The organism is Streptomyces sp. Wb2n-11, assembly GCF_001049855.1.
GTDB lineage: Bacteria > Actinomycetota > Actinomycetes > Streptomycetales > Streptomycetaceae > Streptomyces > Streptomyces altiplanensis.
Map to the genome: position 1 here is coordinate 4,412,844 of NZ_CVPB01000001.1, position 230,686 is coordinate 4,643,529.

The window sequence follows — 230,686 nt, forward strand, 5'->3', positions numbered from 1 at the left end:
GTGGCCGGTCGCCTTCACGTTGTAGAAGGCGTGCTCGACCTTGCCCTCCTCGTCCACGACGACCGTCGAGCGGATCACGCCGGTCACCGTCTTGCCGTACAGCTTCTTCTCGCCGAAGGCGCCGTACGCCGTGAGGACCTCCTTGGACGGGTCGCCGACCAGCGTGACCTTGAGGTCTTCCTTCTCGCGGAACTTCGCGAGCTTCTCCGGCTTGTCGGGGGAGACGCCGATGACGTCGTATCCGGCCTGGGCCAGCAGCTCCAGGTTGTCGGTGAAGTCGCAGGCCTGCTTGGTGCAGCCGGGGGTCAGGGCGGCCGGGTAGAAGTAGACGATGACCTTGCGGCCCTTGTGGGCGGCGAGGGAGACCTCGGTGCCGTCGGCGTCGGGCAGGGTGAAGTCGGGGGCGGTGTCGCCGGGCTGGAGTCGCTCGCTCATCGGGTCTGGTCTCCTCGTGCGGGATGTGGAATGTCGGATGTCGGGATGTCTGGGTAGGGGTGACGCGGTGACACGGTGACGCGAGGTGCGACACAGGTACGGCCCCGAGCGTAATGGGGGTGCCGTGGGGTGCGGGACGGCCCCAGCTGACAGACTGTCGACGAAGAACCAACCGGATTCGGCCCACGACCACGGAGGCAGCGCAGTGTCGGATGCCAGGACCCCTGCGCAGATCGAGGCGGACATCAAGAGCCGGCGGGACCAGCTGGCCGTAACGCTCGACGAGATCGGGGTGCGGCTGCACCCGAAGACGATCGTCGGTGACGCGAAGGCCAGGGTCGCCTCGACCGTGGACCAGACCGCGGGCCGGGCGTTCGTCGCGGTGAACCGGACGGTGTCCGATGTGAAGGCGCAGTTCGTGTCGGAGGACGGGTCGCCGCGTCTTGAGCGGCTTGTTCCGGTGGCGCTGGTGGCCGTGGGGCTGGTGGGGCTGATCACCCTGTCGACGCGCCGCAGGCGCGGCTGACCCTCCGGCTTACGACGGACGAGCGGACAGGTAGGTTCGGGGCGTGAGCGAGAACACCACGCACGACAAGCTGCCCATCCGGATGCTGCACGACCGGGTGCTGGTCAGGTCGGACACCCCTGAGGGCGAGCGCCGCTCGGGCGGCGGCATTCTGATTCCGGCGACCGCGGCGGTCGGCAAGCGGCTGGCCTGGGCCGAGGTGGTAGCGGTCGGTCAGAACGTACGGACCGTGGAGCCGGGGGACCGGGTGCTGTACGACCCGGAGGACCGGGCCGAGGTCGAGGTGCGCGGCACCCCGTACGTACTGATGCGGGAGCGCGATCTGCACGCGGTGGCTTCCGAGCGGGTGTCGGAGGACTCGACCGGTCTGTACCTGTAGGTCCGGGGTCTGGGCGAGCGGGTGGGCAAGTGAGTAGGTGAGCAGGGGCCGGTGACCGGAGTCACCGGTCCTTTCCGCTGGGTTTTGCTACGGTGGAAGCACCCCCGACGAGACGCGCCGTACCGGGTTGTAAGGCAAAGACGACGCACCCCGTTGATTCCGCGTTTCGTTTTCGGAGGTGCCGTCATGGCCTGGGTCCTGCTGGTTGTCGCCGGTCTGCTCGAAGTGGGCTGGTCGATCGGGATGAAGTACACCGACGGTTTCACGAGGCTCTGGCCCAGTGTGTTCACGGGTGCGGGGATCGTCGCGAGCATGGTGCTGCTGTCGCACGCCGCCAAGACGCTGCCGATCGGTACGGCGTACGGCGTGTGGGTCGGTATCGGTGCGGCCGGTGCGGCGGTGCTCGGCATGGTGGTGCTGGGTGAGCCGGCGACCGCCGCCCGGATCTTCTTCGTCTGTCTGCTGTTGGTGGCGGTGGTGGGGCTGAAGGCGACCTCGGGCCACTAGCGGGCCGGGAGCGCGTCAGGCGCGTCAGGTGCGGCCGCGGCCGCCGTTCGGGAGGTCCTCGGAGGGGGTGCCGGTGGCGCCGCCTCCCGGGTCGGTGGCGCCGTCGGTGCCGGTTGTCCCGCCGTCGGTGGTGCCTGCGGTGCCTGTGGTGCTGTCCGCGCCGCGGGTGCCGCCCGTGCCGCCCGTAGCGGATGTGCTGCCGGTGCCGGTCGTGGCGTCGCCGGTGGTGCCCCTGGTGGCCGGGGTGCTGCCCGGGCCGGTGGTGGTGCCGGTGTCCGTGGCGCCGCCCTGGTCCTGGCCGTCGGCCGGGCTCCGTGCCGGGTCCTCCGGGTTCTCGCTCGCCGAGGGTTCCTGCGGCTCCCCGGTGTCCGGCTGCCCGGACGAGGGGGCGGCCGATTCGTCCGAGCCGGGCGCCATCTCCAGTTCGAAGTCCCGTACCGGCTCGCCTTCGAGCGCGGCGGCCGTGAACTGGCCCCAGATCTGCGCGGGCGCGCCGCCGCCGTTGATGCGCGGCTGGCCGAGGGCTCCGTACAGCGACTTCTGCGTGCCGGTGTCCGGGTCCTGGCCCATGACGGCGACGACCGTCGCCAGGTCGGGTGTGTAGCCCGCGAACCAGGCGGCCTTGTCCTCTTCGGCGGTGCCGGTCTTGCCGGCGGCGGGGCGGCCCGCGGACTGGGCGGCCGTGCCCGTGCCGCCGTCGACGACGCTCCTGAGGATGGCGGTCGTGGTGTCGGCGGCCTCGCGGGAGATGCCTCGTCCGCCGCTCGTGTCCGCGCCCGCGTCCCGCTTCGGCAGGCTGACGTTCTGGCCGTTCTTGGTGATCTTCTCGACGATCGTGTACGTGCCGTGCTCGCCGTGGTTGGCGAGGGTCGCGTACGCCTCCGTCATGTCGAGGACGCTGGCGGTGGCGACGCCGAGGGCGATGGAGGGGTACGGGTCGAGGCTCGGGGTGTGCCCGGGGAGGCCGAGGGCCACGGCGGTCTTCCTGACCTCGGCGGGGCCGACGTCCTGTGCCATCTGCGCGTACACCGCGTTGATGGACTTGTCCGTGGCGGTACGCACGGTCACCGGACCGTACGAGCGCTGGTCCTCGTTCTCCGGGGCGTACCCCGTGGGCCCGGCGGGGCCTTCCACCATTCGCTCGTTGGTGCCGTCGTAGACGGTGTCCGGGGTGATCGGGCGGCCGTCCTGGGTGGTGGAGCTGTTCTCGACGGCCGAGGCGAAGACGAACGGCTTGAAGGTCGACCCGACTTGGTAGTCGCGGCGCGTCGCGTTGTTGACGTACTGCTTGGTGTAGTCGATCCCGCCGTACATCGCGACGACCTTGCCGGTCCCGGGGTCGATGGAGGCGCCGCCGACGCGTACGTTGCGGTCGGCCTTGCGGTCCTTGCTCGTCTGCGACATCACCTGGTCGTCGACGGCTTCGGCGAAGGCGTCCTGCTTGGATTTCTCCAGGGTCGTGGTGATGCGGTGGCCGCCGGTGGCCAGGGTGTCCTCGTCGATGATCTTGTTGCCGGTGAGGTGGTCCTTGACGGCCTGGACGATGTAGCCGCGCTGCCCGGAGAGGCCGGACGCGGGCTTGGCCTCCTGCGGAGCGGGGAACTCGGCCGCGGCGCGGTCGGCGGGGCTCAGCCAGTTCTCCTTCACCATGCCGTCGAGTACGTAGTTCCAGCGGTCCAGGGCGCTGGCCTTGTTCTCGGGGTGGGCGGCGGTGTCGTACGCGTTGGGGGCGTTGAGGAGCGAGGCGAGGTAGGCGCCCTCGAGGGTGGTGATCTCGTCGATGTTCTTGCCGTAGTACGCCTGGGCGGCGGCCTGGACGCCGTACGCGTTGCGCCCGAAGTAGCTGGTGTTCAGGTATCCCTCGAAGATCTCGCTCTTGGTCTCCTCGCTGTCGAGCTTGATCGCGATGAAGAACTCCTTCACCTTGCGGGTGACGGTCTGTTCCTGGCCGAGGTAGTAGTTCTTGACGTACTGCTGGGTGATGGTGGAGCCGGACTGCTTGCCCTTGCCGGTGAGGGTGTTCCAGCCGGCGCGCAGCATGGCCTGGGGGTCGACGGCCCGCTCGGAGTAGAAGTCCCGGTCCTCGGCGGCGAGTACGGCGTGCTGGACGGTCTCGGGGATGTGGGCGATCCTGACGTTCTCGCGGTTGATCTCGCCGTCGCGGGCGAGCTGGGAGCCGTCGGCGTAGAGGTAGACGTTGCTCTGGGCGGTGGCGGCGCTGTTGGCGGCCGGGATGCCGACGAGCGCGTAGCCCGCGGCGAACCCGCCGCACAGGAGCAGGCCCAGCAGCAGGAACGTACCGAGGAGCATGCGCCAGGTCGGGATCAGGCGGCGCAGGCCGGTGCGCCGGGGCCGGGGTTTCTTCCCCTTGGCCACCTTCTGCCCCTTCGCCTCCGCCTTCCCGTTCCCGCCCTCCGGGTTCCGGTGGGAAGGGTCCCGGGGCGCCCGCCCCTGGGGCTGCTGTGGCTCGTCGGTCATGTCTGTGGAGACTCCCTGGGCGGGGCCAGAGGTTCATTCTCCGGCATAACGGTGTGATATCGGGCGATTCGCCCGGTACGCCCATACTGCACGCACCGGGGACCAGTGCCCCGGTCCCCGGGCGGAAAACGCCTGCGGTGGATGACCCTGTTGGGCTAGGGTCGGGCGTTTTGGTGCCGGAAGCGAATCGAGGGGGTCGGTGTGCGTGTATACGCGGTGGTCGCGGCCGGCGGGTTCCGCCGTCACGCGACGTACCGGGTGGCCACGGCGGCCGGGGTGTTCACCAACACCGTCTTCGGCTTCATCGTGGCGTACACCTTCACGGCCCTGTGGGGCGAGCGTCCGCACCTGGGCGGGTACGACCTGTCACAGGCCCTCACCTATGTGTGGCTGGGGCAGGCGCTGCTGGTGACCGCCGCCATGATGGGCGGCGGTTTCGAGGACGAGCTGATCGAGCGGATCCGTACCGGCGACATCGCGATCGACCTCTACCGCCCCGCCGACCTCCAGCTCTTCTGGCTGGCGGGCGACCTGGGGCGGGCCGCCTTCCACCTCCTGGGGCGCGGTGTCGTCCCGATGGCGCTCGGCGCGCTCGCCTTCGATCTGGCGCTGCCCGCCGATCCGCTGGTGTGGGCCGCGTTCCTGGTCGCCGTCGCGCTCGGCGTCGTCGTCAGTTTCGCGATCCGGTTCCTGGTGGCGCTGTCCGCGTTCTGGCTGCTCGACGGGGCGGGCATGGCGCAGATCACCTGGCTCGCCGGTCTCTTCTTCTCCGGGATGGTGCTGCCGCTCACCCTCTTCCCCGGCGCCCTGGGCACGCTCGCGCGGGCGCTGCCCTGGTCGTCGCTGCTCCAGATCCCGGCCGACGTCCTCCTCGGCAAGCACACGGGGTGGGGCCTGGTGCGGGCGTACGCCTTCCAGGTCGGCTGGGCGGCGGCGCTGCTGACGGCCGGGCGGCTGCTCCAGTCGGTGGCCACGCGCAGGGTGGTGGTCCAGGGTGGCTGAGGTGACCGGGGCGAGCGAAACCGCCGGGACGGCCGGAACCGCTGGGACGGCCGGGGTGGCCGGCCCGGCCGGGCCCCTCGGGCAGCTGCGGTCCGGCGTCAGGGCGTACGGGCTGATCGCGGCGATGTGGATCCGCTCGACGATGGCGTACCGCGCGTCCTTCGTGATGACGGCGTTCGGCAACTTCGCGGCGACCGGCCTCGACTTCGTCGGCATCCTGCTGATGTTCTCCCACGTGGACGCGCTGGGCGGCTACACGCTGCCGGAGGTGGCCTTCCTCTACGGGACGGCGGGCACGGCCTTCGGCCTCTCGGACCTGGTGATGGGCTCGATGGACCGGCTGGGACGCCGGGTGCGCGACGGCACGCTGGACACCCTGCTCGTACGCCCCGTCCCGGTCCTCGCGCAGATAGCGGCCGACCGTTTCGCGCTGCGCAGGCTGGGGCGGATCACGCAGGGCCTGCTGGTGCTCGGGTACGCGCTGGTGGTGCTGGACCTCGCGTGGACACCGCTGAAGGTGCTCATGCTGCCGGTGATGGTCCTCAGCGGGGCGGCGGTCTTCTCGGCGGTGTTCGTGGCCGGGGCGGCGTTCCAGTTCTGGGCGCAGGACGCGTCCGAGGTGCAGAACTCCTTCACGTACGGCGGCACCACGCTGCTCCAGTACCCGCCGACGGTCTTCGCGAAGGACCTGGTGCGCGGGGTGACGTTCGTGCTGCCGCTGGCCTTCGTCAACTGGCTTCCGGCGCTGTATGTGCTGGGCCGTCCCTACCCGCTCGACCTGCCGTCCTGGCTCGCCTTCCTGCCGCCGCTGGTGGCGGTGGTGTGCTGTGCGCTGGCCGGGGCGGCGTGGCGGGTGGGCCTTCGTTCGTACCGCAGCACGGGGAGCTGACACGTCATGGAGACGGATTTCACCGGCCACGAGGGCTTCATCGAGCTGGACGGCGTCGAGAAGGTCTTCGACGTACGCCGCAGGAAGGGCCGGCTGCGGCGCGAGAAGACGCAGGTGCGGGCGGTCGACGGGATCAGTTTCTCGGTGCCGCGCGGCGAGATGGTCGGCTACATCGGGCCGAACGGCGCGGGCAAGTCCACCACCATCAAGATGCTGACCGGCATCCTGACGCCGAGCGGCGGCCGCGTGCGGGTGGCGGGCATCGACCCGGCGCGGGAGCGGACGCGGCTGGCGCAGCGGATCGGGGTGGTGTTCGGGCAGCGCACGACGCTGTGGTGGGACCTGCCGCTGCGGGACTCGTACCGTCTGATGCACCGCATGTACCGGATCCCGGACGAGCGTTTCAAGGTGAACATGGCGCGCTGCGTCGACCTCCTCGACCTGGGCGGGCTGCTGGACGTGCCGGTGCGGCAGCTGTCGCTGGGGCAGCGGATGCGGGGCGACATCGCGGCGGCGCTGCTGCACGATCCCGAAGTGCTGTACCTCGACGAGCCGACGATCGGCCTGGACGTCGTCTCGAAGGCCAAGGTCCGTGACTTCCTGCGGGACCTGAACGCGGAGCGCGGCACGACGGTCCTGCTGACGACGCACGACCTGACCGACATCGAACAGCTGTGCAAGCGCGTGATGGTCATCGACCACGGGCGCCTGGTGTACGATGGCACGCCGGGCGGGCTGCACGAGGTGGGCGAGAGCGAGCGGACCCTGGTCGTGGACCTGGAGCGCGAGCTCCCGCCGGTCGAGGTGGCGGGCGCGCGGGTGGTGAGGGTGGAGGGGCCGAGGCAGTGGCTGGCGTTCCCGGCGTCGGTCTCGGCGGCGCCGCTGGTGGCGGCGGTGGCCCAGAGGTATCCGCTGGTGGACCTGTCGGTGCGGGAGCCGGACATCGAGGCGGTGATCGCGAAGATGTACGCGGACCGATCGGCGCTCTGAACAGTGGGATGCGGCACCGCAGTTGACTAGTCTGGACGTATGACCAGTGGACTTCCGGAAATGCGCGCATCCGACGCCGAGCGCGAACGGGTCGCCGAGGTGCTGCGCGACGCGGTCGCCGAGGGGCGGCTGGACATGGAGGAGTTCGACCAGCGCCTCGACGCCGTGTACAAGGCGCGTACGCACGGTGAGCTGGAGCCGCTGGTGCGTGACCTGCCGGCGCCGGGCACGGGCGGCCCGGTCGCGCCGGACGCGGCCTTTGCCCCCTCCTCCGGTGCGCGGGTCTCCTGGCGGGACCGGATCGGCGGGCCGGCCACGTCGAGGGGCGCCTTCGCCTTCTGGGGCGGCTTCGGGCGCAAGGGCACGTGGACGGTCGGCCGGAGGTTCACGGCGTTCGCGATGATGGGCGGCGGCGAGATCGACCTGCGCGAGGCGCGCTTCGAGGAGCGCGACACCGTGATCCGCTGCTTCGCGATCATGGGCGGTCTGGCGGTCACGGTGCCGCCCGGCCTGGACGTGAACGTCAAGGGCTTCGGCTTCATGGGCGGTTTCGGCGACCTGGCGGAGAAGTCGTCGCAGCCGCCCGAGCCGGTGGCACCGGACTCGCCGCGCGTGACGGTCACCGGGTTCGCGCTGATGGGCGGGGTGGGCGTGGAACGCAAGATCACGCGCGCCGAGAAGCAGCGCCTCAAGGAGGCGCGCAAGCAGGAGAAGCTGGCGAGGAAGGCCGAGACCGACCGCAAGGAGCTCGACTGACCCCGCGTGACGACGTCGCGTCGTACGCGCACGAGGTGTGAGGACGCGTACGGGGCCGACGCGACGGCGTCACGGGCGGGCGGGCGGCGGCTTCACACTCCGGCCGGCGCCGTGCTCCTGTTCAGGCTCGCGAGGTCGAACGCCATGCCCATGCGCCGGTACCCCGCGTCGCTCGGGTGCAGGTGATCGCCCGAGTCGTACGCCGGAAGAAGCCGGTCCGGGGCGTACGGGTCGCGCAGGGCCCGGTCGAAGTCCACGACCGCGTCGAAGATGCCGCCCGTACGGATCGTCTCGTTCACCTGGTCCCGCACCGCTTCGAGCCGCGGAGTGTGCGCCCGCGTCCCCTCGAAGGGCATCACCGTCGCCCCGATCACGCGCAGCCCGCGCACCCGCGCCTGGCGCGCGAGCTGCTCCAGGCCCGCCGTGATGCGCGCCGCGTCCAGCTCGTGCGGCGGCCGGAGGATGTCGTTGATGCCGAGGACGACGACGACCGCCTTCGCGCCGGAGCGCGACAGCACGTCACGGTCGAAGCGGGCGAGGCCGCTCGGGCCGACCCCGTCGCTGAGCAGCCGGTTTCCGCTGATTCCCTCGTTGAGTACGCCGTAGCGCCCGTCGAGGCGGTCGGCGAGCACGTCCGTCCAGCGGCGGTTCGCGCCGACCGTGGAGGTGACGCCGTCGGTGATCGAGTCGCCGATGACGACGACCGAGCCCTCGGCCTTGCCGCTGAGGACGTCGACGGCGGTGAGGTAGCGCCAGTACGGCGTCTGCCCGGTGTAGGCGTCGCCGAGCGGGTCCTCCGTACGGTCGCCCTCCGCGACGTACGACGTCTGGCGGGCCCGGGGGTGGTGCGTGACCGGGCCGCTGGGCGTGGGGGAGTAGGTGGTGACGAGCAGGTCCGCGTCGTGCGGGACCTTCAGCAGGGCGGAGTCGCTGACGACCTGCCCACCGGCCGGGATCACGACCGAGGGGGAGCCGCCGAAGAGCAGCCTGCGCATGGTGCCGTTCGCGGCGGTCGGGGCGCCGGGGGTGGCGGCGACGGCGATCGAGGCGTGCGTGATGCGCAGCGGCTGGGTGCCGAAGAGGTTGGAGAGGGTGATGCGGGCGCTGGTGCCACCGATGCTGGTGTGCACGACGTTACGCAGGGAACGCCCCGGGAACCCTTGTTCCGTGCCGGGCTCGGCCAGGGCGGGCGCGGTGGACCAGGTGCCGACCCAGGAGGCGGAGGTGGCGGGTGCCGCGGAACGGAGCGGCGTACGGGGCTGGGCCCGGGGGTCGTCGGCGGGACCGCCGAGCATCGCTGTGGCGAATATGGCCCCGGAAACCAGGACCACCACCGCGGCGAGCGCGGCGAGCGCGGCATAACCGTTGCGCTTGGTCATGCTCGGTGTATCTCCTCGGGCGCAGGGAGCCCGAGGCTCCGTTCGAACTCATTCAATGATGCGCCATTGCACCGCCCTGGTAGACGTCGGGAACTCGCAGTGCGTTCCACGAGTAGGTCAGGTAGGGAAAATACGTACGAGATGGTGCGTGCGAGGCGAACGGGTGGAGCGGATGGATCGTAACGAAAAGGGAACTGACGACATGTCCGGCAAGGAGAAATCTGCCCACTCGACATCCCCGCCGTCCACGCCCCTGCCCGCGTCTTCCTCCTCGCCCCCGTCCGTCCCCCTCCCGCCCTTCGCGTACAGCGCGGCCGACGAGGAGAAGCGCCAGGGCGTACGCCGCATGAAGGCGACGGCCACCGGGCTGCTGCTCCTGGTCGCGCTGGTCTACGTACTCGCCACCTGGGCGGAGCGGTCGGGCGTCGGCGGCTGGCCGGCGTACGTCGCGGCGGCGGCCGAGGCGGGCATGGTGGGCGCGCTCGCCGACTGGTTCGCCGTGACCGCCCTCTTCAAGCGCCCGATGGGCCTGCCCATCCCGCACACCGCGATCATCCCGACGAAGAAGGACCAGCTGGGCACCACGCTCGGGTCCTTCGTCGGCGAGAACTTCCTCTCCGAGGGCGTCGTACGCGCCCGCCTGCGCGCCATCGGCATCGGCAGCCGCGTCGGTGCCTGGCTGGCGGAGCCGGCCCACGCCGACCGCGTGACGGAGGAGCTCTCCACGGCCCTGCGCGGCGCGCTGACCGTCCTGCGCGACTCCGACGTCCAGGCGGTCGTCGGCGAGGCGATCACGCGGCGCGCGGACGCCGCGGAGATCGCCCCGGGGATCGGGAAGGCCCTGGAGAACGTCGTCGCGGACGGCGCGCACGACCGCGCGGTCGACCTGGTCTGCGCGCGCGCCCACGACTGGCTGGTGCTGCACGTGGACTCGGTGATGGACGCGGTGCAGGGCGGGGCACCGGGCTGGACGCCGCGCTTCGTGGACAGGAAGGTCGGCGAACGCGTCTACAAGGAGCTGCTGCGCTTCATCTCCGAGATGCGCGACATGCCGGACCACCCGGCGCGCGGCGCGATCGACCGCTTCCTGACGGACTTCGCGTCCGACCTCCAGTCGGACACGGACACGCGGGCGAAGGTGGAGCGGCTGAAGTCGGAGATCCTGGGACGGGGGGAGGTCCAGGACGTGATCGCCTCGGCCTGGGCGTCCGTACGGGCCATGATCATCTCTGCGGCGGAGGACGAGCAGAGCGAACTGCGCCTGCGGGTGCGGGCCTCGCTGCTCTCGCTGGGCGCGCGGCTGGCGACGGACAGGCGGCTGCAGGAGAAGCTGGAGGGGTGGGTGGAGGGCGCGGCGGTGTACGTGGTGACCACGTACCGCGGCGAGATCACTTCGCTGATCAGTGACACGGTCGCGGGCTGGGACGCGGAGCAGACGTCGAAGAAGATCGAGGCGCACATCGGGCGGGACCTGCAGTTCATCAGGATCAACGGCACGGTGGTGGGGGCGCTGGCGGGGCTGCTGATCCACACGGTGTCGCACGCGGTGGGCGGTTAGGCCGGCGGGCACCGGGCACCGGGGCCCGGGGGCACGCACGCACCGGGCGCGTGACCGCCTGTCGTCGGTCACGCGCCCGGCTCACCGGGGGAGTTGCCCGGTAGTACGTGCGGCGGCCGCCGCGTGTTCAGCGGCGTTCCTACCGTCCGCCCTGCTTTTCCCCTGCCCGCTGCCCCCTGCCCCCTGCCCGCTGCCCCCTGCCCGCTGTTCGCTGCCCGGGCAGGCACCCACGGGAGCGGCCCCGCGCCCGCGGACAAGCCGCGGGGGCGGGGCCGTTCTGGTGGTGCGGCAGCGCGGAGCTGTCAGCTGTGGGAGGAGACGCAGTAGGTGTCGTACTCGCCGTGGTGCTTGTAGTCCCCGTCGTGGCCGTTGTCGTTGCCGTTGCCGTGGCCGTTGTGGTGGCCGTTGTACTTGCTCTTGCTGTGCTCCTTGAAGCCCATGAAGCGGGCGTGGGTGACTCCGTTCTCGCCGCCGATGTTGCAGTACTCGGCGTAGCCACCCTCCTTGCCCTTGGCGTGGTGGCCGCCCTTGTCGCCGTGGTGGCGACCCTTGTCGTCGTTCTCGTCGTAGTGGTGGCGGCCGTTGTGCTCGTCGGAGTAGTGGCGTCCCTCGGGGCCGTTCTCGCCGTCGCAGGCGAGCGCCGTGCCGGCGCTGCCCAGCAGGACAGAGGCGGCGAAGGCGGAGGCGGCGAGCGCGGTGCGGATACGCATGGAGGTCCCTTTCGTGATGTACGTACGGACTGTCAGGATCTCCCCATCTCGCACCGAAGAAGGCGTCTTGCACATCTAATCCACCCGAATAGCCCGATACATGCCCCAAGAGGACGAACCGCAAGCATCGGTGGTGGCACGCGACCTCAGGAACACCGGTCCTGACGAACCGTCCGGAACCCCGCCGCTGTGTCACGCCCCTGCCGCAGGAACCGGGCGGAGGCGCGGAACCGGCCCCATCCCCACCCCCCTTTCTGTCCCCGCAGCCCCACCCCTCCCCCGCCCCGGCGGTTTACGACCGAGGGCCGGGCGCGAGACCTTCGGTACCTTGTTTCCCATGCGGATACGAACCGTGGTGAGCCCGGCGGCCGACGCGGGACACGGCGTACGGAACGACCCGCGGGCCGACCTGCGGGACGGCGTACGCGGCGACGTACACCTGACCTGCCGCGACCACGAGGGCCCGGGCCGCGGCCGCCCGCCGGTACTCCTCCTCCACGGCCTGGCCGGCCACGCGGCCGAATGGGACGCCCTGGCGGAACTCCTCGCCCCGACGCACCACGTGATCGCGTACGACGCCCGGGGCCACGGCACGAGCACCCGCCGCCCGCCCTCGCTCTCCAGGGCGTCGTACGTACGCGACGCGCTCGCGGTGATCGACGGCCTGTCCCTGGGCCCGGTGTCCCTGGTCGGCCAGTCCATGGGCGGCCACACGGCGATGCTGACGGCGGCGGCGCACCCCGACAGGGTCGCGTCCCTGACCCTGATCGAGGCAGGCCCGAAGGGCCCGGACCCCGGCCTCCCCGCGACCATCGCCGGCTGGCTGGCCTCCTGGCCGGTCCCTTTCGCGTCCCGGTCCGCCGCGGCCGAGTTCTTCGGCGGCGGTGCGGCGGGCAGGGCGTGGGCGGCGGGCCTGGAGGAACGCCCCGACGGCTGGCACCCGCGCGTGGACCGTGACGTCATGGTGGCCACGGTGGCGGAGAACGCGGAACGCGACTTCTGGGCGGAGTGGGACGGGATCCGCTGTCCCACGCTGGTCGTCCGGGGCGCGCAGGGCTGGATGCCGCAGACGGAGGCCGAGGAGATGCGGGCCCGCCGCCCGCTGTCCACCCGCACCGAGGTCGTCCCGGACGCGGCCCACGACGTACACCTGGACAACCCCCGGGCCCTCCGCGCGGCCCTGGTCCCGTTCCTGACCCACGCCGCCACCCGGACGCCCGGCCCGGACCGCGCCTAGCCCCTCTCCTTACTCACACTTGCTCACACGCGGTGCCGTCCCCGAAGGGCCCGGTGCGGGTTCCTTCGCAGGGCCGGGCCATCAGGCGCTCGGCTCGACGCTAGCCCGCGTCGAACTCCCCGCGTCGCACGGCACGGACGAACCCCGCCCACGCGCCATGCCGTACGGCGATACGCGCCCCCTCGGGCACCTTCGAATCGCGCACCGCGGTGTACTTGGCGAGGGGGGCCACCTCGACACACTCGGTTCCGCTTCCCCCGCTGTACGAGGACTTGATCCAACGGATGCCTTCGTGATCCATCAAAGCTCCTCGGAAGCACGGCTCAGGAGTGCGGCGGAGGCGGTGATGTCCAGCGCCTGAGCCTGTAGGTATTGGAACGCCAACTTATAGCGTTCCAGTTCCTCGGGCTTCTCCATGAAGAGCCCACCGCCGATGATGTCCACGTACACCACGTCGAGTTCAGGTTCTTGACCGCCGAGAATCACGAAGCTGCCGACCGCCGCAGCGTGCGCACCGCTGGCGAAGGGCAGGATCTGGACGGTGATGTGAGGCCGCTTGGTCAACTCCAGGATGTGCCCAAGCTGTTCACGCATGACTTCACGTCCACCGACCATGCGGCGCATGACCGCCTCGTCGACCACGGCCCAGATGTGCGGCGGATCCGCCCGGTCCAGAAGTTCCTGACGCTTCATGCGGATGTCGACCATGTGCGCGATCTCTTGCTCGGTGCAGCGCATCTCGGAAGCTCGATGCACGGCCTCGGCGTATGCGCGGGTCTGGAGCAGGCCCGGCACGTACATGCACGAGTAGTGATCTTCGCGGATGACCTCGTCCTCAAGGGTCAGCATGAGGTTCATCGACTCGGGGATCGGATCGGCGAGGGAGCGCCACCAGCCACGAGTCTTGGCTTCCTTGGCCAGCTTGACGAGAGCCTGACGCTCCTGCTCCGACGTCCCGTACTCACGGCAAAGGGCGTCCACCGCCGGCCACTTGACCGATCCGCCTTTGGTTTCGTATCGGCTCAGGGTGGCTTTTGAGATGCCGACAAGTGCTCCGGCCTCCTCGAGTGAGAGTCCCTTGCGCTCACGCAGTCGGCGCAAGTCCGCGCCGAGTTGGCGCCTGCGGGTGGTCGGTCCAACTGGCACGGTCATGGCCCTTCGTGTCGATCTCCCTGAGCGTGCACGTCCTGGAGCGGTGCAGGCAAGACAGCGCACGCCCGGGGCGCACGCAGGCTCAGCGTGCTCCTTCAACTCGTAAATGAGAGTTCCATATTGAGAGTTTCACTGTCACTCTGAGTGCATAGGTCGCCGCACAGGGCGATGGTCACATTCGTGGAAGTGGGGGCTGTCGGCATGGATGAATGTCAGTGCGAGGTTCCGAGGAAGGCATGGGACCTGCCCTTCCTCGCGGAAGCTGAAGAGGTCGCCGGTCTGCGACGCTTGATGGCGCTGCGCCTCAAGCTCTGGGGGCTTCCCGAACTGACGGACGTCGCCCAGCTATGCGTGACCGAGCTGGTCTCCAACGTCCTCACACATGTCGGCCCGGGTGCACCGACGACGCTTGCCGTCTCCATGGCCGGAACGCGCCTCCGTATCGAAGTCCGCGACCCGGACGCGCGCGCACTGCCCACGTTGCTCGCTGCCGCGGACGGCGACGAGTCGGGCAGGGGCATGGCCATCATCGACGCGATCACGGACCGCTGGGGCGTCATCCTGCAAACCGGCTCCAAGGTGACGTGGTGTGAACTGCCTACCGGCTTGGCTGCACCGACGGGTCACACGGGCGGCTGCCGTGTGACGATGGCGCTCCACCGTCGGGCGACGCATCCCACCACAGGCCCGACGAGTCCGCTCGGGCTGGCTGTGGCGGAAGAGGCGACGATCGGCCTGATCGTCGACCTCCTCCACTGGCTACGCGCCCATGGCCGTGACCCGGACGAGGTCCTCGACCGTGCTCAGACGTACTTCGAGGTGAAGTGGGAAGAATCCGAACAGTGATGCCGTCACGGGTTCAGGGCCGTATTGAAGAAACCTATGGACGGATCCTCGGGCGTTCCGATCAGCAATGCCCGGTCCAACAGGCCGTTGTTCTGTTCACAACTCGTCTCGGGCAGCAGGACGCACGCGTGGCAGGCGGCAAGGTTGATGCTACCCGCGCCACTCGCCTCGGACTCGATGCAGAGCGGGTCCGCCGAGCACCACTCCGCGCGGTGCAACGCGGAACGCAGAGCGTTGGCCAGACGCACAGGGTCCCCCTGGGCAACGACCCCGCCCAGGCTGCCCGCAGAGTCGCTTGTCGCCGTGTATATGAGCACGCCGGCCATGGTGTCGTCGGCGTACAGGCGCTCCCGCAGGGCTGCGGCCGGATATCCGCCGTCAAGACTCCACTCGTTTATGAGCACATGCGCCAGGGTGTGCAACAGCACCATGCGCGGAGTGGCCGGCGATTCAGGAACTGCCTTGGGATCGGTGGCACGTTCACGAAGTTGGCGCAGGTGGTTGCTGTGCATACGCTCCGTCCTGGCGGCGACCGCAGCACTGCGGGCCCAAGTGTCGATCCGTGCCTCATCGAGCCTGAGGAAGACGCCCTCCCCCTGGACCTCCATCGCGGGGAGCCAGTCGAGGTGGGTGAGCGACAGCTGAGCTTCATGGACGTCCGCGTTGGTGTCCTGTGTGTCCACTCGGGAGAATGCTTTGAGCGCACGGACTTCGCGCAGTCGCTTGACCAGCATGGGACGTGTCAGGCCATACGGGAGCAGATCACTGGCTTCGGACGTCGGTGGCTCGCAGATGAACTGCTCTTCGCGGTTCTGGTCGCGTTCGAGGTTGCCGATGCTGAGGCGTTCGTACTCCTGCTTGCGCAGTGCGAGATAGGCGCTGTCCTTGACCTGCTCCTCGTCGACCCCGACATCCTCCTGGTTCTCGGCTTCCAACAGGGCCACGACCGTGTCGATGGAGATCTCGGGGCCTTTGTCCCGGACGGCCCGAATCTTCAAGTAGAGCTCGATTTCGGGCCGGCTGAGACCGCGGAGAATTTCCCATTCCTCTGTAAGTCGGGCTGCCGTACCGTCGCTGTAAGGCGGAATGGAAAGAGCCGACTTGACGATTGGTTGCCACGCCACGGACGAACCGCGCTGGAGGGTTCGTGGCGCTTCGGAGCAGGACTGCACAGGTGCGTCCTTCAACCAAGGGCGCTTGCCGTCGCAGTGCACCTTGAGATTCGGCAGGGCGCTTCTCCGGAAGGCGCCTTCCATGGAGACCTCGGGAATGCCGCAGGAGCAGGAGACCAGGATGGAGCGCAGGGAGGCTGTTTTTCCACTGGTACGCAGTCGCATCTCGCCGCCACAGCGCCCGGACTCGCCGTCCTGCCGGTTGTTGCGATGTGCCCACTTCCAGTACGGGAAGTCGTCGATGTGCCCCTGGGCACATGCCATCACGAAGCGGGAAGGGACAAGCTCCTCCTGGCAGTCACCGCATTCATTCTTTCCCGGCGGGGAGTTGAAGCCGCGGACGTGCTGCAAGACGTTGCAGCCAGGGCACGAGTGCCACAGAGGGAAACGTCGGACCCGGACGCCGTCCTTGCTCGTGTCGTCGGAAGCTGGGGGAAGCCGGAAATTCTTCACTCCGAGGACATGCGCCAACCGGTGCTCGTAGATGGTCGGGGCATCGCTGATGTTCCACGAGTCGGTTCCAGACACTATGAAGGACTCGTTGTCCACGGCGATCAATGAGCCGACACCGTAGGTCGTAATCATTTGTGACCGACGCACAGCACCGCGTCGCGGGAAGCTGCGCTCGGGAGTTCCGCCGCTGCGGCGACGCCGGAAGGGAGGAGGGGTCATCGGGATGCCTCCATGAAGAGAGCGGACTCGGCGTCGACATCGCGCAGGCTCCAAAGGGTGGCCCAGGCATCGGTGTTCGACTCGTCGTCGAAGGGACTGAGCAGGGCCGGGGTCTTGGTGCCCCGCTTGGGCTCGTAGAAGAGACCGCCGTGTGCCTCGGCCTCGGCAGACCACCAGTCGACGAATTCGTCGAAGGCGTCAGAGGTCGCCTCGTGCTCTTCCTTGTCGATTTCGGCGACCCGTCTGAGCAGTACGGGCTTGATGATCTGGTGGAGTTCGTCGCGGAACTCGTCGATCCGCCCGGCCCCTTGGTTCGGGCGTGCGGCGGGAATCAAAATGCGGGCAAGGGCTACGACGACGGCGTGCAGACCACGGTCCCGTGCGCGGGCGGAGAAAGGGGTGACGCTTGTCGACTCGACCTCTCGGTAGAGGGCCGAGTGGAAATGAAGGAAATTCTCGTAGTGCGAACGGTCCCTTGAGCGGGAAGAGTTGAGCATGACCGCGACTAGTCCCGGGTGGCTTCGCCCGACTCGGCTGGTTGCCTGGATGTACTCGGCAGTGGTCTGAGGCTGACCCATGACGGCCATGAGCCCCAGTCGGTCCACGTCCACCCCCACAGAGATCATGTTCGTGGCGAGCAAGACATCCACTGTCTCTTCGTGGGGCAGTTTCCGCTCGATCTGCTTGAGACGGGTCGGAATCTCGCTGGAGTTGGCCCGGCTGGTCAGCTCGGTCTGGTGCAGGATTTCCCGCTTCGGGATGCCGTCCCGTTCGGCCAGATACTCCAAGTACGCCTCGACGTCGTCATGGACCTGGAGTTCGGCTGCGGCGAGCAGCCGCAGACTGTTGAAGTATCCGACGAGAGTCCAGTAGGCGTCGCGCACCTCTTGCGACGTGTCGGAGCGCATTGCTTGATGAAGCAAAGTCGCATACGTACGGATGAGCAACGTCGACTGGCTCGTGCTCGGCGTGAGCAGGCCGATGTACTGGCGACTCGCCTTCTTCTCACGGGGGGTTTCCACGGCGAACCACGAGTCACGGGAGTCGAGGCCCGCAGGCGGGAACTGGGAGACCTCCCGGTCGAACAGAGCCTTTCCTTGTTCCGAAGCCCGTCGGATCGTCGCGGTCGAGGCGATCACCTTGGGCTGGTCGGCCAAGACGTCCACCGCCGTCTCGTACAGGCCGGTGAGAGTGCCGAGCGGGCCGGAGATGAGGTGGAGCTCGTCCTGAACGATCAGTTCGGGCGGTGGGGTGCCGTCCGAGCGGTCCCGGTTGAAGAGAGCGGCGGTCTGCTCGCGCCACGGCATGGAGGCGAATTTGTCGACCGTGGCGATCACCAAGGTGGGCCGGGCATCATAGACGGACTCGTCGACCAGATGGACGGGCAGCCCACTATGGAAGTCGCAGGACGTGTCGGGGCAGCGGACGTGCATGCGTCGGGCTTCCTCGTCCACCTCGTACTGATGGGCGTCGAGACGGGTGCCACACCATGGACACGCGTGCAGCTGGACCGGGTTCTTCTCCTGGAGAGACTTCTCCTTGCGCAACTCGTAGAGGCTTTCGCGGGCGACCTTCAGCGTGTTCGGAGTTGCGGATTGGCCGACCCACATGCCGATGGAGATGGGTTCGGTGCCCAGCTTCTGCTGGTCGGCGAGGCGCATCCGTTCCATGGCACAGATCAAGATGGCGGCGCGCTCGAACTGCTGCAGCGTGAGCAGTCGAAGGGTGTAACGCATGAGGACGGTGACGCCGGCGCCCTGTGCTTTGTGACGTATGCGGCGCAGGAAGGTGGTGAACGCAATCAGCCCGAGGTACGCCTCGGTCTTGCCGCCGCCTGTCGGGAACCAGAGCAGGTCGGCGACATTGCGGTCCTTGTGGTTGGGGTCGACGATCCCTTCGAGGCAGAGCAGCATGAAGGAGACCTGGAACGGCCTCCAGCGGCCGCCGCCCAGGTCCAAGGGCATCGTGCGCCCACCCTTCATCCATGAGCTCCGTGCGCGCTGATGAGCCATGGCCTCATTGGCGAGCTGGAACGCCTGCATGGCTTCCGGCTGGGTCTGCAGCACACGGATACCTCGACGCATGCGCTTCAGCGCTGTGTCGCACAGCTTGATCTGTTCCAGGGCGGGGGCCTCGAATGCGGTACCGGTGAGCGCCGCAGCCTCGGTCCGCTTGCGGCCTATCCATTCCTCGTATCCGGTGACCAGCTCATTGAGCGCTACGAGCACCTCCGCCGGTGCCCGGGTGGCCAGGCCGTGCATGGTGAGGGCCGAGTCGTCGATCTCCGGATTGGAGTCGGTCAACAGCACCTCGTGAGTGGGGACGAATTCGGTCCTGACCTCGGAGACAGCGGCACGCACAGTGTTCGGTGCACCGATCGGGGGCGGAAACCAGTCCCAGTCCGCTGCACAGCCGTGTCCCACCGCGAAGGTCGGAGCATGCCGGTGAAGGAGCCTGCCGGCTGCCTGCTCGGCGTCGACAGCGCCCAGAGTGGCGGGCCGCTCCACGAATGCGCGCGCGCCGGCAGGTGTTGTCACGGTAAGGCGAGGCTGGTACAGGCAGAAGGCGTCCTGCAACTCGCGTTCGCTGATCCGCTTGTCGTTGATGAGCGTGATGGTGACGGTGACAGTCCCACGCGGCCCGGAAGGGCGACGAACGAGAGCTCGGAGTTCCACGCCGTCGGCAAGAGTCTCCGACGGCTGCATCCCCGGCCGAGTCACGTCGATCATGACCGACGGGAGCGTCAACGGGCGACGACGCCAGTGTTCGGACTGTTCGGAGGTACTCCGGATTTCGGCACGTTTGGCTGCTATGGGACGCCCGGTGACATCCACGGGGTCGTAGACGGCGGCTTCTGCGGCGACGACGACACTCGATGAGACAGCAGGGTCGACGGCGAACGTGAGCCCCATGGACGACGGCCGGCGATCATTGGCGAGAGAGACTCCCAGATCGGGCGCAGTGTCGTCGACGTCCCTCTGTTTCAGTACGGGGGCATCGTCCAAGCCGTCGTTCTCCGCGTTCTCTGCGGCGAGTTCCTCCTCCACCGATGTGCTTGCTGCTCGGGGGAACAGCACGCCGATCGGATAGGTCGTGATCGGTGGATCCTGCTTCAGGATCTCGTCCACGGAACCAGGGCCGAGCAGGTCTCGTCGAAGCTGTGTGACGAGCCCCTCGCGCACCGCGTAGTGAGCGGCATGCCTGTTGTCGCCGTTCCTCATGAGTTGCGGTCCTCCTGCGAATTCTTGTCCCACTTGTATCGACCCAGTCCGGACATACGAGGAATGACCCATACTCCGTGGTCGCCAAGTCCTGCGCGAGTACCGGAAGCCTTGCTTCCCGCGACACTCTCCAGTGTGTCCACCCGGAAGCCCACGATTTCTGACGGCCAGTTGATGTCCCAGTTCTTGCTGATTTTCAAGGTCGTGTGGAGGGCCTGACGGAAGCTCTCCGACACCACACCTACGGGCCGGTCGTCGTGGAAGACGGTGTAGGGGGGACTCTGGTCGACGGCCATCGGCATCCCATGCTGGAGACGAAGGGTCAGCTCGTCTCCGGAGTGGACGGACGAGATCAAATAATCCTGGACGGACGACGCCTCCTGCTCGAACCCGTCCGTTCCCGGTGGATGCTCGCGGGAAATGTCCCGACCGGCCGCCTCGATGCCGTAACGGATGTACGACTCCCAACCTCCCACGTACCACCGGTTGATGGCACGGTCCCGGCGAATCTGTGCTGTCCGGGGAGCGGGGATGCGGAACAGGTCGTCCCGGGGGCGAGTCATTGCGACGTACAAAGCCCGAGCCTCGGCTGCCGGATCCACATGGGTGTGCTGCTTGCGCAACTCGACCATGGTCGGTGGCTCGACGACAATCACCCGGTCGAATTCGAGTCCCTTGGCACGGTGCACCGTCGACACGACCAGTGGCGCCGGCTCTACGTCAGCCAAGTCGTCCGGGAACCGTCCCTCCGCTACGAGGCGTCGTACAGCCGCCACGTCGAGCAGTCCGCGCGTCGCACGTGCGGCGCCGCGCAAGGATCGCCATAGGAGTGCCGGATCAGTCGATGGGGGCAGTCTGGTGTCGGAGAGGATCTCTCGGAACCGGTTCTCGCTCAGAGCAGATGAACCCGTACGACGCAACACCTCCGCGACCCAGGAAGGAATGGGGCGATCCTGCAGGGATTGCTGCATGCGGTGGTGCACACCCTTTTGGAACAGCGACTCGGACAGGGCCAATGCCTGGCGGTTGTCCCGACAGAGGATCGCGCAGCTTCCGGTAAAGTCCCGGAGTGAGTCGATCGTGAACGGCTCGTCGAGGTTGCCGAAGGCGGGGCAGCCGAGGAGGCGTTCCCTCAACTCTCGATGCACTGCCTCACCCGCGGTGCCCGACTCGGCCGTGTCGGAGGACAACCGCTGGAGTGTGGGTCCCAGAGACAGCGCGGTGCGAGCCTCTTCCGTATTGGCTCGAAAGTTGGCCGGCAGGTGCAGCTCGATCAGGTCGTCGGCGTAGGAGTTGCGCAACCAGTCGAAAAAGTAGTTGGTTTCCGCCGCCCTGGTGTCGGGGTCGGAAACTTGGAAACCGAAGATTGCCTGGGCCCCGTCACCGACGACAGTGAATCCGCAACCGTCCTGGAAGTGGTCCAACAGTGTTTCCACCATGTCCCGCCGATCTCCGACCAAGTCCTGAACCTCGTCGATCACCACGTGGGCGGGGGCGCCGATTTCGCTGTCCTCGACAGCCCCTCTGATGATGGCCCCGGTTGCTTCGCGGATGCGGTCTTCGAAGGAATAGCGACTCCACTCCTCGTCCGGATAGGCGCTGTTCAGGAGCGCGTACGCCCACGAGTCGAAAGTCTGGACGCGGACCCGTCGAGCCTCCTTGGCGTGCAGGGTGATCCGCTGCCGCAACTCTCGCACCGCTGCTCGGGAGAAGCTGAGGACGAGGATCTCGCGCGCTTCCAGGACCTCTTCGTCGTCTCTCATGAGCGCGTCGAGTCTGCGGACCAACGTGTGAGTCTTACCGGCTCCGGCACCGGCGGTCACCAGGACCCGGGCGTCCCAGGGCTGTTCCACGACAGCCTGCTGCTCCGGGGTGAGAGCGGGACTGTCGGTGTACGTGCTGGTCACTTGGTGCCCCACAGGTGTTCGAACTGGGTGAAGGCCAAAGCCTTTCCGTAGTTGGTGATGTTGTCCCGGACATTGAGAATCAGGCAGCTGTCCTTGCCGCCGTTGCGCGGTCCACGCAGGCCGCGACCGATCATCTGCTGGTAGACGTTGGGGCTGTAAGTGGGCCGAGCCACCACGACGGCCCGAGTGGCCGGCGCATCGAATCCTTGCGTGAGGACGCCATAGTTCGTGAGTACTCGGGTCTGTCCTCGGCGGAAGGAATCGATACGGCGCCGGCGTTCGCTGGTAGACGTCGCCGAGTCGACGGCGGCAGCCGTAATATCACGGTCGTTGAGCTTCGCGGACAGGAATTTCGCATGGCTGACCGAGGTGGCGAAAACCAGCACAGGCCAGTCTGTGGGCATTTCGGTGATCTCGTCGATGATGCGACGATTGCGGTCATGGTCGTCCGCCAGACGTTGCTCGGCAGCTTTCGACAGAACACTGAGTTGATCGGCGCGCTGTTTCTCGTCGCTGGTCAGCTCGATGGTGCCACCGGTCAGCTCTTTGTGTGTGACATGTGCCAGCATCCCCAGATCCTGCAACTCGGCGTAGGCGTCCTCCGAGGCGAAGATGCCTTCGTCGAGGCGTCGACCGCCGAAGCGTTGGACCAGTCGGTGAGTCTCCTCGGCGTTGGTGTTTCGAAATGGTGTGGCCGTCAGCCCGAGCAGGTGTCGGTCGGTGCGTGAATGTGTGAGCCCGAGTTCACTGAGGATCTCCGTGTACTGCGGGGCGATGGCCATGTGTGCTTCGTCCACGATGACGAGAGCGGCGGAGCGGAGCCATACGTAGGCGTCGGTCCCCAGGCAGATCCGCAACTTGGCATCCGTGGCGACGACCAGGTGCGGTCGGTCGCTCACCGGTCCCGCCTCGTTCGTGGACCAGAGACGGCTGATGGCGAGAGGACTCTCGGCTCCCACCTTCGCCCATACGAACTTCCAGCTCTGAACTGCCTGCTCGCAGAGCTCTTCGGACTGTGCGATCCACAGGATCGGCCCGTTGAGCTTTCCGTTCTGCTTGACCCATCGGATGACCGCTTCGGCCGCCACTCGTGTCTTGCCCGCTCCTGTGGGCAGGGAGAGCATTCCGCGCTGGGGAGCGAGTCGGTCCAGCATCGCGAAGACGTTCGTCGCCAGACGTTCCTGGTAGTCGTGAAGACGGGGGAACTCGGACGGCCCGTCCACGTCGATCCGCGGCTCCAGCGACGGGGCGCGGACACCCGCGAAAGAATCGGGGAATCCCAGGTCGGCCACGAACTTGACCGCGGGAGTCGCCCCGGTGAACGACGACGGCGCGTGGCTGGGATACGCGGCGGTCAGATCCCGCACGTGAACCTGCAGAACTCCGTCGCCGTGAGCGTTGAACGCCATCTGCGCGATCCGCTGAGCCGACGGTTCCGTACCCCCGAGGTCCGCCCGCTCACTCTCCAGCAAACCGGCCGGGAGTCCGCCACGCAGAGCATCGGCTCCTATCAGACGTTCCAGCTTTTCCACGACGGTCTGCGACTCGCGGACCTGTCGGAGAGCCTCTTGCAGTCGTTGGTCCTGTTCCTGACGACGATGAGCGTCCAGTACCGCACGGCAGCCCGATTCGCCCAGGCCCCAACGGAGTTCCTTGTCCGCTGCCAACAGGGCGTCCAGCGGTGTCTTCGGCTCCAGGACGAGCACCGTTGTGCCCTGCAGAGCACTGGTCAGCGGGGTCACCCTGGTCCCATTCGGAGTGCGCAAGACCTCTTCCAGCTCCGAACAGGGCAACAGACTGTAGTTGTTGATTACGTTGCCGAGCCGCTGGCGCAAGGTGGGGAATTCGTCCCGGAGGGGTGTCGGTTCGCCAGGGGCGACGTGTCGCGTCTCCTTGCTGATCACATCGGCGTAGCGCAACATGCCCCACGTCTTGACCATCAGTTCCGCGTCTTCCGGGCTGCCGGCCAGGAGGGCAGGCAATTGCTCGGCGCGAAGTGCCTGATATTCCTCGGAGGAGGCGGCGACCGCGATCTCGCCGTCCTCCCGCGTGTCCCAGGTGGCCCCGACACGGCATCGGGTCAGAGAATCCTCGGGGAAGGGCACTTCCAGACGGGTCAACATCACGTAGGTCCGGCCGACGAAAGTGTCGTCCTCGCTCTTCAGAAGCTGGGCCAGGAGCCGATCCCATTGGCGCTCGGGGACCTCGTCCACCGTGACGGGCAGGTGGAGTTTGCGGGCCTTTTCCGGGCTGATGTCCGCCACCGGGAGGACGTCGCTGTATCCGCGGAGCTGTGGGCCCACCGCCTCACCGAGTCGTACGACGCCCTTGGTAGTGAGGACCCGCCCGTGACGGTGCAGCATCCATCGAATCGGCGACGCCACTGCGGCTCGCGTGGCCGCCTGGGCCCCGAACTGACGGGTCCAGGTATCGATCACACTGTCGTCGGACAGTGCCTTGACGAATGCGGCCCTTCCCTCGTCCGTGAGCTTGGGGAGGAGGTGAAGAGGACCGCCGACCGCCGCCCCGTCGAGTTTGAGGCGATGCTGTTGAGGCCTGGTTGCGTTGCTCGGCAGGGTCTTGCAGTACCCCTCGTAGACCGCGACCCGGTACTCGTCGAACCAGGGCTCGCTGTCCGGACGATGACCACCACTGGGCCGATCGCGCAACCCGAACTCCCGGAACACCACGGTGTCGTCGGAGTGGAATTTCATGTCCACGGCGATGCTCGGGTCCCGCGAACCGTCGCCGGGTACCACCGGGCCCGGGAGCATGCAGTCCTTCATCCGGTGAAATCGACCGTCCACGGTGCGAACGAACAGTGTCTCCATGGGCGTCCCGACACGGGAGCGAACCTCAGTCGTGACATGGCTGCCACCGGCACTGTGGAAGAGTTCCCAGAAGCGGGTCCAGTCCTGCGGGGAATAGTTGTCGAACCCCTGGTCGAGGACCCCGACGAAGCGGCCGCGGGCATCAGCCTCCCGGATTCCGAGCTCACTCAGCGAGCTCGCCAGAGACATGTCGTCGGAGAGCCTCGCATTGACGTACACCAAGTCGTCCTTGAGGCCGTCCTGCACCGTGCGGCGGAAAACCTTGCCGGCGACGGGGGCGACCATTCCGTGCGACTCGGTGAGGACGATCTTCGCCGTGCGGGCCTCGGCCGCGAAGGGGGAAGCCGTCTTGATCATTTCTGCCAGAATGCGGATCGCCACGGCCGAACCGTCCGCACTGCCGTCGGAGACCAGCGCCTCCAGCCACTCACGGATCGACGCGCGCTCCCGCTTGGCTGCCTTGAGGATGTGTTCCACCTTGCCGGAACGGATTTCCGCCGCCTCGACCGAAGGGTGGACCCAATCGGAGGGGCGGCCCGGGTACGTGTTCCACATCCGGAGCCACTCGACCTTGATCTTCCCCTGCTTGCCCTTGTCTGGGTGCAGCTTGAGCTCATGAGGAACCCTGAGTGTGCCGTCCTGATCAGGGAGCGAGGGACGCTGGGCGGCCATCTGCCAGATCTGCTCGGTCAGGTACTGGTCCGCCCAGTTCAGGGTTTCCGACTCCCGAGGACGACCGGGCAGGAGGGGGAGATAGGCGCCCGGGTCCTGTGCCGGGGCGAGGTGCGGCAGGGAGTCCACGACGAGCCGGGCCGCGACTTGAATGATCTCTTGGTTGAAAGGACTGGCGTCGAGTAGGTTCTGACGGTCTTCATTGGTCTTCCACGCGCCGTTGAGCGCACCGCTCAGCGTCATGGGGTACTTGGTCGGGAAGAACGACCAGAACTCTCCCCGCCCGCGCTGCGCGTTGAGCACCTCGTCGCCCTTGTACGTCGGCACGGCCCAGGCGATGTCGATCGTTCCGCGGTCATGCATCTCGCCGGCGCTGGCTCGTGCGAGTTCAGTGGGACGATGGGGCTTGGTGAAGACGGTCCATTCGCTCCGTGCGGGGCGCTGTCCGGTCCGCTCCTCGTGAATGGTGTGACTGAAGCCTTCGTGCTCAACTGTGATCTCACGACGCACCGGTGGCATCGGACGGCGATCCTCCAGGATCACTGTGCCTACGTGGTGGGAGAAGAGCTGGAAGCGCGCGGGGAACTCTCGCCGTTCACTGTCCTTCTCCTGGTGCATGTCCCGAGCCAGCCGCTCCGCCGCACCGTCGACCAGCGGGAGTCGTACCACGGTTGTGGCCCAGCCGAGGAGCCCGTCGAGCACGGGGTCGGCCGCTCTCTCCCCGGCGGCGTCGAGGGGGCGTGCCATGCGTAGTACGGGTGTCTCGTGATTGCTGTCAGTAGCAACTCCACTGGCCTTGCTGATTTCCGAATGTGCCCATTCTCGGTCGAATCCAAAACTCCCTGACCGGCTGAAGAACTGAGGGGCGTCAGTAACGGCAAGAATGGATTTTACGCCTACGCCGAATCGCCCGATCTGGCCACCCCTCTTCTTTGATACGCTCATTCGGAGAATGGTCTCCGCACCTTCCGGGGTGACCTCTGTTCCCTCGTTCGCACAGTAGAGGTGCGAATTCGTCAGAACAACGTGAACTTTTCCGCCGGGCTCGTTCGCGATCTCGTCGGCGGCGTTCTGGACCAACTCGAAAAGCTGTCGGTCTCCATAACCACCCTGAGTGATCCGGCGCTCGCCGTTCGCGTGCTCCTGGACAAGTCCGGGATCTACACGGTAGGTCTCCAGGACACGTGCCGACTGCTCGATGATCTTCTTGATCACGGGTGAAATGTTTGCGGCGTCCGCCGGATCGGAGTGGCTCACGGGTTTTCCGTTTCTGTGGCTGCTGACGAGACGCTGGAGAAACCGGAGTGCCGGCCACGACTTTTGAGCGTGGCCGGCAACTCACGTAAAAGATGGCCTGGAAATCCGACAGCGCGTCGGGCTACGACCGCTCGACCACGATGTGCACCGTGATGATCACGGTGACGCCAGAACGGCGGCGGCGGTTCCGTGGGCGCCCGGGAGGGGCTACCGGCGTGGGGCGGTTGCGTCGGCCGCGGCTCCGTGCCGTTCGAATGCCCTTGCGTGCAGCCCGGGTGGCTGCACGGCCACGGTCGGCCGCCGCGACGAGTTGCCGGTAGCGCCTGACGGATTCGAACGTGGTGCCGCTCTGTTCGAGGAAATCGGACTGCAGGTCCGGGTCCTCGCAGGATTCGTACTGAGCCACGAACCGGCGCATCTTTTTCAGCTCGGAATCATCAGCCATCACTGGCCCCACTTTCTGTCGAAATCATTCGCCCGGATAAATGCATGGGGCTCTGTTTCTGGAAGTTCATGCACCCGTACCGGGGCATACCTACTAAGTGACAGGTGGGGCTGTCGAGAATTCGACCATAGGGGGAAAGGCGCCGTACCGCAAGGGGTGGCAGCGAAGCGATTTTCCGGCCGTAGGTGACTCCGTTTCGCGGAATTCCGCGTCAGATAATAAGTGCTGGACCAACCCGTGGATGAGGGTGGGCCACGTAACCCTGCGCAGTAGATGTGGCCCTAAGCGCGGGGTAGAGCTGACGCAACGTTAGGCACGTGAATGCCTGTTTGGCAAGTGTGCCTTCGGTGCGGGAGGAAAGAGGGGGCAAAAGGAGATCGGTCGAGCCGCTTGCGGCGTTCACCGCTTGAAGTGGAATTCGACCGTCCGCTTGTTCCTGTTCGGCTGATCGAATGGCAGGGTCGAATAATTCTCAAAGCCCATCGAATACGGACATGTGTGTCATGTCTTGTCGATCTCTCGACGGGGGGAGCTTCAATGTGCACACAGTGTCGCGTCAACCAGTGGTTTACAGAGGCGTGCGCGTCAAATGAACTGCTAGGTTGGATCAACTTGGTGTTGTCAATACCAGCTGAGGAGTGGTCACGGGTGGACGGTGGAGAAGACTTCGGGCCTTGGCTCGCCCGTCAGTTGCGACGGCTGGGCATCAGCCAGGCCGAGCTTGCTGAGCGAGTCGGGCTGACGCGGGCTGCTGTCTCGGCATGGATCACGGGGCGAGCTGTCCCTCGCGAGGAGACGATGCGCGCCATCGCGGCTGCGATCGGGACCGATCCCGGGACGATCCACACCCGCACGACGGATGCTGTCTCCACTCGGCCGATCTCCTGGTACCACCGGCCCGCATATACCGACGGCGGGCGGGACTTCGGGAATGCTGCCGCGTTTGCCTTCGAGGCCGACGTGGAGGTCTTGGCGCGCGAAGCCACCCAGAACAGCTTGGACGAGCGGCTCGACCGAACGAAGCCCGTCCGAGTTCGCTACATCTTGCACGAGTTGACGGGTGAGGTCTTGGCGAGCTTCCGTGAAGCCATTGGCTGGGACGACCTCTACCCTCACTACGAAACTGCCGCCGCTCAGCAGCAGAAGGTCGGAAGGGTCATCGCCGAAGGACTGAAGGAGATGAATGAGCGTGATCGACTCATTCTCCTGAGGGTCGATGACTACAATGCCTCGGGACTCACCGGAGACGATTACGAGGACGGTCGGTTCGCCGCGGTCGTTCGTCGCCAGCTCGACAGTCGGAAATCCGACGACAGTGCGGGTGGCTCGTACGGGCTGGGGAAGGCCACTCTGTGGGCCGCCAGTCGCCTTGGGATGGTGTTGATCAATTCGACTCTGTCCGTGTCGCACGAAGGGCGCACCGAACGGCGGCTCATCGGCCGGCTTGATCTTCCCTGGCGAGTGGTCGACGGTGTGCCCTTCGCGGGGCCCGCGTGGCTCGGTGAACCGGACACGGCGCCCGGCAGTGAGAACGTTGCGCGTTCCTGGTGGGCGGACGAGGAAACGGTCGCACGGCTGCACCTCACGCGTGAGAGTTCCGAACCCGGCACCTCGTTCTTGATTGTCGGTGCCCACGACGTCGCGAGCATGTTCAACGATGTGGCCGGTGAGGACGACGGCAGGGACGAGCAGACCGTGCAGTCGATGCACGAGAGGTTGGTGACGGCGCTCGCCAACAATTTCTGGGCCGCGATGACTTCCGGAAAGGAGGTGGCTCCGCTTCTGGAGGCATCGGTTCGAACTCTGAGGAACGGCCAAGTGGTGGTCAAGGAAGAGCGCGTTGACCCACAGCTCGCGCAGCCGTCGCGGACGAGGGCGCTCAAAGCGTACTTCGACGGCACCACGGTCGAGCGCCTCACCGATGCCGGACAGGTCGCCATGGCACGCGTGCCTCTGAAGGTGCCGGAGCTCGGTGGCAGAAAGGGAACGGTCGAGCACCAGGCTGTCCTACTGGTCACAGCGGCCGAGGACGGCGACGGCAAGCCCAACCAGCTGGTGAGCATGCGCGGCAGCCGTATGACAGTGAAGTCGGCCAGGGTGCCCGATCTCTCTCTCGGTACGAACCCTTTCCAGGCGGTGCTTCTGGCTGGCCATGCGGCGGGAGCGGCCGTGGAAAACGCCGATCGGGCCGAGGCCTTCCTGCGCGCGTCCGAGCCCCCCGAACACAATAAATGGGGACAGACCGAAGAGCTGTGGGCAAGCTACTCGCCCACGGCGTACCGGCGTATCTCCGCCTTCACGAAGGCCGCCAACGCAGCCGTACGGGAACTCGTGGGGCGACGCAAGGATCAGAACCAGGACGGCCCCAAGGCGCTCCGAGACCTGTTGCGGCTCGACGTTGGCCCCGTCGGAAGCACCAGGAGCAGCAGTTTCCCGGCGATCCGGGACCTTGACGCCGAAGTCGATTCATTCGGGGCCTGGCATGTCAAGGCCGAGGTCAAGTTGCCCGCGCGGCAGGACCCCTGGGTGATGAGCCCTGCAGCCAGGTTCGACGTCCGCTCCGGCAGCAGGCCTTCCGTCGGATGGTCGGAGATCGTCGCGCTCGAGAACTGCCAAGTCATTGATGGTGTACTGCACTTCAAAGCAGGCGCACGGACGGCAACGTTCGCCGGAACGACGGATGTGTCCACCCACCCGGTCCGCGCCGACCTGGCCGGTCTGATCGTTGAACTGCAGAGGGCAAGGGGCGCTGCCGAATGAGGGTTTTTCCGTACAGAACGCTGGCGGGCGAAGTCACGTTCCGTGTGACCGCGGTGAGGCAGGACCGGACGGATCTGGAGACCTCGGTCTTCTCGAATCAGGAGCGTGTGGTCGCTCTCCATCAGGTCGAGCGGGATGACTGGGAGTCCTCCCGGCTGAGCATCACAGCCACGTTGCCCGCGAAGGAGCTGTCCGTCGGGCCCTGGAGCGACGTGTCGGTCATCGCCGTACTGACAGAGAAGGCCACCAACTCCCGTACAACCACCCTCCTCGAACAGGAGTCGAGTGGAAGCCCGACGTGGGCCGGACAGCTTCGGTTCTGGAAATCCGCGTACCGCCGTCAGGCAGAACTCTCCGTGATGGTTGTCGCGACCGTCGAGGGAGTGCGGGGACGCGTCATCGGTCGGTCCGAGGACAATTGGCTGGTGGACTTCACGGCCCGAACCCCGGTCCGACGAAATGAACTTCAGGTCGACGAGGTCGACTTCCGTGACGGGCCGCACGAGTGGCTCCGACCCTTCAAGGATTCTCCGTGGCTGATCGAGACGTCGGGTGACCTGCCCACCGTTTACCTGAATACGAGTTTCGAAGGTATTGCGGAACTCCTCAACTCCAATGGGAGTCCGATGGAGAAGGCCGTCCGGGACATGCTTGCGGCGCAGATCGCGACCGATGTCTGGACTGCGGTGTTCCACTCGGCCGTCAGCGACCTCGAAGTGGATGCTGAAGGAAACCCGCAGTGGCCGGGCGGCTGGCGAGACGCGGTACTGCGGGGGATGCTTTCCGACGTACTGCCCGACCAGTCCGGAGCCGACGCGTTGCGTGAGATCCATGCTCGGCGCAGCGAGTCCTCGGGGTGGAACGAATTGCAGTCGCGCATCAACTACGCCGCCACACGCCGGGCCAAGGTCGCCAGGCATCTCGGCACGGCAGTCAGAGTCCTCGAAACGTCTCAGAAAGGAAGTAAGGCGTGACCGACAAGCCCGAGCACATGCCGGACCGCCTGGCGCTGCTCTCCGATGCCAATGCCGCGAAAAACTTGAGCACGGGTGTGCTGGCCGGTAAGGAGAACCCTCCTTGCATCGCCTTGAACAAAAGCGCTGAGCTGCTCGACGGCACGAGCACCCGGCTGGACGTCGAGCCGCTGAGGGACCTGATCGACGACGTCATGCACTTTTATCACGACGATGTGCGCACGAAGGCGGATGCCTGGCTGGCTCCACGCATGCACGCCGCTCTCCGACTGACCCGCAGAGAAGCGGCCGACGCGAGACTGTGGAACTTCATCGCCCTGTGTGTCGCTCCGGACTATGTCGTGTGGCGTCACCTGCCGGCCAGGGGCAAGGACGGTCTTCCTCCGATGGTCGCCGCCGAACGCTTCCGCGGTGCTCACTACACGCAGGCGTTCTCACGCCTGTGGTGGGCCGCCGAACTGTTCCGTGACGGGGCCGACTACCGCCCGGTGCAGGTGGCGTGCGGAAACCAGGACGTCCTCAATACAGTCCTGAGACTCGACATCATCGACCACCGGCCCACGGCCCAGGCGCTGATACGGCTCGTGGAGAAGGAGATGGCGAGCAAGGGCCGCGAGGTGAACGCCCTGGCTGCCGTCGCCAATACCGCCGCAAGCACGTTGATGTACGACGTGTTCGCGCCGGATGACGAGTGGGACGGCAGCCTTCTCGAAGATTGGATCCACGAGGCCGATTCGGCTCCGCCGGTGCCCCGCAAATTTCTTCCGGACGGCCCTGCTGACGGCCCGGTACCGGAAAAGGCAGTGGACACTCTCGTTCGCTACTTCGAGGAACTGTTCGCGGATGCCAAGATTCGAGGAAAGGTCACTGAGGCGAGTTGACCAGCTCCGGCTGCGCTCGGGCAGGTCCTGGTACTTCCAGTTCCACCCGAGCGGGGGCCGGTACGTGGCCCGGGCGACCTTCGTGCCCGGGTCGCGTCCCGGGAATCACGGACGCTTCCAAAGCGGCGATGGCGTTGTTGAGCCTCTCCTCGCCGAGGTCGAGGGCTGCGGCGAGGACATGGAGAGCAAGGCGTGGCGGGATGGCGTTGCCGATCTGCTGTGCGATGCCGCGACCGGACCACTTGTGGTCGGCCGGGAAGGTCTGCAGCTGTCCTGCCTCGGCATCGGTGAACCGGGATTCCGTGCCGTCGGCCGCTACGACCCGGTTGCGGGAGATCTTCCCGGTGACAGTGGCGGACGGTTCGTCCGAGGTACGTCGTCCGCGGGCCTTGGGGTCGCCGCCCGTTCCGTAGTTGGAGATCACCTCGAACGACTGCGGCCACTTGAGCACGTCGTTCATTGTCACCCAGGGCTGCAATCCCCCGCTCGCTTTCGGGCGTTCCATGCCTTTTCTGTACGGGTGGTGCGTCGGCGTGGGCAGGCTCGCCCGCACCTTGTTGGCCCGGTCCCTGCCTTCATAGCGAGCGATGAGAATGGCGCGACGGCGAGTCTGCGGCACCCCGTATTCCTCCGTGCGCAGTATGCCGTGAACGACCGAGTAGTGCTCATCCTTGAGAGCTTCACCCACCACTTCCCACACGGGCAGTACGGCCGGTACCTGCTCCAGCACGATCGCCTCGTAAGGGCGGCCTCTGTCGATCGCGGCGAGTGCCCACCGCAAGGGTTCCAGCACCAAACCTGTTCGTTCGTCGTCCAGGTTCTTGATGTGTTCACTGATGTCCTCACGGGCAGCCATGCGCTTGACCAGGGTGAGGATTTCTTCCAAGGCGCGGCGTCCGGCGCCGGCGCCGGCGACGGTGTACGTCTGGCACGGCGGCCCGCCCGCGAGGACGTTGGCGGACGGGAAGTCCTCGGGGCCGAAGTCACGCACATCACCTTGCGTGGTCAGCAGCCCTGCTGCTGTGCGGGTCTCACATGCGTCCGCATCCCACTCGATGCCGGTCACCAGTTCCACCAGGTCCAGCTGTCGCACGGCGACGTCCAGTCCGCCCGGCCCGGCGAAGAGATCAACGATCTTGAATGGTGCGGCAGGGGACTCGTGCGAGGCGGGGGCGGTCATGGGATTGAAGTGTAGCCGGCGGTTTTAGGCACAACGGCCACAGGAGGCGAGATGATCACCTCTATGGCAAAAGCACTGGTGGAGGCTGTGTGGGTCCTCCATGAGTGAGAACCCACACAGTTCTCAGGCGTCCAGGGCGGCGGCGATGGCTCGCCCGAGGGCCTCGCCGACCGGAGGCGGGGATGCATGGCCGATCTGGCGGTATTGCTTTGTCTTCCCGCCCGCGAATGTCCAATCGTCGGGAAAAGACTGCAGGATGGCCGTCTGTGGCACGGTGAGCTTCTTCAGAGAGGACCCGGAGGTGTCCGATTCCTGGATGCCATTCGGTCCGGGCACCTCGTCACTCAGGGCCCCGCCGTTGATTCCCATACGGGCCCAGGCCCTCTTGGTGCCTGTCGGCCCGAGGTCCGCGCCCCCACGATTGTCCGAGCCGCCCACAAGGGTCGGCGCGACGTGGTCTGCCTGCGCCGCCCATGCGTCGGCCCCCGTCCAACCGCGCTGCGACATGGAGACATGCAGGGCCTCGCCTGCCGTGATGTGGTGGGAAACGGTCGGTGTCGGCTGACTGAAGGCATCGAAGAACCGATCCTTCATGGCGACGAGCACGCCTTGTTTCCGGTCCTGGGGAACGCCGAAATCGGCGGCGTTGAGGACGAACCAATGGAATCGATAACCGAGGTGCTCGAGTTCCTTTCGGATGAAGTCCCGTACCTCTGCGAATTCCGGGCCGTCCACGAGCCCGGGAACGTTCTCGATGAGCAGGGCTCGTGGACGTACGGCATGGGCCAGGAGAACAGTGGCTTCGAGGAGCCGCAGCTCGTTGCCTGTTTCCACTCTGTTCGCGGTTGCTGAGGACGTCACCCGGGGCAGCCCTGCGGAGAGCAGATCCACGTCGTAGCTTTCCTGGTGTTCCACCGGATCGAAGACCTCGAGATCCATTTCGAGGACGTTCCACGTCGGTCTGTTGTAGCGCAAGGTCTCGCAGGCGACGAATTTTTTGTCCAGCAGCAGTACCGGGTCGAACCCGGCGCGCTCCAGACCCAGTGCCAGACCCCCCGCGCCCGAGCACACGTCGACCGACCTCAATCTCCCCATGGGAGCCCCCTGCCGCATCAAGATCAATAAATGGTGACGACGACGATAGGTGGGACGGTCACGCGTGTCGATGAAGAGTGGAATATCTGGACGATCCTGTTACGTCGTTCTTTTCCCGGACCGATGCTGAAGAACGGTTTCCATGACATCGGCTGCCACCTCTCGCGTTCCCTCGTGTTCCCAGTAGCGCAGGACCGTCCACCCCTGGGCTTCGAGGTGCTTCGTCGTTTCGCGGTCTCGGGCCATGTTCTTGTCGAGCTTGGTTCGCCACCATTCGGCGTTGGACTTCGGGTGCGTCGCGTGCTGCGGGCAGCCGTGCCAGAAGCAGCCGTCCAGGAAGACCGCGATCTTGGCCGGCCCGAAGGCGATGTCGATCGTTCGGCGGGGCATCCCGGGGACGGGGGCGTTCACGCGGTAGCGCAGGCCGGCGGCGTGGAGGAGTTTGCGTACGGCGATCTCGGCGGCTGTGTCGCGGGAGCCCTGGCGGCTCATGCGGGCCGAAACGGCGGCGGAGGAAGGGATGGGATCGGGCACCCGCGCATTGTGCCGGCGGACCTGTGGCGAGTGGGTTTCCCGGCTCTCGCGACGGGGGCCGCGGCCCCCGTCGCCTTGGTGCGGATGCCTCGTATGCCCAGGAGGCGCAGGCCCCTCGGGCCGTGCAGCGTGGAGCGGGTCGTGGTGATGCCGTACGCGAGCCATCGGTAAGAGGGAGGGTCAGGGGAGGTCGGGGGTGCCGTGGCAGTCGCGGTAGGGGGTGTCCGAGCCGCACCAGCACGGGGCGTTGCGGGCCGGGGGCCAGGAGGTTGCCCGGCCGCGGGCCGCCAGGGTCGTGGCGTACTGGGGGAGGAGGGACGCGTCTTCGGGGGACGCTGATTCCGACGCGGCGAACGCCTCGTAGGAGGGGACCGTTCCGCGCACGATGCCCAGGTTCTGGGTGCCCGTCGAGGACAGGTCGCGCAGGGACGCCTCGACCGCGGACAGGTGGACGGCGTGGGTGGGGTAGTCCGCCGTCAGGGCCGGGTACGCCGACAGGAGTTCGCGCAGCTCCTCCTCGGGCCAGTGGAGCATCGCCACCGGGAACGGGCGGGACAGCGCGGTGCGGTACGTGCCCAGTTCGGCGCGCAGGCGGGCGATCTCGGCCCGGAGCTCCGCCGGGTTGTCCGAGCCCAGCGACCACAGCCGGTTCGGGTCGTGCAGCTCGTCCAGGGCGATGGGGCCGGTGTTGACGGTGTCCGCCCGCGCGTCCCACTCGTCGTGCGGCAGGCCCAGCATGCGGCGTACGCGGTGGCGGCCGGTGAGGAGCGGCCCGGCCGCGTACGGGATCTCCTCCGACGGGTCGACGAGGAGGGTCACCGCGGCGGTGAAGGCGTCGTGGGAGGCGTGGAGTTCGTCGTGGGATTCGAGGGCCTCCGCGATGATCACCCACGGCGCCGCCTCGCGCGGGGTCGCGGCGCGGATGCCGTCGATGATCGCGCGGGCCTCCGCCTCGTGGCCGTACTCCCACAGGTTGGCCGCCTTGAGGGCCTTCACGAGGGGCGGGTTGTCCGGGTCCTTCGCCAGGAGCTGGTCGTACAGCGTGGCCGCGCGGGCACGGTCGCCGGAGAGCTCCAGGTGGGCCGCGGCCTGGAGGTACAGCGGTTCCTGGTCCTCGGGGTACTGCGTCGCGGTGCGCAGCAGGCGCTCGGCTTCGGCGGTGTGATCGGCGTGATCGGCAGGCGTGTCGGGGCGCATGGTCCATACCGTACTGCTGTACGGCGGGTCGGTGAGAGAACCCGGAGGGGTGGAGACCGGACGCGGTCCGGGGCAGGACCACCGGCGCCGTGTCCGGCCCGGAGGCCCGCTGGTGCTCACCCGACCGGAACGGTGAACGCGGGGATCGTGGCGCCCGCGGGGAACCTGGTGGCCGCGTTGTGCGTCAGTCAGTACGGGCCGTGTGGGGTGAGGCGTCCGGCAGGGCCCGTTGTCGGTGCCGGGCATTGGCATCGTCGACGAGTCAGTGGGAGGAGGGGGAACGTGATCAGTTGTTCGGCGCGGTTGGCGCGCACGGTCGGCCTTGTCCTCTTCCTCCTCATCGAAGTCCTCCTCGTCGGGAACGGCAGCTTCTCCGCCGCCGTCGCGGTCGCCGCCACCGCCGCGGCCGGTTCCGCGCTCATCGCCTGCGCTCTCGTCGCGGCGCGCTCCGTTCCCGCGGTGCCACGCACCCGGGTGCGTACGGCGATACGGGACCGGGAGCAGCGCACCGCGTTCCTGCCCCAGCGTGATCCCGACGCGCGCGGGCGGACCAGGCCCCGGGCGCCGGGTCGTCGTCCTTCGACGACCACCGCGTAGGGACGCGAGCCGCCCCACCTCTTCTCCGCCCCTCACCTCGCGTGCTCCGCGTGGGTCGTCGATGCCGATCTGTCTCTCTTCCGGCACGACGAGACCCTTCGGAGGGCTCACCATGTCCGTCTTCATGTCCGCTTTCGCCAGCCTGGTCGCACGCCTCGCGGATCTGCTCGAACCGTTCTTCCACGCCGCCGCCGCAGCCGCCGCGATCATCCTGTTCACCGCCTGCGTACGACTCGCCGTCCACCCCCTGTCACGGGCGGCGGCCCGCGGCCAGAAGGCCCGCACCAGGCTCGCGCCGCAGATCGCCGAGTTGCGCAAGAAGCACGGCAGGAATCCGGAGCGCCTCCAGAGGGCGATCCTGGAACTGCACACCAGGGAGAAGGTCTCGCCGCTGTCGGGCTGCCTGCCCAGCCTCCTCCAGCTGCCGGCGTTCTTCCTGATGTACCACCTCTTCTCGAACCGGGAGATCGGCGGCGAGCCGAACGAACTCCTCGGCCACGCCCTCTTCGCCAGCCCGCTCGGCGACCGCTGGACCGACGCGCTGGCGGACGGCGGGGTCTTCGGGGCGCAGGGGCTGCTGTACGTCGCGCTGTTCGCGGTCGTCGCGGCGGTGGCGACGTTCAATTACCGGAGTGCCAAGCGGCAGATGGCGGCCACACCGGGCATGGGTGTGCCGGGGTCGCAGGACGGGCCGCAGCTGCCGGGCGCCGGGGCGATGAGCGCGATGACCAAGGTGATGCCGCTGATGTCCTTCGCGATGCTCTTCACCGTGGCCGTGGTGCCGCTGGCCGCCGCGCTGTACCTCGTCACCAGCATGACCTGGAGCGCGGTCGAGCGGGCCTGGCTCTACCGGGATGTTCCCGCTGGTGGAAGCGCGGTCGCTACTGCCGCGTAACAGTCCAGTACGTGAACGGGGTCTTGCAGAGCGGACTCCGACCTTGGAGGATCGGCCAATCCTCCGATGGCCGCATCCATCGGCCGGGGCCGGGCGCGACACTCGACCAAGGAGACTGACCATGAAGCTGCTGCGTGTGGGAACGGCGGGAGCCGAACGTCCGGCGCTGCTCGACCAGGACGGGACGCTCCGGGATCTGTCGGGTCTCGTCCCGGACATCGACGGTGACCTGCTCGCCGACGAGACGGCGCTGGGGCGGATCCGCGCGGCCGCGGCCGGCGGTGAGCTGCCGGTGATCGACGGCGCGGCCGGGACGCGGGTCGGCCCGCCGCTCGCCCGTATCGGCAAGATCGTGTGCATCGGGTTGAACTACCACGATCACGCGGCCGAGACGGGTGCGGCGATACCCGCCGAGCCGATCATCTTCTTCAAGGCCCCGGACACGGTCGTCGGCCCCGACGACACCGTTCTCGTACCGCGCGGCAGCACGAAGACCGACTGGGAGGTCGAGCTGGCCGTCGTCATCGGCCGCACCGCCCGCTACCTGGACTCGGCCGAGGCCGGACTCGCGCACGTCGCGGGGTACGCGGTCGCGCACGACGTCTCCGAGCGCGAGTTCCAGATCGAGCGCGGCGGGACCTGGGACAAGGGGAAGAACTGCGAGACGTTCAACCCGCTGGGCCCGTGGCTGGTGACGGCGGACGAGGTGCCGGACCCGCAGGCGCTGGACCTGAAGCTGTGGGTGAACGGCGAGCTGAAGCAGGACGGCACGACGGCCGAGCAGATCTTCCCGGTGGGCGAAGTGGTGCGGTACGTGAGCCAGTTCATGACGCTGTACCCGGGTGACGTGATCAACACGGGTACGCCGGCGGGCGTGGCGATGGGACAGCCCGAGCCGAAGCCGTACCTGCGGTCGGGGGACGTGGTGGAGCTCGAGGTGTCGGGGCTGGGACGCCAGCGACAGGAGCTCAAAGAGGCGTAACCGCCTCCCGGCGAAGGGGCGGTGAGGGAACGGCGAAGGGCCGTCGAGGCGGTGGCCGCAGCACGCCGGGGACGTTGCGCCGCGGGGAGGCCGGAGTGAGAGTTCCCGGCACCCCGGCACCCCGGCACCCCGGGCGCCTTGTGGCCGGGGTGCCGGGGTGCCGGACGGGCTCGGTCCTGGGGGTGCTGCGTCCGGCGATCGGGGCGCGGGGCCGGGGCTCAGCCCTTGAAGCGGGTCAGGGCCTCCACCACCATCGCGTGGTCCTCCGCCTGCGGGAGGCCGGAGACCGTGACCGTGCCGATCACGCCCGCGCCCTCCACCGTGACCGGAAACGCGCCGCCATGTGCGGCGTACACGTCCGGGTCCAGGCGCGAGGAGTCTTCGAAGGTCGTGCCCTTCGCGCGAAAGCGCGTGCCGACCAGGTACGAGCTCTCCGCGTACCGCTCCACGACGCGTCGCTTGCGGTCGATCCACGCGTCGTTGTCCGCGCTCGACCCCGGCAGCGCGCAGTGGAAGAGCTGCTGTGCGCCGCGCCGGATGTCGATCGCCACCGGGGCGTCGCGCTCGCGGGCCAGCTCGACCAGGAGGCCGCCGAGTGCCCAGGCGTCCTCGTGGGTGAAGCGGGGGAGGACCAGGCGGCGTTCCTGGGCGGTCAGTTCGGCGATCAGCTCGGTGGCCCGTTCGGCGGCCGTGGGACCTGTGGGGCCTGCGGGGCTTGCAGGGGTGTTCGTCGTGCTCATGCGGGGATCTCCACGGTCACGCCCTCGCGGGCCGAGCGGCGCGCCGCCTCCAGTACGTCGAGTGCCGCGGCTGCCTGCGCCGCGGTGACCGGGGGAGCGGTCCGCGCGCGCACGGCGGTGGCGACGGCCGCGTAGTACGCCGGATAGTCGCCCGGCCGCGTCGGGACCGGGCTGCCGCCGCCCGTCGCCGGGGACTCGCCGGCGCCGATGCGGCCCCAGGCCGCCTCCGGCTCCTCGCCCCAGTTGCCGTCCGCCGCCGGCCGCCTGCCCTCGCGCAGCGCGGTCTCCTGCGGGTCCAGGCCGTACTTCACATAGCCCGCGCGCGAGCCGAGCACGCGAAAGCGCGGGCCGAGCTGGGCGGTGGTGGCGCTCACGTAGAGGTGCGAGCGGACGCCGTTCGCGTGCGTGATCGCGATGAACGTGTCGTCGTCGGCCTCCGCACCGGGGCGGCGTACGTCGGACTCGGCGTACACCCGGACCGCCGGGCCGAAGAGCACCAGCGCCTGGTCGACGACGTGGCTGCCCAGGTCGTACAGCAGCCCGCCGATCTCCGCCGGGTCGCCCGACTCGCGCCAGCCGCCCTTGAGCTGCGGGCGCCACCGCTCGAAGCGGGACTCGAAGCGCTGTACGTCGCCGAGCTCGCCGGAGGCGATCAGCTGCTGGAGGGTGAGGAAGTCGTTGTCCCAGCGGCGGTTCTGGAAGACGGAGAGCAGCAGGCCGCGTTCCTCGGCGAGGGCGGCCAGCTCGCGCGCCTCGGCGGCGGTGCCGGCGACCGGCTTGTCCACGACGACCGGCAGCCCCGCCTTGAGGGCGGCGGTCGCGAGCGGGACGTGGGTCTTGTTGGGGGACGCGACCACGATCAGGTCGAGCTCGTCCGCGCGCGTCCACAGTTCGTCGGACGAGGCCGCGACGCGGACGTCGGGGAACTCGGCGCGGGCCTGTTCCTGCCGCTCCGGGTTGGAGGTGACGACCGTGTCGAGGACGAGGTCGGCGGTGGCGGCGATGAGCGGGGCGTGGAAGACGGAACCCGCGAGGCCGTAGCCCACGAGTCCGACGCGCAGGGGCGCGTGGGTGTCGGTACCGGTGCCAGTCATGGCATCCACTTAAACAACGCTGTTGCCAAAGTGCAAGCGCGGTGGACAATGGGCTCGTGAACAGGAGCAATACGGGCGCGAACCTGCCGGCGCTGCGCAGCCACAACGCGGCGCTGATCCTCGATCTGCTGCGCACGGCGGGCGAGGCGGGCATCAGCCGCCTGGAGCTCGCCGAGCGCACCGGGCTCACGCCCCAGGCCGTCAGCAAGATCACCGCGCGGCTGCGGGCGGAGGGGCTCGCGGCGGAGGCAGGCCGGCGCGCGTCGACGGGCGGCAAGCCGCGGACGGTACTGCGGCTGGTACCGGACGCGGGGTATGCGGTCGGGCTGCACCTCGACCGCGACGAGCTGACGGCGGTCCTGGTGGACCTGGCGGGTGCGACGGTCTCGGCGCGGAGAGCGCCGCTGGACTTCGGGGCGGGGGCGCAGGCGGTGATCGAGGCGGCGTCCCGTGAGATCGCCGCCCTGGCCCTTCCCCCGCCCCGGGCGCTCCCTCTCGCCCCCGAGGGCTGCTCGGGGTCGGGGTCGCCGTGCCGGGGCCGCTCGATCACGGTCGGGGGGTGCTGCACCGCGTCACCGGGTTTCCGCAGTGGGACGGCTTCGCCCTGCGGGACGTGCTGGGCGAGCGGCTCGGGCTGCCCGTCGTGGTGGACAAGGACACCAACGCCGCCGCTCTCGGACTCGCCCTCCGGGCCCGGCCCGCCGGCGGGTCCTTCGCGTACCTCCACCTCGGTACGGGGCTCGGCGCCGGGCTGGTGCTCGGCGGGGCGCTCTACCGCGGGGCGCGCACCGGAGCGGGCGAGTTCGGGCACCAGACGCTCCAGCTGGACGGCATCCGCTGCTCCTGCGGTGGTCGCGGCTGCATCGAAGCGCTCTGCCTCGCCGCCGTCGCCCGCGGCGACCTCGCGGAGGCCGCACGGGTCCTGGGGACCGGGGCGGCCAACCTCGTCGGGCTGCTCGACATCGACCGGGTGCTGCTCGGGGGGCGGGTCGTCGCCGCGCGGGAGGACGTGTTCGTACGGGGCGTGGGGGCGGTGCTCGCCGGACTCGCCCGGCGCGAGGGCAGTGGCCCCGCCGTGCCGGTCGCCGCGGCGGTGGGCGACGGGAACGCCGTCGCCGACGGGGCCGCGCAGCTCGTTCTCGCCCCGGTCTTCGGTCACGCGAACGTCGCGTTCCCGGGCACCGGGAGCGCGGGGGAGTAACAGGGAGGGAGCGCGGCGAGCGGCCGGCGGCTGGCCCGTCGGAGGGATTTCATTCAGTCGTACAAGCGCACCGGGGTGTGGCGTCCGCGGCCCGCCCCGCACGCATGGCAGGGTCACGCACCATGACCGGGCGATCCCGACCTGCGAAGGCTTGGCTCCTCATCATCCTCATGCGACTGCGCGGTGCTCCCGCCCTCGGAGCCGCAGTAGCCGCGGCAGCCGCTGTGGCTTCTCCCGCGGCCGTCACCGCCCATGCCGACGACGACGCGGCGGACGACACCGCGCCCCTGGGCGCCGTCGCGGACCAGCAGCCCTCCTGCGGTGACCCCGTCTCCCCCGACTTCCCCCTCACCACCCGCCTGCGCGGCGGCCCCGGCACCTACCGGGCGGGCGGCGCGGCGGGCGAATGGCTCCTGGAGCTCACCAACACCACCGGGCGGAGCTGCCGCAACATCCACCCGGTCGTCGTCCTCACCGACAGGGACCGGAAGCTCGACGCCGGGCAAGTGGAGCTGGAGTTCGACGACGGCGCGGGGCGGTGGATCGACGTCCCCTTCGACACCACCGACGAGGACGAGCACATCGGCGTCTTCGACGGCGGCTTCCCGGGCTTCACCGTCGCCGCCGACCGTACCGTCACCGTGAAGGTGCGGCTCGCCTTCGACTCCGGCACGGCTCCCACCGAAGCCGTCGTCAGCGCCGCGGTCGTCCAGCGGCAGCCCGACGACGGCGAGTGGGTCGGCGAGTCGAACGACTACCGCTTCGCCATTGTCGAGGCGAAGTCGAAGGCGGATACGGATGCCGACGCCGACACGGACACGGGCACGGGCACGGACACGGACACGGGCACGGACTCGGATCCGGAAACCGGCACCTCCGTCGCCCCGGAGCCGGACGCCCCCACCGGCGCCCCCGACGGCGATCGCCTCGGCGACCACCCGAGGGGCGGTCTCCGCGAACCTCCCGCCCTCGCCAGGACCGGCCAGGACCACCTGCCCGCGCTCGGGGCCGCCGCCGGCGCCTGCGTCCTCGGCGGCGCGGTTCTCGTGGTGGTGGCCCGGCGGCTCCGCGCGCCCCGGCGCTGAACCGGCCGTCCCCGCCACCGCCGCGCCGCGTTCACGACCGTCTGCGAACATCCATCCGTGGACTACCCGAAGGACTACCCGAACGCGCACGACCACGACCCCGGCGCACCGGTCCGCTCCGGCGTCCCCGAGCACGGCCGCGTGCCCAAGTACTACGCCGTGAAGGCCCGCATCGCCGCCCTGATCGGCGAGTTGGGCGAAGGCGGGCTGCTGCCCACCGAGCGGGACCTCGCCGTACGGTACGAGGTCTCGCGCGAGACCGTGCGCCAGGCCCTGCGCGAACTGCTCCTGGAAGGGCGCCTCCGCCGCCAGGGCCGCGGCACCGTCGTCGCGGGCCCCAAGCTCGAACAGCCCCTCGCCCTCGCCAGCTACACCGAGGGCGTACGCCGCCAGAACCGCAGGCCCGGACGCCACCTCATCGGTCTCGACCGCTTCCCCTGCCCCGCTGCCCTGGCCGCCGACGTGGGAGTGGAGAGCGGCGCCCCGGTCTGGCACCTGGAGCGGGTGCTGCTCGCGGACGACGAGCGGGTGGGCCTGGAGAGTACGTACGTCGCCGTCTCCCGCGTCCCGCGCCTGGACGCCGACTTCGAGCCGGACTCGTCCTTCTACTCCTACCTCCACGACCGTGTCGGCGTGGCCCTCGGCGACGCCGACGAGCGGATCGAGACGGTACTCGCGACCCCCCGCGAGGCCCTCCTCGTCGGCACTCCGCCGGCGCTCCCCATGCTGCTGATCCACCGCCTCTCGCGGGACGCCGGGGGGCGGCCGCTGGAGCGGGTGCGGACGCTCTTCCGGGGCGACCGCTTCAGCTTCACGGTGCGGCTCGGCGACCGGGGCTGAGCCCCCTCTCCCCCTCCGCGCCGCTGCTCAGACCACCCAGTGCGGCCGCCGGGCGGCGGACGAGGGCGGGAGGCCGCCGGCCAGGGTGGCGGCCATGCGGTGCACGGCCTCGCGCAGGGTGTCCGGGGGCGTCGTGTAGGGGATGCGGAGCCGCTGTTCGAAAATGCCCGGGTCGGTGGCGAAGTGGGCACCGCTCTCGATCCGCACCCCGTTGCCCAGCGCCCGTTCGGACAGCGCCGAGGCGACGGGCTCGCCCAGGTCGACCCACAGCGACAGGCCGCCGGGCGGCAGTCGCCAGGTCCACTGCGGGATGTGCTCGGCCAGGGCCGCGGCCAGGGCGGCGCGCTGCCGGCGCAGCTGTTCCAGACGGGACGGCAGCAGGTCCCCGGCCCGGGCCAGCAGGGCGAGGGCCAGGAGCTGGTCCAGGACCGAGCCGCCCATGTCGGTGGCGACCCGCTGGCCGGCGAGTTCGGTGACGAGCCGCGCGGGGGCGCGCAGCCAGCCGATGCGCAGGCCGCCCCAGTGGGTCTTGCTCATCGAGCCGATGGTGATGACCTGGCCGGTCGTGCCGGGCGCGGCGTGGGAGGCGAAGGGCGCCGGGGCGGGGACGTCGAGGGCGAGTTCGGCCAGGGTCTCGTCGACGACCAGCCAGGTGCCGGCGCGCCTCGCGGCGCGCAGGACACGGGCGCGCTCCTCCCCGGGCATGAGGCAGCCGGTCGGATTGTGGAAGTCGGGGATCAGGTAAGCGAGTCGGGGCACCGCCTGGCGCAGGGCCGATTCGATGATCTCGACGTCCCAGCCGGTGTCGGTCACGGGGACCGACACGGTGCGCAGCCGGGCGCGGCGCATCGCCTCCAGCGCGTTCGGGTAGGACGGGTTCTCGACCACGACCCGGTCGCCGGGGCCGCACAGCAGCCCCAGGACGAGCGTGAGCGCGTGCTGGGCGCCGGAGGTCACCAGGATCTGTTCGGGCACGGTGGGCAGGCCCCGCCGGGTGAAGCGTTCGGCGACGGCGGCGCGCAGCTCCGGCAGGCCGTAGGGGTGGTAGCCGGGAGTGTGCGCGTGCTCGGCCAGCCGGGGGGCGACCTGGGCGAGGGCGTCGACGAGCGTCTGCTCCGGCAGTCCGGGAGCGGCTTTGGCCAGGTCGATCGCGGTGTCCTGGGGCGCGAGGAGCCGTGTGATGCTGCTGGGGGTCCGGCCCTCGGGCAGGGCCGTCCAGGTGCCGGAGCCCTGGCGGCTGTGCGCGTAACCGCTCTCGCGCAGCAGGTCGTACACGGCGGTGACGGTGGTCCTGCTGGTGCTGAGGGCGGTGGCCAGTTCCCGTTCGGCGGGGAGCCTGACGTGCAGTGCGATGCGTCCGTCCAGGATCAGCGCGCTGATCGCCTGGGCGAGGTGGCGGTAGGCGGGCCTGGCCCCCGCGGGGTCGGGCAGCATCGCGGCGAGCTGCCGGCTTCCCAGGGTCCGGGTCGTACGCCCCGCCCTGTCCGCGAGCGGGAACGCATGCGTGTCAGCCACACCATTCTCCCAGGATTGGCCGTGTCGTCCGGGCCAATGACTGTACAGAGTCGCCTCAATGGCCTTGAAGGCCGCGAGCGCACTGTGGAGGCGATCAGGCATGCGGCAGGACATCACGGACCGCTCCGGGCGCGGGCTCCGGCGCGGTCGCGAGGGGCGCACCGCGACTTCGCCCCCGCTCACCTACGTCCCCCTCGGTGAGAGCCCGCTGAGACGCCTGCCCCAGCTGCTCACCGGCCTCGCCCTGTACGGGTTCAGCCTCGCGCTCACGGTCCGGTCCGCACTGGGCGCCAACCCCTGGAGCGTCCTGAACGAGGGTCTGGAGCACCGCACTTCCCTGAGCTTCGGCACGGTCACCGCCCTCGTGGGCGTTCTCGTACTGCTGCTGTGGATCCCCCTCAAGCAGAGGCCGAGGTTCGGCACCGTCGCCAACATCGTCGTCCTGGCGTACGCGTCCGACCTCGGTCTCCTGTTCGTCCCCGAGGACCTCGGGCTTCCCGCCCGGGCGGGTCTGCTCGCCGGCGGTGTCCTCCTCAACGGGTTCTCCGTCGCCGTCTACGTCGGCGCGCGTTTGGGGCCCGGCCCCCGGGACGGGCTGATGACCGGCCTGTCCGCCGCGACCGGGCGTTCGATCCGGCTGGTCCGCACCCTGATCGAGATCGCCGTGCTCGCCGCGGGCTGGCTGCTCGGCGGGACCGTGGGCGCCGGCACCGTGCTGTACGCGCTCGCGGTCGGCCCGACCGCCCAGTTCTTCATGCCCTGGTTCGCCTGCCGGGCGACGGCCGACCGCGCGGACGCGCCGCCCCGTACCCGGCGGGCGGCTGTACCGGCGCAACACGAGTAACGGAAAGGTAACGGGTCTGGGCCAAGCTTGGGGGCCTGTCCACCGCGCCGTCGCTCCGCGGATTCACGGGGTCCACCCGCCCCGAGGAGCGTGGCCGCCGTGAGAGTCATCGTCGTAGGAGCCGGCGTGGTGGGAACCATGCACGCCTGGCACGCAGTGGAACGCGGCCACGAGGTCGTCCAGATCGAGCGCGAGACGGAAGCCCGCGGCGCGAGCCTTCGCAACTTCGGCCAGATATGGGTCAGCGGGCGCGCGGGCGGCGAGGAGCTGGAGACGGCCCTGCGCGCCCGCGAGCTGTGGGAGGGCGTCGGGACCCGCATCCCCGAGCTGGGCTTCCGGGCCATCGGCTCGCTGACGCCCGTACGCAACGACCTGGAGCTGGCCGTCGCCGAGGCCGCGCTGGCCCGCCCCGACGCGCCCGCCCGCGGCTACAAGCTGCTGACGGTGGGCGAGGCGCGCACCGTGAACCCCGCCCTGCGCGGCGGGTTCGAAGCCGCCCTGTGGTGCGAGCGCGACGCGGCCGTCGAACCGCGCGCGGCCCAACTCGCCCTGAGGAAAGCACTGCTGGCGTCCGGCCGGTACACCTTCCTCGGCGGCCGCGAGGTCCGTGACGTCGTGGGGGAGAACGCCGTCCGGGACGACCACGGTGACGTGCACACCGGTGACGCCGTCGTCCTCTGTACGGGCGCCTGGCTCGGCGGGCTCGTCAAGGAGCTCGTCCCCGACCTGCCCGTACGGCGCGTCCGCCTCCAGATGATGCAGACCGAGCCGCTCGGCGAGACCCTCACCACCTCCGTCGCCGACGCCGACAGCTTCCGCTACTACCCGGCGTACGCGAGCGAGGCACTCGACGTCCTCAACGCCGCCCAGGCCCAGGACCCCGTCGCCGCCGCGCACAAGATGCAGCTGCTCATGGTCCAGCGGCAGGACGGCGGACTGACCATCGGCGACACCCACGAGTACGAACACCCCTTCGCCTTCGACGTCGTCGAGGAGCCGTACGCACACGTCGCCCGGGTCGCCGAATCCTTCCTCGGCCACCCGCTGCCCAGGATCCGGCACCGCTGGGCGGGCGTTTACGCGCAGTGCACCGACACGAGCCGCGTCGTACACCGCCAGCAGGTGCGAGGCGGCGTCTGGCTGGTGACCGGTCCCGGCGGGCGCGGCATGACGTGCTCCCCGGCCATCGCCGAAACCACCGCGAACGAACTGGGCTGGTGAACGAAGCGTGACCGAAACGCACCCCGCCACGATCAAGCTGGTCGTCCTCGACATGGCCGGCACCACCGTCGCCGACGGCGGACTCGTCGAGCAGGCATTCTCCGCCGCCGCCCAGCGCCTCGGCGTCGAGCCGGACTCGGCCGACCACGCCGTGAAACTCGACTACGTCCGCGCCACCATGGGCGAGTCCAAGATCTCCGTCTTCCGGCACCTCTTCGGCGACGAGGACAGGGCCCAGCAGGCCAACACCGCCTTCGAGGAGGCGTACGGCGGCCTCGTCGACGCCGGACGCCTCGCACCCGTGCCCGGCGCCCGCGAGACCATCGAGAAGCTGCGCGCCGAGGGCCGACGGGTGGTCCTGACCACCGGGTTCGCCCGCGTCACGCAGGACGCGGTCCTCGCCGCCCTCGGCTGGCAGGACCTCGTCGAGCTGACGCTCTGCCCGGCCGACGCCGGGGGTCGCGGCCGCCCGTACCCCGACATGGTGCTCGCCGCGCTGCTGCGCACCGGGGCGGCCGACGGGGTGCGGGAGATCGCGGTCGCCGGCGACACCTCGTACGACATGCTCAGCGGCGTCCGCTCCGGCGCGAGCGTCGTCCACCGTGAAGCTGGCCTTCACCACCTTGTACCGCCAGGAGGGCGGTCAGAGCGCCCGGATCCTCGCCTCCTGGAACGGCGCGAGCCCGGTCCCGGTCACCTCGTACACGGCGGACGCGATCTCGCAGCCCCAGTCGCTGACCCTGAACGTCCCGTCCGGGGCCACCAGCGTCAGCTTCCGCTTCCACTGCACCGGCGGCAACAACTGGTACTGGACGATCGACGGGGTCAAGATCACGGCTGTCTGATTAGGCTGGGGGGCGCCCGGACGGTGTGGTCCGGGCGCCCCCCAGCGTTTATTGCGTACGGCAGGAGTCCGGCACATGGCAGAGCGCAAGCCGATCGAATCATGGCTCACCGACATGGACGGCGTTCTCATCCACGAGGGCACGCCCATCCCCGGCGCCGATGCCTTCATCAAGCGGCTGCGCGAATCGGGCAGGCCGTTCCTGGTGCTCACGAACAACTCGATCTACACCGCCCGCGACCTGCACGCGCGCCTCTTCCGCATGGGCCTGGACGTGCCCGTGGAGAACATCTGGACCTCGGCGCTCGCCACCGCCCGCTTCCTCGACGACCAGCGGCCCGGCGGCACGGCGTACGTCATCGGCGAGGCGGGACTGACCACCGCGCTGCACGACATCGGTTACGTCCTGACCGACCACGACCCGGATTACGTCGTCCTGGGGGAGACCCGTACGTACAGTTTCGAGGCACTCACCAAGGCGATCCGGCTGATCAACGCCGGTGCGCGCTTCATCTGCACCAACCCCGACGAGACCGGCCCGAGCCGCGAGGGTCCGCTGCCCGCCACCGGAGCCGTCGCCGCGCTGATCACCAAGGCGACCGGCAAGGACCCGTACTTCGCGGGCAAGCCCAACCCGCTGATGATGCGGACCGGACTCAACGCGATCGGCGCGCACTCCGAGACCAGCGCGATGATCGGCGACCGGATGGACACGGACGTCCTGGCGGGGCTGGAAGCGGGCATGGAGACGTTTCTCGTACTGACCGGTCTGACGGGACCGGCGGACATCGACCGCTACCCGTTCCGGCCGTCGACGGTCGTCGATTCGATCGCGGACCTCGTCGACCGCGTCTGACCCGGCCGCCCGTCCGGCCCGTCGCCGCGCTCCAGGGGCCCGTACGGCGCACTGACGCGCCCCTGGAGATGCGGAAACGGCCCGTACCGGTGAATCTTCGTAATACCAGGAGGTTCACTATGCGCTCATTGCAGATCGCTCTGTGTGCCGGCGTGGCGGCCGCTGTGGTCGTCACGCCGGCGGCGACAGCCCACGCCGGCGACGGGGCCGAGGGCCGGATCGCCGTCACGCCGTCCACCATCGCGCCGGGCGGGGAGGTGGATCTGCAGGTCGACGTGTGCAAGGGCGGGCAGGCCACCGGCACGTCCGACGCCTTCTCGACGGCCGTCCACTTCAGCCCGGCCGCGGACCGCGGTGCCCTCTTCGCCGAGGCCCGCATCCGGTCGGACGCCCAGCCCAAGGACTACGAGATCCGGGTCAAGTGCAGGGACGGCGGCCGGGCCACCGGGACCGTCACCGTCGTCCCTCAGGACAAGCCCGGCCAGCGTCCCGACCGCCGTCCGGACCAGGGTTCCGGCCAGCGCCCCGATCACCGCCCGGACCAGGGCTCCGAGCAGGGTCCCGATCAGTACGCGGACCAGGGTTCCGAGCAGGGTCCCGATCACCGTCCGGACCAGGGTTCCGAGCAGCGTCCCGATCACCGTCCGGACCAGGGTTCCGGCCAGCGCCCTGATCACCGTCCGGACCAGCGCCCGGATCACCGCCCGGACCAGGATTCCGATCATCACTCGGGCCAGCGCCCCGACCACCGCCCGGACCATCACCCGACTCCCCACGCCCCCGTGCACGCGGGCGGCGGCGGTACGGCGCAGCTCGCCGCGGCCGAGGAGGACGGGCCAGGGACGCCGCACACCGTGATCGGCCTCGTGCTGGCGGGTGTGGCGGCCGTGGCCGTGGCGTACCGGAGTGCGCGCCGCCGTCGTACGGACACGGACTGACATGTCCGGTGAGGACAGGCCGTCCGGCGGCGGAAGGCTGCTGACCGGTATCGCCTGGGCGGTGCTGCTGCTCGGACTGTCGCTGTGGGGCCGCCAGGCGGCCGACGGCCCCGGCGGCAGCTCGGCACCGACCACCGGAGACGTGGCCGCGGTCGGCCGCCCGCTGGGGGCGGTGCTGCCTCCGCAGCATCCCCCCGTCGGGGGCGTGGCGCCGCAGCGCGTCGAGGTGCCGTCCACAGGCGTCGCGGCGCCCGTCGTGCCGCGCGGGCTCGACACGACGGGCGCCGTCGATCCGCCGCCGTACGACCAGCCGTCGAAGGTCGGCTGGTACGGGGACGGGACCAGGCCGGGCGAGGCGGGGGCCGCCCTGCTCGTCGGCCACGTCGACACCGAGAGCGAACCGGCCGTCTTCTACCACCTGAGCGCGACCCGCCCCGGCGCGGAGGTCCGGGTGACGGGAGCCGGCGGCGAGAGCCTGGAGTTCACCGTCGACGACGTCCAGGTCTTCACCCGCGAACGCTTCGACCCGCAGAAGGTGTACGGCCCCCGCCAGAGCGGCCGGGCGGAACTGCGCCTGATCACCTGCGGGGGCACGTACGACAAGAAGGCCCGCACCTACACGGCGAACGTCGTGGTGTCGGCCTACCTGACGGGTGCCTCCAGACCGTCCGGCGTCTGAGGAACGGGTCCCGGGGCCAAGCCCCGCACGCGCCCGCCCCGCCCCTGTCTCCCATGTTCCGTCACGGACCCGTGTGCCAGGATGGTTTCGACCGGATGTGTCCGGGAGGGGCCGGGGGGCTCTCATCTATGTCGGTGCGGTCAAGGGGGAGTGGATGTACGGCAGTTACAGCGGCCGTAGGCGCAGGGGTGTCCGGGCGGCCGGGGTGGGGGCCGTGGGGGCCGCGCTGCTGCTGACGGGCTGTTCCTCGTCCGACGGCGGCGGGGGCGGCGAGACGAAGCAGCCGTCGGTGAAGCAGCGGCCGAAGGGCAGCGACCCGTACTGGGTCAATCCGGAAGGGACGGCCGCCCGGCAGGTCGCGGAGTACGCCGAGAAGGGCGACGACGAGAAGGCCGGGCTGATCGGGAGGATCGCCGAGCAGCCGGCCGCCGAGTGGATCCTCCCGGAGAACGCCGAGGCGCAGGCCAAGGGCTTCACCGAGGCGGCCGAGAAGGCCGACCGTGACGCGCTGCTCGTCCTCTACAACATCCCGCACCGCGACTGCGGACAGTTCTCGAAGGGCGGCGCGGCCGACGGCGACGCCTACCGCGCGTGGGTCGACGGGATCGCCAAGGGCATCGGCGAGCGCCCGGCCACCGTGATCCTGGAGCCGGACGCGCTGCTGCACATGGTCGACGGCTGTACGCCCGAGGAGTTCCACGAGGAGCGGTACGACCTCCTCAAGGGCGCCGTCACGCGGCTCAGGCAGCAGCCGAAGGCCAAGGTGTACCTGGACGCGGGCAACGCGGGCTGGAAGTCGCCCGACGCGCTGTTCGAGCCGCTCCAGCGGGCGGGCATCGCGGAGGCCGACGGCTTCGCGGTGAACGTCTCCAACTTCCAGACCACCGAGGTGAGCAAGGACTTCGGCAAGAGGCTCTCGGCGAAGGTCGGCAACAAGCCCTTCGTGATCGACACCAGCCGCAACGGCAACGGTCCGTACACCGGGGGCGACCCCGCGGAGAACTGGTGCAACCCGCCGGGCCGCGCGCTCGGTGAGAAGCCGACCACCAAGACCGGCGACGACCTGGTCGACGCCTACCTGTGGATCAAGCGTCCCGGCGAGTCGGACGGCGACTGCAAGGGCGGTCCGAAGGCGGGCGAGTGGTACGAGGAGTACGCGCTCGAACTGGCCCGCAACGCGAAGGAGTAGCCACGGCTCACGTGCGGGGAGGCCCGCCCCGGCGGGGGTCGCCCTCCCCGCGCCGTTGTCACCCGCGCGCGTTCACGCCCGCGCCCGCTACGGGACCTCGATCCAGACGCCCTCCGAGGGAGTGCCCTGGTCGTCCGTCACGAACAGCATGTAGTAGCCGGACGGGACCGGCGCCCGGTTCTCCGGCACGGTGACGGAGATGCCGTCCGCCGTCTTCTCCATCCTCAGCGCGACCGTGCGCTGGTCGACATCGGTGACATGGGTGACGGCGCTGGGCCGCATCAGCTTCGCGTTCCTGACGGACGCGGCGTGCACCGACCTGAAGGCCGCCGTGGCGCCCCGCCCGATCGTCTTCGGGCCGCCGGCGAGCTTTCAGGGCGGACATCGGGTAGAAGATGATCATCATCGTGTAGTTGAAGAGCTTGCCCGCGGGCAGTGTGCCGAAGCCCCGCCAGTACTGCTTGAGGATCGTCTCGTAGGTCCCGCGCGACCAGCGCAGCTGCTGCGTGAAGAAGTCGGTCCAGGCGGTCGGGCCCTCGCCGACGGCCGGCACGTCGGGCGTGTAGACGGACCGCCACTTCCTGCCGGTGGCCGAGTTCGTGGTGCGGTGGATCTCGAAGCCGGTGGCCATGTCCTCGGTGATCGAGTCGTACAGGCCGCCGACCTGCTTCAGCGCCCTGACGCGCACGGCGTTTGAGGTGCCGACGAACATCGGGGCGCCGTAGCGGTTGCCCGCGCGCTGGATCAGGGCGTGGAACAGGAACTGCTGCGACTCCGCGGCCTTGGTGGCGAAGGTGTCGCAGTTGCCGTACACCTGCGGGCCGATGACGAAGGCGATGTCCGGGTCGCGGAAGTGACCGAGCATCCGCTCCAGATAGTTGGGGAGCGGGACGTGGTCGGTGTCGACGGAGGCGAAGAAGTCGTAGGCGTCGCCGTGCGCGTCGAGCCAGGCGTTGTAGTTGCCGTGCTTGGTCTTGGCGCGGTGCGGGCCCTCGGCCCGGTTCCACTTCGCGACGCCCTTGCGGGAGAAGTGGTGCACGCCGAGGCGATCGCACACCTCCTTGACCGCCGGGTCGTCACCCTCGTCCAGCAGCCAGACGTGCAGGAGGCCGCGGTGGCGGATCCTGACCGCGGCCTCCAGCGTCTTCGTCACCATCTCCAGCGGCTCCTTGCCGGGCACGAAGGAGGTGAGGAAGACGACCCGGGTGCCGGTCCCGGGCACCACGGGGACGGGGTCGCGGGCGACCAGCGTCGCGTGCGCGTTCGACAGGACGTTCATCGTGCGGAAGAGCTCGATCATCCGATCGAGACCAACATGACGAGGTCGAGGACCAGCAGCGTGTCGTTCTCGAGGTCCGGGTCGCGCTCGGTCCAGTGCGCCGACCGCATCAGCCAGACGAACAGGCCCAGCGACAGCAGCGGCGCGGCGCACAGCAGCAGGGCGGCCCGCACGCGGTGCGTCTCCTGCGAGAGCAGCGAGCGGTACCGCACGGTGTACGGCCCGGCCGGGTCGGGCTGGGGCAGTGGCCCGGCGAGCCGGCTGTAGTGCTCGTAGTCGTATCGCGGCAGCGGTTTCCCGGTCCGTACGCGGGACCCGCCGGGCCGCAGCTGCGGGGGTAACCGAAGCTGCGCCGTCCGGGAAGGGTCGTTGTTGTGCCGGGCGCCGGGCGCCGGGCGCCGGTCGGCGTCGACGTCATGAGTCATCCCCCCCGCACGCATACTGGCTGCGTGTTTCGTCGGTCTCTTCACCCGGAGCCGGTCCCCCCGGCCGTCGCGCCGGACGTGCGAACGGTCTGCTGTCGTCCCTCCGGACAGGGGACGACGGCTTCCCGGTTTCCTGATGAGCGCCCCGTGATGTGTTCGGAAACGGGCCCCCGCCCGTGTGCTCCGTCAGCTCCCCCCGGATGGCCGACTCCGCCCCAACCCGCCGGACGACCCGCCCCCTCGGGGTCGTCGGCTCCAACCGGAGTCCACGACCCCCTGCCTTGATCGCAAGGGTGCAAACGAGGTGTTTACCGGTCATACGCGGGCTTTGAGGGCCGCTCGGGACACGGGCTCGACAAGGGGGAGATGTCCGGAAACCATCGAAGCCCCCTCACGGTGAGTGAGGGGGCTTCGATGTTGCGTGCGCCGCCAGGGACTCGAACCCCGGACCCGCTGATTAAGAGTCAGCTGCTCTAACCAACTGAGCTAGCGGCGCCTGCCGACCCGGAGAACTTTACCCGACCGGTGCGGGTGCTCGGAACCGGCCACGTCGAGTGATGTCCGATTAGTAATAATTTGCACCGTCAATATGTATGATGTCCAGGTATTTGAAGTTCTGTCATCTGTGTACACGCCTCACAGGAACCCACGGGAGGGGAACCGCATGACGATGCCGGTGTTCGAGGAGTACGAACCCGCGGCCGACTGCGGCTGCCCGGGCTGTGCCCGGCGGCGCCGGGCCGCCGCCCTCGGTCTGGCGGTCGCGGCCGGCGGCCACCCGGCCGCCCACGGAGCCCGCCGCGCGCTGGTTCTCGCCACCGCCGCGGGCGTGGTGCTCGGCGGGGGGACCGGTGCGGCGGACGTCGCGGCCTCCGGGCACGCGCCCGCCAGGACGGGCGCCGACAGCGACCCCGAGTCCCCGCAGGGCGGGAGCGGCCCGTTGCACGGCGAGCGTCCGGGCGGGGCGCCCGGGCGGCCCGGACGTCCCGCGCAGGCCGTGAGCGCGTCCCCGGTCCAGGCCGTCGCGCCCGCCCCGCGCCGCATCACCAGGGCCGAGATCCTCGAACGCGCCCGGCGCTGGGTGGACGCCAAGGTCCCGTACAGCATGGAGAAGTACTGGTCGGACGGGTACCGGCAGGACTGCTCGGGCTACGTCTCGATGGCCTGGAACCTCGGCGGCAACGAATGGACGGGGAGCCTCGCCGCGTACGGCACGCGGATCACGCGGGAGCAGCTCGAGCCCGGCGACATCCTGCTCTTCCACAATCCGGCCGATCCCACCAAGGGCTCGCACGTCACGATCTTCGGCAGCTGGACCGACGACTCCCGCACCCGCTACATGGCCTACGAGCTGGCCCGCCCGCACGCCCGCCACAAGGCCACCCCGTACGCCTACTGGAACAACTCGTCGCGCTACATCCCCTACCGCTACAAGGGCGTCACCGGCGGCGACAGTGGTGACGCCCCCTCCGGGACCGCCTATCCCGGTGGGGAATTCTTCGGGCGCGGCGCGGACAACGCGTACGTCACCCAGCTGGGGCGGATGCTCGTCGGCCGGGGCGGCGAGCGGTTCTACAGCAAGGGCCCCGGGCCCCGCTGGAGCGAGGCCGACCGGCGCGCCACCCAGGCGTTCCAGCGGGCCCAGGGCTGGCGCGGGACGGAGGCCGACGGGCTGCCGGGCCCGCACACCTGGCGGCTGCTGGTCCAGAACGCGGGCAAGGACATCCCGGGTGCGGGCAGCGGCGACAGGACGGGCGCCACGGCGTTCCCCGGACGGGGGTACTTCAGGCCCGGCCAGTCGAACGAGCACGTCGAGAAGCTCGGCCGGCAGCTGGTGGGCAAGGGCTACGGCAAGCACTACGCGTGGGGGCCGGGGCCGCGCTGGAGCGAGGCGGACCGGCGCAACGTCGAGGCGTTCCAGCGGGCCCAGGGCTGGCGCGGCGCGGCGGCCGACGGCTACCCCGGCCCGCAGACCTGGCGGCGGCTCTTCGCATGACGGAGGCAACGATGAGCACCACGGTTTCAGAGACATCAGGGACACCGGAGGCGTTCGAGCCGTCCGGGGCAGCCGGGATGTCCGGAGCGGCCGAGGCGTCCGGGAGGTCCGGGGCGGCCGAGGCGTCCGGGAGGTCCGGGCCGGACGGCTTCGCACCGGCCCCTCCCGGGCGGCCGGACGCACCGGCCGCCCGGCGGGCCCCGGTCGTCAGGAACGAGTCCACCGCCGAGATCCCGGTGCACCTGCTGTTCCGCGACGACACCGGACCGGCCGCGCTGACGCTGCCGCCCGGCGCCACGGTGATCAGGCGCAGAAAGGGCGCCGCGGACCGGCCGCGCGCCGAACGCCGGGCCGCGGTCCCGCGCCCGCCCGCGACCGCCTCGCCCGCCTCCGCGTCCGTCTTCGTTCCCGCCTCCGCACCGGTGCCCGGACAGGTGCGGTCCCTCCGGCCCGCCGCGCCCGCCGATCCCGGTCTGTCGGAGCGGCCCGGTCCCTCGCTGTCCGGCTGGAGCGCGGTCGTCGTGGGGACGGGCGCGCTCGCGGCGGGCGCGGCGGCGGTGTGGTGGAGGGGGGTGGTGCCCGTGCGGGCCGCCGAGCTGCTCGGGCTGCCCCTTCGCCCGTACCACGGCATCGGGCTCGGGACCTGGGCGGCGCTGGCCGTGCTGGTGCTGGTCGTGCTGTTCGCGTTCGGTGGTCTGGGGCGCGGGCGGACAGGATACGCGTGGGTGCTCTCGCTGTTCGGCGACTACCGGGGGACGGTGCGGCGCAGCGGCCTGGTGTGGGTGAGCCCGCTGCTGCTGCGCCGCCGCATCGACGTACGGCTGCGGCACTGGCGCAGCGAGCCGATGGACGCCGTGGACGCGAACGGGGTGGCGCTGCGGGTCGTGGTGCTCGTGGTGTGGCAGATCAGGGACACGGCGCGGGCGATGCTCGCCGTCGAGGACCACACGCGGTACCTGCGCGAGCAGGTCGAGGCGGCGATGGCGCGGGTGCTGTCCCAGCTGCCGGCCGACGCCTTCCACGACACCGCGCCGACGCTGCGCGACGCGGAGGCGGTCGGTGACGCGCTGACCCGGATGCTGGCGGCGGAGGCGGCGCCGGTGGGCATCGACGTCTTCTCGGCGCAGCCGACGCGGATCGAGTACGCGCCCGAGATCGCGGCGGTGATGCGGCGCAGGCAGGTCGCCGCGCTCGACGCGCGGCAGCGGGACGGCGTGCTGTCGTCGGTGGTGGACGCGGTGGACGACACGGTGACGCGGCTGACCGCGCGCGGTCTCGTGGAGCTGGACGACTACGAGCACAAGGCGCTCGTGAAGGATCTGACGGTGGCCTTCTGCACGGGACGCGGGGAGGGTCTGTGAACGCGTTCGTTATTGGTCTGGACATGTTCATGACCCGTCAATACATTGGGACTTGGTCTAGACCGCACAACATGCGCGCGCGGCACAGCTCACAGAACTGCCCCCACGTTCAGGAGCCAGCATGCGAAACAAGATAGGTGCGGCCGTTGTCGGCCTCGCGGTAGCCGGTGTGTCCTTCCTCGCCACCGGCAGCGCGAGCAGTCACGGCTACACCGACGCACCCATCAGCCGACAGAAACTCTGTGCCAACGGCGCGGTGACCGGCTGCGGAAACATCCAGTGGGAACCGCAGAGCGTCGAAGGACCGAAGGGATTCCCCGCCTCCGGTCCGGCCGACGGAAAGATCTGCTCCGGCGGCAACAGCCAGTTCGCCCAGCTCGACGACCCCCGTGGAGGAGCCTGGCCCGCCACTAAGCTGACTGCCGGTCAGGGATACGGCTTCCGCTGGCAGTTCACCGCCCGGCACGCGACCAGTGACTTCAGGTACTACATCACCAAGAACGGCTGGGACTCCAGCAAGCCCCTGACCCGGGCGGCCCTCGAATCGCAGCCGTTCATGACGGTCCCGTACGGCGGTCAACAGCCGCCCGCCACCCTGACCCACCAGGGCACGGTCCCGACCCAGAAGACCGGGCGGCACATCATCCTGGCCGTCTGGAACGTCGCGGACACGACCAACGCCTTCTACGCCTGCTCCGACGTCCAGTTCTGACCGTCGGTTCCGAAAGCCGGCTCCGAGGGCCGGTTCTGACGGCCGGTCGTGAGGGGCGGGGCCCGCCCCGCCCCTCACGCACCCGGGCCCGGACGGCGGCCGCCCGGACGCCTCCGCATACCGTTGCCGCCATGACGTGCGCCCGCACCCTCCGGCAAGCCCTGACCAGGGCCGACTGCCTCCGCACCGGCTGGCCCTGGCGTGCGGTCGCGTACCCGGTGAGCGGCGCGCTCACCGGGTACGCGACCTGCTCGCGCTGCTGCTTCTCGTAATGTTCTCGTTCGGCCTTCTGCTCCGGACGGAGGTACGGGACGAGGGCGCGGGCGGCGCGGACGCCTCCGCCGGCACCGGGCTGACCGGCCTGGCCGACCGGATCGCCGTGTTCGACGGCACGCTCACGGTCGGCAGTCCGCCGGGCGGGCCGACCGTGCTGCGGGTGCGGATCCCGTGCGAACCGGCCGTCGGCCGCAGGGAGCCCTGACCTCTCCACGCCCTGGTCTCTCCACGTCCAGGCCCCGCACGTTCCGCTCTCCGGCCGGCGCGCCTTCGGTCGCGCCCCGCGCCGCGACGGCTGCCGCCGAGGCGGCGGGACACGAAAAGACCCCCGCTTCAGCGAGGGTCTTTTCCGTCTGTGCGCCGCCAGGGACTCGAACCCCGGACCCGCTGATTAAGAGTCAGCTGCTCTAACCAACTGAGCTAGCGGCGCTTGACTCGTAAATAGTACCTGGTCCGCAGGGGTGCCGCGAACCACCCGGGGCCACCCCGGCCCGGGGTGGCCCCGGTCACAGCGCCAGCGACAGCACCACCGGCGCGGCCCTGCGGTTCAGGGTGTCCGCCGCCGAGCGCAGGCGGTGGGCGTGCTCCAGCGGCAGGGACAGGGCCAGGCAGCCCACCGAGGAGCCGGCCGTGAGCGGCACGGCCGCGCAGACCGTGCCCACCGCGTACTCCTGGAGGTCCAGGACCGGCACCGTGGGCGGCTGGCTGTCCAGCTGTGAGAAGAGGACCCGCTCACTGGTGATCGTCCTGGAGGTGAGCCGGGCGGTCTTGTGGCGGGAGACGTGGTCCCGGCGCCCGTTCTGGTCGAGCTGGGTCAGCAGGCACTTGCCGATCGCGCTCGCGTGGGCCGCGGACCTGAAGTCGAACCACTCGTTCACCTTGGGTGTGCGCGGCCCCTCGGCGACCTGCATGATCTTGATCTCGCCGTCGATGTAGCGGCTTATGTAGATCGCCGCGCCCACCGAGTCGCGCAGCTGGTCGAGGTGGTGCCGCAGCTTGGTCTGGAGCGCCTCGCGCCGGGTGGACCCGGATCCGAGGAGCACGAGCGAGTCGCCGACGGCATAGGCGCCGTCCGCCACCTGTTCGACGTACCCCTCGCGGCGCAGCATCAGCAGCAGGGAGGCCAGGTGGGCGGTCGGAAGCCCGGTCTCGCGGGCGATCTGTACATCGGTCACACCGCTTCCGTGCCTGGAGATCGTCTCCAGTACACGCAGGGCGTACTGCACCGAGTGGAACGGTGCGGTCGGCTCCGGCTTCAGCGCCACGGTTTCCCCCCACCAGGTTGTGACCGCTTGCATCCGTTCCACGATAGCCGTCAAGAACCGTTCGCGGAGCAGGGGTTGACAAGACGGATGGCGCGCACCAGGCCCGTAAGCTGGGGCGTGCCACCATGGCATATGCCGGGGTCAAGGTTTTCGAACGGACCGCGAGGTCAGAGCACCGCGCCGAGGAACTCGCGCGTACGTTCGTGCTCCGGATCGCTGAAGATCTTCTCCGGGGGACCGGACTCGATCACCCGGCCCGCGTCGAACATCAGGACGTCGTCGGAGATGTCCCGCGCGAAGTTCATCTCGTGCGTGACGCAGAGCATGGTGATGTCGGTCGTACGGGCGATGTCGCGCAGTACGTCGAGCACGCCCGCCACCAGCTCCGGGTCGAGCGCCGACGTCACCTCGTCCAGCAGCAGCACCTGCGGGCGCATGGCGAGGGCTCGCGCGATGGCGACCCGCTGCTGCTGGCCGCCGGAGAGCTGGGCCGGCTTGGCGTCCTGCTTGTCACCGAGCCCGACCAGGTCGAGCAGGCCCTTGGCGCGCTCGGCGGCCTCGTCCTTCGACATGCCCAGGACCCGGACGGGGGCCTCGGTGACATTGCGCAGGACGTTCATGTTGGGGAAGAGGTTGAACTGCTGGAACACCATGCCGATGTTCTTGCGCACCTCCCGGACCTCCTTCTCGCCCGCCGGGAAGAGCTGCCCGCCGTTCACCCGGATCACGCCCTCGTCGGGCTTCACCAGGGTCATCAGCAGCCGCAGGATCGTGGTCTTGCCGGAGCCGGAGGGACCGATCAGGGTCACGTGCTTCCCGGACTGCACCGAGAAGCAGAGGCTGTCCAGGACGGTGTTGTCGCCGAACCGCTTGGTGACGTCGTCGAAGCGGATCAGTTCGTTGGGGATCGGGTCAGCGGACAAGACGGCGCTCCAGGGCTCGCATGAGAAGAGAAGCCGGGTAGGCGATGAGGATGAAGGCGACGCCGACGACGGTCAGCGGCTCGGCGTACTGGAAGGTCTGCGCGCCGGCCAGCCGCCACTGCTGGAGCATCTCCATGACGCCGATGGCGGCGAGCAGCGGGGTGTCCTTCAGCATGGAGATCACGTAGTTGCCGAGCGCGGGCACGATCCGGCGGATCGCCTGCGGCAGGATCACCGCGAACCAGGTGCGGGAGACCGGCAGGCTCAGTGCCGTGGCCGCCTCCCACTGCCCGGCCGGTACGGCGTCGATGCCGGCCCGGTAGACCTGTGCGGTGTACGTCGAGTAGTGCAGCCCGATCGCGAGCGTGCCGGTGACCAGCGCCGAGGCCTGCACGCCCCACTCCGGCAGGACGAAGAAGAAAAAGAAGAGCTGCACCAGCAGCGGGGTGTTGCGGATGAACTCGGTGACGGTGTTCACCGGCCAGCGGACCCAGCGCGGCCCTCGGTAGCCGATCGCCCAGACCAGGCCGAGCGTGAACGAGATCAGCGAACCGAACGCCAGGACCTGGAGCGTGACGAGCACGCCGTCCCGGAACGCCGGCATGAAGTCCGCGACCGCGGACCAGTCCCAGGTGTTCATCGCGCACCTCCGGCGGGGGCGGTGATGCCGATGCCGGCCTTGGCCCTGCGCTCCAGCACGCGCATGCCCCGGGTGAGGGCGAAGGCGAGCACGAAGTAGATCACCAGGGTCACCGAGTAGATCTCGGCGCTCTCCTGGGTGGCCAGACGCACCAGATAGGCGGAGAACGACGTGTCGGCCACACCGAGCAGCGACACCAGCGCCGTGCCCTTGAGCAGCTCGATCAGCAGGTTGTTGAAGGGCGGGATCATCTCGGGCACCGCCTGCGGCAGCATGATCAACCGCATCCGCTGCCAGGGGGTGAAGCTGAGCGCGATCCCCGCCTCGCGCTGGGCCGGGGTCACCGAGTTCAGCGCGCCGCGCACGACCTCGGCGCCGTACGCCCCGTACGAGAGCCCCAGCGCCAGGACGGCCGACCACATCGGGACGAGCGCCCAGCCGAAGAGGATCGGCATCACGAAGAACAGCCAGAACATCAGCACCAGCGCGGACGTGCCGCGGAAGACCTCGGTGTAGAAGCCCGCCAGGAAGCGGACGAAGCGCGAGTGGTGGGTGCGGGCCATGCCGATGCAGAACGCCACGACGGCGGCCAGGGCGGCGCTGTACACCGTGAGCTGGAGGGTGATCCAGATGCCAGGAATAACCCAGTTGGTCCACAGTCCGGCTGTCATGCGCACAGCTCCTCTGCGGTCATCGTGGTCATCTCCGACTCGGTGAAGCCGAACGGCCGCAGGATCCGGAAGAGCTCGCCGCTCTTCTTCATCCTGTGGATCTCCTCGTTGAAGGCGTCGCGGAGCCCGGTGTCGGTCGGCCGGAAGGCGAAGCCGCCGCCGTCGATCTTCTTCTTGCCGTCCACGACGGGCGCGAAGGGCTTCGTCGCCTCGGCCTTCGTGCTCTTCCTCACCACGTTCCGGCTGGTGAGGGCGGTGCCCGCGAAGACGTCGACGCGGCCGGACTCGACGGCGTTCAGGCCCGCGACCGGGTCCTGGAGGATGACGATCTCCTTGCGCGGGATGCCCGCGGCGACCGCGTAGTCGATCTCGGCGTAACCGGTGCCGGTGGCGAGCCTCGCCCTGGCCGCCACCACGTCCTCGTAGGAGCGGAGGTTCTTGGGGTTGCCCTTGCGGACGATGAAGGAGTCGAGCATCTGGTACTCGGGGTCGGCGAAGACGACCTGTGCGCAGCGGTCCCTGTTGATGTACATCCCGGCGGAGACCACGTCGAACTGCTGCGAGTTGAGGCCGGGTATCAGTGAGGAGAAGTCGGTCGGCGAGGGCTGCACGCCGGGCACGCCGAGCCGCTTGAAGACCACCTTCGCCAGCTCCACCGCCTCGCCGGTGAACGCGCCCTGCTCGTCGATGTATCCGTACGGGGCCTCGCCCGCGATCCCGAGCCGGACGGTGCCCTGGGACCTGAGCCGGGCGAGCGTGTCGCCGGACGGAACCTTGCCGCACCCCGCCGCGCCGAGCGCTCCTGCGGCGCCCAGAGCGGCCGTGCCGAGCAGGAGCGAACGCCTGCGTATCAAGGGTCTTGCCGTATTGCCTGAGTCTTTCCCCGGTGGTGAAGCCATGGGCGCGCGGCTACCCCACTCCAGACAAGGTATGCCGGTCAATTCCGGCCGTCGGCGCCCCTGGCGGGGCGGGGCGCCCTTGACCCGCCGGGGACATGACCGACTGATTCGTGGAGGTATCGCTCGACAGGCGCGGTGTGCGCTGCACCGCGAAACTCCTGGACGACCGGGCGCCGGTCACCTGCGAGGCGGTGTGGCAGGCGCTTCCGCCGAACGGGGACGTCTGGTGCGGGCCCTGACCGCGGTGGCGCCCGAAGTCGTCGCGTACGCCCGTACGTCGGGGAGCTTCGCCGGCGGATTCACCGGCGAACGCGCCGTGTGCGCGGCGATGACCCGGGCCGGGGAGCTGCCCTCGGTCACCACGTCCGGCGCGCTGCCCGACGCGCTCGGTGAGCTGGGGGCGCGGCGGGTCGCCCTGGTCACCCCGTACACCGAATCGGTGACGAGTGCCCTGGGGGGATGTCTCGCCGAAGCCGGGACAGCGGTCACGGGACGCGCTTTCCTCGGACTGACCCGGCACATCCGGAAAGTCCTCTGCCGGGATGTGGTGGACACGGCCGGACAAGTGGTGGTGGGGGCGGCCGACTGCCTCTTCACCAGCTGCGCCAACCTGCCGACGTACGACGTGATCCCGCAGCTGGAGGCCGAGCTGCGGATGCCGGTGCTCTCCGCCAACCAGGTCACGATGTGGTCCGCGCTGCGGCGGATCGGGGCGCGCGCCGTAGGCCCGTACCAGCAGCTGCTCACCGACGGGGCGGCACAGGTGCCCGAGCCCGCGCCGGCGCCGGCGCCCGAGCAGCCCCGGCAACAGCGACAGGAGGGATGGTCGTGACAGCGGTCGGTTTTCTCCACCCCGGACACTCCGCGGAGGACGACTACCCGCGGATGGAGACGCTCGCTCGACAGCGATGTGCGGCTGGCCGTCGTGCACACCGACACCGGTGAGGACGCGCACCGCGTCGACGCCCTCCTGGAGACGGGTTCGCCCGCGCGCCTCGCGGCCGGGGTGGAGGAGCTGCGGCCCGCGGGCGCGGAGGCGGTGGTGTGGGCGTGCACGAGCGGCGACTTCGTCTTCGGCCCGGACGGCGCGCGGGACCAGGTCGGCCTGCTGGCGCAGGCGGCCGGCCTGCCCGCCTCCGGCACGTCGTTCGCCTTCACCCACGCGGTACGGGACCCGGGCGCCGCCCGGGTCGCGGTCGCGGCGACGTACCCGGACGACGTGACGGCGCACTTCACCGGCTTCCTCGAAGCGGCGGGCACCGAGGTCGTCGCGGCGCACGGCAGCGGCGTCGTCACCGCTGCCGGGGCCGGCACGTGGGGCCGGGACGAGGTGCTGGGACGAGGTGCTGGCGCTGGCCCGCGCGGGCGACCGTCCGGACGCGGAGGCGGTGCTGCTGCCGGACACGGCGCTGCACACGGCGGGGTACCTGACGGAGCTGGAGGAGACGCTGGGCAAACCGGTCCTCACCGCGAACCAGGTCACGGTGCGGGAGGGGCTGCGGCTGGCGGGGCGGCGGGTGCGGGCGAAGGGGCTCGGGGCGCTCTTCGCCCGTGAGGACCGGAACGCACCTCTTTGATCCGCTTTGATCCGCACGGTCCGGTGGGGTGACCGCCGTGGCGCGCGCCGGCCGCCTCCCGCTCCGCTACTGCCGCCCGCGGCACAGTGGAGGCATGGACACAGACGGCAAGGGCCTTCTCGCCCGGGCGCGCGTGGCGACCAGGCTTCCCGCTCAGGACCTGGACCGGGCGCGGCGTTTCTACGCCGAGCGGCTCGGCCTGCGGCCCGTCGACGAACGGCCCGGCGGACTGCTGTACCGGTGCGAAGCCGCGGAGTTCGTGCTGTTCCGGTCGACGGGGGCCTCGCCCGGCACCTTCACGCAGATGGCCTTCGAGGTCGACGACGTCGAGGCCGTCGTCTCGGAGCTCAAGCGGCGCGGCGTGGTGTTCGAGGAGGTCGACGTGGACGGGTTCCGGACCAGGGACGGGATCGCCGAGATCGACGGGAACTACCCGAGCAAGGGCGCCCGGGGCGAGCGCGGCGCCTGGTTCCGTGACAGCGAGGGGAACGTGCTCGGCATCGGCGAACCGGTCGTCTGAGCGACCGGACCCCCGCCCGGGGAATAAGCGGAGCCCCCCTCCTGTTGTTGCCTCCGTCGTACGTACCGCACTCAGGAGGACACACCGGTGGACGCGATTCGAGGCACGGCGAGCGCAGGCGCGCCGGTACCCCTTTCCGTACTCGACCTGGCGACGGTGGGCAGCGGAACCACCGCCACCGAGGCCCTGCGCACCAGCGTCGCCATCGCGCGCCAGGCCGAGAAGCGCGGCTTCCACCGCTACTGGGTCGCCGAGCACCACTCCATGCCCGGCGTCGCCAGCTCCTCCCCGGCCGTGATCCTCGCCCACATCGCCGCCCACACCGACCGCATCCGCCTCGGCTCCGGCGGCGTCATGCTGCCCAACCACGCACCGCTGGTCATCGCCGAACAGTTCGGCACGCTCGAAGCCTTCGCCCCCGGTCGCGTCGACCTGGGACTGGGCCGCGCCCCCGGCACCGACGGCGCCACCGCGGCCGCGCTGCGCCGCACCGACCGCCTGAACGAAGGCGCCGACGACTTCCCGCAGCAGCTCGCCGAGCTGACCCGGTTCCTCGACGACGACTTCCCCGACGGCCACCCGTACGCCCGCATCCACGCGATCCCGGGTCCGGTCCAGGGACCGTCGGCCCGCCCGCCGATCTGGCTGCTCGGCTCCTCCGGCTTCAGCGCCCGCCTCGCGGCCACGCTCGGCCTGCCCTTCGCCTTCGCCCACCACTTCTCGGCGCAGAACACCATCCCGGCGCTCGACCTCTACCGCGAGTCGTTCCGCCCCTCGGCCGTCCTCGACGCCCCGTACGCCCTGATCGGCGTGTCGGCCCTCGCGGCGGACGACGAGAAGGAGGCCCGCCGCCAGGTCCTCACCGGCGCCCTGTCGATGATCCGCCTGCGCACCGGCCGCCCGGGGCTGATCCCGACGCCGGAGGAGGCCGCGGCGTACCCCTTCAGCTCCATGGAGCGCGAGTTCGTCGACAGCTGGCTCGGCAACGTCGTCCACGGCACCCCGGACGAGGTCCGCACCGGCCTCGACGACCTGGCCAAGCGCACCGGCGCCGACGAGCTGATGATCACGGCAAACGCCCACGGCGGCGACGCCCGCCTGCGCTCGTACGAACTCATCGCGGACGCGTACGGCCTGCCCCGCGCGTGACCTCCCCGGCGGTCGCCGTCAGACCCGCTGCGGGCTGACGGCGATCATCGCGGCGATCCGCTCGGGGCGCACCGCCCGCGAGTACAGCCACCCCTGTCCCGTGTCGCAGCCGATCCTGCGCAGCCGCGCGGCCTGCCCGGTCGTCTCCACGCACTCGGCCGTGACGGTGAGCCCCAGCCGGTGCGCGAGCTGCACCATGGCCTCGACGATCGTCTCGTCGGCCGGGTTCGCGTGCGCCTCGTCCTGGAAGCCGCGGACGAAGGACCCGTCCAGCTTGAGCACCGAGACCGGGAGCCGGCTCAGATACGCGAGGTTCGAGTAGCCGGTCCCGAAGTCGTCGATCGCGATGTGCACTCCCATGTCGCTCAGCGCCTGCAACGCCTGGAGCGGCCGTCCCGCCGAGCCCATCACCGCGGACTCGGTCAGCTCCAGCTGCAGCAGGTCCGGCGCGAGGCCCGTCTCGGCGAGGATCCCGGCGACATCGGCCACCAGGTCGGAGTCCCACACCTGGCGGACGGCGACGTTGACGCTGACGAAGATCGGCGGGGTGCCCGGGTGCTCGATCTGCCACTGCCTGGCCTGCCGGCAAGCCGTCCGCAGCACCCAGCGGCCGAGCTGGACGATCGAGCCGTCCTCCTCCGCGATGGGGATGAACCGATTCGGTGCCAGTGTGCCGAACTGCGGATGCTCCCAGCGGACCAGCGCCTCCACCCCCCGTACGCCGCCGCCCTCCAGGTCCACCAGCGGCTGGTACTCCAGCGTGAACTCCCCGCGCTCGACGGCCGGACGCAGCGTGCTGGACAGGGCCTGGCGGGTCATCCGGTGGGCGTTGCGCTCGGGGTCGAAGAGCGTCCAGCGGGCCTTGCCGTCCGCCTTCGCCCAGTACAGCGTCGTGTCCGCGGCCTGCATCAGAGCGGTCGCCGTGGTCCCGGCCGCGGCCCGCTCCACGACCCCGATGGACGCGGACACCGCCAGCCGCTGCCCGGCCAGGTCGAAGGGGAGCTGAAGGGCGGTCAGCGCGGCCTGGGCCAGGTCGGCGAGCTGCTCCGTGCCGGTGGAGTCCTCGACGAGCAGCGCGAACTCGTCACCGCCGAGCCGCGCGACCAGATGGCCGCCGGTCCGGGCGTAGCCGTACTGCTCGGCGCACCGGGTCAGCCGCGAGGCCACGGCGGTCAGCAGCCGGTCGCCGATGCGGTGGCCGAGGGTGTCGTTGACGGCCTTGAACCCGTCGAGGTCGAGGTAGCAGATGCCGATCCGGCCCGTGCTCCCGTTGTCGTACGCCGCGTTCTCCAGCGCGGACGTGAGCCGCTCGAAGAACAGCGTGCGGTTGGGGAGCCGGGTCACCGGGTCGTGCATCTGGAGGTGGCGCAGCCTGGCCTGGAGCTCACGCCGGTCGCTGACGTCCGCGACCGAGAGCAACGCCGTGCCGCTGCCCGGTACGGGCGTCATGGTGATCTCGGCCCACAGGGACCGCCCGTCGGGGTGCTTCAGCCGGCGGGTGCAGCGGAAGCGGGCGCGCCGGCCGGCGAGGACCTCGCGGTAGGCGTGCAGGTGGCGGGCGTCGGCGGTGAGGTCCAGGAGGTCCGCCGCGCCCCGCTCGCGCAGCCGGCCGGCGTCCGTGCCGAGGAGCCCGGCGAGGGAGGGGTTGGCGGTGACGACGAGTCCCTCGCGGTCCACGACGGCCATGGCGAGGTGCGCGGCGTGGAAGGCCGCCCGGTAGTCCCGCAGCTCGGACGCGGAACGACCAGATTCATTACACTGTGTGACTGTCGGTCGAATGGTGTGGGGGGCCGAACCGGGTCCTTCGAAGGTTCCGCTCACCGCTCGCTCCCGCAGGGCATTGATCGCTTCCAGGTGTCGTCGGGGTCGGCGGCGGGGTGGAGAACCACCGCCCGGGGCGGATTCCATGCAGGAAAGTGTGCCGATCATAGAGGCTGCCGGGACGGCCGGGCCAGCTACGCCACCGTGACGCGGCGCACCTGACGTCCGCGGACGATCGTTTCTGCACGTGCGCGCCTTGTGGTGTTCCTCCGCGACCGTTTGTGACTTTCCGTGATGTCTCCCGGGGTGTCGGGCTACGGATGGGGCGTTGGAGACCCTGTCACCCGTGTGGGGTAGTGGAACAGGGCATACCTCATAAAAACGCAACAATGTGGGTGGGGCGTCCCGTACTTACGCACCCGGAGGTCGACGTGGTCCGTCAGCAGGCACCCGGGGGAGCCGACCGGTCCCGCCGGTGCCGGCGCGAACGCCTGCGCCGTACAGCCGCGGTGTTCACCTCCCTCACGGCGCTCGTCGCCACCTCCCTCGTCGCGGGCCCCGCCGTGGCGGCGCGGGGCGAGGGGCCCTGCGTGCTGGCGCGCACCACGGCGCACCATTCGCTGGGTCTCGACAGCTGGAACCCGGCCTACCCGCGCCCCCTGCGCACCCTCGACGCGGTCATGATCTTCCTGGCCTTCCCCGACTCGGCGCCCACGCTCACCCCGGACGAGATCGCCGCCGACTACTTCCCGGCCACCAGTGACTTCTTCCGGCAGGCCTCGTACGGGAAGTTCACCCTGCGGCCGCACCCGCAGAGCGAGTGGGTCGAGATGCCGCGGGACTCCACGGCGTACGGCATAGAGCGCGACTGGGACGCCGGGCACCGCACGGCCTACCTGGGCGACGCGGTGGCCGCGGCCGACGACCGGGTCGACTTCGCGCGGTACGACATCGTCTATCTCGTCGCCGACCCGAACGCGCCCGGCGTGGACTCCGACGCGACGAAGGTCGTCAACTTCGACCGACCGCTGCGGGCCGACGGCCGGGACATCAAGCGCATCGTCACCGTCTTCGAGCAGCACCCGCCCGACCGCAATGTGCTGGCCCACGAGACCGGCCACGTCTTCGACCTGCCCGATCTCTACCACCGGCCGGTGGACGGCAAGGGCGACTGGGACACGTACGTGGGGGACTGGGACGTCATGGGCAGCCAGTTCGGGCTCGCGCCGGAACTCTTCGGCTGGCACAAGTGGAAGCTGGGCTGGCTGGATCCGCAGCAGGTGGCCTGCGTGCCGGGGAGCGGCGAGACCCGCCTCACCCTGGAGCCGCTGGCGGCCGACCCGGCCCGGAGCGGGGAGGGCGGCACGCGGCTCGCGGTCGTACGCACCGGGGAGGACAGCGCTCTGGCCATCGAGGCGCGGAGCGGGTCCGGCAACGACCGGGCGCTGTGCACGGAGGGCGTACTGATCTACCGGGTGCGCAACGGACCCGCCTCGGGCGGCGGGCCGATCGAGGTGGTGGACGCCCACCCGGACAGCGAAGCGTGCTGGGACCGGTCGGTGTACCCGCCACTGGCGGACGCGCCGGTGCAGGAGGGGGAGACGTTCACGGTGCCGGGGGAGCGGACGAGAGTGGAGGTGGCGGACCGCGGACGGTCGGGGACGTGGACGGTGCAGATCACACCGGACGCCTGACCGCCCGGCGGTCAGGCGCGGGCAACGGAAAGGCCCCTCGCTTCCGCGAAGGGCCTTTCCCGTCTGTGCGCCGCCAGGGACTCGAACCCCGGACCCGCTGATTAAGAGTCAGCTGCTCTAACCAACTGAGCTAGCGGCGCCTGCTGACGTCGTAGACCTTAGCACCCTGATCGGCGGGAGGAAAAATCGATATCCGGGACTCCGCGTCCCGGTCGGGGCGGGCCGCCCGTACGCACGCCCAGAGCACCGCCTCGGCGCCCGGCAGCCACGGACGGCGGACGTCGGGGGCGACCAGCCAGCGTGGCCCCGCGCCGGCGGGAGCGGTGACCGGGGCGCTGAGCGGGGGGACGGTCACCGCGTCGCCCGGGCCGTGGCACAGGACCGACGGTACGGCGCCCTTCCCGCTCTCCTCGGCGGTACTCCCCGTTCGGCCCCACTCCTCCCAGGTGAGCAGCGACGGGAGCCGCTGGGCGGTACCGGGGGAGGTGAAGAGCAGCATGCGGCCGCGGTGGACGGCGACCGGACCCGAACCCGGCCCGTCCGCCCATAACCGGTCCAGCATCCGGCGGCCGAGGACCGCCGGGACGCTCACGACGTCGAACACGGAGCCGCAGGGCAGGACGCCGGGATCGGTGGGGCGGGCTTCCCACAGCGAGAGGGTGCTGCGCGGGTACGCGGCGGCGGAGGCGAGCCAGGCGGCGCCGGCGGAGGTGACGTGGGCGGGGGTGCTGGAGTGCGCGTACGGGGAGACGTCGTTTCGCTTGCAGGCGGTCATGCCACCTACGTCTACCGACAGGAACTGCTCCGCCCCGAGGGTTCGGGGAAACCGGGACAGGGAAGGGCGGCGGGCGGTATCTTGCGGCCCGGCATATGCCATGAGTCTGTGACGGCCCGAAGGGCGAAACCGCCGCGTCCGCTGCGGCTCCACGGAGACTGCGGCTCCACGGAGGCTTCGGTCCTACCTACGGAGGCTTCGGTCCTACGGCAGTTTCGGGCCGCGGAGCAGGTCGCGGCCGAACTCCACCATCTTCTTGGCGTAGTCCTCGGTCCAGTCCGCGCGCCGTGCGATGTCCGCCGCCGTCAGCCGGTCGAAGCGCTTGGGGTCGGCGAGCTGAGCCGCGGCGATCGCCTGGAACTCGACGGCCCGGTCGGTCGCGGTCCGGAACGCCAGCGTCAGTTCCGTGGCACGTTCCAGCAGCTCGCCGGGGTCCTCCATCGACTCCAGGTCGAAGAAGTGCTCGGGGTCGGCGGCTGCCTCCGAAGGCTCGAAGAGCAGCGGCGCGGGGCGCAGCCGCCGCTCGGTGCGCTCGGGTTCCGCCATGGGTTTTCCTTCCCTTTTCGGCCACGTGTGCTCGATGGCCACGGTCCATTGTCCCGGACCGCGCAAGTACGCCTCGGGCCCCGGCCCGCGGCCCTGGTCTACGGCCGAGGCCGGTACCGGACCCGGTGCTCCGCCAGGTGGGCCAGGACCGCGTGGTTCGCCTCCCAGCCGTCCGGGAACTTGACCGTGACGCCCAGCTGGACCGGCTCCGTCGAAGGGTGCTCGTCGAGCAGGTCCGCGACGCCCTCCCGGCACACCACGACGCACGCGTGCCGGTGGCGCGACGCCAGGACGCACAGGCGGCCCGTCTCCAGGTGGAACGCCGTCGCGTCGGGCCGCCCCGACAGCGGGTGCAGCACCACCGTCACATCGAACTCGCGGCCCTGGAGGCGGTTCGCCGTGTCGACCGCGACACCCGTGACGCCGAGGCCGGCCAGTGCAGCCCGGACCGCCGCCGCCTGGTCGCGGTGGGCCGTGCCGACCGCGACCCGGTCCGCCGTCAGCGGGACCGGGTCGGGGGAGCGCTCGCTGACCGCCGCGCCGCCCCGGTCCAGGAGGCGGCGTACGACCTGGGCCACCGCCCCCACGGCCTCGGGGTCCGTGCGCGGGGTGTGCCGGGCCGGGAGTTCCAGCAGGCCCCAGCCCGAGGCGGCCGCCTCGTCCAGCACCCGGTCGGGGCCCGAGCCGTCGGACGGGACGCCGAAGGCGAGGCGCCGGTCGCCGTGGCCCGTACCGCTGCGGAAGGGCGTGTACGGGTAGAACGCGTCGGAGACCAGCGGCGCGGCCGAGGCAGGGAGCCGCCAGGACACGGGCAGGCGGTGCTGGGGCAGCTCGGGGTTGTGGGCGAGCAGGGTCGAGACCGCGCTGGCGGACGGGTCGTAGGAGAGCCCCGCCCACTGGTCGGCGCCGACGATGGAGAACGGGTCCAGCTGGCCCGGGTCGCCGACGAACAGCGCCCGCTCGAAGAGCCCGGCCACGGCGAGCAGTGCGTCCGAACGCATCTGGTACGCCTCGTCGACGATCGCGTGCGTCCACGGATCCGCGGTCTTCACGTGCGCCCACTTCGCGGCCGTCGAGATGACGACGTCCAGCCCCGCGAGGTCGGCGGCCTTCGCCGACTTCCGTACGTTCGCGAGGTCGTCGAGGGCCTTGTCGTACGGGTCGGTGTCGCTGCTGTGGAGACGGCCGACCGGGAGGTCCGGCTCCTTCTCCGCGAGCCGCAGGACCAGGTCGTCGACCTGGGCGTTGGTCTGCGCGACCACCATCAACGGCCGCCCCGCGGCAGCCAGTTCGAGTGCTGCCCGCACCACGAGCGTCGACTTGCCCGCGCCGGGCGGCGAGTCCACGACGACGCCGCGGTCCGCACCGTGCAGTGTGTCGTGGAGGATCGCCGCGGTCGCGCGGGCGGCCTCGGCGCCGGGGTCGAAGCGCGGCGCCCCGGCGGAGGGGGGACGGGTCACAGGAGGTCCTCCGGGGTCACGGGGTCGGGGCGCTCGGCGCTCGCGCCCGGCGGGCCGCCGTGGGTCCAGGGCGTCGCCTCCGGGTCGGGCAGCTGAGGGCCGCCGCGCTGGTCGTGCTCGAAGAGCGTCCAGCAGACGTGCTCGCCCTTCTCCGGCACGGACCCGGGCGCCGGCTCCTTGCCGCGGCCCATCTTGTCGGTCACCCGCAGCACCAGGACACCTTCCTCCTCCTCGTACCGCACGAACTCCGCCGTCTGCGGCCTGCCGTCCAGCGAGCGGTAGACCTTGGTGCGCCCGCCCAGGTGCGGGGCGTCGTCCGTGCGGACGGTGACCAGGGGGCGGGGGCCCGGCCGTCTGCCCTCGCTCATGGTCATCACCACGTCCAGGACCTCGCTGGTGAACGCCTCGCCCGTGAGCCGCCGCCCGGCCATCACCAGCGGATCGTCGAGCGCCTCCTGCGCCTCCAGCTGCGCCTGCGCGGTCTCGCGGGAGGCGAGCTTCTGCGCGGCGGTCACCGCGTCGTCGCGCCGGGGCTGCGGCGGTTCCCCGGCCCGCACGCGGTCGCGGTGGCCGGTGTACGACCAGCGGTCGCGCGTCCAGCGGTCCGCCGCCCGCGTTCCCTCCGGCAACTCCCGCAGCAGGTCGAGGCCGCGCCACACGGCCTTCCAGGTGGGCAGCATCTGTCCGGCGAGCAGCTCGCGGATGTGCCGTTCGGCGGCGGCCAGTTCACCGAGGCGCGCGTCCGCCGCGAGGCCGTCCTCGGCGGCGGCGAGCGCCTTGCGGGCCCGGTCGTAGCGGTCGATCGCGGGTGCCAGCAGTGTGTTGTCGAACACCGGGTCGGTCGCGGGCCCGGCCGGCGGGCACACCAGCTGCCCCTGCCCGTCCCGCTCCAGCTCCGCGCGCAGGGCGGCCTCGGCGCCGGATCCGTCCGGACGTCCCGCGGAGCCCGGATCGATCCAGGCGAGCAGCGCGCCCAGGTGCTGGTCCTCCAGGCCGGACTGCCCGGTCGCCCAGTGGCGGCCCAGCAGATCGGTCGCCGCGAGGAGGAGCGAGGACCCCGGCACCCGGGCCCGCTCGCCGTAGTGCGTCAGCCAGCGGCCGAGCAGCGGGATGTGCGGGGGCGCGGGGTAGGGCGTGTCCGGATCCTGCTCGGCCGTGCGCCGGAAACGCGTCGACCGCCCGAGCAGCCGTACGTACTCGATGCCCGCCCGGCTCGGCACGATCAACTGCGGCGCGTCCCTGCACAGCTCGACCTCGACCTTGACCCGCTTGCCGGTCGCGGGGTCGGTCTCGCCCCGCTCGGCCGGTTCGACGTCGTCGGCGTACCCGTCGATGTACGGCAGGACGGCCTCGGCGAGCTCCGCGAGGAACGCGAACCGCAGATCGCGGTCGCGCGGCTGTGTCACCGCGAGGAGCCGCGGCGCGTCCCGGTCGGTCCCGACGAGCGCCCCGAGCGGCGCACCGGCCTCGCCTGCGGTCGTCAGCGGTACGAACACCATGGGCCGGTCGGACAGATGCCGGTGCCGGACGGTGGCCAGCGCCTGGGCCCGCCCCGTCCGTACGGCGTCCAGCCGCGCGAGTGTGCTGATCAGCGACACGCCGCCCCCTCCGGCGCTCCGGACGCGGCCAGCGCCTGTGACCGCAGCGCCGCCGCCCGGCGCAGGGCCGCCACCGTCGGATCGGCCGGATCCCCCGCCGTCCCCTCCGCCGCGGCCAGGACCTCGCCGATCGTCGTCAGGCCGCCGAGCTCGCCGCGCACACTGCGGCCCAGCGTCTCCACCGTGCCCGCCGCCCGCGCCTTCTCGCGGCAGTGGAAGGCCAGCTCGCACGCGGCCAGGCACTCCGGGGCGTACGCCGCGCCGACCGATTCGACGGCCGCCGCCAGCTTCTCCGCCGGCTGGTCCACGGCGAAGGTCGTGCCCTCGGGGAGCGCGGCGGCGAGGTCTTCGACGCGGGACAGGCGCTCCAGCTGGCGCCGGGTCACCGACCGCTGTTTGCGTACGTCGACGGCCGACGCCGCCGGCAGGTTGGAGAAGTCCTTGGGGCAGACCAGCAGCACCGAGTGGCGCACCCGCGCGTCCGCCACCTTCGCCGCGACCCGCTCCAGCGCCAGGACGTACACCGCGGCCTGGCGGGCGGCCGCGCCCACCTTCGCCGCGTCCGCCGAGCCGTCGATCATCGGGAAGGACTTGATCTCCACGACGGTCCAGTGCCCGTCGGGGTGGACCACCACCGCGTCCGGTTCCAGGTACGCGGGCGAACCCGCCACCTCCAGGGCCAGCAGCGGGTGGTCGAGCAGCGTCCAGGCCGCTGCCGCCGTGGCCTCGCGCAGGGCCAGGGCCGTCCGCGCGGCCCGGCCCTCGGGACCGGCCGCCGCCAGGTCGGGCACACGCGTCCCGCCGGGGGCGGGGGGCTCGCAGCCGACGCCCATGCGCTCGTACAGCAGCCGCATCAGCTCCGTGCCGCCGTCGGCCTTGACCCGGGCCTCGAACGCGTTGCCGCGCATGAAGGCGAACTGCGACTGCCCGAATCCCGACGGGGAGCCGAGCGCCGCGGCGAGCGCGGTCTTGTCCACCCCCGCGCCGTCGAGCAGCGCGCGCCGCTCGCAGCCCGGGTTGGCGGCGAGCGCCGCCAACGCGCGCGCGTCCAGGGGCAGTGGCGCGACGGACGGGCCGCGCAGTTCAGCGAGCCGCTGCCGCAGTGCCGTCGCCGGTTTCGGCGCCGTGCTCTGCGGCGGTATGTGCGGATGCACCTGCGGAGGTGTCAGTTCGTGTCCGCTGCCCAGGAATTCGCTCACCCGCGGAAGTCTCGCATCCGGCACTGACAACGCCACCGGAAACACTGGACTCCACGGCGCCCGCCACCGGGGCGAACCGGTCCCGCACCCGGTCGGCCAGTCGTACGAACGGCCTGGTCAGAGCCAGTCCAAGGCTCATCACGGCAGCGCCGGCGACCGCGTCGAGAAAGTAGTGGTTGGCCGTCCCCATCACCACGAAAGTGGTCAGCAGCGGATACGCGGCGCCGAGGAATTTCATCAGCGGCGTACGTCCGTGCCGCCACAGCATCACCCCGCACCACAGCGACCATCCGACGTGCAGGCTCGGCATCGCCGCGTACTGGTTGGTCATCGAGCCGAGCCCGCGCGGCGCGCTCGCCGCGTCGCCCCACCAGCCGTACGCGCTGTACTGCGCCATCGTGTCGACGAAGCCGTGCCCCGCGTCGAGGAGGCGGGGCGGGCAGGTCGGCATCAGCGTGAAGCCGACCAGGCCGAGCACGGTCGAGAGCATCAGCCAGGTGCGCGCGGCCCGGTAGCGGGCGGTGCGCCGCCTGAAGAGCCAGACGAGGATCGCCGGGGTGACGAGGTAGTGCAGTGACGCGTAGGCGAAGTCGGCGGGTATCCCGAGCCAGGCGTGCTCGGTGAAGAGCCGGTTGAGGGGGTGCTCGGCGTTGAGACGCAGGAGCTTCTCGACGCGCAGGATCGCCAGGCCGTGCGCGACGGCCGTCGCCTCGTCACCGCGTACGAACAGCCGGCCGCCGGTGTAAGCCGAGTAGACGACCACGATCAGCAGCAGCTCGGTCCACCAGCGTGGCTTTCCGCGGGGCGCGGTGTCCTGCATCCGAACGCTCTCCATTTGTCTGATGTGCGGCCTACGGGCTGTCTGGCCACCCTTTCAACCGTACGGTGTACGAGAACACGTGTGCGCACCGGGTGCGTGAGTACAGGGACGTCGGGATCGCCCGGCAGGTTGCCCCTCGAAGGCGTGCGCGATGATGGTGCGGGCGGCCCTTCCCGCCCGTATCACGCCGTTCCTCGCACCGTCAGGGAGACATCGTCATGGCACCGCGCATCCTGCTGGCCCGGCACGGACAGACCGAATGGTCGCTGTCCGGCAAGCACACCGGCAGGACGGACATCCCTCTGCTCGACGAGGGCCGCCGCGGCGCGAAGCTGCTCGGCGAGCGTCTGGACCGGGCGCCGTTCGGCGGCCTCCCGGACGCCGAGGTGCGCACCAGTCCGCTCCTGCGGGCCAGCGAGACCTGCGAGGTCGCCGGGTTCGGCGCCCGCGCGCAGGAGTGGGACGCGCTGATGGAGTGGGACTACGGGGCGTACGAGGGCATGACCACCCCCGAGATCCAGAAGGAGCGGCCCGACTGGGTCATCTGGCGCGACGGGGTGCCGGACGGCGAGACGCTCGCGGAGCTCTCCGGCCGCGTGGACGAGGTCGTCGCCTGGGCGCGCTCGGCCGACCGCGACGTGCTGGTCTTCGCGCACGGCCACATCCTGCGCGCGCTGGGCGCCCGCTGGCTCGGCCTGGACGTCTCGTTCGGCGCCCGTATCCGGCTGGACCCGACGTCCCTGTCGGTCCTCGGCTGGGCGTACGGCGACCCGGCGATCGAGCGCTGGAACGAGACCGGCCACCTGACCGCCTGACCGCGCGCCGGGGCCGCGGCGGCCGGGGCCGCACGGTTCAGGCGCCGCGCGGCGTCCTCGCGCTCGCGTGCCGGGTCAGGAACGGAGCCACCGACGGCGAGCGGCGGTGCGGCAGCAGGACGCGCGTCGTCGCGGTGAGCATGGTCTGGATACGGGACGACTGGACCTCTTCCAGGAGATCCAGTACGTCCTGGCCCACCGCGGCCGCCTCGTCCGGCGCCCCGGCGCGGGCCAGGTCGTCGGCGAGTTCGGCGCTGTAGAGGGCCAGGTTCCGGGTGAAGTGGGGGTCCTGGAGCGACGCCGCGCGCCGGGCGTGCCGGGCGGCGCGCGACCAGTCGCCCAGGGCCGACCAGCACTGGGCCTCCAGCCCCTCCAGCTCCGCCTCGCCGAAGAAGCTCATCCACTCGGGATCCGCCTGTGCCGTACCGCGTTCGAAGAGGGACTTGGCGCGGCCGATCGCCTGTTCGCAGCCCGTACGGTCACCGAGCCCCGCCCAGCCGCCCGCCTCGCGCAGGGTGAGCAGCGAGAGCAGCCGCGGCGAGGCCACGTGCTGCGCCGCGCGCTGTCCCGCCTGGGCCGCCCGGACCGCCTCGCGCGGCCGGCCCGTGTCCCGTGCGAGGAACGCCGAGTTGCTGAACGCGTGGGCCTCCAGCGCGGGGTCACCGGCCACCCGGGCCGTCGCGAGCGCTTCCGCGTAGTGCGAGCGGGCGTCGTCGAAGCGGCCCGAGTCGTGCGCGAGCCAGCCCACGGAGAGAGCGAGCTCACCGGCGCCGGCGTGCAGCCGGTCGGCCATCGACCTGCGGGACGTCGTGCTCGCCTCGAGCAGGGCGTAGGCGGTCCGGAGCGGCTGCGCGGCCCGCTTGTACAGGCCGTCGGCGCCGTGCCGGTCGTCGAGCAGCCGGATCTGCCGCACCGCGTCCTCCACCGCCTTGACCTCGGCCTCGCCGAGCCGGCGGTGCGCGGCGGCCGGCGTACCGGCGGCGTCAGCTGCACCGGAGGCACCGGAGGCGCTCGGCGCGGTGCCGAACCCCAGGGATACGGCCGCCACGGTGGTGGTGCCGCTCGTCATGAACGCGCGACGCAGCACGTCGCTCTCCTCGTCGCTGTCGCTGTGGGTCGTGGTGGTGCGCGCCCCCCTGCCACGTACCGTTTCGCGGGCCGAGAAGCCCAGGTCCGCCAGCGTCAGGCCGGGGAACATGTACAGGAAGACGCGTTCGTACGCGTAGTTGGGACAACGGATCTCGCCGGCTTCGACGCGCCCGATGTAGCGCGCGTCGCACGCGACCTGTTCACCGATCTCACGCGCCGCCCTGCGGACGGCGGCGGCGAATTCGGCCGGTGAACGGGACCCTCGCAGGCGGCGGAAGTCGTTGTTCGGCATGGCCAGGACCTCCCGCAAGGTTCGCGTGCTTCAGCGGAGCAAAAACGTACCCGCTGTGACGACTTGAACACACGCTGTTCCGCTACAAACGGGATATCTCACCCACGATCTGCCATGAACTGCCATCCTTTGCGGCGGCGCGGCGCCGTAGCCGTTGACGCTTTCGCGCGTTGGAGAATGAGGAGCGGGAGCGCGGTTCCCGTTCGAGCGAGGAGGGTTCCCTTGTTGGAGGCCGACGTGGAGATCAACGGCTCAAGGACAACGGCTCGGCACAGGCCCACCCAGGACTTCAGCGCCGGCCCGCCGGCGGCGGGAGGAACTCCCGTTGTCCCTGATGCCGAACCGTGCGACCTGGTGACGGTCCCGGTGCGTCAGGGCCTCGAAGCGGTGGACATCATCCGCCGCGCCTCCGCCCCCGCCGTCGGCCCCGTGCTGCACGACGGCTCCTGCGCCACCCTCGGCTTCCTGGTGCCCCCCGGCACCGCCGACGGCTGGGACATGCCGGGCAGCGCCTGTACGCAGACGGCCGGACGCGGCCTGCGCCTCCCGGCGGACCTGACCGGCGGCACCGGGGCCGACGCGCGGCCCGTGGTTCCCGAGCCGCCCGTCAGCGGCACCGGCTGGCTGCTGCCGCCCACGGACACGGGGCCGGTCACCGACCCTGCGGTGCTCAGGGCCGCACTCGGCGAGGCGGCCCGGCTGATCGAGGCGGCCGACCGGGTCCGTTGAGCGGATCGAACCGATACTGGCTGTGTGGCAAAGAACAACAGACGGCGCGAGCGCGCCGCCCCCGAGCCGGTCGTCGAGCACGTCGACGGCGGACTCGCCGAACTGATACCCGACCGGGACCGGCCGCGCGGCTGGACCCTCCTCATCGACGGTGCCCCGCAGTCCCACGTGGACCTCGACGACCCGTCCCACCTCGACTTCGCGTACCAGCGCAGGCTCGGCCACATCGCCGATCTCACCGCCCCGCCGGGACAGCCCGTCCACGTCCTGCACCTGGGCGGCGGCGCCTTCACCCTGGCCCGTTACGTCGCCGCCACCCGGCCCCGCTCCACCCAGCAGATCGTCGAGGTGGACGCGGCGCTCGTTCAACTGGTGCGCAGGGTGGTGCCGCTGGACGCCCAGGCCCGTGTCCGGGTCCGCTCCCTCGACGCCCGCGCCGGGCTCGGCAAAGCCGCGGACGGCTGGGCGGACCTGGTGATCGCGGACGTGTTCAGCGGAGCCCGTACGCCCGGGCACCTCACCAGCACCGAATTCCTCGCCGACGTACGCAGAGTGCTGAGGCCCGGGGGCTTCTACGCCGCCAACCTCGCCGACGGTCCGCCCCTCGCGTACCTGCGCGGCCAGATCGCCACCGCCGCCGCCGTCTGGCCCGAACTCGCCCTCGCCGCCGATCCGGCAGTGCTGCGCGGCCGGCGCTTCGGCAACGCGGTGCTGCTGGCGTCGGACCGTACGCTGCCCATCGCCGAGTGGACCCGCCGCATCGCGACCGACCCGCACCCGGGGCGGGTGGAACACGGCCGGGAACTGGCCGACTTCACGGGGGGCGCGGCCGCCGTCACTGACGCGAGCGCGCGGCCCTCACCGGAGCCGCCGGCGTCCGCCTTCACCTGACCGGGGCCGGACGGCCGGGAGCGGACGACCCGGATCGATTGACCCGGATCGAACGACCCGGATCGAACAACCGGGATTGAACGACCCGGATCAGGACTTCACGATCTCGACCGCCGGCTCGTGGCCGTGCCAGGTGCAGAGGACCGAGACCGCGGCCGCGCCCGCGGTGAACTCCTCCGGGATCCACGACGGATCCTTCCAGACCTGCATCGACCAGCCCGTCGCCGGCGTCGCGGAAACCAGCTTGGCGGAGGCATTCCCCAGGTCGAAGGTCACCCGGCCGCCCTCGGTGGTGTAGCTCTCCACTCGGCTGTCCGCGGCCGCCGGCGGACGCGACGACGGTCAGGCCCGGCGTACGCGTCCCCGAGGAGGGGCGGCCGGAACTGCGCTCCGCCGCCGCCGCGTTCAACTCCACGGCCGACCAGGTGGTCCAGCTCCTCGCCAACGAGCGTGAACTGGCTGCGGACCTGTCACATCGGCTGCGGACCCCGCTGACGGTGCTGCGCCTCAACGCGGCCTCGCTCGGCGAAGGGCCGGCCGCCGAGCAGACCAGGGCCGCGGTAGAGCAGCTGGAACGCGAGGTCGACACAATCCATCCGTACGGCGCGCGAACAGCGGTCGCAGGGGCCGGGACACGGGCTGGGGCACGGGCTGCCGGGACCCGGCGCGGGCTGCGACGTGTCCGAAGTCGTACGCGAACGCATGGACTTCTGGTCGGCGCTGGCGGAGGACGAGAGCAGGAAGGTGCGTCTCGCGAGTGTCGACCGTACGGTACGCATCCCGGTCTCCCGGCCCGAACCGGCCGCCGCGCTCGACGCGTTGCTCGGCAACGTCTTCCGCCACATCCCCGTGGGAACGGCCCTCTCGGTGGACGTGCACAACGACGACGACGCCGTCATCGTTCTCGTATCGGACGCGGGCCCGGCATCTCCGACCCGGAGGCGGCGCTGGTGCGCGGCAACAGCGGGGGCGGGGGCGGATCCACGGGCCTCGGCCCGGACACCGTGCGGCGGGTCGCGGAGCCGACGGGCGGGGACGTACGCGCCGGGCATTCGGCGCTCGGCGGTACGGAGGTCCGCATCTGGACCGGCCTCGCGCGGCCCTCGCACGGCGGTGCCCGCGGCGGATGGGGAACGGCCGGCCCCGGGGGGCGTGCGGACTGCTCAGCCGGCGGCGGCGTACACCCGCGACGCGAACTCCGCGATCTGTTCGTCGCTGAGGTTCTTGGCGAGGTTGGCCTCCGTGATCATGCCGACCAGCTGGTGGCCTCCCGCGACGTCGATGACCGGGAGACGCTTGATCTGGTGCGTTTCCATGGTCTCCAGGGCCTCGCCGGCGTCCGCGTCGGCGTCGATCCAGTGCACGTGCCCGCTCAGCGTGCCGGCCTGCACCGTCGCCGGGTCGACGCCTTCGGCGCAGCACTTCACGACGATGTCGCGATCGGTGATCAGGCCGGTGATCCTGTTGTCGTCGCCGCAGATGGGCAGACAGCCGACATTCAGATCACGCATCATCTGCGACGCCTCGAACAGCGACTGGTGCGCACCGACGCACTGCACGCCGCCGGTCATGATGTCGCGAGCCTTGAGCTGCTTGTTCATAGCCATGATGTCGGGGTTCCTCCCGCGCTCGGGACGTGGTTTTCTCCTCCATCGATGACAACACGGATGGCGTACAGCCGCCCCTCGGCGGGGTCGCGGCGGTTCACGGAACGAGTTCAGCCACCGGCCGCGGACGTGGGGACGGCGTAGTCGCCGAAGCCGACCCAGTCGAGGAACACGCACGGCTCGTCACCGAGGACCCAGGCGTCGTGACCGGGTGCGACGGAGACGAAGTCGCCGGGTCCGACCTCGATGCTCTCGCCGTCGTCCATGACGATCTTCATCCGGCCGTTCACGACGTAGCCGACGTGGGCGGCCTGGCAGCTGTCGGTTCCGGCGATGGGCCGGACGTGCTTGGTCCACTGCCAGCCCGGCTCGAAGACGGCGCGGCCGACCGGTCCTCGGTCTGTGGTGAGCAGGTCGAGCCTGCCCTTGTCGTCCTCGAAGGGACGGGTCTCGTCTGAGGAGTCGAAGTTCTTGCATACGAGCGATGCCATGACCATCCGCCTCCGGCGGGCGATTGAACGGCCCCCGAGTCCGGTTTCCAGACTACGCCGGGAGGGGACGGGTGCGGGTGGGCCGGGTCGGGTCAATACGGCCTGGTTCGATCCGGGTTCCGGTCGAGCTCGCCGCCGTCCTCCTCGGGTGCGTACGCAGGCGGAGTGGCCGATGGAGGGTTCGGCTCCGTATGAATCCTGCTTGATGGGCCCGGCCGGGGGAGCCCGCGATGAGGTCATCCACTGAACCGAATGACCACCACGAGAGGTGGGGCCGCGTGTTCGAGTTACGGGCGGGACTGAAGGCCGGAGCCATCGGTGTGGCGGGTGCGGTCGCGTGTACCGCACTGGTGGCGTACGGGAGCGACGGCCCGGACACGGGCGGCAAGGCCGGGAAGAAGAGCCCCGGCGCGCAGGAAGAGGGCACGGCGGCGGTGCGTACCGCCTACGACAGGACCGCCGAGGCGGAGACCGCGCGCATGACGCTGAGGACGCGGACGTCGGCGGAGGGCAGGACCGCCTCCGCCGACGGCGAGGGGGTCATCGACCTCGCCGACGGCGACAGCGAGATGACGCTCACCGCCGAAGGCCAGAAGATCGAGCAGCGCGTGGTCGACGGCACGGTCTACCAGAAGGTGCCCGAGGCGCAGCAGGCGAACGTACCGGGCAACAAGCCCCGGATCAAGATCGGTCTGAAGAAGGCCGCGCAGCGGAACGACGGCGGCAGCGGTGGCGCGGCGCAGGTGAACGACCCCGCCGAGGCGGCCGGATTCGCCAAGGGCGTCACCGACAAGGACGTCAGGAAGATCGGTACGGAGGAGGCCGGTGGTACGAGCACGACCCGCTACCGGGTCACGATCGACGTCGACAAGCTCGCCGGCCCAGGCGACCGGGCCAAGGCCGAGCAGCTGAAGAAGCAGCTCGGCCCGACCCTGCCGATGGACGTCTGGCTGGACGACGACGGCCGTATCCGCCGCCAGCAGATGGGCATGAGCATGAAGGCACCGGACGGCTCGGGGGCCGGCGGCCCGCAGAAGGTGGACGTCCGGACCGTCATCGAGTACAGCGACTTCGGCACCGAACCGGAGGTCGAGCCTCCGGCGGCCGGCCAGACCGCCGACATGACGGGCAGGGCGCAGCGGTAGTCCGGGGGGCGCGGGCTCCGGGGAGCCCGGCCCGGCGGGACGCCGGGCATGCGCTCCATGGTGCGGGTGCGGGTGCGGGTGCGGGTGCGGGTGCGGGTGCGACGGGGCCGGGTCACTCGTCCGGCATCGGGTACGGCAGTACGCCCGTCCTCGCCACCCGCCCGTACCACCGCGCACTCGACTTCGGCGTACGCTCCTGCGTCCCGTAGTCGACGTACACCGCGCCGAACCGCTTGCTGTAGCCGTACGCCCACTCGAAGTTGTCCATCAGCGACCAGAGGAAGTAGCCGCGCACGTCCGCCCCGTCCAGCATCGCCCGGCGCACCGCCGCCAAGTGGCCGTGCAGGTAGCGGATGCGGTCCGGGTCGTGGACCGTGCCGTCGGCGGCCGGCTTGTCGTCGTACGCCGCGCCGTTCTCCGTGACCATCAGCGCCACGCCCGGTGCCTCGCGGGCGTACCGCATCAGCAGGTCGTACAGGCCGGTCGGGTCGACGGACCAGTCCATCGCGGTCAGCTCGCCCGGCGGCTGGTGGAAGACGACGGACTCCGAGCCGGGCCAGGGGGAGTGGTCGCCGCCGCCGTGGCCGTCGCGGCTCGCACCCGTCGCGGTGTCGCCGGGCGCGGAAACCACCGCCGGGGCGTAGTAGTTGATGCCCAGCGTGTCCAGCGGCCCGCCGGCCGTCGCCTCGTCCCCGTCCCGCACGAACGACCAGTCCGTCAGGTGCGCGGTGTCGGCGAAGAGGTCGGAGGGGTACGCGCCCGCCAGCATCGGGCCCGTGAAGATCCGGTTCGCGAGGGCGTCGATGCGACGCTGGGCGTCCAGGTCCCCCGGCGACGGTGTGAGCGGCCTGACCGCACTCGGGTTGAGGCTCACGCCGATCCGCGCCCGGGCCGGAAGCGCGGCGCGCAGCGCCTGGACGGCCAGGCCGTGTGCCAGGTTCAGGTGGTGGGCGGCGCGCAGGGCGGCCACCGGGTCGGTGCGACCGGGGGCGTGCACCCCGGAGGCGTGCCCCAGGAAGGCGCTGCACCACGGCTCGTTGAGGGTGGTCCACAGCTCGACGCGGTCGCCCAGCGCCTCGGCGACCAGACCCGCGTACTCCGCGAAGCGGTACGCCGTGTCGCGCTCCGGCCAGCCGCCCCCCGCGGCGGAGCCGCCGGCGGAGGGAGTCTCCAGCTCCTGCGGCAGGTCCCAGTGGTAGAGGGTGAGGCTGGGCGTGATCCCGGCCGCCAGCAGCTCGTCGGCCAGCGCGCGGTAGAAGTCCAGGCCGCGCCCGCACGCCGGGCCCCGGCCGCCCGGCTGCACGCGCGGCCAGGACACCGAGAAGCGGTAGGCGCTCAGGCCCAGGTCCGCCATCATCCGTACGTCGCCGGGCATGCGGTGGTAGTGGTCGGCGGCCACGTCCCCGGTGTCGCCGCCGAGCACCTTGCCCGGCGTACGGCTGAAGGTGTCCCAGATCGACGGGGTGCGGCCGTCCTCCCGCGCCGCGCCCTCGATCTGGTACGCGGCGGTCGCGGTGCCCCACAGGAAGCCGGGCGGGAAGCTCACGGCGCTCTCGGTGCTCTCGGTGCTTTCGGTCATGGAAGCGCTCCTGGTAGGAGGGGGAGGAGGGGAGAGAAGAGAAGGTAATGGGAAGTCAGCCCTTGACCGCGCCCTGCATGATCCCGCCCACGATCTGCCTCCCGAAGAGCGTGAAGGCCAGCAGCAGCGGCAGTGTGCCGAGCAGGGCGCCGGCCATGACGACCGACTGGTCGGGGACGAACCCCTGGCCGAGGTTGGCGAGCGCCACCTGCACGGTCGGGTTGTCCTGGGTCAGCGCGATGATCGGCCAGAAGAAGTCGTTCCAGGCGGCCACGAAGGTGAGCATGCCCAGCACCGCCATCGCGGGCCTGGCCGCCGGGAAGACGATGTGCCAGACGATCCGCAGACTGCTCGCGCCGTCCGTCCGCGCCGCCTCGACCAGTTCGCCCGGCAGCGCCTGCACCAGGTACTGACGCATGAAGAAGACCCCGAAGGCGCTGACGAGAGTCGGCAGGATGACGGCCTGGAGCTGGTCGGTCCACTCCAGCTCGGCGATGGTCATGAAGAGGGGGACGACGCTGAGCTGCGGCGGCACCATCATCGTGGCGATGACCAGCAGCATCAGCAGGTTCTTGAAGCGGAAGCGCAGCTTGGCGAAGGCGAAGCCGGCCAGGGTCGAGAAGAGGACGGTCCCCAGGGCGATGCTCCCGGCCACCACCGCCGTGTTGAGCAGGGCGAGCCCCATGTTGGCGTCGGTCCAGGCGGTCTGGAGGTTCTTGAAGAGGTTCCCGCCGAACCAGAACGGCGGCGGCGTCTGGGACAGCCGGGTGCTGTTGCGGGAGGCCGCGATCGCCGTCCAGACGAGGGGGAACAGCGAGCCTGCCGTGAAGAGGATCAGCACGGCGTAGGTGAGGGGGCCACCGTGCAGATGGCGGCCGGCGCGTACACGCGTCAGTTTCGTCATTGGCTCTTCCTCAGGCGGCGGGCGACCAGCAGGTGGATGCCCGCGACGATCAGCAGGATCAGGAACATCGCCCAGGCGATCGCGGAGGCCCGGCCGAGGTGGAAGTTGAACCAGCCCTGCTCGTACAGGTAGAGGCCGAGCGTCTGGAACTGGTGCGACGCCCCGCCCTTCTGTCCGCCCGCCCCGCCGAACAGCAGCGGCTCGCCGAACAGCTGCGTCGCGCCGATCGTGGAGACGACGACCGTGAAGAGGATCGTCGGCCGCAGGGAGGGGACGGTGACGTGGAGGAACTGCTGCCAGCGCGTCGCCCCGTCCAGCGCCGCCGACTCGTACAGATCGTTCGGCACGGCCTGCATCGCGGCCAGGTAGATCAGCGCGTTGTAGCCCGTCCACCGCCAGATCACGATCGAGGAGACCGCCACCTGCGACGACAGGGTCCCGCTCTGCCAGTCGACCTTCCCGAGCCCCACCGCGTCCAGCACCCAGTTGATCATCCCGTAGTCGCGCCCGAAGAGGAGCACGAAGACGAGCGTCGCGGCGGCCACCGAAGTGGCGTACGGAGTGAGGATCGCGACCCGGAAGAAGCCCGAGGCGCGCAGCCGGTAGTTGAGCAGGTGCGCGATGCCCAGCGCCATCAGCAGCTGCGGCACCGTCGAGATGATGCCGATGGTGAAGGTGTTGCGCAGCGCGTTCCAGAAGAACTCGTCCTCCAGCAGCCGCGTGTAGTTGTGCAGCCCCACCCACTGCATGTCGTTCGGCGCCGACAGCGACACACGGTGCAGCGACGACCAGCCCGTATAGAGGAGGGGGAAGACCCCGAAGGCCGCGAAGAAGACGAAGAAGGGCGCGACGAAGGCGTACGGGCTGTACTTCATGTCCCAGCGGTAGCGTCTGCTGCGCCATGCCCGGCGGCGGCCGGTGCCCCCGGCCGCCCGGCCGCCGCCGGTACCGCTCCCGGGCGGTCCGCGGCCGCGTCCCCCGCGGAGGGGGACACAGCCTGGTCGGTGTACGGACGCATCAGCCGCCGTCCACCGCGTTGTCGATCTCCTTCAGGGCCGCTTCCCAGCCCTGCTCCGGGCTCTTGCCCTGCTGCTCCACCTGGAGGATGCCGACATCACCGAAAGCGGTGCCGATCTGCTGGTCCTTGGGGCCGAGCACCAGCGTCGGGATGCTCTTGGCCGCCTCGGCGAAGAGCTGCCCGGTGGGCGCGTCGCCGAAGTACGGGTTCCTGGCACCCGCGACCGCGTCCAGCTCGTACGCCGGCGGGGTGGACGGGAAGCTCGCCTGCTTGTCGAAGAGCTTCGCCTGCTGTTCGGGCGCGGTCAGCCAGGCCGCGAGCTTGATCGCCTCCGCCTTGTTCTTGCCCGCCTTCGGTACGCCGATGAACGAGCCGCCCCAGTTGGCGGGCCTGGGCGCCGCCGCGACGTCCCACTGGTCCTCGCCCGCCGCTCCCGCCTTCTCCTTGATGTAGCCGAGCATCCACGGCGGGCAGGAGACGGTGGCGAAGGCCCCGTTCGCGTACGCCTGGTCCCACGCCTTGTCGAACTGCTTCAGCTTTCCGGTCAGTCCGCCCGTCGCGGCCTGCATCGCCAGGTCCCAGGCGGTCCTCACCGCCGGGCTGTCCTTGTAGATCAGCTTGCCGTCGGCGTCGTAGAAGCGCTCCGCGTAGCCGTTGTTGACGGCGGCGAAGAGACCGGCCGCCGAGTCGGTGAACGTGGTGCCCCTGGGCCCCTTCGCCTTGTACCGCTTGCCGGCGTCGACGTACTTCTGCCAGTCGCCCGCCCACAGCTTGCCGACGGCCTCGCGGTCGGTCGGCAGCCCCGCCTTCTCGAACAGGTCCTTGCGGTAGCACATGCCCATGGGCCCGATGTCCGTACCGAGCGCGACGGTCCGCCCGTCCTTGGCGGTCGCCTGCGCCCACTTCCAGTCCAGCCAGTCCGACTTGTCGACGCCGGGCGCCTTGGACAGGTCCTCGAACTTGTCGGCCTGGGTGGTGGCGATCTCGTTGATGTTCCCGACCTCTATGGCCTGGATGTCCTGGAGACCGCTGTTGGCCGCGAGGTGCGTCAGCAGTTCCGGGTAGTACGTGTCGACGCGCTCGGTCACGTCCTCCTTGATGAGGATCTCCGGATGCAGCTTCATGTACTCGTCGTAGAGCCCGGCCTGCTTGTAGCCGAAGACCCGAAGGTGCCGATCTCGATCGTGGTTCTGCCCCCGGCGTCCGTCCCGCTGTCGCCGGAGCCGCCGCCCGGGCCCTCGCTGTCCTCGGCACAACCGCCGAGCAGGCCGGCGCCGAGTGCCACAACAGCGGCGACGACCACCGCCCGGTGAGGCGTTCGGGTGCTGATGCGCATTGCGTCCTCCTTGTGCCCTGACGCGCCGCCCCCCGGCCAACTGCGCTGGTGAGCCCGTGGATTGCGGCTGCGGCCCGGGTGGGGAACGTGCGGGATGTGTACGGTTCGGGTACTGTGGGAGCGCTCCCACGTGTGATGTGTTGAAGGTTGGCGGCTCGCCGTGGGGGTGTCAAGACGCCGGACGGCGGGATGTGCGGTCCGAGACCGCTATGAGATATTGCGCAGCGCCGGACGGTGACCGGACGGCGCACAGGGCGGGGAGGTCGGGACATCGTGACTCGTGGATTCCGGAGCCGGAGCGGCGGACGGCCGACGCTCGAAGAAGTGGCCGCGCGCGCCGGTGTCGGCCGGGGCACCGTCTCCCGGGTGGTCAACGGCTCCCCGCGGGTGAGCGACGAGACCCGCGCCGCCGTCGAGGCCGCCGTCGACGAGCTGGGGTACGTACCGAACCGCGCGGCCCGCGCCCTCGCCGCCAACCGCGCCGACGCCGTCGCGCTCGTCGTCCCCGAGGTCGAGTCCCGCTTCTTCACCGAGCCGTACTTCTCCGACATCCTGCGGGGCGTCGGCGCCGCCCTCGACAGCACCGAGATGCAGCTGCTGCTCACCATCGTCGGCAACGACCGCGAGCGCAGCCGCCTGGCGCACTACCTGGCGGGCCACCGGGTCGACGGCGTTCTGCTCGTCTCCGTACGCGCCGGCGACCCGCTGCCCGAGCTGCTGGCCGAGCTGGGCATACCGACCGTCATCAGCGGCCGCCGTTCCGAGCGCGAGCCGCTCGCCTGGGTCGACGCGGACAACGTGGCCGGCGCGCGCGGTGCCGTGGACCACCTCATGGCGCGCGGCCGCCGCACGATAGCCACCATCACCGGACGGCTCGACGTGTACGGCGCCCAGTGCCGCCTCGACGGCTACCGGCAGGCACTGGCCGCGGCCGGCCTCGACGCCGACGAGCGGCTGATCGCCCCCGCCGACTTCACCGAGGCGGGCGGCCGCCGCGCCATGGCGGAGCTGCTGGAGCGCCGCCCGGACATCGACGCGGTCTTCGCCGCGTCCGACGTGATGGCGGCGGGCGCCCGCCAGGTCCTGCGCGAGCGGGGCCGCAGCGTTCCCGGCGATGTGGCACTGGTCGGCTTCGACGACTCGGTCATCGCCCGCCACATGGACCCGCCCCTGACCAGCGTCCGGCAGCCGATAGAGGAGATGGGCCGCGAGATGGCCCGGGTGCTGCTCGAGGAGATCGCCGACCGCCGCCCGGCGGGCACCCGCAGCGTCGCCCCCCGCCAGGTCGTGCTCCCGACGGAGCTGGTGACCCGCGCGTCGTCCTGACGGCCACGGCGGCCGTGGCGCGTCCCACGGCTGCCGCGGCGGCGTCATGGAACGCAAAAGATCCGAGCTCCCGGCCCGTTTCCAGGTCGGGAGCTCGGATCATTCAGGGTGAGTGACGGGACTTGAACCCGCGGCCACCTGGACCACAACCAGGTGCTCTACCAACTGAGCTACACCCACCGCGGCCGGTCGTTCCCGACCGGCTGAGAAAAAGTGTACAGGGTCCCAGAGGGTGCTCGCGCCCAGGTTTCGCCGGGCCTCGCCGGGTGTCTACTCCGCGGGCTGCGCAGGCAGGACGTACTTCGCCGCGATCTTCTTCGCCGTGTCGGAGTCGGGACCGGGCTGGGGCACGAAGACCGCCTCCCGGTAGTAGCGCAGCTCCGCGATGGAGTCCTTGATGTCGGCGAGCGCCCGGTGGTTGCCGTTCTTCTCCGGGCTGTTGAAGTACGCCCGCGGATACCAGCGGCGGGCCAGCTCCTTGACCGACGAGACGTCCACGATCCGGTAGTGGAGGTACGCCTCCAGCGTCGACATGTCACGCAGCAGGAACCCGCGGTCGGTACCGACCGAGTTCCCGCACAGTGGGGCCCTGCCGGGCTCCTTCACGTGCTTCCTCACGTACGCCAGGACCTGCTCCTCGGCGTCGGCCAGCGTCGTTCCGCCGGCCAGTTCGTCGAGGAGGCCCGAGGCGGTGTGCATCTGCCGCACCACCTCGGGCATGGTCTCCAGGGCCGCGTCCGGCGGGCGGATCACGATGTCCACCCCTTCGCCGAGCACGTTGAGCTCCGAGTCGGTGACCAGCGCGGCCACCTCGATAAGTGCGTCGTCCGTCAGCGAGAGCCCGGTCATCTCGCAGTCGATCCACACCATGCGATCGTTCATGTGTCTCACCCTACGGGGCGTTCCCGCGGGCCGGGCAGCGTCGGGCGGCCCGGGGCGTACGCATCGGAGCCCGGCTTGCCCGGATCGGGTGCCGCCGACGCGGTCGCGGAGGGACCCGACGGCGTACTCGCCGCCGCCGCGCGCCTGGCCTGCTGCGGCAGCGCGTCCATGGTCTGGGTGACCGTGGACGGGTGGAGCTCGCCCTGCGGCCGCCGGGCCCGGTAGGCGGCCCGGTACGCGGCCGGGGACGAGCCCAGCTGGCGCCGGAAGTGCCCGCGCAGCGCGACCGGCGAGCGGAAGCCGCAGCGGCCCGCGACCTCGTCGACCGAGTAGTCGGACGTCTCCAGCAGACGCTGCGCCTGGAGCACCCGCTGGGTGATCAGCCACTGCAGGGGAGCGCTCCCGGTGAGGGAGCGGAAACGCCGGTCGAACGTGCGGCGGCTCATGTAGGCGCGCGCGGCCAGCGTCTCCACGTCGAACTGCTCGTGGAGGTGCTCCAGTGCCCAGGCGACGACCTCGGCCAGCGGGTCGGCGCCGATCTCCTCAGGTAAAGACCTGTCGAGGTAGCGCTCCTGCCCGCCGCTGCGGCGCGGCGGTACGACGAGCCTGCGGGCCAGCGCCCCGGCGGCCTCGGTGCCGTGGTCCGTACGCACGATGTGCAGGCACAGGTCGATTCCGGCCGCCGTGCCGGCCGAGGTGAGGACGTCGCCGTCGTCGACGAAGAGCTCGCGCGGGTCGACGTGGACCGACGGGTAGCGCTTGGCGAGCGTCGGCGCGTACATCCAGTGCGTGGTGGCCGGGCGGCCGTCGAGCAGACCCGCCGCCGCCAGCACGAACGCGCCGGTGCACAGCCCGACGATGCGGGCCCCCTCCTCGTGGGCGCGGCGCAGCGCGTCGAGGGCCTCCGGAGGTGGCGGCGAGGTGATGGAACGCCACGCCGGCACGACGACGGTGCCGGCCCTGCTCATCGCCTCCAGGCCGTAGGGGGCGGTCAGTTCGAGTCCGCCCGTGGTGCGCAGCGGTCCGTCCTCTCCCGCGCACACCAGTAGCCGGTAACGGGGTACTCCTGCGTCCTGCCGGTCAATGCCGAACACAGAGAGTGGGATCGAGCTCTCGAAAATGGGGCCGCCGCTGAAGAGCAGCACCGCTACGATTTCCCGGCGGCGGCGTCCGGAGAGCTTCCGTGCGGCCTCCGGTACGGCAGTGGAGTCCTGGCTCATGACGCTAAGCCCCCCTCGGTGTTCGCGTCCTCTCGGTCCTGCACGTTTCCCCTCGGTCCTGCATGATTCCCCCGCCGTATATACCCATGATCGAATCTACTGTGTCCCATGGCGCCGGCGTGACAACTTCGGCATTCGGCACTATGTCGACAAGGTCACTTGGCGTGAAGCATTCGATCACGAAGCGTTCCACTCGCGGGCCCCGCAGGGAAGTGCGCCTCGCCTTCATGGCCCGTCCCCGTAGGGTGCGTTGGCCGGAGGTGGTCCTTTCACGCCTGGTGGAACAGGGGTGGGAGGGCCATTCCGCCAAGGGCTGGGCGGCCACATGAAGTTGGCTGAAAAGATACGGGCGCATGGGGGCCGGGTCACCGCTCCCCCGGCGTGCTTTCCCCGGCGAAGCGCCCGCCCCGGCGCGCCCCGGCCGCCCGCGCCTGCAGGCGCGGGCGTTCTCCCTGCCGCCGCTGCCGCCGTTGTCGCCTGCGGACGTGGCCGAACGTACACCGGTGAGCCGCGCCGGCGGCCGTGCCGACGATCATGTCCGCCGGGCGCCGCGGCCGGCGGCACGCGTCTGTCGAGACACCTGTAAGGGGCAACCGGCATTGCCTTACGGGCCGGGCTCGTGCATGCTCCCTTGGACGCCGCCCGAGGGGCGGCCGGCTCTGGGCAGAAGAGGAGTGTCGCCGTACCCTTGGGGGTATGGAGTCGGGAAGATGATTCCCGGACACAGCTCCACCGCTCGTTGCCATTCCTTCCCTCAATAAAAGCGACCCCTCCCCAGAGGACTTCTTCGCCGAGACACCCATGGCCGGTCACGAAACCCCCGAACCCGCGGACCGCAAGCAGGTCGTCGATCCCCTGGACGACCTCCGGGCGGTGGAGCAAACACGCCATTCCTGCGACCCCGCCTTCCAGCACGGTGTCGTCGTCGGCTTCGACGGCTCCACGTCCAGTGAGCGGGCCCTCTCGTATGCCATCGGCATGGCGGTGCGGTCGGGCTCCGGCCTGATCATCGTCCATGTGGCCAACAGGCTGCCGACCACGGTCTGGGCGGGGTGCGAACCGCCGGTCTTCGTGGACGTGCCGGATCACCGTACCGAGGTGCTCGGACTGGAGCTGGCCTGCGCGGACTACCTCTCCGAAGTGCCGTGGATCCTGGTCGAGCGCGGTGGCGACATCTGCCACGAGCTGGAGGAGGTCGGCCAGGAGTACTCGGCCGACGCGATCGTGGTCGGGACGACGCACGGCCTGGTCGGACGGATCTTCGGCTCGGTGGCGGGCCGGCTGGCGCGGCGCGCGCAGCGGCCGGTCGTCGTGATCCCGTAAGCACTGCGGCACGAGGCCGGCCCCCCGCTTCGCGCGGGGGGCCGGCCTTCGTCGTACCCGCGGCCCGGGCCGCGGCTGCTACTCGACCGTCACGGACTTGGCGAGGTTGCGCGGCTTGTCGATGTCGCGGCCCATGGCCAGTGCCGTGTGGTAGGCGAGGAGCTGGAGCGGAATGCCCATGAGGATCGGGTCCAGCTCCGTCTCGTTCTTCGGGACCACGATGGTGTGGTCGGCCTTCTCCTGCTCGCGGTGCGCGACCGCCAGGATCCGGCCGCTGCGCGCCTTGATCTCCTCCAGCGCCGCGCGGTTCTTCTCCAGCAGCTCGTCGTCGGGCACGATCGCGACGGTCGGCAGGGCGGGCTCGATCAGGGCGAGCGGGCCGTGCTTGAGCTCGGAGGCCGGGTACGCCTCGGCGTGGATGTAGGAGATCTCCTTCAGCTTGAGGGAGGCCTCCAGGGCGACCGGGTAGCCGCGCACGCGCCCGATGAACATCATCGACTGGGCGCCGGCGTACTCCTCGGCGATCTTCTTGATCTCGTCCTCGGTCTTCAGGATCTCCGCGATCTGGGCGGGCAGCTTGCGCAGGCCCTCGATGAGCCGCTTGCCGTCCGAGACGGACAGGTCGCGGATGCGGCCCAGGTGCAGGGCGAGCAGCGCGAAGGCGACGACCGTGTTGGTGAAGCACTTGGTGGAGACGACGCAGACCTCGGGACCGGCGTGCACGTACATGCCGCCGTCGGCCTCGCGGGCGATCGCCGAGCCGACGACGTTCACCACGCCGAGGACGCGGGCGCCCTTGCGCTTCAGCTCCTGCACGGCCGCCAGCACGTCGTACGTCTCACCGGACTGGGAGACGGCGACGTAGAGGGTGTCGGGGTCCACGACCGGGTTGCGGTAGCGGAACTCGGACGCGGGCTCGGCGTCGGCGGGGATGCGGGCCAGTTCCTCGATCAGCTGCGCGCCGATCATGCCCGCGTGGTACGAGGTGCCGCAGCCGAGGATCTTGACGCGGCGGATCCCGCGCGCCTCGCGGGCGTCCAGGTTCAGGCCGCCCAGGTGCACGGTGGAGAAGCGGTCGTCGATGCGGCCGCGCAGCACGCGGTCCACGGCGTCGGCCTGCTCGGAGATCTCCTTGTGCATGTACGTGTCGTGGCCGCCCATGTCGTACGACTCGGCCTCCCACTCCACGGTGGTCGGCGTGGCCGTCGTGCGCGAGCCCTCGGTGGTGTACGTGCGGAAGTCGTCGGCCTTGAGGGTGGCCATCTCGCCGTCCTCGAGGGTGACGATCTGGCGGGTGTGCGAGACCAGCGCGGCGATGTCGGAGGCGACGAACATCTCCTTCTCGCCGATGCCGAGGACGACCGGCGAGCCGTTGCGGGCGACGACGATGCGGTCGGAGAAGTCGGCGTGCATGACGGCGATGCCGTACGTGCCCTCGACGTGGCGCAGGGCCTCGCGGACCTTCTCCTCCAGCGTCACGGCCTGGGAGCGGGCGACGAGGTGGACGAGGACCTCGGTGTCGGTCTCGGAGAGGAACTCGACGCCGTCGGCGACGAGCTTGGCGCGCAGCTCGGTGGCGTTGTCGATGATGCCGTTGTGCACGACGGCGACCCTGCCCTCGGCGTCGAGGTGCGGGTGGGCGTTCTCGTCGCTCGGGGCGCCGTGGGTGGCCCAGCGGGTGTGGGCGATGCCGGTGGTGCCGGCGAAGCGCTTGGGGACCCTGGCCTCCAGGTCGCGGACGCGGCCCTTGGCCTTGACCGTCTTCAGGCCGCTCGCCTTGGGGCTCGTGACCACGATGCCCGCCGAGTCGTAGCCGCGGTACTCCAGGCGCTGGAGGCCTTCGAGCAGCAGCGGGGCGACGTCACGCTTGCCGATGTAACCGACGATTCCGCACATATGGTGTGTCCCTCGAGTCGTTGAGTGGGTGCTCAGCCGTAGACGATGCGGCGCAGTTGCCGGAGCGAGAGCTCCGGCGGCGCCACGGCGCGGTGCGGCATCTCGGCCGCGATCCGCTCGAAGATCTCCGCGTTCACCAGGCCGCCGGACTGAAGCTCACGGTGGCGGCGGCGCACGAAGTCCTCGGCCGTCTCGTCGAAGTACGCCAGCACGTCGAGCACCACCCGGGCGGCCTCACCGCGCGGGAGCGCGGTGCTGCGGACCAGATGGTCGATGAGGTCGTCGTGCGGCGACGACGGGCGGCGTTCGAGCACCCGTAGATACTGCGGGGGTTTTGGGGCACATGCAAGAATCCTGCCCGAATCCGGGCAGGATCTCGCTCCTGGAGGGGGAGGATCCGGTCGTATCCGGGCGTCTCCCGGTGCGGGACACGGACGGAGAAGTGGTCTAAACCCTTGACCCCGGAGTGGGGCGCGCGATACCCATGGTGACCGTTCGCCTGCACTACGCCACTGTTGCGAAGCCCGCCGAAGGGACCGCCCGTGAGTCAAAGCAGAACGCTCCCACGCCTGTTCGCCCCGCTGGTCCTCGTCGTCGCCGCCGGCGCGACGGGCGTCGCGGCCACCCCGGCGGCCGCCGGACCCGCCGCGGAAGCAAGACCACTGGGCCAGGTGATTCCGGCGCCCGCCTCCGTCTCCGAGGGCGGGCCTTCTTATGCCCTCACGCACCGGACGCGCATCAGGGTCGACGACGACTCGCACGAGGCGCGGCGGATCGGCTCGTACCTCGCGGACATCCTGCGCCCGTCCACCGGCTACGCGCTGCCGGTCACGGAGCGGGACGCCAAGGACGGGATCCGGCTGCGGCTCGGCTCCAGGGACGCCTCGCTGGGCGACGAGGGCTACCGGCTGGAGTCCGGCCGCCACGGGGTCACCGTCACGGCCCGCAAGCCCGCCGGGCTCTTCCACGGCGTGCAGACGCTCCGTCAGCTGCTGCCCGCGTCCGTGGAGGAGGACACCCGGCAGCGGGGGCCGTGGAAGGTCGCGGGCGGAACGATCGAGGACGCGCCGCGCTACGGCTACCGGGGCGCGATGCTCGACGTGTCGCGGCACTTCTTCAGCGTCGACAAGGTCAAGACGTACATCGACCAGATGGCGCTCTACAAGGTCAACAAGCTGCACCTGCACCTCTCCGACGACCAGGGCTGGCGCATCGCCGTCGACTCCTGGCCGCGGCTCGCGACGTACGGCGGCTCGACCCAGGTCGGCGGCGGCCCCGGCGGTTACTACACGAAGGCCGACTACAAGGAGATCCTGCGGTACGCCGCCTCCCGCCACCTGGAGGTCGTCCCCGAGATCGACCTGCCGGGGCACACCAACGCGGCGCTCGCCTCGTACCCCGAACTGAACTGCGACGGCGTCGCCCCGCCCCTCTACACGGGGACCAGCGTCGGCTTCAGCTCGCTGTGCGTGCCGAAGGACATCACGTACAGGTTCGTGGACGACGTGGTGCGCGAGATCGCCGCGATGACGCCCGGCAAGTACCTCCACATCGGCGGCGACGAGGCCCACTCCACGTCGGACGCGGACTACGTCGCCTTCATGGACAAGGCGCAGGCCGTCGTCGGCAAGTACGGCAAGACGGTGATGGGCTGGCACCAGCTGACGGGCGGCAACCCGGCCGAGGGCGCCGTCGCCCAGTACTGGGGGCTCGACAGGACCTCGGCGGCGGAGAAGGCGCAGGTCGCCGATGCCGCGAAGAACGGGACGAAGCTGGTGCTGTCGCCGGCCGACCGGGCGTACCTCGACATGAAGTACGACAAGAGCACCCCGCTCGGCCTCGCCTGGGCGGGCTACGTGGAGGTGGAGCGCTCGTACGACTGGAACCCCGGGGCGTACCTGCCGGGCGCGCCGGCCGAGTCGGTCCTCGGGGTCGAGGCGCCGCTGTGGTCGGAGACCCTGTGGACCAACGACCAGGTCGAGTACATGGCGTTCCCGAGGCTGCCGGGCATCGCCGAGCTGGGCTGGTCGCCGGCGGCCACGCACGACTGGGACACGTACAAGGTGCGGCTGGCGGCCCAGGGGCCGCGGTTCTCGGCGCTGGGCATCGACTACTACCGCTCGGCGCAGGTGCCCTGGCCCGCGGAGTAGGGGCGGCGAGGGGCGGGCGTCCGTGAGGGCCCGGGGCACGGACGCCCGCCCGCTCGTCGTTCCGGTCGGCGGCCGGGTCAGGCCCGGGCGAACCGCGCGATCGGGTTGTCGAGGGTGCCGACGAGCTGGAGCGCGCCCGACGGGTCCTGGAGGTCGACCATCTGCTTGTTGTTGCGCAGCTGGAGTCGGTTCAGGCAGGACAGCGCGAACTCCGGTGCGAACATGTCGTACTGCTTGAACTTGTCCGCGAGCTGCGGGTGCGCCTCCTGGTAGTCGGACACGCACTCCGCCACCGTCCGCCAGAAGGTGTCCTCGTCGGTGACGCCGTCGGTGGCGAGCGTGGCGCCGAGGAAGCGGAAGAAGCAGTCGAAGACGTCGGTGAAGAGCGAGAGCAGCTTCATGTCGTCGGGCACTTCGGCGCGGACGCGCTCGACGGCGGGCGGCAGCACCGCGTCCGGGTCCATCACGCAGATCTCCTCCGCGATGTCCTTGAAGACCGCCCGGGTGACGACGCCGTCCTCGATGGCGAGGATGACGTTCTCGCCGTGCGGCATGTAGACCAGGTCGTACGCGTAGAAGCTGTGCAGCAGCGGCGTGAGGTACGCGTGGAGGTAGCGGCGCAGCCACTCGGCCGGGGCGAGACCCGACTCGGCGATCAGGGCGCCCGTGAGGGACGCGCCCTCGTGGTCGGTGTGCAGCAGCGACGCCATGGTGGCGAGGCGCTCGCCCGGCGCCAGGGACGGGACGGGGCTCTCGCGCCAGAGCGCGGCGAGCATCTTCAGGTACGGGGAGCCCTTGGCGGTGGCGGCCTCGTACTGGCGGTGGTGATAGCCGATGGCCGCGCGCTCACGGATGATCGTCAGGCCGGTCGCCCGGAGGGTCTCGTCGTTCTCGATCAGGCCGGCCAGCCAGTCGTTGATGGCGGGCGTGGCCTCCATGTAGGCGGCGGAGAGGCCGCGCATGAAGCCCATGTTGAGGACGGACAGCGCCGTTTTGACGTAGTGCTTCGCCGGGTCGCTCGTGTTGAAGAAGGTACGGATCGACTGCTGGGCGAGGTAGCTGTCGTCGCCCGCGCCGAGGCAGACGAGGCGGTGCTGGGCGACCTCGGCGGCGAAGGTGACGGAGAGCTTGTTCCACCACTGCCAGGGGTGGACCGGGATGAGGTAGTAGTCGGCCAGGTCCAGGCCGAGACCGCTCAGCGTCGCCGCGAACCGGCCGAGGACCGCGTCGCCCAGTTCGGCGCGTACGAAGTCCTCGTAGTCCAGCCCGGCGCCGGCCGTGAAGGTGGTGTGGTCGCGACGGGCGGCCAGCCAGATCAGCTGGACGGGGGAGGCGGCCTCGGGGGCGTACGAGCGGTACTCGTCGATGCCGAAGCCGAGTCGGCCGTTGTTGGCGACGAAGCAGGGGTGGCCCTCGGTCATCCCCGTCTCGATGGCCTGGAAGCCGGCGCGGGCCAGCGCGGCGGCGGTGACGGGCGTCTTGGTGAGCTTGTACGCCGTGCCGGAGAGGGTGGAGCTGATCTCCTCCAGGTAGACGGGGAGGATCTCCGGGCTCAGCCCGAGTGCCCCGCGCAGCTCGATGAAGAACTCGAGGGCGTCGAGGGGGATCTCGGCGCCGTCGCGGTGGCGGGTGATGGACTCGGGGAAGACCTGCCAGTGGTCCAGCGCGTGGCGGTGGGCGGTGAAGCGGTACTCGGTCGCGCCGTCGTCGGAGCGGACGGCGTACCGGTTGTCACCGAGGGGCTCGGGGGTCAGCAGGCGCTCGTGGGAGAACTCGGCGAGTGCTTTGCGGACGAGGAGCCGGCTCGCGTGGGCCCAGCGCTCGGGGGAGAGGTGGGAGACGGCGTCGGTGGAGCTCTCGCGGTTCACAGGGCGGCTCCGGCGGTACGTGCTGCTTCGAACCGGGCGCGCGTGCAGACGCTCAGGTAGGCGTCCTTCTCCGGCTTGGCGATCTTCTCGACGATCTCGAAGCCGACGGCCTCGTTGAGGCGGTGGACGGCTTCGTTGCGCACGTCGGGCTCGACGACGACACGGCGGGTGGCCGGGTCCGCGAACAGCTCCTCCATCACCGCGGTGATCACGGCGCGGGTGAAGCCGTGGACGGGCGTGTCGGTCGGCGCGACCAGGAAGTGCATGCCGACGTCGCCGGGCTGGGCGTCGTACAGACCCACGAGCTCGACGTGGGCGGGGTCGTAGCGCTCCATGAGGAAGGCGGGCTCGCCCTCGTGCAGGCCGATGAAGGCGTCGTGGTGCTCGGCCGCGGCTATCGCCATGTACTCGCGCTCGACGTCCGGCAGCGACGCGTCCTGCATCATCCAGAAGGCGGCCTTGGGGTGGGTGACCCAGCCGTGCAGCAGCTCGGCGTCCTTGAGCGGGTCGAGGGGACGGATGGAAAACGAGCTGTTCATATCGCGAACTCCTGGAAAGCGATGGCCTTCTCGACCGGGTAGTACTCGGAGCCCAGCAGCTCACCGATGATGTAGGCGTTGCGGTACGCGCTCATGCCCAGGTCGGGCGAGGTGATGCTGTGGGTGTGGACGGCGGCGTTCTGGAGGAAGATGCCGCGGCCCGTCGTGTCGATGCTGTAGTTGCGGGCCACGTCGTAGCGGCCCTGGCCGTCCCAGCGGATCCGGTCGCGCACGCCCTCCAGGAAGGCGGGGGTGCGGTAGCGGTAGCCGGTCGCGAGGACGAGGCCCTCGGTGTCCAGTTCGAAGTCCTTGCCCTGCTCCTCCTGGCGCAGCCCGAGGGTGTACGTCGCGCTCTCGGCGTCGTAGCTCGCGGTGTTGAGGGAGGAGTTGGTCAGGAGCCGGGTGGGGACCGGGCCCTTGAGGTTCTTCTGGTAGAGCAGGTCGAAGATGGCGTTGATCAGCTCGGAGTCGATTCCCTTGAAGAGGTTCTTCTGCTGGGACTCCAGGCGGTAGCGCGTCGTCTCCGGGAGGGCGTGGAAGTAGTCGACGTACTCCGGGGAGGTCATCTCCAGCGTGAGCTTGGTGTACTCCAGCGGGAAGAAGCGCGGCGAGCGGGTGACCCAGTTGAGCCGGTAGCCGTGCACGTCGATCTCGGAGAGCAGGTCGTAGTAGATCTCCGCCGCGCTCTGGCCGCTGCCGACCAGGGTGATGGACTTCTTCGCCTGGAGCGCCTCTTTGCCGCTCACGTAGCGCGAGTTGTGGATGAAGTCGCCGCCCAGGTCCTGGCAGGCGTCCGGGATGTACGGCGGGGTGCCGGTGCCCAGGACCAGGTGGCGGGCGCGGTAGGCGGCGTCCTGGGTGCGGACGACGTACAGCTCGGCCTCGGCGTCGTAGTCGACGGAGGCGACCGTCTGGTTGAAGCGGATGTTGCTGAGCTTGGCGGCGGCCCAGCGGCAGTAGTCGTTGTACTCGGTCCGCAGCGGATAGAAGTTCTCGCGGATGTAGAAGGAGTACAGCCGCCCCTGCTCCTTCAGGTAGTTGAGGAAGGAGTACGGCGAGGTCGGGTCGGCCATCGTGACCAGGTCCGACATGAACGGGGTCTGGAGGTGGGCGCCTTCGAGGAACATCCCCGCGTGCCACTCGAAGTCCGGCTTCGTTTCGAGGAAGAGGCCGTCGAGCTCGTCGATCGGCTCGGTCAGGCAGGCGAGTCCGAGGTTGAACGGACCGAGTCCGATACCGATGAAGTCAAGAGGCTCAAGAGGCGTGGACAAGGGACTCTCCCAGGTACTGCTCGGCGTGGCCGGCGATGAGGTCGAGGACGGCCGCGATGTCGTTCAGCGTCGTCTCGGGGTTGAGAAGGGTGAACTTCAGGTAGTGCTTGCCGCCGACCTTCGTCCCGGCCACGACGGCGTCGCCCGACGCGAACAGCGCCTTGCGGGCGTACAGGTTGGCGCGGTCGATCATGGCGGGGCCGGTGACGTCGGCCGGGACGTAGCGGAAGACGAGGGTGGAGAGCGAGGGCTGGACGACGACGTCGTAGCGCGGGTCGGCGGCGAGCAGCCGCCAGCCCTCGCGGGCGAGGTCGCACACCTCGTCGAAGAGCTCGCCGACACCGTCGGCGCCCATGGTCCGCAGGGTCATCCACAGCTTGAGGGCGTCGAAGCGGCGGGTGGTCTGGAGGGACTTGTCGACCTGGTTGGGAATGCGCTCCTCGACCATCCGGCGCGGGTTCAGGTAGTCGGCGTGGTACGTCGCGTGGCGCAGGGTGGCACCGTCGCGGACCAGCAGCGCGCTCGAACTGACCGGCTGGAAGAAGGACTTGTGGTAGTCCACGGTGACCGAGTCGGCGTGCTCGATGCCGTCGAGGAGGTGGCGGCGGGTGCGGGAGGCCAGCAGGCCGCAGCCGTACGCCGCGTCGACGTGCATCCAGGCGCCGTACAGCTCGCACAGCTCGGCTATCTCGGGCAGCGGGTCGATCGAGCCGAAGTCGGTGGTGCCGGCGGTGGCGACGACGGCCATCGGGACGAGGCCCTCGCTCGTGCAGCGGGCCAGCTCGCGGGCGAGGACCGCGGTCTGCATGCGCTTGTCGTTGTCGCAGGGGATCGCGATGACGGCTTCGGGGGAGAGGCCGAGGAGCTTCGCGGACTTCTGGACGCTGAAGTGACCGCACTCGGAGGCGAAGACGCGCAGTCTGGCGGAGTCGTCGGTCTTGGCCTCCTCGCGGGCCAGGAGCAGCGCCTGGAGGTTGGACTGGGAGCCGCCGCTGGTGAAGACGCCGTCGGCGCCCGTCTTCTCGGCGGTGCCGAAGCCGATGCGGCTCGCCGTCCAGTCGACGAGGCGGCGCTCGATGAGGGTGGCGCCCGCGCTCTGGTCCCAGGTGTCGAGGGAGGAGTTGACGGCGGAGAGCACGGCCTCGGCGGCGACGGCCGGTATGACGACCGGGCAGTTGAGGTGCGCGAGGTAACGCGGGTGGTGGAAGTAGACGGCGTCGCGGAGGTAGACGGATTCGAGTTCGTCCAGGACGGCGGTGGTGTCACCGAGCGGCCGGTCGAGGTCGATCGCGTCGAACCGGGGGGCGAGCTGCTCCGGGGTGATGCCGGTGAACGGCCTTGTGGTCGTGGCGAGTTTGTCCGCCACCCGCTCGACCGCTGCGGTGGCGGTCCGGCGGTACCGCTCGGCGGTTGTGTCATTGAGCAGGTGTGAACGCATGAACTGTCCTCCCGGGTACGGGAATTCATTGCGCCTTCAGGACAGGAGGAGGGGGCGAAGGCGCGATGTCTGGGTTAGGTTAGCCTAACCTAAATGTATCTCGCAACGTCGTCGCCCCCAGGGGCCCGGCTGTTGTGCCTTACTGCGCGTCTTCTTCTTCCACGCGCTCGCGCAACTGCTCCTCGCTCAGCCCGCGGCGCCAGTAGCCCACGAACGTCACGCGCTTGCGGTCGAACTTCCGCTCCTGGACGAGATGGCGGCGCAGCGCCCGTACACACGAGGACTCGCCCGCGATCCAGGTGTACGGCGTACCGTCCGGCAACCCGGCCTCGGGGACGGCGCGTACCGCGTCCAGCGCGGAGGGCGCGTTCTCGTCCCGCACCAGCCAGGTGATGTCCGCGTCGGCCGCCGTGGTCAGCTCCAGGCGGTCGTCGGTGTGCTGGACCTCGATCCAGACCTTGGCCCTCGTCCCGGCCGGCAGCCACTCCAGGGCGGCCGCGGCGGCCGGCAGTGCGGTCTCGTCCGCCCACATCAGGACCCAGTCGGTGTCCTCGGGCGGGCGGAAGCGCACGGCGGTGTTGTCCTCGACCGCAGGTCCGAGGACCACGACGCGGTCACCGGCGCCCGCCTGTCCCGCCCAGCGGCAGGCGGGTCCGCCGTCCTCGTGGAGGGCGAAGTCGATGTCCACCTCGTCGGCCGGGGCCCCGTCGGCGGCCCGGCGCTGCTCGCGCACGGTGTACGAGCGCATGACCGCGCGTACGCCGTCGGGCAGCGCGCGGTACGAACCGAACCAGTCGGGATCGGTCTCCGGCGGAAGCACCGGTTCCGGCTGGCCGGGGTGCGGCAGGAAGAGGGAGAGGCTCTGGTCGCGGCCCCCGGAGGCGAAGGCCCGCAGGTCCTCGCCCCCGAACGTCACCCTGACCAGGGAGGTGCTGAGCCGCCGCGTCCGGACGACCGTCAGGCCGAAGAAGCGGAACGGGACGGCGGCGGTTTCGGCTTCCTCGGCTGACCCGGTCATGCTCAGGCGACCTTCTTGGCCTTCTCGATGGCCTCGGCGAGGTCCTCGAGGATCGGCGCGCACTTGTCGTAGGAGTAGATCGGCTCCGTGGTGCGCGGGACGACCTGACCGGCCTTGACGGCGGGCAGGCGGGTCCAGGTCGGCTTGTTCTTGAGGTCGTCGGGCTGCAGGATCCCGGTCCGGTTGTCCATCATGATGACGTCGGCCGGGTACTTGTCGACGTTCTCCCAGCTGAGCTCCTCGAAGAAGCCGGCCGCGTTCACCTTCGGCTCGACGAAGTTCACGCCCAGCTCCTGGAAGTAGAGCGTGTCCGCCGACATCTTCGCGAGGGAGACGTAGAAGAGGTCCGGGCTCGCCGAGCCGATCATGACCTTGACCTTCGGGTTGGCCTTGGCGGCCTGGCGCAGGCGCGCGGCGGCCTTCTCGAAGCGGGTCTTGGCGTCGGTGACCTTCTTGGCCCCGACGTCGGCGCCGAGGGACTCGGCGAGGTCGGCGTGGCGCTGGATCGCCTTGGGGACGGTGGTCTCCGCGGCCCACAGGGCGACGCTCGGGGCGACCTTGAGGATCTTCGCGGTGGACGCCTCGGGGACGTACCAGAGCTTGTCCTTCTCCCACATCGCCGTGACGAGGAGGTCGGGGTCGAGGGCGACGTACTCCTCGACGTTGAACTCGTCGTAGACGTTGCCGATGATCTTGACCTTGGTGATGTCGAGATCGCCGGCCTGGACGTCGGCCTTGCCGTCCGCGGTCCTGGTCGGCCCGAACACGCCCTTGACCTCGACGCCGAAGTCGTGGAGCGCGGCGGCGACGCCGGTGAACGCGACGATGTTCTTGGGGGTGGCGGGGCTCTTCACCGTCTTGCCGCGGTCGTCCTTGAAGGACCACGGGCCCGACTTCCCGGTGGCCTTCTCCTCGCTTTTCTCGGAGGTCTCGCCGCAGGCGGCCAGCGCGGCGCCGATGCCTATGGCGCCGCCGGCGGCGAGCAGACTGCGACGGGAGAGGCGGGAAGCTCGGGCGTGAGGCATGACGGTGTCTGCTTTCGTACGTGCGGTCGGGGTCCACCACGGGACAAGTCCGAGGGTAGGTTAGCCTAACCTCACACATTGTCCAGAGGGTGGCCCCGGAAGCTTCCGCAGGCCACCGCACTGCGCCGCGCCGCGCCGTGCCGCACTGCGCCGCGCCGCGCCGTGCCGCACCGTGCCGCAGCCCGGCCCGGCCGACTGCCGTGCCGCACAAGGCGGTCGGCCCGTGAGGTGGTCACGGCTTCAGGCGGCCACCGCGCGAGGCGGTCAGCCCGTGAGGCCCAGTTCCCGGGCGATCAGCATGCGCTGGACCTCGCTCGTGCCCTCGCCGATCTCCAGGATCTTCGAGTCGCGCCACATCCTGGCCACCGGGTACTCGTTCATGAAGCCGTAGCCGCCGTGGATCTGCGTGGCCTCGCGGGCGTTGTCGACCGCGACGGTGGAGGAGTAGAGCTTGGCGAGAGCCGCTTCCTTCTTGAACGGCTCGCCCCGGACCAGGCGTGACGCCGCGTCGCGCCAGCCGATGCGGGCCATGTGGGCGCGCATCTCCATGTCGGCGAGCTTGAACTGGATCGCCTGGTTGGAGCCGATGGGGCGGCCGAAGGTGTGGCGTTCCTTCGCGTACGCCACCGACTCGTCGACGCACCCCTGGGCCAGGCCGGTCGCGAGCGCCGAGATGGCGACGCGGCCCTCGTCGAGGATGCGCAGGAACTGGGCGTAACCGCGGCCCTCTTCGCCGAGGAGGTTGGTGAGCGGGACGCGTACGTCGGAGAAGGACAGCTCGCGGGTGTCCGAGGCGTTCCAGCCGACCTTGGAGTAGGGGGCGGCGACGGTGAAGCCGGGGGTGCCGGAGGGGACGATGATCGCGGAGATCTCCGGCTTGCCGCCGGCCCCCCGGCCCGTCACGGCGGTGACGGTGACCAGACCGGTGATGTCCGTGCCGGAGTTGGTGATGAAGCACTTGGAGCCGTTGATCACCCACTCGTCGCCGTCGCGGCGCGCGGTCGTCTTCGTGCCGCCGGCGTCCGAGCCGCAGTCCGGCTCGGTCAGGCCGAACGCGCCGAGCATCTCGCCCGAGCACAGGCGGGGCAGCCACGCGCGCTTCTGCTCCTCCGTGCCGAAGCGGAAGACGGGCATCGCGCCGAGCGAGACGCCCGCTTCGAGGGTGATGGCGACCGACGAGTCGACCCGGGCCAGCTCTTCGAGGGCGATGCCCAGGGCGAGGTAGTCGCCGCCCATGCCGCCGTACTCCTCGGGGAAGGGCAGGCCGAAGAGGCCCATGCGGCCCATCTCGCGGACGATCTCGTACGGGAACTCGTGGCGTTCGTAGAGGTCGCCGATCTTCGGGGCGACGACGTCGTGCGCGAACTCCTCGACCGTACGGCGGAGTTCTTCGTGCTCGGGGGAGAGGCGGTGGTCGAGGGACATGACTACGACTCCTTGTGGGACAGGGCACGCACGGTGCGGGAGGGGCTGGGGCGGCCCAGCCGTTCGGCCATCCACGCGCTGGTGGCGGTGAGCCGGCCGAGGTCGACCCCGGTCTCGACGCCGAGGCCGTCGAGCATCCACACGAGGTCCTCGGTGGCGAGGTTCCCGGTGGCGCTCTTCGCGTACGGGCAGCCGCCGAGGCCGCCCGCGGAGGCGTCGACGGTGGTGACGCCGTACTGGAGCGCGGCGAGGGTGTTGGCGAGGGCCTGGCCGTACGTGTCGTGGAAGTGCACGCCGATCACGGAGGCCGGGACTCCGGCCTCGTCGAGGGCGGTGAGCAGGGCCAGGACGTGGCCGGGGGTGGCCACGCCGATCGTGTCGCCGAGGCTCAGCTCGTCGCAGCCGAGGCCGAGGAGCGCCCGGGCCACCTTGACCACCTGCCGGACCGGGACCGCCCCTTCCCACGGGTCGCCGAAGCACATGGAGAGGTAGCCGCGTACGTGGACCCCCTCCTCCTTCGCGCGGGCGACGACCGGCTCGAACATGGCGAGCGACTCGTCGACGGTCCGGTTGAGGTTGCGGCGCGCGAAGGTCTCGGTCGCGCTCCCGAACACGGCGATGCGGCGCGCGCCGAGGGCGAGGGCGCGGTCGAGGCCGCGGGCGTTCGGCACGAGCACGGGGAGCTCGGCGCCGACGTCGTGCAGGAGGGGGAACAGTGCCTCGGCGTCGGCGAGCTGGGGCACCCACTCGGGGCGCACGAAGCTGGTCGCCTCGACGGTGGTGAGCCCGGCGCCGGCGAGGCGGTGTATGAACTCGGCCTTCACCTCGGTCGGTACGACGGTCTTCTCGTTCTGGAGGCCGTCGCGGGCGCCGACTTCGTGGATGCGTACGCGAGCCGGCAGGCCCGCCGCCGGCACCCGCATGGGCAGTGCTTCGGTCATGACTCCTCCCGCGGGACGACCACGGCCAGGACCTGGTCCATGGCCACGGTGGAGCCCGGCGTCACGTCGAGTTCGGTGACGGTGCCGGCGTGCGGGGCGGAGATGACGTGCTCCATCTTCATCGCCTCGACGACGAGGAGGCTCTGCCCGGCGTCGACGTGGTCCCCGACGGCCACCTTGACCACGGTGACGGTGCCGGGCATGGGCGCGGCGAGGGTGTCGACGCCCGAGCGGGCGCCGCCGGTCAGGCTCGCCTCGACGGGGTCGTGGTGCTGGACGTGCCAGGAGTCCCCGTCCCGGCCCAGCCACGTGCCTTCCGGGCCGGTGGCGTGGCGGAAGGTGTGCGTCACGCCGGCGAGTTCGACGGTGACGGTGCCGGCGTCGGCGCCGACGCCGACGCCGACGATGCGCGCGCGGACCGGAAGCCGTTCCTCCGTCGCCCCGCCCCTCCCCGGCTGCGGCATGTGCGGCTCCGCCGCGACAGGGGGCAGGTCCCCGGATGCCGTGGGCGGCGGCTGCGCGCCGGTGGGGGCGACCGGTTCCAGGGGGACGGCGGCCGCCAGGTCCGGGGCCGGGGACCGCGCTTCGGGGATCAGGATCTCCTGGCCCCCCGCCGTGGTGCGGAGCCGGATCTCCACCGGGTCGTGGCCCGGTACGCGGGCGTGGTGGACCGTCCAGGCGGGGGAGCCGCCCAGGCGCCAGCCCGTACGGGCGGAGAAGGGGTCCGTCCAGCGGGGTGTGCTGCCGGCGACAGCCGGCTCTGCCGACCTCAGCAGCGCCGCCGCCGCGTACACCTCCGGCGGGACCCCGTCCGGGACCAGGCTGTCCGCGTCGCGCTCGACGAGGCCGGTGTCGAGGTCGCCGGAGACGACGTCGGGGTGGGCCAGCAGGCGCCGCAGGAAACCTGCGTTGGTCGGGACGCCGAGGACGACGGTGTCCGCCAGGGCCGCGCGCAGGCGGCGCAGGGCGGTGGCGCGGTCCGGGGCGTACGCGATCACCTTGGACAGCATGGGGTCGTAGAGGCTGCCAACCTCCGTGCCCTGCGTGAGCCCGGAGTCGGTCCGCGCTCCGTCGCCCTGCGGTTCGTGCAGAGCCAGGACCGTGCCGCCCGAGGGCAGGAAGCCGCGGGAGGGGTCTTCGGCGCAGATACGGGCCTCGACCGCGTGGCCCGTGAGCGTGATGTCCTTCTGGGCGAAGGGGAGTTCCTCACCGGCCGCGGCCCGCAGCTGCCACTCCACCAGGTCCAGGCCGGTGATCAGCTCGGTCACCGGGTGCTCCACCTGGAGGCGGGTGTTCATCTCCATGAAGTAGTACGACGACGGGTCGTTGCCCGGGACGATGAACTCCACCGTGCCCGCGCCCCGGTAACCGCAGGAGCGCGCCGCCTGGACCGCCGCCTCGCCCATCGCCGCGCGGGTGGCCTCGTCGAGGAGGACCGACGGGGCCTCCTCGATGATCTTCTGGTGGCGGCGCTGGAGGGAGCACTCGCGCTCACCCAGGTGGACCACGTTGCCGTGGGCGTCCGCCAGGACCTGGATCTCGATGTGCCGGGGCCGGTCGATCCACCGCTCCACCAGCAGCGTGTCGTCGCCGAACGACGCCCGCGCCTCGCGCCGCGCCGCCGCGATCTCCTCCGCCAGCGCGGACTCGGTCCGCGTCAGCCGCATGCCCTTGCCGCCGCCGCCCGCCGAGGGCTTGAGGAGGACCGGCATGCCGATCTCCCGCGCCGCCGCCGCCAGCTCGTCGTCGGTCAGGCCGCTGCCGGACGAACCGGGGACGACCGGGACGCCCGCCGCCCGTACCGTCTCCTTCGCCCGGATCTTGTCACCCATGAGCGCGATGGCGGACGCGGGCGGCCCGATGAAGGCGAGCCCCGCGTCCGCGCAGGCCTGCGCGAACGCCGCGTTCTCGGCGAGGAATCCGTAACCGGGGTGGACGGCCCGGGCACCGGTACGGGCAGCCGCCTCCAGCAGGCGGTCGGCCCGCAGGTAGCTCTCCGCCGCCGCCGCCGGGCCGATGCGGACGGCCGTGTCGGCCTCCCGCACGTGGCGGGCGTCCGCGTCCGCGTCGCTGAACACGGCCACCGAGCGCACGCCCAGCCGGCGCAGGGTGCGGATGACGCGGACCGCGATCTCACCGCGGTTGGCGACCAGAACTGTGTCGAACATCGTCATGTGTCACTCACATCCGGAAGACGCCGAAGGCGGGGTCGGACAGCGGGGCGTTGGCGCAGGCGGTCAGGGCCAGGCCCACCACCTGCCGGGTCTCCAACGGGTCGATGACCCCGTCGTCCCACAGCCGCGCCGTCGCGTAGTAGGCGTTGCCCTGGGTCTCGTACTGCTCGCGGACCGGGGCCTTGAAGGACTCCTCCTCGGACGCGGACCAGGACTCCCCCCGTGCCTCGATCTGGTCCCGCTTGACCGTCGCCAGCACCGAAGCCGCCTGCTCGCCGCCCATCACCGAGATCTTCGCGTTGGGCCACATCCACAGGAAGCGCGGCGAGTACGCCCGCCCGCACATCGAGTAGTTGCCCGCGCCGTACGACCCGCCGACCACGACCGTCAGCTTCGGGACGCGCGTGCAGGCCACCGCCGTGACCATCTTCGCGCCGTGCTTGGCGATGCCGCCCGCCTCGTAGTCCTTGCCGACCATGAACCCCGAGATGTTCTGGAGGAAGAGCAGGGGGATGCCGCGCTGGTCGCACAGCTCGATGAAGTGCGCGCCCTTCTGGGCGGATTCGGAGAAGAGGATGCCGTTGTTGGCGACGATGCCCACCGGGTGACCGTGGACCCGGGCGAACCCGGTCACCAGGGTCTGGCCGTACTCCGCCTTGAACTCCTGGAAGCGCGAGCCGTCGACGGTGCGCGCGATGACCTCCCGCACGTCGTAGGGCGTACGGGGGTCCACCGGCACCGCGCCGTAGAGCCCGGCCGGATCCACCTTCGGCTCCTCGACGGGCTCCACCGGCCACGGCAGCGGCCCGCGCCCCGGCAGCGTCGCCACGATGCTGCGGACGATGCGCAGCGCGTGCGCGTCGTCCTCGGCGAGGTGGTCGGTCACCCCCGAGACGCGGGAGTGGACCTCGCCGCCGCCCAGCTCCTCCGCCGTGACCACCTCGCCGGTCGCCGCCTTCACCAGCGGCGGCCCGCCCAGGAAGATCGTGCCCTGGTTCCGCACGATCACGGCCTCGTCGCTCATCGCCGGGACGTACGCCCCGCCCGCCGTGCAGGACCCGAGGACCGCGGCGATCTGCGGGATGCCGGCCCCCGACATCCGCGCCTGGTTGTAGAAGATCCGTCCGAAGTGCTCCCGGTCCGGGAACACCTCGTCCTGCATCGGCAGGAACGCACCGCCGGAGTCCACCAGGTACAGGCACGGCAGCCGGTTCTCCAGCGCCACCTCCTGCGCCCGCAGGTGCTTCTTGACCGTCATCGGGTAGTACGTGCCGCCCTTGACCGTGGCGTCGTTGGCGACGACCACGCACTCGCGGCCGCTCACCCGCCCGATCCCCGCGATCACACCCGCCGCCGGCGCCGCGCCCCCGTACATCCCCTCCGCCGCCAGCGGCGCCAGCTCCAGGAACGGAGAACCGGGATCCAGCAGCGCGTCCACCCGGTCGCGCGGCAGCAGCTTGCCGCGCGCCGTGTGCCGGGCGCGGGCCTTCTCGCCGCCGCCCAGCCGCGCCGCGGCGAGCCGCCCGCGCAGCCCCTCCACGAGTTCCTGGTGAGCCGCTTCATTGGCCCGCCATGCCTCGGCTGCCGGATCGGCGGTGCTGGTCAGCACCGGTGCCTGCCGCATCTCCTGAGCCCCCTCGCCCGGTCGGTGTGCTGTCGGTGAGCATGTTAATGAGCGTTAACGCCTTCTCAGGTTAACGACCGCTAACCCCCCTGTCCAGGGCTCTCCTCCCGGAGAGGGGCGGGCGATTCGTCCTGCGGTATGACGCACTGGCGTCCGAGGGCTGTCAGGATCTGTTCGGACTGCGCACGGGGTGCACTACGGGGGCGGGGCTGGTGGCCACACTGCGAGACACGGCGGGAAGCGGGGCGGGGCCGCAGCCGCGGCAGCGCGTTCCGGAGGTGGACGCCCTTCGCGGCTTCGCGCTCCTCGGGATCCTCCTGGTCAACAGCCTGACCATGGCCGGCCCCTACGGCCTGGTGGGCGGCCGGCCGGCGGGCGCCGCCGACTCCGTGGCCCTCTGGCTGGTCCAGTTCCTCGCGCAGAGCAAGTTCTACCTGCTCTTCTCGTTCCTCTTCGGCTACAGCTTCACCCTCCAGGCGGTCTCGGCCGAGCGCGCCGGCGCCCGCTTCGGGCCGCGGACGATGCGGCGGCTGCTGGGGCTCTTCGTCCTGGGGGCCCTGCACGCGGTGTTCCTCTACGTCGGCGACATCCTGACGACGTACGCCCTGCTCGGCCTGATCCTCTTCGCCGCCCGCCGGGCCACCCCCGAAGGGGCGTACCGCGCCGCGCTGTGGGTGTGGGGCGCCTTCGGTTCGGCCCTGCTGCTGCTCGGCGCGCTCGCGACGCTGGTCGACCCGGGCGCGGAAACCGCGCGGAGCGCCGCCGCCGCGGAGGCCGCCGAACTCACCGCCGCCTACCGGGGCGGCTTCGCCGACGTCGTCGGCGCGAACCTGGAACAGGTGTGGTTCGCGGCCGTCGCGCTGCTGACCATAGGCGGCCTCGTCGTCGCCGTCTTCCTGCTGGGACTGGCGGCCGGCAAGCGGCAGTGGCTCACCCGCGTGAGCACCGCCGGCCTGCGCCGCGTCCTGGTCACCGGCCTCTGCGTGGGTGTGCCCACGGCCGCCTTCTCCGCCGCCGGCACGGCGGGCCCGCTCCCCGCCCGCTGGGAACTGCTCGCCGGGATGGCCGGCACCGTCTTCGCCCCGGCGCTCACCGCCGCGTACGTCGCCGGACTGCTGCTCTGGTTCGGTACGCCGGGCGGGGCGCGGGCGGCGGGGATCCTCGCGCCGGCCGGGCGCATGGCGCTGACCAACTACCTCGCCCAGTCGCTCGTCATGGCCCTGGTCTTCACGGGCTACGGCCTCGGTCTGTACGGACGCCTGGGCATCGCCGTCCCGGTCTGCCTCGCGCTCGTCCTGTACGCGGCGCAGCTCGCCCTCAGCGGCGCGCTGCTGCGCCGGTACCGGCTCGGACCGGTGGAGTGGCTGCTGCGGGGGTTCACTCATTTCCGCGAGCGTCCCGGCGGGCGTTTCCATGAGGTTAACGGGCGCTAACCGGCCGGTTTAGAATGACCTCATGAGCACCAACGCCGCCGCCCGCGTCGCGGCTCCGACCCGCCGCGAGCAGATCCTCAAGGAGGCCGCCCGCCTCTTCGCCGAGCGCGGCTTCCACGGTGTGGGCGTGGACGAGATAGGCGCCGCCGTCGGCATCAGCGGACCCGGTCTCTACCGCCACTTCCCGGGCAAGGACGCCATGCTCGCCGAACTGCTCGTCGGCATCAGCGAGCGGCTGCTGGACGGCGGCAGGCGGCGCGCCGCGGCGGAGTCCGCGGACAGCCCGGAGGCGGTGCTCGACTCCCTCATCGACGGCCACATCGACTTCGCCCTCGACGACCGGCCCCTGATCACCCTGCACGACCGCGAACTGGACCGGCTCAGGGAGAGCGACCGCAAGCGGGTGCGCAGGCTCCAGCGGCAGTACGTCGAACTGTGGGTCGCCGTCGTACGGGAGCTGAATCCCGGCGTCCCGGAGGCGGAGGCGCGGTCGGCCGTGCACGCGGTGTTCGGACTGCTGAACTCGACGCCGCACCTCGGGGCGTACGGCAAGGGACTGCCGGGGCGGGCGGCGATGGAAGGGCTGCTGCGGCGGCTGGCGCACGGCGCGTTCGGCGCGCTCGCGCCGCGCACCGCGGCCTGACCCGCCTTCTCCGGCTTATCCGGCGGCACCTCCTCCGGCGGCGGCTTTCCCGGACGGGGGCCGGAGCCGGACGGCACAATGGGCTCATGCCGATACCCAGCCGCGCCGCCCTCGTCGACCATCTCACCCGCACCCGCATCGCCGGTGACGTCGCCACCCCCCGCGACAACAACCTCTCCCACTACCGCAAGCTCGCGAACGGCGACCGTCACTACTGGCTCGGCCTCGAACTCGGCGACCGCTGGACCGACGAGCAGGACGTCCTCGCCGTGATGGCGGAGCGCTGCGGCGTCAGCGACGACCCCGGGCACCGCAGCGGCCAGGACACCATCGCCCCCGAGCTGACCGTCGACGCGCTGGAGCGGATGGCGGCGCGGCTGCGCAAGGCCGCCGCGGGCAAGGAGCGCGTGCTGTTCGCGACCGGGCACCCCGGCGGGCTCCTCGACGTGCACCGCGCGACCGCGGACGCGCTGCGCATCGCGGGCTGCGAGATCGTACGGATCCCGGGCGGGCTGACCGCCGACGAGGGCATGGTGTTCCAGTTCGCGGACGTCGCGATGCTGGAGCGCGGCGCGACGCTGTGGCACACGCACTCGCCCGAACCGATGACGGCGATCCTCGACGGTCTGGAGCGCGAGGGGCGGCCGCTGCCCGACCTGGTCGTCGCCGACCACGGGTGGGCCGGCTGCGCGGGACAGCGCGGGATCGACGCGGTCGGGTACGCCGACTGCAACGACCCGGCGCTCTTCATCGCCGAGGCCGAGGGCACGCTCCAGGTCACCGTCCCGCTCGACGACCACGTCACCGACCCGCGCTTCTACGACCCGATGACGGCCTACCTGCTGGACGCGGCCGGCCTGCTGGGCACGGCCTGATCCGGGGTACGGGCGGGTGACGCCACGAGCCACGCGGGTCAGCGCGGGACCCGGACCACGCCCTCCTGGATGACGGAGATCGCGAGCCGGCCGTCCCGCGTGTAGATCCTGGCCTGCCCCAGGCCCCGCCCGCCCGACGAGGACGGCGACTCCTGGTCGTACAGCAGCCACTCGTCCGCCCGGAAGGGCCGGTGGAACCACATCGCGTGGTCGAGCGAGGCGCCGACGACGTCGCCGGTCGCCCAGCCGCCGCGCCCGTGGGCCAGCAGCACCGAGTCGAGCAGCGTCATGTCGGAGACGTACGTGGCGAGGCAGACGTGCAGCAGCGGGTCGTCGGCCAGCTTGCCGTTCGTACGGAACCACACCTGCGAGCGCGGCTCGCGCGGTTCGCCGACCGTGCCGTACGGCGGGGCGTCCACGTACCGCAGGTCGACCGCCGCGCGGGCTTCGAGCAGACGGTCGACGACGCCGGAGTCGAGGAAGTGGTCCGCGTACTCCGGCAGCATCCGGGCGGCCGTCGGGAGCGTCTCGGGATCCGGTGCGGGCGGCATGTCCGCCTGGTGCTCCAGGCCCTCCTCGTACGTCTGGAAGGACGCGGAGAGGTGGAACACGGGCTGGCCGTGCTGGACCGCGACGACGCGCCGGGTGGTGAAGGAGCGGCCGTCGCGGATGCGGTCGACGGTGTAGACGATCGGCGCGCCCGGGTCGCCGGCGCGCAGGAAGTACGCGTGCAGGGAGTGGGCGAGCCGGTCCTCGGGGACGGTGCGGCCCGCCGCGACCAGCGCCTGGGCGGCCACCTGGCCGCCGAAGACGCGCGGGACGACGGCGGAGCGCGACCGGCCCCGGAAATAGTCCTGCTCGATCTGCTCCAGGTCGAGCAGATCGAGCAGGCTGTCGAGCGCTTCGGTCACCTGGACTACAGGCCCATCGACTTGGCGATGATGGACTTCATGACCTCGCTCGTGCCGCCGTAGATGCGGTTGACGCGGTTGTCGGCGTACAGGCGGGCGATCGGGTACTCGTTCATGTAGCCGTAGCCGCCGTGCAGCTGGAGGCAGCGGTCGATGACGCGGTGGGCGACCTCGGTGCAGAACAGCTTCGCGGACGCGGCCTCGGCGGGCGTCAGCTCGCCGGCGTCCAGGGCCTCCAGTGCGCGGTCGGCCACGGCCTCGGCGGCGTCCACCTCGGCCTGGCAGGCGGCCAGCTCGAACTTGGTGTTCTGGAAGGACGCGACCGGCTTGCCGAAGACGGTGCGGTCCGTGACGTACTGCTGGGCGAACCGGACGGCGGCCTTGGCCTGCGCGTACGCGCCGAAGGCGATGCCCCAGCGCTCGGAGGCCAGGTTCGTGCCGAGGTAGTGGAAGCCCTTGTTCTCCTCGCCGAGCAGGTCCTCGACCGGCACCTTCACGTCGACGAACGCCAGCTCGGCGGTGTCGGAGGTGCGCAGGCCGAGCTTGTCCAGCTTGCGGCCGACGGAGTAGCCCTCGGACTTGGTGTCCACGGCGAACAGGGAGATGCCGAAGCGGCGGTCCTCGGCGCTCGGGGCGGAGGTGCGGGCGCACACGATGACGCGGTCGGCGTGCACGCCGCCGGTGATGAAGGTCTTGGCGCCGTTGAGGACGTAGTGCGTGCCGTCCTCGGAGAGCTTGGCGGTGGTCTTCATGCCCGCGACGTCGGAGCCGGTGCCCGGCTCGGTCATCGCCAGCGCCCACATCTCCTCGCCGGAGACGAACCTGGGCAGGAAGCGCTTCTTCTGCTCGTCGGTGGCGAGCATCTTGATGTAGGGCAGGGCGAGCAGCACGTGCACGCCGGAACCGCCGAAGTTGACGCCCGCGCGCGCGGTCTCCTCGTAGAGCACGGCCTCGAACTTGTGCGTGTCCAGGCCCGCGCCGCCGAACTCCTCGGGGACGCTGATGCCGAAGACGCCCAGCTCGCCGAGCTTGTAGTAGAAGTCGCGCGGCGCCTGGCCAGCGGCGAACCACTCGTCGTAGACGGGGGCGACCTCGGCCTCGATGAAGGCGCGGATGGTCTCCCGGAACGCCTGGTGGTCCTCGTTGAAAACGCTACGGCGCACGACGACGCCCTCCCTCTGTCCTCAGCTCCGGCTTCGACCCAGCTTGTCTAAGCGCTTGCTCAGCCGAAGTTACCGGGTGGTCACCAGGGCTGTCCAGGTCGGTGCACGGTCATACGCGTCACAACCAGCGCAGCGCGAACCAGAGGTCCATCCGTACGTCGGCGTCGTCCAGGTCGGCTTCGAGGAGGGCGGCGCAGCGGGCGATGCGCTGGCGGACCGTGTTGCGGTGGACGTCGAGCGCGACGGCCGTGCGGTCCCAGCTCCCGTGCAGTGACAGCCAGGTGCGCAGGGTTTCCGTCAGGGCGGGGGAGGCGGCGATCGGCGCGAGCCGGGCGCGGGCCTGGGCGCGGGCCTCTTCGGGTGCGACGAGCGAGGCGAACCCCGCCCCCGACCCGGCCCGGTCGCGCACGAGGGTGCTGCGGGTGGCCTCGGCCCGGCGCACCGCCCGGGCGGCGCGGACGTCGGCGGCGGGCAGGTCGTGCGCGGGCACGGCAGCGCTCACCCCGAGGATCCACCCCGGCTGCGCCTCGATCTCCCCGGCTCCGCTCAGCAGGACCCGTACGACGCCCTCCTCCTCGTCCGCCGCGTCCACCAGCGCGCTGCCGAGCGCCGCGCCCAGCGCCGCGGCGGCGAGCGGGTCGGGTCCCGTGGCACCGGTCGCCGGCCGGGCGTGCACCACGGTCCACTCGTCCGCGCCGAGCAGCGGTGCCACCGCGCCGGTGTCCGCCCCGAGCAGCAGCCGCACCAGCGCGGCGGCGCGGGCGGACTCCGCGGCGCCCTGATGCGGCGTCGTGAGCAGGGACAGCAGGACGACGGCGACGCCCGCGATGGTGTGGTCCCCGGCCTCGCGCCGCTCGGAGGCCACCCCGAGAACGAGCCGCTGGCCGCCCGCCAGGGCGTACGCGGCGAGATGGCTGCCGCCGGCGGTGTCGGTCGCGGAGGCGGGCACGGCCCGGGCGGGGGCCTCGTCCGGGGGCGGGTTCACCACCCGGGTCAGCCGGGTCAGGGCCGCGTGGGTCTCCGGGGACGGGGGGCGGCCCGCCGTCGCCAGGGGCGCGCCCTCCGCCGACAGCAGCACCGCCCACGCCCCGCCGAGCCACGCCGTCAGCTGCCGCAGCACCGCCGGGACCGGATCGGGACGGGCCGCCGCCGTGGCCAGGCCCTGCTGGGCCTGCGTGACCCGGCGCAGTTCGCGGTGGCGGGCCTCCGCCATCAGCCGCCACACCGCGCGGGCGACCCCCGAGAACGTGGTCGCGGGCTCCACCTCCACCAGGGGCAGGCCGTGGCGCTCGCAGGCGGCCACCAGGGCGGGCGGCACCGTGTCGTACACCGGCGTGACGCCGAAACCGAGCGCCGCCGCGCCCGCCTCCACCACCCGGGACACGTACCGGTCCGGGTCCGTGAGCAGGACCCCCGCGGTCAGGAGGAGCTCACCGCCGAGCAGGTACGGGTACGGGTCGGCCATCTCCGACGTGTGCACCCAGTGCAGATCCGCGTCCTCGGGGCCCGCGATCCGGCGCAGGCCGAGTTCCTCCCGCGCCAGCAGCGCCGCCAGCGAAACCGGCGGGGTCGGAGGAGAAGGAGGGGGCGGGGTGTCCGGCATGGACGGTCCATCCGTTTGGGATCTCGAAAGTAGATGAAACGTACACTTCAGCGTCGCCTTTCGGCCACTTAATGTCGACCCGACCGGTGGCCGCGGGTACGGGCGGATGTCCCCGCAGAAGAGCTGCCGCGCTCCGCACACATCTCTGCACGACACGCCACCGAGCGCGCGAAGGAGGGCCCATGGCCGTCGACTACACAGTGATCGTCATCTACCTGGCCGGTATGGTCGCCATGGGCTGGTGGGGCATGCGCCGCGCCAAGTCCAAGAGCGAGTTCCTGGTGGCGGGCCGCCGCCTCGGGCCCGCCATGTACTCCGGCACGATGGCCGCCATCGTCCTCGGCGGCGCCTCCACCATCGGCGGCGTCGGCCTCGGCTACCAGTACGGTCTCTCCGGCGCCTGGATGGTCTTCACCATCGGCCTCGGACTCCTCGCCCTCAGCGTCTTCTTCTCCGCGCGCATCGCCCGCCTGAAGGTCTACACCGTCTCCGAGATGCTCGACCTCCGCTACGGCGGCGGCCGTGCCGGCATCATCTCGGGCGTCGTCATGTGGGCGTACACGCTCATGCTCGCCGTCACGTCGACCATCGCGTACGCCACGATCTTCGACGTCATCTTCGGCATGGACCGCGCCTTCTCGATCATCCTCGGCGGCGCCATCGTCGTCGCGTACTCGACGCTCGGCGGCATGTGGTCGATCACGCTCACCGACATGGTGCAGTTCGTCGTCAAGACGATCGGCGTGCTGCTCCTGCTCCTGCCGATCGCGGTCGTCAAGGCCGGCGGCTTCAGCGAGATGAAGGCGCAGCTGCCCACCGAGTACTTCGACCCGCTCGGCATCGGCGGCGAGACGATCTTCACGTACGTGCTGATCTACACGTTCGGCATGCTGATCGGCCAGGACATCTGGCAGCGCGTCTTCACCGCCCGCAGCGACAAGGTCGCGCGCTACGGCGGCACGGTCGCCGGTACGTACTGCCTCGTCTACGCCCTCGCCGGCGCCGTCATCGGCACCGCGGCCAAGGTCCTCTACCCGAAGCTGCCCCACGCCGACGACGCCTTCGCGACCATCGTCAAGGACGAGCTGCCCATGGGCGTACGCGGCCTGGTCCTCGCCGCGGCGCTGGCGGCCGTGATGTCGACCTCGTCGGGCGCGCTGATCGCCTGCGCCACCGTCGCCAACAACGACATCTGGTCGCGGCTGCGCGGCGCCGTGTCGAAGGACAAGCCGGAGGGCGAGGTCCACGACGAGGTGCGCGGCAACCGCATCTTCATCCTGATCATGGGCATCGCGGTCGTCTGCATCGCGATCGCCCTGAACAACGTCGTCGAGGCGCTCACCGTCGCCTACAACCTGCTGGTCGGCGGTCTGCTGGTGCCGATCCTCGGCGGCCTGCTGTGGAAGCGCGGCACGGTGTACGGCGCCCTGGCGGCCGTCGCCGTCGGCGGACTCGGCGTCGTCGGCCTGATGGCCTGGTACGGAATCCTCGCCAACGAGCCCGTCTACTACGGCCTGTTGCTGTCGCTCGCGGCGTACGTCGCCGTCAGCCTCGCCACCCGTCCGACCGACGCCGCCGTCCTGGCCGCCTGGCGCGAGCGGCTGGCGGGCCGGGGCGCGGAGGACGAGCCCGAGTCCGCGCCCGCCCCCCTGCCCGGCTAAAGTCGCAAACCGCAATAAAGCGCAAAGAAGCGCAATAAGGAAGGCATTTCACATGAGCAGCAGCAGCGAGCAGCAGTTCCGCGGCCCCGTCGACTCCTCCCGCATCCCGCGGTACGCGGGCCCCGCGACGTTCGCGCGGCTGCCCCGCCTCGACGAGGTCGGCGGCCGGGCCGACGTCGCCGTGGTCGGCGTGCCCTTCGACTCCGGCGTCTCCTACCGCCCCGGCGCCCGCTTCGGCGGCAACGCGATCCGCGAGGCCTCGCGCCTCCTGCGCCCGTACAACCCGGCGCAGGACGCCTCGCCGTTCGCGCTCGCGCAGGTCGCGGACGCCGGTGACATCGCCGCCAACCCGTTCAACATCAACGAGGCCGTCGACACGATCGAGGCCGCGGCCGACGACCTGCTCTCCAGCGGCGCCCGCATGATGACGCTCGGCGGCGACCACACCATCGCGCTCCCGATCCTCCGCTCGGTCGCGAAGAAGCACGGCCCGGTCGCCCTGCTCCACTTCGACGCGCACCTGGACACCTGGGACACGTACTTCGGCGCCGAGTACACCCACGGCACGCCGTTCCGCCGGGCCGTCGAGGAGGGCATCCTCGACACCGAGGCGCTCTCCCACGTCGGTACGCGCGGCCCGCTGTACGGCAAGCAGGACCTGACCGACGACGAGAAGATGGGCTTCGGCATCGTCACCTCCGCCGACGTCTACCGGCGCGGCGCCGACGAGGTCGCCGACCAGCTCCGCCAGCGCATCGGCGACCGCCCCCTCTACATCTCCATCGACATCGACTGCCTCGACCCGGCCCACGCGCCCGGCACCGGCACCCCCGAGGCGGGCGGCATGACCTCCCGCGAGCTGCTGGAGATCCTGCGCGGCCTGTCCTCCTGCAACCTCGTCTCGGCCGACGTGGTCGAGGTCGCGCCGGCGTACGACCACGCGGAGATCACCTCCGTCGCCGCCTCCCACACCGCGTACGAGCTGACGACGATCATGTCCCGGCAGATCGCGGCCGGCCGCGCCCGGGGCGCGGAGCGCGGCGCGAAGTAACCTCACCGCCGGGCCGGCACCGGCCCGCCCGCCGCGCACGCGCGTACGGCGGGCCGGTCACGGCGCGCGGCCGGAACGTCGGCACCGGGCCGCCAGGCCCGGCCCGGAAGGGATGTACGCATGACCCACGACCACGACCTGGTCCTGCGGCCCACCGAGGCGCAGACCGCTGCGGCGCTCAGCCCGCCCCCCGGCCGCAACGGCGGTGACCTCGTCGTCGAGACCCTCCAGGGCCTCGGCGCGACCACGGTCTTCGGCCTCCCGGGCCAGCACGCGCTCGGGATGTTCGACGCGCTGCGCCGCTCCTCGCTCTCGTACGTCGGCCTGCGCGTCGAGAACAACGCGGGTTTCGCCGCCGACGCGTACGGCCGGATCACCGGAGAGGCGGCCCCGCTGCTCCTCTCCACCGGCCCGGGCGCCCTGACGTCGCTCGCCGCGCTCCAGGAGGCGGCGGCGGCGTCCGCGCCCGTCCTCGCGATCAGCAGCCAGGTCCCGTCGGCCGGCATCGGCGGCGGCCGCCACGGCTACCTGCACGAACTGCGCGACCAGAAGGCGTCGTTCAGGGACATCGTGAAGTCGGTCCACACGGTCCGTACGGCGTCGCAGATCCCGTCGGCGATCGCCGAGGCGTGGGAGTCGGCCCTGACCGCCCCGCACGGCCCGGTGTGGATCGAGATCCCCCAGGACGTCCTGCTCGCGCGGACCTCCCTCCCCGTCGTCACGGCGATGGACGCGACCCCGCGCGAACTGCCCCCGCGCCCCGAACTGACGGCCGTCGCCGCCCACCTGCTGTCGACGGCCGCGCGCCCGGCGGTCATCGCGGGCGGCGGCGTCGTCCGCTCCGACGCCTCCGGCAAACTGCTCGCGCTCGCCGAGAAGCTGGACGCGCCGGTCGTCACGACCTTCGGCGGCAAGGGCGCGTTCCCGTGGACGCACCCGCTCTCCCTCCAGTCCTGGCTGGAGGACCGCCACACGACGGACTTCCTCGAAGACGCGGACGTCCTGCTCGTCGTCGGTTCGGGTCTGGGGGAACTCTCCTCGAACTACCACACGTTCGAGCCGCGCGGCCGGATCGTCCAGATCGACGCGGACCTCGGCAAGCTGGAGTCCAACCACCCGGCACTCGGCATCCACGCGGACGCCCGCCTGGCGCTGTCGGCGCTCCTGGAGACGGTGGAGGACCGCGAGGACAGTACGGCGCGCGAGCGCGTGAGCGAGGTCCTGGCGAAGGTACGGGAGCGCATCGCGTCCCAGGACCTGCCGCTGGAGCAGCAGTTGCTCGCCTCCGTCCGGGAGGCGCTGCCGGACGCGTCCCCCAGCTTCTGGGACATGACGATCCTCGCCTACTGGGCCTGGTCGGCCTTCGACCCCCGCCACCCCAACACCATGCACTCGGCGCAGGGCGCGGGCGGTCTCGGCTACGGCTTCCCGGCGGCGCTCGGCGCGGCGGCGGCGGACCCCACCCGCCCCGTCCTCGCGGTCTCCGGGGACGGCGGCGCGATGTACTCGATCGCCGAACTCGCCACCGCCCGCCAGCACAACCTCCCGGTCACCTGGCTGATCGTGGACGACGGCGGTTACGGCATCCTCCGCGAGTACATGATCGACGCCTTCGACGAGGCCACCGGCACGGAGCTGTCCCGCCCGGACTTCGTCGCCCTGGCCGAGTCCTTCGGCGTACCGGCGCGCCGCACGACCCCGGAGACCCTGGCCGACGACCTGGCCGAGTCCCTGTCGGCCCCCGGTCCTTCGGTGCTCGTACTCCCCGCCCTGCTGCGGATGTTCGCCCCGACGCACCTCTGATGAACCGGTCGGGCACCCGGCCCGGCTACGCCAGCGCCGGGTGCTCCTTGCGGAGCGTCTGCGCGTGCAGGAACCGGCTCTCGCAGAACTCCTGGCGCTTTTCGTGGTCGAAGGCGCGCGGGAGCTCCTTCCCCGGGGGCAGCAGGTCGGGTATCGACCGCAGGAGCGCGGCGGCGGCCTCGCCGTGGCCGCGTCCGCGTGCCTTCAGGAAGTAGGGACCTATCTTCTCCAGGTACTCGTTCATGCGGTCGAAGGGCCTCTCGGCGGCCTTCGCCGATGCACCGGGCTGCCCCAGCGAGTGGTTGCCGCCCGGTGCGCTGAGCTTCTGCAGCGCGGCGAGCGTCGCGTAGAGCCGGCCGCAGAGCTGGGCCTCGCTCGGCTTGGCGGTTGCCATGTCCCTCCCGGTTCCGTACGTGCGAAGGCATCACTACCCAGAAGGATTTCGCGGAGAACTTCGATCCCGCGCCCGCCTCCCGTGCAACCTTTCCGCCCCTGGAGAGTCATTTCAGCCAGGGACACAAGGGGACGGCAGGGACACCGAGGGGACGGGGACCCAACACCATGACACACCACCGCATACACCGCGGGGCGATCGCCGCAGCACTGGCCCTGGGCGCGCTGGCTCCCGTGGTCACCGCGGCGCCCGCCGCCGCCACCGCGCCGACGGTGGCCTGCGCCTCGGGCAAGGCGGGCCTCGCGGCCAAGCTGACGAAGGACATCACCGCCGCGCTCAAGGGGCGGAGGTCCACGACGGCCCTCTCGCTGTACGACCGCACCACCAAGACCACCTGCACCCTGCGCGCCACGCAGAAGTACGACTCCGCGAGCGTGGTCAAGGTGACCGTCCTCGCCGCGCTGCTGTGGGACGTCAAGAAGACCAACCGCTACCTGACGTCCCGTGAGGCCGAGCTCGCCACCGACATGATCACCAAGTCGGACAACAAGGCCACCAGCGCGCTGTGGCGCCAGCTCGGCATGACGAAGATCAAGGGCTTCCTGGCCGCCGCCGGGATGACGCAGACCGTCCCCGGCACCGGCGGTTACTGGGGCCTGACGCAGATCACCGCCCGCGACGAGCAGAAGCTGCTCGCGCTGCTCACCGCGAGGAACACCGTCCTGAGCGACAACGCGCGGAAGTACACCCTCGGCCTGATGGGCAAGGTCGTCTCCTCCCAGCGCTGGGGCACTCCGGCCGGAGCCCCGTCCACCGCCACAATCCAGGTGAAGAACGGCTGGCTGCCCCGCTCCACGCACGGCTGGCGGGTGCACTCCGTCGGCGCGTTCACCGGCGGCCGCCACGACTACGCGATCACGGTGCTCACCCACGGCAACCCCACGATGAACGACGGCGTGGGCACCGTCCAGGCCGTGTCCCGGGCGATCCACAAGGCCATCAACCCCACGGCCTCCGCCTCCGCGCTGTACGCCCCCACGCAGACCCCGCGCGAGGCGATCCCGGCGGTGCCGAAGCCCTGACCCGGCCCGCCGGACGGCGGTGGTGCGTACGCGGAACGCGGCGACGGACGTATCACCGCCGTCCGGCGAGCTCCTTCTCCCGGCGACACGGGGCACGGGGGCCCGGACCGCCTTTGCATGACCATGCGCCATCATGCATACTCTTCCTATGTCCAAGGTCCTCACCTCCCTGCCCGCCGGCGAGCGCGTCGGCATCGCCTTCTCAGGCGGCCTCGACACCTCGGTCGCGGTCGCATGGATGCGCGACAAGGGCGCCGTCCCGTGCACCTACACCGCCGACATCGGCCAGTACGACGAGCCCGACATCGCCTCGGTGCCCGGCCGCGCGAAGACCTACGGCGCCGAGATCGCGCGCCTGGTCGACTGCCGCGCGGCGCTGGTCGAGGAGGGCCTGGCCGCGCTCACCTGCGGGGCGTTCCACATCCGCTCGGGCGGGCGCGCCTACTTCAACACCACGCCGCTCGGCCGCGCCGTCACGGGCACCCTCCTGGTCCGGGCGATGCTCGAGGACGACGTACAGATCTGGGGCGACGGCTCGACCTTCAAGGGCAACGACATCGAGCGGTTCTACCGGTACGGCCTGCTCGCCAACCCGCACCTGCGGATCTACAAGCCCTGGCTCGACGCGGACTTCGTGACCGAACTCGGCGGCCGCAAGGAAATGTCGGAGTGGCTGCTTGCCCACGACCTGCCCTACCGGGACAGCACGGAGAAGGCGTACTCCACCGACGCCAACATCTGGGGCGCCACCCACGAGGCCAAGACCCTGGAGCACCTGGACACCGGCGTGGAGACCGTGGAGCCCATCATGGGCGTGCGGTTCTGGGACCCCGAAGTCGAGATCGCCACCGAGGACGTGACCATCGGCTTCGACCAGGGCCGTCCGGTGACGGTCAACGGCGAGGAGTTCGCCTCGCCGGTCGACCTGGTGATGGAGGCCAACGCCATCGGCGGCCGCCACGGCATGGGCATGTCCGACCAGATCGAGAACCGGATCATCGAGGCCAAGAGCCGCGGCATCTACGAGGCGCCCGGCATGGCCCTGCTGCACGCGGCGTACGAGCGCCTGGTCAACGCGATCCACAACGAGGACACCCTCGCCCAGTACCACAACGAGGGACGGCGCCTCGGCCGGCTGATGTACGAGGGCCGCTGGCTGGACCCGCAGGCGCTGATGGTGCGCGAGTCGCTCCAGCGCTGGGTCGGCACGGCCGTCACCGGCGAAGTGACGCTGCGGCTGCGGCGCGGTGAGGACTACTCGATCCTCGACACCACGGGCCCGGCGTTCAGCTACCACCCGGACAAGCTGTCCATGGAGCGCACCGAGGACTCGGCGTTCGGTCCGGTGGACCGGATCGGCCAGCTCACCATGCGCAACCTCGACATCGCCGACTCGCGCGCCAAGCTGGAGCAGTACGCCGGGCTCGGCCTGATCGGCACCGCCAATCCCGCCATCGGCGCCGCCCAGGCGGCCGCGACCGGGTTGATCGGCACCATGCCGGAGGGCGGCGCCGAGGCCATCGCCTCCCGCGGCGAGGTCTCCGGCGACGACGAGATGCTGGACCGCGCCGCGATGGAGTTCGGTACGGACTGACCGGCCCGCCGAGCGGAAGGCCCGGCGCCGGGAAGCGCGGGCGCACCGGTGCACGTCCCGGTGCGCCCGCGCGCGGGCACCGCACGTGGCCCGCGCAGTCCTGGGACCGAAGACCCCTCTTCACCCCGGCGGGATGAAATCCGCACCTCACCGTGTTGGTGACTTCCGGCAGATCAGGACGACCGGGAGGCACCAGTGACGGCGGCAGATCAAGGGTGGGCACGGCGGCTGGCGGGTTATGCCTGGAGGTACCGGCGCAATGTCGTGCTCGCACTGGGATCTTCGCTCGGCGGCATGGCCGTCATGGCGCTCGTCCCGCTGATCACCAAGGTCGTCATCGACGACGTCATCGGGGACGGCTCCAAGTCCCTCGCCGTATGGACCGGACTGCTGATCGCCGCGGCCGTCGTCGTGTACGTCCTCACCTACGTACGCCGCTACTACGGCGGCCGCCTCGCCCTCGACGTCCAGCACGACCTGCGCAACGAGATGTACGGGACCATCACCCGCCTCGACGGGCGCCGTCAGGACGAGCTCTCCACCGGCCAGGTCGTCGGCCGCGCCACCAGCGACCTCCAGCTCATCCAGAGCCTCCTCTTCATGCTCCCGATGACCATCGGGAACATCCTGCTGTTCCTCATCTCCCTCGCGATCATGGCGTGGCTCTCGCCGCTCCTGACCCTGGTCGCCCTCGCCGTCGCCCCCGCGCTCTGGTTCATCGCCAAGCGCAGCCGCACCCGGCTCTTCCCGGCCACCTGGTACGCCCAGGGCCAGGCCGCCGCCGTCGCGGGCGTCGTCGACGGCGCCGTCTCCGGCGTACGCGTCGTCAAGGGCTTCGGCCAGGAGGAGCAGGAGACCGGCAAGCTGCGCGAGGTCGGCCGGCGGCTCTTCGCCGGGCGCATGCGGACCGTCCGGCTCAATTCCCGGTACACCCCGGCCCTCCAGTCCGTGCCCGCCCTCGGCCAGGTCGCGATGCTCGCGCTCGGCGGCTGGCTCGCGACGCGCGGGCAGATCACCCTCGGCACGTTCGTGGCCTTCTCCACCTACCTCGCCCAGCTCGTCGGCCCCGTCCGCATGCTCGCCATGGTCCTCACCGTCGGCCAGCAGGCGCGGGCCGGTGTCGAGCGCGTCCTGGAGCTGATCGACACCGAGCCGTCCATCGAGGACGGGGCCAGGGAACTTCCCGCCGACGCCCCCGCGACCGTCGAGTTCGACGACGTGACCTTCGGTTACGCCGACGACCGGCCCGTCCTCGACGGCTTCTCCCTCGAAATCCGGTCCGGCGAGACCGTCGCCGTCGTCGGTTCCTCCGGCAGCGGCAAGTCCACCGTCTCCCTCCTCCTGCCGCGCTTCTACGACGTGTCCCACGGCGCCGTCCTCGTCGGCGGGCACGACGTCCGCGAGCTCACCCTCGACTCGCTGCGGGCCGCCATCGGGCTCGTACCGGAGGACAGCTTCCTGTTCTCCGACACCGTCCGCGCCAACATCGCGTACGGGCTGCCGGACGCGACCGACGAGCAGATCGAGACCGCCGCCCGCGCCGCCCAGGCCCACCACTTCGTCTCCGAACTGCCCGGCGGCTACGACACGGCCGTCGGCGAACACGGCCTCACCCTCTCCGGCGGTCAGCGCCAGCGCATCGCCCTCGCCCGCGCCATTCTCACCGACCCCCGCCTGCTCCTCCTCGACGACGCCACGTCCGCCGTGGACGCCCGCGTCGAGCACGAGATCCACGAGGCGCTGAGGTCCGTCATGGCGGGGCGTACGACGCTGCTCATCGCCCACCGCCGCTCCACCCTCAACCTCGCCGACCGCATCGCCGTGCTCGACGGCGGCCGCCTCGCCGACATCGGTACGCACGAGGAGCTCCAGCGGCGCTGCGCCCTCTACCGGCGGCTGCTCACCGACCCCGACGAGCTCGGCGGCGTATCGCCCGGACACCTCCTCACCAAGACGCCGGAGCCGGCCGACGACCGGTCCGTACAGGCGGAGCTGGACGCCGAGTTCGACGCCGAGCGCGGCATCACGCCCGAACTGTGGGTACGGGACGAGGCTTCGTCCGGCGGCCAGGACACCGATCACGCGCCCGGCATGCCGGCCACCCCCGAACTGCTCGCCCAGGTCGCCGCGCTGCCGCCGGCCGACGACGTACCGGACGTCGACGAGGACCGCGCCGTCCGGTCCGAGGAGTCGTACGGCCTGCGCCGCCTCCTGCGCGGCTTCGGGCTGCCGCTGCTGGTCAGTCTCGTACTCGTCGCCGTCGACGCCGGCATGGGGCTGCTCCTGCCGGTCCTGATCCGCCACGGCATCGACGAGGGCGTCACCCAGCTCGCACTCGGCGCGGTGTGGGCGGCGTCCGGGCTCGCGCTGCTGTCCGTGCTCGCGCAGTGGGTCGCGCAGACCGCCGAGATGCGGATGACCGGCCGGACCGGCGAGCGCGTGCTCTACGCGCTCCGGCTCAAGATCTTCGCCCAGCTCCAGCGCCTCGGTCTCGACTACTACGAGCGCGAGCTGACCGGCCGCATCATGACCCGCATGACGACGGACGTCGACGCCCTGTCGACGTTCCTCCAGACCGGTCTCGTCACCGCCTTCGTCTCCCTCGTCACCTTCTTCGGCATCATGGTCGCGCTCCTCGTCATCGACGTGCAGCTGGCCCTGGTGGTCTTCGCGACGCTGCCGGTGCTGGTCATCGGCACGTACTTCTTCCGGAAGTCGAGCGTCAGGGCGTACGAGCTGGCGCGCGACCGGGTGGGTGCCGTCAACGCCGACCTCCAGGAGTCGGTGTCCGGCCTGCGCATCGTCCAGGCGTTCCGGCGCGAGCGCACCGGCGCCGAGCGGTTCGCTGAGCGCAGCGACAGCTACCGCGAGGCGCGCGTGCGCGGCCAGTGGCTGATCTCCGTCTACTTCCCGTTCGTCCAGCTGCTGTCGTCGGTCGCCGCCGCCGCGGTGCTGATCGTCGGCGCGGGGCGGGTGGAGGCGGGCACGCTCACCGCCGGTGCGCTCGTCGCGTACCTCCTCTACATCGACCTGTTCTTCGCGCCCGTGCAGCAGCTCTCGCAGGTCTTCGACGGGTACCAGCAGGCCACCGTCTCCCTGAGGCGCATTCAGGAGCTCCTGCGGGAACCCACGTCGACCGCCGCCGCCGAGCGGCCGAAGGACGTCCTGTCGCTGCGCGGCGAGATCGCCTTCGAGGACGTGCGCTTCCAGTACGGGACCGCCGACGAACCCGAAGAGGCACTCAGCGGGATCGACCTGCGCATCCCGGCCGGCCAGACGGTCGCCTTCGTCGGCGAGACCGGCGCGGGCAAGTCCACCGTGGTCAAGCTCGTCGCCCGCTTCTACGACCCGACCTCGGGGCGCGTCACGGCCGACGGCACCGATCTGCGCGACCTGGACATCACGGCGTACCGGCACCGCCTCGGCGTCGTACCGCAGGAGGCGTACCTCTTCGCGGGCACGGTCCGCGACGCCATCGCCTACGGGCGGCGCGACGCCACCGACGCCGAGGTCGAGGCGGCGGCCCGCGCGGTCGGCGCGCACGAGATGATCGCCACCCTCGAGGGCGGCTACCTGCACGAGGTCGCCGAACGCGGCCGCAACCTCTCCGCGGGCCAGCGCCAGCTCATCGCGCTCGCCCGCGCCGAACTCGTCGACCCGGACGTCCTGCTCCTCGACGAGGCGACCGCCGCCCTGGACCTCGCCACCGAGGCCCAGGTCAACCAGGCCACGGACCGGCTCACCGGCCGCCGCACCACCCTGGTCGTCGCGCACCGCCTGACGACGGCGGCGCGGGCCGACCGGGTCGTGGTCATGGACCGCGGCCGGGTCGTCGAGGACGGCACGCACGACGAACTGCTGGCCCTGGACGGGACGTACGCCCGGCTGTGGCGCACGTTCGTCGGCGAGGACGAGCCGGCGGCGGTCTGAGCACGGCGGGTCGCCACCCGCCGCGGCGTCCCGGATCTCCCTCGCGCCGCCCGCAACCGAGCCACCCCCCTCGGGCGTCCGTACGCACGTGTGTGCGTACGCTCACGAGGAAGAGGGCGCGAGTGTTCGGTGGGGCGATGAGGAAACACCTGATGTACGGGCTTGCCGTGGCGGTCGCGGTGGCGGGACTGACCCTCACGGGCCCCGGCACCGGGAGCGCCGAGGCGGTCGCGGCCTGCTCCGGCCGCAAGGTCAAGACGGTCGCCTTCGCCACCGGTGAGCTGCGCGTCTACAAGAGCCGCCGCTACGCCTGCGCCGTCACGGTCGCCAAGCGGCCCGGCGCACGGCAGAGCATGTCCGTCACCATCCAGGCGCGCGGCAGCCGGGCCGCCAAGGACAGCGGCCGGTTCACCCACCGCGCGGGACCGGTGACGGTCTACGCCCTCAACCGCTGCGTGCGGGCGCACGGTTCGGTCGGCACCAGGAAGGCGTCCACCGGCTGGATTCTCTGCTGAGGCTGGTGATACGGGAGTTGCCCGGCTAGGTTCGCCCCGTCGTCTGTGACTGAACAGGGGAGGGCGAATGCGCAAGGCGCTCAGATCGCTGCTGTCGGCCGCGGTGCTCATAGGCACCGTCGGGCTCAGCGGCGCACCGGCCGGGGCGGCCACCACCGCCGGGCCGGGCAGCACCGAGCAGGACATCCAGGACATCAAGGAGCGGATCCTCGCGATACCGGGCATGAGCCTGGTCGAGGAGAAGCCGTACACCGGCTACCGCTATTTCGTACTGAACTACACCCAGCCGGTCGACCACCGGCACCCGTCCAAGGGCACGTTCAAGCAGCGCGTCACCTTGCTGCACAAGGACGTCGACCGCCCGACGGTCTTCTTCACCAGCGGCTACAACGTCTCGACGACACCGCGCCGCAGCGAGCCGACGCAGATCATCGACGGCAACCAGGTGTCGATGGAGTACCGCTTCTTCACTCCGTCCCGGCCGTCGCCCGCCGACTGGTCGAAACTCGACATCAAGCAGGCCGCGAGCGACCAGCACCGCATCTTCACCGCGCTGAAGAAGATCTACTCCAAGAAGTGGCTCTCCACCGGCGGTTCCAAGGGCGGCATGACCGCGACGTACTACGAGCGCTTCTACCCGCGCGACATGGACGGCGTCGTCGCGTACGTCGCTCCCAACGACGTGGTGAACAAGGAGGATTCGGCGTACGACCGCTTCTTCCGCGGTGTCGGCACCAAGGAGTGCCGCGACGCGCTGAACGCCGTGCAGCGCGAGGCACTCGAGCGGCGCGGTCCGCTGACCGCGAAGCTCAAGGAGTGGGCGGACGCCGAGAACGCCACCTTCGAGACCGTCGGCAGCCTGGACAAGGCGTACGAGTCGACGGTCCTGGACTTCGTGTGGGCCTTCTGGCAGTACAGCAAGGAGAGCGACTGCGCGGACGTGCCCGCCGCCGACTCCTCCGACCAGGTCCTCTACGACTACGTCGACCAGATCTCCGGCTTCGCCGCGTACAGCGACCAGAGCCTGGCGACGTACACGCCGTACTACTACCAGGCGGGCACCCAGCTGGGCGCGCCGCAGGTGGAGTACCCGCACCTCGACGGCCTCATGAAGTACGGCCCGGACTTCTTCCAGCCGCGCGTCTACGTGCCGCGCGACATCCCGATGAGGTTCGACCCGCGCGTCATGCGCGACGTGGACGGCTGGGTGCGGCACAACGCCACGCGGATGCTGTTCGTGAACGGGCAGAACGACCCGTGGAGCGCCGAGCCGTTCCGCCTCGGCAAGGGCGCGCGCGACTCCTACGTCTTCACCGCGCCCGGCGCCAACCACGGCGCCAACGTCGCGGGCCTGGTCCCCGAGCAGAAGGCGAAGGCGACCGCCGCGATCCTCGAATGGGCGGGTGTGGCCCCGGCCGCCGTCCAGGCGGACCCGTCGAAGGCGAAGCCGCTGGCGCCGTACGACGCGAAGCTCGACAAGCGCGGTATGGAGCAGCGGCAGACCCTGCGCCCGTAACGCGTCCGGCCGCGCCCGCCGGATGTGACGAAGACTCACACCCGGCGGGCGCGGCCCACCGCCTTCTCTCCGCCCAGGAGGACGGAGAGCCGTGTCTCCGGCGGGCACGCGCCGGACGTGCGGGGGGCTTTGCGCCACCTGGTGGTGGTGCGCCGGCGGTCCGGCGTACGGCGCGTACGCCTAGTACGTCAGCCCGTACCCGACCGGATACAGCACCTTCGCCGGATCGTCCGCCCGCTGCACCGGAACGGGCAGCTTCCCTCCGGGCCGGGCACGGCCCGCGATGACCCGCACCGCCGCGCGCAGTTCGACATCGGTCCACGAGTACGCCGCGACGCTCGCACGCAGCCCCGTCCCGTCGAGCTGGGCGATGTCGTACGGATTGCGGATGGCCAGAGTGACGACGGGCACCCCGGTCGCCGCCAGCTCGCGGACGAGCGTGCGCTGCGGACTGGTCGCCGAGACGTTGTACGTCCCCACGACCACCACGTCCTTGCCCCTGGCCGCCGCCACCGCCTCGTCGATCTTCGCCCGGGTCGGGGTGATCCCGGTGGACAGGGCCGTGGCGGTGAAGCCGAGTCCGGTCAGGGCTCCGGCGACGACGGTGGTGGGCGGCCCGGTGGTACCGGAGGGCGACGCGGGGTCGGCCCCGACCACCAGCACGTTCTTGTGCGCACGGCGGCTGAGCGGCAGCAGCCGGCCCTCGTTGGCGAGCAGGGTGGTCGTCTTCTCGGCGATCCTGTCCGCCGCCGCGAGGTGCGCCCGCACGCCCACGGTCCGGTCGATCTCCTCGAGGGAGGCGTAAGGGGAGCGGAAGAGCCCCAGCTTGTCCTTGAGGAGCAGGATCCGCAGGACCGACTCCTCGATCCGCGCCATGCCGATCTCCCCGTCCCGCACGGCCTTGAGGACGGCGTTCCAGGCGGTGGGCAGGTCCGGCGGATTCAGCAGCTGGTCGCACCCGGCGAGGAGCGCGAGGACGGGCACCCGGTCGTCGCCGTACTTCTGGCGTACGCCCGCCATGGCGAGGGAGTCGGTCACCACGACCCCGTCGTACCCCAGCCGCTCGCGCAGGACCCCGGTCAGGATCGGCTTGGAGAGCGTCGCCGGGTCCTCGGCCGGATCGAGGGCCGGTACGACGATGTGGGCGGTCATGATCGAGTCGATGCCGGCGGCGATGGCGGCACGGAACGGCGGGGCGTCCAGCTCCTCCCACTGCTCGGCGGTGTGACGGATCGTCGGGAGGGAGTAGTGGCTGTCGTCCTTGGTGTCGCCGTGCCCGGGGAAGTGCTTGGAGGTCGCGGCGATCCCGGCGCCCTGGTACCCCTTGACCTGCGCGGCGACCATCCCGGCGACGGCTTGCGGATCGGACCCGAAGGACCGTACGCCGATGACGGGGTTGGCGGGGTTGACGTTGACGTCCGCGACGGGCGCGTAGTTCTGCACGATGCCCATGGCGGCCAGCTCGGCCCCCGCGATCTGCGCCGCCTTCCGCGCGTCGGCGTGCGAGCCGCCGGCCCCGAGCGCCATCGCCCCCGGCACGAGGGTCGCGGGCCTGCCGACGCGGGCGACGATGCCGTGCTCCTGGTCGGTGGAGATGAGGAGGGGGACGGGGGTGTCCTGCGCGAGCCCGGCCCGCTGGATCCCGTTCGACAGACCGGCGATCTGATGGGGATCACGGGTGTTGTGCGCCCAGGTGAAGTAGATGATGCCGCCGACGTGGTACTTCGCGACGAGTTCGGCGGCGGTCCTGACCCCCGTCTCCTTCAGATTGAGGTCGATGTCGACCTGGTCGGGCTCGGTCGCGGAGTGCCCGTACACCCGCGTCACGAAGAGCTGGCCGACCTTCTCCTCCAGGCTCATCCGGGAGACGAGGCGCTTGAGGCGGTCTCGGGCGGGTCTCCTCGTGGACTCCTCACCTGCGGCTATGGCCGGCGTGGTGGTGATGGCGGCCGCGGCCACTGCGGCGGCGGTCGCGCTGAGCAGGGTGCGTCTGGAGGTGCGGTGATGGTGCACGTGAACTCCTTACGGCCGTACCCGACAACGGAGTTGAAGGAAACTTCCAAGGAGTCACGGATATCCGGAAACTAACTGCCAGGTCAAGGGTGCGGCAGCACAAAGGAGCCCGTGTCGCATACGGGACGCGGCGAAGGGGCCGAACGGGGAGGGGGAGCCGCCACTGGCGCATGCGGAGGGGGCGCACCAGTGGCGGCTGTGCTGCCGGCCGCGGGCGGCTGGAGAGGGGGCGGTCAGCGAGTGCCGACACCGCTCCGCGAAGACTCACCGGCAGTACGCCGGTTGGACGGAGGCGGTTCGCTGCGGGTTCCCCGGTACGGAGATCTCACGGAAACGGTGCGGAGGGGACGGGCGGGGCGGCCGGAACCCCCTCAGCCCCCCCCCGCACGCCCACCGGTCAGTCCAGCAAGCCCCGCAGGTACGCCCGCCCGTCCGCCAGCAGCCCCGGCAGGTCCGCCGCCGCCGGGTACCAGCGCTTCTCGTACTCCCAGCACACCCACCCGTCGTCGTCGAGCAGCGCGAGGCACTCGCCCAGCGGCAGCACGCCCGCACCCAGCGCCAGCGGGGTCGTGTCGTCGGCCGACGCGATGTCCTTGACCTGGGTGTAGCCGAGGTGCGGAGCCAGTACGGCGTGGGCCGCCGCCGGGGTCTCGCCGCCCAGCCAGGTGTGCATCACGTCCCACAGCGCGCCCGCGTTCTTGTGCCCCACCGGCCCCAGAACGCGCGAGGCCGCCGCGCCGGTGCGGTGCGAGTCGTGCGTCTCCAGCAGGATCCGCACGCCCAGGCCGGCCGCCGTCTCCGCCGCCAGGCCCAGCCGCCGGGCCGCCGTCGCGTCCGCATCCTCCTGGCTCTGTCCGTCGCCGCCGCCGGGGAAGACGCGGACGTACGGCGCGCCCAGGTCGTGCGCGAGGGCCAGCAGGGCGCGGAGCTCCTCGTACACGGGCTCGTCCTCGCCGGGGGCCGCCACCCGGGTGTACCCCGCCACCGCCAGGATCTCGACACCCGCGCGTTCGAACTGTTCGACGACGTCCCTCCGCGCCTTTGCGCCGATGCCCGGATGGACCGGCTCCTCGGGGTGCGCGCGCAGTTCCACGCCGTCGTAACCGGTCCCGGCGGCCAGCCGTACGACCTCGCTCATCGGCATGCCCGGCACCCCGAGGGTGGAGAAGGCGTACTTCACTGTGGTGTTCCTTCCTTCGGTCCGTACGAGCGGTGCGGCTGCCAGCACATCATTTCGTCCCCATCACGACTTCCCGGTAGTCCGCCCCGTAAGCGGAACCGGTGGCCGCACGCCCCGCCGGGCGGCGCACGGAAGCTTCCGGCGGCTTCCGGCGGGGCAGGACTCGCCCATGACTGAAGCAGCAGCGATATGGCAGTTCGGCGACGACCGCGGACAGGTGTCGTCGGCCTCCCGGTGGCCCACCGGGGTCGTGGCCTACATACAGGCGGGCGCGACCCTCTGGGACCACGGCCTCCTTCCCCTGGGCATCTTCGGTTCGTACCACGACGGCCCCGCGCCCGACCGCGCCAAGTCCGGCCGGCTCCCGCTCGGTGAGGTCACCTACTTCGGCGCGGGCGGCTCGCTCGACCCCGACCGCGTCCTCTCCTCCGGGGCCGACCTCGTCGTGGCCGTCAGTTACGGGGGCGGCCAGGTCTACGGAATCGAGCCGGCCGCGGCCAAGCACCTGGAAGCCCAGATACCGGTCGTGGTCCTCGACGTCGGGCAGGGGCGTTCGCTCGACGGGATCCGGGGACGCTTCGCCGCCCTCGCGGCCTCGCTCGGCGGTGCGGAGCCCCCGGTCGCCCTGGACGCGGCGCGCGAGCGGCTGCGTACCGCCGCGACGGGCGACGCACCCCGCGTCCTGGCCCTCTCCCCGGCCGGCGACCAGGTCCACCTCGCCCGCCCCCACTCCTGGCCCGACCTGCGCGCCCTCGCCGGACTGGGCGTACGGCTGACGGACCCGCCCGCCGGGAGCGGCGCGAACTGGTCCACCGTCGGCTGGCCCGAAGCCGCTTCGCTCGCCCCGCAGATCGTCCTGGCGGACACCCGCGCCAACGCGACCCCCCTCGACGCGGCCCGCCTGGGCGACGCGCGCGTGATCCCCTGGAACCCGGAACTCCCGGCCAGCCACGCGGCGCACGCACGCTTCTTCACCCAGGTGGCGGACGTACTGACCACACCCTGACCGCGACCGGCGCGAGCAGGCGGGCCGCGCGGGGCCGGCACCGCACCCCCCGGGACGCACGGCGCCCGCAGGCCACCACCCACCGGCGCGAGGGGGCGGGCCGCGCAGGGGGTGGTGTTCGGGACGTGCTGTGCCTGCCCGGGGGCGCCCCCCGGACCCCCGGCCGACGGCCCGAGGGCTGTCCACCGGCCCGCCCCGGCCCGGCCCCACGGCGCCGGCCACACCCACGGCCCGCTCCCGCGGCGCCGGCCACACCCGCCCAGCCCGCGTCTTCCCCCCCGACCTCAGCCCCGCAACGCCCCCGTGGATCCCCGCACCATCAGCTCCGCCGCCACCGAAGCGACACCCCCCGGCGGCGGCGCCTCCCGCCCCGTAGCCAGCCGGCCCGCTCGCGCCCCCGCCTCGTACAGCGGCAGCCGCACGGTCGTCAGCGCGGGCACCGTGTCCACCGAGAACGGGAGGTCGTCGAAGCCCGCCACCGACACGTCGTCCGGGATGCGGAGCCCCCGGTCGCGCAGCGCCGCGCACGCCCCCAGCGCCACCGTGTCGTTCGCGGCGACCACGGCCGTCAACCCCGGATCCCGCCGCAGGAGTTCCAGCGTCGCGTCGTACCCGGACCGCCGGTCGTACGGCCCGTGCACCGTCAGCTCGCCCTCGTCGGGGACGCCGGCCTCGGCCAGCGCCTCCCGGTGCCCCTCCAGCCGGTGCCGCGTGGTCGTACGCTCCACCGGCCCGGCGACGTACCCGATCCTCCGGTGCCCCAGCGCCAGCAGATGCTCGGTGAGCCGCCGCGCCCCGCCCCGGTTGTCGAACGTCAGCGCGGCCACCACCGACTCGCCGTCCCCCGACAGCGGCGGCCGCCCGCACAGCACCACCCGCGCACCCCCGTCCGCCAGCTTCGTGAGCTTCGCCGCGACCGCCGCCGAGTGCCCGGGGTCCTCGATCGCGCCCCCGGTCAGGATCACCGCGGCCGCCCGCTGGCGTTGCAGCAGCGTCAGGTACGTGAGTTCCCGCTCCGGCGATCCTCCCGTGTTGCAGACGATCGCGAGTTTCTCGCTCCCCGCCCGCCCCGCGCCGGTGCCGTCCCCTTCCGTCCCGCCGATCTGCGACTGGGCCGCCCCGGCCATGATCCCGAAGAACGGGTCGGCGATGTCGTTCACCAGGATCCCCACGAGATCCGACGTGGCCGCGGCGAGCGCGCTGGCCGGCCCGTTCAGTACGTAGTCGAGATCGTCGACCGCGCGCAGCACCCGCTCCCTGGTGGCGGCGGCGACCGGGTAGTTGCCGTTGAGCACACGGGAGACGGTGGCCGGCGACACCTGGGCGCGGGCCGCCACGTCCGCCAAGGTCACTGTCATCTGGTCGTCCTCCGGGTCTTGTACGAGCAGCTGTCCGCAGGCTAGCTTCATAGCGCATAGAAAGCGCTTGCTATGGTCGTACGGAGGGAACTTTCGTGACACGCAGGACAGTGCGCATCGCCATGAACGGCGTCACGGGCCGGATGGGGTACCGCCAGCACCTCGTCCGCTCGATCCTCGCCATCCGCGAGCAGGGCGGCCTGGACCTCGGCGACGGCACGGCCTTGTGGCCCGAGCCGGTCCTGGTGGGCCGCCGCGAACACGCGCTCAAGGAGATGGCCGAACGCCACGGCCTCACCGAGTGGTCCACGGACCTCGACGCCGTCCTCGCCGACGAGACGGTCGACATCTACTTCGACGCGCAGGTCACCTCGGCCCGCGAGGAGGCCATCAGGAAGGCGATCGCCGCCGGCAAGCACGTCTACACGGAGAAGCCCACGGCCACCGGCCTCGACGCCGCCCTGGACCTGGCCCGCCTCGCCCGTGACGCCGGCATCAAGCACGGCGTCGTACAGGACAAGATCTTCCTCCCGGGCCTGCTCAAGCTGAAGCGCCTGATCGACGGCGGCTTCTTCGGCGAGATCCTCTCCGTCCGCGGGGAGTTCGGCTACTGGGTCTTCGAGGGCGACTGGCAGGAAGCCCAGCGCCCCTCCTGGAACTACCGCGCGGAGGACGGCGGCGGCATCGTCGTCGACATGTTCCCGCACTGGGAGTACGTACTGCACGAGCTGTTCGGCCGCGTCACGACCGTCCAGGCGCACGTCACGACGCACATCCCGCAGCGCTGGGACGAGCAGGGCAAGCCGTACGCCGCCACCGCCGACGACGCGGCGTACGGCATCTTCCAGCTGGAGGGCGGCGCGGTGGCCCAGATCAACTCCTCCTGGGCGGTCCGCGTCAACCGCGACGAACTCGTCGAGTTCCAGGTGGACGGAACGCACGGCTCCGCCGTCGCCGGCCTGCGCAACTGCCGCGTGCAGCACCGCAGCGCGACCCCCAAGCCGGTCTGGAACCCGGACCTGCCGGTCACGCACTCCTTCCGCGACCAGTGGCAGGAGGTCCCCGACAACGACACGTACGACAACGGCTTCAAGGCCCAGTGGGAGCTGTTCCTGCGCCACGTCGCGCTCGACGAGCCGTACACCTGGGACCTCCTCGCCGGCGCGCGCGGCGTCCAGCTCGCGGAGCTCGGCCTCGAGGCGTCCGCCGAGGGCCGCCGCCGCGACGTGCCGGAGCTGTCGCTGTGACGGTCAACCTCCCGCACGGCGCGCACGGACACCGCGCCTACGAACCCCGCACCGAGCCCTTCGCCCTCGCACCCCACGGCGCCCCCCTCACCTCCCGCACGGTCTACTCGGCGGCGCACGTGGTGGCCGACCCGTACGCCGACGTGTCGCCCGACGCGCCCGCCGCGATCGACTGGGACGCCACCCTCGCCTTCCGCCGCCACCTGTGGTCGCACGGCCTGGGCGTGGCCGAGGCGATGGACACGGCGCAGCGCGGCATGGGCCTCGACTGGGCGGGGGCGAGCGAGCTCATCGTCCGCTCGGCCGCCGAGGCCAGGGCGGCCGGCGGCGCGATCGCCTGCGGCGTGGGCACCGACCAGCTCGCCGCCGGCGTCACCCACGCCCTCCCGGACGTCACGGCCGCGTACGAGGAGCAGCTCGCCCTGGTCGAGTCGACCGGCGCCCGCGCCATCCTCATGGCGTCACGGGCCCTGGCGGCGGCCGCCCGGGGCCCGGAGGACTACCTGGCGGCGTACGGCCACCTCCTGCGCCAGGCGGCCGAGCCGGTGATCCTGCACTGGCTGGGCCCGATGTTCGACCCGGCACTCGAAGGCTACTGGGGCAGCACGGACCTGGACGCCGCCACGGACACCTTCCTGGAGGTCATCGCCGCGCACCCCGACAAGGTCGACGGCATCAAGATCTCGCTCCTGGACGCCCAGCGCGAGATCGACCTGCGCCGCCGCCTGCCGAAGGGCGTGCGCTGCTACACGGGCGACGACTTCAACTACCCCGAACTGATCGCGGGCGACGACCACGGCTTCAGCCACGCGCTGCTGGGCATCTTCGACCCGCTGGGCCCACTGGCGGCGGAAGCGGTCCGCACCCTCGACACGGGCGACACGAAGAAGTTCCGCGAGCTCCTCGACCCCACGGTCGAGCTGTCCCGCCACCTCTTCGAGCCCCCGACCCGCTTCTACAAGACGGGCGTCGTCTTCCTCGCCTGGCTGGCGGGCCACCAGTCGCACTTCACGATGGTCGGCGGCCTCCACTCGGCCCGCTCGCTGCCCCACTTCTCCCGGGCGTACGAACTGGCCGACGGCCTGGGCCTGTTCCCGGACCCGCACCTCGCCGAGGACCGTATGAAGACCTTCCTCACCCTGCACGGAGTAGACCAGTGAGTTCAGTGAGTCCAGTGAGTGACCTCTCCCGGCTCTCCCTCAATCAGGAGACCATCAAGCAGTGGTCGCTGCCCGAGCTGGCCGAGGGCTGCGCGAAGGCGGGCGTCCCCGGCGTGGGCCTGTGGCGCGCACCGGTCCAGGAGTACGGCGTCGAGCGCGCCGCCCGCCTGATGCGGGACGCGGGCCTGACCGTCACCAGCCTGTGCCGGGGCGGCTTCCTCACGGGCGTCGGCGACGCCGACCGCGCCTCGGCCCTGGCCGACAACCGCCGGGCCGTCGACGAGGCCGCCGCACTCGGCACCGCCACCCTGGTCCTGGTCTCCGGCGGCCTCCCGCCCGGCAGCCGCGACCTGCACGCCGCCCGCGAGCGCATCGCGGACGCGCTGGCCGAACTCGCGCCGTACGCCGCCGAACGGGGCGTACGCCTGGCCATCGAGCCGCTGCACCCGATGTTCGCCTCGGACCGCTGCGTGGTCTCGACCCTGGACCAGGCGCTCGACCTCGCGGAACGCTTCCCGGCGGACCAGGTGGGCGTGGTCGTCGACACGTACCACCTGTGGTGGGACGACCGCGTCGCGGACGGCATCGCCCGCGCGGGCGAGCGCATCGCCGCGTTCCAGCTGGCGGACTGGATCACTCCGCTGCCCGCCGGCGTCCTGCTGGGCCGGGGGCAGCTGGGCGACGGCGCGGTCGACTTCCGCCGCTTCCACGCCCTGGTGGACGCGGCCGGCTACATGGGGCCGGTCGAGGTGGAGATCTTCAACGAGACCCTCTGGGCCCGGGACGGCACGGAAGTCCTGGCAGAGGTGGCCGACCGCTACGTCACGCACGTCCTTCCTTCGTGACCGAAACGCTGCGGACGCGATCACTTCGCGGTCGCCTCGTGCCGTAATCAAATTTCTTCGGTCCGCCGTGCAACCCTTCCGCCACCTTGCGGGTCGTACTTGGCATCAGGGCTTCCGGGGAGGGATCCGGGGGGATTCGGGAAGACCTGTTGCGGAGGGGGATCTGAGGAGCCCGGTCGACGGACCGGGCCTCCTTGGTTTCCCCGCGTCGACGAGCGCGCCCCGATGGGTGGTTCCGGGAACTCTGACGCCCGTGATTCGTCTCCGGGCGTACGCTCAATTTCATGGGTGCCAATGTTGGGGAGCGGCTCCGCGAAGTCCGCAAACGCCGGGGCCTGTCACAGCGCGAGCTCGCGAACGAATCAGGTGTCTCGCTGTCCCTGATCCGAAAGCTGGAGCAGGGGGAGCGGGAGGACGCGCGGCTGGAGACCGTGCGGCGGCTGGCGGCGGCGCTGCGGGTGCCGACCACTCAACTCGTGGTTGCTTCCCGTGCCGAGGACGATGTCGTCGATGCGGACGCCCAGTGGAAGCCCTTGCGCCGGGCGCTTCTGACCTCGTCAGTGGTCGACACCGTGGACGAGCCACCGACCACCGCCGGGGTGCGCCAGGCACTGGACGCCGCGATGCCGTTGTTTTCGGGTGACCGTTTCGTGGAGCTGAGCACGATCCTGCCTTCGCTGTTGCGGGATGCCGAAGCCCTGGTGCGGAGTGATCCCGAGGGGCGTGCCGTCCGTGCGCGGATTTTGCAGCTCACCGGTTGGCTACTGACTCAGATGCGTCAGTTCGACGCGGCGGAAGCAGCACTGGAGCGGTCGATGGACGAGTCGTCCGACCGGCTCCACAGTGCAGCGACAGCCAGCATCACGTGCTGGCTCCTGCTCCGGCGTGGCCGACTGGGCGAAGCGCGTGATCTGGCGTCTCGGTGGGCTGACGAAGTGGAGCCTCGGCTCTCCCGTGCCACGCCCGCTGAGCTGAGCGCCTGGGGGTGGCTGCTGCTGAGGATGTCTGCCGCCGCGGTACGGGACAACCGGCCCGGCGAGGCGGAGGACGCCATCCGGCTGGCACACGCTGCGGCGGTTGCCCTGGGGCGGGAGTACACGCCCGAGGGGAACTTCCTGCAAGCGTTCGGCCCTGTGACCGTAGCGCTCAAGCGGGCTGAGAACGCGATGGTGGTGGACCGTCCCGACCTGGTGCTCAAGCTGGCGGCGAATGTACCGGTGCACGGCCTGCGCCCGACCTCGAACAATCGCAACCGGCACCTCTTGGACGTGGCGAATGCCCATGCCCGTACACGGCAGTACGCGGAAGCCGTTGACATCCTGGCCGGCCTCCGGGCCACCGCGCCCCAGTGGTTTCCCAAGCAGCGCTATGCCCAGGACATCGTGAGCGGGATCCTTGCACGGCGCCGGACGCTCACTCCTGAGATGCGCAGCCTTGCTGATGCCGTGGGCATGCCCGTGTGACGGTGTGTGGCACTTCCGCCCGACCTCCGTCCGAAGTGCCATTGCTGCTGGTTACGGCTCTCCCTAGCGTTGCTCTCCTGGCGCAGTGCGAGCCCCGGCGACGGGACTCGCCCGCCAGTGAGAAGACTCCCGCGACCGCGTTGGGCGCGGCCCGGGGGCGCGGCCGACCTGAGGAAAGCAGGCTGACATGGCGGACTTTATCGCTCGCCTCTTCGAACCGCTGCTGCGGTTCCGGCGCTCCGGCAGAGAGGGGCACCGACCGACGGATTCGCGTGCGTACGAGCGCGCGTACCCGTACCCGTACCCCTGCGCCTGCGCCTGCGCCTGCGTCGGAGGGCCGGTCGCCCACCGCACCGGCGAACGCCCTGCGCGCGAGGGGACCGGCCCGCTGGTCCGCCCGCACCTCGACGTGCACGAGCGGCAACTGGCCGAAGTGCGGCGGCAGCGGACGCGGCGGCGCGCGCTGCGGCTCGCCGTGCACGGGGCGGACGCCGGACCCCGGTCCCTCCACGGGGTGGAGGTCGGCGCGTGAACGGCGAGCAGTGCGATCGGCTCACGTTGCGGCTACTGCCCTGGACGGGGGAACAGGGCAAGCCGTGCTACGTCCTGGGTGACGGCGCCGGCCGTGTGTCACGGGTCGCGGACGGCATCGAGAGCATTCAACTCGGCATGGCGGACGACCTTCTGGGCCACGCGGCCGACCTGCTCGCGGACCGCCGGGTGACCGGTGGCGAGCTGCACTTCCTCGCCAGTCGGCTGAGCGAGTCGCTGCGGGACGTCAAGCGGGTCGCGGAGAGCCGGGGAGCGCGGCTGGGCACGGCGGGGCCCGCCCCGGACAGCGGTCCGTCGCCGCGCCGCGCACCGGGCACCGACAAGTGACGAACCCTCAAACCGCCTGACAGTCCCGCGTTGTCGCCACTCCTGCATCCAGGTAAGCGCGACAGCGCGGGGTCTTCGCATATTTCATTCCCAAGCCGTACCCGGACCTGCCAGGGGAGTTGGTGTACGCGCTCGTCAGCCTTGTTGCGGCTCGTGCGGCAGCGATCTCTGTCGTCGTTGATGGGGGAGATTGTCTGATGGTGGCATTCCGAGCGAGCGACCATCAGGGTCGGGTTTGGAAGGAGTGGACGCTTTGTTGACCAGTGTGATCAAAGCAGTCAGCGAGTTGAGGATCTGCGCCGAATCGTAGGTAAGCGCGGTCTGTAGATCCATCAACGCTGTCTCGAGGTCCCGGTCGCCCACTCGGTTTGCGACCTCGATCAGGCGAGCCAGGTGTTTTCGATCCCTTCGTCGAGATCCGGCAGCTGAAGTGTGGCCTCGTTTGCTCTGATCGCGTTGACGATGCTGATGAGCCCATGCAGGTCTCCTGCGCTCCGCTCAGGCACTGCCCCGTCCGCCCACGTTACGTACCGAATGAGCCAGAGGGGCAGGCTGGTGAGCCAGGCACGGACCTGTCGCCGCGCTGCCTTCATCTGACCGGTGAGCCCCCCGAAGCCGCCACTGGTGATTCCTGCGGTGGCTGTGGAGGCAGCCGCCAGGCCGCCCATAGTGAGCGAGTTGGAGAGCTCCTGGCCGAACCCCACGTCGAACACCAGGGTCGAGGCGACACCGGCACCGGTCGCGCGGGCAATCGTCATGAATCGCCGGTAGGTGGCCGCCTCTTCCTTCCATGAAGTACTTCGGTGTACTTCCGTTGCCATCTTCTCGCGAAGCCGATTGAGAGAATCGGGCAGATCGTGACTGAGGAGCAGACCAGATGTCTTGGCCACCACCCTGTTCGCGAAGAGGCGGGCGCGGTCCTCTCCTGGCGGAAAGCCCGCGTAGTCCAGAGCCGCGTTCCCTGCCTCGCTCTTCGCCGTAGCCTCAGCCCAACTGTGCAGCCGGTCATAGTAGGTATGGCAGTAAGGGCCATCGTGGAGGGGGTACCGGACACCGCGGGTGATTTTCTCCCGGATCCAACGCCCCCACTTATTGAGGAGACCGTCCTCCACCTCCATGGGAATGGCGATGGAATCGAGGATTTCGCACATACGGAGCGCCGCCTCGTTGACGTGGGGCGGAGTCGGTTGGCTGGCGTCACCCGGCATCCACAGGGCGCTCGCCACAGCTTGGTACCTCAAGTGGTAATACCAGAGGCGTTGCTTGAAAATCCTCCAGACGAACCAGCCGGTGCGTGCCGCACTCGAAGCTGTCCGGCCAACAGTAGTGATATCAGTCACATTGAAATGTTAGTGGCTCACGGGCCAGAGTCAGGGTTCTTTTGCCTTACCGGCGCACTCCACAGTCCCTGCGGCGCTGTCGGTGCGGAGGGGTGGCGTCGGATTATTCCAGTCCAGCAGCGTTCGTCCCGGCGGTTGTCGAAGGAGCCCTCGAACGGATCGCGTACGTCAACGAAGAGAGCGGTCACGCAGTCGCCCGCGTCGACTGGCCGAGCCGTTTGGGCCGATCCGGTCCGCAGGAGGCGGAACTCCCGGTCTGCCGACCGTGCCGCGGCTGTCACCGGCGGGGAGTACCGTTTTGACTACTGCGAGTCAGAACGGAGACCGGCATGTCTGTTCATGTTGACAGCACTTCACCGGACCACACCCCCACCTTCGGCCAGCGGGTACGCCGCACCCGTGAGCGGAACGGTCAGACGCGGGCCGTTGTCGGTGGCCTGGTAGGGCGCTCCGCAGAATGGGTCAAGGCAATCGAGAACGGGCGGTTGCAGACCCCTCGCCTACCGCTGCTGCTACGACTGGCCGACGTACTCGGCGTCAAGGATCTCGCGGAGCTGACCGGGGACGAGCGCCTGTCGGCGGCCACTTACGCCAAGGCGGCTCACGGAGCCCTGCCTGCTGTACGCGAAGCGGTGACTACGTACAGCTTGGGGCGGGCGGAGGAGGAACCGGAAAGTGCGCCTGAACTCCTTGCGCGGGTGAAGGAGGCTTGGCGGCTCTGGCACGGCAGCGGCGGCCACCGCACGCGGGTCGCTGTGCTGCTGCCGGACCTGCTGGCCGACCTTCAGTACGCCGCACGCAACTTGGACGGTGATGATCGGCGTCGTGTCCTGGTCGGCCTCGCCGAGACCTATCACCTCACTCAGCTGTACCTGTCGTTTCAGCCTGTGCCGGAATTGGTCCTGCTTACAGGTGACCGCTCCATGTCGGCCGCGCAGGATGCGGACAGTCCGCGCGCGATCGCCGCTGCTGCCTGGTACATGAACCACGTCTTCCGTGACGCGGGGGAGCGGCACGAAGCACGGGTGGATCTGGCGATGAAGGCCGCAGACCTCCTTCGTCCGGCGAACGACCGCGACGAGCTTGCCCGTTGGGGCTTGCTGCATCTTGCTGCCTCACTGTCCTGCGCGAAGGTCGGGCAGCGTGGAAATGCCGAGCGGTTCTGGGATCACGCGGACGACGCCGCAAGGCGACTCGGGGACGACTACGCGCATCCCTACCTGATCTTCGGCCGGGGAATGGTGGACGCTTACGCCATCACGATGAACGCCGATCTGGTCCGCGGGCGGGACGCGGTGGAGGTGGCCGGTCGAATTGATCTTTCCACTATGCCGTCGGCCACCCGGCGCTCATTCCACATGATCGAGTCGGCGCGGGCCTACAGGATGCAGGGCGAACACGTCGCGGTCGTTCATCTGCTCAGGAAGGCGCTGGACATCTCACCGGAGACTGCGCGCTTCAACCTCTTCGCCCGTGCGGCTGTGACCGAACTGGCCGAGGCCGACAACAGCGTCGTCCGTGACGACGTACGGCACTTGTCGACGCGGATGGGGGTTCCTCTCGCGGCGTGACCGAAGAGAGGGGTACAACCTGTACCCCTCTTCAAGGGGGGAGAAGTCCTACCCGTCACCTGCGCGGGCGGTCCGTACGGTCAGTGGCCAACTGACCGAGTCAGACCCCCGCGACCGTGGATGGACGGCCCGGGGGCGTGGCCGTCCTGAGGAAGCAGGCTGACATGGCGGACTTTATCGCTCGCCTCTTCGAACCGCTGCTGCGGTTCCGGCGCTCCGGCAGAGAGGGGCACCGACCGACGGATTCGCGTGCGTACGAGCGCGCGTACCCGTACCCGTACCCCTGCGCCTGCGCCTGCGCCTGCGTCGGAGGGCCGGTCGCCCACCGCACCGGCGAACGCCCTGCGCGCGAGGGGACCGGCCCGCTGGTTCGCCCGCACCTCGACGTGCACGAGCGGCAACTGGCCGAAGTGCGGCGGCAGCGGACGCGGCGGCGCGCGCTGCGGCTCGCCGTGCACGGGGCGGACGCCGGACCCCGGTCCCTCCACGGGGTGGAGGTCGGTGCGTGAACGGCGAGCAGTGCGATCGGCTCACGTTGCGGCTACTGCCCTGGACGGGGGAACAGGGCAAGCCGTGCTACGTCCTGGGTGACGGCGCCGGCCGTGTGTCACGGGTCGCGGACGGCATCGAGAGCATTCAACTCGGCATGGCGGACGACCTTCTGGGCCACGCGGCCGACCTGCTCGCGGACCGCCGGGTGACCGGTGGCGAGCTGCACTTCCTCGCCAGTCGGCTGAGCGAGTCGCTGCGGGACGTCAAGCGGGTCGCGGAGAGCCGGGGAGCGCGGCTGGGCACGGCGGGGCCCGCCCCGGACTACGGGAAGTGACGAACCGTCAGCCTCCCTGACCGGTCCCGTGCTGTCGCCGACCCCGAACAAGCACTTTCAGGGGACGTGCGGCAGCGCGGTGCTTCCGCGGCGCACCGGCCCCGACCACCGGCCCCGGCGGCCGTTGTCATCCGTCCGCAGGGTCCTCGGCCTCCCAGCGCAGCAGGTCTCCCGGCTGGCATTCGAGCGCCTCGCAGAGCGCGGCGAGCGTCGCGAAGCGCACCGCCTTGGCGCGGCCGTTCTTGAGCACCGCCAGGTTGGCGGGGGTGATCCCGACGCGGTCCGCGAGCTCGCCCACGGACATCTTCCGCCTGGCCAGCATCACGTCGATGTCGACGGCGATCGGCATCAGATCACCTCGTCCAGCTCGGCCCGCATCCGCGCCGCCTCGGTGTCGCGCGCGACGGCCTGGGCGAGCAGCATCCGCAGGACGAGCACGACGAGTGCGACCCCCAGGACCGCCACGACGACCCCGCAGAGCAGGAGGACGATGCCCGGGGCGACGGCTTCGCCCGGCGCCAGGACGACCGCGAGCGCGAACACCAGGAGGGCGGCCGCCACGAACGCGCCGATCACGACGTGCACGTACCGGAAGGCGGCGTCGGAGAACACCGTTCCGCGTCGCACCATCGTCACCAGCCGCCACACGCAGGCCAGGACGGCCTGGGCCGCCACGATGCCCAGGACCATGATCACGAGAATCGGGACGCGCCGTTCCGCGAGGGACCCGCCGCTCTCCTCCAGGTCGGTGGCCAGCAGTGCCACCATCACCGTCTGCACGAACACCGAGCCGGCGAGCAGTACCACGAGCACGGCGCGCAGCGCGAGCACTGTCAGCTTTCCCATCATCTCTCCCTCGACCGAGCAACGATGGAAATCTATCGAAAATCGATAGGTACGGCAAAGGGGCGGACCACTGCCCCTGAGGGCCGCCGATGTTTTCCGCAGTCCCTGCGGCGCTGTCGGTGCGGAGCGGTAGCGTCGGATCATGTCCAGTCCAGCAGCGTTCGTCCCGGCGGTCGTCGAAGGGGTCCTCGAACGGATCACGTATGCCAACGAGGAGAGCGGCTACACGGTCGCCCGCGTCGACACCGGGCGCGGGTCCGACGACCTCCTCACGGTGGTCGGCTCGCTGCTCGGCGCGCAGCCGGGGGAGTCGCTGCGCATGGAGGGCCGCTGGGGCTCGCACCCCCAGTACGGCAGGCAGTTCACCGTCGAGAACTACACGACCGTCCTGCCCGCCACCATCCAGGGCATCCGCCGCTACCTCGGCTCCGGGCTGATCAAGGGCATCGGTCCCGTGATGGCCGACCGGATCACCACGCACTTCGGCGTCGACACCCTGGACGTGATCGAGACCGACCCGAAGCGGCTGATCGAGGTGCCCGGCCTCGGCCCGAAGCGGACCAGGATGATCGCGGCAGCCTGGGAGGAGCAGAAGGCCATCAAGGAGGTCATGATCTTCCTTCAGGGCGTGGGGGTGTCGACCTCCATCGCGGTGCGCATCTACAAGAAGTACGGCGACGCCTCGATCTCCGTGGTGAAGAACGAGCCCTACCGGCTGGCCGCCGACGTCTGGGGCATCGGCTTCCTCACCGCCGACCGGATCGCCCAGTCCGTCGGCATCCCGCACAACAGCCCCGAGCGCGTGAAGGCCGGCCTCCAGTACGCGCTGTCGCAGTCCACGGACCAGGGCCACTGCTACCTCCCGGAGGAGCGGCTGATCAGCGACGCCGTGAAGCTGCTCCAGGTGGATACGGGCCTGGTCATCGACTGCCTGGCCGAACTGGCGGCGGACGAGGGCGTCGTACGGGAGAAGGTGCCGCCGCCGGAGGGCGGCGAAGGCGACCCCGTCACCGCCGTCTACCTCGTCCCCTTCCACCGGGCCGAGGTGTCCCTCGCCGCGCAGACCCAGCGCCTCCTGCGCACCCCCGAGGACCGGATGCCGGCGTTCCGGGACGTGGCCTGGGACAAGGCGCTGGAGTGGCTGGCGGGGCGTACCGGCGCCGATCTGGCGCCCGAACAGCAGGCGGCCGTCAAGCTCGCGCTGACCGAGAAGGTGGCCGTGCTCACCGGCGGTCCCGGCTGCGGCAAGTCCTTCACGGTCCGCTCCATCGTGGAGCTGGCCCGCGCCAAGAAGGCGAAGGTGGTGCTGGCCGCGCCCACCGGCCGGGCGGCCAAGCGGCTGTCCGAGCTCACCGGGGCCGACGCGTCCACCGTGCACCGCCTGCTGGAGCTCAAGCCGGGCGGCGACGCGGCGTACGACAAGGACCGTCCCCTCGACGCCGACCTGGTCGTCGTCGACGAGGCGTCCATGCTCGACCTGCTCCTCGCCAACAAACTGGTGAAGGCCGTGGCCCCGGGCGCGCACCTGCTCCTGGTGGGCGACGTGGACCAGCTGCCCTCGGTGGGCGCGGGGGAGGTGCTGCGCGACCTCCTGGCCGACGGCGGACCGGTTCCCTCCGTCCGCCTGACCCGGATCTTCCGCCAGGCCCGGCAGTCGGGCGTGGTGACGAACGCGCACCGCATCAACTCCGGTGTCCAGCCCATCACCCAGGGCCTTCCGGACTTTTTCCTCTTCGTCGAGGACGAGACCGAGGACGCCGGACGGGTCACGGTGGACGTCGCCGCCCGCCGCATCCCCGCCAAGTTCGGTCTCGACCCGAGGCGCGACATCCAGGTGCTGGCCCCGATGCACCGCGGCCCGGCCGGCGCGGGAGCGCTCAACGGCCTGCTCCAGCAGGCGATCACGCCCGCCAGGCCCGACCTCCCGGAGAAGAGGTTCGGAGGCAGGGTCTTCCGCGTCGGAGACAAAGTGACCCAGATTCGGAACAATTACGAGAAGGGGCAGAACGGGGTCTTCAACGGCACCGTGGGCGTGGTCACCTCGCTCAACCCCGACGACCAGCGCCTGACGGTGCTGACGGACGAGGACGAGGAGGTTCCGTACGACTTCGACGAGCTGGACGAGCTGGCGCACGCGTACGCCGTGACGATCCACCGCTCGCAGGGCAGCGAATATCCGGCGGTGGTGATTCCGGTCACCACCGGGGCCTGGATGATGCTCCAGCGCAATCTGCTCTACACCGCGGTCACCCGGGCCAAGAAGCTGGTCGTGCTGGTCGGCTCCCGCAAGGCGATCGGCCAGGCCGTCCGTACGGTTTCCGCAGGTCGGCGGTGTACGGCACTGGATCACCGGCTCGCCGGACGGGTGGAGAGGAACCGTACGGTGGCGTAAAACGCGCCATAGGGGGACTGTTCATGGCAAACGTCTCCCCGGACTTCCAGAACTGGGGCGAAGGGGGCAGGATGAGCAGGTTGGCGGCACTGAGTGCCGCGAATGGGCCTAATGGCCGACCCCGAGTGCACTCTGCTGAGCCAAATGGGGGATGGTAGAGACAGTCAGGGCACCTCGAAGAAGAGGCACTACGTCGGTGAGGGATGACGTGAGCGACAACTCTGTAGTACTGCGGTACGGCGATGGCGAGTACACCTACCCGGTGATCGACAGCACCGTCGGCGACAAGGGCTTCGACATCGGGAAGCTCCGGACTCAGACCGGTCTGGTGACTCTCGACAGCGGATACGGCAACACGGCCGCCTATAAATCCGCGATCACCTACCTCGACGGTGAGCAGGGCATTCTGCGCTACCGCGGATACCCCATCGAGCAGCTGGCCGACGGTTCCACCTTCGTCGAGGTGGCGTACCTGCTGATCAACGGTGAGCTCCCCAAGGTCGACGAGCTTTCGGCCTTCAAGAACGAGATCACCCAGCACACGCTGCTGCACGAGGACGTGAAGCGGTTCTTCGACGGCTTCCCGCGTGACGCGCACCCGATGGCCATGCTGTCGTCGGTGGTCAGCGCGCTGTCCACCTTCTACCAGGACAGCCACAACCCGTTCGACGAGAAGCAGCGTCACCTTTCGACGATCCGCCTCCTCGCCAAGCTTCCGACGATCGCGGCGTACGCGTACAAGAAGTCGATCGGCCACCCCTTCGTCTACCCGAGCAACGACCTCGGGTACGTCGAGAACTTCCTGCGCATGACCTTCTCGGTCCCGGCGCAGGAGTACGTGCCGGACCCGGTCGTGGTCGCGGCGCTGGAGAAGCTGCTGATCCTGCACGCGGACCACGAGCAGAACTGTTCGACGTCCACCGTGCGCCTGGTCGGCTCCTCGCAGGCGAACATGTTCGCCTCGATCTCCGCCGGCATCAGCGCCCTGTGGGGCCCGCTGCACGGCGGCGCCAACCAGTCCGTCCTGGAGATGCTGGAGGGCATCCAGGCTTCGGGCGGCGACGTCGACAGCTTCATCCGCAAGGTGAAGAACAAGGAAGACGGCGTGAAGCTCATGGGCTTCGGGCACCGCGTCTACAAGAACTTCGACCCCCGGGCGAAGATCATCAAGGCCGCGGCGCACGACGTTCTCTCCGCCCTGGGCAAGGACGACGAGCTGCTCGACATCGCGCTCAAGCTCGAAGAGCACGCGCTGGCCGACGACTACTTCGTGGAGCGCAAGCTCTACCCGAACGTCGACTTCTACACCGGCCTGATCTACCGGGCCATGGGCTTCCCGACCGAGATGTTCACGGTGCTCTTCGCGCTGGGCCGTCTCCCGGGCTGGATCGCCCAGTGGCACGAGATGATCAAGGAGCCGGGTTCCCGCATCGGCCGCCCGCGCCAGATCTACACCGGCGAGGTCCTGCGCGACTTCGTCCCGGTCGAGGGCCGCTGACGCGACCGGCTCCACCGCGTCACCCGCACCACCCGCTGAAAAGCAGAAAGCGCCCCGCTGCCGATCCCCCACGGGTCGGCAGGTCGGGGCGCTTCCCTTTTCCCGGAGCGGATTCCCCCCACGGGATCCGGCCGGGTGTCGATGGGCGCACGAACTCCCTGCGCGGGCTGCCGGGACGCGTACGTACGGGAGGGCCGCTCAAAGCTCCCCGGTGCACGTGCCCCGGCCAACGCTTGCCCGGAACGTCCCCCAAGACATTCCGCGAACGTCCCCCAAGACGTTCTCGGCATCGCCTACTTAGACTCGCGGGTCGCCCGAATGGTTACCCTCAAACCTCAGTGACGTGCGTCACTTTGTGTGCGTCCTGTGAAGGTACGCAGCCTGAGGCTGTTTGTCACTACGAATACCGAGGAAAACGCCATCGCGAATCCGGCGATCATGGGGTTGAGCAGCCCGGCGGCCGCCAGGGGCAGGGCGGCGACGTTGTAGCCGAAGGCCCAGAAGAGATTTCCCTTGATGGTCGCCAGCGTCCTGCGGGACAGCAGGATCGCGTCCGCCGCCACCCTCAGGTCCCCCCGGACGAGCGTCAGGTCGCCCGCCTCGATCGCCGCGTCCGTACCCGTGCCCATCGCGAGCCCCAGATCCGCCGTGGCCAGCGCCGCCGCGTCGTTCACACCGTCGCCGACCATCGCCACGCTGCGCCCCTCGGCCTGGAGCCGCTTCACGACGTCGACCTTGTCCCGCGGCAGGACCTCGGCGTACACATCGCCCGGCTCGATCCCGACCGCACGCGCCACCGACTCGGCGACGGCCCGGTTGTCGCCGGTCAGCAGGACCGGGGTCAGGCCGAGCTCGCGCAGCCGCGCGACCGCCTCCGCGCTGGTCTCCTTCACGGCGTCCGCGACGGCCAGGACGCCGCGCGCCGACCCGTCCCAGGCCACGGCCATCGCCGTACGCCCCTGAGCCTCAACCGCGGCCTTGGCGTCGGCCAGCTCGCGCGGAAGCTCCATGCCCGCTTCGGCGAGCAGCGCCTCGCGCCCCACCAGCACCTCGTGCCCGTCGACCAGGCCGCGCACCCCGAGCCCCGCGATGTTCTCGAACTTCTCCACTCCCGGCAGCGGCCCGGTCCGGTCGGCGGCGCCGGACGCCACGGCCCGCGCGACCGGGTGCTCCGAGGCGTGCTCCAGCGCGCCGGCCAGGCGCAGCAGCAGGGTCTCGTCGGTGCCGGGTGCCGTGAAGATCTCCCTGAGCTCCATCCGCCCCGTCGTGACCGTCCCCGTCTTGTCGAGTACGACGGTGTCCACGCGCCGGGTCGACTCCAGCACCTCCGGCCCCTTGATCAGGATGCCGAGCTGGGCGCCGCGCCCCGTGCCGACCATGAGCGCGGTCGGCGTGGCCAGCCCCAGCGCGCACGGGCACGCGATGATCAGCACCGCCACGGCCGCCGTGAACGAGGCGGCCGGGTCGTCCGTGAGCAGCAGCCAGGTGACGAGCGTGCCCAGGGCGATGAGCAGGACGACCGGCACGAAGACCGCGGAGACGCGGTCGGCCAGGCGCTGCACCTGTGCCTTGCCGTTCTGGGCGTCCTCGACGAGGCGGGCCATGCGCGCGAGCCGGGTGTCGGCGCCGATCCTGGTCGCCTCGACGACGATCCGGCCCGAGGTGTTCACGGTGGCGCCGGTGACGGCGCTTCCGGCGGCCACGTCCACCGGCACGGACTCGCCGGTCAGCATGGAGGCGTCGACGGCGGAGGCGCCTTCGGTGACCGTGCCGTCGGTGGCGATCTTCTCGCCGGGGCGTACGACGAAGCGGTCCCCGACGGCGAGCGTGCCGACCGGGACGCGTACCTCCGTACCGCCCCGGAGCACGGTCACGTCCTTCGAGCCGAGTTCCATCAGCGCGCGCAGCGCCGAGCCCGCCCTCCGCTTGGCCTTCGCCTCCAGGTAGCGGCCGAGGAGGATGAAGGTGACGACTCCGGCGGCGACCTCCAGGTAGACCGCCGAAGCCCCGTCGGTGCGCTGGGACGCCGTCAGCTCGAAACCGTGGCGCATGCCCGGCAGGCCCGCGTGCCCGAAGAACAGGGCCCACAGCGACCAGCCGAACGCGGCGAGCGTGCCGACCGAGACGAGGGTGTCCATGGTGGCGGCGCCGTGCCGGACGTTGGTCCAGGCGGCCCGGTGGAAGGGCAGCCCGCCCCAGACGACGACCGGAGCGGCGAGGGTGAGCGAGAGCCACTGCCAGTTGTCGAACTGGAGCCGGGGGATCATCGCGAGCGCGACCACGGGGACGGAGAGGACCAGCGAGACGAGGAAGCGCTGCCGCAGCGGGGCGAGGGCGGGATCGTCCTGCTCGCGCCCGGTCGCCTGCTCCGGTGCGGCGGGGGCGGTGGCGGCCGGGGCGGCGGGCGGCGGGGGCTCCTCGGCGGTGTAGCCGGTCTTCTCGACGGTGGCGATGAGGTCCGCGACGCCCACCCCGTCGGCGTAACTGACCCTCGCCTTCGCCGTCGCGTAGTTGACGGTGGCGTGGACGCCGTCCATGCGGTTGAGCTTCTTCTCGATGCGGGCGGCGCAGGAGGCGCAGGTCATCCCTCCGATGGAGAGCTCGACCCGGGACGCGTCCGCGGTGGTCGCCGGTGCCTCTTGCGCTGTGCTGGTCATGTGTTCTTGCTCCAGGAAAACGGACCGGGCCGTACGGGAGCCAGTATGAACTGGTCCGGTACGGCCCGGCGGGAGAGGGCGGTCCGGGTCAGGCCTGGCCGACGAGCTCGTAACCGGCCTCGTCGACGGCGGCGCGTACGGCTTCCGGGTCCAGCGGGGCGTCGGAGACGACCGTCACCCGGCCGGTGGAGGCGACGGCCTTCACCGAGGTGACGCCGGGGATCTCCGAGACCTCGCCGGCGACCGCGCCCTCGCAGTGCCCGCAGGTCATGCCGCTCACCTGGTACTCGGTGGTGACGGCGCCCACCTGGACCTCGGCCGGGGCGTCGTGGCAGGAGCCGGACGGCGAGCAGCAGGAGCCGGTCGTGGTGGCCTCGGTCTTCGTCTCGGTCTCGGCGGTCATGTCGTTCTCCCTCTCTCAGGCTTACGCAGGTGTGGTGCCCCAGAAAGCCGCGGGGATGCCGTGACTTCCTGATGCGGCCCAGACTATACCCCTAGGGGGTATGAACGCGACTTTCCCCGGCCGCGATTTCGGCCATGTGGGTGCCGGTGGCCGCGCGGTCGCCGATGACCGGATCCGAGTGGCGGAACGAGGCCGCCCCATTCCTTCCTCACCCCTTGCGGCCCCTGTTGCCCGGCCGGCGCGAGACCCAGAGGCGGATGGTGTCCGCGTACCAGTAGGGCTTGCCGTTCTCCGTGTGGTCGGGCGGGGGGAGCAGTCCGTGCTTGCGGTACGAACGCACGGTGTCCGGCTGGACCTGGATGTGCGCGGCGATCTCCTTGTACGACCAGAGCCTGCGGTCGGTCATCTGTGACACCTCCCTGCGCGCGCCTCGGCGGTGGCCTGGGGGGCCGTCGGGGGAGCCGGGGCGTGGAACGCTGACGATCACTCAGCCTGTGTCCCTTGAACGACGCTGAGTGATGTGCGGGGTGGGGCTGTCGAATACCTGTGACGGAATTCCCGTCCAACCGGGACATGTGTGACAGGAGTTCAATGAAAGTGACGCCTGCGGCGCGTGTTCCGCCGCGGTCCCCGGCTAGGCGCCGCAGGAGCGGAGGAAGCGGCGGGTGCGCCGGGCGATCGGCAGGGGTCTGTCCGGCGGACACGGGTACATGTCCTGCTCGACGATCGCGAACAGGTCCACGTCCAGCCGTCCGGCCGCCGCCAGCACGGGTTCCAGCGCCGGCACCCCGGCCGGCGGCTCGCACATCACGCCCCGCCCGACGGCGGGGCCGAACGGCACCTCGTCCGCGACGACTTCGGCGAGGATCCCCGGGTCCACCTGCTTGAGGTGGAGGTAGCCGATCCGCTCCCCGTACGTCTCGATGAGCTCGACGCTGTCCCCGCCGCAGTACGCGTAGTGGCCGGTGTCCAGGCAGAGCGAGACCAGGGCGGAGTCGGTGGCGTCCAGGAAGCGGGCGACGTTCTCCTCGTTGTCGATGTGCGTGTCCGCGTGCGGATGGACGACGATCTTCAGCCCGTACCGCTCGCGCACCTCGCGCCCGAGCCGCTCGGTCTGCCGGGCGAGCGTCCGCCACTGGGCGGCCGTCAGCGTGCGCTCCTCCAGCACTTCACCGGTCCTGTCGTCCCGCCAGAAGGATGGGATGACGACCAGGTGCTCCGCGCCCATGGCCCTGGTGAGCCCGGCCACGTCCGCGACATGGGCCCACGTGGCGTCCCAGACCTCGGGTCCGCGGTGGAGGCCGGTGAAGACCGTGCCCGCCGAGACGGACAGTCCCCGGCGGCGCGTCTCGTCGGTGAGGCGGGCCGGATCGGTCGGGAGATAGCCGTACGGGCCGAGTTCGATCCAGGGGTAACCGGCCTCCGCGACCTCGTCGAGGAAGCGTTCCCAGGGCACCTGGAGCGGGTCGTCGGGGAACCACACCCCCCAGGAATCGGGGGCGGAACCGACCCGGATGCGGGTCGGCGCGGGTACGGGAGAGGTCATGAGCGCCAGCTTTCAGGCCGTACGAGAAAGGTGTCAACCCTTCGTCCGAATGTAAGGACAAAACATTGACAGGGTGCCGTGGCGCCCATTAGACCTGGGAGCAGCCGCCGGACCGGAGGGACGCGCATGGAGTCCGATGCGTACGAGCAGCACGACCCGTACGACCTGATCGCGATGGGCCGGATCGGAGTGGACCTCTATCCGCTGCAGGCCGGGGTCGCGCTGGCGCAGGTCGAGACGTTCGGCAAGTTCCTCGGCGGCTCGGCCGCGAACGTGGCGGTCGCCGCGGCCAGGCTGGGCCGGCGCACGGCCCTCGTCACCCGCACCGGGACCGACCCCTTCGGCGACTACCTCCACCGGCAACTGCGGGAGTTCGGCGTCGACGACCGCTGGGTGACGGGGGTCGCGGACCTGCCGACCCCGGTGACGTTCTGCGAGATCTTCCCGCCGGACGACTTCCCGCTCTACTTCTACCGGCAGCCGAAGGCGCCCGATCTCGAACTGCGGGCCCGGGAACTGGACCTGGACGCGATCCGTTCGGCGCGGATCTTCTGGATGACGGGCACGGGCCTGTGCGCGGAGCCGAGCCGTTCGGCGACGCTGGCGGCGCTGGAGGCGCGGAAGGCGGGGAGCACGACGGTCTTCGACCTGGACTGGCGGCCGATGTTCTGGGGCGACGGCGACCCCGGCCGGGCCCGCCCGTACTACGCCGAGGCCCTCCGCCACGCCACCGTCGCCGTCGGCAACCTCGACGAGTGCGAAGTCGCCACCGGTGAGCGCGAGCCGTACGCCGCCGCCCGCGCCCTGCTCGCCGCCGGCGTCGGACTCGCCGTCGTCAAACAGGGGCCGAAGGGCGTGCTCGCCGCGCACCGCGACGGCACGGCGGCCGAATGCCCGCCCGTACCCGTCGACGTGCTCAACGGGCTCGGCGCGGGCGACGCCTTCGGCGGGGCCCTCTGCCACGGGCTGCTGGCCGGCTGGGACCTGGAGCACACCATGCGGTACGCCAACGCGGCCGGCGCCATCGTCGCCGCCCGCCTCGCCTGTTCGTCCGCCATGCCCCGCCCGGCAGAGGTGGAACAGGTCCTCGCGGGCGGCCCCGTCCCCGCGCAGGAGCCCACGACGTGACCACCGGCCTGCGCATCCGCGATCTCGTACGGGTACGGACCCGCCACCCCGAAGCGATCGCCGAGGCCGCCGCCCGCCGCCCCCGCAGGCCCCTGATCGGCGCGAGCGGGCGGCTCATGATCATCGCGGCCGACCACCCGGCCCGCGGCGCCCTCGGCGTCGGCGACCGCGAACTCGCCATGGCCGGCCGCCCCGACCTGCTGGAGCGGCTCTGCCTCGCCCTCTCCCGCCCCGGCGTCGACGGCGTCCTGGCCGCCGCCGACATCCTCGACGACCTGCTCCTCCTCGGCGCTCTCGACGGCAAGGTCGTCGTCGGCTCCATGAACCGCGGCGGCCTGGCCGGCGCCGCCTTCGAACTCGACGACCGCTTCACCGGACCCCGCGCCCAGGACCTGGAGCGCCGCGGCTTCGACGCCGGCAAGCTGCTCCTGCGCATCGACTACGACGACCCCGGATCGCTCGACACCCTCCACGCCGCCGCCCGCACCATCGACGCGATGGCCGAACGCCGCCTCCCGGTCTTCGTCGAGCCGTTCATATCCCGCCGCGTGGACGGGAAGGTCCGCAACGATCTGAGCGCCGGGGCCGTCACACACGCCATCGCCATCGCCTCGGGCCTCGCCGGGACCTCCGCGTACACCTGGCTGAAGGTCCCCGTCACCGAGGACGCCGACGACATGGCGCGGGTCATGGAGACCTCGACGCTGCCCGCCGTGCTACTGGGCGGCGAGGTCGGCGCCGACCAGGACGGCGCGTACGAGAAGTGGCGCGAGGCGCTGCGGCTGCCGACCGTCCAGGGCCTGGTCGTCGGCCGGTCGCTGCTCTATCCGGCCGACGGGGACGTGGCGGGGGCGGTCGACACCGCCGTCGGACTGCTGTAGCGCACGGCCGACGGGTAGGGAGAGGGGCATGACGGACAACGACACGCCGTACGTACTACGGGCGGGGACCGCCGGGCAGGGACCGTACGCCCTGGACATCGGTCCGAAGCGGGCCGGCTGGCGCTATGCGGGCCTGCGCGTGCTGGAACTGCCGCCCGGCGGCTCCCACACGCTCACGGCCGGCGACAGCGAGTGGATCGTGCTGCCGCTCAGCGGCGGCTGCACGGTGCGCGTGGAGGACCGGACCTTCGAACTGCTGGGCAGGAAGAGCGTGTTCAGCTCGGTCACCGACTTCGCGTACGTGCCCCGCGACGCCCACGCCCGGATCTCCTCCGTCGCGGGAGGCCGCTTCGCCCTGGCAGGAGCGAGGTGCGAGCGACGGCTCCCCGCCCGCTACGGCCCCGCGCCGGAGGTCCCCGTCGAACTGCGCGGCGCCGGCGACTGCTCGCGCCAGGTCAACAACTTCGCGGCCGCGGACGCCTTCGCGTGCGACCGGCTCATCGCCGTCGAAGTCCTCACCCCCGGCGGCAACTGGTCCTCGTACCCGCCCCACAAACACGACGAGCACCACCCGGGCGTCGAGTCCGAGCTCGAAGAGATCTACTACTTCGAGACCGGCCGCGAAGGCGGCCTCGGCTACCACCGGGTCTCCCCGTCCCGCCCCGGAGGCACGGACCTCCTCGCCGAAGTCCGCACCGGCGACGCCGTCCTGATCCCCGACGGCTGGCACGGCCCGTCCGTCGCGGCGCCCGGCGACACCCTCTACTACCTCAATGTGATGGCGGGCCCGGGGGAGGGGCGGGAGTGGCTGATCCGCGACCACCCCGACCACCGCTGGATCCGCGACACCTGGCCTTCACAGCCGGTCGACCCCCGGCTGCCGCTGTACGGACCCGAGGAGCCGACGCAGTGACCACCCGCCGACTGACCACCGCCCAGGCCCTGGTGGCCTTCCTCACCCGCCAGCACACCGAACGCAACGGCATCCGCCACCGCTTCATCACCGGCACCTGGGGCATCTTCGGCCACGGCAACGTCGCCGGCATCGGCCAGGCGCTCCTCGAACCCGGCTCGGCCGGCATGCCGTACTACCAGGGCCGCAACGAGCAGGCCATGGTGCACGCCGCCGTCGGCTACGCCCGCCAGTGCGGCCGCCTCTCCGCGCACGCCGTCACCACCTCCATCGGCCCCGGCGCCACCAACCTCGTCACCGGCGCCGCCCTCGCGACCGTCAACCACCTCCCGGTCCTCCTCCTGCCCGGCGACACCTTCGCGGCCCGCCCCGCCGACCCCGTCCTCCAGCAGCTGGAGGCCCCGTACGCCGGTGACGTGTCCGTCAACGACTGCCTGCGCCCCGTGTCCCGCCACTTCGACCGGATCACCCGCCCCGAGGCCCTGATCCCGGCGGCGCTCCAGGCGATGCGCGTCCTGGCCGACCCCGCCGAGACCGGCGCCGTGACGCTCGCGCTGCCGCAGGACGTGCAGGTGGAGGCGTACGACTGGCCGGAGGAGTTCTTCGCCGAACGCGTCTGGCAGGTACGGGCCCCGGTGCCGGACGCGCATCAACTCGCCGAGGCGGTCGGGGCCTTCCGCGCCGCCCGCCGCCCCCTCCTCATCGCGGGCGGCGGCGTCCACCACAGCGGCGCCGAGACGGTCCTGAAGATCTTCGCCGAGGCGACCGGCATCCCCGTGGCCTCCACCCAGGCGGGCAAGGGATCGCTCCCCCACGACCACCCGGCGGACGTCGGCGGCATCGGCCACACCGGCACCGCCACCGCCGACGAACTCGCCCGCGCCGCCGACCTGGTGATCGGCGTCGGCACCCGCTACTCCGACTTCACCACCGCTTCCTCGACCCTCTTCCAGAACCCGGACGTCCGCTTCGTCAACCTCAACATCACCGGCTTCGACGCCCACAAGATGGGCGCGCAGCAGGTGGTCGGCGACGCCCGGGTCGCCCTGCAGTCCCTCAAGACCAGCCTGCGCGGCCACCGCGTCCCCGACGCCTACGTCGCCGAGTACAGCGAGGCGAAGGCGCGCTGGGAGGAGCGCGTCACCGCCGCCTACGCCGCCCCCGACGAGGACGCCCGCCCCACCCAGGTCCAGGTCCTCGGCGTACTCGACTCCCTCGTCACCCACCAGGACATCCTCATCAACGCGGCCGGCTCCCTCCCCGGCGACCTCCACAAGCTGTGGCGGACCCGCTCCCGGGACCAGTACCACGTCGAGTACGGCTACTCCTGCATGGGCTACGAGATCCCGGCCGCCATCGGCGTGCAGCTCGCCGCGCCCGGCCGCCCGGTGTGGGCACTGGTCGGCGACGGTACGTACCTGATGAATCCCACCGAAATCGTCACCGCCGTACAGGAACGCCTCCCCCTCAAGGTCGTCATCCTCCAGAACCACGGCTACGCCTCCATCGGCGGCCTCTCCGAGTCCGTGGGCGCCGAGCGCTTCGGCACGGCGTACCGCTTCCGGGAGCCCGACGGCTCGTACACCGGCGCGCCGCTCCCGGTCGACCTGGCGGCGAACGCGGGCTCCCTGGGTATGCGGGTCATCCGCGCCGATACCGTCCGTGACCTGCGGGAAGCTCTCACCGAGGCGCGTCGGTCCGACGGCCCCACATGTGTCTACGTCGAGACACGAACGCCCGACACAGTGTCGGGCGCGCCCGCCGCCCAGGCGTGGTGGGATGTCCCCGTGGCCGAGACCGCGACCCGTCCGTCGACGGTCAAGGCCCGGGAGGAGTACGACCGTCAAGCCGCTGCGCGACGCCGCCATCTCTGACCGCCCCCGCTGCAACACAAGGAGTTCCTGGGATGAAGACCGTCAACCACTTCATCGGCGGCAAGACCGTCGAGGGCGCGTCGGGCAACTGGGGCCCGGTCACCGACCCGGCCACCGGTGAGGTGACCACGCGGGTCGCGCTCGCCTCGGTCGAGGAGGTCGACGCCGCCGTCGCGTCGGCGAAGGCCGCGTACACGACCTGGGGCACGTCCTCGCTGGCCGCGCGCACCACGGTCCTCTTCCGTTACCGCGCGCTGCTGGACGCCCACCGCGACGAGATCGCCGCGCTGATCACCGCCGAGCACGGCAAGGTCCACTCGGACGCGCTGGGCGAGGTGGCGCGCGGTCTGGAGATCGTCGAGCTGGCGTGCGGCATCACCACGCAGCTCAAGGGTGAGCTGTCCACGCAGGTGTCGAACCGCGTGGACGTCTCCTCGATCCGCCAGCCGCTCGGCGTCGTGGCCGGCATCACGCCGTTCAACTTCCCCGCCATGGTGCCGATGTGGATGTTCCCGCTGGCCGTCGCGTGCGGCAACACGTTCGTACTGAAGCCGAGCGAGAAGGACCCGTCCGCGTCGGTCCGGCTGGCCGAGCTGGCGTCCGAGGCCGGTCTGCCCGACGGCGTGCTGAACGTCCTGCACGGCGACAAGGCCGCGGTCGACGGCCTCATCACCCACCCGGACGTCGCGGCGGTCTCCTTCGTCGGCTCGACCCCGATCGCCCGCCACATCCACCGGACCGCCTCCGCCAACGGCAAGCGCGTCCAGGCCCTCGGCGGCGCGAAGAACCACATGCTGGTCCTGCCGGACGCCGACCTGGACGCGGCCGCCGACGCGGCGGTCTCGGCGGCGTACGGCTCGGCGGGCGAGCGCTGCATGGCGATCTCCGCGGTGGTCGCGGTCGGCGCGATCGGCGACGAACTGGTCGACAAGATCCGCGAGCGCGCCGAGAAGATCAAGATCGGTCCCGGCAACGACCCGGCGTCCGAGATGGGCCCGCTGATCACCGCCGCCCACCGCGACAAGGTCGCCTCGTACGTCACGGGCGCGGCCGCGCAGGGCGCGAAGGTCGTCCTGGACGGCACGGGCCACACGGTCGAGGGCTTCGAGAACGGCCACTGGATCGGCCTGTCCCTGCTGGACGAGGTCTCCACGGACTCCGACGCGTACCGCGACGAGATCTTCGGTCCGGTGCTGTGCGTCCTGCGCGTCGACACGTACGAAGAGGGCGTGGCCCTCATGAACGCCTCGCCCTTCGGCAACGGCACCGCGATCTTCACCCGCGACGGCGGCGCGGCGCGCCGCTTCCAGCTGGAGATCGAGGCCGGCATGGTCGGCGTCAACGTGCCGATCCCGGTGCCGGTCGGCTACCACTCCTTCGGTGGCTGGAAGGACTCGCTCTTCGGCGACCACCACATCTACGGCAACGACGGCATTCACTTCTACACCCGCGGCAAGGTCACCACGACCCGCTGGCCGGACCCGGCGGACGCGCCCGCCGGCGTCGACCTGGGCTTCCCGCGCAACAACTGATCCACCGGCGCCGCTCGGGGCCCCCGCCACGGCCGGCGGGGGTCCTGCTCGTGACAGAACCCCTGGCGGGGCACGGCCCCGTACCGGCATCCTGGCCGGATGCTGATCAGAGAGGCCACCGCCGAGGACTGGCCCGTCATCTGGCCGTTCTTCCACGAGATCGTCGCCGCGGGCGAAACCCTCACCTACCCGCTCGACCCCGGTGCGGACGACGCCCGCGCGTGGTGGTACCTGGCCGCCCCGGACCGTACGGCCGTCGCGGTCGACGACGCCGGTACGGTCCTCGGCACGGCCAGGATGAACCGCCACCACATGGGCAACGGCTCCCGCATCGCGAGCGCCGGCCACCCGGTCGATCCCGGCACTCGGGTCGGGGCGTGGGGCGGGCGTTGTACGAGCACAGCGTGAAGTGGGCGCGGGAGTCGGGGTTCCGGGCGATGCAGTTCAACGCGGTCGTGGAGACCAACGTCCACGCGGTGAAGCTCTACAAGTCGATCGGCTTCGACGTGATCGGGACGCTCCCCGGAGGGTTCAACCATCCCACGCGGGGTTACGCCGGCCCGCACATCATGCACTTGGGCCCCTGAGGTGGATGCGGACGCGTGAGATACGCGTACGGCGGCGCCCGCCACCCCGAGGGGAGGGAGACCGGGCTGCTAGAACAGGGAGTGCAGGAGCCTGTTCGGGGAGCCGGTGCGCGGGTCCTGGACCTTGTCGGGGGTCGCGTTGCCCACCAGGGCGTCGCGGACCTGGGCCGGGGTCGCGGTGGGGTTGGCGGAGACGTAGAGGGCGGCTGCGCCCGCGGTGTGGGGCGCGGCCATCGACGTGCCGGAGATGGTGCTGGTGGCCGTGTCGCCGTCCTTCCAGGCCGAGGTGATGTTCACTCCCGGCGCGAACAGGTCCAGGCAGGTGCCGTAGTCGGAGAACGACGCGCGGCGGTCGCCGCTGTCGGTCGCGCCGACGGTGATGGCCTCGGGGACGCGGGCGGGGGAGTAGTTGCAGGCGTTGGCGGGCCAGCCGAGGAAGTTGCCGTTACCGGCCGCGACGGCGTAGCTGACACCTGACGCGATGGACTTCTTCACCGCGTCGTCGAGGGAGGTGTTCGCGCCGCCGCCCAGGCTCATGTTGGCCACGGCCGGCTTCTGCGCGTTCGCGGTCACCCAGTCGACGCCGGCGATGACGCCCGCCGTCGTACCGGAGCCCGCGCAGTCCAGGACGCGCACCGCGACCAGCTTGACGGCCTTGGCGACGCCGTACGTCTTCCCGCCGACCGTGCCCGCCACGTGCGTGCCGTGGCCCTGGCAGTCCTGGCCGTTCCGGCCGCCGCCCACCGTGTCGGTGCCGACCGTGGCGCGGCCGCCGAACTCGCTGTGGGAGGTGCGGATCCCGGTGTCGATGATGTACGCCGAGACGTTCGACGCGGTGGTGCCGTAGATGTACGTCGTGGAGAGCGGGAGGTCCCGCTGGTCCACGCGGTCGATGCCCCACGTGGCTCCGGTCTGCGTCTCGTTGAGCCGTACGCGGGAGTCCTGCTCGACGTACGCGACCCTCGGGTCCGAGGCCAGCCCCGCCGCCCGCGCCTTGGACATCGTGGCGGAGAAGCCCTTGAGGGCGCTGCGGTAGACGTGCTTCGGGGCGACGCCCAGATCGGCCGCGCGCGTCGTGCCGTCCTTCAGGACGACGATCCAGCTGTTCCCGACCGCCGTCGAGGCCGGGGCCGGGCGGAGGTCTCCGACGGGCGCGCTCTGTGCTGGGGGAGGGCCCGCGAACTGGAGGCCGGCTGCGAGGGCCACGGCGGGTATCAGGGTCCCTGCGCGGCGGAAAGCGGTTCTCATTGTGTCGTGCACCTGACCTTTCGTTGACCGGATCGCGGGCAATTACGGGTTGCGTGGTGCGCTGTGGCGCGAATGCGCAGCACAACGTCTCGTGCGGCGCACAAGTGCACAAGGTGGTGTTGCGGGCGGGACTACGCCAAAGAGATGCCTGCGGCGCGGAGCCGCCCGGCCACGGCCGTCCAGTCGGGCGGGGAGAGGGGCTCGAGCGGCACCGTACCGGTGCTCATGTCCTTGAAGCCGCTGGAGGTCGAGACGCAGACCACCGCCCCCTCGTCGGACGGCGGCAGTTGGCGCATCCCCGCCAGGGACACGGCCGACGAGAACTCCGCCCACAGCCCGCCGGCCGCCAGCTCCGTCCGTGCCGCCGCCATCTGGGCATCCGTCACCCGCAGCGCCCGGCCGCCGCTCTCCCGTACCGCGACCACGCCCCGGTAGCCGCTCACCGCGCAGTCGATCGCATACGCCGAAGTGGGGCCCACCTGGACCGTGGCCGCCGGAACACCCCGGTCCAGTGCCGCCGCCAGCGGGGCGCCGGCGGCCGGCTCGCAGGCGTACATCCTGGGCGTACGGGCGGCGAGCCCCAGGCGGACCAGCTCCGCGAAGCCCTTCCAGACGCCGAAGAGCAGCTCGCCGTACCCCGTCGGGACGAACACCGCCGCCGGAACGCCGAGTTCGGCGTGGATCTCGTACGCGACGGTCTTGTAGCCCTCCGGACCGAAGGCGTGGCCGGTGTGCGCGGCGGCGGTGAGATTGCTGACGGGGTGGTAGCCGAGACGGTCGGCGATCCGCCGCATCAGAGGCCACCGCTCTTTCTGCGGCACGGGCAGGACGACCGCGCCGTACGCGTCGAGGAACGACTGGACGGCGGGCGGAGCGCCGGTCGACGCCAGCACCACGCACCGCAGACCGGCGCGGGCCGCGTACGCGGCGGCCGAAGCACCGTGGTTGCCGGAGGAGGCCACCACGACGCCCTGCGCGCCCGATCCCACCGCCGCGCTCACCGTGCAGCGGTTCAGCCGGTCCTTGTGGCTCCAGGTGGGGTTGCGGGACTCGTCCTTGATCCAGACGCCGTCGGCGAGTTCGACGAGCGGGGTACGGCCCTCCCCCAGGCCCGGGGCGTGGAGCGGTGGCAGCAGGGGAGCCCAGCGGTCGATTCCGCCCTTGTCCGGAGCGGGATCGAAGAGGGTGTCCGGTACGTCGTCGTACGCGTAGTCCACCTCGACGGGGTACGCCGTGGCGGCAGTGCTGGTGACGGGGCAGCCGGCGGTGAGCGGCGGCCACAGCGGATAGCGGACCCGGGGGTCGCCCAGCGAGCGCTGCCCCTCGGCCAGCGAAAGCCCGGCACTCCCGCTCCCCTTCCCACTTCTGTTCACGCTCCCACTCCCGCTCACTCGAAGGTCCAGGTCAGCATCGCGAAATCACCGTCGTCCCCGGCACCCGCCGAGCGGTACGTCGCCAGCGCCGCGTCGTTGTCGCGCTCCACGCCCACCCACATGCCGTAGCAGCCGCGTTCCTCGGCCACCTCCGCCAGCGCCCGCGTCAGGGCACGGCCGATGCCGCGCCGCCGGTGCGGCTCGTCGACGGACAGTTCGTACAGGCACATCTCGGTGCCCTTGTCCGGGTGGATCATCTCGACGCCCGAGACCATCCCGGCCGGCTCCCCGTCGACGTACGCGACGAGCATCAGGTGGCCGGGCGCGGCCAGGAACCGCTCGGCCCGTTCCGGGCGCGCCGGGCCGTCGTAGAGGTGCTCGGCGGAGGTCAGTTCGGCGACCGTCGTCGCGCGCCGGACGACCGGGCGGATGTCCATGGGGCTCCCTCTGCTACTCCGGCTGCGATACGGGGCGACGGCACCGTACTCCTTGCGTACCCCGACGAGGTCCACCCGGGGCCTCATCGGTTGTCTTACCGGGGACCTAGGGTTCAGGTATGAAGCTACGCATTCCCCGCAGCCGGGCGCTCGCCGGCGCGGCCGCCGCGTTCGCCGTCCTCGTCGGGGGCGGCACGTGGACGGCCGCCGCCTCCGACGGCGACGCGCCCGCCGTGCACCGCGAGGAACGGATCATGGGCATGGACGGGGCGAGAATCGACACCTCGTTCTTCACGGCGGACGGCGCGGGCGGTGAGCGCCGTCCCGCCGTCCTCCTCGGCCACGGCTTCGGCGGCAGCAAGCGCGACGTGCGGGCGCAGGCCGAGCAGCTGGCCCGGGACGGGTACGCCGTGCTGACCTGGTCCGCGCGCGGCTTCGGGAAGTCCACCGGGAAGATCGGGCTGAACGATCCGGACGGTGAGGTCGAGGACGTGTCGCGGCTGATCGACTGGCTGGCCGAGCGCCCCGAGGTGCGGCTCGACGCCGACGGTGATCCGCGCGTGGGCGTCAGCGGTTCCTCGTACGGAGGCGCCGTCTCGCTGCTCGCCGCGGGCCACGACAAGCGCGTCGACGCGGTCGCCCCGCAGATCACCTACTGGAACCTGGCCGACGCACTCTTCCCCCACGGCGTCTTCAAGAAGCTCTGGGCCGGGCTCTTCATCAACACGGGCGGCGGCTGCGACAGGTTCGAGAAGCACCTGTGCGAGATGTACGAACGGGTCGCGGTCGCCGGAGAGCCGGACGACGCCGCCCGCGACCTGCTGGAGTCGCACAGCCCGTCCGCGGTCGGCGACCGCATCGAGGTGCCCGCGCTCATCGTGCAGGGACAGAACGACTCGCTCTTCCCGCTCGACCACGCCGACGCCATGGCGAAGGCGATCGAAGCCAACGGCGCGCCCGTCGCCGTCGACTGGATCGCGGGCGGACACGACGGCGGGGACCGCGAGACGGCCCGCGTGGAGGGCCGGATCACCGACTGGTTCGACCGCTACCTGAAGGACGAGAAGGGCACGGACACCGGACCGGCCTTCCGCGTCACCCGCACCGGGGGCGTGGACTCCACCAACGGCGGAGCCCAGTTGCGCGGCGCCACCGGCGACCGCTACCCCGGTCTCGAAGCCGGGCAGCGGCGGCTGAAGTTGGTGGCGGGCGAGCGCGAGCAGCGCTTCGCCAGTCCGGCCGGGGCGAACCCGCCCGCCATCTCCTCCGTGCCGGGCGTCGCCGGCGTCGGGGCGCTGTCCCAGCTCTCCGGGCTCGGCGTCGGGCTCTCCCTCGACTTCCCCGGCCAGAACGCGCGCTTCGAGACCGCGAAGCTCGCCTCGGACCTGCGCGTCACCGGCTCGCCGACCGTCCGGGTCACGGTGAAGTCGGACCGCGAGGACGCCGTCCTGTTCGGCAAGGTGTACGACGTGAGCGCGGACGGACGCCGGCAGGTGCTGCCCTCCCAGCTCGTCTCGCCCGTCCGCGTCACCGGGGCCGGCGCGAAGGACGGCGCCACCGTCGAGCTGCGGCTCCCGGCGATCGACCACGAGGTCAGGGCCGGGCACCGGCTGCGCGTCGTCCTCGCCGCCACCGACCTCGGATACGCCTCTCCGGCCGACCCGACGGCGTACACCGTGACCCTGGAAGGGGGCGGGGCGCTCACCGTGCCCACCGCGTCCGGTGTGAAGACCCAGGCGGCCCCGCTGCCCTGGTGGGTCTGGGGGCTGCCGGCGGCCGGCGCCGTCCTGGCCGTGGCGCTGCTGCTCACCGCCCGGCGGCGGGCCGCCGCGCCCGCGCCGGACCCGGCGCTCGCCGGGGTGCCGCTGCAGATCACCGGCCTGACGAAGAAGTATGCCAAGTCCGTCGACCGCTACGCGGTACGGGACCTCTCGTTCCGCGTCGAGAAGGGCCAGGTGCTCGGGCTCCTGGGCCCGAACGGCGCGGGCAAGACCACCACCCTGCGCATGCTCATGGGCCTCATCACGCCGGACAGCGGCGAGATCCGGGTCTTCGGGCACGCCATCAGGCCCGGCTCGCCCGTCCTGTCGCGCGTCGGTGCGTTCGTCGAGGGCGCCGGCTTCCTGCCGCACCTCACCGGGCGCGCGAACCTCGACCTGTACTGGCAGGCGACCGGCCGGCCCGCCGAGGACTCCCGCATGGAGGAGGCCCTGGAGATCGCGGGGCTCGGTGACGCGCTGGAACGGGCCGTGCGGACGTACTCGCAGGGCATGCGGCAGCGGCTCGCCATCGCCCAGGCCATGCTCGGCATGCCGGACCTGCTCATCCTCGACGAGCCGACGAACGGCCTGGACCCGCCGCAGATCCGTGAGATGCGTGACGTGATGATCCGGTACGCGGCGGCGGGGCGCACCGTCATCGTCTCCAGCCACCTCCTCTCGGAGGTCGAACAGTCCTGCACGCACCTCGTCGTCATGGACCGGGGCCGGCTGATGCAGGCCGGACCCGTCGCGGAGATCACCGGCGGGACGGACACGCTGCTCGTGACGGTGGAGGGCGGGGTGAGCGAGGCACTGGCCGGGAAGGTGGACGCGCTGCCGGGCATCGGGTCCGCCGTACGGACCGACGAGGGTCTGCTCGTACGGCTGGACGGAGCCTCGCCCAGCACGCTCATCGGCGAACTGGTTCGTCTGGACGTCCCACTGACGGGTGTCGGGCCGAACCGCCGCCTGGAGGACGCGTTCCTCACCCTGATCGGAGGCTCCTCCGCATGAGCACCAACATCACCGAGCCGGCTGCTGAGCCGGTGGCCGAATCGGCCCCCGGTTACCGTCCCGGCCACACGCTCCCGCTGCGCGTCGAGGCGATGCGGCAGTGGCGCAGGCGGCGCACCATGGTCATGGCCATGGTGCTGGGCGCCCTGCCGCTCGTCCTGATCGCCGCGTTCGCGATCGGCGGCACCTCCGACAGGAACGACAGCCGGGTGTCCCTGATGGACACCGCCACCGCGTCCGGAGCCAACTTCGCCGCGACCTGCCTGTTCGTCTCCGCGGGGTTCCTGCTGGTGGTACCGGTGGCGTTGTTCTGCGGCGACACAGTGGCCTCCGAGGCCAACTGGTCCTCGTTGCGTTACCTGCTCGCGGCGCCGGTACCGCGCGCCCGGCTGCTGTGGAGCAAGCTCGCGGTGGCCCTGGGCTTCAGTCTGGCGGCGATGGTGCTGCTGCCGGCCGTGGCACTGGTGACGGGTTCGGTCGCGTACGGCTGGGGCCCGCTGCAACTGCCGACGGGTGGCTCCCTGCCCGCGGGAGACGCGGTACCGCGCCTCGCGCTCGTCGTCGTCTTCATCTTCCTCTCGCAACTGGTCACCGCCGGGCTGGCGTTCTGGCTGTCGACGAAGACCGACGCCCCGCTGGGCGCGGTCGGGGGAGCGGTGGGCCTGACGATCGTCGGCAATGTCCTGGACGCGGTGACGGCGTTGGGGTCCTGGCGCGAGTTCCTGCCCGCGCACTGGCAGTTCGCGTGGGTGGACGCACTCCAGCCGCAGCTGGAGTGGGGCGGGATGCTCAAGGGTGCGTCGGTGTCGGTGACGTACGCACTGGTGCTCTTCGCCCTGGCCTTCCGGGGATTCGGCCGGAAGGACATCGTTTCCTGAGCCGGTCGGCCATGATGTCCGCCATGGCCACTCTCCTGACCGCCCTGTCCGTAGTCGCCACGGGGCTGTACGCCGGGTTCATGCTGATCTTCCTGACCGGAGTCATGCCGGCCCTGGGGCGGCTGGCCGACGAGCAGTTCGTGGCGGCGATGCGGCGCGTCAACGAGGACGTGCCGCGCGGAGTGTTCGTGTCGGTCATGCTCGCCTCGGTGGCCTTCCCGGCGGCCGCGCTCGCGGTCCCGGGCGACGACGGCCGGCCGGCCGCGCAGTGGATCCTCCTGGCGGCCGGTCTCGGGCTCGTGGTCCTCAACCACCTGGTCACGATCGCCGGGAACATCCCCCTCAACAACGCCCTCGCCGCGTCCGAGCGGACGGGCGCCGTCGACCGGGAGGTCCGCGCGGCCTTCGAGACGCGGTGGAACCGGCTGCACCTGGTACGCACACTGCTGGCCACAGCCGGTTTCGTCCTGGTGGTCGGCGGATCCTTGTCATAACGGTGCGACAGCCGGCGGAGCCGGTCCCGGTTCCTCGTTCCATCGCTGACGTCCACGGGAAGAGCGGTGCCCCGCCGCAGGGAATGTGCGGCGGGGCACCGGTGGTAAAGGGTACGTATCACGTAGCCCATTTGCGGTAACGGCCGTGGGCCGAACGGCCGGAGCGTTTCCCGGCGCCAGGAAGCAGACAGGGGAAGGCCCCGGACCCCGTGAGTGATCACGGGATACGGGGCCTCGGAGGAAAAGCGTCGTCGTTGCAGCGCCGGCGGCTCAGCGCTTCAGTGGGCTTTGGGGAATGACGTCGAGGACGCCCATCGAGCTTCTTAGTTGTTGCCCACGACGGCGGAGTGGTGCTTGGCGTCGTTGCACTGGGTGGAGCTCGAGTCGGCGCGTCCGAGGATGCCGAGGGTGACCACCCGGTTGAGCACGCAGACGTCGTCGATGACCTGGATCTTCTGCGAGAACGACGGGTCGTCGCTCTTGTGGTCCCCGCCGCCGTAGGCCGCGGCGGGAGACACTGCGAAGCCGGTGGCGGCAAGCGTGAGCAGGGAGCCGGTGAGGGCCTTCTTGGCGTTCATGCGATGAGCCTTTCATGAAGAAGGGGAGGTTTCGGCACTGCGGAAGTGTCGATGCAATATCTAACGCGAAAATCGCGGGAGGGTTGCGGTTGTGGGGCCGGAATTCCCTCGTTCGCTATTCGTTTCATGCCGGAGCGGACCCTGTCGGGGAAAGTGGTACTCCCGGCCGGTCGTGTGCTGCGGGCATGGTGAACGCCGGGCCTCGTGGAAGAGTCCGTAAGGCCCGGGGTTTTCCTGGTGAGCCAGGAGGGAGTGCTGCGACTGGGCTTCCTGTTCGATGGCGTCGAGGACGCCCATCGAGCTTCTTAGTTGTTGCCCACGACGGCGGAGTGGTCCTTGGCGTCGTTGCACTGGGTGGAGCTCGAGTCGGCGAATCCGAGGATGCCGCGGGTGACCACCTGGTTGAGCACGCAGACGTCGTCGATGACCTGGATCTTCAGCGAGGACGACGGGTCGTCGCTCTTGTGGTCCCCGCCGCCGTAGGCCGCGGCGGGAGACACTGCGAAGCCGGTGGCGGCAAGCGTGAGCAGGGAGCCGGTGAGGGCCTTCTTGGCGTTCATGCGATGAGCCTTTCATGAAGAAGGGGAGGTTTCGGCACTGCGGAAGTGTCGATGCAATATCTAACATGGAAATCGCGACAGGGTTGCGGTTGTGGGGCCGGAATTCCCTCGTTCGCTATTCGTTTCATGCCGGAGCGGACCCTGTCGGGGAAAGTGGTACTCCCGGCCGGTCGTGTGCTGCGGGCATGGTGAACGCCGGGCCCCGTGGAAGAGTCCGTAAGGCCCGGCGTTTTCCTGGTGAGCCAGGAGGGAGTGCTGCGACTGGGCTTCCTGTTCGATGGCGTCCAGGATGCCCGCCGCCGGCGTTTCTTAGTTGTTGCCCACGACGGCGGAGTGGTCCTTGGCGTCGTTGCACTGGGTGGAGCTCGAGTCGGCGAATCCGAGGATGCCGAGGGTGACCACCCGGTTGAGCACGCAGACGTCGTCGATGACCTGGATCTTCAGCGAGGACGACGGGTCGTCGCTCTTGTGGTCCCCGCCGCCGTAGGCCGCGGCGGGAGACACTGCGAAGCCGGTGGCGGCAAGCGTGAGCAGGGAGCCGGTGAGGACCTTCTTGGCGTTCATGCGATGAGCCTTTCATGAAGAAGGGGAGGTTTCGGCACTGCGGAAGTGTCGATGCAATATCTAACATGGAAATCGCGACAGGGTTGCGGTTGTGGGGCCGGAATTCCCTCGTTCGCTATTCGTTTCATGCCGGAGCGGACCCTGTCGGGGAAAGTGGTACTCCCGGCCGGTCGTGTGCTGCGGGCATGGCGAACGCCGGGCCCCGCGGAAGAGTCCGTAAGGCCCGGCGTTTTCCTGGTGAGCCAGGAGGGAGTGCTGCGACTGGGCTTCCTGTTCGATGGCGTCCAGGATGCCCGCCGCCGGCGTTTCTTAGTTGTTGCCCACGACGGCGGAGTGGTCCTTGGCCTCGTTGCACTGGGTGGAGCTCGAGTCGGCGAGCCCGAGGATGCCGATGGTGACCACCTGGTTGAGCACGCAGACGTCGTCGATGATCTGGATCTTCTGCGAGAACGACGGGTCGTCGCTCTTGTGGTCCCCGCCGCCGTAGGCCGCGGCCGGAGAAGCGGCGAGGCCGGTGGCGGCGAGCGTGAGCAGGGAGCCGGTGAGGACCTTCTTGGCGTTCATGCGATGAACCTTTCAAAAGGAGGGGAAGTCCCGGCGCCGCAGAGGCGCCGATGAAATATCTAACGCATTCATCGCGAACTGGTCGCGGTGGGAAACGAGATTCACTCCCTCGCGGGATTGTTTGCACCTGCCGTTGGCGCGGGGGTGTTCCGCCGAAAGAGGGAAGGGGAATTTGGTCATCTGCGGGTAATGCCTGTTCAGGGCGTCGATGACGGCGCTGTGGGAGATGGGGAAAGATGCCCGGAGGTACTCGGCCGTGAATCTCCCGGGTACCCGAGGATTTCGTCCGCAGCCGTGTGCTGCTGTATGGGCCCACCACATCCGGGTGAGGCCGGCACCAGTGATTAACGATTCTGATCCGCTTGTATGGCAAGTGTCATCGAAAAGGCCGGGGCAACGGTGCAGGAGCGCCGCCTGTGCGGGTATGCGGGTATGCGGGCCGTGCGGTCTCTGCGTGGGTCATCGCGGAAACAGGAGTAATTCGCCGGGCGCCGGCGAACCCAGGAGGCTGCGACGGAACTCATGGGGAGCGTCCTCACCGCTTCTGTATCGACCCGCGGCGGGAGATGCGGGTGCCGGGAGCGGTCTTCACGTCCCGGGGGCCGCTGCGGGATGCCGGGATGCCGGGAAGTCGCTGGAGCGGGTGGTCAATGTGGCGACGCTGCCGGGCATCGTGAGCGCTTCGTGCGCCATGCCGGACATCCACCGGGGCTACGGCTTTCCCGTCGGCGGAGTGGCCGAAGCCGACACCGACGCGGGCGGTGTCGGCTTCGGTATCTCCTGCGGGGTGCGGCTGCCGGCCACGGCCGGCGGAAGCTCGAACCGGTACTGTCCGCGCTCATGGACGGCCTGGGCCAGGTGATCCCGCGCGGCGCCGGACCGGGCGGGGCGTGGCGGCCGAACGGCCACCGGGAGCTGGACCGGGTCCTGGGAGCGGTTTCCGGTACGCCGTGGAACAGGGCCACGGCGACGAGCGCGGCCTGCGTCGCTGCGAGGAGGGCGGGGCGGTCACCGGCGCCGACCGAATGAACGAGCGGGCGATCGAGTGCCGGCTCGGCAGCCTCGGCTCCGGCAACCACTTCCTGGCGGCCCGGCAGGTCGCCCAGGTCTACGACGAGACGGTCGCCGCCGCGTTCGGACTCGCCGCCGACCAGGCGTGCGTGATGATCCACTGCGATTCGCGCGGACTCGGGCACCGGATCCGTTCCGACTGCGTACGGGCGATGGGCCGGCCATGGCGCGGTACGGGATCGACGTGCCGGACCGGGTCGTCCCTGTCCGTGTCACCGGCCGTGACGCGTGCGTGGCCGCTCATACCGCACCCATGCGTGAAGGTGCCCCGAACGGGAGAAAAGCGGCCCTCCGCGAGGGGAGGGCCGGGTACCGCGCGGACTGTGCGCCCCCGGCAGGACTCGAACCTGCGGCCAAGCGCTTAGAAGGCGCCTGCTCTATCCACTGAGCTACGGGGGCCGGATCGTGGCCTTGTCGGTCTGGAGCCCCGGGCTGGGAGAGTCCTGGGCCTTGCCGGGGACAAGGATAGGGCTCCGATCGCCTTGGGCCGGTTGCTTCAGCTGCGTGGCACGATGTGGAGGTTCAGTGAAGCGAACCCGATAATCGCAGGCAAGTGCGAATCCTGCACCGCTTTTGGCGTCTCGCGCCCCGGCTGTTGTGCACTCGTTATGCCTGGGTCTCACTCGTACCACCTGTCCCTGACCGCCAATCGGCGCGCAAAGATGCCTTTAAGCTTCTAAAAGACTCTAAAATTGGGCATTCTTCGCATGTGGTGACCTTGGACGCACGGCCTCAGCTGATCGACGCACTCTCCGCCCTGCGCGACCGTGTCGCTGCCGTGGGCCTTCCGCTCCCCCTGGCAGGGGCTCCGTACGCGCGACGGACGCGGCTCGAGTTGCTGGCACAGCTCGACGACTACCTGCTGCCCCGGCTGAGACAGCCCGAGGCCCCCCTGCTCGTCGTCGTCGGCGGCTCCACCGGAGCCGGAAAGTCCACGCTCGTCAACTCGCTGGTCGGCAGAAGCGTCAGTGAGGCCGGCGTACTGCGGCCCACCACGCGGACGCCCGTGCTCGTGTGCCACCCGGACGATCACCACTGGTTCGCGAACCTCCGCGTCCTGCCGCAGCTCACGCGCGTATGGCTGCCGCGGCAGGAGGAGGAGCAGGGGACGGGGAGAGGACCGGCGCCGGAAGCGGCGGGGGGCGGGGACGAAGAAGCCGGGGAATCGCTGCGGGTGGAGACCGCGGGGTCGCTGCCGCGCGGACTCGCGCTGCTCGACGCCCCCGACATCGACTCGCTGGTCGCCGGGAACCGGGTGCTCGCCGCCGAGCTGATCTGCGCCGCGGACGTCTGGGTGATGGTGACGACCGCTTCCCGGTACGCCGACGCGGTGCCGTGGCACCTGCTGCGTACCGCGAAGGAGTACGACGCCACCCTCGTCATCGTCCTCGACCGGGTGCCCCATCAGGTCGTCGGCGAGGTGTCGCACCAGTACGGGGCGCTGCTCACCAAGGCCGGACTCGGTGACGTGCCCCGGTTCACCATCCCCGAGCTGCCCGAATCGACGGGGGGCGGCGCGGGCCTGCTGCCCGACACCGCCGTCGAGCCGCTGCGCGCCTGGCTGGCGCACCGGGTGCACGACCCGGCGGCCCGGCAGCAGGCCGTCGGCCGTACCGCGGCGGGCGTCATCACATCGCTCAACGCCCGGATGCCGGGACTCGCGGGGGCCGTCGCCGCGCAGTACGCCGCGTCCGTACGGCTGATCATGGATGTCGAGGAGGCGTACGAGAAGGAGGGCGAACGGGTGCGCCGGCAGCTCCGGCGCGGCGCGGTCCTGGCCGGGGACGCCCTCACCCGCTGGCGCGGTTATCCGCTGGACAGTTCGGCGGGTGAACTCCTCGACTCGCTCGTCGAGAGCCTCACCGCGCTGTTGCAGTGCGCGGTCGCCGCCGCCGACGAGCACGTTCACGAGGCATGGCGGCGCGAACCCGCCGCGGGCGAGATGGCGTTCACCGTCCCCGACCGGGAGGCGGGCGAGCGGCTCGGGGTGGCCGCTCGGCGCTGGCGCCGGGTGCTCGAAGAGCTCGCCGAGGAGGAGGTACGGGAACTGGAGCGGCCCCCCGCACCCGACTCCGAGACCGTCGCCGCCCTGCTCGCCGCCGCGCTGCTGGGCGGGCGCCGGGCGCGCAACGCGGGGGAACGGCTCGCCGAGCGGATCGGCGCGGTCGCCGCGACCCGGCTGCGCGACAGGGGCGGGGAGATGCTCACGGCGTACATCGACCACGTACTGAACGCCGAAAGGGACCGGCGGCTCGCGCCGGTCGACGCCCTCGAAGTGACTCCGGAGCCGCAGGCCGCGCTGATCGCCGCGCTCTCCGTACTGCAGAAGGAAAAGTGACCGGAAACGTGACTGCTGTGACTGATGACACGGACGACACCACTGAGGGACACAGGCCCCGCCGCGGCGAGGGGCGGTGGGACGACGGGCTGATCGCCCGGCGCGCCGCCGCGCGCGCGGCGAAGGGCAAGCCGTCCGCGCACCCCCGGTCCGAAGAGACGCAGGAGCCCCAAGAGCCGCAGGAGCCCGACGAGTACGACGGCCTGCCGCGCGGTGGCGCCTACGACGACGCCTACGGCGGCGGGCTGCGCGGACGCCTCGACGCCCTGCGCGAGCTGGTCGGGCTCTCCCGCACCCGCATCGACGCGGCCACGCTCGCCGAGGCCGGTCGCGTGCTCGACGAGGCCGCCACCCGCCAGCGGCTCTCCGCCCGGCACACCGTCGTCGCCGTCGCGGGCGCCACCGGCAGCGGCAAATCGATGCTCTTCAACGCCCTCGCGGGCGCTCAGATCTCCGACACGGGACTTCGCAGGCCGACCACGTCCGCGCCCATCGCCTGCAGCTGGACCGACGGCGCCGCCGGGCTGCTGGACCGGATCGGCATCCCCGGGCGGCTGCGCCGCAGGCCGCTGCACGGCGGCCTGCGCGACGAGGCGTTGGGCGGGCTCGTGCTCATCGACCTGCCCGACCACGACTCGGCCGTCACCGCCCACCGGGACCAGGTGGACCGGGTGCTCACACTCGTCGACGCGGTGATCTGGGTCGTCGACCCGGAGAAGTACGCCGACGCCGTACTGCACGAGCGCTATCTGCGGCCGCTCGCCGGACACGCGGAGGTCACCTTCGTGGTGCTCAACCAGGTGGACCGGCTGCCGGGCGACGCCGCCGACCTGGTCCTCGACGACCTGCGCAGGCTGCTCGACGAGGACGGCATGGCGCTCGGCGAACACGGCGAACCCGGTGCCACGGTGCTGGCCCTGTCCGCGATGACCGGGGAGGGCGTCGGCGAACTGCGCGAGATGCTCGGCCAGTTCGTGCAGGAGCGCGGCGCCGCCGCGCGCCGGCTGTCCGCCGACGTGGACGGCACTGCGGTCCGGCTGCGTCCGGTCTACGTCGCCGACGGGCGGCGGCCCGAGCTCGACGAGCGGGCCCGGGCCGAGTTCACCGACCGGTTGGCGGAGGCGATGGGCGCGACGGCGGTGGGCGAGGCGGCGGAGCGCGAGTGGCGCAGGAACGCGGGGAAGGCGTGCGGGAACCCCTGGCTGAGACTGTGGCGCCTGTACGAGGAGAGCCGTACGCCGGGGGCCGGGATCGAGCCGGTGGACAGGCGGACCGAGGACGAGGGGGAGATCACCGCCAGGCAGCGCGTGGAGCAGGCCGTGCGCGTGGTGGCGGACGAGGCTGCCGCCGGGCTGCCCACTCCCTGGGCGCAGGCGGTGCGGGAGGCCGCGGTGCGCGGCGCCGCCAGGCTTCCGGAGGAGCTGGACGTACTGGCGGTACGGGCCGGAGTGCCCCTGGGCAGGCCCCCGAGGCCCGCGTGGTGGCCTGCGGCGGTGCTGGCCCAGGCCTCGATGACACTGCTCCAGGTCTTCGGCGGGCTGTGGCTGGTGGGCCAGATCGTGGGCGTACTGGACCCGGACCTGCTGCCGCCCGTACTGGTGATGCTCACCGGGATCATCGGCGGCCCGCTGGTGGAGTGGGCGTGCTCGGCTGCGGCCAAGGGGCCCGCGCGGCGGTACGGGCAGGACGCCGAACGCCGGCTGCGGGAGGCGGCCGCCGGATGCGGCCGGGCGCGCGTACTGGATCCGGTGTCGGCGGAGCTGCTGCGGTACCGGGAGGTGCGGGAGCAGTACGTGGCGGTGACGGGAGTGTCCACAACCGGCCGGTAGTCCACAGGCTCCGGCGGGCCCGCCGCGCCCGGTCCAGCATGGGACCGGCCGGCCGGCCGAACGGCCGGGGGCGGAGGGGTGCTGGGATGAGCGACACCTGGGTGACGCTGGTGGGCAACGCCGCGACCGGCGTGGACTACCGGGATTCGGCGGCGGGCGGCGTGGCCCGCTTCCGGTTCGCGGTGACGGCGCGGTACTGGGACCGCCAGAAGGAGAGCTGGGCGGACGGGCACTCCAGCTTCTACACGGTATGGGCGCGGAGAACGCTGGCGGTGAACCTGGCGGGTTCGCTCTCCATCGGCGAACCACTGCTCGTGCACGGGCGGTTGAGGATCCGGGACGAGGAGAAGGGCGGGCAGCGCAGATTTTCCGCGGACATCGAGGCGCTGGCGGTGGGACACGACATGACGCGCGGGACATCCGCGTTCAGGCGGGTGGTGAAGGGAGATCCCTCCCTGACACGGCGTTCGGTGACGGAAGACCACAACTCGGCCGATTCGTACGGTGATTTGTCGACAGCGTCGGTTCAGGGAAGCGAGGGGCGATAACGATTCCGATTCGGAATGACTGTCTGACGGCTTGACAGGGCGCTGTCGTTCCACGCGTACCTAGGATTTCTGGATACTCACGGGGCACTTGAGTCTGCCGGCGAGGCCTTCCCCACACTCGCGTCACGCGAGAGAGCCTCGCCCGAAGGGGAATTCTGTGTTTGCTTCGCTCTCTGTGTTTTCTGCGTTCTCCGCGTATCCCGCGTTCTCCGTACGGAGACGGGGCTCCGCCCGTCTCGTCGCCGCGGCCGTGGCTTCGGGCCTCCTCACCGCGGGGGCGATAGCCGCCGCGGGCCCCGCCGCCGCGGAGGAGGCGCCGCAGCACCAGGGCGGCGCGGCAGCCACGCTCGACGGGCTGAAGACCTATGACAGGGCCGTCATCCACACGGCCGGCGGCGACCAGCGGATCCCCGCCGGCCTGTTCGAGATGACCGTCGACGGCGGCGGCACCCTCAAGACGTACTGCATCGACGTCCACCGCCCGACGCAGGAGCAGGCGAAGTACCTGGAGACCTCCTGGGACCAGACGTCGCTCGGCACGAACGGCGACGCCGGCAAGATCCGCTGGATCCTGGAGCACTCCTACCCGCAGGTCGACGATCTGAGCGCGCTGGCCGAGCGGGCCGGGGTCGACTCGCTCACCGAGCAGACGGCCGCGGCCGGCACGCAGGTCGCGATCTGGCGGTACTCCGACCACGTCAAGGTCGACGCGCTCGACGCGAAGGCGGAGAAGCTCGCCGACTACCTCGAGAAGAACGCGCGCGACGCCGCCGAGCCCGGGCCGTCCCTGACCCTGGAGCCGAGTGCGGTCTCCGGCAGGGCCGGCGAGAAGCTCGGCCCGGTCACCGTCCGCACCAACGCGGACCGCGTCACCGTGGCCCCGCCCGCCGACGCCGCCGCCAGCGGCATCAAGGTCGTCGGCAAGGACGGCGAGCCCGTCACCGCCGCCGACGACGGCAGCGAGCTGTACTTCGACGTCCCCGCCGCCGCGGCCGACGGCTCGTCCGGACTGACCGTGCAGGCCACCACCTCGGTGCCGGTCGGCCGGGCCTTCGCCGGTGTCACGCAGAGCCAGACCCAGATCCTGGCCGGTTCCAGCGAGTCCACCGTCTCCGCCGGCGCCACCGCCGCCTGGGCGAAGGAGGGAGCCGTTCCGGCGCTCTCCGCCAGGAAGAACTGCGCGAAGGGCGGTGTGGACATCACCGCCACCAACAAGGGCGACGAGCCGTTCAGCTTCGAGCTCATGGGCTTCGAGCACACCGTCGCGGCCGGCCGGTCGCAGACCGTCACCGTCCCGGTCCAGGAGGACCAGGCGTACGACTTCACGATCAAGGGCCCCGGCGGCCTGAAGAAGAACTTCAAGGGCATCCTCGACTGCAAGACCTCCGCCGCCACGGGCGTCGGCACCATGGAGGAGCCCCGGAACCAGCCCAGCCCCGCCACCGCCGGTGACGCCCCCGTCGTCCACGACGGCCCGGACCTCGCCGAGACCGGCAGCTCCAACGCCACACCGATGATCCTGGGCATCGCGGCCGTCTTCGTCGTCCTCGGCGGCGCCGCGGTCTTCTTCGTCCGCAAGAAGGAGCCCGCACCGGGCCCGGGCGAGGAGTGAAGACAGAAGCAGACACGGCGACGCACGGTCGCCGGGCGGTCACCGCGGCCCCGGTACGCGTCGGCGTACCGGGGCCGTCGGCATACCCGTTTCCGTCCCGGGGTGGACGTCAGGCAAGATGGGGTGTATCTGCCCACACATCGATTGCCGGACGGTTTCTCTTGGCTGAGTACATCTACACGATGCGCAAGACGCGCAAGGCGCACGGCGACAAGGTGATCCTTGACGACGTCACGCTGAGCTTCCTGCCGGGCGCGAAGATCGGTGTGGTGGGGCCCAACGGTGCCGGTAAGTCCACGGTGCTGAAGATCATGGCGGGCCTGGAGCAGCCCTCCAACGGTGACGCCTTCCTGTCGCCCGGTTTCAGCGTCGGCATCCTCATGCAGGAGCCGAAGCTCGACGAGTCCAAGACCGTCCTGGAGAACGTCCAGGACGGCGCCGCCGAGATCATGGGCAAGCTCAAGCGCTTCAACGAGGTCGCCGAGCTCATGGCCACCGACTACTCCGACGAGCTGCTCGAAGAGATGGGCAAGCTCCAGGAGGACCTCGACCACGCCAACGCCTGGGACCTCGACGCCCAGCTGGAGCAGGCCATGGACGCGCTGGGCTGCCCGCCCGGCGACTGGCCGGTCGACAACCTCTCCGGTGGCGAGAAGCGCCGTGTCGCGCTCTGCAAGCTGCTGATCGAGGCGCCCGACCTGCTCCTCCTCGACGAGCCCACCAACCACCTCGACGCCGAGTCGGTGAACTGGCTGGAGCAGCACCTCTCGAAGTACGCGGGCGCCGTTGTCGCCGTCACCCACGACCGGTACTTCCTGAACAACGTCGCCGAGTGGATCCTCGAGCTCGACCGCGGCCGCGCGATCCCCTACGAGGGCAACTACTCCACGTACCTCGACAAGAAGGCGGCCCGCCTCAAGGTCGAGGGCCGCAAGGACGAGAAGCGCGCCAAGCGGCTCAAGGAAGAGCTGGAGTGGGTCCGCTCCAACGCCAAGGGTCGCCAGACCAAGTCGAAGGCGCGTCTCGCCCGGTACGAGGAGATGGCCGCCGAGGCGGACAAGATGCGGAAGCTGGACTTCGAGGAGATCCAGATCCCGCCGGGCCCGCGTCTGGGCTCGATCGTCGTCGAGGTCGAGAAGCTGTCGAAGGCCTTCGGCGACAAGGTCCTGATCGACGACCTGTCCTTCACGCTGCCGCGCAACGGCATCGTGGGCGTCATCGGACCGAACGGCGCCGGCAAGACCACGTTGTTCAAGATGATCCAGGGCCTGGAGAAGCCGGACTCCGGCGCGATCCGGGTCGGCGAGACCGTCAAGATCTCGTACGTCGACCAGAACCGCTCCAACATCGACCCGAAGAAGTCGCTGTGGGCGGTCGTTTCGGACGAGCTGGACTACATCAACGTCGGCCAGGTCGAGATGCCCTCGCGGGCCTACGTCTCCGCGTTCGGCTTCAAGGGCCCGGACCAGCAGAAGCCGGCCGGTGTCCTGTCCGGTGGTGAGCGCAACCGCCTCAACCTGGCGCTGACGCTCAAGGAGGGCGGCAACCTGCTGCTCCTCGACGAGCCGACGAACGACCTGGACGTCGAGACCCTGTCCTCGCTGGAGAACGCGCTGCTGGAGTTCCCGGGCGCGGCCGTGGTGATCTCCCACGACCGCTGGTTCCTGGACCGGGTCGCGACGCACATCCTCGCGTACGAGGGCGACTCCAAGTGGTACTGGTTCGAGGGCAACTTCGAGTCGTACGAGAAGAACAAGGTCGAGCGCCTCGGCGCGGACGCGGCGCGGCCGCACCGCGCGACGTACAAGAAGCTGACGCGAGGCTGATCTTGTCCCGCCATATTTACCGCTGTCCCCTGCGCTGGTCGGACATGGACGCCTTCGGGCACGTCAACAACGTCGTCTTCCTCCGTTACCTGGAGGAAGCGCGGATCGACTTCATGTTCCGGCTGGCGCCGGGGGACGGCTCGCCGTCGTTCGCCGGCGGGTCCGTCGTGGCCCGGCACGAGATCGACTACAAGCTGCCGCTGGTCCACCGGCACGAGCCGGTGATCATCGAGTCGTGGGTGACGAAGATCGGCGCGGCGTCGCTGACGATCGCGTACGAGGTGAAGGACGCCGAAGGCTCCGAGCGGGTGTACGTCCGGGCCTCGACCGTCGTCGTGCCGTACGACCTCGAAGCGGCGCGGCCACGGCGGATCTCGGCCGAGGAGAAGGCGTTCCTCCAGGAGTACCTGGACGAGGACCGCGACCGCGGCGGCCAGCGGGGGGCTGTCGCCGCATGACGGCGCTCGGGCGGCTGGCGCTCGCCGACGCGGGGGAGGCGGCGGATCTCGCCGCGTTCCTCGGGCGGCTGATCCGTTACGACCGGGCCGCGGCGGTCCGTCTTCAGGTGGGCGACGGGGCGGTGGCCGTCTTCGGACGGCCGCCGGCGTTCGAGGTGCTGGCCGTGCGGACTTCGCGGCTCGCGGGCGTCGGCGCGGGCCCGGACGTGGACGAGCTGGACGTCACCGTGTCCGCCGGGGAACTCCTCGAAGGCATCGAGGAGTCCACGGGGGCCGTGGCGGTGCCCGGCGCGGTCACGGGGCCGCCGTGGGCCGGTGTGCTGCCGCCGCGTGGCGGCTGGCGGCAGGTTCCGGGGCTCCCGGAGCCCGAGGCGATGCGTGCGGCGCTCGCGGCGGCGGTCGCGGAGTTCCGGGCGCGGGACGAGGCGCTGGCGCCGACGGAACGGACGCGGGCCGCGCGGGACCGTATCGGCAGGGAGATCTGGTCGCGGACGCTGGGCGACACGGAGTTGCCGCTGCGGGCGGTGCACGCGGCGCAGTCGCTGGGGTTCCTGCGGGCCGGACCGGCGGGCGCGGACGCGACCCCGGGTGCGGCTTCGGGCGCGGTGGCGCTGCTGGCCGCGGGGGGCTGGCTCCGGCTGCGTACGCCGTACGGGTCGATCGTGGTGCGACGGGCGGGGCTCGGAGTGCTTTCGGTGGCCCCGGTGTAGGTGCGGCCGGGGCGGTTTCCCCCGGCCGGTTCAGCGGGGGGTGCTGTCGGGGTGGATCTCTATGTGGTCCTGCTCCAGTTCCAGCATGACCCGGTGTTCCATGCCCAGGGCCTGGATGTACTCGGCGGGGAGCTGCAGGCGGCCCGCCCGGTCCAGCATCGCGTACTCCCTCGCCACCACCGACTCCTGGCCCGTCGTCGCGTCGACCTCCGTGCGGCGCAGGACCTCGGACGACGTGCGGCCGTCGCGGATGGCCACCGTGCGGCGGACCTCGCCCGCCACCTGCTGGTCGTGCGTGACGATCACGATGGTCGTGCCGAGTTCCTCGTTCGCCGTGCGGAACGCCTCGAAGATCTGCTCCGCGGTCGACGAGTCCAGTTCGCCGGTCGGCTCGTCGGCCAGGAGGACCGAGGGGCTGTTGGCGAGGGCCACCGCGATCGCCACGCGCTGCTGCTCGCCGCCGGACATCTGGTGCGGCCGGCGGTCGCGGCAGTGGGCGATCCTCAGCATCGTGAGGAGCGCGTCGGCGCGTGCCGTACGGTCGCGACCCCGACCCCGACCCTGGTCCCGGCCGCGCAGCTGCATCGGCAGCGCCACGTTCTGCGCCGCCGTCAGGTAGGGGAGAAGGTTGCGGGCCGTCTGCTGCCAGACAAAACCCACCACGTCCCGCCGGTAGCGCAGCCGTTCCTTCGCGCCCATCGTCAGCAGGTCGCACCCCGCCACCTTCGCCGCGCCCGCCGTCGGCTCGTCGAGGCCCGCCAGGATGTTCATCAGGGTTGACTTGCCGCTGCCCGACGCGCCCACCAGGGCCATCAGCTCGCCCTCCTCGACCAGGAGGTCCAGACCCTGGAGTGCCTGGACCTCCACCCCGTCCGTCGTGAAGATGCGCACCAGGCGGTCGCAGGAGATCAGCGCGTCGTGACCGTACGCCGGACGGCCGCGGCGGGCCGCCGCCCGCTGTTCGAGCTCTGCCAGGGAGGCCGGGGAGGCCGGGGAGGCCGGAGAAGCGGGGGAAGTGGGGGAAGTGGGGGAAGCGGGGGAGGTCCCGGTCGTCATCGTGCGTCTCCTGCCCTGAGTTCTGTCGTCGTCCTGAGCCGCGTCGTCCACCACGCCTGCGCCACCGCGACCGCGGCCGCGATCGCCACCACGCCCAGCGCGGGCAGCAGCAACGACCACGGATCCGTACGCAGGGGTACGGCGCCGAGCACGTCCAGCCGCTGCGGCACCGCCACCGCCAGCTCCGCCAGGCCGATCCCCGGACCCAGCAGCCGGATCGCCGCCCAGCCCACCAGCGCCCCGCCGAACGCCGCCGGCAGCGCCTGCGGCAGGGATTCGAGGACGAGCAGGCGCCTGCCCTGGGCGCGGGTGAGACCCATGGTGCGCAGCCGGGCGAGGAGCGCCCGGCGTTCGGGGGCGGTCCGGAGCAGGGAGAGCAGTACGGCCAGCACCGCGTACCCGGCGCCCGCCACCACGGCCGCCGTGTAGACGCGGCCGGCGCCCGCCTGGACCGGTGAGTCGGCGAGCGCGGCCCGCTCCTCGGAACGGAACCGGGCCACGACGTCCTTGCCCGCGCCCCGTACCGCCGCCGACACGGCCGCCGTGTCCATGCCGTCGCCCGTGACCAGCAGCGTGTTCGGCTGCGGACGGTCCAGGTCGGCGGCGTTGACGAGCAGGAAGCCTTCACCGGGCAGCGCGGGTGTGGTGGGGCGCCGGGCCGCGACCCGTACGTCGAACTGTCCGGCCAGGGACGAGAGCCGCGTCGTACCGGGACCGAGCCGCGCGGCGACGGACGGGGACGCGACGGCCCGGACCGGGCCGGTGGAGGAGGAGCCGGGCCCCTTCAGGATCTCGGCGGGGAAAGCGCCCAGGCCCGTGTGGCGGGCCAGCCGGGCGTACGACTCGGGTTCCACGGCCACCATCGACACCGAGCCTTTGCGGTCGTGCAGGTCCAGGTCGTAGTCGATGAGCACGGGTGTCACCTCGCGCACGCCGTCCACCTCGCGCACCGCGTCCGCCAGCGGCGGCGGCAGGGCCTTCAGCCCCGCGATCCGCACGTCCGCGCCGACCGCCAGCGTCGACACCCGCTCCCGCGCGTCCGCGATCCCGGCGAGTACGGAGCCGCCGAAGGCCGCCGTGGTCAGCGCGGTCAGCAGGGCGAGCAGCGGCAGCGCGGCGGTGGCGGGGGAGCGGCCCGCGCGGGCCAGCGACAGGAAGCCGATGGCACCGCGCCGCCGTGCCACGGCCCGGACCGCGAGCCGCAGGGGCAGCGGGTAGAGGCGTACGAGCACGAGCGCCGCGATGACCGCGACCAGCACCGGGGCCGCGCTGACCAGTTCGTCGACCCGGCCCGTGCCCGTGCCCCGGCGGCGCAGCGCGGCGACCGCTCCGGCGGCGAGGACCAGCAGGGTGAGTTCGGCGACCGTACGCCGCCTGGAGGGCCTCGCGTGGACCAGGTCGTCGCGTCCGCCGTGCGCCCGGGGCCCGCGGTGGACGTACACGGCGCGCAGCGGCAGTGCGCAGCAGGCGATCAGGGCGACGGCGCCGGAGGCCAGTGCGGCCGGCAGCGCGCGGCCTTCCGGGAGCAGCAGCACGGCCGACGCCCAGCCCGCGGCGGCCGCGGGCACGGCCAGGACGGCGGTCTCGGCGAACAGCCGGCCGGCGATGCCGCGCAGGGAGCCGCCGCGTGAGCGCAGCAGGCCGAGCTCGGCGGCGCGGCGCGCGGCGGCCAGGCCACCGGCCATCAGCAGCACCACGGACGCGACGGTACCGACACCGAACGCCGCCACGGCGACGACGGAGCCGATGGCGCCGAGGGTGCCGGAGAAGGAGGCGAGGATGTCGTCGAGCCGGGAGTCGACCCTCACGCCGGGTACGGCCTCGGCGCTCATCCGGGCCAGGTCCGGCCCGTGTTCGAGGGAGGCGATACGGGTTCTGAGCGTGGGCAGCCCACCGGCCGTCAACCCGTCGGCCCGGGGGGCGAAGCGCCAGTACAGCTCGGGTCTCGGGTCGACGCCGAAGACCGCGGGACCGGCGTCGGGGGCCAGCAGCAGCGCCGCGACCCAGTACCGCTCCGGGTCGCCCCCGCCGGGCTTCATCTTCAGGCCGGGGGTGCGCAGCAGCGGTTCGACGGACCAGTAGCTCAGTTCGGGCAGGTGCGGTTCGACGATTCCGGTGACGGTCACCGCGAGGTCCTCGCTCTGCACGGGCGAGTCGATGTGGACCGTCGAGCCGACCTCGAGCTTCAGCGCCTCGGCGGTCGCGGCGGTGACCGCCGCCTCCACCGCGCGCGTCCGCCAGGTGACCGCGCCGGCCTCGGTCCGGGGCAGCCGCCCCTCCCGCAGCCGGGAGTGCTCGGGCAGCGCCGACTGGGTGCTCAGCGAGAACATGGGCGGCAGGCCGTCCGGGCGGGGCAGCCAGGGGTCGTCCGCGACGAACGGCTCGATGGTGTGCACGCCGTACGCCGACTGCCGCGCATCGGCCCGCAGCCCGTCCGGGAGCAGCGCCGTCGCCCTGCGGTACTGCTCGGCCATGAGCGCGGGCCGGGCGTACTCGTCGCGCCGCGCCGGATCGACCGAGGGGTCCGACAGGTCGCTGGTCAGCTCGACGACGCTCTGGCCGGCCGACGCTTCGGTGACCGCGTGGCGCAGGCCCCGGTCCTCGTAGGTGTCGACCGCGCGCGGGAACGCCGCGGCGAGGGCCGAGGTGAGCAGTACGAGCAGCGTGAGCGCGATCGCCGGACCGGGCGCGGCACGCAGCCGGGTGCGGACCCAGGGGGCGGCGGCCTTCTTCCCGGCGCCGCCCGTGCCGCCCACGTCCCCCGTGCCGCCCTTGCCGATGCCGCCCATGTCAGTTGCCTCCTCGGGTGCGCAGCGCGGTCGCCGGATCGCCGCGGCGCAGCGCGAGCGCCGCCACGATCAGCAGGGGTACGGCGGCCACGCCGGCCAGCAGCGCCGCCACCTGCCCCGCGGGCAGCTCGACCAGGACGTGCGGGACGGGCTGGGCGGCCTGCTCGGTGAGCACGATGAGCGGGATCACGGCGCGCGTCAGCACGGTGCCCAGGGCCAGACCGACGAGCAGCGCCAGGCCGATCAGCAGGCCCTGCTCGGCGGCGTGCAGGCGCGCGAGCCGGCGCCGGGGCGTGCCCAGGGCGCGCAGTACGGCGAACTCGGCGGAACGTTCCCGCAGCGACCCCGCCACGCTGACCGAGAACCCGACGGCGGCCAGCGCCGCCGCGACGACGGCGGCCGCGAGCAGCGCCGCCTGCGGACCCGCGCCCAGCGGGTCGTCGTGCAGCTCCCGGGCGATCTCCTCGCGCACCTGGACCTGCGCGGGGTCCAGGTCGCGCCGCTCGCGCAGCGCGGACGCCACGTCGCCGGACGCGCCGGGTTCGGTGAACAGCCACCATTCGGTGGGCGGGAGCGAGGCGTCGGGCAGCGCGGCGAGCACCCGGTTGACGGCGCGCAGGTCGAGCAGGACCGCGCCGCCCTCGGTCCTGGGGTCCTTGGCCTGCGCGAGGGTACGGGTGCTCGGCCCCGTGGTCGGCAGCTCCCGTACGACCGCGGCGATCCTCACCTTCACGGACTCGCCCGCCAGCGGGATCTCCAGGAGGGAACCGGCCTCGGCGCCGCTGGAGGCCAGAAACCGGTCGGTCACGACGGCGGCGGGCGGTGGCGGCTTCGCGGCGCCGGCGCCGGCGCCGGTGGTGATCCGGACGTTGACGGCCTGCGGGTCGGCGAACGGGCCGCCGGGGTTCTTCGGCCTGCCCGTGGTGTACGTGAGATCCAGCGGTTCGGCCGCGGAGGAGACCAGCCGTCCGACGCCCGGCATGACGTCGACGGCCGCGCGGCTCGTCGAGCCGATGGACGCCTTGGCGTGCCACTTCAGCCCCTCGGGCAGCGGCACCTCACGGGAGGCACCGTCCGCGCCGAGGGACCGTACGGCGCCGACGGTCAGCCGCTCGCGGGAACCGGTGACGTCCAGCAGCTCCTGGTCGAGGTCGATCGCGGTGAGCGCCAGCGGGCCGGCCGGCTTCCCTTCGGGGGCGTCCGCCGCGCCGGCGATGTCCACGCTGTAGGTGTGCGGACGGCCATCGGGCCGCAGTTGTCCCGCCGACAGCTGGTACGGCACGCCGTAGCGGTCCTCCAGCGTGAGCCGCAGGGTCGGCCCCGGGCCGTCGCCGGGGGCCGGGCCCGTCGAGCGGAACGTCGCGTCGAGGGCGAGCCGGGAGGTGTCCCCGGGCAGCAGGAGCCCGTCGCGCGCGCCGGAGCGCGGCCCGGGCTCCCCCAGGGCGCCGATCACGCGGTCCGGGTCCTCGCCGCCGGCCAGGTCCTCGCGCAGCCGCAGCCCCTCGGCGGCGAGCGCGGTGTCCAGGGCGAGGACGGTCGCGGAGCGGCCGTCGGACAGCTCCAGGGTGGTGCGGGTGGCGGGTGCCGCCGAGCACACGCCCGGCATCCCGTCGTACACCCCGCCCTGCCCCAACTGCGCGGTGCGGCTGCCCAGTACGCGTACCGGCGCACCCGCTCGGAAGTCCGCCTGGTCGCCTTGCGAACGGTCCCGGGTCGCCCCCTGGCCGATCGCCAGCATGCCCATCGCCACGGCCAGCACGAGCAGCAGCACCGGGCCCGCGCCGCGCATCGGGCGGCGGCTGAGCTGCCAGCCCGCCAGCGCCACGGACAGGCCCCTGCCCCGGGCGGCGCGGCGCTCGGCGAGGCGGGCGACGGGCGGCAGCAGCCGCAGGGTGAGCAGCGTGCCGGCCAGCAGCGCCAGCGCGGGGGCCGCGACCAGCAGCGGATCGATGCCGAGCCGGCCCTCGCGGTCGCCGCTGAGGGCGCCGCTGCCCGAGGTCTGCCGGTCGAGCTGCCAGTACGCGACACCGGCGATCACCACGAGCCCGAGGTCCGCGCCCGCCCGCAACGGGCCGGGCAGCGCACGGGCACGGCCGCTTTCCCCGCCGCCCGCGCCCAGTGCCGGGGCCACCACGGCCGCGGCGCAGCCGACCGCCACCGCCGCGCCGACCAGCCAGACCTGCCCGGTCGGGGCGGTGTCCAGGCGCAGCCCGATCCGGGACAGCGACCCCTGGCCCGCGATCAGCCGGGTCAGTGGCCCCGCGAGCAGCGGCGCGCACAGCCCGGCGGGCACGGCCAGCAGCACGGCCTCGACGGCGGCGAGCACGGTGATGCGCCGTCGGGAGCCGCCGCGGGCCCGCAACAGGGCGGTCTCGCCGGTCCGTTCGGCGCTGAGCAGGCGGGCGACGAGCAGGAGCGCGTAACCGGCGAGCAGCACCAGCTGGAGCGAGATGATCAGCAGCGTCGAACGCGAGACCAGGAGCGAGCGCTCCGACCGGTCGAGCACCTCGGGCAGCGCGGTACGGACGGAGACCTTGCCCTTGAGCGGTTCCCGCGCGTCGAGGTGCGCCGGGCCGCCCTTCGCGGCCTCGCGCAGCGGACCGATCCGGTCGGTGGTGACGGTACGGAAGTCGGCGGTTGCCAGCCAACCGGTCTGGCCCGCGCTGACCCGGCCCGAGTCCATGAGCGCGGGGCCGGCGAGCAGCGGGCCGTATGTCGTGAAGGCGAGCTTGCTGACGCCCCGGCCGCCCTGCTCGTCCAGCTGCCAGTACGGATCGGTCCGGTCGACGGGCCGGTAGAGACCGGTGACGCGGACCTTGAGGTCCGGGCCGCCGAGCCGGTCGGTGAGCGGGAACACCTTCCCGCCCGGCCGCGCCTTCAGCTCCTCGGCGACCGCTTCGGGCAGCGCCACGTCGTGGACGGGGCCCGGCTGCTCCCGGGGCCAGGCGCCCGCCGTCAGCCGTACCCGCGAGCGGTCGAGGGAGGCGAGGTGCGTGAGGTCGGGGTCGTCCGCGCTCGCGCCGGACGACCGGAGGGTGGCGGGCAGGGCGTACGGTCCGGAGCGGGCGAGCCTGCGCAGCTCCACCGGCAGCCCGTCGAACGCCTCGCGCGCCCCGGCCAGCACGGCTTCGTCCGCCGCCCCGCCGGCCGCCCCGGCCCGCCCGGTCAGCGATTCGGCCTTGATCAGCAGTGCTGCCGACGCGGCGTTCCTGGCCCGCAGGGAGTGGCGGAGCCCGGCGTCACCGATGGAGGCGGAGAAGGCGGCGAGGGTCGCGAGCACGGCCGTGGTCAGGAGGACGCAGAGCAGTGCGGCGGCGAGCAGCAGCCGATGCGCGCGCACGCGCAGAAATACGAACCCCGCCACCCGTTCCCCCCGAACCCGAATCCGAACCCTGACCTGGAACCGGACCCGCCGCGCCGGGGCGCCTCGCGCACCACTGGCCTGTGGGGATGCTGTCAGAGTCGGGTGGCGGAGGAAACCGCTTGCACGGTGGTCTTGACACGATCGTGACCGGATTCCGGGCGCCGGTCACCGCAATGTGCGGGTCAGCCGGGGGTGTTCAGCATCGAAGCGGCGGCGTACGTCAGGTAGTTCCACAGCTGCCGCTCGTGCTCCTCGGACAGCCCCAGCTCGTCGACGGCCACCCGCATGTGCTTCAGCCAGGCGTCGTGTGCGGCCTTGTCGACGGTGAACGGCGCGTGCCGCATCCGCAGGCGCGGGTGGCCGCGCTCGTCGCTGTACGTGCGGGGGCCGCCCCAGTACTGCATCAGGAAGAGCGCGAGCCGCTCCTCGGCGGGGCCCAGGTCCTCCTCCGGGTACATCGGCTTCAGCAGGGGATCTTCCGCGACCCCCTGGTAGAAGCGGTGGACCAGGCGCCGGAAAGTCTCCTCGCCGCCGACCTGTTCGTAAAAAGTCTGCTCCTGAAGCGTGCCGCGCGGAATCTCGTTCACCCGTCCATCGTCTCAGACCGGGCGGCCGAGGACCCGGGCCCTAGGACCACCGCCCGTCCGGGGTTCCGGGCCACTCGCCTTCGGACGCGTGCCGCGGGACAGTGGGCGTATGGGCGCAGACGCGGATGTGCACGCCGGGGCCCGCGCGGCACTGGTGCGGGAGATGACGGCGGCCGGGGCCCTGGACGACCCGGCCTGGCGCGCGGCCTTCGCCGAGGTCCCGCGCCACCTCTTCGTGCCGTACTACTTCGCGGGCGGGGCGGCGGGCTACCGGCGGCTGTGGGGCGAGGATCCCGATCCGGCGCGGCGGGCGCGCTGGCTCGAGGGTGTCTACCAGGACACCCCGCTGGCCACCCGCATACGCAACGGCGAGGTGGTCTCCTCCAGCAGTCAGCCGTCGCTGATGGCGGGGATGCTGGAGGAACTGGAGGTACGGGACGGGGACGCCGTACTGGAGATCGGCACGGGCACCGGCTACAACGCGGCCCTGCTCGCGCACCGCCTCGGCGACGACCGGGTGACCACGGTCGACCTCGACCCGGAGATCACGGAGTCGGCGCGCAGGCACCTGGACGCGGCCGGGTACCACCCGGCGGTGATCACCGGCGACGGGGCGCGCGGCTGCCCTTCCCGCGCTCCCTTCGACCGGATCATCGCGACCTGCGCCCTGCCGTCCGTACCGCGTGCCTGGCTCGCCCAGTGCCGGCCCGGGGCGCGGATCCTGGCGCCGCTGGCCACCGGCCTGATCGCGCTGGACGTCCGGGACGCCTCGCACGCGGAGGGGCGCTTCCTGCACACCCCCGCGTACTTCGTCCCGCTGCGCGGCGGCCCGGCGGGGCCCTCGCCCCGGAACCTGGGGGGCCTGCCGCGCCGAGTGCTGGAGAACGATCTGTTCCGGTTCCTGCTCGCCCTCACCGCGGGCAGCCTGGACCCGCATGACGCGCTCACGCTGTGGCACCGCGAGAAGCGGCCCCGGCGCGAGCGCTTCGGCGTCACGGTCACCGAGCACGGCGAGTGGGCGTGGCTGGACGACCCGCGGGGGCCGTATGCGTGGCCGCTGGCGGCGGCCGGGGACTGACCGGGGTCCGCGACCGGGGCGCGGAGGCCCCGGCCCCGGAGCCGCTCAGCCCCGGCGGACCGTGATCGTCGTCCAGGCGCCCACGTGGACGCGGTCGCCGTCCTGGAGCGGGACCGGGACATAGGGCTGGATCGGGTCCTCGGCGCCGTTCACCGTGGTGCCGTTGGTCGAGTTCTGGTCGACCACGGCCCAGGAGCCGTCGGGCTGCTGGACCAGGACCGCGTGCTGGTGCGACACGCCCGGGTCCTCCGGCGGTACGGACAGGTCGATGTCGGGGGCCTCGCCCGTGCTGTGGCGGCGGCGGCCGACGGTGACCTGGTTGCCGGTGAGCGGGCGGCGCTGTTCGGGCGAGTACGCCGGCAGGCTGAGGCCCGCCGCGTCGGGGCCGCTGCGCTGCATCATCGCCATGAAGTACTCACGGTCGGGCCCCACGGTCGCCGTCCAGCCGGCGGGAGCGGGCGCCTGGTGCTGCTGCTGGGGTGCCTGCTGCTGTGACGGCGGTGGCAGCGTCCAGTCGTCGTCCCCGTTGCTGTCCCGCCGCGGGGGCGCCGGCGGCTGCTGGAACGGCGGGGGCGGCGGTGGACCCGGCTGCTGCTGCGGCTGGAAAGGGGCCTGCGGCGGGAAGGACTGCGGCGGGGCCTGGCGGCCGGACTGCTCGGGTGCCAGCGGCTCGGCGGGCCGGTTCATCTGCGACGGCCGTGAGCTCTGGTACTCGTACGGATCAGGGGCCTGCGGTGGCCGCTGCGTCTGCGCCTGGAACCCGGGCGGCAGGTTGAGGCCGGAGCCCGGGCCGGGAGCGGGGCCGGAATTCTGCGGGGCGACCGGTGTGTACGAGGTCGCCGTGTTCGTCAGGAAGTTCCAGCGGCACTCCTCGCAGAACGGGGCCATGGCCTCGCGCGGGGTGCGGCACTGCGGGCAGAGCTCCGCCTGGGCGGTGGCGTCCGGACCCGGCGGCGGGAAGCCGTACCCCGAACCGGGACCGGGACCGGGGCCGGGGCCCGCGGGGCCGGGACCGGGGCCCTGCGGGTATCCGTAACCGGGAGCGGGCGGCGGGGGCGGAGGAGGCGGCGGCACGGCGCCGGCCATGCGGTGGCCGCAGACCTCGCACCAGTCGTCGGAACCCGACTGGTGTCCGTTCGGGCAGGTCGGCATGTCGGCGCTTCCCCCTCTCTCGTTCGGCCCGAAGGCCGCAAATCGTTACTTCACGCAGCTGTTTGGTTACTTCTTGACGCGGACTGTCTTGGTCGAGCGCGTTTCCAGGGTCATCTCGTCCGCCTCTGCGACCTTCGCTTTGAGTCGCACAGTACCCGTCGCCGCGTCGACGACGTCCACCACCTTCGAGAGCAGTTTTGCGGTGTCCGCGTTGCCCGAAGCGGTGGCCAGCTGGACCGCGCGGCCGAGTTTCGCGGTCGCCCCGTCGAAATTGCCGGACTTGCGGGCATCCAGCCCCTGTTGGATGACTTGTGCCAGTTCGGCCTGCCCCGTGTAGTGCGCCACCTGCGGGTCGATGGAGGTGGACGCCGCCATGTCGTCCGTCCACATCGCCCGTACGAGCCCCTGGGAGAGCGTGTGCGGCGTACCGCCCGACGGGCCGGGGAGGACGAGGGAGACGCGGGCCGCCAGCATTTCCCGGCCGATCCCGGCCTCCGGCACCTGTACGCACACGTGGTAGTCGCGGGACTCGTCGCCCCAGGAGCCCGTCGGGTAGTCCCCGGCGCGCGGGCCCGCCCCGGCGCGCCGGCCGGTCAGGTCCTCGACGGCGGGTGCCACCTGCTTGACGAACTTGATCTCCGCGCCGACGGGCGTCCACAGCCGCAGCGCCACGTCCGCGACCTCCTTGCCCATCGCGTTCTCCATCATCCGCGTGAAGTCCGCCGCCAGGCCGCCGGGGTCGGCGACGATGTCGGCCGTGCCGAGCAGCGCCGAGGCGATGCCGGTGACCTCCTTCACCTCCCAGTCCGTACCGACGCCACGCGCGTCGCAGGTGAAGCGGCCCGCACAGGCTTCGAGCGCGGCCTGCAGGTCCTTGGGCGACTCGTGCTCGTTGCGCCCGTCGGTCAGCAGGATGCCGTGTCTGATGGAGACTTCGGCCGTGCCGAGCAGCCGGTCGGCCAGCCGCAGCCAGGTGCCGATCGCCGTGCCGCCGCCGGCGCTCAGCCCGTACAGGGCCTCCTTGGCCTGGGCCCTGGTCAGCTCGCTCGCGGTCGCGAGGCGGCCGTTGCCCGGGTAGACCTCCTTGGCGAAGTGCGTGCCGCCGACCACCGCGAAGGCGACGCCGTCGCGCAAGGTGTCGACGGCGGCTGCCGTGGCTTCGCGCGCGTTGCGCATCTTGGCCGGCGGGTACTCCATCGAGCCCGAGCAGTCGACCATGACCACGACGGCGGCGTCCGGCCCCTGCCCCGGTATGCGCGCGGGCGGGGCGCCGGCCCCCGCCAGGAGCGTGCCGCCGCTCGTGCCGCCCCCGGTGGAGGTAACGGTGACGATCGCGTTGACCTCGCGGCCGCCCTCCGGCAGGTACTCGTTCTGGTACACGTCGACGGAGAACCGGGGCACGTTCGACTTGGAGAAGTTGGCCATGGTCAATCGGCTCCTCGGGGCTCGACTCCACGAAGCGGGCGGTGGAGGCGGGGAAGACGTGGAAAGAGTGACGTGTGCGGTCGGAATGCGGGGCCCTACGCCGTGCCGTAGGCCGATCCTGCCCCTTGCTCCGGCGTGGCGAACGGCAGCACGGCCACTGTTACGTTGTCGTGGCCCCCGCCGTCGAGCGCGTGCCCCACCAGCACCTGGGCGCAGTGCAGCGGCCGGGCGGCGGCATCGGCCGGTGCGGCCTGCGCCATCTCCTGCGCCGCTTCCGCGTAGTTCCACAGGCCGTCGGTGCACACCACCACCACACCCGGCCGGTCCGGCTTGAACGACGCGGTGTGCGGCTCCAGTTCGTACGCGTCGGCGCCGAGCCAGCCCGTGATGGCGTGGGCGCGCTCGTCGGCGTACGCCTCCGCCTCGTCCATCAGCCCCGCGGCCACCATCTGGGCCGCCCACGAGTCGTCCTCGGTGAGCCGGGCGGGCGGCGCGCTGCGGTCGTCGGGCACCCAGTAGACGCGGCTGTCGCCGACCCAGCCGACGACGAGCAGACCGCTCGCCACGATCGCGCCGACCAGGGTGCAGGCGGGCGCGTTCGTGTGGCGGCCCGGGTCGTGCTCCACGGCGTGGGCGGAGTCGGCGGCCAGGGAGTTGACCGACTCGGCCGCCGCGACGATCGCCTCGTGCATGGCCTGCTGCGGGTGCGTGCCGCGCGGCAGTGACTCCAGGAGGGCCTCGTTGGCGGTGCTCGCGGCGGCCGCCGACGCCTCGTCGGGGCGGGTCGCCGAGGACACGCCGTCGCAGACGATCGCGACGACGGCGGGCGAACCGTCGGGCAGGGCCGCCGCCGAGACCGCGAACGCGTCCTCGTTGCGGTGGTGGCGCAGTCCGCGGTCGCTGACCGCGGCGACCGCGTCCAGCTCCTGCTCCATGTGGTCGCGCTCGCGCGGCTGTGCGTGGCCGCAGTTCTCGCAGTAGCCGTCCGCGTCGATCCGGCCGGCGCGGCAGGCGACGCACACCTTGGCGGGCGGGCCGGCCGGGGGCGCGGGCTCGGGCGCGGCGGAGCGGGGGTCGGCGGATTGTGGTGCGGGCGCGGGCGCCGCGAGCGTGAAGTCGTCGCCCCCCGGCTCTTCGTGCCGTACGCCGGCCGGGGGCAGGTCCGCGCCCGGCCCCGTACGGTCCGCCGCGGCGGGGTCCGGCGGCTGCGGCGACCCCTGCGGCGGGGCCGACAGGTCGTACCCGCACGCCCCGCAGTACAAGTCGCCCGGCTCCAGCGGCTCGTGGCAGCCGGGACAGGTCGGCTCAGCAGGCAGCTGGCGCATCTGCGACATCTTTCACACCCAGGTCCGGGGGCGGAAACGGTTGGCCCGTTCCACCAGGTCGATCCTCTCCTCGCCGCGCTGGGCGAGCCGGGCAAGTGCCCGGTACGAGCGTTCCAGACCGAAGCGCAGGCCGCGCTCGTCCAGTCGGCTGCCGAGCAGCGCGGTCTGCGCGGGGCCGGCCCCGCGCCCACCGGAGAGTACCCAGTCCAGGGCGGTGCCCAGCACCTCGGTGGACAGCTGCTCCCGGCGTACGGCGTCGAGCCCGAAGTCCCGCAGGGCCTCCACCTGGGCGGCGGCGGCCGTCAGGTCGTCGATCAGCGGATCCTGCGCGGCGCGCCGGCGAAGGCGCGCCCGTACGGCCGCCACGCGCGCCGCCGTGTAGTGGATCGACACCTCGGACACGGACTCCAGGGTGTGGACGGCGCCGGTCCGGTCGCCCGCCGCGAGCTGGACGCGGGCGAGTCCGAAAGCGGCGCTCACGTAACCCGGATCGGTCACCCAGACGAGACCGTAGTACTCGGTGGCGTTGTCCAGCTGGCCGAGGAGCTCGGCGCAGACGGCGAGGGCGAGCTTCGGCGCGACCTCGCCGGGGAACGCGTCGTAGACCGCGTCGAAGGACAGTGCGGCGTTCTCGTCGTCCCCCGAGACCAGGGAGGCGATGCCCCGGTACCAGACGACCCGCCAGTCGTCCGGGTACCGGAGCTCCAGGGCGTGCAGCACCTCGGCGGCGGCGTCCTGTTCGTCCGTCTCCAGCCGGGCGCGCAGCTCGTGCAGCCGGAGCTCCACGGAGTCGCCCGGCGCGGACCGGAGCGCGGTGACGAGCTCCGCGGGCGCGGAGGCGAGCAGGCCGGCGAGGAACCCGGCGTTGGGGTCGTCCGGGTCGACGCGCGGCACGGGCAGCGCGAGCGCGGTGGCCGCCGTTCTCAGGGGCGCGAGGTACGGCGACAGCGCCGGTACGCCGCCGGGCCCGGCCCCGGGGGCGGCCCCCGGCGGCGCGACGGCCCCCGGCACGGCCACCGGCGCCGGTACGCCCTGCGTGCCCGCCGCCGCCCTGCGCGCCCGCCGGCCCGCCGGGGCGGCCCGGCCGCCCAGCCGCGACACGTCCCCCGCCGGATCCGCGAACAACCGGGTGTCCGTCACCCGCAGTTCCGGCCCGAACAGGGTGGAGAGCGCGGGGCGCGGGCGGCCCGTCTGGAGGGCCACCACCTCCCGCAGCACGCCCGTCAGCTGCTCCGCCATCTCCGTCGCCGACGCGAACCGCCGCGCCGGGTCCGGGTCGGTCGCCCGGACCAGCAGCCGGTAGAAGGACTCGTACCGCTGGAAGACCTCGATGTGGCCGGGGTCGGGCAGGCTGTCCGCGAAGACGTTCGTGTAGCCCTGGAAGTCGAAGGTCAGCACCGCCAGTGTGCGCGCCACCGTGTAGAGGTCGGAGGCGACGGACGGCCCGGTCTCCGCGACCTCGGGCGCCTGGTACCCCACCGTGCCGTAGATCGCGCTCTCGTCGTCGTCCGTCCTGCGGACCGCGCCCATGTCGATGAGCTTCAACTGGTCCTGCTGCTGGATGGCGTTGTCTACCTTGAAGTCGCAGTACAGCAGGTTGCGGCTGTGCAGGTGCCCCAGCGCCTCCAGTGCCTCGATGCCGTACGCGCACGCCTGCTCGACCGGCAGCGGATCGCGCCGGCCCGTCGCGTCGCGGCGCTCGTCGGCGATCTCCTTGAGGGACTTCCCGCCGACGTACTCCATGACGATGTAGCCGTCCAGGGAGCCGGTGCGCTGGTCGAGGTGCTCGACGAAGTTGTAGATGCGGACGATGTTGGAGTGCTCGATCTCGGCGAGGAAGCGCCGCTCCGAGATCGCCGCCGCCATCGCTTCCTGGTCGCCCGTGTCGAGCAGGCCCTTGAGTACGACCCACCGGTCCGAGACCGCGCGGTCGACCGCGAGGTAGACCCAGCCGAGACCGCCGTGCGCCAGGCAGCCCATGACCTCGTACTGGCCGTGCACGATGTCGCCCGCGCCCAGCTTGGGCACGAAGGAGTACGGGTGCCCGCACTTGGTGCAGAACCCCTCGGTGCGTCCGGGCCGCTCCCCGCGCGAACGCCCCACCGGGGCCCCGCAGTCGGAGCGCGAGCAGAACCGCTTGCGCTCCGGGACCTCCGGGTTCTCCATCACCGCGGACCGCGGGCCGGGGCGCGGCACCTCCGGCACGGAGACCAGGCCCGCGCCCAGCCGGTTGCGCCCGGACGAGCCCGTCGGCGTACCGGAACTGCGGGCCGAGACCGACCGGGGCCCGGCGGTGCCCGGCAGGGAGCGGGAGAGGCGGCCGGAGACCGAGCGGCGCGAGGTGGAGGACCGCGACGAGCGGGAGGAGGAGCGGGCCGAGGGCCGGGAGCCGCTCCGGGCGGACGTGCTGCCGCGTCCGCCGGCCGCGATCCCGGCCGGCGGCGACGACGGCAGGCCGGACGGCGAGACGACCGGTGCGAGTCCGCACGTGTCGCAGTACGTCTCGCCGCCGCCCATGTCCTCGTACGACCCCGCGCATTCGGGGCGCTGACACTCGCTCACGGTGTTCTCCCCCTGTGGTCCGTGCGGTCCGTGGGACCGGACTGCCGCGGAACCAGCAGCTCCGCCGCCGCCTGCTGATACCGCAGCACCGCCTGTTCGGCGACGCGCAGATCGCACGGCGCGCTCCACAGCATCCGGCGGGCCGCGTCGTACCGCTCGATCAGCAGCGGGTCCTCCGCCATGCCGTGGCGGGCGACCTTCGCTCTGTACGCGTCGAGCCGGCCGCGCAGCTCCGCGCGGACCGCCAGCGGCGCGGTGACCGCGGTCAGCGACTCGCGCGCCCGCAGCAGTTCGTCCTCGGCCTCGCGCTCCAGGGACTCCAGGAGCGGCGACAGCCGGTGCCACTGGGCGTGCCTGCGGTAGTCGGCCGCCAGCGCCAGCCGCTCCTGGAGCGCGGTGGGCGGGCCGCCGACCGCGGGCACCTCGGAGGCGGCGATCTTCGCCAGCACCTCGCCGCGCGCCGACCTGGCCTCCGTCAGGGTGCGGTCCGCGCGCGAGAGCACGTCGCGCAGCCGTACCAGCCGCTGCTCGGCGTCCTGCCGTACGGTCAGCACCGCCTCGATCTCGCGCCTGACGTCCTCCAGCGCGCGGGCGGCCCGGTCGTAGCGCTCGGTGTCGGGCCGGCCGCCGCCCGGTGCCGAACTCCCCATTCCCGGGCGCCAGAAGGCGAGCGGGTCGGTCACCACCTGGGCGCGCAGTATCGCCAGCTCGTGGGTGATCGACTCCAGGTCGTCGCCCGAGGGGTGCTCGCCCGGCCGTACGCCGACGGAGTGGGCCAGTGAACGGGTGCGCTGGAGCTCCGCCGCCAGGAGGTCGATCCGGGCGGGCAGCGCGGACCACACCGCGTCCGCGGTGACGATCATGTCGAGCGAGTGGGCGTACAGATCGTTCATCCGGGACACCAGCGCCGCCAGCGTGAACCGCTCGGAGAGCTTCGCGGGTCCCGTGATCCCCGTGACCGGCGGTGCGGACGGCGGCGCCGGCGACTGGGCGGCGGCAGCCACCGCGCCGCCCGCGACGGTCACGCTCTCGCCCCGCAGTACGTCGGTCAGCTCGGCCAGGTCCTCATGGCTGGGCCGGCGCCGCCTCGCCCGCAGCTCACGGGCGCCGCGCAGGGCGGCGGTGTACGCGTCGAAGTACGACCACAGCAGCGCTATCGCCTGCTCGGCGGCGGCCCAGCGGTCCTTCGTGACGCCCGTCAGCTCGGCGCCTTCGAGCAGCCTGCGGCCCGCGTGGTCCTGCAGCGCGAGGAGCGAGCTCTCGATCGCCTCGTACTCCGCGCCGAGCCGCGCCAGCGCACGGTCCACCTCGTCCCGGTCCATCACCGGCCCGGTGGCACCCGCCACGCCCATCGATCACCTCTCCGCTCTTCCGCTGCTCCGTGTGGTCGTGCCAGGAGTCACTGCCCAGGAACCGGCCGGGTCAATTGTCCCGGTACTTCGGTTCCGGCGGTTTCCTGATGCCGGGCAGGTCCTCCTTCAGCCATTTGCCGTACGCCCGCATCCACGGCCCGCTGTCGCCGCCCTTGCGGTAGTCGTCGAGCACCCGGTTGATCCGGCGCACCAGGTCGTCGTTGCCGAGCTTCGTCGCGACGCCGTAGAACTCCCGGGTGAACGGCTCGCCCTTCAGTTCGACCGCCGGATCCTGCGCGGCCTGCCCGGCCGCCAGGGCGTTGTCCGTCACCACCGCGTCCACCTCGCCGAGCTGGAGCCGCACCAGGCAGTCGAGCTGACTGGAGACGGTGAAGCCCTCGAACCTGGCGCCGAACGACTTCGCGGCCAGCGCGTCGTACGCCGTGGAGCCCTCCGCCGTGCAGACCCTCTTGCCGGCGAGCGACTCGTCGTAGCCCTCGACCGCCGACTTCTCGGGGGCCAGCACCTGCTGTCCCGCCTGGAAGTAGGCGGTGGAGAAGGCGACGTCCTCGATCCGGGCGCAGTTGACCGTCATCGTCCTGACGACGACGTCGACCCTGTCCTCCTGGAGGGCGAGGACGCGCTGGTTGGTCGGTATCGCGCGGTAGGTGACCTTGTCCGGGTCGCCGAGTATGTCCTCGGCTATGGCGCGCACGAGGTCGATGTCGAAGCCTTCGAGGTCGCCGGTGGCCGGATTGAGGTAGCCCCAGCGGAAGCTGTTCTGGTCGACGCCCGCGATCAGCCTGCCCCGCTCCTTGATCTTCCCGATCGCCGGACCGTCCTCGTCCGAGGGCCGCAGACTGCGCTCCGGTTCCTCGCAGGTGTCCGCCCGCGCGGCGGACGCCCGCGTCAGGTCCGGATCCGCCTCCGCCCCGCCGTCCCCGGCGCCGCGGGAGAGCGGCAGCAGCGTCACCGCGGCCGTCAGCGCGCAGGCCGCGGCCATCCCGGCCACCCCGCCCCAGCCGCGCAGTCTGCTGCCCCCGCGGCCGGTCCCGGGGCCGGCCGTGCCGTCGGTCCCGGCCCCGGTCCTGCTGCCCGCCTCGGCCACCGCGCCTCCTCCCACCCCAGTCACCTGTACTCCGAAAGCCTGCGCCCGACGCCGAGCACCGCACCCGTCGCGCCGAGCACCGCCAGGGCCGCGGCGCCCAGCGGCAGTCCGGCGAGCGCGCCGCGTCCGCTCTCGGCGGCCCGGGTGAACTCCCCCTGCTCGTGGGCGAGCGCCTTCTCCAGCGACGCGTCGACCGCGTTGAAGGAGGCGCCCGTGGAGCCCTCGTCCCCGATGACCTTCTCCAGGGCGCCTTCGTAGTCGCCGCCGTCGTCGGCCGCGCGCGCGGCCGCGTGCCGCTCGCGCCACTCCTCGGTCTTCGCGGCCGCCTGTGCCACCGGGCCCCTGCCCTGGGGGTCGTCGGCGAGTTCGCGCGCCTGTCCGAGGCGCCGGCCGAGCACCTTCATGCCGTTCACGTACTGCGATTCGTAGAGGTCGCGCTTGCCGTCCTCGGCCAGTACGGCGCCGCGCGCGACCAGGGTGAGATTCTCGTTGGCGCGCGCGTTCAGCGAGTTGACGCGTGCGTCGTTGAGCACTTCGAGCGACTCCTGGCCGTGCGCCATGGCGTCCTCCAGTCCGGACCGCGCCAGGGCGTGCCCGGCACCGAGCCACAGCAGGACGACGGCCGAGGCGACACTCGCGGCCAGCAGACCGTGGTTGAACACCCGGTTCGTACGACGGTAGTTGCGCCGCTGGGCCCAGAACAGGCCGCCCAGTGCCAGGACTCCGAGCCCGAGTGCGGCGAACGGCCATGCCCGGGCGTCGTCGTAGTCGTCCCCGAGCCGGCCGGTCTCCGCCGTGTAGAGCCGCTCGGCGGCGGGCAGCAGCTCGGTGGTCATGCGCTCGTTCGCGTACCGCAGGTAGGCGCCGCCCAGGGGCAGGCCGAGGCGGTTGTTGGCGCGGGCGCGCTCCACCAGGCCGGTGTACTGCGGGAGTCGGCTGCTGAGCGTGGCGATCTCGCGTCCGGAGGCGCTGGTGCTGTCCGTGCCGGCCGCGGCTTTCACGAGCAGCGCCGAAGCGGTCGAGATGTCCTTCTCGTACCGCTCGCGCACGTCCTGCGGTTCCTGCGCCCCCGCCAGGAAGCCGCTCGCCGCGGCGGAGTCGGCGTCCGCCAGCGAGCGGTAGATGCTCGCGGCGTCCGCGCTCAGGCGCTGGCTGCGGGTCACCACGTCGTCGGCGGCCGCCGTGCGGTCCGAGATCTCCCAGGCCGTCACCGCTCCGAACGCCACGACGAGCGCGGCCACGAAGGCGCCGATGGCACGCAGCCGGCCGGGTTCGGTCGTCGCCGCGGCGCGCAGTCGGGCCACGCCCTCCGACCACGCGGTGCTCCGCGCGGGCGGCTGCGCTTCGTGCCCGCTCGACGGGTGTGCCACGTGACCTCCCCCTCGGTCATGGACGGCCTGTCGTCTCCCGGTGCGTCGGGGGGACGGTGCCCGGCAAGCAGTATGGCCGCAGGCACCCGTATCCACACCAGGATTGACCGGATCTTGCGCCGGTCAAGGTCTCGCCCGTTCTGATCCCCACCATGTATACGCGGCGTAGATCTGTTCGGTTCCCGTACGGCGGCCCGGGGCCGCCCGGCTTCCGTGAGGGGCGGGCAGGGGGGGCGCCGGGGGAAACCGCACCCCGTCGCGCCCCCGCCGCCCCCGGGCCCGCCCCCACTCACGCGTAATGCGCCCGCAGGCGCTCGTGCGCCTCCGCCGGGGCCGCCGTACGGTCCAGGCCCAGCAGCGCCGCGCCCAGCACCGGCGGCGCCGTCACCACGCGCAGGACCGCCTTCGGGGCCCGTTCGGACATGAGGGCCGCGATGCGGTCGTCCAGCTCCGGGTGGCGCGCCGCCAGCACGCTGCCGCCCAGCAGCACCGGCGCCTCCTCGGCGAGCAGCCCCAGGCGTCCGAGTGCCACCGTCGACATCGCGACGACCTCCTCGGCCTGGCGGTGCACGATCGACCGGGCGACCCGGTCCCCCGCGCGCCGACGGCGAAGAGCACGGGCGCCAGTTCGTGCCGGCGGGCAGGCGCGATGCGCCCCAGGTGCAGCGCCTCGATCAGCGCGTACATCGAGTCCAGGCCGAAGTGCGCCGGGAGGGCGTGCGCCAGCTCCGTGGGCTCGCCCCGGCCGTCCTCCGCCCGCGCCGCGCACCACAGGGCCTCCTCCGCCAGGCCCCCGCCGCCGCCCCAGTCGCCGGAGAGCCGGCCGATCGCGGGGAAGCGGGCGGTGCGGCCGTCGGGAAGCATGCCGACGCAGTTGATGCCCGCTCCGCAGACCACCGCGACACCGCGCGGCTCGTCGGCCCCCGCCCGGAGCACGGCGAAGGTGTCGTTGCGGACATCTGTCGTACGGCCCCATCCCCGCGCGTGGACGGCGGCCCCCAACTCCTCCTCCTCGACGGGGAGATCGACGTTGGCGAGGCAGGCGGAGACGTGCTCGGCGGCCGTCGCGCCCGCCTCCTCCAGCGCCCGGCCCACCGCCTCCGCCAGCGTGTCGACCGCCGGCCCGACCCCGGTCTCCGGCGGCTGGAAGCCGCCGCCGCGCGCGGCCGACAGGACCGAACCGTCCGGCCCGACCACCGCCACGTCCGTCTTGCTGTTGCCCGCGTCGATGGCGATCACGGCCGCGGTCACGCCCACGTCAGGTGCTCCCGGTTGTGTGCGATCAGGCGGTCGGTGAGCCCCTCGGCGTACTCGAACTGGCCGATCAGGGGATGGGCGAGCAGCGCCCTGAAGACGCGTTCCCGGCCGCCGTGCAGCGCCGCTTCCAGGGCCAGGTCCTCGTACGCCGTCACGCTCGCGACGAGCCCCGCGTACAGCGGGTCCAGCTCCGGGACGGCCAGCGGTGTGGCGCCCGTCCGGCCGACCCGGGCCTGGACCTCGATGACCGCGTCGTCCGCGAGGAAGGGCAGCGTGCCGTTGTTGTACGTGTTGACGACCTGCACGGGGCTGCCGCCGTCGCCCAGCAGCGCCGCCGCCAGGTCCACCGCCGCCTCCGAGTAGAAGGCGCCGCCGCGCCGGGCGAGCAGCGCAGGCTTCTCGTCGAGCGCCGGATCGCCGTACAGGGCGAGGAGTTCCTTCTCCATCGTCGCCACCTCCGCCGCCCGCGACGGCTTGGTGCCGAGTTCCCTGACGACCTCGTCGTGCGCGTAGAAGTAGCGCAGGTAATAGGAGGGGACGACACCGAGGCGGTCGAGCACCGCGCGCGGCAGGCGCAGGTCCCCGGCGATCGCGTCGCCGTGCTCGGCGAGCAGCTTCGGCAGCACGTCCTCGCCCCCGGGACCGCCGAGGCGCACGCCCGTCTCCCAGGTGAGGTGGTTGAGACCGACGTGGTCCAGGTGTACGTCGGCGGGCGCCACCTCCAGCAGCTTCGCGAACTTCCGCTGGAAGCCGATCGCGACGTTGCACAGGCCGACGGCCTTGTGGCCGGCCCGGAGCAGTGCCCGTGTGACGATGCCGACCGGGTTGGTGAAGTCGATGATCCAGGCGTCCGGGTTCGCGCGGCGCACCCGCTCGGCGATGTCCAGGACGACCGGGACCGTGCGCAGCGCCTTTGCGAGGCCGCCCGCGCCCGTCGTCTCCTGTCCGACGCAGCCGCACTCCAGCGGCCACGTCTCGTCCTGGTTGCGGGCGGCCTGCCCGCCGACGCGGAGCTGGAGCAGCACCGCGTCGGCGTCCGCCACGCCCGCGTCGAGGTCGGAGGTGGTCGTGATGCGCCCCGGGTGGCCCTGCTTGGCGAAGATGCGGCGGGCGAGCCCGCCCACCAGGCCGAGGCGGTCGGCGGCCGGGTCGATCAGGACGAGCTCCTCGACCGGCAGGGTGCCGTGCAGACGGGCGAAACCGTCGATCAATTCGGGGGTGTAGGTGGAACCGCCACCCACTACTGCGAGCTTCATGCCAGTCCTCGTCATCAGCCCTTCGCTCCGGTCGGTGTGACGCCTTCGACGCACGCCTCGCGGGCGAGGAGGAAGGCGACGGTCACAGGGGCCGCGACCGGGACGGTCGCGGCCATGGTCGGGTTCCAGTCGGTGTGGTGCGCGCCGTGAACGGCGTGGGCCCGTACGGGAGCGTCCGGGCGGCCGGGTTCTCGCAGGCGCGGACCTGCGGTCCGAAGCGGTCGTTCCAGGCGTGGAAGAGGGGGACTAGCGGAAGGTGGTGTCGAAGACCTCGTCGCGCGTGGTGGCGAGGGCGCTCTCCAGCGCCCCGCGCAGCACGGGCTGCTCCTGTACGGAGCCGACGACGAGCCGGGGCCGCGGCGCGGCCAGCTCGGCCAGTTCCGCCTGGACCAGCGCGCGCAGCGGTTCGCCGCCGGCGGCGAGGACCCCGCCGGACAGCACGATCAGTTCGGGGTCGAGGATCGCGACCATGGAGGCGAGGCCGGTCGCGATCCCGGTCGCGAAGGACCGGAGGAGCTCCCGGTACGGTCCGCCGGCCGCCCGGGACGCCTCACCGATCAGCGCGATCGCCTCATCGGTGTGCGTCGCCCCGGCCGGCACCGCGATGCCGAGCTCCCGGGCCAGCCGGGGCACGGCCTGCCCGCCCGCCAGCTCCTGGAAGCCGCCGGAGTTGGCCCTGGTCACCCGGCGTACGAGCGGGGTGCCCGGCACCGGCATGAACCCGACCTCGCCGGCGCCACCGGTCCAGCCGCGGTGCAGCTGCCCGCCGATCACCAGCGCCGCGCCGAGACCGCCGTGGTTCCACAGCAGCACGAAGTCCTGATGGCCCCGGGCCGCGCCCAGGCGCTGCTCGGCGACGGCGGCCAGGTTCACGTCGTTCTCGTACTCGACGGGCAGGGGCAGTGCGGCCGCCAGGTCGTCGAGGAGGGTGGGGGAGTGCCAGCCGGGGAGGTGGGAGGCGTACCGCAGCCGTCCGGTGCCGGGGTCGAAGGCGCCCGGGGTGCCGATGACGACGCGGTGCACGTCGGACCGTACGAGACCGGCGGCCTTCACCGCGCCGTCGAGCGCCTCGGTCACCTGGCGCACGGCGGACTCGGCGCGGCCCGGCGGGGTCGGCAGTTCGAACGCGCCGGCGGTCTCACCGGTGATGTCCGCCACGGCGGCGCGGATGCGCCGGGGCGTCACGTCGAGGCCGGCGACGTGCGCGGCCCGCGCGTTGACCGCGTACAGCTGCGCGTTCGGCCCCGGACGCCCCTCGGTCGTACCGGTGGCGACGACGAGGCCGGCGGTCTCCAGGCGGACGAGCAGCTGGGACGCGGTGGGCTTGGAGAGACCGGTGAGCTTGCCGATCCTCGTGCGGGAGAGGGGGCCGTGCTCCAGGAGCAGGTCGAGTGCGGCACGGTCGTTCATCGCACGCAGAACGCGCGGCGTCCCCGGTGTTCCGGCCACGGCACAGCACCCGCCCTTCGGTCGCCCGCTCTCCCGACACCACTGTTAGGAAAGTTTCCTGTTCGGTGCGGCGAACGTACGGCGCGCGCACGCCGGGCGTCAAGGGGGCCCGCCACGCACGGCGCCCCCGCGGCAGCCGAAGCGTTGCCCGCGGGGGCGCCGGACGGACGTACGGAATCGCCCGGGGTTACTTGGAGAGGTTCGTGGACGGCGGGATCGGAGACGCGGCGAGGGACTGCGGGGACGTCGGACTGGCCAGCGCGGACGGCGCCGACATGCCCGCCGTCGGATCGGCCGGCGCGTCCTCCTGGCCGAGCGGCACCGGGCCGCCGACGATCCGGATCCCCGCCCGGTCGAAGGCCTGCTTGATGCGCCAGCGCAGTTCCCGCTCCACCGCGAGCGCCTTGCCCGGCATCGTCTTCGCGGAGAGCCGCACCACCATCGAGTCCAGCAGCACCGAGTCCAGGCCCAGCACCTCGACCGGGCCCCACAGCAGCTCGTTCCACGGCTCGGCCTTGGCGAACTCCTCGGAGGTCTTGACGATGACCTCCCGCACCCGGTCCAGGTCCTCGGAGGGGCGCACCTGTACGTCGACCCCGGCCGTGGCCCAGCCCTGGCTGAGGTTGCCGATCCGCTTGATCTCGCCGTTGCGGACGTACCAGATCTCACCGTTCTCGCCGCGCAGCTTCGTCACGCGCAGGCCGACCTCGATCACCTCGCCCGAGGCGACACCCGCGTCGATGCTGTCCCCGACGCCGTACTGGTCCTCCAGGATCATGAAGACGCCGGAGAGGAAGTCGGTGACGAGGTTGCGCGCACCGAAACCGAGCGCCACACCGGCCACACCCGCCGAGGCGAGCAGCGGCGCCAGGTTGATGTCGAGCGCGCCGAGCACCATCAGGGCGGCCGTACCGAGGATCAGGAACGACGCGACGGACCGCAGGACGGACCCGATCGCCTCCGAGCGTTGGCGGCGCCGCTCGGCGTTCACCAGGAGGCCGCCGAGCGCGGTGCCCTCGACCGCCTGGGCGCTGCGGTTCATGCGGGCTATCAGCTTGGTGAGCGAGCGGCGGATGACCGTGCGCAGCACGGCGGCGATCACGACGATCAGCAGGATGCGCAGGCCCACGCTCAGCCAGGTGGACCAGTTCTCCTCGACCCAGCTCGCGGCGTTGGTCGCCTGCTGCGCGGCCTCGTCGAGGGTGACCGGTTCGGATGTCGGATCGGCGGCCGACACAGCGGACCACAGCACGGCGGGGACCTCCAGGCGGAAGACAGGGGGGAACCAACCACACTAACGGGGCATCCCGTTTGATCCGGCGCCTTGTTCGAGGGAGAGACAAGACTCACCAGGGCATGAGGGCCGGGAAAGCCGTGTGGTCGAAAACACTCCGAGCCCGTTACCCGGACGTGGTGGCGCTTCGACCAGGCATGAGGAGAGACTGAGAGCAGATCGTCCCGGCGCGAGCCACGCGCCGCCGGCGTTATAGGAGGCATCCGTGCCGCATGTCCTGGTCCTCAACGCGTCGTACGAGCCGCTCGGCGTCGTACCGCTCCGCCGCGCGCTCGTCCTCGTCCTGGAGAACAAGGCTGTCTGCCTCGAGGAATCCGGCGCCTTCATGCACAGTGCGACCCGCGCCGTCCCGGCCCCCAGTGTCGTCCGGCTGAAACGGTTCGTGCGGGTCCCCTACCGGGGCCCCGTCCCTCTTACCCGCCGTGCGCTCTTCGCCAGGGACGGCGGGCGCTGCATGTACTGCGGTGGCGTCGCAACCAGCGTCGACCACGTCGTTCCGCGCAGTCGCGGGGGACAGCACGCCTGGGAGAACGTCGTGGCGGCCTGCCGCCGCTGCAACCACGTCAAGGCCGACCGGCACCTCATGGAGCTCGGCTGGCGCCTGCGCCACCAGCCCGCCCCGCCGTCCGGGCTGGCCTGGCGGATCATCGGGACCGGGCACCGGGATCCGCGGTGGCTGCCGTACTTGCAGCCGTTCGGCGCGGACGACGTGCTGGCCCGGATCGACGGCGTCTCCGCCTGAGGACCCGGGCCCTTGCCGTCCCCGGGGGGGGGGGGGGAGTACCGGTTCGGGAAGGGGTGGGGCGGGGGAGGCACCGCGGGCCCCCGCCCCCGGCCGCTATCCCGCGGGGGGCCCGTCCGCTGCGTCCGTCTTCGCGGGGGGCCCGTCCGCCGGGTCCGTCTTCGCGGGGACCTCGTCCACCGCGTACGCCTCCACCGCGAACAGCGAGTAGCCGTACGGCAGCGCCCGCTCGTCGCACTGCACCCGCACGAACCGGGCGCCCTTCGCGTCCATCCGCACCGCCTCGCGCCCGCCGCGCCCGTCCCTGACGGTCGCCGCCGTGCGCCAGGTGCGGCCGTCCTCGGACACCTGGACGCGGTACTTCTTCGCGTACGCCTCCTGCCAGTGCAGTACGACCTGGCCCAGCCGCACCGGCTCCGCCAGCTCGGCCTGCCACCACGCGGAGGGGCCCACCGGCGACGTCCAGCGCGTGGCCGGATCGCCGTCGGCCGCGTTCGGCGCGAGGAAGTCGGCGGTCTCGTCGCCGGACGACGACACTCCGACGCCCGCGCCGCGCACCAGGTCGGGCCCGGCCGTGCGCGGGAAGGCGCGCACGGTCAGGACGCTGTCCTGGCCGTCGAAAGCGACCGGGATCCGGTACTCGCCCGAGGGGACGGCCTTGTCGACCGTGATGTCCAGGGGAACGGCGGTGGACGTGCCGCGCGGCACCGTCGTCTCCCGGGGGGCCTTCACCCCGATGCCCTTGGGCGGCTCGGCCGTCAGCCGGCCGCGCACCTCCTCGGGGCGCTGCCCGGTCAGCCGCACCGTGACGCGCTGCGGCTTCCCGCCGATCTCCGCGTCCGTCTCGCTGCGCTCCAAGCGCAGCCCGGCGCGCGGTTCGTCCGCGAACCACGGCACCACGCGGTGCACCACGGGCGCGCCGCCGCCCGCGTCCCAGGACAGGCGCACGGCGTCCACGCGTGCGCCCCTGGCGTCCGTCTGCGTCCAGCCGCTGCCGGAGAGGGTGCCGACGCGCCGCCAGCCCTGGCCCTGGACATGGGCCTCGACGGCCGTGCCCTCGCCCGTGCCCGGCTCGGTCATGGCGGTCAGCGCCTCGACGGGACGCGGCCTGTCGAGGGTCACGGTGTACGAGCCGGCGCTCTCGGAGACGCTGCCCGCCTCGCGGTCCGCGCCGGTCCAGGCGTCCGCCGCCCTGGCGGCCTTCGCCACGAAGGAGTCGAGCACGCCCTTGCCGACGGTGACCCGGCTCGCCTTGAGGGAGCCGCGCAGCGCGTCCAGGTCGAGCGAGGCGCGCCACGCGGCCGGGCCGTCGCCACGCGCCTGCGCCTGGAGCAGGTCGACGGACACCTCGCCCGCCTCGCCGTAGCGCGCCAACTGCTCGGTCCACGGCCGCACTTCGTCGTCGAATGCGCCGCCCGCCGGACTCCGGAGCTGCTGGGGGACCTCGCGCATCGCCGTGAAGGCGGCGCGCAGCCGCTTCGCCGCGGCGTCCCGTACGCCCGCGTCGGTGGACGTGCGCGACCGCCAGAAGCTCTCGACGAGCGGACGCAGGTACGCCGACTCCTCGCCGCCCAGGACGGAGGAGGCGTCGTTCCCGGCCAGCGCCCGCAGGGCCTCGCGGGCCGGGCCGTCACCGTCCGCCAGGTCGTCGATCGCCGCCTTCCAGGACTCCTGCGGCTGGTAACCGCGCGGGTTCCAGGCGTAGTCGGCGGCCGTGAACAGCGGGATGCGGGAGGCGGAGGGCTGCTCCATGGCATTGGCGAGGAGGGCGGCGGAGCCGGTCGCGACGGCGGGCTCCCGGCCCGTGTAGGGGCCGAGGAAGATACGGTCCTGCGCGTAGTCGTTGACCGGGTAGTTGTCCATGGTGACCAGCGGATGCCGGAACGCTTCCCGCGCTCCCGCCAGTTCGCGCCCGGTGATCGTCTTCGGCACGACGCCGACGCCCGTCCACGCGACCTGCACCCCGCCGTCCAGCCGCTCGGCGAGCGCCTGCCGGTAGTCGGTGTCGCCCTCCTGGTAGAACTCCGTCGGCATCACGGACAGCGGCTCGGACCCCGGGTGCCGCTCCGCCAGGTGCTTCGCCACCGCGTTGGCCACCCGCGCGTGCGCCTTCGCCGCCGCCTCCGGGCCCGAGCCGAAGGCGCGGGCGTCCGCGTCGCAGTGCCACTCGCTGTAGCTGACGTCCTGGAACTGGAGCTGGAAGGAGCGCACCCCGAGCGCCCACATCGCGTCGAACTTGCGGTTCAGCGCCTTGATGTCGTCGTCGGACGACATGCACATCGCCTGCCCGGGGGCCACGGCCCAGCCGAGCGTCACATGGCTGCTGCGGGCCCGTTCGGCGAGCGCGCGGAAGTCGGCGCGCCGGTCCGCCGGGTACGGTTCGCGCCAGCGGGCCTGGCGGTACGGGTCGTCGCCGGGCGCGTAGAGGTACCGGTTCTGCTTGGTACGGGCCATGAAGTCGACCTGGGCCAGGCGCTGTCCGCGCGTCCACGGCTGCCCGTAGAAGCCCTCGGTCATGCCGCGCACCGCCGTCCCGGGCCAGTCGTGGATCACGGCCCCGGCTATCTGCTTGCCGTCCTTGCCGCCCGGGGCGGCCGTCACCAGCTGACGCAGCGTCTGGGCGGCGTGGAAGAGGCCGTCGTCGCCGACGCCGTCGAGCGCGACCGTCTCGCGGCCCTCGACGAGACCGACGGCGATCCGGTATCCCCCGGACGGCAGATCGGCGCGTTGAGGCGCGCGCAGGGCGCGCAACGCGTCCTGCGCGCCGGTGCCGCCCGCCCGTACGACCAGGCCGCGCGCGGGCAGCGGCTCGCCGGGCCCGACGCTGTACAGCGTCTGCACCCCCGCGCCGCGCAGCAGCTCTTCGACGGCCCGCACGGCGTACGGATCGGATCCCGGCTCCGTGACGAGCACCGCCTCCCGGCCCACCCGCACCGGCTGGCCCGCCGCCTGTACCGACTGCGGACGCGGCCACACGGCGGGCAGGGCGGTGGTGTTCTCGCGGTCCCGCGTCGTGGCCGCGGGCGTGGCGGGCGCTGTGGGGTCGGGGTCGGAAGGGGCGGCGAACGCGCCGTGCGCGCCACCGAGCAGCCCGCCAATGACGGCGACCGCGACGGCGGTCGCGCCTCTCCTGCGCCCGAACTGCACGGCCGTCTCCTCAGTCGCGTCAGCCTTCTCCTGTGGGCCCAGAGCCCACCACCCGTCCGCCCGGGTGTCAATTTTCATACAGAGAAGCGAGTGTGACGCGGGACACGTTGATGGAATGCATACGTCTGCGGCCGTGCCCATTGGGTAGGGCTGCTGTGTCCGCACAGTCCACCGTAGGGAGGCCCCTGTGGCCGCCGCACAGCTTCTCCTTTCCGCCCTGTCCAAACCGGTGCCGTCCCCCCGCACCGGGCTCGACGCCGGATTCCCGCTCGACGCGGGATTCGCCGAGCCGCTGCTCACCACCGAGCCGCCCCTGACCAGCGAACCCCCGATGGCCGACGCCGCGCCGCTCACCAGTGAGCCCCCGATGGCCGACGCCGCCCCCCTGACCAGCGAACCGACAGCCCACGGCACGGCATCGGGCACGGAGCCCACGGGGGTCTAGATGGGCCTTGCCCGGCTCGCGGCCCTGCACGGTGTCGCCACGTCCTACCAGCCGTCGGCGCACCGCACGCTCCAGGTCCCCGACGACACGGTGATCGCCGTGCTGGCGGCCCTGGGCATCGACGCGCGTACGCCCGAGGCGGTGCGTACGGCCCTCGAAGCCCACGAGGCCGCCGCCCGCCGTCTGCTGCCCACCACGGTGGTGTCCTGGACGGGCGAGGACGGCCCGCAGCCGCCGCCCGCCCTCGCGGGCCTGCCCGCGGGCACCGTGCTGCGCGTCGGGACGGAACAGGGCCCGGCGGTGGAGTGGGGGTCCCCGCCCCCGGATCCGTCCCAGGCCTCTCCGTCCCAGGCCTCTCCGTCCCAGGCCTCTCCGTCCCAGACCTCTCCGTCCCAGGTCCCTCCGCCTCCGGGCTCGCGGAGTCCGTCCGAGGCCCCGCCGCACGAGGAGGAGGGAGCGGCCGGCCCAGGCCCCGCCCCCGGTTCCGTCGCGCCGTCGTCCGTCGCGGGCGAGGGGTGGCGGCAGCTGCCTCTCGGAGTGCACCGGCTGTCGGCGCGCACACCGGACGGGACGGAGGACGCCGCCACGCTCGTCGTCGCCCCCGGCAGGGTCCCGCAGCAGCCCGGCCGCACCTACGGGCTCCTCGTCCAGCTCTACTCCCTCCTGTCCCGGCGCTCCTGGGGCATGGGCGACCTCGGTGACCTCGCCGAGCTCGCCGCCTGGTCCGGGCGCTCCCTCGGCGTCGGATTCGTGCAGATCAACCCGCTGCACGCGGCCGTTCCCGGTGCGCCCACCGACCCGTCGCCGTACCGCCCCTCCTCGCGCCGCTTCCCCGACCCCGTGCACCTGAGGGTGGAGGACGTTCCCGAGTACGCCCATGTCCCGGCGGGGGACCGGGCGCGCCTCGACGGCCTGCTGGAGCGGGCCGCGGCCCTGCGCGACGGCGTCCTGAACAAGGGCGGGCTGATCGACCGCGACGCGGTGTGGGAACTCAAGAAGGAAGCCCTGGAGCTGGTACGGCCCGTCCCGCTCGGCCCCGGCCGCCGCGCCGCCTACTGCGACTTCCTGGCCGAGCAGGGCACGGCCCTGGAGGACCACGCCACCTGGTGCGCGCTCGCCGAGGTGCACGGTTCCGACTGGCACGCCTGGCCGGCCGAACTGCGCGACGACCCGCGCTCCGCCGCCGTCGAGCGGGCCCGGGACGAGCTGTGCGACCGCGTCGACCTGTACTGCTGGCTGGCCTGGCTCACCGACTGTCAGCTGGCGGCGGCCCAGCACGCCGCCCGCGAGGCGGGCATGCCCGTCGGCATCGTCCACGACCTGGCCGTCGGCGTGCACCCCGGCGGCGCCGACGCCTGGGCGCAGCAGGACGCCTACGCGCGCGGCATGTCGGTCGGCGCCCCGCCGGACGCCTTCAACGCGCTCGGCCAGGACTGGGGGCTGCCCCCGTGGCGCCCCGACGCCCTGGCCGCCGCCGCGTACGCCCCCTTCCGGGGCCTGCTGCGCGGGCTCCTGCGCAACGCGGGCGCCCTGCGCATCGACCACGTCATGGGGCTGTTCCGGCTCTGGTGGGTCCCGGAGGGCCGCCCGCCGACGGACGGGACGTACGTCAGGTACGACGCGGACGCGATGCTCGCCGTACTCGCCCTGGAGGCCCACCTGGCGGGCGCGAGCGTCATAGGGGAGGACCTGGGCACGGTCGAACCGGGGGTGCGGGACGCCCTCGCCGAGCGCGGTGTGTCCGGCACGTCGGTGCTGTGGTTCGAGCGCGACTGGACCGGTACGGACGAACCGCTGCCCCCGGAGGCCTGGCGCGAGCACTGCCTGGCCACCGCCACCACCCACGACCTGCCGTCCACCGCCGCCCGCCTGACGGGCGAGCACGTCGCGCTGCGCCACCGGCTCGGCCTGCTCACCCGGCCCCTGGCGGACGAACGGGCCGAGGCGTCCGTCGAGGTCGCCGACTGGCTTTCGTACCTGGTCAGGCTCGGTCTGCTGCCGGAGGGCACGGGCGACGAGGAGGGCGGGATCCGCGCCGTCTACCGCTTCCTGCTGCGCACCCCGGCCCGGATGGTCGGCATCTGGCTGCCGGACGCGGTGGGCGACCGGCGGCCGCAGAACCTGCCCGGCACCTGGGACCAGTACCCCAACTGGCGTCTGCCGGTCGCCGACGCCGAGGGGCGCCCCGTCACCCTGGAGGAACTCGCCGCGTCACCCCGCCTGCACGACCTGATCGACGTCTTCCGGACCCGTGCGGCGCCCTCGGCACCCCCTGCGGAACCCCCTATGGCACCCCCGGGCGCGCGGCCCGCTTAGGCGTTCGCTACGTTTGCACCGTGGACAAGAAGAACGCCCTGCGCGCCGGCGCCGTCGCGGCCGGTACGACGCTGATGATGCTGCTCATGTCGTCCCCCGCGCTCGCGCTCACCCGCGACGACGGCGACGACCCGGGTCCCGGCCTGAGTGTGGCCGAGACGCTCGGCCTGTATGTCGTGGCCCCGATCGTGCTGTTCGCGGTGATCACGGGTCTCGTCATGGTGCTGGACAAGTCCGAGAAGCAGGTCTGACGGCAGACCCGACAGCAGCGGTCCTGCCGACGGGCACGTCTTTCTGATTTCCGAGTCGTACCGAGGGCGTCCTCGTCCGTGTCGCGATCCGCGTACGGACGAGGACGCCCTCGACGTGTTTGCGTACGGCCGTACGGCAGCTTTCCGTACGGCGTGTTCCCGTACGGCGGGTTACGTCCGGGCCGATCCGGCGAGCAGCCGCCGCAGCAGTTCCTGGAGCTGCTCGACCCGCTCCTCGCCCAGCCCTTCGAGCGCCTCGTGCTGGATCTCCAGACCGGCCACCACCGCCTCGTCGACGAGCGCGAGACCGCTCTCGGAGAGCGTCACCCGCAGTCCGCGCCGGTCGTGCGGATCGGGGCTGCGGCTCAGCAGCCCGGCCCGCTCCAGCTTGTCGAGCCGGCCCGTCATCCCGCCGGTGGTGAGCATCAGCGTCGCGGAGAGCTGGCGCGGCGAGAGGGTGTACGGCTCACCGGAGCGGCGCAGCGTCGCGAGGACGTCGAACTCGCCGAGTGAGACCCCGAACCGGGCGTACGCCTTCTCGATGCGGTCGCCCATGGTGCGTGCGATCCGGTAGACGCGGCCGAAGACGGCCATCGGGGCGGTGTCGAGTTCGGGGCGCACCTCGGCCCACTGGGCGGTGATGGCGTCGACGGGGTCCTTGGTCGTCATGTCCGCAGTATCGGCAGAGTCCGGGTCGGCCGCAAGAAAGTTGCTTGACGGAAAGTAGCTTGGAAGTAAGCTACTTTCTACCAATCTACTGTGGGGAGCGAGCGTGAGGAATCGCGCCGGAACCATCGCTCTGACCGCGCTCGCGCCCGTCTCCTGGGGCTCGACGTACGCCGTCACCACGGAATTCCTGCCGCCCGACCGGCCGCTCTTCACCGGTCTGATGCGCGCCCTGCCCGCCGGGATCGTGCTGCTCGCGATCGCCAGGACGCTGCCGCGCGGTGTCTGGTGGGGGAAGGCGGCCGTGCTCGGGGCGCTGAACATCGGGGCGTTCTTCCCGCTGCTCTTCCTCTCCGCGTACCGGCTGCCCGGCGGCATGGCGGCGGTCTTCGGTTCGCTCGGGCCGCTGTGGGTGGCGGGGCTCGCGGTGCTGCTGCTCAGCGAGAAGCCGACCGTACGCACCCTGCTGACCGGGATCGCGGCGGCGCTCGGCGTGAGCCTGGTGGTGCTGCGCGCCACCGCCGCGCTGGACACGGCCGGCGTGCTGGCGGCGCTCGCCTCCTCCGCCTCGATGGCGGCCGGAACCGTGCTGACCAAGCGCTGGGGGCGGCCCGAGGGGGTGGGCCCGCTGGTCATGACCGGCTGGCAGCTCACCGCGGGCGGACTGCTGATCGCGCCCGTCGCGCTCCTGGCGGAGGGCGCGCCGCCGGCGCTGGACGGGCGGGCCGTCGCGGGTTACCTCTACCTGGCGCTGGTCAACACGGCGGTCGCGTACTGGCTGTGGTTCCGCGGCATCGGCCGGCTCACCGCGACCTCCGTGACCTTCCTCGGCCCGCTGTCGCCGCTGAGCGCGGCGGTCATCGGCTGGGCGGCACTGGGGGAGGCGCTGGCACCGGTGCAGCTCCTGGGGATGGCGATCGCGTTCGGGGCGACGCTGCTGGGCCAGGCGGGGGTGACGAAGCCCAAATTGTTCAATTCTACTGAAAAGAATAATCGGGAACATTCGATGGACCTGATGGATAAGGTGCTGCGACGGTAGGTCCCGAACGCAACCGAGGCTCCCGGCAGGGGAGCGGAGCGAGGGGATACCAGTGGCAGTCCAGGACCGTGTCCGTACCGGCGGCGAACCGACGGCCGGCAAGGCGGAGAAGGCGTCGGCCGTCGGCCTCGTCCTCGCCGCCGTCGCGACGGTCGTCTGGTCCGGCAGTTTCGTCACCTCCCGCGCCCTCCACGACTCCGTCCCGCCCGTGCAGGCCGCCTTCTGGCGCTGGATCGTGGCGATCGTCGCCGTGGCCCCCTTCGCGGCCCGCGAGGCATGGCGTCAACGAGAGCTGCTCCGGCGCCACCTGGGGTTCCTCACCCTCGCCTCACTCCTCGGCGTCACCGTCTACAACACCCTCGTCAACCAGGCCGGGCTCTCCACCTCGGCGGGCAACATGGGCATGATCATGGCGGCCTCGCCGGTCCTGATGGCCGTCTGCGAACGCCTGGGCGGCGCCCGCCTCGGCGCCCGCCGCACCACCGGGATGCTGGTCGCCTGTGCCGGAGTGCTGCTCCTGGTCAGCAAGGGCTCGCTCGCCCCGGACTTCGCCACCGGGGATCTGTGGATGCTCGCGGCGGCGGTCTGCTTCGGCTCGTACAGCGCGCTGCTGCGCCGCAAGCCGGCCGGGATCGGCGGACTCGCCTTCCTGTTCAGTGTGTTCGTGCTCGGCGCGCTGATGCTGGCGCCGGCGTACGCCGTCAGCCTCGCCCTCCAGGGCGGCTTCGAGCCGACGGCCGGAACGGCAGGGCCACTGGTCTACGTCGGCGTCTTCTCGTCCGCCGTCGCCTTCTTCGCCTGGAACAGGGCGATCACGCTGATCGGCGCGGCGCGGGCGGGCGTCGTCTACTACCTCCAGCCGGTGTGCGTGGCTCTGCTCTCCTTCGCCCTGCTGGGTGAGGCGACGGGGCCGATGCGGATCCTGTGCATGGCGCTGATCCTGGGCGGAGTGATGCTCGGGGCGAGCCGGGGCCGGTGACGGGCCGGGATAGGTTCCGTCCCATGATCGAGTGGGACATCAAGAAGTTGCGGATCCTGCGGACCCTGCGCGACCGGGGGACCGTGACCGCGACGGCCGAGGCGTTGCTGATGACGCCGTCGGCCGTTTCGCAGCAGCTGTCCAACCTCGGCAAGCAGCTCGGCGTACCACTGCTGGAGGCGCACGGGCGGCGGGTGCGCCTCACCGACGCGGCCCACCTGGTCCTGCGCCACGCGGAGGCGGTCTTCGCCCAACTTGAGCAGGCCGACGCCGAGTTGACGGGGTACATGCGCGGGGAGGCGGGAGAGGTGCGGATCGGGGCGTTCTCGACGGCCGTGCCGGCGCTGGTCGTACCGGCGGTGCAGCGGCTCCGTACGACACATCCCGCGCTGGAGGTGCGGGTCAGGGAGGCCGAGGCCGCCGAGGCGTACGAACTCCTGGCGAGCGGGGCGGTCGACCTGGCGCTGTCGCTGGCGGCGCACGCCCCTACCGCCCGCGACCCCCGGCTCGCCCGCGTCCCGCTGCTGGCCGACCCGCTGGACGTGGCGCTCCCGGCCGGACATCCGCTGGCGGCGGCGCCGGGCCTGCGGCTGGCGGACCTGTCGGGCGAGCCGTGGATCTTCGGCGGGAGCGGACCGTGGTCGGAGATCACCCGCCACGCGTGCGAGGCGGCGGGCTTCGTGCCGGAGCAGGCGCACAGCGCCGCCGGCTGGACGGCGATCCTGGCCATGGTCGAGGCCGGGATGGGGGTGGCCCTGATCCCGCGGATGGCGTCGGCGGAGCGGCGTACGGGGGTGGTCATGCGGGTCCTGAGCGCGGACCGGCCCCAGCGCCACGTGGTGGCGGCGGTACGCCGCGGGGCGGAGGCGGGCCCGGCGGTGGCCCGCGTGCTGTCGTCCCTGCGCGAGGTGGCGACGGCGCGGACACCGTGACCGGCGGGTGGGGTCGGCTCACGGGGCCGGCTCGCGAGACACGCCTCCACGGGGCCACATCCCTGCGGGACCGCAACCGCGGGTTGCTTCCGGGGGTCCCGGTTCGCCCCGAGCGCTCCGGGCCGCGGTGGGCCGGAGCTTTCCACGGGCTTTCTCCAGGACCTCCGCCGCCTCCTCGCCCCCGTGGCGGCCCCCGCACCGGCAGCGGCCGGCGCCCGGGCTCCAGCCGCCCCGCCCCGCCCGCCGCGGACCGCGCCGCCTCCCGTTCCGCCCCTCTCCTCAACCGTTCAGTCCTGCTTAAAAGCTTGTCCAGAAACTTTCGATGGACCTGACCGGTCGTGGGCTGTGACAGTCGGAGCATGACGACGACCGACGCGCACCTCGAAGACCCGCACGCCAACGACGCCGCCCCCTACGGCGGAGGTGACCCGTACGCCGACTACCGGGGCGGGGACTTCCCCTTCACCGAGCTGGTCGATCTGGCCGACCGGCGCCTCGGAGCCGGTGTCATCGCCGCCAACGACGAGTTCTTCGCCGAGCGCGAGAACCTCCTCATCCGCGAGCGGGCCGTCTTCGACCCCGAGCACTTCGGCCACAAGGGCAAGATCATGGACGGCTGGGAGACCCGGCGCCGGCGCGGCGCCGACGGGTCGCACCCCTTCCCGGCGCCCGACGACCACGACTGGGCCATCATCCGCCTCGGCGCCCCCGGCGTCATCCGCGGCATCATCGTCGACACCGCCCACTTCCGCGGCAACTACCCGCAGCGCGTGAGCGTCCAGGCCACGGCGGTCGAGGGCTCGCCCAGCCCCGAGCAGCTCCTCGACTCCGAGGTGAAGTGGGAAGAGATCGTGGCCCCCACGCCCGTGCGCGGACACGCGGCCAACGGGTTCGAGATCACGAGCGAGCGGCGCTTCACCCACATCCGCCTGTGCCAGCACCCCGACGGCGGCGTCGCCCGCCTGCGCGTGCACGGCGAAGTCGTGCCCGACCCCCGGTGGCTGGACCTTCTCGGGACCGTCGACCTCGTCTCCGTACTCAACGGCGGTGTGTACGAGGACGCTTCCGACAAGTTCTACTCGTCGCCGACGCAGATCATCCTGCCGGGGACCTCGCGCAAGATGGACGACGGCTGGGAGAACCGCCGCCGCCGCGTCCGCGACACCAACGACTGGGTGCGCTTCCGCCTCGTCGCGCAGGGCGCCATTCGCGCCGTCGAGATCGACACGGCGTACCTCAAGGGCAACTCGGCCGGCTGGATCGCCCTGAGCGGGCGCAACGGCGAGAGCGGCGAGTGGTTCGAGATCATCCCGCGGACCAGGCTCCAGCCCGACACCCTGCACCGCTTCAAGCTCCCGGCCCAGGCCGTCGCCACCCACGTCCGCCTCGACGCCTTCCCCGACGGTGGCGTCGCCCGGATGCGGCTGCACGGGGCGCTCACCGAGCAGGGCGCGGCCGAGCTGCGGGCCCGCTACGAGGACGTGGCCGGCCGGTAGCCGGCTCCGCCCACCAGACCCCCGCCCGGCGGACGGCAGCGGTACAGCGCCCGGCCGTCGGGCGGTTTCCACGTCCCACGGCGGAGAGGGCCGCCCCCCGCGCGTCGCGGGGGGCGGCCCTCTCGTGTCCTCGGCCGCCGGACGGGCGGGGAGGCCGCCGCGCCTACGCTGCCGCCGAACCCGCCGCCGCGTCCGCCGCCTGCGCCTTCAGCGCCCGCTCGATGCCCGAGCGGGACTCCGAGACCAGGCGGCGCAGGGCCGCGCTCGGGTCCGCCGACGCCAGCCACGCGTCCGTCGCGTCCAGCGTTTCCCGGGAGACCTGCACCGTCGGGTACAGGCCGACCGCGATCTGCTGCGCCATCTCGTGGCTGCGCGACTCCCAGATACCCTTGACCGCCGCGAAGTACCTCTCCGTGTACGGCGCGAGCAGCTCACGCTGGTCGGTCTGGACGAAGCCGCCGATCACGGCCTCCTGCATGGAGTTCGGGAGCTTGTCGGACTCGATGACCGACGCCCACGCCTCCGCCTTCGCCTCGGCCGTCGGCCGCGCGGCCCGCGCCGACGCGGCGTGCAGTTCGCCCGCCGACGTCCTGTCGCGCTCCAGCTCCGCCGCGATCACCTTCTCGTCCGCACGGCCCGTGGCCGCGAGACGGCCCACGAAGGCCCAGCGCATCTCGGTGTCGACGGCCAGCCCCTCCACCGTCTGCGTGCCGTCCAGCAGGCCCTGGAGGATGTCGAGCTGCTCGTCGGTACGGGCCGTCGCGGCGAACGCCCGCGCCCACGCCACCTGGTGGTCGCTGCCCGGCTCGGCCGCGCGCAGGTGCTCCAGCGTCGCCGCCGTCCACCGCGCCAGGCCGCTCTCGCGCCACTCCGGCGCCGCGTACAGGTCCAGCGCCAGCTTCGCCTGGCGGTGCAGGGACTGGACGACGCCGATGTCCGACTCCTTGCCGATGCCCGACAGGACCAGCGCCAGGTAGTCGCGGGTGGCGAGTTCGCCGTCGCGCGTCATGTCCCACGCGGCCGACCAGCACAGCGCGCGCGGCAGCGACTCGGTGAAGTCGCCGATGTGCGCGGTGACCACGGCCAGCGAGTCCTCGTCCAGGCGCACCTTGGCGTACGACAGGTCGTCGTCGTTGAGGAGGATCACGGCCGGGCGGGGCGTTCCCGCCGGGAAGGGGACCTCGGTCAGCTCGGCGGCGTCGACGTCCATCTCGATCCGGTTCGTACGGACCAGGTGGCCCGCGCCGTCCAGGTCGTAGCAGCCCACCGCGATGCGGTGCGGACGGAGGATGGAGGCGCCCTTCGCGCCCGCCGGGAGCGCCGGGGCCTCCTGCCGGACGGCGAAGGACGTGATGGTGCCGTCCGCGGCCGTCTCGATCTCCGGGCGGAGGATGTTGATGCCGGCCGTCTCCAGCCACGCCTTCGACCAGGTCTTCAGATCGCGGCCGGACGTCCTCTCCAGCGCGCCGAGCAGGTCGGGCAGGCGCGTGTTCCCGAACGCGTGCGCCTTGAAGTACGCCTGCACGCCCTTGAAGAACTCGTCCTGGCCGACGTACGCGACGAGCTGCTTGAGCACCGACGCGCCCTTGGCGTACGTGATGCCGTCGAAGTTGACCAGCACGTCGTCCAGGTCCCGGATCTCGGCCATGATCGGGTGCGTGGAGGGGAGCTGGTCCTGGCGGTACGCCCAGGTCTTCTCCGAGTTCGCGAACGTCGTCCACGAGTGCGGCCACTTCGAGCCCGGCGCGTGCGCCTGGCAGGCGACCGACGTGTACGTGGCGAACGACTCGTTCAGCCACAGGTCGTTCCACCACTCCATGGTGACCAGGTCGCCGAACCACATGTGCGCCAGCTCGTGCAGGATGGTCTCGGCGCGCCGCTCGTACGCCGCGTCCGTCGTCCGGGAGCGGAAGATGTACTGGTCGCGGATGGTCACCGCGCCCGCGTTCTCCATCGCGCCCGCGTTGAACTCCGGCACGAAGAGCTGGTCGTACTTCGCGAAGGGGTACGCGTAGTCGAACTTCTCCTGGAACCAGTCGAAGCCCTGCCGCGTGACGTCGAAGATCTCGTCCGCGTCCAGGAACTCGGCCAGGGACGGACGGCAGTAGATGCCCAGCGGCACGCTCTGGCCGTTCGCGTTCTCGTACGAGCTGTGGACGGAGTGGTACGGGCCGGCGATCAGCGCGGTGATGTACGTCGAGATGCGCGGCGTCGGCTCGAAGACCCAGATGTCGTCCTTCGGCGCCTCGGGCGTCGGGGAGTTCGAGATCACCGTCCAGCCGGACGGCGCCTTCACGGTGAACTGGAAGGTCGCCTTCAGGTCGGGCTGCTCGAACGACGCGAAGACGCGCCGCGCGTCCGGCACCTCGAACTGGGTGTAGAGGTACGCCTGCTGGTCCACCGGGTCGACGAAGCGGTGCAGGCCCTCGCCGGTGTTGGTGTACGCGCAGTCGGCGACGACCTTCAGTTCGTTCGGGCCGGCCTCCAGGTGCTTGAGGGTGATGCGGGAGTCCCGGAAGACGGCGGCGACGTCCAGTGACTTCCCGTTCAGCACGACCTGGTGCACGGCGGGCGCCACCAGGTCGATGAACGTCTGCGCGCCGGCCTCGGCGGACTCGAAACGCACGGTGGTCACGGAACGGTAGATGCCGCCCTCCTGCGCGCCGCTCAGATCGAGTTCGATCTCGTACGCGTCGACGGTGAGCAGGCTCGCCCGCTGCTGGGCCTCTTCGCGGGTCAGATTCGTGCCAGGCACCCGGTCATCTCCTCGGTATGTGTCGTTTTCCGTCATCCTTCCACGCCGCTTCCGTCATGAGTGCAGAGTCAGCTCGCAGCTGACAGAGCGCGACGTCCGAAGTCCGCGAGCGCGTGGCCGGGGCCGTGGCGAAGCTGGGCACATGACGTTCCATACCGCGCGCCCCATCGAGCCCGCCGCCCTCAAGCAGCTGCGGGACACCGACGACGCCGGCCGCGCCTGCGCCCCGTACACCGACGAGGAGGGCGGCGCCCCGCTGCGCTGCTGCCTGCGGCTCAGCGAGCCCGGCGAACGCGTCGCGCTCGTCTCGTACGCGCCGCTGCGGCGCTGGGCGGCCGGAACCTGGGCCAGGCCCGGGGCGTACGACGAACAGGGCCCCGTCTTCGTCCACGCGCACGAGTGCGAGGGGCCGGCCCGGGCCGGGGGCTACCCCTTCGCCCGCCCCGGCGCCCTGCGCACCGTGCGCCGCTACGACGCCGACGGGCACATCGTCGGCGGCCGGCTCCTGGAGCTCCCGGACGACACGACGGCGGGCTTCGACGCCGCGTTCGCCGAGGCCTTCGCCGACCCGGAGGTGGCGCTCGTGCACGTCAGGGCGGTGGAGTACGGCTGCTTCCACTTCGAGGTGCGCCGAGCGTGACCCCCCTCACCCGGCTGTACGCGGCAGCGGCTCCAGCCGGGTAGCAAGCCTGGTCGTACCTGAGTAGCATCGGTGGTATGAAGATCAGTGTGAGCCTGCCGCGGGAGGACGTGGCCTTCGTCGACGCGTACGCGGCCGAGACGGAGGCGGAGTCCCGTTCCGCGGTGATACATGCCGCGATCGAGCTGCTGCGCAACTCCCGGCTGGAGTCGGACTACGCGGCCGCGTTCGAGGAGTGGGACGCGAGCGAGGACGCGGCGTTCTGGGACCGGACCGCCGGGGACGGGCTGGCCGATGCGCAGAGGTGAGATCTACCTGATCGACTACGACCCGGTGCGCGGCAGCGAGGTGAACAAGGCCCGCCCCTCGGTGGTCGTGTCGAACGACGCGGCCAACCAGACCGTCCAGCGCATGGGCAAAGGCGTGATCACCGTTGTTCCGGTGACGTCGAACACGTCGCGGGTCTTCCCGTTCCAGGTTCTCCTGCCGGCCGGGGAATGCCACCTCGCGAAGGATTCCAAGGCCCAGTGCGAGCAGGTCCGCGCGGTCGCGGTGGAGCGGGTGCTGCACCGCATCGGCACGGTTCCCCCTCAGCGCATGGCTGAACTCGACACAGCCCTGCGGCGGCACCTGGCCCTCTGAGGGACCTCCTCACCCCGCGCCGGCCGGCACAGCAGCATCACCCCGCGCCCGGCGGCCACCGGGGTCAGGCCCTCCCGGAGCCTCGTGACCGACGGGCCGGGGACGGCCGAAGGGGAGTACGCCGGGCGGACGCACGACGGCGGGGCGGGACTCCCGTACCGGAGAGTCCCGCCCCGCCGTCGTGACGGAGAGGATCAGGCCTTGAGCTCGGCCGCGACCAGCTCGGCGATCTGCACGGCGTTGAGCGCCGCGCCCTTGCGGAGGTTGTCGCCGGAGAGGAAGAGCGCCAGGCCGTTCTCGGCGGTCTCGTCGCGGCGGATGCGGCCGACGTACGAGACGTCCTGGCCGGCGGCCTGGAGCGGGGTCGGGATCTCGGACAGGGCGACGCCCGGGGCCCCGGCGAGCAGCTCGGTCGCGCGCTCGACGCTCAGCGGGCGCTCGAAGCGGACGTTGACCTGGAGCGAGTGGCCGGAGAAGACGGGGACGCGCACGCAGGTGCCGGAGACCTTGAGCTCCGGGATCTCCAGGATCTTGCGGGACTCGTTGCGGAGCTTCTGCTCCTCGTCGGTCTCGAAGGAGCCGTCGTCGACGATCGAGCCGGCCAGCGGCAGCACGTTGTAGGCGATGGGGCGCTTGTAGACGCCGGGCTCGGGGAAGTCCACGGCGTCGCCGCTGTGGGTCAGCTCGGCGGCGTGGTCCACGACCTTCTTGATCTGGCCGTCGAGCTCGGCGACACCGGCCAGGCCCGAGCCGGACACGGCCTGGTAGGTGGTGGCGACCATCGCGGTCAGGCCGGCCTCGGCGTGCAGCGGCTTGAGGACGGGCATCGCGGCCATCGTGGTGCAGTTCGGGTTCGCGATGATGCCCTTGGGGCGGTTCGCCACCGCGTGCGGGTTGACCTCGGAGACGACCAGCGGCACCTCGGGGTCGCGGCGCCAGGCGGAGGAGTTGTCGATCACGACGGCGCCCTGCGAGGCGACCTTCCCGGCCAGCGCCTTGGAGGTCGCGCCACCGGCGGAGAAGAGCACGATGTCCAGGCCGGAGTAGTCGGCCGTCGACGCGTCCTCGACGGTGATGTCCCTGCCCTGCCACTCGATCGTGGAGCCCGCGGAACGGGCGGAGGCGAAGAGGCGCAGCTCGTCGGCCGGGAATTCGCGCTCGGCCAGAATCCTGCGCATGACTGTGCCGACCTGACCGGTGGCTCCGACGATTCCGACCCTCACGGGGACTCCTTCGTACGTACGAACGTGGTGCGAACGTGGCGCTGGGCGCTTGACCTGGTGCTGTCCATAATGCGTATGTCCTGGGCCGCCTTGTCCAATCCATTGTCCGGCCCCTGGACCGGGTGACCGTTCTCACGGCCGTCGTGCCCCCGTCACACGGCCGTCACCGGATCTCCAGGCTCCACGCGCCACCGGTCCTGATCTGCAGAAAACCGGTGGGGAACGTGTGCAGCCCGGGGGCGGTGGTGATCCGCCGCACCGGCTCCAGACGCTCGCCGAGCGCCCAGACGACGGGCAGGTCCAGGGCGCCCTTGGGCTCGTGTGTGAGCATCATCCCGCTTTCGGACCCGGTGTGGCGTACGACGGTGTAGCCCTGCCCGGAGACCCGGCCCCCGGCCGCCCGGTCGAGGACCCGGGGGGCGCGGCCGTCGTCGGGTCGAGCTGCCGGCCGGTCGCCCCGGACGCGGTGACCAGGACGTAGCAGTGGCCCGCCTCCGTCACCCACAGCGGGCCGGTGACCGGCCGGCGCCGGCCCTGGGTGTCGGCGGAGGTCACCGTCTTGCCGTGGGCCTGGACGGTAGGAGAGCGGGTCGTCGTCGGACGTGGTGCGGCGCAGGCCCAGCAGCGAGGGCGGCCCGTCGTAGCGGAGGACCGCGCTGCCGAAGTCGGTCGCGAGCCCGGCGAGCCCGGACGCGTACCCCTGCCCGACCGCGCGGAACTTCCAGCCGCCGCCGCGCCGGTAGAACTCCCCGATGACGAAGGCCGTCTCGGTCGTCGCGTCGTTCACCGCGTAGAGCGCGACCGGCGCCCCGCCGCCGGTGAGCACCTGGACGTACAGCCCCGGTACGGAGCCGAAGACCCCGCCGTCGCAGGAGCCGGCTATCACCACCCGCTGCACCTCGGGCCCCAGGCGTGGCAGATCGGCCTCCAGCCACTCGGCGAGCTGCCCGTTGCCCTCGTCGGTGCCCAAGTGCCGCACGGTGCCCGACGGATGGTGCGGCTGGTTGTAGAAGACCAGGTCGGCGTCGCCGCGTACCTTGCCGTTCGCGTCCAGCAGGAGGGCCGACGCGTCCACGGTCGGGGCTCCGGCGACGTTCTGACGGCAGACGGCCACGCGGAGAAGTTCGCTGGGCACAGGAATGTTGGCACCCTTGGTGATGTGCGTCATGGGGCCATCGTGGCAGTGAAGGCGGTGCGTAGCCGATGTGAAGCCGGCGTGTGGTTCGCGTTCTTGGGGACGGAAGCCACCGGGGAACGCGGAGGGGCGGGCACCCGCACGGGCGCCCGCCCCTCCTCCGTGACCGACGTTCGGACGAACGGTGTTACGGAGTGACCTTCTCGATCTGGGCGCTGCCGGAGCCCGCGACCGTGCCGCGCGCGTTCACCAGCTGCACCTCGCCGAAGAAGCGCCGGCCCTCGGGGGCCGCGCCGGCCACCACGACCTCGGCCTTCACCTGCGCCGAAGCGCCGTTGGCCAGCTTCACGACCTGTGCGTCGTCGACCTCGACCTGGCCGAGCGACGGCGCGAAGTACACGTCGCGGTAGTCGTACTCGGTGCCGGCGGCGCCGACCGCGTAACCGTCCACCTCGATGGTGTAAGTACCGGCCGCGGGCTTGACGAGGCTGACCGCCTCCTCCGAGTCGCCGTCCGCGGCCTGGCCGACCTGGACACCGTCCCTCTTGACCGTGAGGTCGAGGTCGGCGGTGGCGTCGGAGACTCCGCCGATGGCGACGTCGAAGCGCTCGACGCCCTCACCGATGGTGACCGTGGTGGTCTGCTTCTCGCCCTTCTTGATGCTCGGGCGCGCGTCCTTCGAGGAGCCGAGCGGGCCGCCCTTCAGCTTGCCGTCCAGCGTGGCGAAGCCGTTGGTGGCCTTCCACTCGACCGGGGCCGGAGTGCCGGCCTTGGCCTCGGGGATGGTCTGCACGGCCGGGTCGAAGGTGGCGCCGAGCACCGACACGTCCAGCGTGTACGGGTTGTCGAGCAGCGGCGACGTACGGCGCGACTCGACCTCGATCTCCCACACGCCGGCCTGCGGGTCCGTGTACGAACGCAGGTCCGGACGGCAGGTGTTGGCCGGGTTCGTGTAGTTCGGGTAGCAGACGATCGACGACGTGGAGTCGACCGGGACGCCGTACGGGTGGATCGCGATGAACCGGGTCTGGCTGCCCTTCGCGAGACCGCCCAGCGCGACCTCCAGGGACTTCGCGCCCTCGGGGACGTTGATGAAGTACGACGTGCTGCTGTTGCGCTGCACCGAGCCGGAGCCCGAGAACGCGTAGGCGGGCTTCACCAGGTCCTCGGCCACGACCACGGTCGCGAGGATCTGCTTGTCGACGCCCTCGGTGCGCTCGTCGTCGGCCTCCAGGACGGCGCTGTGCACACCGGCGGAGCCGGGCCGGGCCTGCACCTTGACGGTGACCGGCTTGTTCAGCGGCAGGTCGATCTCGTCGTCGCCCAGCAGGCGGAACGTGCCGTCGTTGTACTTCCAGTCCAGCTCGTGCTCGATCGCGCGGTCCGGGCCGCTCGTACGCGTGATGGTCACGTCGTACGTCTTCTTCTGCCCGGCCTTCAGGCCGCCCTCGCGGTCGTAGAGACCGGTGCCGAAGCCCGGCGTCTTGAGCGCGTAGTCGATCGCGGTGTCCACCGGGGCCCTGACCGCGTAGTCGTGCGCGGTCGCGCCGTCCTCGATCGCCTCCCAGGCGTCCACGATGTCGATCAGGCCGGAGCCCTGCTCGTGTGCCTGCGTGCCCTTGATCCGGTCGGCGGTGCTGGTCAGCGCGGTGCGCAGCTCGACCGGGGTCAGGTCGATCTTCTTCTGCTTCGCGGCCGAGAGCAGCAGCGCGCTCGCGCCCGCCGCCTGCGGCGAGGCCATCGAGGTGCCCTGGAGCATCGAGTAGCCGGCCGGGAGCTTGTAGCCGGCCTCGGCGACCGGGCCGCCGGGCGCCCAGGTCTGGGTGGTGTTGATGGACGCGCCGGGCGCGGAGATGGTCGGCGTGAAGCCGCCGTCCTCGCGCGGACCGCGCGAGGAGAACGGCATCATGGCGTACTTCTTCTCCACGACCGAGCCGTAGTTGGCGGCCCAGGTCTCCTTGGAGATGGACGCGCCGACCGAGACGACCTTGTCGGCCAGCGACGGGTCGCCGATGGTGTTGGTGCCGGGGCCGCTGTTGCCGGCCGAGACGACCAGCTGCACGCCGTACGTGTCGATGAGGCGCGTGTAGAGCTGGGCGCGCGCGTTGTTGCCGTCGTTCAGCGCGGGCAGGCCGCCGATCGACATGTTGACGATGTCGACACCGCGCTTGGTGACGAGGTCGATCATGCCCTCGGTGAGCGCGACGTTGGTGCAGCCGCCGCTCCAGGTGCAGGCGCGCGAGGAGACCAGCTTGGCGCCGGGGGCGGCGCCGTCCATCCGGCCGCCGAAGAGGCTGTTGGCGGCGGTGATGCCGGCGACGTGCGTGCCGTGCGAGCCCTCGATGACACCGATGTTGACGTAGTCGGACTTCGCGCCCGCCGCGTTGACGACGACGTCCTTGCGGATCTCGGCGACGAACGGGATCTGCTCGACGACCTCGGTCGCCGGGTCGTCCTTGCCGAAGTACCGGACCTGGTGCTTGTCCTTGTACGGCTTCATCGCCTCTTCGTCGCCGAAGTCGGCGTCGTCGTCGAGGTCGACGCGGACCGTGCCGGCGGCGGCGTCGTACAGCACGCCCCACACGTCGGTGGTGTCACCGTCGCGGTTCAGGTCGCCCGCCATGTCGCCGCCCTTGGTGGCGGCCTCGGCGAAGGTGCGGAACATGTACGAGCCGGCCGGGGCCGAGTACGTGCGGCTGCCGGCGGTGAACACCGGGCCGGTCACGGCACCGTTCATCCGCAGCCAGGTGCCGTCGCCGTCCGCGACCGGGTCGGTGGCCGTCACCCAGTCGACGATCTTGCGCTCGCCGGTGGTGGTCTTCTGGAGCGCCGGGTGGCCGAGGTCGACACCCGAGTCGAGGATGCCGATGGTGACCCCGCGGCCGTCGGCCTTCGGGTGGTCCTCCACGAACTCCACGGCGCCCGTCTCGAAGGACGGGTTGTACGGGTTCTTCGCGGGCGTCCGCTTTCCGGGGCCGGGGTACGTGCCCTCGGCGGCGGCCTCCGCGCCCTTGCCGCGGTCGGCCGCGGGCGTCGGGTCGTCCAGCAGGATCTCCTGCTTGAGGTCGATGCCGTGGACGGAGGAGAGCTTGGCGGCGGCCGTGATGGCCGCGTCCGCCTTGCCGGTGGGCAGGGTGGCCCGTACGTAACCGAGCTTGTCGTCCGTACGGCCGACCACGCCGCCCTCCACGGCGTCGAGCTGGCGCGCGACCTGCTCGGTGGAGCCGGGCGTGGTGGCGACCATCAGCGTGACGCTCTTCGTGCCGTCGGCCTCCGCCTCCGCGAGCAGCTGGGCGTCGGCGGAACCGAGCTTCGCGGCGGCGGACTTGGGCGCGGGCGCCGTGGTCCGGGGATCGTCGGAGCCGGCCGCCAGGGCGGGTACCGGCGCGGCCGCACACAGCGCCGCGACCAGGCCCGCGGCGAGCGCTATGCGGGCCGCGGATCTGGCCCCGGGTATGGAGCCGGATGATTCGAGGGTCATGGGCTTCCCTGTATGTGAAAGAAGGAGTCCGGAATACGGTGCCGGATGACCGCTCAGCCTCGCCTAAGAGATGGTCGTTTGGGGAGAGTTGTCGGGGGCGGAATTCCGTCGTGGCACACATCCGCCACCGCGCGGTATGCGCCACCGGGGCCGAACCGCCAGATATCGGGCGCCCCGTTCCGCGCCGCATAACAACCCCGTAACCTCGGCCAATGAACCGAGAGCTCAGGGTGGCGGCCTACGCCGTGTGTGTACGGGACGAACAGGTGCTCCTGGCCCGCTGGGTGGCGCCCGACGGCGCGAAGCGGTGGACGCTGCCCGGCGGCGGCATGGACCACGGCGAGGACCCGTACGACACGGTGATCCGTGAGGTGGAGGAGGAGACCGGCTACGTGTGCGAACCGGTCCGGCTGCTCGGCGTGGACTCCGTCACCCGCCGCTATCCGCGCAGGCTCGGCACGTTCGCGGACTTCCAGGGCCTGCGGATCGTGTACGAGGGCCGGATCACCGGCGGTGAACTCCGCCACGAGACGGCCGGATCCACCGACCTCGCGGCCTGGCACCCGCTGGACGAGGTGGCCCGCCTCGACCACGTCGAGCTCGTCGACACCGGCATGGAGCTGTGGCGTACGAAACCGGCCGTGGGCCGCGCCGCCTTCCCCGGCAGGTGAACGGGGAGTGAGCGCGGCCGCTCCGTCCGGGGAGGACATGATGGCGTTTTGCGGTGATCCGCAGGGGCAGTGATCCCTGACCGGCGATCGGCGCCGACCGTTGCGGAGCAGTTAACGCGCAGGTCATTCCGGATGCCAACGATCCAGTGGGGCAAGGGGGTTCCACCCCGGGCCCGGCCGATGTGATCGCACCCCGGGGAGACCGCGCCATGTCACGCCTACGCTCCGCAGCCGAAGCCGCCCTCGACCGCCGCAGGTTCCTCGCCGTGACCGGGGCGGCCGGTGTTTCCGCCGGCCTCGGCCTCGTGCTCCGCCCGGAGGACGGTGTCCGGGCCGTGGCCGCCGGTGTTCCGGATCCGGCCGGCGCCCCCGCCGCTCCCGCCCCGCACGCGGCGTCGCCGAGCGCGGCCCCCGCCGCCGCCCCCGTCGCCGCTCCGGCCTGGGCCGCCACCACGCTGGGTACGGTCGCCACACCGCGCGGCCCCGCCCCCGGCTCCGGCTACCGGCGGCTCGGCGCGGGCCCCGGCTGGAAGCGCGTCGTGCGGACCCCGCTCGCCGCCGCCCGCCCGGGGCGCGAGGACCGGCGCACCGCCCTCGCCTCCTTCGTGCAGCTCACCGACCTCCACCTCACCGACGTACAGCACCCGGTCCGCACCGAATACCTGCGCGTCCGGGCGGCCGGCGCCTGGCGTCCGCAGGAAGCCCTCACCGTGCACGGCGCGGTCGCGCTCGTGGAGCGGGTCAACGCCCTGCGCGGCGGGCCCGTGACCGGGGCGGACCTCGGCTTCGTGATGACGACCGGCGACAACACCGACAACAACAACAAGGCCGAACTCGACTGGTTCCTGCGCACCATGAGCGGCGGCCGCATCACCCCCGACACCGGCGAACCGGGCCGCTACGAAGGCGTCCAGGACTCCGGCCTGCCCCTCTACTGGCACCCGGACGCCGCCCTGCGCGACGCCGACAAGCAGCGCGGCTTCCCCCGCGTCGAGGGCTACCTCGCCGCCGCACTGCGTCCCGTCAACAGCCCGGGTCTGCGCGTCCCCTGGTACTCCACCGTCGGCAACCACGACGACCTGCCCAGCGGCTGCTTCGCCAACGGCAACGCCTCCGGGTTCCTCGCCGACTTCGCCGTCGGCGGCCGCAAGCTGCTCTCCCTCCCGGTGTCCGACGCGAACGCGCTCGAAGCCGTACTGAAGAAGGGCGACGACCCGCGCGGCAGTCACTTCACCGACCTCCTGCGCCGCGAGACCCGGCGGATGCGCCGCATCACCCCCGATCCGGCCCGCGCCCCCTTCACGCCCCGCGAGTACGTCGAGGCGCACCTCGACCCGGCGTACGCCGGCGCGGGACCGGCCGGGCACGGCTACACCCGCGAGAACGCCGGCACCGGGAACCTGTACTACTCGTTCCGCATCTCCGACGGCGTGCTCGGCATCAGCCTCGACACGACCGACCGGGGCGGCCACTTCGCCGGCTCGATCGGCGCGGCCCAGCTGGGCTGGCTGAGGCGGACGCTCGCCGCCCACCAGGACGACCACGTCATCGTCTTCAGCCACCACAACAGCTGGACGTTCGACGACGGCGGCGGCGACAGGATCCTCGCGCTCCTCAAGAACAGCCGCAACGTCGTCGCCTGGATCAACGGACACAGCCACCGCAACGCGATTCTCGCGCACGACACGTTCTGGGAGGTCTCCACCGCCTCGCACGTCGAGTTCCCCCAGCTCGCCCGGGTCGTCGAACTGACCGACAACCACGACGGCACGCTCTCCCTCTTCACCACGCTGATCGAGTCCGCCGCCCCGCACCGCACGGACTACACCGACCTCTCCCAGACGGGCCTGGCGGCCCTCTACCGCGAACTCTCCCTCAACGCGCCGGGCGCCCGGCAGAACCTCGCGGGTCCTGCGGACGCCCGGAACACGGAACTCCTGCTGAAGAAGCGCTGACACGGCCCGGAGGAGTACCGGCACCGCTCAGCGCGGCAGCGCGACGACATAAGCGGCCGGATCCCGGTCGGCCGACGCCATCAGGGCGGTCCGCACGACAGTCGCCTGCTGCTCCGGCGACTCCCGCAGCTTCTTCGGCGTGAGGTGCACGACGGTGATGCCGAGCCGCTCCAGGTGCTCGCGCTTGCGGGCGCACTCCGTCCATTCCCCGAGCTCACGGCTCCGGTCGGACAGGGGAGACCCCGTCGCGTTCCCGTCCTGCCGGGGCGACCGGGTGTCCAGCTCCACGGCCACCGCCTGGTCGGGCCAGTAGATGTCGACGCCGCCGAGGTGGGGGCCGCCGGGCAGCCGCAGGTCGACGTTCCAGAGCGGGTCGGGCAGCCCGTGGTCGCGGACCATCGCGTACAGCCGGTTCTCGGCGACGGCCCGCCCCTCGGCGAGCAGCGAGTCGACGGCGTCGACGACGTACGGCCTGGACAGCAGCCGCGCGAGCGTCAGCTCCCTGACCACCGCCGAGGGTTCGCAGTGGAATCCGCGCACGGCCTCGGTGAGCAGCTGCCGTACGGCGTCGGCGTCACTGAGGTGCGCGACGGTGTCCGCGAGGGCGCGGGCGACGGGAGCGACGGGCACGCCGCCGATCCGCTGGGCCCGGGGCATCGTGTGGACCCGGACCAGGCGCGCACACCCGGTGGACCGCAGCCGCCTCGTGCGCGGCACCAGTACGTCGATCCGGTCGAGGGAGGACAGCGGGGGAGCGGCACGGAAGTGGTGCAGGGCGAGCGCGGCCGGCCCGGTGACCATGACGTCGCCGTACGGGTCCGTCCCGTCCTCCGCCCTGGCCTGCGCCGGCACCGCCGCGTCCGCGGGCGGCCGCCCCGCGTACAGCAGCGTGGCGTGCAGCCGCTCCTCGCCGGAGGGCGGGCCGGGGTGCAGGACGAAGACGCCGGGCAGGATCTGCTGCCAGGGAGCGCCGGGCCGGCACTGCGCGGCGGCCTTGGCGGCGGACACGCCGCGCGTACGCAGCTGCGCGGCGGACAGCACGCGCTGCTGGGCGTCGGCGAGGTGGGCGAGAGGGCGGCGGGAGACCGGGGTGTTGTGGTTCATGTCCCGGGGTTTCCCGCCCGCACCCCACCCGCTAACCGCTGTTACACACCCGTCGACAATCCGGGACAACTCCGCACTAAAGTACGGCCGTTCGATTGCCGAAACCCTACCCGCCGGACGGGGCGGGGACCCTGGCCCCCACCGCGTCCGGCGACGGGGTCCTCACACCGCCGAGGCCCGGTCGCACACCTGTCCCCGCAGCGCCCGCGCCAGGTCGTCCCGCGCCTCCAGCACCAGCCGCCGCAGCGCCGGCGCCGCGTCCTCGTGAGCGGCCAGCCACGCGTCCGTCGCGTCCAGCGTGCGCCGGTCGCCCTGGAGCGCCGGGAACAGCCCCGACACCACGTCCATCCCGATCTGGATCGACCGCTCGGCCCACACCCGCTCGATCGCGGCGAAGTACTTCTCGGCGTACGGGGCGGTCAGCTCCCGCTGCCCGGGCTGCATGAAGCCGTCGATCGTGGCCACGACCAGCGCGTTCGACAGCGCGTCGGACTCCACCACCGCCGCCCACGCCTGCGCCTTGACCGCGGCCGAGGGGCGCGACGCGAGGCACCGCACCTGGTGGCGCTTGCCCGACGCCGTGTCGTCCCGCGCCAGCTCCGCGTCGATCGCCTTCTCGTCCGCCGCGCCGTGCGAGGCGAGCGGACCGAGGAAGGTCCAGCGCAGTTCCTGGTCCACCTCCAGGCCGTCGATCCTGGCCGTGCCCTCCAGCAGCCCCCGGAGCAGCTGGAAGTCCGC

The 230,686-nt window shown here is 71.4% G+C and carries 182 protein-coding genes, 5 tRNA genes, 18 pseudogenes and 1 riboswitch (2 of these 206 only partly in view); of the genes and pseudogenes, 101 read left to right on the forward strand and 104 right to left on the reverse strand.

The features are described from left to right. On the reverse strand, positions 1 to 435 hold the 5' portion of the coding sequence (bcp, locus tag BN1555_RS20065) for a thioredoxin-dependent thiol peroxidase (RefSeq protein ID WP_093800674.1). Its footprint begins 33 nt before the window's first position; the window shows 435 of its 468 coding nt (coding positions 1-435); its start codon is at positions 433 to 435; its stop codon lies beyond the left edge, outside the window. Between the two features lie 205 nt (positions 436 to 640). On the opposite strand from bcp, the gene BN1555_RS20070 reads away from it, so the two are divergent. The 3 genes from BN1555_RS20070 (at position 641) to BN1555_RS20080 (ending at position 1,847) form a co-directional block, all read left to right on the forward strand. After that, positions 641 to 961 carry a DUF3618 domain-containing protein gene (locus BN1555_RS20070; RefSeq protein ID WP_093800675.1) on the forward strand — a complete coding sequence of 107 codons (321 nt, stop codon included), beginning with the start codon at positions 641 to 643 and terminating at the stop codon, positions 959 to 961. Positions 962 to 1,004: 43 nt separating this feature from the next. Continuing rightward, positions 1,005 to 1,340 carry a GroES family chaperonin gene (locus tag BN1555_RS20075; protein WP_093800676.1) on the forward strand — a complete coding sequence of 112 codons (336 nt, stop codon included), beginning with the start codon at positions 1,005 to 1,007 and terminating at the stop codon, positions 1,338 to 1,340. Between the two features lie 81 nt (positions 1,341 to 1,421). Next, positions 1,422 to 1,490, forward strand: a riboswitch (guanidine-III (ykkC-III) riboswitch). A 36-nt stretch (positions 1,491 to 1,526) separates the two neighbouring features. Continuing rightward, entirely contained in the window at positions 1,527 to 1,847 is a 321-nt protein-coding gene (locus BN1555_RS20080) for a DMT family transporter (RefSeq protein WP_093800677.1), read from the forward strand. 24 nt (positions 1,848 to 1,871) lie between these two features. Here the strand turns inward: BN1555_RS20080 and BN1555_RS20085 are convergent, their stop codons facing one another. Then, positions 1,872 to 4,325, reverse strand: a complete 2,454-nt coding sequence (locus BN1555_RS20085; RefSeq protein WP_093800678.1) for a transglycosylase domain-containing protein — start codon at positions 4,323 to 4,325, stop codon at positions 1,872 to 1,874. 201 nt (positions 4,326 to 4,526) lie between these two features. Between BN1555_RS20085 and BN1555_RS20090 the strand changes: the two genes are divergently transcribed. The 4 genes from BN1555_RS20090 to BN1555_RS20105 are packed head-to-tail and all read left to right on the forward strand — an operon-like array spanning position 4,527 to position 7,962. Then, positions 4,527 to 5,327, forward strand: a complete 801-nt coding sequence (locus tag BN1555_RS20090) for an ABC transporter permease (RefSeq protein WP_093800679.1) — start codon at positions 4,527 to 4,529, stop codon at positions 5,325 to 5,327. Between the two features lie 55 nt (positions 5,328 to 5,382). Next, the gene (locus tag BN1555_RS20095; RefSeq protein ID WP_255306441.1) at positions 5,383 to 6,216 is read left to right on the forward strand and encodes an ABC transporter permease; all 834 of its coding nucleotides are present in this window, start codon (positions 5,383 to 5,385) and stop codon (positions 6,214 to 6,216) included. A 6-nt stretch (positions 6,217 to 6,222) separates the two neighbouring features. Beyond that, a complete protein-coding gene (locus tag BN1555_RS20100) occupies positions 6,223 to 7,206 on the forward strand; it encodes an ABC transporter ATP-binding protein (protein ID WP_093800680.1) in 984 nt (327 codons plus the stop codon). A 39-nt stretch (positions 7,207 to 7,245) separates the two neighbouring features. Next, positions 7,246 to 7,962 carry a DUF1707 SHOCT-like domain-containing protein gene (locus BN1555_RS20105; protein ID WP_093800681.1) on the forward strand — a complete coding sequence of 239 codons (717 nt, stop codon included), beginning with the start codon at positions 7,246 to 7,248 and terminating at the stop codon, positions 7,960 to 7,962. Positions 7,963 to 8,054: 92 nt separating this feature from the next. On the opposite strand, the gene BN1555_RS20110 is transcribed toward BN1555_RS20105, so the two are convergent. Continuing rightward, positions 8,055 to 9,341, reverse strand: coding sequence for an SGNH/GDSL hydrolase family protein (locus BN1555_RS20110; protein WP_093800682.1), 1,287 nt, complete (start codon positions 9,339 to 9,341; stop codon positions 8,055 to 8,057). A gap of 172 nt (positions 9,342 to 9,513) precedes the next feature. Here BN1555_RS20110 and BN1555_RS20115 point away from each other — a divergent pair, with 172 nt between their 5' ends. After that, positions 9,514 to 10,899 carry a DUF445 domain-containing protein gene (locus BN1555_RS20115; protein WP_093800683.1) on the forward strand — a complete coding sequence of 462 codons (1,386 nt, stop codon included), beginning with the start codon at positions 9,514 to 9,516 and terminating at the stop codon, positions 10,897 to 10,899. 302 nt (positions 10,900 to 11,201) lie between these two features. On the opposite strand, the gene BN1555_RS20120 is transcribed toward BN1555_RS20115, so the two are convergent. Then, entirely contained in the window at positions 11,202 to 11,609 is a 408-nt protein-coding gene (locus BN1555_RS20120) for a hypothetical protein (RefSeq protein WP_093800684.1), read from the reverse strand. A 337-nt stretch (positions 11,610 to 11,946) separates the two neighbouring features. Between BN1555_RS20120 and BN1555_RS20125 the strand changes: the two genes are divergently transcribed. Then, on the forward strand, positions 11,947 to 12,846 hold the full coding sequence (locus BN1555_RS20125) for an alpha/beta fold hydrolase (protein WP_093800685.1): 900 nt from the start codon (positions 11,947 to 11,949) through the stop codon (positions 12,844 to 12,846). 100 nt (positions 12,847 to 12,946) lie between these two features. Here the strand turns inward: BN1555_RS20125 and BN1555_RS20130 are convergent, their stop codons facing one another. Next, a complete protein-coding gene (locus BN1555_RS20130; protein WP_093800686.1) occupies positions 12,947 to 13,147 on the reverse strand; it encodes a DUF397 domain-containing protein in 201 nt (66 codons plus the stop codon). Beyond that, positions 13,147 to 13,992, reverse strand: coding sequence for a helix-turn-helix domain-containing protein (locus tag BN1555_RS20135; RefSeq protein ID WP_093803515.1), 846 nt, complete (start codon positions 13,990 to 13,992; stop codon positions 13,147 to 13,149). Before BN1555_RS20135 ends, BN1555_RS20130 begins: the two co-directional genes overlap by 1 nt. Before the next feature lie 174 nt (positions 13,993 to 14,166). On the opposite strand from BN1555_RS20135, the gene BN1555_RS20140 reads away from it, so the two are divergent. Beyond that, entirely contained in the window at positions 14,167 to 14,844 is a 678-nt protein-coding gene (locus tag BN1555_RS20140; protein ID WP_369688987.1) for an ATP-binding protein, read from the forward strand. Positions 14,845 to 14,849: 5 nt separating this feature from the next. Here the strand turns inward: BN1555_RS20140 and drmB are convergent, their stop codons facing one another. The 5 genes from drmB to BN1555_RS20165 all read right to left on the reverse strand — a co-directional run bounded on the left by drmB (position 14,850) and on the right by BN1555_RS20165 (position 27,021). After that, positions 14,850 to 16,688 carry a DUF1998 domain-containing protein gene (drmB, locus tag BN1555_RS20145; protein WP_093800687.1) on the reverse strand — a complete coding sequence of 613 codons (1,839 nt, stop codon included), beginning with the start codon at positions 16,686 to 16,688 and terminating at the stop codon, positions 14,850 to 14,852. Then, positions 16,685 to 19,909, reverse strand: coding sequence for a helicase-related protein (locus BN1555_RS20150; protein WP_093800688.1), 3,225 nt, complete (start codon positions 19,907 to 19,909; stop codon positions 16,685 to 16,687). The genes drmB and BN1555_RS20150 overlap by 4 nt, the downstream gene beginning before the upstream one ends. Beyond that, positions 19,906 to 21,816, reverse strand: coding sequence for a UvrD-helicase domain-containing protein (locus BN1555_RS20155; protein WP_093803518.1), 1,911 nt, complete (start codon positions 21,814 to 21,816; stop codon positions 19,906 to 19,908). Before BN1555_RS20155 ends, BN1555_RS20150 begins: the two co-directional genes overlap by 4 nt. Next, positions 21,813 to 26,576, reverse strand: coding sequence for a DEAD/DEAH box helicase (locus tag BN1555_RS20160; RefSeq protein ID WP_093800689.1), 4,764 nt, complete (start codon positions 26,574 to 26,576; stop codon positions 21,813 to 21,815). The genes BN1555_RS20155 and BN1555_RS20160 overlap by 4 nt, the downstream gene beginning before the upstream one ends. 121 nt (positions 26,577 to 26,697) lie before the next feature. Next, positions 26,698 to 27,021, reverse strand: coding sequence for a hypothetical protein (locus tag BN1555_RS20165; protein ID WP_141662870.1), 324 nt, complete (start codon positions 27,019 to 27,021; stop codon positions 26,698 to 26,700). A gap of 648 nt (positions 27,022 to 27,669) precedes the next feature. Here BN1555_RS20165 and BN1555_RS20170 point away from each other — a divergent pair. The 3 genes from BN1555_RS20170 to BN1555_RS20180 are packed head-to-tail and all read left to right on the forward strand — an operon-like array spanning position 27,670 to position 31,636. Beyond that, positions 27,670 to 29,781, forward strand: a complete 2,112-nt coding sequence (locus BN1555_RS20170; RefSeq protein ID WP_255306106.1) for a helix-turn-helix domain-containing protein — start codon at positions 27,670 to 27,672, stop codon at positions 29,779 to 29,781. Then, a complete protein-coding gene (locus tag BN1555_RS20175; RefSeq protein ID WP_176710086.1) occupies positions 29,778 to 30,755 on the forward strand; it encodes a hypothetical protein in 978 nt (325 codons plus the stop codon). The genes BN1555_RS20170 and BN1555_RS20175 overlap by 4 nt, the downstream gene beginning before the upstream one ends. Further along, positions 30,752 to 31,636: a DUF6339 family protein gene (locus tag BN1555_RS20180; protein ID WP_093800692.1), complete on the forward strand. Its 885-nt coding sequence runs from the start codon at positions 30,752 to 30,754 to the stop codon at positions 31,634 to 31,636. The genes BN1555_RS20175 and BN1555_RS20180 overlap by 4 nt, the downstream gene beginning before the upstream one ends. On the opposite strand, the gene BN1555_RS20185 is transcribed toward BN1555_RS20180, so the two are convergent. The 4 genes from BN1555_RS20185 to BN1555_RS20200 all read right to left on the reverse strand — a co-directional run bounded on the left by BN1555_RS20185 (position 31,620) and on the right by BN1555_RS20200 (position 35,642). Next, positions 31,620 to 32,816 (reverse strand): DNA cytosine methyltransferase, encoded by a 1,197-nt coding sequence (locus tag BN1555_RS20185; RefSeq protein WP_093800693.1) that lies wholly within the window; start codon positions 32,814 to 32,816, stop codon positions 31,620 to 31,622. The genes BN1555_RS20180 and BN1555_RS20185 overlap by 17 nt on opposite strands. 123 nt (positions 32,817 to 32,939) lie before the next feature. Then, the gene (locus BN1555_RS20190) at positions 32,940 to 33,911 is read right to left on the reverse strand and encodes a DNA cytosine methyltransferase (protein WP_093803520.1); all 972 of its coding nucleotides are present in this window, start codon (positions 33,909 to 33,911) and stop codon (positions 32,940 to 32,942) included. Positions 33,912 to 34,010: 99 nt separating this feature from the next. Next, entirely contained in the window at positions 34,011 to 34,403 is a 393-nt protein-coding gene (locus tag BN1555_RS20195) for a very short patch repair endonuclease (protein WP_093800694.1), read from the reverse strand. Positions 34,404 to 34,625: 222 nt separating this feature from the next. Next, entirely contained in the window at positions 34,626 to 35,642 is a 1,017-nt protein-coding gene (locus BN1555_RS20200; protein WP_093800695.1) for a tetratricopeptide repeat protein, read from the reverse strand. A 282-nt stretch (positions 35,643 to 35,924) separates the two neighbouring features. On the opposite strand from BN1555_RS20200, the gene BN1555_RS20205 reads away from it, so the two are divergent. The 3 genes from BN1555_RS20205 (at position 35,925) to BN1555_RS20215 (ending at position 38,116) form a co-directional block, all read left to right on the forward strand. Then, the gene (locus BN1555_RS20205) at positions 35,925 to 36,239 is read left to right on the forward strand and encodes a DUF6412 domain-containing protein (RefSeq protein WP_093800696.1); all 315 of its coding nucleotides are present in this window, start codon (positions 35,925 to 35,927) and stop codon (positions 36,237 to 36,239) included. A gap of 112 nt (positions 36,240 to 36,351) precedes the next feature. After that, complete coding sequence (locus BN1555_RS20210) at positions 36,352 to 37,134, forward strand: YidC/Oxa1 family membrane protein insertase (protein ID WP_093800697.1); 783 nt, start codon at positions 36,352 to 36,354, stop codon at positions 37,132 to 37,134. Positions 37,135 to 37,255: 121 nt separating this feature from the next. After that, a complete protein-coding gene (locus tag BN1555_RS20215) occupies positions 37,256 to 38,116 on the forward strand; it encodes a fumarylacetoacetate hydrolase family protein (RefSeq protein WP_093800698.1) in 861 nt (286 codons plus the stop codon). Positions 38,117 to 38,334: 218 nt separating this feature from the next. On the opposite strand, the gene BN1555_RS20220 is transcribed toward BN1555_RS20215, so the two are convergent. After that, positions 38,335 to 38,856, reverse strand: coding sequence for a heme-degrading domain-containing protein (locus BN1555_RS20220; protein ID WP_093800699.1), 522 nt, complete (start codon positions 38,854 to 38,856; stop codon positions 38,335 to 38,337). Continuing rightward, positions 38,853 to 39,950: a Gfo/Idh/MocA family oxidoreductase gene (locus BN1555_RS20225; RefSeq protein WP_093800700.1), complete on the reverse strand. Its 1,098-nt coding sequence runs from the start codon at positions 39,948 to 39,950 to the stop codon at positions 38,853 to 38,855. The genes BN1555_RS20220 and BN1555_RS20225 overlap by 4 nt, the downstream gene beginning before the upstream one ends. A gap of 56 nt (positions 39,951 to 40,006) precedes the next feature. On the opposite strand from BN1555_RS20225, the pseudogene BN1555_RS20230 reads away from it, so the two are divergent. From BN1555_RS20230 to BN1555_RS20240, 3 genes and pseudogenes are all read left to right on the forward strand, one after another. After that, positions 40,007 to 41,151: pseudogene (locus tag BN1555_RS20230) on the forward strand (ROK family protein). A gap of 224 nt (positions 41,152 to 41,375) precedes the next feature. Beyond that, a complete protein-coding gene (locus BN1555_RS20235) occupies positions 41,376 to 42,236 on the forward strand; it encodes a hypothetical protein (RefSeq protein ID WP_255306107.1) in 861 nt (286 codons plus the stop codon). A gap of 57 nt (positions 42,237 to 42,293) precedes the next feature. Continuing rightward, positions 42,294 to 43,076, forward strand: a complete 783-nt coding sequence (locus BN1555_RS20240) for a GntR family transcriptional regulator (RefSeq protein ID WP_093800702.1) — start codon at positions 42,294 to 42,296, stop codon at positions 43,074 to 43,076. A 27-nt stretch (positions 43,077 to 43,103) separates the two neighbouring features. On the opposite strand, the gene BN1555_RS20245 is transcribed toward BN1555_RS20240, so the two are convergent. After that, a complete protein-coding gene (locus tag BN1555_RS20245; RefSeq protein WP_255306108.1) occupies positions 43,104 to 44,591 on the reverse strand; it encodes a MocR-like transcription factor YczR in 1,488 nt (495 codons plus the stop codon). Positions 44,592 to 44,691: 100 nt separating this feature from the next. Here BN1555_RS20245 and BN1555_RS20250 point away from each other — a divergent pair, with 100 nt between their 5' ends. The 8 genes and pseudogenes from BN1555_RS20250 (at position 44,692) to BN1555_RS20285 (ending at position 51,162) form a co-directional block, all read left to right on the forward strand. Next, positions 44,692 to 45,435 carry a membrane protein YczE gene (locus BN1555_RS20250; RefSeq protein ID WP_218058196.1) on the forward strand — a complete coding sequence of 248 codons (744 nt, stop codon included), beginning with the start codon at positions 44,692 to 44,694 and terminating at the stop codon, positions 45,433 to 45,435. A 99-nt stretch (positions 45,436 to 45,534) separates the two neighbouring features. After that, a complete protein-coding gene (locus tag BN1555_RS20255; RefSeq protein WP_093800704.1) occupies positions 45,535 to 46,656 on the forward strand; it encodes a TIGR03364 family FAD-dependent oxidoreductase in 1,122 nt (373 codons plus the stop codon). A gap of 7 nt (positions 46,657 to 46,663) precedes the next feature. Then, positions 46,664 to 47,254 (forward strand): annotated as a pseudogene (locus tag BN1555_RS20260) (HAD family hydrolase); the annotation flags it as partial. Next, positions 47,253 to 47,501, forward strand: a pseudogene (locus BN1555_RS20265) (nucleotide pyrophosphatase); the annotation flags it as partial. The pseudogenes BN1555_RS20260 and BN1555_RS20265, both read left to right, overlap by 2 nt. 75 nt (positions 47,502 to 47,576) lie before the next feature. Further along, positions 47,577 to 48,356 carry an HAD-IIA family hydrolase gene (locus BN1555_RS20270; protein WP_093800705.1) on the forward strand — a complete coding sequence of 260 codons (780 nt, stop codon included), beginning with the start codon at positions 47,577 to 47,579 and terminating at the stop codon, positions 48,354 to 48,356. 758 nt (positions 48,357 to 49,114) lie between these two features. Then, positions 49,115 to 49,294 (forward strand): annotated as a pseudogene (locus BN1555_RS39665) (hypothetical protein); the annotation flags it as partial. Between the two features lies 1 nt (position 49,295). After that, positions 49,296 to 49,973, forward strand: a complete 678-nt coding sequence (locus BN1555_RS20280; protein ID WP_093800707.1) for a class F sortase — start codon at positions 49,296 to 49,298, stop codon at positions 49,971 to 49,973. A 154-nt stretch (positions 49,974 to 50,127) separates the two neighbouring features. Next, positions 50,128 to 51,162, forward strand: coding sequence for a glycoside hydrolase family 6 protein (locus BN1555_RS20285; RefSeq protein ID WP_093803523.1), 1,035 nt, complete (start codon positions 50,128 to 50,130; stop codon positions 51,160 to 51,162). An 87-nt stretch (positions 51,163 to 51,249) separates the two neighbouring features. Here BN1555_RS20285 and BN1555_RS20290 read toward each other — a convergent pair. The 3 genes and pseudogenes from BN1555_RS20290 to BN1555_RS20300 all read right to left on the reverse strand — a co-directional run. Continuing rightward, positions 51,250 to 51,587, reverse strand: a pseudogene (locus BN1555_RS20290) (galactose oxidase early set domain-containing protein); the annotation flags it as partial. Then, a pseudogene (locus BN1555_RS40450) lies at positions 51,536 to 52,859 on the reverse strand (glycosyltransferase family 2 protein); the annotation flags it as partial. The pseudogenes BN1555_RS40450 and BN1555_RS20290, both read right to left, overlap by 52 nt. Positions 52,860 to 53,288: 429 nt before the next feature. Next, positions 53,289 to 53,362: transfer RNA gene (locus tag BN1555_RS20300), tRNA-Lys, on the reverse strand. A gap of 168 nt (positions 53,363 to 53,530) precedes the next feature. On the opposite strand from BN1555_RS20300, the gene BN1555_RS20305 reads away from it, so the two are divergent. The 5 genes and pseudogenes from BN1555_RS20305 to BN1555_RS20320 all read left to right on the forward strand — a co-directional run. Further along, entirely contained in the window at positions 53,531 to 54,862 is a 1,332-nt protein-coding gene (locus BN1555_RS20305) for a peptidoglycan-binding protein (protein ID WP_093800708.1), read from the forward strand. A 191-nt stretch (positions 54,863 to 55,053) separates the two neighbouring features. Continuing rightward, positions 55,054 to 56,223 (forward strand): annotated as a pseudogene (locus tag BN1555_RS20310) (SPFH domain-containing protein); the annotation flags it as partial. 121 nt (positions 56,224 to 56,344) lie between these two features. Next, entirely contained in the window at positions 56,345 to 56,935 is a 591-nt protein-coding gene (locus BN1555_RS20315) for a lytic polysaccharide monooxygenase auxiliary activity family 9 protein (protein WP_093800710.1), read from the forward strand. Positions 56,936 to 57,066: 131 nt separating this feature from the next. Continuing rightward, complete coding sequence (locus BN1555_RS39085; protein ID WP_176710087.1) at positions 57,067 to 57,207, forward strand: hypothetical protein; 141 nt, start codon at positions 57,067 to 57,069, stop codon at positions 57,205 to 57,207. 11 nt (positions 57,208 to 57,218) lie between these two features. Continuing rightward, positions 57,219 to 57,416: pseudogene (locus BN1555_RS20320) on the forward strand (sensor histidine kinase); the annotation flags it as partial. Between the two features lie 151 nt (positions 57,417 to 57,567). On the opposite strand, the gene BN1555_RS20325 reads toward BN1555_RS20320, so the two are convergent. From BN1555_RS20325 to ehuB, 6 genes are all read right to left on the reverse strand, one after another. Beyond that, a tRNA-Lys gene (locus tag BN1555_RS20325) sits at positions 57,568 to 57,641 on the reverse strand. Positions 57,642 to 57,717: 76 nt separating this feature from the next. Next, the gene (locus tag BN1555_RS20330; protein WP_093800711.1) at positions 57,718 to 58,476 is read right to left on the reverse strand and encodes an IclR family transcriptional regulator; all 759 of its coding nucleotides are present in this window, start codon (positions 58,474 to 58,476) and stop codon (positions 57,718 to 57,720) included. Between the two features lie 167 nt (positions 58,477 to 58,643). Further along, a complete protein-coding gene (ehuA, locus tag BN1555_RS20335; RefSeq protein ID WP_093800712.1) occupies positions 58,644 to 59,399 on the reverse strand; it encodes an ectoine/hydroxyectoine ABC transporter ATP-binding protein EhuA in 756 nt (251 codons plus the stop codon). Next, positions 59,389 to 60,039, reverse strand: a complete 651-nt coding sequence (gene ehuD / locus BN1555_RS20340; RefSeq protein WP_093800713.1) for an ectoine/hydroxyectoine ABC transporter permease subunit EhuD — start codon at positions 60,037 to 60,039, stop codon at positions 59,389 to 59,391. Before ehuD ends, ehuA begins: the two co-directional genes overlap by 11 nt. Beyond that, on the reverse strand, positions 60,036 to 60,710 hold the full coding sequence (ehuC, locus tag BN1555_RS20345) for an ectoine/hydroxyectoine ABC transporter permease subunit EhuC (RefSeq protein ID WP_093800714.1): 675 nt from the start codon (positions 60,708 to 60,710) through the stop codon (positions 60,036 to 60,038). The genes ehuD and ehuC overlap by 4 nt, the downstream gene beginning before the upstream one ends. Next, positions 60,707 to 61,609, reverse strand: coding sequence for an ectoine/hydroxyectoine ABC transporter substrate-binding protein EhuB (gene ehuB / locus BN1555_RS20350; protein ID WP_093800715.1), 903 nt, complete (start codon positions 61,607 to 61,609; stop codon positions 60,707 to 60,709). The genes ehuC and ehuB overlap by 4 nt, the downstream gene beginning before the upstream one ends. 110 nt (positions 61,610 to 61,719) lie before the next feature. Here ehuB and BN1555_RS20355 point away from each other — a divergent pair. From BN1555_RS20355 to BN1555_RS20375, 5 genes and pseudogenes are all read left to right on the forward strand, one after another. Beyond that, positions 61,720 to 61,836, forward strand: a pseudogene (locus tag BN1555_RS20355) (DUF3830 family protein); the annotation flags it as partial. Further along, positions 61,836 to 62,441 (forward strand): annotated as a pseudogene (locus BN1555_RS20360) (decarboxylase); the annotation flags it as partial. The pseudogenes BN1555_RS20355 and BN1555_RS20360, both read left to right, overlap by 1 nt. After that, positions 62,438 to 63,186, forward strand: a pseudogene (locus tag BN1555_RS20365) (decarboxylase). The pseudogenes BN1555_RS20360 and BN1555_RS20365, both read left to right, overlap by 4 nt. A gap of 94 nt (positions 63,187 to 63,280) precedes the next feature. Beyond that, the gene (locus BN1555_RS20370; RefSeq protein WP_093800717.1) at positions 63,281 to 63,706 is read left to right on the forward strand and encodes a VOC family protein; all 426 of its coding nucleotides are present in this window, start codon (positions 63,281 to 63,283) and stop codon (positions 63,704 to 63,706) included. An 87-nt stretch (positions 63,707 to 63,793) separates the two neighbouring features. Beyond that, complete coding sequence (locus BN1555_RS20375; protein WP_093800718.1) at positions 63,794 to 64,855, forward strand: LLM class flavin-dependent oxidoreductase; 1,062 nt, start codon at positions 63,794 to 63,796, stop codon at positions 64,853 to 64,855. Between the two features lie 18 nt (positions 64,856 to 64,873). On the opposite strand, the gene BN1555_RS20380 is transcribed toward BN1555_RS20375, so the two are convergent. Continuing rightward, complete coding sequence (locus BN1555_RS20380; protein WP_255306109.1) at positions 64,874 to 66,541, reverse strand: putative bifunctional diguanylate cyclase/phosphodiesterase; 1,668 nt, start codon at positions 66,539 to 66,541, stop codon at positions 64,874 to 64,876. Between the two features lie 506 nt (positions 66,542 to 67,047). On the opposite strand from BN1555_RS20380, the gene BN1555_RS20385 reads away from it, so the two are divergent. Next, positions 67,048 to 68,310 (forward strand): M6 family metalloprotease domain-containing protein, encoded by a 1,263-nt coding sequence (locus BN1555_RS20385; protein ID WP_255306110.1) that lies wholly within the window; start codon positions 67,048 to 67,050, stop codon positions 68,308 to 68,310. A gap of 66 nt (positions 68,311 to 68,376) precedes the next feature. Here the strand turns inward: BN1555_RS20385 and BN1555_RS20390 are convergent. From BN1555_RS20390 to BN1555_RS20420, 7 genes are all read right to left on the reverse strand, one after another. Beyond that, positions 68,377 to 68,450, reverse strand: a tRNA-Lys gene (locus BN1555_RS20390). Further along, positions 68,441 to 69,085, reverse strand: coding sequence for a hypothetical protein (locus BN1555_RS20395; RefSeq protein WP_093800720.1), 645 nt, complete (start codon positions 69,083 to 69,085; stop codon positions 68,441 to 68,443). Before BN1555_RS20395 ends, BN1555_RS20390 begins: the two co-directional genes overlap by 10 nt. Positions 69,086 to 69,289: 204 nt before the next feature. After that, on the reverse strand, positions 69,290 to 69,631 hold the full coding sequence (locus tag BN1555_RS20400) for a hypothetical protein (protein WP_093800721.1): 342 nt from the start codon (positions 69,629 to 69,631) through the stop codon (positions 69,290 to 69,292). A gap of 98 nt (positions 69,632 to 69,729) precedes the next feature. Next, entirely contained in the window at positions 69,730 to 71,091 is a 1,362-nt protein-coding gene (locus BN1555_RS20405) for an AAA family ATPase (protein WP_093800722.1), read from the reverse strand. Further along, positions 71,088 to 72,689: a hypothetical protein gene (locus BN1555_RS20410; protein ID WP_093800723.1), complete on the reverse strand. Its 1,602-nt coding sequence runs from the start codon at positions 72,687 to 72,689 to the stop codon at positions 71,088 to 71,090. The genes BN1555_RS20405 and BN1555_RS20410 overlap by 4 nt, the downstream gene beginning before the upstream one ends. Then, positions 72,680 to 73,843: a hypothetical protein gene (locus BN1555_RS20415; RefSeq protein ID WP_255306442.1), complete on the reverse strand. Its 1,164-nt coding sequence runs from the start codon at positions 73,841 to 73,843 to the stop codon at positions 72,680 to 72,682. The genes BN1555_RS20410 and BN1555_RS20415 overlap by 10 nt, the downstream gene beginning before the upstream one ends. Further along, positions 73,773 to 74,708 carry a phosphatase PAP2 family protein gene (locus BN1555_RS20420; protein WP_369688988.1) on the reverse strand — a complete coding sequence of 312 codons (936 nt, stop codon included), beginning with the start codon at positions 74,706 to 74,708 and terminating at the stop codon, positions 73,773 to 73,775. Before BN1555_RS20420 ends, BN1555_RS20415 begins: the two co-directional genes overlap by 71 nt. Before the next feature lie 218 nt (positions 74,709 to 74,926). On the opposite strand from BN1555_RS20420, the gene BN1555_RS20425 reads away from it, so the two are divergent. Then, positions 74,927 to 75,523, forward strand: coding sequence for a histidine phosphatase family protein (locus BN1555_RS20425; protein ID WP_093800725.1), 597 nt, complete (start codon positions 74,927 to 74,929; stop codon positions 75,521 to 75,523). A gap of 37 nt (positions 75,524 to 75,560) precedes the next feature. Here BN1555_RS20425 and BN1555_RS20430 read toward each other — a convergent pair whose 3' ends face one another. Further along, complete coding sequence (locus BN1555_RS20430; protein WP_093803528.1) at positions 75,561 to 76,904, reverse strand: NsdA family TPR-like regulatory protein; 1,344 nt, start codon at positions 76,902 to 76,904, stop codon at positions 75,561 to 75,563. A gap of 237 nt (positions 76,905 to 77,141) precedes the next feature. On the opposite strand from BN1555_RS20430, the gene BN1555_RS20435 reads away from it, so the two are divergent. Next, positions 77,142 to 77,633 (forward strand): hypothetical protein, encoded by a 492-nt coding sequence (locus BN1555_RS20435; RefSeq protein WP_176710294.1) that lies wholly within the window; start codon positions 77,142 to 77,144, stop codon positions 77,631 to 77,633. A 24-nt stretch (positions 77,634 to 77,657) separates the two neighbouring features. Then, complete coding sequence (locus BN1555_RS20440; protein WP_093800726.1) at positions 77,658 to 78,524, forward strand: spermidine synthase; 867 nt, start codon at positions 77,658 to 77,660, stop codon at positions 78,522 to 78,524. A 90-nt stretch (positions 78,525 to 78,614) separates the two neighbouring features. Here the strand turns inward: BN1555_RS20440 and BN1555_RS20445 are convergent. Further along, positions 78,615 to 78,833: pseudogene (locus BN1555_RS20445) on the reverse strand (hypothetical protein); the annotation flags it as partial. Between the two features lie 47 nt (positions 78,834 to 78,880). Here BN1555_RS20445 and BN1555_RS20450 point away from each other — a divergent pair. Further along, positions 78,881 to 79,618 (forward strand): annotated as a pseudogene (locus BN1555_RS20450) (ATP-binding protein); the annotation flags it as partial. 69 nt (positions 79,619 to 79,687) lie between these two features. Here the strand turns inward: BN1555_RS20450 and BN1555_RS20455 are convergent. Together BN1555_RS20455 and BN1555_RS20460 are read right to left on the reverse strand one after the other, a co-directional pair. Continuing rightward, the gene (locus BN1555_RS20455; RefSeq protein ID WP_176710295.1) at positions 79,688 to 80,125 is read right to left on the reverse strand and encodes a CBS domain-containing protein; all 438 of its coding nucleotides are present in this window, start codon (positions 80,123 to 80,125) and stop codon (positions 79,688 to 79,690) included. A gap of 116 nt (positions 80,126 to 80,241) precedes the next feature. After that, positions 80,242 to 80,622, reverse strand: a complete 381-nt coding sequence (locus tag BN1555_RS20460) for a cupin domain-containing protein (RefSeq protein WP_093803530.1) — start codon at positions 80,620 to 80,622, stop codon at positions 80,242 to 80,244. Between the two features lie 278 nt (positions 80,623 to 80,900). Here BN1555_RS20460 and BN1555_RS20465 point away from each other — a divergent pair, with 278 nt between their 5' ends. Further along, on the forward strand, positions 80,901 to 81,767 hold the full coding sequence (locus tag BN1555_RS20465) for an SCO4651 family lipoprotein (RefSeq protein ID WP_093800729.1): 867 nt from the start codon (positions 80,901 to 80,903) through the stop codon (positions 81,765 to 81,767). Between the two features lie 112 nt (positions 81,768 to 81,879). Here the strand turns inward: BN1555_RS20465 and BN1555_RS20470 are convergent, their stop codons facing one another. From BN1555_RS20470 to BN1555_RS20485, 4 genes and pseudogenes are all read right to left on the reverse strand, one after another. Then, positions 81,880 to 83,346: a GH1 family beta-glucosidase gene (locus BN1555_RS20470; protein WP_093800730.1), complete on the reverse strand. Its 1,467-nt coding sequence runs from the start codon at positions 83,344 to 83,346 to the stop codon at positions 81,880 to 81,882. A 55-nt stretch (positions 83,347 to 83,401) separates the two neighbouring features. Continuing rightward, the gene (locus tag BN1555_RS20475; protein WP_093800731.1) at positions 83,402 to 84,250 is read right to left on the reverse strand and encodes a carbohydrate ABC transporter permease; all 849 of its coding nucleotides are present in this window, start codon (positions 84,248 to 84,250) and stop codon (positions 83,402 to 83,404) included. Further along, a pseudogene (locus BN1555_RS20480) lies at positions 84,247 to 85,164 on the reverse strand (carbohydrate ABC transporter permease); the annotation flags it as partial. The pseudogene BN1555_RS20480 and the gene BN1555_RS20475, both read right to left, overlap by 4 nt. 103 nt (positions 85,165 to 85,267) lie before the next feature. Then, positions 85,268 to 86,604 (reverse strand): annotated as a pseudogene (locus BN1555_RS20485) (extracellular solute-binding protein). 270 nt (positions 86,605 to 86,874) lie between these two features. Here BN1555_RS20485 and BN1555_RS20490 point away from each other — a divergent pair. Next, positions 86,875 to 87,930, forward strand: coding sequence for a LacI family DNA-binding transcriptional regulator (locus BN1555_RS20490; protein WP_093803531.1), 1,056 nt, complete (start codon positions 86,875 to 86,877; stop codon positions 87,928 to 87,930). Positions 87,931 to 88,037: 107 nt separating this feature from the next. On the opposite strand, the gene BN1555_RS20495 is transcribed toward BN1555_RS20490, so the two are convergent. The 3 genes from BN1555_RS20495 to BN1555_RS20505 form a co-directional block, all read right to left on the reverse strand. Then, positions 88,038 to 88,110: transfer RNA gene (locus BN1555_RS20495), tRNA-His, on the reverse strand. 90 nt (positions 88,111 to 88,200) lie between these two features. After that, positions 88,201 to 88,812 carry an oligoribonuclease gene (gene orn / locus BN1555_RS20500; protein ID WP_093800733.1) on the reverse strand — a complete coding sequence of 204 codons (612 nt, stop codon included), beginning with the start codon at positions 88,810 to 88,812 and terminating at the stop codon, positions 88,201 to 88,203. Positions 88,813 to 88,817: 5 nt separating this feature from the next. Beyond that, entirely contained in the window at positions 88,818 to 90,032 is a 1,215-nt protein-coding gene (locus BN1555_RS20505; RefSeq protein WP_093800734.1) for a helix-turn-helix domain-containing protein, read from the reverse strand. An 801-nt stretch (positions 90,033 to 90,833) separates the two neighbouring features. Between BN1555_RS20505 and BN1555_RS20510 the strand changes: the two genes are divergently transcribed. Continuing rightward, positions 90,834 to 91,355, forward strand: coding sequence for a universal stress protein (locus BN1555_RS20510; protein WP_093800735.1), 522 nt, complete (start codon positions 90,834 to 90,836; stop codon positions 91,353 to 91,355). A gap of 78 nt (positions 91,356 to 91,433) precedes the next feature. Here BN1555_RS20510 and glmS read toward each other — a convergent pair whose 3' ends face one another. Then, positions 91,434 to 93,251: a glutamine--fructose-6-phosphate transaminase (isomerizing) gene (glmS, locus tag BN1555_RS20515; RefSeq protein ID WP_093800736.1), complete on the reverse strand. Its 1,818-nt coding sequence runs from the start codon at positions 93,249 to 93,251 to the stop codon at positions 91,434 to 91,436. A gap of 32 nt (positions 93,252 to 93,283) precedes the next feature. Continuing rightward, positions 93,284 to 93,565 carry a hypothetical protein gene (locus BN1555_RS20520; protein WP_093800737.1) on the reverse strand — a complete coding sequence of 94 codons (282 nt, stop codon included), beginning with the start codon at positions 93,563 to 93,565 and terminating at the stop codon, positions 93,284 to 93,286. 228 nt (positions 93,566 to 93,793) lie between these two features. Between BN1555_RS20520 and BN1555_RS20525 the strand changes: the two genes are divergently transcribed. Continuing rightward, entirely contained in the window at positions 93,794 to 95,401 is a 1,608-nt protein-coding gene (locus BN1555_RS20525; RefSeq protein WP_093800738.1) for a beta-N-acetylhexosaminidase, read from the forward strand. Positions 95,402 to 95,478: 77 nt separating this feature from the next. Here the strand turns inward: BN1555_RS20525 and BN1555_RS20530 are convergent, their stop codons facing one another. The 10 genes from BN1555_RS20530 to BN1555_RS20575 all read right to left on the reverse strand — a co-directional run bounded on the left by BN1555_RS20530 (position 95,479) and on the right by BN1555_RS20575 (position 108,724). Next, on the reverse strand, positions 95,479 to 97,269 hold the full coding sequence (locus BN1555_RS20530) for an IucA/IucC family protein (RefSeq protein WP_093800739.1): 1,791 nt from the start codon (positions 97,267 to 97,269) through the stop codon (positions 95,479 to 95,481). After that, the gene (locus BN1555_RS20535) at positions 97,266 to 97,808 is read right to left on the reverse strand and encodes a GNAT family N-acetyltransferase (RefSeq protein WP_093800740.1); all 543 of its coding nucleotides are present in this window, start codon (positions 97,806 to 97,808) and stop codon (positions 97,266 to 97,268) included. Before BN1555_RS20535 ends, BN1555_RS20530 begins: the two co-directional genes overlap by 4 nt. Next, complete coding sequence (locus BN1555_RS20540; RefSeq protein WP_093800741.1) at positions 97,805 to 99,079, reverse strand: lysine N(6)-hydroxylase/L-ornithine N(5)-oxygenase family protein; 1,275 nt, start codon at positions 99,077 to 99,079, stop codon at positions 97,805 to 97,807. Before BN1555_RS20540 ends, BN1555_RS20535 begins: the two co-directional genes overlap by 4 nt. Continuing rightward, positions 99,063 to 100,517 carry a pyridoxal phosphate-dependent decarboxylase family protein gene (locus BN1555_RS20545; protein WP_093800742.1) on the reverse strand — a complete coding sequence of 485 codons (1,455 nt, stop codon included), beginning with the start codon at positions 100,515 to 100,517 and terminating at the stop codon, positions 99,063 to 99,065. Before BN1555_RS20545 ends, BN1555_RS20540 begins: the two co-directional genes overlap by 17 nt. A gap of 139 nt (positions 100,518 to 100,656) precedes the next feature. Next, positions 100,657 to 101,535: a siderophore-interacting protein gene (locus BN1555_RS20550; RefSeq protein ID WP_093800743.1), complete on the reverse strand. Its 879-nt coding sequence runs from the start codon at positions 101,533 to 101,535 to the stop codon at positions 100,657 to 100,659. A 2-nt stretch (positions 101,536 to 101,537) separates the two neighbouring features. Further along, a complete protein-coding gene (locus BN1555_RS20555; protein ID WP_093800744.1) occupies positions 101,538 to 102,560 on the reverse strand; it encodes an ABC transporter substrate-binding protein in 1,023 nt (340 codons plus the stop codon). A 264-nt stretch (positions 102,561 to 102,824) separates the two neighbouring features. Then, on the reverse strand, positions 102,825 to 103,985 hold the full coding sequence (locus BN1555_RS20560) for an acyl-CoA dehydrogenase family protein (protein WP_093800745.1): 1,161 nt from the start codon (positions 103,983 to 103,985) through the stop codon (positions 102,825 to 102,827). A 2-nt stretch (positions 103,986 to 103,987) separates the two neighbouring features. Beyond that, positions 103,988 to 104,926, reverse strand: a complete 939-nt coding sequence (locus BN1555_RS20565; RefSeq protein ID WP_093800746.1) for a hydroxymethylglutaryl-CoA lyase — start codon at positions 104,924 to 104,926, stop codon at positions 103,988 to 103,990. Beyond that, entirely contained in the window at positions 104,923 to 107,094 is a 2,172-nt protein-coding gene (locus BN1555_RS20570) for an acetyl-CoA carboxylase biotin carboxylase subunit (protein WP_093803532.1), read from the reverse strand. Before BN1555_RS20570 ends, BN1555_RS20565 begins: the two co-directional genes overlap by 4 nt. Positions 107,095 to 107,107: 13 nt before the next feature. Beyond that, positions 107,108 to 108,724 (reverse strand): carboxyl transferase domain-containing protein, encoded by a 1,617-nt coding sequence (locus BN1555_RS20575; protein WP_093800747.1) that lies wholly within the window; start codon positions 108,722 to 108,724, stop codon positions 107,108 to 107,110. 212 nt (positions 108,725 to 108,936) lie between these two features. Between BN1555_RS20575 and BN1555_RS20580 the strand changes: the two genes are divergently transcribed. The 3 genes from BN1555_RS20580 to BN1555_RS20590 all read left to right on the forward strand — a co-directional run bounded on the left by BN1555_RS20580 (position 108,937) and on the right by BN1555_RS20590 (position 111,675). Then, entirely contained in the window at positions 108,937 to 110,157 is a 1,221-nt protein-coding gene (locus BN1555_RS20580) for a DUF418 domain-containing protein (RefSeq protein ID WP_255306111.1), read from the forward strand. Positions 110,158 to 110,179: 22 nt separating this feature from the next. Next, on the forward strand, positions 110,180 to 110,800 hold the full coding sequence (locus BN1555_RS20585; protein ID WP_093800748.1) for an SACE_7040 family transcriptional regulator: 621 nt from the start codon (positions 110,180 to 110,182) through the stop codon (positions 110,798 to 110,800). Between the two features lie 86 nt (positions 110,801 to 110,886). Next, positions 110,887 to 111,675, forward strand: coding sequence for a phosphatase (locus BN1555_RS20590; protein WP_093800749.1), 789 nt, complete (start codon positions 110,887 to 110,889; stop codon positions 111,673 to 111,675). 38 nt (positions 111,676 to 111,713) lie between these two features. On the opposite strand, the gene BN1555_RS20595 is transcribed toward BN1555_RS20590, so the two are convergent. The 3 genes from BN1555_RS20595 to BN1555_RS20605 form a co-directional block, all read right to left on the reverse strand. Then, positions 111,714 to 112,586, reverse strand: a complete 873-nt coding sequence (locus BN1555_RS20595; protein WP_093800750.1) for an acyl-CoA thioesterase — start codon at positions 112,584 to 112,586, stop codon at positions 111,714 to 111,716. A 5-nt stretch (positions 112,587 to 112,591) separates the two neighbouring features. Further along, positions 112,592 to 113,749, reverse strand: a complete 1,158-nt coding sequence (locus tag BN1555_RS20600) for an acyl-CoA dehydrogenase family protein (RefSeq protein ID WP_093800751.1) — start codon at positions 113,747 to 113,749, stop codon at positions 112,592 to 112,594. A 118-nt stretch (positions 113,750 to 113,867) separates the two neighbouring features. Further along, the gene (locus tag BN1555_RS20605; RefSeq protein WP_093800752.1) at positions 113,868 to 115,352 is read right to left on the reverse strand and encodes a PucR family transcriptional regulator; all 1,485 of its coding nucleotides are present in this window, start codon (positions 115,350 to 115,352) and stop codon (positions 113,868 to 113,870) included. A gap of 182 nt (positions 115,353 to 115,534) precedes the next feature. Here BN1555_RS20605 and BN1555_RS20610 point away from each other — a divergent pair, with 182 nt between their 5' ends. The 3 genes from BN1555_RS20610 (at position 115,535) to BN1555_RS20620 (ending at position 119,867) form a co-directional block, all read left to right on the forward strand. After that, a complete protein-coding gene (locus BN1555_RS20610; RefSeq protein WP_093800753.1) occupies positions 115,535 to 117,013 on the forward strand; it encodes a sodium:solute symporter family protein in 1,479 nt (492 codons plus the stop codon). A gap of 52 nt (positions 117,014 to 117,065) precedes the next feature. Continuing rightward, complete coding sequence (speB, locus tag BN1555_RS20615) at positions 117,066 to 118,064, forward strand: agmatinase (RefSeq protein ID WP_093800754.1); 999 nt, start codon at positions 117,066 to 117,068, stop codon at positions 118,062 to 118,064. Positions 118,065 to 118,184: 120 nt separating this feature from the next. Further along, positions 118,185 to 119,867, forward strand: coding sequence for a thiamine pyrophosphate-binding protein (locus tag BN1555_RS20620; protein WP_093800755.1), 1,683 nt, complete (start codon positions 118,185 to 118,187; stop codon positions 119,865 to 119,867). Between the two features lie 25 nt (positions 119,868 to 119,892). Here BN1555_RS20620 and BN1555_RS20625 read toward each other — a convergent pair whose 3' ends face one another. Next, entirely contained in the window at positions 119,893 to 120,261 is a 369-nt protein-coding gene (locus BN1555_RS20625; protein WP_093800756.1) for a hypothetical protein, read from the reverse strand. Between the two features lie 167 nt (positions 120,262 to 120,428). On the opposite strand from BN1555_RS20625, the gene BN1555_RS20630 reads away from it, so the two are divergent. From BN1555_RS20630 to BN1555_RS20650, 5 genes are all read left to right on the forward strand, one after another. Next, complete coding sequence (locus tag BN1555_RS20630; RefSeq protein ID WP_093800757.1) at positions 120,429 to 121,343, forward strand: serine hydrolase; 915 nt, start codon at positions 120,429 to 120,431, stop codon at positions 121,341 to 121,343. 148 nt (positions 121,344 to 121,491) lie between these two features. Next, positions 121,492 to 122,937, forward strand: a complete 1,446-nt coding sequence (argG, locus tag BN1555_RS20635; protein ID WP_093800758.1) for an argininosuccinate synthase — start codon at positions 121,492 to 121,494, stop codon at positions 122,935 to 122,937. A gap of 195 nt (positions 122,938 to 123,132) precedes the next feature. After that, positions 123,133 to 126,867, forward strand: a complete 3,735-nt coding sequence (locus tag BN1555_RS20640) for an ABC transporter ATP-binding protein (protein WP_093800759.1) — start codon at positions 123,133 to 123,135, stop codon at positions 126,865 to 126,867. A gap of 152 nt (positions 126,868 to 127,019) precedes the next feature. Further along, positions 127,020 to 127,382 carry a hypothetical protein gene (locus BN1555_RS20645; protein ID WP_255306112.1) on the forward strand — a complete coding sequence of 121 codons (363 nt, stop codon included), beginning with the start codon at positions 127,020 to 127,022 and terminating at the stop codon, positions 127,380 to 127,382. Between the two features lie 67 nt (positions 127,383 to 127,449). Then, positions 127,450 to 128,898 carry a S28 family serine protease gene (locus BN1555_RS20650; protein ID WP_093800761.1) on the forward strand — a complete coding sequence of 483 codons (1,449 nt, stop codon included), beginning with the start codon at positions 127,450 to 127,452 and terminating at the stop codon, positions 128,896 to 128,898. A 180-nt stretch (positions 128,899 to 129,078) separates the two neighbouring features. On the opposite strand, the gene BN1555_RS20655 is transcribed toward BN1555_RS20650, so the two are convergent. Both BN1555_RS20655 and BN1555_RS20660 read right to left on the reverse strand, forming a co-directional pair. Beyond that, positions 129,079 to 130,911 carry a glycoside hydrolase family 3 protein gene (locus BN1555_RS20655; protein ID WP_093800762.1) on the reverse strand — a complete coding sequence of 611 codons (1,833 nt, stop codon included), beginning with the start codon at positions 130,909 to 130,911 and terminating at the stop codon, positions 129,079 to 129,081. A 397-nt stretch (positions 130,912 to 131,308) separates the two neighbouring features. Then, entirely contained in the window at positions 131,309 to 132,091 is a 783-nt protein-coding gene (locus BN1555_RS20660) for a sugar phosphate isomerase/epimerase family protein (RefSeq protein WP_093800763.1), read from the reverse strand. 169 nt (positions 132,092 to 132,260) lie between these two features. On the opposite strand from BN1555_RS20660, the gene BN1555_RS20665 reads away from it, so the two are divergent. Further along, the gene (locus BN1555_RS20665; protein WP_093800764.1) at positions 132,261 to 133,097 is read left to right on the forward strand and encodes a substrate-binding domain-containing protein; all 837 of its coding nucleotides are present in this window, start codon (positions 132,261 to 132,263) and stop codon (positions 133,095 to 133,097) included. A gap of 284 nt (positions 133,098 to 133,381) precedes the next feature. On the opposite strand, the gene BN1555_RS20670 is transcribed toward BN1555_RS20665, so the two are convergent. Then, entirely contained in the window at positions 133,382 to 134,455 is a 1,074-nt protein-coding gene (locus tag BN1555_RS20670; RefSeq protein WP_093800765.1) for a LacI family DNA-binding transcriptional regulator, read from the reverse strand. 95 nt (positions 134,456 to 134,550) lie between these two features. Between BN1555_RS20670 and BN1555_RS20675 the strand changes: the two genes are divergently transcribed. The 6 genes from BN1555_RS20675 to BN1555_RS20700 all read left to right on the forward strand — a co-directional run bounded on the left by BN1555_RS20675 (position 134,551) and on the right by BN1555_RS20700 (position 140,049). Beyond that, positions 134,551 to 135,702, forward strand: a complete 1,152-nt coding sequence (locus BN1555_RS20675; RefSeq protein ID WP_093800766.1) for a Gfo/Idh/MocA family protein — start codon at positions 134,551 to 134,553, stop codon at positions 135,700 to 135,702. Beyond that, positions 135,699 to 136,862: a dihydrodipicolinate synthase family protein gene (locus tag BN1555_RS20680; RefSeq protein WP_093800767.1), complete on the forward strand. Its 1,164-nt coding sequence runs from the start codon at positions 135,699 to 135,701 to the stop codon at positions 136,860 to 136,862. Before BN1555_RS20675 ends, BN1555_RS20680 begins: the two co-directional genes overlap by 4 nt. A gap of 14 nt (positions 136,863 to 136,876) precedes the next feature. Then, entirely contained in the window at positions 136,877 to 137,707 is an 831-nt protein-coding gene (locus BN1555_RS20685) for a sugar phosphate isomerase/epimerase family protein (RefSeq protein ID WP_093800768.1), read from the forward strand. Positions 137,708 to 137,991: 284 nt separating this feature from the next. Beyond that, positions 137,992 to 139,170 (forward strand): helix-turn-helix domain-containing protein, encoded by a 1,179-nt coding sequence (locus BN1555_RS20690; protein WP_093800769.1) that lies wholly within the window; start codon positions 137,992 to 137,994, stop codon positions 139,168 to 139,170. Between the two features lie 187 nt (positions 139,171 to 139,357). Further along, on the forward strand, positions 139,358 to 139,702 hold the full coding sequence (locus tag BN1555_RS20695) for a hypothetical protein (protein ID WP_093800770.1): 345 nt from the start codon (positions 139,358 to 139,360) through the stop codon (positions 139,700 to 139,702). Continuing rightward, positions 139,699 to 140,049, forward strand: a complete 351-nt coding sequence (locus BN1555_RS20700) for a hypothetical protein (RefSeq protein WP_093800771.1) — start codon at positions 139,699 to 139,701, stop codon at positions 140,047 to 140,049. Before BN1555_RS20695 ends, BN1555_RS20700 begins: the two co-directional genes overlap by 4 nt. A gap of 380 nt (positions 140,050 to 140,429) precedes the next feature. Here the strand turns inward: BN1555_RS20700 and BN1555_RS20705 are convergent, their stop codons facing one another. Beyond that, complete coding sequence (locus BN1555_RS20705; protein ID WP_141662872.1) at positions 140,430 to 141,389, reverse strand: hypothetical protein; 960 nt, start codon at positions 141,387 to 141,389, stop codon at positions 140,430 to 140,432. A 329-nt stretch (positions 141,390 to 141,718) separates the two neighbouring features. Between BN1555_RS20705 and BN1555_RS20710 the strand changes: the two genes are divergently transcribed. From BN1555_RS20710 to BN1555_RS20720, 3 genes are all read left to right on the forward strand, one after another. Beyond that, entirely contained in the window at positions 141,719 to 142,960 is a 1,242-nt protein-coding gene (locus tag BN1555_RS20710; RefSeq protein WP_093800773.1) for a helix-turn-helix domain-containing protein, read from the forward strand. A gap of 164 nt (positions 142,961 to 143,124) precedes the next feature. Next, positions 143,125 to 143,469, forward strand: a complete 345-nt coding sequence (locus BN1555_RS20715; protein ID WP_093800770.1) for a hypothetical protein — start codon at positions 143,125 to 143,127, stop codon at positions 143,467 to 143,469. Beyond that, complete coding sequence (locus BN1555_RS20720; RefSeq protein ID WP_093800774.1) at positions 143,466 to 143,786, forward strand: hypothetical protein; 321 nt, start codon at positions 143,466 to 143,468, stop codon at positions 143,784 to 143,786. The genes BN1555_RS20715 and BN1555_RS20720 overlap by 4 nt, the downstream gene beginning before the upstream one ends. Positions 143,787 to 143,913: 127 nt before the next feature. On the opposite strand, the gene BN1555_RS20725 is transcribed toward BN1555_RS20720, so the two are convergent. Continuing rightward, positions 143,914 to 144,135 carry a helix-turn-helix domain-containing protein gene (locus tag BN1555_RS20725; protein ID WP_093800775.1) on the reverse strand — a complete coding sequence of 74 codons (222 nt, stop codon included), beginning with the start codon at positions 144,133 to 144,135 and terminating at the stop codon, positions 143,914 to 143,916. Beyond that, positions 144,135 to 144,632 (reverse strand): DUF2975 domain-containing protein, encoded by a 498-nt coding sequence (locus BN1555_RS20730; protein WP_093800776.1) that lies wholly within the window; start codon positions 144,630 to 144,632, stop codon positions 144,135 to 144,137. The genes BN1555_RS20725 and BN1555_RS20730 overlap by 1 nt, the downstream gene beginning before the upstream one ends. 142 nt (positions 144,633 to 144,774) lie before the next feature. Here BN1555_RS20730 and BN1555_RS20735 point away from each other — a divergent pair, with 142 nt between their 5' ends. After that, complete coding sequence (locus BN1555_RS20735; RefSeq protein ID WP_093800777.1) at positions 144,775 to 147,024, forward strand: SF1B family DNA helicase RecD2; 2,250 nt, start codon at positions 144,775 to 144,777, stop codon at positions 147,022 to 147,024. 208 nt (positions 147,025 to 147,232) lie between these two features. Beyond that, positions 147,233 to 148,522 (forward strand): citrate synthase, encoded by a 1,290-nt coding sequence (locus BN1555_RS20740; protein WP_093800778.1) that lies wholly within the window; start codon positions 147,233 to 147,235, stop codon positions 148,520 to 148,522. A 335-nt stretch (positions 148,523 to 148,857) separates the two neighbouring features. Here BN1555_RS20740 and BN1555_RS20745 read toward each other — a convergent pair whose 3' ends face one another. The 4 genes from BN1555_RS20745 to BN1555_RS20760 all read right to left on the reverse strand — a co-directional run bounded on the left by BN1555_RS20745 (position 148,858) and on the right by BN1555_RS20760 (position 153,128). After that, positions 148,858 to 151,179, reverse strand: a complete 2,322-nt coding sequence (locus tag BN1555_RS20745) for a heavy metal translocating P-type ATPase (protein WP_093800779.1) — start codon at positions 151,177 to 151,179, stop codon at positions 148,858 to 148,860. An 88-nt stretch (positions 151,180 to 151,267) separates the two neighbouring features. Beyond that, entirely contained in the window at positions 151,268 to 151,582 is a 315-nt protein-coding gene (locus tag BN1555_RS20750; protein ID WP_093800780.1) for a heavy-metal-associated domain-containing protein, read from the reverse strand. A 208-nt stretch (positions 151,583 to 151,790) separates the two neighbouring features. Continuing rightward, positions 151,791 to 151,988: a MerR family DNA-binding transcriptional regulator gene (locus BN1555_RS20755; RefSeq protein ID WP_093800781.1), complete on the reverse strand. Its 198-nt coding sequence runs from the start codon at positions 151,986 to 151,988 to the stop codon at positions 151,791 to 151,793. Between the two features lie 228 nt (positions 151,989 to 152,216). After that, a complete protein-coding gene (locus tag BN1555_RS20760; protein ID WP_093800782.1) occupies positions 152,217 to 153,128 on the reverse strand; it encodes a sugar phosphate isomerase/epimerase family protein in 912 nt (303 codons plus the stop codon). Between the two features lie 126 nt (positions 153,129 to 153,254). Between BN1555_RS20760 and iolC the strand changes: the two genes are divergently transcribed. From iolC to BN1555_RS20790, 6 genes and pseudogenes are all read left to right on the forward strand, one after another. Beyond that, on the forward strand, positions 153,255 to 154,256 hold the full coding sequence (iolC, locus tag BN1555_RS20765; protein ID WP_093800783.1) for a 5-dehydro-2-deoxygluconokinase: 1,002 nt from the start codon (positions 153,255 to 153,257) through the stop codon (positions 154,254 to 154,256). Further along, positions 154,253 to 155,137, forward strand: a complete 885-nt coding sequence (locus BN1555_RS20770) for a Cgl0159 family (beta/alpha)8-fold protein (protein ID WP_093800784.1) — start codon at positions 154,253 to 154,255, stop codon at positions 155,135 to 155,137. The genes iolC and BN1555_RS20770 overlap by 4 nt, the downstream gene beginning before the upstream one ends. Before the next feature lie 28 nt (positions 155,138 to 155,165). Next, on the forward strand, positions 155,166 to 156,050 hold the full coding sequence (gene iolB, locus BN1555_RS20775) for a 5-deoxy-glucuronate isomerase (RefSeq protein WP_093800785.1): 885 nt from the start codon (positions 155,166 to 155,168) through the stop codon (positions 156,048 to 156,050). After that, positions 156,047 to 157,924, forward strand: a complete 1,878-nt coding sequence (gene iolD, locus BN1555_RS20780; protein WP_093800786.1) for a 3D-(3,5/4)-trihydroxycyclohexane-1,2-dione acylhydrolase (decyclizing) — start codon at positions 156,047 to 156,049, stop codon at positions 157,922 to 157,924. Before iolB ends, iolD begins: the two co-directional genes overlap by 4 nt. A 32-nt stretch (positions 157,925 to 157,956) precedes the next feature. Beyond that, entirely contained in the window at positions 157,957 to 159,456 is a 1,500-nt protein-coding gene (locus tag BN1555_RS20785; protein ID WP_093800787.1) for a CoA-acylating methylmalonate-semialdehyde dehydrogenase, read from the forward strand. Positions 159,457 to 159,555: 99 nt separating this feature from the next. After that, positions 159,556 to 160,043 (forward strand): annotated as a pseudogene (locus tag BN1555_RS20790) (N-acetyltransferase family protein). Between the two features lie 69 nt (positions 160,044 to 160,112). Here BN1555_RS20790 and BN1555_RS20795 read toward each other — a convergent pair. From BN1555_RS20795 to BN1555_RS20805, 3 genes are all read right to left on the reverse strand, one after another. Next, positions 160,113 to 161,303: a S8 family peptidase gene (locus tag BN1555_RS20795; protein WP_255306113.1), complete on the reverse strand. Its 1,191-nt coding sequence runs from the start codon at positions 161,301 to 161,303 to the stop codon at positions 160,113 to 160,115. A 119-nt stretch (positions 161,304 to 161,422) separates the two neighbouring features. After that, positions 161,423 to 162,664: a threonine synthase gene (locus BN1555_RS20800; protein WP_093800789.1), complete on the reverse strand. Its 1,242-nt coding sequence runs from the start codon at positions 162,662 to 162,664 to the stop codon at positions 161,423 to 161,425. A 14-nt stretch (positions 162,665 to 162,678) separates the two neighbouring features. Next, positions 162,679 to 163,101 carry a GNAT family N-acetyltransferase gene (locus BN1555_RS20805; protein WP_093800790.1) on the reverse strand — a complete coding sequence of 141 codons (423 nt, stop codon included), beginning with the start codon at positions 163,099 to 163,101 and terminating at the stop codon, positions 162,679 to 162,681. Between the two features lie 119 nt (positions 163,102 to 163,220). Here BN1555_RS20805 and BN1555_RS20810 point away from each other — a divergent pair, with 119 nt between their 5' ends. Genes BN1555_RS20810 through BN1555_RS20820 form a run of 3 tightly spaced genes read left to right on the forward strand, consistent with a single transcriptional unit; the run spans position 163,221 to position 167,247 of the window. Next, positions 163,221 to 165,875 (forward strand): alpha/beta fold hydrolase, encoded by a 2,655-nt coding sequence (locus tag BN1555_RS20810; RefSeq protein WP_093800791.1) that lies wholly within the window; start codon positions 163,221 to 163,223, stop codon positions 165,873 to 165,875. Beyond that, positions 165,872 to 166,753 (forward strand): ABC transporter permease, encoded by an 882-nt coding sequence (locus BN1555_RS20815; RefSeq protein WP_093800792.1) that lies wholly within the window; start codon positions 165,872 to 165,874, stop codon positions 166,751 to 166,753. Before BN1555_RS20810 ends, BN1555_RS20815 begins: the two co-directional genes overlap by 4 nt. Positions 166,754 to 166,776: 23 nt before the next feature. Further along, the gene (locus tag BN1555_RS20820) at positions 166,777 to 167,247 is read left to right on the forward strand and encodes an anthrone oxygenase family protein (RefSeq protein ID WP_176710088.1); all 471 of its coding nucleotides are present in this window, start codon (positions 166,777 to 166,779) and stop codon (positions 167,245 to 167,247) included. Positions 167,248 to 167,570: 323 nt separating this feature from the next. Here BN1555_RS20820 and BN1555_RS20825 read toward each other — a convergent pair whose 3' ends face one another. From BN1555_RS20825 to BN1555_RS20840, 4 genes are all read right to left on the reverse strand, one after another. Further along, positions 167,571 to 167,825, reverse strand: coding sequence for a hypothetical protein (locus tag BN1555_RS20825; RefSeq protein ID WP_093800794.1), 255 nt, complete (start codon positions 167,823 to 167,825; stop codon positions 167,571 to 167,573). Between the two features lie 305 nt (positions 167,826 to 168,130). Then, the gene (locus BN1555_RS20830) at positions 168,131 to 168,385 is read right to left on the reverse strand and encodes a hypothetical protein (protein WP_093800795.1); all 255 of its coding nucleotides are present in this window, start codon (positions 168,383 to 168,385) and stop codon (positions 168,131 to 168,133) included. A gap of 309 nt (positions 168,386 to 168,694) precedes the next feature. After that, positions 168,695 to 168,949, reverse strand: coding sequence for a hypothetical protein (locus BN1555_RS20835; protein ID WP_093800796.1), 255 nt, complete (start codon positions 168,947 to 168,949; stop codon positions 168,695 to 168,697). A gap of 309 nt (positions 168,950 to 169,258) precedes the next feature. After that, entirely contained in the window at positions 169,259 to 169,513 is a 255-nt protein-coding gene (locus BN1555_RS20840; RefSeq protein WP_093800797.1) for a hypothetical protein, read from the reverse strand. 652 nt (positions 169,514 to 170,165) lie between these two features. On the opposite strand from BN1555_RS20840, the gene BN1555_RS40455 reads away from it, so the two are divergent. Further along, the gene (locus BN1555_RS40455; protein ID WP_255306114.1) at positions 170,166 to 170,375 is read left to right on the forward strand and encodes an RtcB family protein; all 210 of its coding nucleotides are present in this window, start codon (positions 170,166 to 170,168) and stop codon (positions 170,373 to 170,375) included. Positions 170,376 to 170,463: 88 nt separating this feature from the next. Beyond that, entirely contained in the window at positions 170,464 to 170,949 is a 486-nt protein-coding gene (locus BN1555_RS40460; RefSeq protein ID WP_255306443.1) for an RtcB family protein, read from the forward strand. Here BN1555_RS40460 and BN1555_RS20850 read toward each other — a convergent pair. Continuing rightward, a tRNA-Arg gene (locus BN1555_RS20850) sits at positions 170,911 to 170,983 on the reverse strand. The genes BN1555_RS40460 and BN1555_RS20850 overlap by 39 nt on opposite strands. A gap of 319 nt (positions 170,984 to 171,302) precedes the next feature. Here BN1555_RS20850 and BN1555_RS20855 point away from each other — a divergent pair. The 7 genes from BN1555_RS20855 to BN1555_RS20885 all read left to right on the forward strand — a co-directional run bounded on the left by BN1555_RS20855 (position 171,303) and on the right by BN1555_RS20885 (position 179,905). Next, positions 171,303 to 172,922 carry a dynamin family protein gene (locus BN1555_RS20855; RefSeq protein WP_093803534.1) on the forward strand — a complete coding sequence of 540 codons (1,620 nt, stop codon included), beginning with the start codon at positions 171,303 to 171,305 and terminating at the stop codon, positions 172,920 to 172,922. A gap of 8 nt (positions 172,923 to 172,930) precedes the next feature. Continuing rightward, positions 172,931 to 174,751: a YfjP family GTPase gene (locus BN1555_RS20860; protein WP_093803535.1), complete on the forward strand. Its 1,821-nt coding sequence runs from the start codon at positions 172,931 to 172,933 to the stop codon at positions 174,749 to 174,751. An 86-nt stretch (positions 174,752 to 174,837) separates the two neighbouring features. Continuing rightward, a complete protein-coding gene (locus tag BN1555_RS20865; protein ID WP_093800798.1) occupies positions 174,838 to 175,299 on the forward strand; it encodes a single-stranded DNA-binding protein in 462 nt (153 codons plus the stop codon). Positions 175,300 to 175,474: 175 nt separating this feature from the next. Next, positions 175,475 to 176,911 (forward strand): Cys-Gln thioester bond-forming surface protein, encoded by a 1,437-nt coding sequence (locus BN1555_RS20870; protein WP_176710089.1) that lies wholly within the window; start codon positions 175,475 to 175,477, stop codon positions 176,909 to 176,911. 161 nt (positions 176,912 to 177,072) lie between these two features. After that, positions 177,073 to 178,737: an energy-dependent translational throttle protein EttA gene (ettA, locus tag BN1555_RS20875; RefSeq protein WP_093800800.1), complete on the forward strand. Its 1,665-nt coding sequence runs from the start codon at positions 177,073 to 177,075 to the stop codon at positions 178,735 to 178,737. Positions 178,738 to 178,739: 2 nt separating this feature from the next. Next, positions 178,740 to 179,195: an acyl-CoA thioesterase gene (locus tag BN1555_RS20880; RefSeq protein WP_093800801.1), complete on the forward strand. Its 456-nt coding sequence runs from the start codon at positions 178,740 to 178,742 to the stop codon at positions 179,193 to 179,195. Then, positions 179,192 to 179,905 carry a DUF8010 domain-containing protein gene (locus BN1555_RS20885; RefSeq protein WP_093800802.1) on the forward strand — a complete coding sequence of 238 codons (714 nt, stop codon included), beginning with the start codon at positions 179,192 to 179,194 and terminating at the stop codon, positions 179,903 to 179,905. Before BN1555_RS20880 ends, BN1555_RS20885 begins: the two co-directional genes overlap by 4 nt. A 30-nt stretch (positions 179,906 to 179,935) precedes the next feature. On the opposite strand, the gene BN1555_RS20890 is transcribed toward BN1555_RS20885, so the two are convergent. From BN1555_RS20890 to BN1555_RS20905, 4 genes are all read right to left on the reverse strand, one after another. Further along, on the reverse strand, positions 179,936 to 180,961 hold the full coding sequence (locus BN1555_RS20890) for an ABC transporter ATP-binding protein (protein ID WP_093800803.1): 1,026 nt from the start codon (positions 180,959 to 180,961) through the stop codon (positions 179,936 to 179,938). Continuing rightward, positions 180,958 to 183,750, reverse strand: coding sequence for an FtsX-like permease family protein (locus tag BN1555_RS20895; protein ID WP_093800804.1), 2,793 nt, complete (start codon positions 183,748 to 183,750; stop codon positions 180,958 to 180,960). Before BN1555_RS20895 ends, BN1555_RS20890 begins: the two co-directional genes overlap by 4 nt. A gap of 1 nt (position 183,751) precedes the next feature. After that, positions 183,752 to 187,114 carry an FtsX-like permease family protein gene (locus tag BN1555_RS20900; protein WP_093800805.1) on the reverse strand — a complete coding sequence of 1,121 codons (3,363 nt, stop codon included), beginning with the start codon at positions 187,112 to 187,114 and terminating at the stop codon, positions 183,752 to 183,754. 182 nt (positions 187,115 to 187,296) lie between these two features. Then, entirely contained in the window at positions 187,297 to 187,701 is a 405-nt protein-coding gene (locus tag BN1555_RS20905; protein WP_093800806.1) for a globin, read from the reverse strand. Positions 187,702 to 187,810: 109 nt separating this feature from the next. Between BN1555_RS20905 and BN1555_RS20910 the strand changes: the two genes are divergently transcribed. Next, positions 187,811 to 188,779, forward strand: coding sequence for a methyltransferase domain-containing protein (locus BN1555_RS20910; RefSeq protein WP_093800807.1), 969 nt, complete (start codon positions 187,811 to 187,813; stop codon positions 188,777 to 188,779). A gap of 45 nt (positions 188,780 to 188,824) precedes the next feature. Here the strand turns inward: BN1555_RS20910 and BN1555_RS20915 are convergent, their stop codons facing one another. The 12 genes and pseudogenes from BN1555_RS20915 to BN1555_RS20965 form a co-directional block, all read right to left on the reverse strand. Then, positions 188,825 to 189,931, reverse strand: a complete 1,107-nt coding sequence (locus BN1555_RS20915; protein WP_093800808.1) for an FHA domain-containing protein — start codon at positions 189,929 to 189,931, stop codon at positions 188,825 to 188,827. A gap of 66 nt (positions 189,932 to 189,997) precedes the next feature. Next, positions 189,998 to 191,356, reverse strand: a complete 1,359-nt coding sequence (locus BN1555_RS20920) for a vWA domain-containing protein (RefSeq protein WP_093800809.1) — start codon at positions 191,354 to 191,356, stop codon at positions 189,998 to 190,000. 95 nt (positions 191,357 to 191,451) lie between these two features. Continuing rightward, entirely contained in the window at positions 191,452 to 192,690 is a 1,239-nt protein-coding gene (locus BN1555_RS20925; protein WP_093800810.1) for a PP2C family protein-serine/threonine phosphatase, read from the reverse strand. A 3-nt stretch (positions 192,691 to 192,693) separates the two neighbouring features. Beyond that, on the reverse strand, positions 192,694 to 195,198 hold the full coding sequence (locus tag BN1555_RS20930) for a serine/threonine-protein kinase (RefSeq protein WP_093800811.1): 2,505 nt from the start codon (positions 195,196 to 195,198) through the stop codon (positions 192,694 to 192,696). A gap of 41 nt (positions 195,199 to 195,239) precedes the next feature. Continuing rightward, the gene (locus BN1555_RS20935; protein ID WP_176710090.1) at positions 195,240 to 196,595 is read right to left on the reverse strand and encodes a hypothetical protein; all 1,356 of its coding nucleotides are present in this window, start codon (positions 196,593 to 196,595) and stop codon (positions 195,240 to 195,242) included. Positions 196,596 to 196,665: 70 nt separating this feature from the next. Next, a complete protein-coding gene (locus BN1555_RS20940; RefSeq protein WP_255306444.1) occupies positions 196,666 to 197,625 on the reverse strand; it encodes a glutamate ABC transporter substrate-binding protein in 960 nt (319 codons plus the stop codon). 98 nt (positions 197,626 to 197,723) lie between these two features. After that, a complete protein-coding gene (locus BN1555_RS20945; protein WP_093800812.1) occupies positions 197,724 to 199,007 on the reverse strand; it encodes a hypothetical protein in 1,284 nt (427 codons plus the stop codon). Between the two features lie 355 nt (positions 199,008 to 199,362). After that, positions 199,363 to 200,330, reverse strand: a pseudogene (locus BN1555_RS20950) (N-acetylglucosamine kinase). Beyond that, positions 200,321 to 201,586 carry a 6-phospho-beta-glucosidase gene (locus BN1555_RS20955; protein WP_093800813.1) on the reverse strand — a complete coding sequence of 422 codons (1,266 nt, stop codon included), beginning with the start codon at positions 201,584 to 201,586 and terminating at the stop codon, positions 200,321 to 200,323. Before BN1555_RS20955 ends, BN1555_RS20950 begins: the two are co-directional and overlap by 10 nt. A 14-nt stretch (positions 201,587 to 201,600) precedes the next feature. Beyond that, positions 201,601 to 201,824: pseudogene (locus BN1555_RS40465) on the reverse strand (carbohydrate ABC transporter permease); the annotation flags it as partial. Between the two features lie 8 nt (positions 201,825 to 201,832). Next, a complete protein-coding gene (locus BN1555_RS20960; protein WP_093800814.1) occupies positions 201,833 to 202,996 on the reverse strand; it encodes an ROK family transcriptional regulator in 1,164 nt (387 codons plus the stop codon). Positions 202,997 to 203,222: 226 nt separating this feature from the next. Next, complete coding sequence (locus BN1555_RS20965; protein WP_093800815.1) at positions 203,223 to 204,287, reverse strand: mechanosensitive ion channel family protein; 1,065 nt, start codon at positions 204,285 to 204,287, stop codon at positions 203,223 to 203,225. A gap of 247 nt (positions 204,288 to 204,534) precedes the next feature. Here BN1555_RS20965 and BN1555_RS20970 point away from each other — a divergent pair, with 247 nt between their 5' ends. Then, on the forward strand, positions 204,535 to 205,071 hold the full coding sequence (locus BN1555_RS20970) for an HNH endonuclease (RefSeq protein WP_093800816.1): 537 nt from the start codon (positions 204,535 to 204,537) through the stop codon (positions 205,069 to 205,071). Positions 205,072 to 205,167: 96 nt separating this feature from the next. Here BN1555_RS20970 and BN1555_RS20975 read toward each other — a convergent pair whose 3' ends face one another. Next, complete coding sequence (locus tag BN1555_RS20975; RefSeq protein WP_093800817.1) at positions 205,168 to 208,218, reverse strand: glycoside hydrolase family 84 protein; 3,051 nt, start codon at positions 208,216 to 208,218, stop codon at positions 205,168 to 205,170. Positions 208,219 to 208,405: 187 nt separating this feature from the next. Here BN1555_RS20975 and BN1555_RS20980 point away from each other — a divergent pair, with 187 nt between their 5' ends. The 3 genes from BN1555_RS20980 to BN1555_RS20990 are packed head-to-tail and all read left to right on the forward strand — an operon-like array spanning position 208,406 to position 211,230. Then, on the forward strand, positions 208,406 to 208,663 hold the full coding sequence (locus BN1555_RS20980; protein ID WP_093800818.1) for a hypothetical protein: 258 nt from the start codon (positions 208,406 to 208,408) through the stop codon (positions 208,661 to 208,663). Beyond that, complete coding sequence (malQ, locus tag BN1555_RS20985; protein WP_093800819.1) at positions 208,664 to 210,979, forward strand: 4-alpha-glucanotransferase; 2,316 nt, start codon at positions 208,664 to 208,666, stop codon at positions 210,977 to 210,979. It abuts the gene before it with no gap. Positions 210,980 to 210,999: 20 nt separating this feature from the next. Beyond that, complete coding sequence (locus BN1555_RS20990) at positions 211,000 to 211,230, forward strand: hypothetical protein (RefSeq protein WP_093800820.1); 231 nt, start codon at positions 211,000 to 211,002, stop codon at positions 211,228 to 211,230. Between the two features lie 171 nt (positions 211,231 to 211,401). On the opposite strand, the gene BN1555_RS20995 is transcribed toward BN1555_RS20990, so the two are convergent. Beyond that, complete coding sequence (locus tag BN1555_RS20995; RefSeq protein WP_093800821.1) at positions 211,402 to 211,899, reverse strand: MarR family winged helix-turn-helix transcriptional regulator; 498 nt, start codon at positions 211,897 to 211,899, stop codon at positions 211,402 to 211,404. Between the two features lie 103 nt (positions 211,900 to 212,002). Between BN1555_RS20995 and BN1555_RS21000 the strand changes: the two genes are divergently transcribed. The 4 genes from BN1555_RS21000 (at position 212,003) to alc (ending at position 216,342) form a co-directional block, all read left to right on the forward strand. Beyond that, positions 212,003 to 212,935: an EamA family transporter gene (locus BN1555_RS21000; RefSeq protein WP_093800822.1), complete on the forward strand. Its 933-nt coding sequence runs from the start codon at positions 212,003 to 212,005 to the stop codon at positions 212,933 to 212,935. Positions 212,936 to 212,987: 52 nt separating this feature from the next. After that, positions 212,988 to 213,914, forward strand: coding sequence for a DMT family transporter (locus BN1555_RS21005; protein ID WP_093800823.1), 927 nt, complete (start codon positions 212,988 to 212,990; stop codon positions 213,912 to 213,914). Between the two features lie 23 nt (positions 213,915 to 213,937). Next, positions 213,938 to 214,846 carry a LysR family transcriptional regulator gene (locus tag BN1555_RS21010; protein WP_093800824.1) on the forward strand — a complete coding sequence of 303 codons (909 nt, stop codon included), beginning with the start codon at positions 213,938 to 213,940 and terminating at the stop codon, positions 214,844 to 214,846. Positions 214,847 to 215,205: 359 nt separating this feature from the next. After that, a complete protein-coding gene (alc, locus tag BN1555_RS21015) occupies positions 215,206 to 216,342 on the forward strand; it encodes an allantoicase (protein ID WP_093800825.1) in 1,137 nt (378 codons plus the stop codon). A gap of 163 nt (positions 216,343 to 216,505) precedes the next feature. Here alc and pepN (BN1555_RS21020) read toward each other — a convergent pair whose 3' ends face one another. After that, positions 216,506 to 219,097, reverse strand: coding sequence for an aminopeptidase N (gene pepN / locus BN1555_RS21020; protein ID WP_093800826.1), 2,592 nt, complete (start codon positions 219,095 to 219,097; stop codon positions 216,506 to 216,508). 142 nt (positions 219,098 to 219,239) lie between these two features. Here pepN (BN1555_RS21020) and BN1555_RS21025 point away from each other — a divergent pair, with 142 nt between their 5' ends. The 3 genes from BN1555_RS21025 to BN1555_RS21035 all read left to right on the forward strand — a co-directional run bounded on the left by BN1555_RS21025 (position 219,240) and on the right by BN1555_RS21035 (position 220,379). Continuing rightward, positions 219,240 to 219,737, forward strand: coding sequence for a DUF1203 domain-containing protein (locus BN1555_RS21025; protein ID WP_093800827.1), 498 nt, complete (start codon positions 219,240 to 219,242; stop codon positions 219,735 to 219,737). A 77-nt stretch (positions 219,738 to 219,814) separates the two neighbouring features. Next, positions 219,815 to 220,045, forward strand: coding sequence for a ribbon-helix-helix domain-containing protein (locus BN1555_RS21030; RefSeq protein ID WP_093800828.1), 231 nt, complete (start codon positions 219,815 to 219,817; stop codon positions 220,043 to 220,045). Continuing rightward, positions 220,032 to 220,379, forward strand: a complete 348-nt coding sequence (locus BN1555_RS21035; RefSeq protein WP_093800829.1) for a type II toxin-antitoxin system PemK/MazF family toxin — start codon at positions 220,032 to 220,034, stop codon at positions 220,377 to 220,379. The genes BN1555_RS21030 and BN1555_RS21035 overlap by 14 nt, the downstream gene beginning before the upstream one ends. A 194-nt stretch (positions 220,380 to 220,573) precedes the next feature. Here the strand turns inward: BN1555_RS21035 and BN1555_RS21040 are convergent, their stop codons facing one another. From BN1555_RS21040 to BN1555_RS21050, 3 genes are all read right to left on the reverse strand, one after another. Continuing rightward, complete coding sequence (locus tag BN1555_RS21040; protein WP_093800830.1) at positions 220,574 to 221,602, reverse strand: aspartate-semialdehyde dehydrogenase; 1,029 nt, start codon at positions 221,600 to 221,602, stop codon at positions 220,574 to 220,576. Positions 221,603 to 221,765: 163 nt separating this feature from the next. Further along, the gene (locus BN1555_RS21045) at positions 221,766 to 222,770 is read right to left on the reverse strand and encodes a TerD family protein (protein WP_093800831.1); all 1,005 of its coding nucleotides are present in this window, start codon (positions 222,768 to 222,770) and stop codon (positions 221,766 to 221,768) included. A gap of 154 nt (positions 222,771 to 222,924) precedes the next feature. Then, on the reverse strand, positions 222,925 to 226,218 hold the full coding sequence (locus tag BN1555_RS21050) for a S8 family serine peptidase (protein WP_093800832.1): 3,294 nt from the start codon (positions 226,216 to 226,218) through the stop codon (positions 222,925 to 222,927). Positions 226,219 to 226,430: 212 nt separating this feature from the next. Here BN1555_RS21050 and BN1555_RS21055 point away from each other — a divergent pair, with 212 nt between their 5' ends. Both BN1555_RS21055 and BN1555_RS21060 read left to right on the forward strand, forming a co-directional pair. Next, the gene (locus tag BN1555_RS21055; RefSeq protein ID WP_093800833.1) at positions 226,431 to 226,889 is read left to right on the forward strand and encodes an NUDIX hydrolase; all 459 of its coding nucleotides are present in this window, start codon (positions 226,431 to 226,433) and stop codon (positions 226,887 to 226,889) included. 209 nt (positions 226,890 to 227,098) lie between these two features. Then, a complete protein-coding gene (locus BN1555_RS21060; RefSeq protein ID WP_093800834.1) occupies positions 227,099 to 228,844 on the forward strand; it encodes a TIGR03767 family metallophosphoesterase in 1,746 nt (581 codons plus the stop codon). Positions 228,845 to 228,871: 27 nt separating this feature from the next. Here the strand turns inward: BN1555_RS21060 and BN1555_RS21065 are convergent, their stop codons facing one another. Together BN1555_RS21065 and pepN (BN1555_RS21070) are read right to left on the reverse strand one after the other, a co-directional pair. Then, positions 228,872 to 229,948 carry a hypothetical protein gene (locus BN1555_RS21065; RefSeq protein ID WP_093800835.1) on the reverse strand — a complete coding sequence of 359 codons (1,077 nt, stop codon included), beginning with the start codon at positions 229,946 to 229,948 and terminating at the stop codon, positions 228,872 to 228,874. 162 nt (positions 229,949 to 230,110) lie between these two features. Further along, on the reverse strand, positions 230,111 to 230,686 hold the final stretch of the coding sequence (pepN, locus tag BN1555_RS21070; protein ID WP_093800836.1) for an aminopeptidase N. 2,007 nt of this gene lie beyond the right edge of the window; the window shows 576 of its 2,583 coding nt (coding positions 2,008-2,583); its start codon lies off the right edge, out of view — the gene reads right to left on this strand; the stop codon is at positions 230,111 to 230,113.

Excerpts from the sequence above, each read along its gene's own strand:
- BN1555_RS20995 (WP_093800821.1), bottom strand. The coding sequence starts at position 211,899 with ATGACGACCAAGGACCCCGTCGACGCCATCACCGCCCAGTGGGCCGAG.
- BN1555_RS20590 (WP_093800749.1), top strand. The coding sequence starts at position 110,887 with ATGCCGATACCCAGCCGCGCCGCCCTCGTCGACCATCTCACCCGCACC.
- BN1555_RS20315 (WP_093800710.1), top strand. The coding sequence starts at position 56,345 with ATGCGAAACAAGATAGGTGCGGCCGTTGTCGGCCTCGCGGTAGCCGGT.
- BN1555_RS21025 (WP_093800827.1), top strand. The coding sequence starts at position 219,240 with ATGACGTTCCATACCGCGCGCCCCATCGAGCCCGCCGCCCTCAAGCAG.
- BN1555_RS20750 (WP_093800780.1), bottom strand. The coding sequence starts at position 151,582 with ATGACCGCCGAGACCGAGACGAAGACCGAGGCCACCACGACCGGCTCC.
- BN1555_RS20560 (WP_093800745.1), bottom strand. The coding sequence starts at position 103,985 with ATGTCCCTCGACCACCGCCTCTCCCCCGAGCACGAAGAACTCCGCCGT.
- BN1555_RS21055 (WP_093800833.1), top strand. The coding sequence starts at position 226,431 with ATGAACCGAGAGCTCAGGGTGGCGGCCTACGCCGTGTGTGTACGGGAC.
- BN1555_RS20650 (WP_093800761.1), top strand. The coding sequence starts at position 127,450 with ATGCGCAAGGCGCTCAGATCGCTGCTGTCGGCCGCGGTGCTCATAGGC.
- BN1555_RS20695 (WP_093800770.1), top strand. The coding sequence starts at position 139,358 with ATGGCGGACTTTATCGCTCGCCTCTTCGAACCGCTGCTGCGGTTCCGG.
- BN1555_RS20395 (WP_093800720.1), bottom strand. The coding sequence starts at position 69,085 with ATGACCGCCTGCAAGCGAAACGACGTCTCCCCGTACGCGCACTCCAGC.
- BN1555_RS20555 (WP_093800744.1), bottom strand. The coding sequence starts at position 102,560 with ATGCCTCACGCCCGAGCTTCCCGCCTCTCCCGTCGCAGTCTGCTCGCC.
- BN1555_RS20625 (WP_093800756.1), bottom strand. The coding sequence starts at position 120,261 with ATGGCAACCGCCAAGCCGAGCGAGGCCCAGCTCTGCGGCCGGCTCTAC.
- BN1555_RS20200 (WP_093800695.1), bottom strand. The coding sequence starts at position 35,642 with ATGCGCCCCGACACGCCTGCCGATCACGCCGATCACACCGCCGAAGCC.
- BN1555_RS20545 (WP_093800742.1), bottom strand. The coding sequence starts at position 100,517 with ATGCGTTCACACCTGCTCAATGACACAACCGCCGAGCGGTACCGCCGG.
- speB (WP_093800754.1), top strand. The coding sequence starts at position 117,066 with ATGAGCAGCAGCAGCGAGCAGCAGTTCCGCGGCCCCGTCGACTCCTCC.
- BN1555_RS20100 (WP_093800680.1), top strand. The coding sequence starts at position 6,223 with ATGGAGACGGATTTCACCGGCCACGAGGGCTTCATCGAGCTGGACGGC.
- BN1555_RS20835 (WP_093800796.1), bottom strand. The coding sequence starts at position 168,949 with ATGAACGCCAAGAAGGTCCTCACCGGCTCCCTGCTCACGCTTGCCGCC.
- alc (WP_093800825.1), top strand. The coding sequence starts at position 215,206 with ATGACGACGACCGACGCGCACCTCGAAGACCCGCACGCCAACGACGCC.
- BN1555_RS20425 (WP_093800725.1), top strand. The coding sequence starts at position 74,927 with ATGGCACCGCGCATCCTGCTGGCCCGGCACGGACAGACCGAATGGTCG.
- BN1555_RS20840 (WP_093800797.1), bottom strand. The coding sequence starts at position 169,513 with ATGAACGCCAAGAAGGTCCTCACCGGCTCCCTGCTCACGCTCGCCGCC.
- BN1555_RS20925 (WP_093800810.1), bottom strand. The coding sequence starts at position 192,690 with ATGTCGCAGATGCGCCAGCTGCCTGCTGAGCCGACCTGTCCCGGCTGC.
- BN1555_RS20610 (WP_093800753.1), top strand. The coding sequence starts at position 115,535 with ATGGCCGTCGACTACACAGTGATCGTCATCTACCTGGCCGGTATGGTC.
- ehuB (WP_093800715.1), bottom strand. The coding sequence starts at position 61,609 with ATGGCTTCACCACCGGGGAAAGACTCAGGCAATACGGCAAGACCCTTG.
- BN1555_RS20225 (WP_093800700.1), bottom strand. The coding sequence starts at position 39,950 with ATGACTGGCACCGGTACCGACACCCACGCGCCCCTGCGCGTCGGACTC.
- BN1555_RS20460 (WP_093803530.1), bottom strand. The coding sequence starts at position 80,622 with ATGGCATCGCTCGTATGCAAGAACTTCGACTCCTCAGACGAGACCCGT.
- BN1555_RS20430 (WP_093803528.1), bottom strand. The coding sequence starts at position 76,904 with ATGCCGAACAACGACTTCCGCCGCCTGCGAGGGTCCCGTTCACCGGCC.
- BN1555_RS20710 (WP_093800773.1), top strand. The coding sequence starts at position 141,719 with ATGTCTGTTCATGTTGACAGCACTTCACCGGACCACACCCCCACCTTC.
- BN1555_RS20125 (WP_093800685.1), top strand. The coding sequence starts at position 11,947 with ATGCGGATACGAACCGTGGTGAGCCCGGCGGCCGACGCGGGACACGGC.
- BN1555_RS20150 (WP_093800688.1), bottom strand. The coding sequence starts at position 19,909 with ATGAGGAACGGCGACAACAGGCATGCCGCTCACTACGCGGTGCGCGAG.
- BN1555_RS20815 (WP_093800792.1), top strand. The coding sequence starts at position 165,872 with ATGAGCACCAACATCACCGAGCCGGCTGCTGAGCCGGTGGCCGAATCG.
- BN1555_RS20735 (WP_093800777.1), top strand. The coding sequence starts at position 144,775 with ATGTCCAGTCCAGCAGCGTTCGTCCCGGCGGTCGTCGAAGGGGTCCTC.
- iolC (WP_093800783.1), top strand. The coding sequence starts at position 153,255 with ATGGAGTCCGATGCGTACGAGCAGCACGACCCGTACGACCTGATCGCG.
- BN1555_RS21065 (WP_093800835.1), bottom strand. The coding sequence starts at position 229,948 with ATGAACCACAACACCCCGGTCTCCCGCCGCCCTCTCGCCCACCTCGCC.
- BN1555_RS20120 (WP_093800684.1), bottom strand. The coding sequence starts at position 11,609 with ATGCGTATCCGCACCGCGCTCGCCGCCTCCGCCTTCGCCGCCTCTGTC.
- BN1555_RS20185 (WP_093800693.1), bottom strand. The coding sequence starts at position 32,816 with ATGACCGCCCCCGCCTCGCACGAGTCCCCTGCCGCACCATTCAAGATC.
- argG (WP_093800758.1), top strand. The coding sequence starts at position 121,492 with ATGTCCAAGGTCCTCACCTCCCTGCCCGCCGGCGAGCGCGTCGGCATC.
- BN1555_RS20470 (WP_093800730.1), bottom strand. The coding sequence starts at position 83,346 with ATGACCGAAAGCACCGAGAGCACCGAGAGCGCCGTGAGCTTCCCGCCC.
- BN1555_RS20400 (WP_093800721.1), bottom strand. The coding sequence starts at position 69,631 with ATGGCGGAACCCGAGCGCACCGAGCGGCGGCTGCGCCCCGCGCCGCTG.
- BN1555_RS20510 (WP_093800735.1), top strand. The coding sequence starts at position 90,834 with ATGGCCGGTCACGAAACCCCCGAACCCGCGGACCGCAAGCAGGTCGTC.
- BN1555_RS20380 (WP_255306109.1), bottom strand. The coding sequence starts at position 66,541 with ATGGCCGTCGTGGACCGCGAGGGACTCGTCGTCACCGCCAACCCCTCC.
- BN1555_RS20110 (WP_093800682.1), bottom strand. The coding sequence starts at position 9,341 with ATGACCAAGCGCAACGGTTATGCCGCGCTCGCCGCGCTCGCCGCGGTG.
- BN1555_RS20810 (WP_093800791.1), top strand. The coding sequence starts at position 163,221 with ATGAAGCTACGCATTCCCCGCAGCCGGGCGCTCGCCGGCGCGGCCGCC.
- ehuC (WP_093800714.1), bottom strand. The coding sequence starts at position 60,710 with ATGACAGCCGGACTGTGGACCAACTGGGTTATTCCTGGCATCTGGATC.
- BN1555_RS20475 (WP_093800731.1), bottom strand. The coding sequence starts at position 84,250 with ATGACGAAACTGACGCGTGTACGCGCCGGCCGCCATCTGCACGGTGGC.
- BN1555_RS20895 (WP_093800804.1), bottom strand. The coding sequence starts at position 183,750 with ATGGGCGGCATCGGCAAGGGCGGCACGGGGGACGTGGGCGGCACGGGC.
- BN1555_RS20250 (WP_218058196.1), top strand. The coding sequence starts at position 44,692 with ATGCGGCAGGACATCACGGACCGCTCCGGGCGCGGGCTCCGGCGCGGT.
- BN1555_RS20140 (WP_369688987.1), top strand. The coding sequence starts at position 14,167 with ATGGTCACATTCGTGGAAGTGGGGGCTGTCGGCATGGATGAATGTCAG.
- BN1555_RS20505 (WP_093800734.1), bottom strand. The coding sequence starts at position 90,032 with ATGAGCCAGGACTCCACTGCCGTACCGGAGGCCGCACGGAAGCTCTCC.
- BN1555_RS20670 (WP_093800765.1), bottom strand. The coding sequence starts at position 134,455 with ATGACAGTGACCTTGGCGGACGTGGCGGCCCGCGCCCAGGTGTCGCCG.
- BN1555_RS20730 (WP_093800776.1), bottom strand. The coding sequence starts at position 144,632 with ATGGGAAAGCTGACAGTGCTCGCGCTGCGCGCCGTGCTCGTGGTACTG.
- BN1555_RS20165 (WP_141662870.1), bottom strand. The coding sequence starts at position 27,021 with ATGGCTGATGATTCCGAGCTGAAAAAGATGCGCCGGTTCGTGGCTCAG.
- BN1555_RS20085 (WP_093800678.1), bottom strand. The coding sequence starts at position 4,325 with ATGACCGACGAGCCACAGCAGCCCCAGGGGCGGGCGCCCCGGGACCCT.
- BN1555_RS20715 (WP_093800770.1), top strand. The coding sequence starts at position 143,125 with ATGGCGGACTTTATCGCTCGCCTCTTCGAACCGCTGCTGCGGTTCCGG.
- BN1555_RS20210 (WP_093800697.1), top strand. The coding sequence starts at position 36,352 with ATGTCCGTCTTCATGTCCGCTTTCGCCAGCCTGGTCGCACGCCTCGCG.
- BN1555_RS20725 (WP_093800775.1), bottom strand. The coding sequence starts at position 144,135 with ATGCCGATCGCCGTCGACATCGACGTGATGCTGGCCAGGCGGAAGATG.
- BN1555_RS20935 (WP_176710090.1), bottom strand. The coding sequence starts at position 196,595 with ATGGGCGTGGCGGGTGCCACCGGGCCGGTGATGGACCGGGACGAGGTG.
- BN1555_RS20645 (WP_255306112.1), top strand. The coding sequence starts at position 127,020 with ATGTACGGGCTTGCCGTGGCGGTCGCGGTGGCGGGACTGACCCTCACG.
- BN1555_RS20690 (WP_093800769.1), top strand. The coding sequence starts at position 137,992 with ATGGGTGCCAATGTTGGGGAGCGGCTCCGCGAAGTCCGCAAACGCCGG.
- malQ (WP_093800819.1), top strand. The coding sequence starts at position 208,664 with ATGGGCCTTGCCCGGCTCGCGGCCCTGCACGGTGTCGCCACGTCCTAC.
- ehuD (WP_093800713.1), bottom strand. The coding sequence starts at position 60,039 with ATGAACACCTGGGACTGGTCCGCGGTCGCGGACTTCATGCCGGCGTTC.
- BN1555_RS20305 (WP_093800708.1), top strand. The coding sequence starts at position 53,531 with ATGACGATGCCGGTGTTCGAGGAGTACGAACCCGCGGCCGACTGCGGC.
- BN1555_RS20825 (WP_093800794.1), bottom strand. The coding sequence starts at position 167,825 with ATGAACGCCAAGAAGGCCCTCACCGGCTCCCTGCTCACGCTTGCCGCC.
- BN1555_RS20585 (WP_093800748.1), top strand. The coding sequence starts at position 110,180 with ATGAGCACCAACGCCGCCGCCCGCGTCGCGGCTCCGACCCGCCGCGAG.
- BN1555_RS20955 (WP_093800813.1), bottom strand. The coding sequence starts at position 201,586 with ATGAAGCTCGCAGTAGTGGGTGGCGGTTCCACCTACACCCCCGAATTG.
- iolB (WP_093800785.1), top strand. The coding sequence starts at position 155,166 with ATGACGGACAACGACACGCCGTACGTACTACGGGCGGGGACCGCCGGG.
- BN1555_RS20195 (WP_093800694.1), bottom strand. The coding sequence starts at position 34,403 with ATGAGCCGCCAGGGCTCCCGCGACACAGCCGCCGAGATCGCCGTACGC.
- BN1555_RS20455 (WP_176710295.1), bottom strand. The coding sequence starts at position 80,125 with ATGAACAAGCAGCTCAAGGCTCGCGACATCATGACCGGCGGCGTGCAG.
- BN1555_RS20890 (WP_093800803.1), bottom strand. The coding sequence starts at position 180,961 with ATGACGACCGGGACCTCCCCCGCTTCCCCCACTTCCCCCACTTCCCCC.
- BN1555_RS20280 (WP_093800707.1), top strand. The coding sequence starts at position 49,296 with ATGTCCGGTGAGGACAGGCCGTCCGGCGGCGGAAGGCTGCTGACCGGT.
- BN1555_RS20190 (WP_093803520.1), bottom strand. The coding sequence starts at position 33,911 with ATGGGGAGATTGAGGTCGGTCGACGTGTGCTCGGGCGCGGGGGGTCTG.
- BN1555_RS21060 (WP_093800834.1), top strand. The coding sequence starts at position 227,099 with ATGTCACGCCTACGCTCCGCAGCCGAAGCCGCCCTCGACCGCCGCAGG.
- BN1555_RS20630 (WP_093800757.1), top strand. The coding sequence starts at position 120,429 with ATGACACACCACCGCATACACCGCGGGGCGATCGCCGCAGCACTGGCC.
- BN1555_RS39085 (WP_176710087.1), top strand. The coding sequence starts at position 57,067 with ATGACGTGCGCCCGCACCCTCCGGCAAGCCCTGACCAGGGCCGACTGC.
- BN1555_RS21045 (WP_093800831.1), bottom strand. The coding sequence starts at position 222,770 with ATGACGCACATCACCAAGGGTGCCAACATTCCTGTGCCCAGCGAACTT.
- BN1555_RS20805 (WP_093800790.1), bottom strand. The coding sequence starts at position 163,101 with ATGGACATCCGCCCGGTCGTCCGGCGCGCGACGACGGTCGCCGAACTG.
- BN1555_RS20270 (WP_093800705.1), top strand. The coding sequence starts at position 47,577 with ATGGCAGAGCGCAAGCCGATCGAATCATGGCTCACCGACATGGACGGC.
- BN1555_RS20535 (WP_093800740.1), bottom strand. The coding sequence starts at position 97,808 with ATGAACAGCTCGTTTTCCATCCGTCCCCTCGACCCGCTCAAGGACGCC.
- drmB (WP_093800687.1), bottom strand. The coding sequence starts at position 16,688 with ATGACCCCTCCTCCCTTCCGGCGTCGCCGCAGCGGCGGAACTCCCGAG.
- BN1555_RS21030 (WP_093800828.1), top strand. The coding sequence starts at position 219,815 with ATGAAGATCAGTGTGAGCCTGCCGCGGGAGGACGTGGCCTTCGTCGAC.
- BN1555_RS20785 (WP_093800787.1), top strand. The coding sequence starts at position 157,957 with ATGAAGACCGTCAACCACTTCATCGGCGGCAAGACCGTCGAGGGCGCG.
- BN1555_RS20565 (WP_093800746.1), bottom strand. The coding sequence starts at position 104,926 with ATGACCGAAGCACTGCCCATGCGGGTGCCGGCGGCGGGCCTGCCGGCT.
- BN1555_RS20550 (WP_093800743.1), bottom strand. The coding sequence starts at position 101,535 with ATGACCGGGTCAGCCGAGGAAGCCGAAACCGCCGCCGTCCCGTTCCGC.
- BN1555_RS20570 (WP_093803532.1), bottom strand. The coding sequence starts at position 107,094 with ATGTTCGACACAGTTCTGGTCGCCAACCGCGGTGAGATCGCGGTCCGC.
- BN1555_RS20105 (WP_093800681.1), top strand. The coding sequence starts at position 7,246 with ATGACCAGTGGACTTCCGGAAATGCGCGCATCCGACGCCGAGCGCGAA.
- BN1555_RS20960 (WP_093800814.1), bottom strand. The coding sequence starts at position 202,996 with ATGAACGACCGTGCCGCACTCGACCTGCTCCTGGAGCACGGCCCCCTC.
- BN1555_RS20910 (WP_093800807.1), top strand. The coding sequence starts at position 187,811 with ATGGGCGCAGACGCGGATGTGCACGCCGGGGCCCGCGCGGCACTGGTG.
- BN1555_RS20930 (WP_093800811.1), bottom strand. The coding sequence starts at position 195,198 with ATGGGCGGCGGCGAGACGTACTGCGACACGTGCGGACTCGCACCGGTC.
- BN1555_RS20885 (WP_093800802.1), top strand. The coding sequence starts at position 179,192 with ATGACGGCGCTCGGGCGGCTGGCGCTCGCCGACGCGGGGGAGGCGGCG.
- BN1555_RS20215 (WP_093800698.1), top strand. The coding sequence starts at position 37,256 with ATGAAGCTGCTGCGTGTGGGAACGGCGGGAGCCGAACGTCCGGCGCTG.
- BN1555_RS20665 (WP_093800764.1), top strand. The coding sequence starts at position 132,261 with ATGACTGAAGCAGCAGCGATATGGCAGTTCGGCGACGACCGCGGACAG.
- glmS (WP_093800736.1), bottom strand. The coding sequence starts at position 93,251 with ATGTGCGGAATCGTCGGTTACATCGGCAAGCGTGACGTCGCCCCGCTG.
- BN1555_RS20130 (WP_093800686.1), bottom strand. The coding sequence starts at position 13,147 with ATGGATCACGAAGGCATCCGTTGGATCAAGTCCTCGTACAGCGGGGGA.
- BN1555_RS20285 (WP_093803523.1), top strand. The coding sequence starts at position 50,128 with ATGTACGGCAGTTACAGCGGCCGTAGGCGCAGGGGTGTCCGGGCGGCC.
- BN1555_RS20220 (WP_093800699.1), bottom strand. The coding sequence starts at position 38,856 with ATGAGCACGACGAACACCCCTGCAAGCCCCGCAGGCCCCACAGGTCCC.
- BN1555_RS21010 (WP_093800824.1), top strand. The coding sequence starts at position 213,938 with ATGATCGAGTGGGACATCAAGAAGTTGCGGATCCTGCGGACCCTGCGC.
- BN1555_RS20175 (WP_176710086.1), top strand. The coding sequence starts at position 29,778 with ATGAGGGTTTTTCCGTACAGAACGCTGGCGGGCGAAGTCACGTTCCGT.
- BN1555_RS21035 (WP_093800829.1), top strand. The coding sequence starts at position 220,032 with ATGCGCAGAGGTGAGATCTACCTGATCGACTACGACCCGGTGCGCGGC.
- BN1555_RS20865 (WP_093800798.1), top strand. The coding sequence starts at position 174,838 with ATGAGCGACACCTGGGTGACGCTGGTGGGCAACGCCGCGACCGGCGTG.
- BN1555_RS20760 (WP_093800782.1), bottom strand. The coding sequence starts at position 153,128 with ATGACCTCTCCCGTACCCGCGCCGACCCGCATCCGGGTCGGTTCCGCC.
- BN1555_RS20920 (WP_093800809.1), bottom strand. The coding sequence starts at position 191,356 with ATGGCCAACTTCTCCAAGTCGAACGTGCCCCGGTTCTCCGTCGACGTG.
- BN1555_RS20115 (WP_093800683.1), top strand. The coding sequence starts at position 9,514 with ATGGATCGTAACGAAAAGGGAACTGACGACATGTCCGGCAAGGAGAAA.
- BN1555_RS20915 (WP_093800808.1), bottom strand. The coding sequence starts at position 189,931 with ATGCCGACCTGCCCGAACGGACACCAGTCGGGTTCCGACGACTGGTGC.
- BN1555_RS20830 (WP_093800795.1), bottom strand. The coding sequence starts at position 168,385 with ATGAACGCCAAGAAGGCCCTCACCGGCTCCCTGCTCACGCTTGCCGCC.
- BN1555_RS21050 (WP_093800832.1), bottom strand. The coding sequence starts at position 226,218 with ATGACCCTCGAATCATCCGGCTCCATACCCGGGGCCAGATCCGCGGCC.
- BN1555_RS20575 (WP_093800747.1), bottom strand. The coding sequence starts at position 108,724 with ATGCGGCAGGCACCGGTGCTGACCAGCACCGCCGATCCGGCAGCCGAG.
- BN1555_RS20370 (WP_093800717.1), top strand. The coding sequence starts at position 63,281 with ATGGACACAGACGGCAAGGGCCTTCTCGCCCGGGCGCGCGTGGCGACC.
- BN1555_RS20080 (WP_093800677.1), top strand. The coding sequence starts at position 1,527 with ATGGCCTGGGTCCTGCTGGTTGTCGCCGGTCTGCTCGAAGTGGGCTGG.
- orn (WP_093800733.1), bottom strand. The coding sequence starts at position 88,812 with ATGAACGATCGCATGGTGTGGATCGACTGCGAGATGACCGGGCTCTCG.
- BN1555_RS20605 (WP_093800752.1), bottom strand. The coding sequence starts at position 115,352 with ATGCCGGACACCCCGCCCCCTCCTTCTCCTCCGACCCCGCCGGTTTCG.
- BN1555_RS20620 (WP_093800755.1), top strand. The coding sequence starts at position 118,185 with ATGACCCACGACCACGACCTGGTCCTGCGGCCCACCGAGGCGCAGACC.
- BN1555_RS20755 (WP_093800781.1), bottom strand. The coding sequence starts at position 151,988 with ATGACCGACCGCAGGCTCTGGTCGTACAAGGAGATCGCCGCGCACATC.
- BN1555_RS20820 (WP_176710088.1), top strand. The coding sequence starts at position 166,777 with ATGGCCACTCTCCTGACCGCCCTGTCCGTAGTCGCCACGGGGCTGTAC.
- BN1555_RS20745 (WP_093800779.1), bottom strand. The coding sequence starts at position 151,179 with ATGACCAGCACAGCGCAAGAGGCACCGGCGACCACCGCGGACGCGTCC.
- BN1555_RS20420 (WP_369688988.1), bottom strand. The coding sequence starts at position 74,708 with ATGCAGGACACCGCGCCCCGCGGAAAGCCACGCTGGTGGACCGAGCTG.